This is a genomic window from Mesorhizobium norvegicum (assembly GCF_004919685.1).
Lineage (GTDB): Bacteria > Pseudomonadota > Alphaproteobacteria > Rhizobiales > Rhizobiaceae > Mesorhizobium > Mesorhizobium norvegicum.
Genome location: NZ_SMYZ01000054.1, coordinates 1 through 221,185, shown reverse-complemented (window position 1 = coordinate 221,185; position 221,185 = coordinate 1). Strand labels below are relative to the sequence as shown.

Genomic DNA, 221,185 nt, shown 5'->3' with positions numbered 1-221,185 from the left:
GGGCGGGGTGCGCAATGTGCTGGTCGGGGCAGCACTGATTGGCATCCTGCTCAACGCCATGACCATCATCGACATTCCGCTGCTCTACCAGAACCTGATCAAGGCGGCGATCCTGCTCGGCGCCATCATCGTCGACGGCATCATCAATCCACGCGACGAGCAGACCGCCCAGCAAGGCGACATTTAGGGGTACCCGGTCCGATCCATCCCGATCGGCCGGCAATGAAAATCGAAACGAGAGGATCTGACATGAAATTCATCAGGACATTGATGGCAGCCGCCACGGCGCTTGCCGTCACGGCCTTCGTGGCGCCCACCTTCGCCGCCGACGATCCGGGCCCGGCGGCTTACGCGCAGGCGCTCAAAGGCAAGCGCGTCATGCTGGTGCCGCTGGCGATGGGCTTCGACCTGGCGCAGGGCTGGGCGCACTATCTGAAGACCGAGGTCGAGGCCTGGGGCGGCGTGTTCGAAACGCGCGATCCGAACTGGGTCGTCGATGCAGGCGCGCAGGCGATCACCGACGCCATCTCGTCGGACTCCAGGCCGGACGTGCTGATCATCCATGCACCGGACCTCAACTCTTATTCCAAGCTGATGAAGAAGGCGCAGGCCGCCGGCACCTATGTCATCCTGGTCGACAATCCGGCGAACTTCCCGGCCGACGCCTTTATCGGCAGCGACTGGGATCGGCTTGGCCAGCTCGAGGCCGAAGCGGCGATCAAGGGCTGCGGCGAAAACTCGTCGAAGAAGATCGGCCTGGTGCAGGGCGACCAGGCGAATTCTTCCAGCCTTTACCAGTATGCCGGCATCATGAAGGTGCTGGACAAGCATCCCGACTTCAAGGTGGTGGCGAAGCCCGATTCCAACTGGGATGCGACGACCTCGCGCAACGTGACGACGACGATGCTGCAGCAGAACCCCGACATCTGCTCGATCATCGATTTCTGGGATGGTGACGCCACCGGCGCGTCCGCCGCGATCCGCGACGCCAAGCTCGACGGCAAGGTGTTCCTGGTCACCACCGGCGGCGGCGAGAAGGCGGCCGACTGCGACAAGCTGCAGGACGGCACCTATGGCGCCGTGGTGATGACCGATCTTGCCCGCCAGTCGGGCGACATGAACGCCATCATCAAGTTCCTGCTGCAGAGCGGCCAGCCGGCCGGCACCTCGCACACCTACATCTACACGCTGGAGAAGGCGACGACCAAGGCCGACCTCAAGCCCGACAGCTGCTGGGACCTGAAGGCGCTGCAGGCCGAAGCGGCGGCGAAGTAGGATCTGTGCGGTTGATATCAATGAGGTGGCCGGGTCATCTCTAATCGTCAAAGGTTTGCGCTGCCCCTCACCCTTACCCTCTCCCCGTGAAGAACGGGGAGAGGGGGACGCCGACGTTGGTGCGCTTCCCTTCTCCCCGTCACTATACGGGGAGAAGGTGCCGGCAGGCGGATGAGGGGCAGCGCCGAGATCGAAATACCCCCGAAGCGATTGCCTCGGGAACAACCCGGCCCTTTTTCTCATGGAATAGCAGCAGCCGATGTCCTTTCGCGAACGCCTCCAGTCCTGGCGCTACAATCTCGTGCCCGACCATGTCGTCGGCGAGATTCTAACCAAACGCTGGACCGACAACGCCATTCCGTTCCTGGCGCTGGTGGCGACGCTGGCAACTTTCGGCTCGATCATTCCCGGCTTCTTCAAGCTGACCGCGCTGCAGGAATCGACCCGCCAGCTCGGCGAGTTCTCCATGGTGGTCACCGGCATGACGGTGGTGATGCTGGGCGGCGGCATCGACCTGTCGGTCGGCTCGATCTTCGCGCTGTCCTGCTTTTCCGCCGTCTATGTCTTCTTCATCCTCGAACAGTCCATCTGGCTGGCGCTGGCCGCGTCGCTCGCCACCGGCCTCGTCTTCGGCGCCATCAACGGCTATCTCGTCGGCTACCTCAGACTGCGCGCCTTTCTCACCACGCTGGTCACCTTCATCTTCGGCCGGGCGCTGTTCGACATCCTGGTCACCACCTATGCCGCCGATGTGCAGCTCTCGACCGCCACATCGGATGTGCTCGACTTTATCGGCGACAGCACCTTGTGGGGGCTCTCCGTCTCGGTGTGGCTGGCGATCATCCTGGCCATCGTCACCCATATCGCGCTGACGCGTTCGCGGCCGGGCTGGCACGTGCTGGCGGTCGGCGGCTCCAGGCGCTCGGCGCACAATGCCGGCATCCGCGTGCGCCGCACCGTGTTCATGACCTATGTCTTTTCCGGCTTCTGCGCCTCGATCGGCGGCTTCCTCATCGCCTGCCGCTTGAGCGGGGCAGGGCCGGGCACAGGCCTCAACCTCGAGATCATGGCGCTGACGGCGGCGGTGGTCGGCGGCGTCAGCCTTGGCGGCGGCCGCGGCTCGGTGATCAAGGGGTTGATGGGCGCCATCATCGTCTTGACCATGACCAACGGGCTGATCCGGCTGGGCTACGGCACCGGCACCAACCAGATGGTGCTGGGTATCATGCTGGCGGTGGCGGTGACCATCGACATCCGCTGGCTGAAGAACCGCCACAAGGTGCTGAACGAGGTCTATGTCGCGCCGGTCTATCTCAAGATGGGCGAAACGCAGTCGGCTGCGCCCGGCTCGGGCACGCCCTACGAGCTCGACAACAGGCTGTCGGCCGCCGACCATATCGGGCTTGGCGAGCTGGAAGGGCCGGAAGACGTCATCCTCGACCGCGATGACAATCTCTATTGCGGCACCCGCCACGGAGAAATCGTCCGCTACTTCGCGCCGGACTATGTCAGGTCGGAAGTGTTTGCCCATATCGGTGGCTTCCCGCTGGGCTTGGCCTTCGACAAATCAGGCAACCTGATCAGCTGCGTCGGCGCCATGGGCCTCTACTCGGTCTCGCCGGATCGGGAGGTGAAACGCCTGTCGGCGGAGACCTCGCGCTCCTGGACCTCGATCGTCGACGATGCGCGGCTGCGCGACCCGAACGACTGCGACATCGCACCCGACGGCCGCATCTACTTCACCGACTCGACCAAGCGCTATGACGCGCATGACTGGGCGCTGGACTCGATCGAGAATCGCGCCACCGGCCGGCTGCTGGTCTACGATCCGAAGGACGGGTCGACCAGGACGCTGCTCGACGGCTACCGCTACACCAACGGCGTGTGCATGGCGCATGACGGCAAGTCGCTGTTCTTCGCCGAAAGCTGGGCCTGCCGCGTGCATCGCTACTGGCTGGAAGGGCCGAAGGCGGGCACCGCCGAATGCGTTATCCGCGACATGCCGGGCTACCCCGACAACATCAACCGCGCTTCCGACGGCAATTACTGGATGGCGTGGCTCGGCATGCGCACGCCGAGCTTTGACCTGTCGCTGCGCCATCCCGACATGCGCAAGCGCATGACGCGGCGGCTGCCGCAGGACGAATGGCTGTTCCCCAACATCAACACCGGCGGCGTGGTGAAATTCACAGAGAAGGGCGGCATCGTCGAAGCGATGGGCGACCTCACCGGCGGCGCGCACCCGATGGTCACCTCGATGCGCGAGCACAAGGGATATCTGTTCGTCGGCGGCATCCTCAACAACCGCATCGGCCGCTACAAGATTGCAGGCGCCGACCCGAACTGGACCAGCCCCGCGTCCTATTGGGGAGCAAAACCATGATCCTCGATCCTGTGCTGGACCTGTTTCGCGGCAAGGCCGTGACCATACCGCCGCTCGACGGCGCTTTTCGTCCCAACACGCGGCTGGACGATGCGCCTGCGTTTGCCGAGCTGACGGAACCGGACAATCTGCTGGTTACCGGTGACAGGCTGCTGGCCTCCAGCGGCAACGCCCTCTATTCGATCGCTGCCGGAAGCGAGCCAAAAATTGTCGAGACGTTTCCGTCTGCTGTCACCGCGCTGGCGCTGTCGCCATCGGGCGAACTGACGGTCGGGTTGGAGAGCGGCAAGCTGCTGATTGGCGGCAGGGAGGTTTCGCTGCCGGCCGAGATCCGCTGCATCACCGCACTTGCCTATGCAGACGATGGTGCGCTGTGGCTGGCCAATGGCTCGGCCGAGCACGCGCCCTCGCAATGGGCCGCCGATCTGATGACGAAGGGTGCCTCCGGTTCATTGTGGAAGCGGGATGCGGCGGGCGGTGATTTTCGCAAGGTCGCCGGCGACATTGCCTTTCCCTATGGACTGCATCCTGTCGGCCGGGATGTTCTGGTCAGCGAAAGCTGGCGTCACCAGCTCATCCGATTCGACGGTGCGACCGGCAGCCGTTCCACGGTGCTGGCGCATCTGCCAGGCTATCCCGCGCGGCTGTCACCGTCCGCCGATGGTGGGGCGTGGCTGACCTTGTTTGCGCCGCGCAACCGGCTGATCGAATTCGTGCTGCAGGAAACGCATTACCGGCAGGATATGCTCAGCCAAGTGCCGCCTGCCTACTGGATCGCGCCGGCGCTGGCTTCCAGCCGAAGCTTCCTCGAACCGCTGCAATGCGGCGGCATCCGCACCATGGGCATCCACAAGCCATGGTCGCCGAGCCGCTCCTACGGGCTTGTGGTCAGGCTCGACCAGAAGATGCTGCCGCAATTCAGTCTGCACAGCCGCGCCAACGGCACGCGCCACGGCATCTGCAGCGTGGCCGAGAAGGACAGCCATCTGTCCATCGCCTCCAGGGGCGGCGACTGCGTGCTGTCCATCGACCTCGCTTCGGGAGGTTTCTGATGGAACCGATCGTTCGGCTGGAAAACGTCACCAAGACCTATCGCGGCGTGCCCGCGGTGAAGAATGTCAGCTTCGACCTCAGGAAGGGCGAGATCCATGCACTGCTCGGCGAAAATGGCGCCGGCAAATCGACGCTGACCAAGATCATCGCCGGCGTGGTCGATGCGACCTCAGGCAAGATGTTCCACAACGGCCGGGAGATCGCCTACGCTTCGCCACACGCAGCCCTTGAAGCCGGTATAGCCATGGTGTTCCAGGAGACCAGCCTGGTGCCGTCAATGACGGTGGCGCAGAACCTCTATCTTGGCACCGAAAAGTTCCTCAACCGGCTGCGCGGCACCTACATCTCGGCCCAACAATTCCTGCAGTCGCTGAATTTTCCTGTCGATCCGAACGCCATGGTGGCGACACTGGGTGCGGCCAAGCGGCAGATGGTCGAGATTGCGCGCGCCGTCCACCACAATGCCGAGATCATCATCTTCGACGAGCCGACGGCGACGCTGACGCCGGAGGAGAAGCGCCATTTCTTCGCGCTGATCCGCCGGCTGAAGGCGAGCGGCGTTTCGATCGTCTTCATCAGCCATGCGCTGGAAGAAGCGCTTGATATTGCCGACCGCATCACCATCCTGCGCGACGGCGAACTGGTCATCACCGACGACACATCGGCTTTCGATCGCGACAGGATCGTCGCCGCCATGGTCGGGCGCACTTTGTCGGGGCAAATCTACCGGCAGCGTGACGAAGCAAAGCTGCGCAAGGCGGGCCGGAAGGTGCTGTCTGTTCAGGACATCTCGATGAGCAATGTCGTGCGCAACACGTCCTTCTCGATCTTCGAGGGCCAGATCACCGGCGTGTTCGGGCTGATCGGCTCCGGCCGCACCGAGACGTTCAAGATCATCTCCGGCATCTACAAGCGCGATTTCCTGCGCGGCGGCGCCATTGAGCTGGATGACAGACCGGTGCGCTATCTCGTGCCGAGCGAAGCGGTGGCCGACGGCATCGTCTATGTCACCGAGGACCGCAAGAGCGAAGGCATTTTCGAGACGATGGGCATTGCCGAGAACCTGTTCGGTGGGCTGCTGGCGGCGGGCCGCGAAAAGGCTTGGGTGATCAACCAGCAGGAGATGCGCGCGCTGTCGGCCGAATGGACGAAGACGCTGAACATCAAGGCGATCAACGACAATGCGCGCGTCGTCGAATTGTCGGGCGGCAACCAGCAAAAGGTGGTGATCGGCAAGGGACTGGTGCAGAGGCCGCGCATCGTCATCTTCGACGAACCGACACGCGGTGTCGATGTCGGCGCGATCGCCGAAATCCATCAGATCATCAACCGGCTGGCCGATGAGGGCCTGGCCGTCGTCGTCATCTCGTCCTACCTGCCGGAGATCATGAACCTGTCCGACCGCATCCTGGTCTGCCGCCAGGGCCGTATCGTCGAGGAGTTTTCGCCGGCGGAGGCGACGGAGGAGAAGATCATGTACGCGGCGGTGCATTAGGGTTCTGGGCGATGCTTACGTCGATAATTGGCCGGGACGTCCATCCCTTCGTCATCCACGGGCGAAGCAAGGAGCGTAGCGACGCGGCGCAGACCCGAGGATCCATGCCGCGACTTCCAGGCGTCGCTGCGGTGCAGAATTCTGCTCCGCTGCACTCTTCGGCTAAGGTCACGGAATGGATCCCAGGGTCTCCGCGACGGCGCTTCGCGCCTGCTTCGCCCTAGGATGACGAAGTTTAGGTGCCTCGGCTAATCTTCAACGCTATTGCGCGCCAAAAACTGAGTCAAAGAAGCTGGTTAGCCGCCTTTGCTCGAAACTTGATTCAACGAGCCAGTTCATCGATCCAAACGAAAGGAAACCCCATGGCCACCACAAGACTCCTCAGCGATGCCGAGGTGGAGAAAATCCCGGCCGTGAAAGCCGTCTTCGACGACATCCGTGCGACGCGCAAATCCGAATTCGTCAACAATTTCTGGCGCGGGCTGGCCAATGATCCCCCGGCGCTGAAGCGGATCTGGGAACAGCTGAAGGTGGTGATGGTCGCCGACAGCGCCATCGATCCGCTGACCAAGGAGATGATCTACATCGCGGTGTCGACCGCCAATGGCTGTTCCTACTGCGTCCACTCGCACACGGCGGCGGCCCGCGCCAAGGGCATGACCGACGCGCAGCATGGCGAACTGGTGTCGATCATCGGGCTCGCCGGCCAGACCAACCATCTGGTGACGGCGATGCAGATCCCGGTCGATCCGCAGTTCGAGGTGAAGTGAGGATGCTGCGCGGTCTTGCCTTCTCCCCTTGTGGGAGAAGGTGTCGCCGAAGGCGACGGATGAGGGGTGTTCCAGGGAGCGCCACGCTTCACTTCGCTGGAACACCCCTCATCCGTCTCGGCGCTGCGCGCCGATCCACCTTCTCCCACAAGGGGAGAAGGGAAGGGCGCGCTACACCGGCCGGTAAACCTTCTCTGTCGTGTTCCAGAAGATATCCGCCTCCGCCGCCGTGCCGTGCTTGGCCACCGCATCCCGGTGCGCCTTGATCAGCTCGGCGTGGCTGGTCCACAATTTCTCGATCGGGAAGTTCGAGCCGAACATCAGATGGTCGGCGCCCAGGATGTCGATTGCGTTGTCGACGATGTAGGCGATCAGCGCCGGGTCGTTGCGGTGGACGAAGGTGCCGAGGCCGGAGAGCTTGGCGTGGAAGTTTGGTGCGGCCGAGAGCGCGCGCAGGCCGGCTTTCCAGGCTTCGGTGGTCTCCGGTTCCATGCCGGTTAGCATGCCGGCATGGGTGAGGATGAAATTGGTTTCGGGATTTTCGCCGACCAGCGTCAGCCCGTCCTTCATCTGGGCGGGGAAGAGCTGCAGGTCGAAGGACAGGCCATAGTCCTTGAGCCTCGCCACATTGGCGCGCACCTTGGGATCGATCACCTGATCGGCCGAAGCGGCAAAGCGAAAGGCCGGCGTCTCGTGCCAGTGCAGCTGCATGCGCACGCCGCGCAGCAGCGGATATTTTTTCAAGCGATCGATCTGGGGCCTGATATCGTCGACGGTCATGTCGGTATAGCCGACGATGGCATGCGGCCAGCCGGTCTCGTCTGATGTCTTCTGCAGGAAGGCGACTTCCTTCTCGAAATCCTCCTTGGCCCAGTTGGTCTGGACATAGACGGCCTTCTCGACGCCGGCGCCCTGCTGGTCCTCGAGGAACTCCTCGATCGGATAGTCGCGCCGGATCGGCTCGTAGGGGCCGAAGATGCGCGGCACCATCGGTCCGACCAGCCAGGGCTGGTCCTTCTGGCGCCAGATGTGGAAATGCGCGTCGTTGGTTTTCTGCATCACGAAACCCTCTTCCAGATTGCCGCCGCCGCCGAGGCAGGCCGGGCGAGCGACAGGATGAAATCGGTGAGGCCGGCAAGCGACGAGCCGTCGACCAGATCGTCGAGGTCAGGCAGGATGGCGCGAAGCGCTGCCGTGGCTGGCCGGAAGCGCGGGTCACCGGCCAAGGGTGTGGCCAGCGACAGCCGGAAGGCGCGGGCGCTCAGCCGGCGCATCGCCGTCTCCAGCTCGCCATGATCGCCGCGCTCCAGCGCGTCGGACAGGATGACCACCGCTGCACCGCGCGCGAAGGCGGAAAAGCGGGGCACTGACAGGAAGGCGAGCAGCGTCGGGCCCATGCGGGTGCCGCCATCCCAGTCGTCGACCTGGGCAGCGGCGCGGGCCAATGCCTGGTCGCGGTCGCGGATGCGCAGCGCAGCGGTGATGCGGGTCAGCCGCGTGCCGAAGGTGAAGATTTCGGCGCGGTCGGCACCTTGCACGGCAGCATGCGCCAGCTTGAGATAGTCCGCTGTGTGCAGCTTCATCGAGCCGGAGACGTCGATCAGGATCAGCAGCTTGCGCGGCACGGTCTGGCGCCGGCGCAGCAGCGGCGAGGGGACGTCGCCATCGGCGCTGACGATTTCCCTGAGCGACCGGCGCAGATCGAGCTTGCCGCGCGAATGGGTGCGCACGGTGCGGAAGGAGCGGCGGGCGGGCAAGGCGGAAGCGAGCTTGCGGCGGAACGCGGCAAGGCCGTCATCGTCGCGCTGGAAGTCGCGGGTGCTTAATTGTTCGGCGCCGGAAGAGAGTTCGCCACCTTCTTGCTGGCTTATCACCTCGATCTCTTCCTGGCTCGCGCCGCCATCATCCTTGATGCGGGTTTCCTCGTCGGCATCGCCTTCGACCACAGCGGATGTATTGCCATAAAAATGGCTCTGGAAATGCGCTTCGAATTCGTCGCGGCGATCGGGCGGCGGCGCAAGGGTGGCAAGGGCGGCCTCGCGGATGTCCGCCATCGAGCGGGGGCCGAGCAGGGTCACCGCCTGCATGAAGCCGGAGACTTGCTCGGGGGCGATGGCGAAACCGTAGCGGCGCAGAAGGCGACCGAAACTTAGCAAGGGTGCGGCGGCGTGGGGTAGGCTCTCCTCGCCCCGTTCACGGGGAGAGGATGCCGGCAGGCAGGTGAGGGGCGACGCCACCTTCTGCCCACTATGGTGCTGCCCCTCATCCGCCCCTTCGGGGCACCTTCTCCCCGTGAACGGGGAGAAGGGATTGTTGACGTCGCGGCTCACGCCAGCGCCTCCTCGACGATCCGTCCAAGCTCCGGTGCGATGTAGGAGAGATCCTCCTCGTCCTTGATCAGCACGCCGATGGCGCGGCGGAAGGCTTCCGGCCACGGGCTGCCGCCCTTTTCCAGGATGGTGGCGGCGTTGGCCCATTCGACCGCCTCGGCAATACCCGGCGGCTTGGCGAGTGGCCGGGCGCGGATGGTCTGCACGGCTGCCGCCACCGCACGCGCCGTTGTCTCCGCCACATCGCCGGCGCGCAGCATGATGATGGCGGCTTCGCGCCCGGCGTCGGGATAGCCGATCCAGTGATAGACGCAGCGTCGGCGCAGCGCTTCGGCGAGTTCCCGGGTGCGGTTCGAGGTCAGGATGACGATCGGCTGTGCCGTGGCGCGGATGGTGCCGCGTTCGGGAATGCTGATCTGGAAATCGGAGAGGAATTCTAGAAGCAGCGCCTCGAATTCGTGGTCGGAACGGTCGATCTCGTCGACCAGCAGCACGCGCTGCTCTGGCGCTTTCAGCACCTGCAGCAGCGGCCGGGCGATCAGGAAACGGTCGTCATAGATGTCGATCTCATGCTCGCCGGCATGGCGGATGGCGAGCAGCTGCCGCTGGTAGTTCCACTCATAGAGCGCATGCGCGGCGTCGATGCCTTCGTAGCATTGCAGCCGCACCAGATCGCGGTCGAGCAGTTGCGCGATCGCCTTCGCCGCTTCGGTCTTGCCGACGCCTGGCGCGCCTTCGAGCAGCAGCGGCTTGCCCAGCCGGATCGCCAGGAAGATGGCGGTCGACAGGCTTTCATCGGCCAGATAGCGCGAGGCGGCCAGATGCTGCGCCACCGCCTCCGGCGAGGTCGCGACAGTCTCGGCGCTTGTCCCAGTCATTGCAGCCCTCAGTTCGCCGCTTGCGCCTTCAGCGCGCGCAAGATGCGCTCGGGCGTTATCGGCAGCGTGTCGATGCGCACGCCGACAGCGTCGAACACGGCATTGGCGACCGCGGGGATTTGCGGGTTGGCGCACATTTCGCCCGGTCCCTTGGCGCCGTACGGTCCATCGGCAGACGGACGCTCCAGGACGATGATCTCGGTCTCGGCGAGGTCGCCGGGGCCGGGCATCAGATACTGGTTGAAGTCGGTGCCGCCATGGTCGCGGTTGGGATAGTAAGGCTCGGTCGTCTCGTAGAGCGCGTGGCTGATGCCCATCCAAGAGCCGCCGACCAACTGCTGCTCGACCATTTTCGGGTTCAGCGCGCGGCCGATCTCGAAGACGTTCTTGACCGTCAGCACGGTCACTTCGCCGGTCTCGTCGTCGACCTCGACCTCGGCCACGGTGCAGGCATGCGCGTAGCAGGTCGATGGCTTCATCGCGCCGGTCTCTTTCTCCGGATAGGAGCGCGGGATGAGGAACATGCCGCGGCCGGAAATCGAGCGGCCGCGCTTGAAATGCGCCGACAGCGCGACATCGAAGATCGAGATCGACTTCTGCGGCGCGCCCTTGACCAGGATGTTGCCCTGGCCGTCGGTCTCGAGGTCGGAGGCATTCACTTCCAGCTCCTCGGCAGCCACCTCCAGCATCACCTGGCGGGCCTCCCTGGCCGCCTGGATGACGGCGTTGCCGGCGCGGTGCGTGCCGCGCGAGGCGAAGGTGCCCATGCAGTGCGGGCCGGTGTCGGTGTCGGCGGTGTCGACGACGACACGGTCGGTCGGCACGCCGATCGTCTCGGCGCAGATCTGCGCCATGATCTGCTTCATGCCCTGGCCGAGATCGACGGAGGACAGCGTCACCATGAAATTGCCGGTCGGTGTCGAGTGGACCAGCGCCTGCGTCGGGTCGCCGCCGAGGTTCATGCCTGTGGGATAGTTGATCGCGGCGACGCCGCGTCCACGCCTGATCGCCATCTCAAACTCCCTTCACATAGGAGGACATCGCCATGAATTTCTCCGCCACCGGCCAGTTGGCGGCGCGCGAGGCTTCCTGCATGCACTCGATCAGAGCCGCGCCCTCGGTCGGCTGGCGATGCGCCTTCATGTCGCCGTCGCGATAGGCGTTGATGAAGCGGAATTCGAGCGGATCCATGCCGATCAGCCGCGCCAGCTTGTCCATCTGCACCTCCAGCGCGAAGTCGCCGATGGTGACGCCGAAGCCGCGCATGGCGGAGGAGGGCGTGCGGTTGGTGTAGACGCAGTAAGTGTCGATCCAGACATTAGGGATCGTGTAGGGGCCGGGATAGTGCCCCGCACCCTTCTGTGCGCCATAGGGCGAGTGGCGCGAATAGGCGCCGGCATCGGTGTAGCCGGTGACCTTGCGCGCGACGATGCGGCCGTCCTTCATGACGCCGTCCTTGATGACGACCTTTTCGGCCGCGCGCGGTGACGATATCTGCATCTCCTCCTCGCGGCTGTAGATAAAACAGACCGGTCGCCCGGTTAATTTGGCGCCGAGGATGGCGATCGGCTCGACGATGACGTCGACCTTGCCGCCAAAGCCGCCGCCGACGGTGCCGCCGACGAAATGCAATTTGCTGCCGGGCATCTGCAGGATGATCGAGGTGTTGTCGAGCGTGAAGAACATCGCCTGCGTGTTGGTGTAGCAGGTGAAGCGGTCATTGCCCTCGGGCGTCACCACGCAGCCGGTGGTCTCGGTCGGCGCATGCTCGATCGGCGAGGACTGGTAGCTCTGCTCGAGGATATGATCGGCGCCGGCGAAGCCCGCTTCGACATCGCCGAAGCGCACCTTGCGGCACTCGCCGCTGTCATAGAGGTAGTAATTCTGGCCGTGATATTCGTTGACCAGCGGCGCGCCGGGCTTCAGCGCCTCTTCCATGTCGAAGACGGCCGGCAGCACCTCATAGTCGACCTTGACCTTGGCGGCCGCTTCTTGGGCCGCGCGCTCGGTCTCGGCCAGCACCGCCACCACGGCCTCGCCCTTCCAGCGCACCTTGCCGTCGGCCAGCACGGTTTCGTCCTCCGGCCCGATCTGGATCAGGATCAGGATGGTGTTGACATTGTGCGGCACGTCCTTGGCGGTCAGCACTCTGACGACGCCCGGATGCTTCTCGGCCTCCGAGGTGTCGATCGAGCGGATACGGGCATGGTGGTGCGGGCTGCGCACCATCTTCAGATGCAGCATGCCGGGAAAGTTGCGGTCAGCAAAAAAGGCGGTCTTGCCGGTGACATGGCCGGGCGAATCCGAGCGCGGCCTTGGCTGGCCGATCTCGTGCAGATCGTCCTTGCGGACATCGGCGAAGTAGCTCTTGCGCAGTTCCATTCGTTTTGTTCCCTCAAGCCGCGTTCTGCGAGTTGGACCGCGCGGCGGTCAGCACCGCCTGGATGATCGGCTCGTAGCCGGTGCAGCGGCAGATGTTGCCCGACAGCGCCTCGACCACCTCGTCGCGGCTGGGGTTGGGCGTGTGGTCGAGCAGCACCTTGGCCGCCATGATCATGCCCGGCGTGCAGAAGCCGCATTGCGTGGCGAAGGTGTCGAGGAAGGCGCGCTGCAAGGGATGCAAGACGCCAGAATCGGAAAGCCCTGACGTGGTGCTGATGACGGCGCCATCGCAGGTCTCGGCCAAGGTCAGGCAGGAGAGCCGGAGCTCGCCGTCGATGATGACCGAACAGGCACCGCAAGTGCCCTGATGGCAACCGCCTTTCGGCGAGGTGTCGCCGATCTTGTCGCGCAGCGCATGAAGCAGCGTCGTGCCGCTGTCGACGAATTCGGCCTTTTCCGAGCCGTTGAGCGTGAACTGAACCGGAACCTTTGCCATGTTTTCCTCCCAGCGCGCCTGCCCGAACCATCGGACAGACGCGCGCCCCCGAACGAAATATTATGCGAGCAGCAGCCGGCCGAGATGGACCGGCAGGACTTCGTTGCGATACCAGGCGCTGGCAATCGGATCGGTGATCGGCGAGGTGCCATCACTGGCTGCGGCCAGAGCCGGCGCGATGCCGTCAGCGGTCAGCGTCCGGCCGAGCAGAGCCCTTTCCGCCGCGCCGGCACGCACTGGCCGGTCGGCCATACAGCCGAGCGCGATCCGCGCCGAAGCGACGGTGCCGTCCGGCGACTGTTTCAGAACAGCGGCGATGCTGAGCACCGAGATCCCCTTCGGCTTCACCCGGGACACTTTCAGGAAGCGAAAGCCGCCTTGCGGGGGAAGCGTGAACCCGACCGAAGTGACGATGGCGCGGCTGCCGTCCCGACTGGCCAGGAAGGTCTCGATCGGCGTTTCGCCGTCATCGGTGCTGACCGTGGCGTCGAGCGCCAGCAGGGCAACAGCGAAATCACCATAGGGAGCCGGGGCAAACAGATTGCCGCCGACGGTCGCCATGTTGCGGATCGCCGGGCCTCCGACGGCGCGGGCGGCCTTGGCAAGTGCGCCGAGGTCCGGATGACGGGCGATCGCCGCCATGGTCACCGAAGCGCCGATGCGCACCTTGCCGCCGGCAACCGCGATGGTGGACAGAGACGGCTCGGTCGACCTGATAAGACCGGAGACCGAAACATCGCCTTCATTGGCCGCGCGGACCACGAGCGTACCGCCACCGAGATAGCGTGTGCCAGCGGCTTTCAGCGCCGCGTTGGCGTCGTTCACCGTTGCAAAAGTCTGCAGTGCTAGCGCCATGGCCTGGCTCCTGTCAGCTCTGACCGGCGAAATGGCTTTTCAGGGCGTTGAAACCGCCCTGAAAAACATTGGCGCCCATGCCCTCGGCAATCTTGTCGGCTTCCTCGGGCGCGGCGTCGAAGCTGGCGGTCCATTCGGCATAGGTGCGGTCGCCATCGGTCACGCGCCGCAACTGCAGCGTCGCCTTGTGGTTGGTGAGCGGCTGCGGCGTCTCCAGGATGGAGTAGCTGACGAGGAAATTCTGGTCTGAGAAGTCGAGCAGTTTTTCACGGATGCGGGCGCCGCTGGCGAGCTGGAAATTGCGCACGCTGCCGATCGTCGAGGCATCCTTGCCGCCCTCGATATGGCTCTCGACCATGCGCGGATGCCAGCTTGGCAGTCCGTTGAAGTCGCGTATGCGCGCCCAGACCTTTTCGACCGGCGCGTCGATGACGCTGGAGATGGTGACTTTGGCCATTCAAATGTTCCCTTGCAAAAACGATCCGGTGCAAGGGTAGGGCGGCCATTTCAGCGGCGCTTATCAATGCGTCTTGAGCGCGTATCAAGGAGTCTGAAAAACGGTGGGAGTCTGAAAAAGGGCGGCGGGCGGCTGGTTCAGGCGATCGCCCGCGCGGCCTCGCGGTAGAGCGTCGGCGGCACGCCGACATGGTCGCGGAAGAAGCGCGAGAAATTGCCCTGCGTGGTGAAGCCGAGATTGCAGGCGACCGAGATCAGCGGCTCCTGCGACCATTGCAGCTGCCGCACCGCTTCCTCCATGCGCAGCGTGTTCCAGTAGACGTTGGGCGTCAGATTGGTCTGTTCCTTGAACAGCGCGAAGAAATGCGGCCGCGACAGGCCGACGCTGCGCGCCACATCATCGAAACAGATGCGCTCGCAGACATTGGCCTTCATCAGCTGGATCGCCTTGCGGACACGGAAATCCTGCATGGTGTTGATGCGAACACGCGCCTCCTGCGGCGCCGAGGCATCGGCGGCATCGAGCACGCTATCGATGAAACGCTCGATCTCGTAATTGGCGATGTCGTCGATGCTCTCATTGTCGCTGAGATGGTCGAGCAGATTGGCGGCTGCCTGGTGCAGCCAGGGCTCCAGCGTGATCGCGGCTTGTGAGAACAGCGGCGCGGACGAAGGCAGGTCGCGGCGGCGCCGCGCCCAGTCGGGATCGATGTAGAAGGCGAGGAACAGGCCCGGTGTGCCGTCTCGCGACAGAACATGGCTGTGCGGCTGGAAGGAGTTGATGCCGGCGGCGGTGCGCGGTCCAAGCGGTACCGTTTCGCGGCCGATGGTCATCTCCCCGGCCGTGCCTTCCAGCCAGATGATCAGATGCGCCTCGACATGGGCATGGGTGACGAAGTCGCTTGCGACATTCAGGACAGAAACATGTCCGAACCGGCCCCAGTAGAGCCTGATCGCTTCCGTCATGGGTATTCCTCCCGCAGACGACTGGCCTCCCTTCGCCTGCAGCGGGGATTGTGCGGCTGAGTTGGGGGCCGCGTCAAGACTTGGGGCCGCGACGGGATCGGATGACGGCCGATGCCTGTGGATTTTCAGACTGAGCGATAGGCACAGGAACGAATAGCGCCAACGTTGGTTTCCCCTTCTCCCCTTGTGGGAGAAGGTGGCCGAGCGAAGCTCGGTCGGATGAGGGGTGTTCCAGGGAACACAACGCCTCACTCCGCTGGAACATCAGCGTCTCACTCCGCTGGAACACCCCTCATCCGTCTCGGCGCTACGCGCCGATCCACCACCCTGGGCGAGTCACGGGCCTCGCCCGCCCTTCGGGCCCCACAAGGGGAGAAGGGAAGAACACCCTATCAAACCGAAGCCGTCATGCCGCCATCGACATACAGCGTATGGCCGTTGACGAAGGACGATGCGTCGGAGGCGAGGAAGACGGCGGCGCCGATCAGCTCGTCGACATTGCCCCAGCGCCCGGCTGGAGTGCGCTTTTCCAGCCAGGCGGAAAATTCCGGATTGTCGACCAGCGCCTGGTTCATCTCGGTGCGGAAATAGCCGGGCGCGATCGCGTTGATCTGCAGGCCGTATCTCGCCCAGTCGGCGCACATGCCTCGGGTCAGGTTGCGGATCGCGCCCTTGGTTGCGGTGTAGGGCGCGATGTTCGGCCTTGCCAGTTCGCTCTGCACCGAGCCGATGTTGATGATCTTGCCCTTGCCGCGCGGGATCATGTTGCGGGCCACCGCCTTGCCGGCGTGGAAGGCGCCGGACACGTTGGTCTTGAACAGCCGATCCCATTGCTCCTCGGGAAAATCCTCGAGCGGCGCGCGGAATTGCACACCGGCATTGTTGACGAGGATGTCGATGGCGCCGATCTCGGCCTCGATGCGGGCGACGTCGGCGTTGACCGCTTGAAAATCGGCGACGTCGAAACCCGAGGCATGCGCCTTGAAGCCGGCATCGCGCAGCTTTTCGACGGCGCTGTCGATCCTGGCGGCATCGCGGCCATTGAGCACCACGCTGGCGCCGTGTTCAGCGAGACCGCGAGCCAGGGCGAAACCTATGCCTTGGCCAGAACCGGTGATCAGAGCAAGCCGCCCATCAAGGCTGAACAGGGAGTTTGTCATCACACCGTTTGTCGTTTGACCATGATCTTGTCCGAAAACCGGTTTCCACTTTTCGGGATCATGGTCCTACTCGCTGCGGCGGAAATTGCGGATGCGGTCGAACAGCACCGCCAGCAGGATGGCGCCGCCGATGAACACGCCTTGCCAGAAGGCATTGATGCCGAGCAGGCCGAGGCTGTTGCGGATCACCTCGATCAGGGCCGCGCCAACGATGGCGCCGAAGGCGGTGCCGACGCCGCCGGCCAGATTGGCACCGCCAATGACGGTGGCGGCGATCACCTGCAGCTCCATGCCGGTGCCGAGATTGGTGGTGACGGCGCCCAGCCACCCGGTCTGGACGATGCCGGCAATACCTGCCGACAACGCCGAGATCATGTAGACGGCAACCTTGATCTGACGCACCGGAACGCCGGTCAGCGTCGCCGCATGCTCATTGCCGCCGATGGCGAAGATGTGCCGGCCGAACTTGGTCCAGCGCAGGATGAAGCCGGTGATCAGCGCCAGAAGGATCATGTAAAGCACCGGATTGGCGATGCCGAACACCCAGGCGCCGCCGCCCAATGCCAGCAGCTTGGCGTGGTCCGGCCCGAACTGGAAGACGACGGTGTTGTTGGAGGCGACCATGGCCAGGCTGCGCGCGATCGACAGCATGCCGAGCGTCACCACGAAGGGTGGAAAGCCGAGATAGGCGATCAGGATGCCGTTGAACGCGCCGATGGCAAGCGCCGTGGCGATCGAAGCCAGGATGCCGACCTCGATCGAGTAGCCGGCATGCATGGTGACGGCCAGCACCATCGACGACAGGCACAGTACCGAGCCGACCGAAAGGTCGATGCCGCCGGTGATGATGACGAAGGTCATGCCGAGCGCGATGATGGCGACGAAAGTGATGTTGCGGGTGATGTTGTAGAGGTTCTTCGACGTGGCGAAGGCGTCGGTGGCAAACGACAGGAACAGACAGGCCAGGATGACGGCGATCACCACCCAGAAGGTCTGGCTGGCAAACAACCTTGCCGGCAGGGATTGCTGTTTTTGTTCGATCGGCTGGTCAATTGTCAGTGCCATCGTCGACCTTCATGTGCTGTGCGTGGTGGAATTCGCTGGAATCAAACCTGTTCGATGGCGCCGGTGATCAGCCCGGTGACTTCCTCGGGCGAACTCGACGCAATCGTCTTGTCGGCGACCTTGCGGCCGCGCCGCATGACGATGACGCGGTCGGCGACGGTGAAGACGTCAGGCATGCGGTGGCTGATCAGTACCACTGATATGCCCTGGTCGCGCAAATGGCGGATCAGGTTGAGCACTTCGGCGACCTGGCGCACCGAGATCGCCGCCGTCGGTTCGTCCATCAGCACGATCTTGGCCTGCGACAGCATGGTGCGGGCAATCGCCACCGCCTGGCGCTGGCCGCCCGACATCTGCTTGACGAGGTCGCGCGGGCGGGTCTCGGACTTCAATTCGGCGAAGAGCTGGCCGGCGCGCTTGTACATCGAGGCATAGTCGAGGATGCGGAACGGCCCCATGCCGCGCCGAAGTTCGCGGCCGAGAAAGACATTGGCGGCGGCGGTCAGATTGTTGCAGAGCGCAAGGTCCTGATGGACAATCTCGATGCCGTGCTGGCGGGCTTCCGCCGGCTTGTGCAGGATCAATTCCTTGCCGTCCATCTGCATGGCGCCATGGCTCGGGCGGAAATTGCCGGCAATCATCTTGACCAGCGTCGACTTGCCGGCGCCGTTGTCGCCCATCAGGCCGACCACCTGTCCGGGCTCGATCGACAGCGAAACATCGTTGACCGCCTGGATGGCGCCGAAATGCTTCGAAATGTTGGTGAGTTCGAGAACCGCCACCAGCCTTTGCCTCCCCGTGCCTTGCGGCCTGCTGCTGTTTCCGGCGTGAATGCCGGCGCTGCTTTGGCCCCGCTCTCCCCAGCTCCTCCCGGAAACAGCGTTAGCGTTGTTTTACGCAAAAGCCGGCGCGCGTCAATCAATTGTCGGACGAATTGAAGCCGAGGTTATTTTAAAAATCCGTTTTGTAGGACAAATAGCATTGACGTTGGCGACGAGCCGATATTAGCTAAGCGTCGGAGGAGATTATGCCGATCCCTGCTGGCGGTTCGCCTGACGGAATCGGCGGAGGTTTATCGGTCGAGGTTCCGGCGGCACGCGTGTTTTTGAGCCGGCCCAAAGCCGCATCTGGAAATGCTTATCGATCTGTCCTGGCGACACGAGCGCTCGCGAAACGAACGTCTGTCATCACGCATCCGGTCGATCTGTGTGGCGGGCACGCCGTGTCCGTCTGTTTCAAGGGAGGACTGACATGAGGAAAACACTTTTGCTCGCCGCCGTCGCCGCCATGGCGTTGGGTGCCGGGCCGGCTTTGGCCAAGAAACAGCTCGTCATCGTCGTGAAAGGTCTCGACAATCCGTTCTTCGAAGCCATCCACCAGGGCTGCGAGAAATGGAACAAGGAAAACGCCAGCTCGGAATATGAATGCTTCTACACCGGTCCGGCGTCGACCTCGGACGAGGCCGGCGAGGCGCAGATCGTCCAGGACATGCTGAGCAAGGCCGACACCGTGGCAATGGCGATTTCGCCATCCAACGCGCCGCTGATCGCGCAGACGATCAAGACCGCCAATCCGACGATCCCGATCATGACGCTCGATGCCGATCTCAGCAAGGAAGATGCTGCACTTCGCAAGACCTATCTCGGCACCGACAATTATCTGATGGGCAAGAAGATCGGCGAGTACATCAAGAAGGGCAAGCCGAATGGCGGCACGATCTGCACGATCGAGGGCAACCCGGCCGCCGACAACATCCTGCGCCGTGCCCAGGGCATGCGTGACGCATTGTCGGGCAAGGACGGCCTCGCCGCACTGGCCGGTGAAGGTGGCTGGACCGAAGTTGCCGGCTGCCCGGTGTTCACCAATGACGACGGCGCCAAGGGCGTGCAGGCGATGACCGACATCCTTGCCGCCAACCCCAAGCTCGACGCCTTCGGCATCATGGGCGGCTGGCCGCTGTTTGGCGCACCGCAGCCCTATCGCGATCTGTTCGGGCCGCTCAAGGACCGGATCGCCAGCAACGACTTCGTCATCGGCGCCGCCGACACGATCGGCGATGAGGTGGCGATTGCCCGTGACGGCCTTGTGACGGCTCTGGTCGGTCAGCGGCCGTTCGAAATGGGCTACAAGGCACCGTCGGTGATGATCGACCTGGTCGAGGGCAAGGCCGTCGCCGATCCGGTGTTCACGGGCCTCGACGAATGCACCAAGGACACGGTCGACACCTGCATCCAGAAGTAGGGTCTCGATTTCGGGGCGCCCGGTGACGGGCGCCCCGTCAATTCCTCAACGGACGCAATAGGTTGGGGCAACAGGCTCCGGCTTTGGTGCGCCCATAATCTGGATTTTCGGCAACGAGATCGGCGCGCCGCGCAGGTTCGGACCAATCCGGACGACAGACGGCCGACGCATTGGAACGTGGATGCCGGACGAGAAGTCAAAGAAGCGAGCCGCCCGGGCCAAGGCAGAAGCCAGCTCCCGTCCGGCCATCATGCGCAAGGCTGGTGCCGCGCACTTTGCGGGAGCCAGCGTCCATGTCTCGCTGGCCGGCGAGATTGGCCTGCGGATCGTGCGTGGCGACTATCCGCCCGGCACCATCCTGCCCAACGAGGCCAAATGGGCCGAGATCTTCAATGTCAGCCGTTCAGCCGTGCGTGAGGCCATCAAGATGCTGATGGCGAAGAGCCTGTTGGCATCGCGGCCCAAGATCGGCAGCTGGGTCGAGCCGAAGGAGCGCTGGAACCTGCTCGACCGTGACGTGCTGGCCTGGTATGCGACCGCGCCCGACCGCGAGGCTTTCCTGCGCACGGTGCAGGAGTTTCGCCACATCATCGAGCCGGAAGCGTCGGCCTTTGCCGCCACGCGGCGCAGTGACGAGCAGATGGCTGAGATCAGCCAGGCTTGCCGTGAAATGGGCGAGGCCTTGAGCCTGCAGGAGCGTATCCGCGCCGACACGCGTTTTCATCTGGCCATCCTGCGCGCCTCCGGTAACGACCTGCTGGTGCCGCTCGGCGTTCTGATCGAATCGGCGCTCGACCATCTCTTCGCCTTCACGACGCAGCAGGTTGGCGATCAGCGTCAGGCGCAGAAGCTGCATGAAGCGATCGAGAAGAACATCCGCCTGCAGCGGCCGGCAGCCGCGCGCAACGCCGTGCACAAGCTGCTTGAAAACACCGACGAGGGGATCGGGCGAGGGCGGCGGTGACTATATGCAAAGGTTGGTGCTGCGGGTGATTTGTCGGCAAAGGCTGGCGCTGCCCCTCATCCGGCTGCCGCCACCTTCTCCCCGTATAGTGACGGGGAGAAGGAGATAGCCGCAACGCAGCTGCCTTTCCTGTAGCGTTGACAATTGGCGAAATCATCAATGACGGCGTCCTTCTCCCCGTCACTATACGGGGAGAAGTGCCCGGCAGGGCGATGAGGGGCGGCGCCAGCCTCGAGACCAGCAACCAGTTCCTCAAATCGTCTGCTTCTTGCCATCCTTCATCGGCATCAGGTCGACGCCGTTCACCTTAGCGATATGGGTGGCCAGCATGGGCACGAACTGCTCGGCCGGGCCGGTGGCGTGGGCGCCGGCGAAGGAGTTCTTGGTGGCATTGCCGAGCGGGTTGGCGATGCCGGCGGCACCCGCCATCGATTCCAGATAGGTCAGGTCCTTGAAGGCGTTGGCAATGGTGAATTTGTGCGCGTCGCGGTCGCCTTCCAGCGTCCAGCGCATGAAGGTCTGGTAGAAGCCGCAATCCATGCGCCCATTGCGGATGACGCTGTCGAAGCGCGGTGGCGAGATGCCGACCTTCTCAGCCAGTGCCAGCGCCTCGGAATAGATCGCGGCGTAGCCGAGCGAGATGAAATTGTTGAGCAGCTTCATGCGATGGCCGTCGCCGGTGTCGCCGATATGGACGATGCGGCCGGCCCAGGTTTCGATCACCGGTTTCACCCTGGCAAAGAGGGCGTCCGGCGCGCCGACCATGGCGTCGAGCGTGCCTTCCCAAGCTTCCTTCGGCGTGCGGCTGAGGGGTGCGTCGACAAAATCGATGCCGAGCGCCTTGAGTTCCGCTGCCAGCGCCACCGTCGAGACCGGATCGGAGGTCGAGCAATCGACGACGACCGAGCCCTTTTTCAAACCCTCCTTGAGGCCGCCGGGGCCGCGAATGATGGCTTCGACCTCGCGTGAGCCGGTGACGCAGATGAAGACGATTGTCGATGCCGCCGCCACATCGCGCGAGGTCGATGCTTCCTTCGCACCTCGACCGAGCAGATCTTCCGCCGGCTTGCGGTTCTTGCGGCCGAGGAAGGTCAGGCTGTAGCCTTTGTCGACGATGTTCTTGGCGATCCCGTGCCCCATCAGACCAAGGCCGATGAAGCCGATCGTTTCGCTCGCGGCAGTCGTGTTCATGTCTTCAAGTCCTGTTGCAATGATTGATGTCAAGCGCTGCCGTTTTGCAGGCGAGGGTGGTTGCGGATGGCGATATTGTCTGACAATACACATAAATCCCAGAGGATGTGGAGAGCAAAATGACGAAGCGGATCATGTTCACCGGCGGCAGCGGCAAGGCCGGACGCCATGTCGTGCAGTATCTGGTGGAGCAAGGCTGCCAGGTGCTCAACATCGACACCAAGCCGCTCGACAATCCCAAGGTGCGCACGCTGATCACCGACATCACCGACAGCGGGCAGGTGTTCAACGCGCTGTCGAGCTATATGGGCCTGCATGAATTCGACCCGTCGCTGCGCCCGCAGCCGGTCGATGCCGTGGTGCATTTCGCCGCCATCCCGCGCATCATGATCACCACCGACAATGAGGTGTTCCGCATCAATGCGCTCGGCACCTACAATGTCATCGAGGCGGCGGTGAAGCTCGGCATCCGCAAGGTGGTGATCGCCTCCAGCGAGACGACCTATGGCCTGGTTTTCGCCAACGAGCCGCGTGATCCCCAGTATTTTCCGCTCGACGAGGAGTACGATGTCGATCCGATGGACAGCTATGCGCTGTCCAAGATCGTCAACGAGAAGACGTCTCGCGCCTTTGCGCAGCGCAACGGTACCGACATCTACGCCTTGCGCATCGGCAACGTCATCGAGCCGCATGAATATTCGCTGTTTCCGAAATGGTTCGCCGATCCGGGGTTCCGCAAGCGCATCGCCTGGAGCTATGTCGACGCGCGCGACCTCGGCCAGATCACATTGCGTGCCGTCGAGAAGGACGGCCTCGGCTACCAGGTGTTCAATGCCGCCAATGACGACACCTCGTCCGACCTGCCGACCGCCGAACTCTTGAAGCGGTTCTACCCCGGCGTGCCGGTCAAGGCCGAACTCGGCGAATACGAGACGCTGCTTTCCAACCGCAAGGCGCGCGACGTGCTGGGTTTCCGCCCGGAGCATAGCTGGCGCAAATACGTCAAGCAGGCCTAGGCATGTCGATATTCAGGTGATGCCGGCCTGCGAATGACGGCTTTCTGCGCTTCCGGTGCTCACGTACCCAAAAGTACGCTGCGCTCCGGTTCTCGAAATCCATCATTCTCGGCTCGGCCTGACCTGCATCTCGACATGCCAATCAAGCAGTGGATTGAGGCTGATCTGTGCACAGCGGCCGGCTTTGCGGCCCAAGCCGCTTGCCGCGCTTGACAGCTTGCTGAAACCAGACTTTCTGGAGCCTATGCGGGACGCGAAGCCGAACAAGGAAAAATCGCCAGCGAAATCGGCCTCCGCCGAGCGTCCGGCTGGCGTTCGCCGACCCGACGCGGCGCGCATTCCAGGCTCAAGCGTCCATGCCTCGCTGGCCAGCGAGATTGGTCTCAGGATCGTGCGCGGCGACTATCCGCCCGGCACCATTCTGCCCAATGAAGCGAAATGGTCGGAGACTTTCAGCGTCAGCCGCTCGGCGGTGCGCGAAGCGATCAAGATGCTGATGGCCAAGAGCCTTTTGGCCTCACGCCCCAAGATCGGCAGCTGGGTCGAGCCGAAGGAGCGCTGGAACCTGCTCGATCGCGATGTGCTGGCCTGGTACGCGACGTCGCCGGACCGCGAAGTGTTCCTGAAGACCGTGCAGGAGTTCCGCCACATCATCGAGCCGGAAGCGACCGCCTTTGCCGCCATGCGGCGCACCGACGAACAGATGGCCGAGATCAGCCAGGCCTGCCGGGAGATGGGCGCGGCCACCAGCCTGCAGGAGCGCACCCGCGCCGACACGCGCTTTCACCTCGCCATCCTGCGCGCTTCGGGCAACGATCTTTTGGTGCCGCTTGGCGTGCTGATCGAATCTGCCTTCGATCATCTCTTTGCCTATACGACGCGGGAAATCGACGATCTCAACCACGCTCAGAAGCTGCACGAGGCGATCGAGAAGAACATCCGTCTGCAGCGGCCGGACGCGGCGCGCAACGCCGTGCGCAAACTGCTCGCCAACACCGACGGCGTCATCCGCGCCCGATAGGGGGATCGCTTCTAATCGTCTTTCTCGCGCCCGAAGGCGGTGCGCAGTTCATCCTTGGCGTTCTCGAGCACTTGCCTGCGCGCGGCGGGCAGGTTCTTGCCGGCGCGGTTGATGTAGAAGTTCAGCATCGACATGGCAGACTGGAACGGCTCGGCCTTGCGCCGGTGGCTGTGTTCGGCGGATCGCATGAGCGAGGCGGCGATCTTCCTGGCGTCATCGGATTCGAAGACGTGATCCTCGAGATCCATCGCGTCGCTGTGCTCGGTCACCTCGGCCGACCATTTTTTCTTCGCGGTCATGGCAGGACTCCTTGTGCAGGGGTGCGTTGCCGGGAAACTCCGCACATTGGCATCGGTTCCCACTCCGCCCCTGGCTCTGGAGCCACGGATTTGCCCGTTGTGGCGCTGCTGCGGCCTGAGAATGCGCCGATAGTGGCGCAAACGGCAGCCGATTTTCGAGACAGCCGACAGGAAACGCCTTGACCCGAACCGACTTGAGCCGGCCGAACCCCGGCATCGACAGTTCCTATGCCTGGATGCGGCTTGCCATTTCGATGCTGCTGGCGACGATCGGCGCCGTTGGCATGTGGGCTGTTGTCGTCGTACTGCCCGCCGTGCAAGCCGAGTTCGGCGTCGACCGCGCCGCGGCGTCCATGCCCTACACCGCGACCATGGTCGGCTTTGCAGCCGGCAACGTGCTGGTCGGCCGCGCCATCGACCGGATGGGCTACTGGATCCCGGCGCTGCTCTCTACGATTGCGCTTTCCGCCGGCCTCCTGCTCGCGGCGCTGTCGACCTCAATCCTGCAATTCACCCTTGCTCAGGGGGTGCTGATCGGTGTCGGCACGTCGGTGATCTTCGGGCCGCTGATCGCCGATATCTCGCACTGGTTCAACCGGCGGCGCGGTGTGGCGGTGACCGCGGCGGCCGCCGGCAATTACCTCGCCGGAGCGTTCTGGCCGACCATCATGCCGACGCTGATGAAGGCGGAAGGCTGGCGCTTCACCTATGCGGCAATCGGCATCTTCTGCCTGGTCACCATGGTGCCGCTGGTGCTGATGCTGCGGCGCGGCGCTCCGGAGGCGGCCGCCGCCGGTTCGCCCGGAAGCCGGACGGTGCAGCCGATCTCGCTGTCGCCGGCGGCGTTGCAGGTGCTGCTGGTCGTCGCCGGGCTCGGCTGCTGCGTGGCGATGTCGATGCCGCAGGTGCATATCGTCGCCTATTGCATGGATCTCGGCTACGGCGTGGCGCATGGCGCCGATATGCTGTCGATCATGATGGCAGGCGGCGTCGTCAGCCGGCTGGCATCGGGCTTTCTCGCCGACCGTATCGGCGCTGTGTGGACACTGATGATCGGCTCGGTGCTGCAGTGCCTGTCGCTGCTGTTCTACATCCCGTTCGACGGGCTTGCCTCGCTCTATGTGGTGTCGCTGGTGTTCGGCCTGTCGCAGGGCGGCATCGTGCCTTGCTACGCGATCATCGTGCGCGACTACATGCCGGCCAAGGAGGCTGGCCAGCGTATCGGCATCGTCATGATGGCGACGATCTTCGGCATGGCGATCGGCGGCTGGATGTCGGGCTGGATCTATGACCTGACCGGCTCGTACGCGGCTGCGTTCCTCAACGGCATTGCCTGGAATCTGCTGAACATACTGGCAATCGGGCTGTTGTTCTGGAGAGCAAAGCGCAGTGCTGCCGTGATGGCCTGAACTATCCCGACCATTTAGTAGGGGAACTGCGTGGCTTGACAACCACCCAAGGCTGCGCGACGCCGAAAGGCGAGTGGGGTGCGGCAACAGGCCGGTTTGGCATGGCAACAGTGGCAAAGACGCTGACTATGGTTTTGCAAGCGCCTGGTTGCACCGGCCTGCCGCAAGGAGGGCGTCCGTGATCAAGCCGCGCTCACGCCGGGGCGGCGGCCGCCCGACCATATCAGATGTCGCGCGCAAGGCTGGCGTCGGCGCCATCACCGTGTCGCGCGCCTTGCGCGAGCCGGAGCGTGTCTCCGAAGAATTGCGCCGCCAGATCCAGGCCGCCGTCGACGAACTCGGTTACGTGCCGGACCCGAATGCGCGGGCGCTGGCCTCGGCGCGCGCCGAGGTGTTCGGCGTTCTGGTGCCGTCGCTCACCAACAACGTCTTTGCCGAGGTGGTGCGCGGCATCTATGACAGCCTGTCGGCCAGCCCGTTCCGCATCCAGCTTGGCAACACCCATTATTCCGGCCTCGAGGAAGAGCGGCTGCTGCAGCTGTTCGGCTCGCAGCGGCCGGCGGCACTCATCGTCGCCGGCATCGACCAGACGCCGACCTCGCGAAAACTGCTGGAAAGCGCCGGCTGCCCGGTGGTGCAGGTCATGGAAACCGGTCCCGATCCGGTCGACATGATGGTCGGCTTCTCGCATCTCGACGGCGGCAGGACGGCGACCGAACATCTGATCGAGGCGGGCTACCGCCGCATCGGCTTCATCGGCGCGCGCATGGATCCCCGTTCGCAGCGGCGTCTTGCCGGTTATCGAGCGGCGATGGAGGCTGCCGGCCTGTTCGACCCGCGCCTGGTCACCACCACGCCGGTGCTGTCCAGCGTATCGCTCGGCCGCGAAATGCTCCGCGACGCGCTGGCCAAGGTGCCGACGCTCGACGGTGTCTTCTGCAACAATGACGATATCGCACTCGGCGTGTTGTTCGAGTGTCATCGCGCCTCGATCGCGGTGCCGAAGACGATCGGCATCGTCGGCTTCAACGACCTCGACATGATGCAGGTGGCGTTTCCGTCGATCACCAGCATCCGCACCCACCGCTATGAGATCGGCCGGCGTGCGGTCGCCATGGCGCTGGCGGCGATCGCCGGCAACAGGCCGGAGCAACGGATCGTCGATCTCGGTTTCGAGCTCAAGCGCCGCGAGAGCACGGCGCGTTGAAACGCACAGAGGCGACTGTGCGAATGCCGGTTTACACACCAATTTGGTAGCGCTACCATCTTTATTGAGCAGGTGGGCGAGCAACAGGTCGCGCCTGTTTATTATACATAAGCGACAACTAAACCTTGTTTATTATGGATAATATGCTAATTTTCGCCGCGCTGGCGGCGACAAGGGAGGAACCGGGTCGGCCGCCACCGGCGGCCAAAAAACGCACATGGCGAGGCGAGAGGTGCCGGTCCATCGCGCGAAACTTCGCAGAGCGAAAACCACAATCAGAACTGCAATCGGGAGGATTATCGATGATCAAGTCACTTGTTGGTGGCATCGTTGCCGCCAGTGCATTCGTCATGCTCAATTCGGCCGCCATGGCCGCCGGACCCGAGGTCGTGTCGGGCCCCGCCGCTCAGGCGGACTGCTTCGCGCCGTGGAGCGCGGATACGAAATTCTTCAAATTCCCCAAGAAGGAAGGCCCGTTCCGCATCGCCTTCGCCAATGGCTATATCGCCAACACCTGGCGCATCCAGATGGTGCAGACGGCCAAGGCCTATGCGGCGCAGCCCGACGTCAAGGCCAAGCTCAAGGAATTCAAGGTCGTCTCGACCGGCGAGGATGTGCCGGCGCAGATTTCGGCGATCAACAATTTCATTGATTCCGGCTATGACGCCATCGTCACCGACGCGCAGAACCCGACCGCCTTCGGACCGGTGATCAAGCGCGCCAAGGAAGCCGGCATCGTGCTGGTCGCCTTCGACAACATCCTCGACACCAAGGACGCCATCAACGTCAATGTCGATCAGAAGGGCCTTGGCGAATTGTGGGCCAAGTGGCTGGTCGCCAAGATACCGAACGGCGGCAAGATCCTGGAAGTGCGCGGCGTGGCCGGCACCTCCGTCGACACCGACCGCCACAATGGCATCCACGAGGTCTTCGACGCTTCCGGCAAAAAGTGGGATGTCACCGAAGTCGCCGGCAAATGGGATGACGGCGTGGCGCAGAAGGTGACCGCCGACGCGATCGCCACCAACGGTCCGTTCGACGGCATCACCGGGCAGGGCGGCGACACCGGCATCGTGCAGGCGATGATCGATGCCAAGCATCCGTTTGTGCCGTTTGGCGGCGAGACCGAAAACGGCTTCCGCAAGTTCTGCGCCGCGCATTCGGCCGACGGGCTGAAGTGCTCGTCCGCCGGCTCGGGCCCGGCCCAGGTTGCCGTCGCCATCAAGACGGCGATCGCCGCGCTCGAAGGCGAAGTGGTGCCGCAAGAGGTGAAGCTGCCGCTGGCCATCGCCGAAGACCCGAACATGAAGGAAGGCACGGATTACTTCGCCAAGGAATCCGACAATTTCTTCGTCGGCAATTCCTTCCCGACCTGCGGCATCAATTTCAGCGCCCAGGAAATCATGGGTCAGACCAAGGAAAACCAGTAAATCATCGCTGGCTATCGCCTGGCGCCGCGGCTTAGGCTGCGGCGCCTGTTTCCAATCCCACAATCGCCCGGGGAGGGCCGATGGACGGTGTGGCTCCGCTCTTTCGTATGGAAGGCATATCCAAGCGCTATGGCGGCGTGCGGGCGCTGGAAAAGGCCGAGCTTGTCGTGGAGGCCGGCAGCATCCACGCCATTCTCGGTGAAAACGGCGCCGGCAAATCGACGCTGATCAAGGTCATGGCCGGTGTGGTGGCGCCCGACGAGGGCCGCATGACGCTGGACGGGCGCGAGGTGACCTTTGCCTCACCCGGGGCTGCCAACAAGGCCGGCATCGTCTGCATCTTCCAGGAACTGTCGCTGGTGCCCGAGCTCAGCGTTGCCGACAACATCGTCATTTCCGATCCTCCCAAACGCTTCGGCATGATCGACCGCAAGGCGCAGCGCCGCATCGCGGAAGAGGCGCTGGCACGCGCGGGTGCGGCCGACATCCACCCGCTGGCGCTGGTCAAGGACCTGCCATTGTCGCGGCGGCAGATGGTCGAGATCGCCAAGGCGCTCGCACGCAAGCCGCGCATCCTCATCCTCGACGAAGCGACCTCGGCGCTGACCGCCGCGGATGTCTCGAAGATCTTCGCGGTGCTGAAGCGGCTGCGCTCGGAAGGGCTGGCGCTGCTCTATATCTCGCACCGCATGAACGAGATCGCCGAACTGGCCGATCAGTGCACGGTGTTCCGCAATGGCCGCAACGTCGCCAGCTACAAGGCCGGCTCGAAGAGCGACAATGAGGTGGTCGAACTGATGATCGGCCGCGAATACAGCCATATCTTTCCGCCCAAGCGGGCGGCAGTGCCTGCCACCGCGGCCCCCAGGCTCGAGGCCCGCAAGCTCTCCTGGGCCGACCGGCTGCACGACATCTCGCTGACCGTCAGGGCAGGCGAAGTGGTCGGCCTCGGTGGTCTCGACGGCCAGGGCCAGCGCGAATTGCTGCTCGCCTTTTTCGGCGTGCTGCGCGGCCTCAGCGGCCAGATCCTGATCGACGGCAAGCCTGTGTCGATCACCAGTCCATCCGTTGCGCGCGACGACGGCATCGGCATGGCGCTCATTCCCGAGGACCGCAAGACCGAAGGCCTGATGCTGCCGATGACGGTGCGCGAGAACCTGTCCTTCGCAGCGCTCGACCGGCTGTCGAACGCCGGCATCATCGACCGCGCCGCCGAACAGCGGCTGATCGACGACATGGTCGGCCTTTTGGCAATCAAGACGGCGGGCCTCGACATCCCGGTCGGCGCACTGTCGGGCGGCAACCAGCAGAAGGTGGTCATCGCCAAATGGCTGATGCGCCAGCCGCGCATCATCCTGCTCAATGATCCGACGCGCGGCATCGATGTCGGCACCAAGCAGGAACTGTATCAGCTGATGCGCAAGCTTGCCGACGCGGGTGCTGCGATCCTGTTCTATTCGACCGACTATGATGAGCTGATCGGCTGCTGCGACCGTGTGCTGGTGCTCTATGACGGGGCGATCAAGCGCGAGCTGGTCGGCGCCGAGATCACCGAGCGAGCGCTGATATCAAGCGCGCTCAACATCCATGGCGAGGAGAGCCCGGTGGGCCTGGGAGCAAGTGTGTGAAAGATTGGCGCGTGAAAGATTGGCGCTACTGGCTGGCCGAGCAGCGCGGAACGCTGCTGGCGCTCGGCATCTTCATCGTCATGTTCGTCATCTACACCTCGAACCATCCGGCCGGCTTCACCGCCAATGTCGTGCAGACGGCGGCCAACAAGGGCGTGCTGCTGGCCTTCGTCGCCATGGCGCAGACGCTGGTGGTGATCACCGCCGGCATCGACCTCTCCGTCGGCATGATTTTTCTCCTCACCAACTGCCTGGCTTCGTGGCTGGTGGTCGGCACGCCGATGCAGACGGCGCTTGGCGTCATCGCGGTGCTGGCGGTGGGGCTGCTGTGCGGCGCGATCAATGGCGCCATCGTCATCTATGGCCGGCTGCAGCCGATCGTTGCTACGATTGCCACAGGGGCCGTCTATTACGGCATCGGCCTTTTGCTGCGGCCATTCCCGGGCGGCTCGGTCAACGAGGATCTGGCCGATGCGCTGACCGGCCGTGTGTTCGGCGTGGTGCCGGCGAGCATCGTCGTCCTGTTGGTAATCGTGCTGGTGATCTGGGTGCCGTTCAGCCGCTCGGTGCTCGGCCGCGCCGCCTACGCCGCCGGGTCGTCGGAGACAGCGGCCTACATGTCGGGCGTACCGATCCGGCGCGGCAAGTTCGCCGCCTACACGCTGGCCGGCCTGCTGGCGGCGATCGGCGGGCTGTTCCTGACCTTCTTCACCTATACGGGCGAGGCGGCCTATGCCAGCGGCAACTCCTACACGCTGTTTTCGATCGCCGCCGTGGTGCTCGGCGGCGTCTCGCTGTTCGGCGGCAAGGGCAGCGCCATCGGTGCGATCTTCGGCGCGCTGGCCTTCCGCACCATCGGCGACCTGTTGTTCGTCTTCGACTTCGATCCGCTCTGGCAGCCGCTGTTCCAGGGCGTTATCCTGCTGGTCGCCGTCAGCCTCGGCGCCTTCGCCCTGTTTCGGGTCCGCAACCGGCTGGAGTGGTTCCTGTGAGCGAAACGACGCTTGGCGGCATTGCCGGCCGCATGCCCAGATTCATCCGCCGCGCCGATCCGGCGGTGCTGACGGCCTTTGCCTGCATCGTGCTTTTGCTGTTCCTGGGCAGCCTCTATTCCAGAAGCTTCCTGTCGCCTGAATATCTGCTGCAGCAGCTCAAGGTGGCGTCGTTCCTCGGGGTCATCGCCACCGGCATGATGCTGGTCATCCTGCTTGGCCAGATCGACCTGTCGGTGCCGTGGGCGGTGGCGGCTGGCGCGATGATGGCCTGTGCGGCGGCAGCCTATGGCCCGGTCGGCGTGGCGCTGGCCATCCCGTTCGGTATTCTCTGCGGCATGCTGATCGGCGTCGTCAACGGCATCGGCGTCGCCTATCTGCGCATCCCCTCGATGATCATCACGCTGGCCACCAACGCCGTCGCGCAAGGGCTTATGGTCGTCTACACCGGCGGCTTCTCGCCACAGGATTCGGCGACGGGCGCGATGCGCTACCTGGCGACCGGCTTCACCATTCCGGGCGTGCCCAACGCGGTCATCATCTGGGCGCTGATCGGCGCTGCAATGGTGTTCGTGCTGACCCGCACCAGCTTCGGCCGCACCGTTTACGGCATCGGCAACCGCGAGCGCGCCGCCTATCTCTCCGGCATCGACACACGGCGCGTGGTGATGATCGCCTTCGCCGTCTCCGGAGGGCTCTCCGCTTTCGGCGGGGTGCTGCTTGCCGGCTATGCCTCCAAGGCGGCGCAGTCGATGGGTGATGCCTATCTGCTGCCATCGATCGCCGCGGTTGTGCTGGGCGGCACCTCGATCCTGGGCGGGCGCGGCTCCTATCTCGGCACCGTCGCCGGTGTCATCCTGATCACGCTGCTGCAATCCATCCTGTCGGTCATGCAGATGCCGGAAGCGGGGCGGCAGATCATCTACGGCGTCGTCATCGTCGCCATGCTGCTGCTCTACGGCCGCGCGCCGGCAAGCCGCTGACCGTGGACGAAAAGGCAGCACAGGCGCCAACCGGCGCTCGCGGCTCGGTGCCTCCGGCCATCGTGGTGATGGGCGTCGCCGGCTGCGGCAAGTCGGCTGTCGGCACGGCGCTGGCGGCAGCACTCGGCGCCGTCTTCATCGAAGGCGACAGGCTGCACCCGCCGGAAAATGTCGCGCGCATGGCAAGCGGCGAGCCGCTCACCGATCAACTGCGTGAAGGCTGGCTCGACGCGATCGGCGAGCGCATCGCGGCGTCGGTGGACAGCGGGCAGGGTGTGGTTGCCGCCTGCTCGGCACTGAAGCGCAGCTACCGCGACCGGCTGAGCGGCTTCTGCCCGCAGATCGTCTTCCTCTATCTGGAGATCGACCCGGCCACGGCCAGGCGACGCGTCGGCAACCGTAAGGGCCACTTCATGCCGGCGAGCCTTGTCGACAGCCAGTTCGCCATCCTGGAGCCGCCGGCAGCGGATGAGCGGGCATTGACGCTCGATGCGACACGCCCGGTCGGTGAGGTCGTCGCTGCCGCGGTCCACCAGATGCGCCGGTCATGAGCTTTCGCCAGTGCCGATGCCGGTGCTGTCCTGAGCCTTGGTCAGCCGCTGCCGACGGGACCACGTCATCATCTGCTCGGGGTAGAGTTTCAGCGCCTCCAGCAGGCGGTCGCGCTTGAGCAGGATGTAGTGCGCCTGCACGGCCATGTTCTTGGTTCCATCCCTGGCCATGTCCGTCGCCGGGGTGACAGACGCCTCCGGCGTCAGCGCGGGGCTGAGCACGGCACGGTATTCAATGAACGGAACCACTTCGAAGGTCGACATGGCAAACAGCGCCGTCCTGCCCCTGGCGGCGAAATTCGCCGGCGCCGAGGCGAGGTGGGTCCAGCCGTTTTCGCCCATGGCGGCTTCGGTGAAGGTCGTGCCGGCATGGATGGTGTTGGTCATCATCACCACGTCATTCTGCTTCAGGATTTTCTGGATGCGGATGGTGACCTGATAGGCGTCGTCGCGATCAAAGGCGACCCGACTTTTCAGGAACCGGTTCTCGACATTGATCAGCGGCGGGTTGAGGAAACGTAGGCCGAACGCCGTTTCGGAAATACCGTGGGTGTGGACGCTCACCTGATGCGCCTCGATACCGGCCTCGTACAAAGCGCGCTTGCCGATGATGGTCTGGGCGATGAACTGATCGCACCAGAGGATGGCGCCGTGGCCGCGCTGCAGGGCCGCCACCAGTCCCTCCAGCCCCTCCAGCCGGATCGTCGGCGACCAGCGGCCAGCCACCAGATGTGCGGCGAGCTGCAGGCGGCGGCGATGGCGCGCCGCCAGCAATCCCTCGAACAGCTTGCGCGCATCGATGTCGTCGCCAAGCACCGCGCGTGTGGCGGCAGCGTAAGCGGGAAACTCCTTGCGCATATGGCGCTTCAGGCGAAACCTGGACATGCGGCCGCAGATCAGCGCCCACCAGCGCACCGGCAGAGCCGCTGCCACCATGAGATAGAAGACGCACAGCAGGCTTTCGCGGAGGTCCTTGTTGGAAAAGCGGCGAAGCCGGCCGGGGCGATCCAGTTTGCGGCTGAAAAAGCGCACATCTTCCGCCCGGTCCGGGACAAAGACGTCGGCGATGATTTCAGTTCGGAAACTGGCTGCCGATGGCGGCTTGCGGGCGGCCTTGCGGGATTTTGCGAACCACGACAGCCTCATCGGTCCAGCCCGTTCTTCGAACCCCGCTTTACTGCGTCGGCATGGACCGCGCAACCTTGCGATGGCGAACGCGCGTCAGTGGTTCATATCTGCGAGGTCAGCTCGACCGGAAAATCATCATTGTCGGCATCGCGCATGGCGGCGAGGCTGCGGTTATCCAGCACTTCGGCGATTGCCTGCCGGACCTCCAGCATCATGTGCCGGACCTGGCAGGTCGCCTCGTCGCAGTCGTCGCAGCGCTGATACTGCGTGCGGCTGGCGCAGGGGATCGGCGCCAACGGCCCGTCAAGCACGCGCACGACATGGCCGATCTTGATTTCGGAGGCCGGCCGGGCGAGGCGATAGCCGCCTTCCTTGCCCTTGCGGCTCTGGACGAAGCCGGCATTACGCAACTCGCCCAGGATGGCATCGAGGAATTTCTTCGGAATGTTGTTGGCCACCGCGATATCGTTGACGAAGGCCAATTGGCCGACCGGCAGGCCGGACAGATGCACGAGGGCCTTGAGGCCGTATTTGCCTTTTTTTGTCAGCATGCCCAGATCAACCCATTGAAGCCCCAACCACTCGCATCTGGCGACTGTTTGTGTGCAAATAATGACGTTTTCGCCGCGCGATGATGTTTCGCGAAAACAAGCCGCCGGATTGCACGTTAGGCACAAACGCGTTGATTCTTTGTAACGTTTTGCACGGACGGTGCCGATATCCCGCTGAAAACCGGATCGCCGGCGCACAAAACGAAAAAAGCCGGCAAAAGCGCCGGCTTTCTCATCCACTGGGAAGCCGCAACTCTTAGCGGCTGCCGTAGGTCTGGTCGAGCAGGCCGCCGGCGGCGAAATGCTCCTTCTGCACCTTGTCCCAGCCGCCGAAGACGTCTTCCACCGTCAGCAAGCGGACATCGGGAAACTGGGCCTTGTATTTGGCGGCGACCGCCGCGTCGCGAACCCGGTTGCCGTTCTGGGCGAGGATGTCCTGGCCCTCGGGGGTGTAGAGGAAGTCGAGATAGGTCTTGGCCAGATCGCGCGTGCCGTGCTCGTCGGCGACCTTGTCGACGATCGCCACCGGGAATTCGGCCAGCAGGCTGACCGAGGGCGTGACCTGCTCGAACTTGTCGTCGCCATACTCCTTGCGGATTCCGCGCGTCTCCGACTCGAAGGTGATCAGCACGTCACCGATCTCGCGCTGCACGAAGGTGGTGGTCGCGGCGCGGCCGCCGGTGTCGAAGATCGGCACGTTGTTGAACAGCTTGGTGATGAACTCCTTCACCTTGGCGTCGTCGCCCTTGAAGGCCTCCTTGGCGTAGGCGGTTGCCGCCAGATAGGTGTAGCGCGCATTGCCGGAGGTTTTCGGGTTGGGGAAGATCACCTGCACGTCGTCGCGAACGAGATCGTTCCAGTCCTTGATGTGCTTGGGGTTGCCCGCGCGGACAAGGAAGGAAGGCAGCGAATAGAAGGGCGACGCGTCATTGGCGAAATCCTTCTGCCAGTCGGCCGAGACGAGCCCCTTCTTGACCAGGAAGTCGATGTCGGTGACCTGGTTGAAGGTAACGACATCGGCGCCAAGGCCCTCGGCGATGGCGCGCGCCTGCGCCGAGGTGCCGGCATGCGACTGATCGACGGTGACGCCCGGATGCTGCGCGACGAAGGCCTTGTTGACCTGCACGAACAGTTCGCGGCCGACATCATAGGATGCGTTGAGCAGTTTGTCGGCCGACCAGGCCTGGGAGGATGCGAGGAACAGGCCGGCGACGGTGGCAAGCCCGAGGAAAAATCGCTTCATGAAAACAGGCTCCGATGCAATGGGTTTATGGTCGAACCATAGCTGTGGCGCAGGGCGCGCGACGAGGCACGCACCGTAGCTTCATCGCCTCGGCACGAGAAGAAGTATCGCTGAAAGGGGCATTTGTTGGAATTCTGTTCCAGTCGATGGCTGCCTTCGTCGGAGCTTTTCTGTGCCTTGCATCGTGGCGTCATATGGCATATACAAATGGCATATACACAAGGAGCATCGCCATGCCCCGGAACCGTCATTCAACAACGCCGCCGAGGGAGGCGAAGCTGTTTCGCAACAACCGCAGCCAGGCGGTGCGCATTCCTGTCGAGTTCGAGCTTCCCGGCGAAAAGGTCTTGATCAGCCGTGAAGGCGACCGCCTGGTCATCGAGCCGGCTCGCAAACCTGGACTTACCGCGCTGCTCGCCCAATGGGCGAAAGATCAGCCGCTCGGTCCTGAAGACGACTTCCCCGAGATCGATGACACGCCGGTCAAATCCGAGGATATTTTCTAATGCGGTTCATGCTGGACACGAACATCATCAGCGACATGATCCGAAACCCTGCTGGCAAGGCCGCAAGTGCAATGGTGCGCGAGGGAGATGACGCCGTTTGCACCAGCATCGTGGTCGCCTCTGAATTGCGATATGGCTGCGCAAAGAAGGGATCGGCCAAGCTGCTCAAGAAGGTTGAAGACTTGTTGGCCGAGATACCTGTCTTGCCGCTCGATGTGCCGGTGGATGCCGAGTATGGCGGACTTCGCGCCGAGCTTGAAGCCGCGGGCCAGACCATTGGCCATAATGATCTTTTTATTGCCGCTCATGCCTATGCATTGGGCACCACGCTGGTGACCGCCAACACGGGAGAGTTCAACCGGATCAGGGGCTTGAAGATCGAGAACTGGCTGGAGTAGCGTCCCGATCGAGGATCAGCTGGCCGGAAACAACTTCCAGCGGCCGGGGCGGAACGCCACCCGGCTTTTGTGGGCCGCGGGGTGGTCGACCGGCAGTTCGATTTCGACCCGCTGGCGCTCGCCGCCGATCTCAAGCTCGACCCGGCGCGTGCCGGCGACGCGGCGGCTGGCAGCAACCGTACCGGCGATGCAGCCGCTGCAGCCGTCCAGCAATTCGACATCGTGCGGGCGGAAGTAGAGCGTCGCATCGCCCGAGGGCTCGTTGGGCGCGGCAAGCCCGATCGGACGGTCGGCGAGCCAGATCTCGCCATTCTCGACCTTGACGGGAAGCGAGCTCGATTCACCGATGAAGCCATAGACGAAGGGCGAGTTCGGCGTGTCGTAGATGTCGTCGGCGGTGCCGACCTGCTCGATGCGGCCCTGGCTCATCACCACGACGCGGTCGGCAAGCTCCAGCGCCTCTTCCTGGTCGTGGGTGACGAAGACGGTGGTGTGGCCGGTGGCGTCATGGATTTCGCGCAGCCAGCGGCGCAATTCCCGGCGCACCTGCGCGTCAAGCGCGCCGAACGGCTCGTCGAGCAACAGCACCTTGGGTTCGATCGCCATGGCGCGCGCCAGCGCCACGCGCTGCCGCTGGCCGCCGGAAAGCTGCGCCGGATAGCGCTTCTCCAGCCCCGACAGCTGAACGAGGTCGAGAAGCTCGGAGGCGCGGCGGCGGATTTCCTGCGCCGGCGGGCGCGACGGCCCGTGCCGGACCTTCAGGCCGAAGCCGATATTGTCGGCCACCGTCATGTGCCGGAACAGCGCATAGTGCTGGAAGACAAAGCCGACATTGCGATCCTGGATCGACTTGTGCGAGGCGTCCTCGTCGCCGAAGAAGATGTTTCCCCGCGTCGGCCGCTCCAGCCCGGCGATGAGCCTGAGCAGCGTCGTCTTGCCGGAGCCGGACGGCCCCAGCAACGCGATCAGCTCGCCCGACTTGATATCGAGCGACACGTCGTGGAGGGCCGGAAACCGGTCAAATTCCTTGCGCACGTTGGCAACGCGAACTTCCATCTACAGAACCTTCTAGTGCCCGCGTGTCGCGGCGATCTCGGCGCCGTAGCGCATCTCGAGAAGTGTTTTCAAGACCAGCGTGACGAGCGCCAGGCCCGCAAGCAATGAAGCGACGGCGAAGGCGCCGACGGCGTTGTACTCGTTATAGAGGATTTCGACATGCAGCGGCATGGTGTTGGTCAGGCCGCGTATGTGGCCCGACACCACCGAGACCGCGCCGAACTCGCCCATGGCACGCGCATTGCACAGGAGTACGCCGTAGAGCAGCCCCCATTTGACGTTGGGCAAGGTCACGTACCAGAAGGTCTGCCAGCCATTGGCGCCAAGCGAGAGTGCTGCCTCCTCGTCGCCATTGCCCTGCTCCTGCATCAGCGGGATCAACTCGCGGGCGACGAAGGGGAAGGTGACGAAGACGGTGGCCAGCACGATGCCCGGCACAGCAAACAGGATGACGATGCCATGCGCTTTCAGCCAGCCGCCGAGCAGCCCCTGGGCGCCGAACAAAAGCACATAGACGAGGCCCGATATGACCGGCGAGACCGAGAAGGGCAGGTCGATCAGCGTGGTCAGGAAGGCCTTGCCCTTGAACTCGAACTTGGCGATCGCCCAGGCGGCGGAGATGCCGAAGACAATGTTGAGCGGCACCGAGATCGCCGCCACCAGCAGCGTCAGCCGGATCGCCGAGCGCGTGTCGGCGTCACTCAACGACTGCGTATAGGCACTGACGCCTTTTGCCAGCGCCTCGTGGAAGACGATGATCAGCGGCAGGAGCAGGAAGATGCCAAGGAAAGCGAAGACGATGGCCATCAGGACGGCTTGCGCCGGCCGGCTCTCGGTCACCGCCGGCGAGCGGCTCTCGTGATGCTGTTCGTAGGATTTGATCTCGGGATCAGCCATAGCGCTTGCGGCTCCATGACTGTGCGAGATTGACGATCAAAAGCATCAGGAACGACAAAAACAGCATGATCGCCGCGATCGCGGTCGCTGCCGGATAATTGTACTCCTCCAGCCGGATGACGATCAGAAGCGGCGCGATCTCGGATTTGTAGGGCAAATTGCCGGCGATGAAGATGACCGAGCCGTATTCGCCGACGCCGCGCGCGAAGGCCAGCGAAAAGCCGGTGGTGATGGCCGGCGCCAGGCCCGGAAACAGGATGCGGGTGATGATCTGGAAGCGGCTGGCGCCAAGCGTGGCGGCGGCTTCCTCCACCTCCTTGTCGATTTCCTCCATGATCGGCTGCACGGTGCGCACGACGAAGGGCAGGCCGATGAAGATCAGCGCGATGACGATGCCGAGCGGCGTATAGGCGACCTTGATGCCAAGCGGCATCAGCAATTTGCCGATCCAGCCGTTCGGCGCGTAGAGCGTGGTCAGCGCGATGCCGGCCACCGCCGTCGGCAGCGCGAAGGGCAGGTCGACCATGGCATCGACGATGCGGCGGCCGGGAAAGCGGTAGCGCACCAGCACCCAGGCGACGAGGGTGCCGAAGACGACGTTGACGGCAGCCGCGATGAAGGCGGTGCCGAAGCTGATTTCAAGCGCGTTGATGGTGCGACGATCGGTTGCGATCGCCCAGAACTCAGGCCAGCCAAGGGCGGCCGAGCGCCAGATCAGCCCGGACAGCGGGATGAGGATGATGAGGGTGAGGTAGGCAAGCGAGAAGCCGAGCGTCAATCCGAAACCCGGAATGACACTCGGCTGTCTGAACCGCCACCCCGCCTGCGCGGGTGCTGTGGTCATATCGTCCTGATCTAGATTTAGCTCACTGGGCCGGCTTATAGATCTGGTCGAATATACCACCATCGCCGAAATGATAAGGCTGTGCCTTCTTCCAGCCGCCAAAAAGCGGATCGTCGATGGAGATCAGCTTGATTTCAGGTGTTTTGGGCAGGTCCGCCGGAGCCACAAGTTCGGGCTTGGCCGGACGATAGTGGTTCTTGGCGATGATCGTCTGCGCTTCCTTGGAATAGAGCCAACCCAGATAGGCTTCGGCGACCTTGCGCGTGCCCTTGGCGTCGACATTGGCATCGACAATCGCCACCGGCGGCTCGGCCAGGATCGATGTCGGCGGGTAGACGATTTCGAAATTGTCGGCGCCGAATTCGTCGAGTGCCAGATAGGCATCGTTTTCCCAGCCGATCAGTACATCGCCGATGCCCTTTTGCGCGAAGGTCACGGTCGAGCCGCGCGCGCCGGTGTCGAGCACCGGGGCATTGGCGTAGAGCTTGCCGACGAATTCCTTGTTTTTAGCCTCGTCGCCGCCGTCATTGGCGTTGGCGTAAGCCCATGCCGCGAGGTAGTTCCAGCGTGCACCGCCGGAGGTCTTGGGATTGGGCGTGATCACCTGGACGCCGTCCTTGACGAGGTCGCTCCAGTCGTGGATGCCCTTGGGATTGCCCTTGCGGACAAGGAAGATGATGGTCGATGTGTAAGGCGCTGAATTGTTTTCGAATTTCTTGCGCCAGTCGGGATTGATCTTCTTCGACTTCGAGACGATCGCATTGATATCGCCTTCGAGCGCCAGCGTCACCACATCGGCATCGAGGCCATCGATCACGGCGCGGGCCTGGGCGCCCGATCCGCCATGCGACTGCTGGACGGTGACCGTCTCGCCGGTCTCGGCCTTCCAATGGGCGACGAAAGCTTCGTCATAGGCCTTGTAGAACTCGCGTGTCGGATCGTAGGACACGTTGAGGATGGTGGTATCGGCAAACGCGAAACCGAGCGTGCCGAACTGGACAGATGTGGCGACCAGTGCGCCGAGCAGTTTCCTGAAATGAGGTTTGGTCATTTCTGCCTCCGTTGAACCCGCGCCAAATCTACCGAATTGATAGAAATTAGATGCATTCAATGTTGCAATTTTTGCCCTGCTTGAGAAAATGTTCGACGTTTTTTCCCATCATTGAGAAATATTTTCCCTTGCGCGCCTCCTGCCCGAATCCTTGCTCGTCACCTGACCTATCTAGAAATGTGAGCTGTCGAGGCAAGACCGTCTGAAATTTGGTTCGGCGTGTTAGTTGCCGGTAATGGGGAAGTCAAAACGCTCCTTGGCGAACGGTTCATTTGTCAGCGTGAAGTGCCACCATTCCCGTGCATAGTTCTTGAAGCCGGCTACACGCATGGCATCGACAAGCATCTTGCGGTTTGCCGCCGCTTCGCTGGCGAGGCCGCGGTGGGCGGTTTCGCTCATCGGGTCGAAGCAGTCGAAGCCGGTGCCGAAATCGAGCGTGTCGGCATCAACGGCGCCGCAGACCGGGTTCGGGCTGGACCTGCGGTCCGTTCGGGCGAGGGCGACGTCGACTGTCGAGCCACGTGAATGGGTCGATAGTTCTCCGACATAGCCCTTGGCGATCAGGTCGCTACGCCTGACCCTTGAATACCAATGCGGATCGGGCGGCCCGCCCTCACGCGTCCATTCGCCCATGTCGGCGACGGCGCGGACAGGGCGGTAGCAATCGAACACCACCAGGGTCAGGCTTTTGGCGGCGACCGCCTTCTGGACAGCGGAGAGTGCCTTTGCCGCCTGCTCGGTGAGGATGCAGGCCGGCGCGTCATAGCCGTTCACCTTGCGATGCAGGAAATTGTCCGATCCGGCGTAGCGGATGTCCTGGCGGATCGAGGGGTCGACATCGGCGAGCCGGACAAAGCCGGCGGGCAAGGCGTCAGCGAAAGCGGGGAGGGTGACTGCCAAAACGAGCGCTACCGCAGCCAGCGCCGAGGCTGCCGACAATCGAGGATTGCGCGAGGCACCCCCCTCTNNGCCAGAGGGGGGTGCCTCGGAACAGGCATAGGTGAGTATCCTGCTATCTGCCGAGCGCCCGGAAAGCCAATTCCATGAATCTAATTTCCATGAATCTCTTGGCGCGATCTATTCGACGAACACCTTGACGCTGGCCGCGCGCCCCGCGGCGTCGATCACCGTCAGCGTCGAATAGCCAGCGCCATCCGGTTGCCAGGTCGCGGTGCGGCGACGGTCGATGCCGGTGAGCGGCTTGCCGTTGGCCAGCCAGCGGAACGGCGCGCGGCCGCCTTGCAGTTTCAGCACCAGCGGCGAGGCGTCGGCTGAATTGGTGCCGAGATCGACGCGGGCGCCGTCGGGCGGGAAGATGATGGTCGGAGCGGGTTCGGTCACTGTCGCCTGCACCAGGCCGTCGGACCCGGCGCCGAAGCGGGCGAGCGTCACCGGCAGGTCCTCGCGCCTGGGGCTGAACACGCCGGGCAGCTTGCCCGGCAATGGGACGGTGGCCAGGCCCGAACGGACAAAACCCTCGAACAGGATGGGAGCGGCCGAGACATAGCCGGACAGGCCGGGCACCGCGCCGGCGTCGGGGCGGCCGACCCAGACACCCAGCACATAGCGGCCGTCGAAGCCGACCGACCAGGCGTCGCGGTAGCCGTAGGAGGTGCCGGTCTTGTAGGCGATGCCGCGCTGCAAGGCACCCTCGGGCGGCTTGACGCCCGACAGTATGTCGATGATCTGCCAGTTGGCCTGACCGTCGAGGATGGTGGCGGTGGTGCGCTCGGCATTGGCCGGCTCGGTGCCGTCATGCAGCGTGTGCGTCTTGCCGCCATTGGCGAGCCCCGTGTAGAGCTGGACGAGGTCGCGCAGTGTCACCCCAACGCCGCCAAGGCCGATGGCCAGGCCCGGTGCCTCGTTGACCGGGAGCACGGGGCTGACGCCGGCCTGGCGAAAGCGCGCCATCAGCCGCGTTGGCCCGACCGCGTCGAGCACGCGGATTGCCGGCACGTTGAGCGACAGTTGCAGCGCTTGCCGGATGCTGACATCGCCCTGATAGCCCATGTCGAAATTCTTCGGCCGATAGCCTGAGAAATCGACGGGGCTGTCGTCGATCAGCGTCTCCTGCGCCACCAGTCCCTGTTCGAAGGCAAGACCGTAGATGAACGGCTTCAGCGTCGAGCCGGGCGAGCGGACGATCTTTGTCATGTCGATCCAGCCGGAGCGGCTGGCGTCGAAGAAATTGGCCGAGCCGACTTCACCAAGGATGTCGCCGGTGCGGGAGTCGGCCAGCACCATGGCGACTGACAGGCGAGGCCCAAGCTTGGCGGCCGCGTCCCTCGCCACCTGTTCCAGCCCTTCCTGGACGCTCTTGCGGATCGTCAGCTGCAAGGGCTGGCCGGGTACAGCCTTGGGCAGCATCGCATAGGCGGCGTGCGCGGCGAGCGTCGGTAGCGTGCGGCGCAGGCCCGCCACATCGTCGAGGGCGGCACGTGCGGCCTCGCGCTCGCCGAGCAGGCCGGAGGACACCATGCGGGTCAGCACCCGGTCGCGGGCGGCGTGGGCGATCTTCAGGTTGCGGTCGGGCCGGCGCCTTTCCGGCAGCTGCGGCAGAGCGACGAGAAGGGCGGATTCGGAAACGGTGAGCCGCTTCGGCTCCTTGCCGAAATAGGCGAGCGAGGCGGCGCGCACGCCTTCCAGATTGCCGCCATAAGGCGCCAGCGTCAGGTAGCGTTCGAGGATCTCGCGCTTGGACAGCCGGCGCTCGATCTGGATGGCGCGCAGCATCTGCTTGATCTTGGAGCCGAGGCTGCGGCCTTCGCGCGGCTCGATCAGCCGGGCAAGCTGCATCGACAGGGTCGAGCCGCCGGAGACGATGTGGCCGCTGGTGGCGAACTGACCGGCGGCACGCGCCAGCGCCAGCACGTCGACACCCTCATGGTCCCAGAAACGCTTGTCCTCATAGGTGACCAGCATGTCGACAAACTGCTTGTCGACCTGGTCGAGCCGGGTCTCTAACCGCCAGTAGCCGTCCGGCGTGGCGAAGGCGCGCAACAATTGGCCATCGCGGTCCTGGACTTCTGTGGAGACCGTGAGTTCGGCAGGCAGCGGTGGCGGGAAGGCACGGTCGAGTTCCCAGAGGCTGGCTGCGATGATCACCGCAACGCCGGCGAGGGAGATGCCCGTGATGGCTGCCCGGCGCAGGAATTTTTTGGAGAGCATGGCGCTGCCCCTCATCCGCCTGCCGGCACCTTCTCCCCGTATAGTGACGGGGAGAAGGGAGCTGTCGCTAGCGCAATCGCCATTTTCATCATCGTCACCATCAGCGCCTTACGGCGCCTTGATCTCCATCATGCCGGTGGCGGTGCGGGCCGAATATTGCGGCCGGTACATGTCTTCCACCGTTGCCGCCGGATGGGCGTAGGTGCCAGGCGTCACCGCGCGCACGACATAGGCGAGGGTCAGATTGTGGTCGTGGTCGCCGTCGGCCGGGTTGAACGCCGCGACGAAACGGTCGTCGCGGAATTCGAGATGGGCCGCATCGGTCTGCGCCAGCCACGAGAAGTTCGTCAACTGGGCGCTGGAGACCAGGCCCGGATTGTCGATCTCGAAGCCGGCTGGCAACAGGTCGGTGACCAGCAGGCGCGACGGCCATTTGTTCTGCTCGTTGACCTTGAGCACGACGACATAGCGTTCGTTCTGCGTCGCCTCGGTGACATTGGCTTCGGTGCCATCGAGCTTGTAGTAGGTGCGGCTGATGGTGAAGCCGTCGCCGCCGGCCGGCAGGGGCTGGATCGGCGACGCAACCGTGGTGACGACGGCCTGCAGCGGGGTCTTGCCGGTGTTGGCGATGGTCAGCGGGCTGTCAACCAGGTCGCTGCCTTCGACCTGGTTGGAATAGCCGCCGGAATGCGCCGCGCCATTGACGGTCAGCGTAATCGTATCATTGCCTTCCTTCAGCGCGCGGGCCGCCAGCAGCATCCAGGATTCGTCCTGGGTGGTGGTCCAGCGGGCTTCGGCGCGTTCCCTGGTCACCAGCTTGACCAGCTCCGGCACGATCGTCGGCACCGGCTTGGATTCCGCCGCCAGCGCCAGCATCGCCGCGCCGTCACGCAGCCGCGAGCCGTAGTCGGAGCGGTAGTAGTCATAGTCGGTGGTCGATTTGGCGAGCTGCAGGGCAGTCTTGAACGTCGATTCCGCACGCGGCGTATCGCCGTAGAGCGCCAGGCTCGCCGCCAGCTGGGCAACGGCCATCGGGCTCGAGAAGGCTTCGAGCTGGGTATCCGCGTAGTAGCGCAGATCGCCGATCGAGGCCTTCTTGTTGCGGGCCAGAACGTAGAGGGCGTAGGCGATCTCGCCGCCACGGTCCTGTACGCTCTGGTCGTAGCCGAGCGAGTTCTGCAGATTGCTCAGCGCCTGGTTCATGGCCAGGCTCGGCACGTCGTATTTCTGCTCGCGCGCCCTGGTCAGGAAGTCGGTGACATAGGCGTCGAGCCACAGATCGCCGGAGCCCGGACCCCACAGGCCGAAGCTGCCGGCCGAGGCCTGGTAGCTCAGAACCTTGTAGATGGCGTCCTGGATGCGGCCATGGATGTCGGGATCGCTTGCCATGCCGATGCCGGATGCCAGCTCGTTGACGTAGAGAAGCGGCATGGCGCGGCTGGTGGTCTGCTCGGCGCAACCATAGGGGTAGCGGTCGAGCGTCATCAGCAGCGACTGCACGTCGAAGGCGGCGGCCTGCGAAACGCCGACGCTGACGGAGGCGCCGTCGAGCAGGCTTGCCGCGAGCAGTTCCTTGTCGACGCGCAGCGCACCGCCATTGCCCTTGAGGTCGACCACCAGGCGGGTGGTGACCGGCAATTGCGCCGGACGCACCGGCACATAGAGCGTCTGCTCGACCTTGGTGCCGTCGGCATGGGCGAGCTTGATGGTAAGCGAGGCATTGCCGGCTGTCTGTGCGATCAGCGGCACGGTCAGTGTTTGCCGCTTGCCCTGGGCGAGCGTCAGCTTCTGGGGCAGGGGCTTGTCGCCCGTCGACAGGTCGCCCGTCGTTTCGATCGACAGCGCATAGTCGCCGGCAGGGCCGTCGGTGTCGGCGACATCGAGGCGCATGACGGCGGCGTCACCAGGCGCCAGGAAGCGCGGCAGGCCGGCGGTGATGACGACGGGATCGCGCACGATCACGTCGGACTGGGCGTGGCCGACCGCTTCCTTGGTCCAGGCGACGGCCATGACGCGCACGGTGCCGTTGAACTGCGGGATGTCGAAGTCGATCCGCGCCTTGCCGTCGGCATCGAGCTCGACGGGGCCGGAGAAGAAGGCGACCAGCTTTTCGGTGGGCGGGCTGCCTTGCGCCTGCATGTTGGCGCCGTCGCCGCCGGTCCTGAGCTTGCCGGTGTTGCCAAGCGAGCCGTCGATCAGGCGACCGTAGATGTCGCGGATTTCCATGCCCAGCATACGCTGACCGAAGAACCACTCCTCCGGATCCGGTGCCTTGTAGTTGGTCAGGTTGAGGATGCCGACATCGACGGCGGCAACCATGACATAGGCATTGCTGCCCGGCTGCACGCCGGCGACCGAAACCGGGATCGACAGCTGCTGGCGCGGCATGGTCTTGTCGGGCGGCGTCAAGGTGATGGCGAGCTTCTTCGAGCCCGGATCGACCTTCAGCCATTTCACGCCGATGGCGCGCGCCGGCATACGCGTTTCCTGGGCCTCGCCCGGTCGGAACAGGGTTGCGGTGACATAGGCGCCGGCGCCCCAGTCGTCGCCGACCGGAATGTCGACGGTGCTGCCACCGGCCGGCACTGATACCGTGACGGTCTTCAACAGCTTGTCGGAACCGATGTTGATAAGAAGTTCGCCGGCAAAGTGCGGCGAGACTTTCAGCTTGGCCACTTCGCCGGCGGCATAGGTGTCCTTGTCGAGGGCGATCTCAAGGCCGTCAGGCGTTTCGGTGGTGGTCGAGGAGACATACCAGCCGGCATCAAACTCGTAGCTGGTCGCCGGTCCCTCGGGATCCGATGTCTCGACCTCGAGGCGGTATTGACCCCAATCGACCGGCACGGAGACGGTTGCGTCGCCGTCGGCGTTGAGGTCGACCTGGCCGTTGGCTATCGACTTGGTGAAGGTGACCGGCTCGTAGTTCCAGGAATTGTTCGAGCGGTACCACTGGTAATTGCGTTCGACCTTGACCAGCGTCCACTGCGCGCCTTTCAGCGCCTCGCGCTTGCCGTCGGGATCGACGGCGATCAGGCTGAACTTGGCCGTGCCGCCCTGCGGCACTTCATTGTCGGCGAAATCCGGGCGGATGCCGATCATATGGCCTTGCGGGCGGATGCCGATGTTGAGCGAACGCTCGATGGCGCGGCCACCGGTTTCGCGCATCCTGACCGTCACCTTGGCGTCGACCAGCTTGGTGGTCGACGGCAGTTGCTCGACGGAGACCGGGAAGGTCACCTTGCCGTCATCGCCAACCACCGGCAGATCGGCGAGGGGGGTGACAGTGGGTTCGGCCGACTGCTCGTCGGCGAGGCCAAAGGAAAAGCCCTGGAAACGGTCCCAATCGCGCGACGTCGACAGCGTCAACTCGCCTTCCAGCGCCAGGCCTGCTGCCGGTGCGCCATAGAGGAAGCGGCCATCAATGTTGATGTTGGCGGTTTCGCCCTGGGCGATCTCCTGCTTGTCGGACTTCATGTCGAATTCGATGCGATCCGGCACGAAATCCTCGACCAGGAACATCTGGCTGGCCACCGCCGCCTGCTTGGGATCGGTGTAGATCGACACCGACCAGGTACCACGCATGGCGTTGGGTGCGAGCGGCAGGTCGACGGCATGGCCGCCGGCCGATGCGCCGTCACTGACGATGCGGCGGTCCTCGACGCCGTCGGGGCGGGAGAAGATGAAGGTCAGCGGCAGGTTCTCGACCGCTTTGGCGGCGCCGTCGCGGGCAAGCGCCGCGACATGAACATCCTCGCCGGCGCGATAGATACCGCGTTCGGTCCAGGCATAGACGTCAAGCGCACCGGGCGCCGCGCGGCCGGTGACGCCGCGGTCGGACAGGTCGAAGCCGGCCCGGCCCATGTCGAGGAAGACGAAGTCATTGTCGCCCTGCTTGGCCATCAGCACAGCCGGCACCATGCCGCCGTCGCCGCGCGTCAGGCCGGGGTTGAAGACGGCATGGCCGTCGGCATCCGATGTCGCTGTGCCGAGAACCTCATTGTTCCTGGCAACCAGGGTCAGTTCGGCGCCTGCTATCGGCTTGGCGCTGCCCAGCGAACGGGCAAAGACATTCAACCCGTCTTGGCCGGTATAGGTCGACAGGCCGATGTCGGAGACGACGAACCATTGCGTGGCCATCGAATTGTAGTCGTCGCTCTTGTCGTTGACGGCCTGGGCGGTCAGCACATAGACGCCGGGCTTGCGCTGCGGCAGCGCCTCGTCGACCGGGAAGGAGGTGGTGACCTCCTTGTTGAGATCATTGGCGATGTCGAGCTGGCCTTGCCAGACCGGCGCGCCCATCTGCTCGGAAATGTTGGAGATGTCATAGCTGTCGAGCTGGTGCAGGAACTGGTAGCCCGACAGAAGCTGTGCCAGCGAGCGGTCGCCGATGCGATAGAGCTTCATCTCGGCGGCGTTCATGTTGACGGTGACGACCGGGATGCCGCGGCGCGCGCCGGCCGGCAGCACGAAGCTGTCGCCGGTGAAGCGGGCGGATGGTGCGCGGTCCTGGACATAGATCGACAGCACCACGGGAGCCGCGGTCACCTCGCCGATGGCCGCCGGCAAGCCGGCGCGGAAGGTGACATCATAATGCTGGCCGTGCTCCAGACCTTCGACACAGATCTGCTTGTCCTTGGCCTCGACGCCCTTGGGCGGCGCGTTGTCGACGGTGACGAACTGCGCGTAGTCGACGCCGGTCTTGACCAGATCCTCGGAGAATTGCGCGCAGATGCGCGGCGCGCTGGTGTCGGCATCGACGGTGTGGTCGATGACGCGGAAACCCTTGCGCGCCTTGAGATCGGCATAGTCGGCCTGGACCGCCGGCGAAGGGTTCAGGGCAAGGCTGGCTTCATAGGCCTGCAGCGCCGGCCGGTAGAGATCGCGCTTGTCGAGGCCGTTGCCGAGCAGCGCCAGCACGTCGGCGCGCGTCTTGGTGGTGCGCAGCAATTTGTAGGCGTTGAAAGCGGCGGATGTGCCGTTTGCCGGCAAAGTGGAGGCTTCGGAGGTGCTGGCGGCGGGCTGCACGGCCAGCGTTTCACGCGCCAGGTTGAGCCAGAGCTGACCATCGTCGGGCAGCACCGAGACCGCGGATTCGTATTTCAGCATGGCGGAGCGGTGGTCGCCGGTCAGCACAGCCTGCTCGGCGGCGTTCATCAAGGCTGCCATGCCCTCGGTCGGCTTGTCATAGGCCGGACCGAGCAGCCTGTTGCGGTATTGCTGAGCCTGATCGGCCATCCAGTTGGGGAAGAAAGAGAGTTCCGGCGGCGCGCCGATGTCGGGATCGCCATCGAGGTTGACGACCTTGCCGGCAACCGCGCCGTTGAAGGATTTCAGCTGGTTGTAGTCGGATTTGAGGAAACACCATTTGGCTTTGTTGTTGTAGGTGAAGGCGCGGCAGGCCGGGTCGCCCAGGCATGTCGTCTTGCACTGGTCGAGCGTGACATTCTGGTCGGACCTGAGGTCGAAGCCGAAATAATCGGAATTGTCTGTTGTGGCGATTCGCCGGGCCTCAGCCGCTTGCGCGACACCACTCCAGGCAAAAAACAGAAGAATCAGGATCGACAGACCACGAGCCGCGCGCATTGCCATAACACCCTCCAGACAGTGCTAACGTCCAGGCATGATCAAGCTTCAGTCAGGCTTGTCAACACAAGGACGCGGCAGGGTTCCGCCTGCCAACGGTTTCCTTTCCGGCCAATGGCCGGTAGTACCTCCATAGGACAGGGGATCACGCTTTCTTGCGGCGACGCAAAAGGTGTGAATTCCAAGCCCGTCCTATTTCAGACAATTGGATTGTGGCCCCTTTACGAGCGCTTCAGAACTTCATTCCAATTTTAGTTTTATAACCTAGGTTGTCTTAATGCCGGCGCATGAAGAGCAGATGTCAGGAGGTCGCGCGCCAGGGCGTGCGCTTCCGCGCGCCCTGCTTTTGGCCATGATGTGCTCGACCGCGCTGCTCGCCGAATCGCGGCCGGCGGCGGCTTTCGAGCTTTTCGGCATCAAGCTGTGGGGGTCGTCCAGCGACGAGGATGCCGACATTGTCGATCCTATGCGCTATGCCGTCACCATCAATGCCCCCGACGCCGACAAGGATCTGGTCAAGAAGCTGGAAAACGCCTCGACGCTGAAAAGTGACGAGGAGCGTCCGGTTTCCGGCTCGCTCGGGCTGATGGCCAAGGCACGCAGCGATCGCGAGCAGCTGGTCGCCGCGCTTTATGCCGATGCCCGCTACGAAGGCGTCGTCACCATCACCATAGACGGCAAGCCGCTCGACGATTTGCCGCCCGACACCGAATTCAAGGGCCCGCAGCCGGTTCCCGTGGTCATCGACATTGCCAGCGGGCCGAAATTCACTTTGGGCAATATCCACCTTGAGGGCGACGCGGCGGGGCTGATGAGCGCCGATTACGGCCTGATATCGGGCGGCGACGCCGGGTCGGGCGCCGTGCTCAAGGCCGAGGCGCTGATCGTGCGGGCGCTGAAGGAGGAGGGCAGGCCGCTGGCCAAGGTGACGGACAGGCAGATCGTCGCCGACCACGCCACTTCGACGCTCGACGTGACGCTGACGGTCGCCGCCGGGCCGGTCGCCGGCTATGGCGACACCACTGTGGAAGGCACCGAGAAGGTCGATCGCGACTTCACCGAATACATGACCGGCCTCAAGCGCGGCCGGCAATACTCGCCGCAAGAGATCAGCGACGCGCGCGACCGGTTGCTGGCGCTCGAGGTGTTCAACAGCGTGACGTTCAAGGAAGCCGACACGCTCGATGCCGAGGGCAACATTCCGATCGGCGTCCAGGTCAGCGAGCGCAAGCCGCGCTATTTCGGCGTCGGCGGCACCTTCTCCAACACCGAGGGCCTCGGGCTCGAAGGCTATTGGGGCCATCGCAATTTGTTCGGGCGGGCCGAGAAGCTGCGCATCGACGGCGCCATCAGCGGCATCGGCAGCAACGATCTCGGCGAGCTCAACTACAATGCCGGCATCATGTTCGAAAAGCCCGGTGTGATCGGGCCGGCATCGAAGTTCTTCGCCAGCGTCAAGACCGTGCTCGAACATCCGGACGCCTATGACCATTTCTCGATCAAGGGCAGCACCGGCCTGTCCTACGAACTGACCAAGAAGCAGACGGTTTCGGCGGAAGTCGCGCTCGACTATTCCCGCATCCACGACGCTTTCGGCAAGCACAAATATCTGATCGCCAGCATTCCGCTGCAATATGTCTACGACAACAGGGACAACCGGCTGAACCCGACCAGCGGCTTCCGCGTGCTGGCCTATGCCGAGCCGAGCTACGACATTTTGAGCGGTGCGGCCTTCCTCAAGCTGAAGGGCGAGGGATCGGCCTATCAGTCGCTGGATTCGGCTTCGAAGTTCGTGCTGGCCGAACGTGTCGCCATCGGTTCGATCGTCGGCACCAGCCTCGAACACGTGCCGGCCGACCGACGCTTCTATTCCGGCGGCGGCGGTTCGGTGCGCGGCTATGCCTATCAGGGCATCGGCCCCAAGGACTTCACCGGCCAGCCGATCGGCGGTCTGTCCTTCTTCGAAACCTCGGTCGAAATGCGCATCGCCATCACCGACACGATCGGCATCGTGCCGTTCGTCGATGCCGGCACCGTGTCGACCAAATCGATCCCCGATTTCTCCGACGTCAAGGTCGGCGCCGGTGTCGGCCTGCGCTATGTCACGCCGTTCGGGCCGCTGCGCATCGACGCCGCCGTGCCGCTCAACCGCGATCCGGGCGACCCTCATTTCGGCATCTATGCCGGCATCGGGCAGGCGTTCTGAGCGATGAAGACGGTCTGGCGCATCCTTCGTATTGTCCTCTACACGCTGCTCATCGTGGTCGCGGGAGCGATCGGCGCACTGGTCGTGTTGACCAAGACCGAGCGCGGTCGCGACAATCTCGCCGGCATCATCTCGCGCATGGCTTCGAGCGACGACCGCAAGGTCACGGTCAGCGGCATCGACGGCATCTGGTCCGGGGCCCTCAGTGTCGACCATGTCGTGCTGGAGGACCGCGAGGGCGCCTGGCTGGTGGCGCGCAAGGTGGCCGTCGACTGGTCGCCGCTGGCGCTGCTGTCGAAGAACTTCAGCGCCGACCGCATCGCGGCCGAGCGCATCGAACTCGCCCGGTTGCCGGTGGCCAGCACGCAGCCAGCGCAGAGCGGCGGCACGACGACGCTGCCAGTTTCGCTCGATATCAAGCAGATCGACCTGCCCGAGATCGCACTGGGGCAAGACCTTGCCGGCAGCGGCATCGCCGAACTCGCCGCCAAGGGGATGCTGAAGGCCGACGCCGCGCCGCTGGCGGTCGAGACGACGCTCAACGTCACCCGCCATGACGGCAAGCAAGGCAATGTAGATGCCAAAATCCACTTTGCGCCGGCAGACAACAGGCTCGATCTCGACCTCAAGGCCTCGGAGCCGGCAGGCGGCATCATCGCCAATCTGCTCAAGCTGCCCGATACGCCGCCGGTCGACATAATCGTCTCGGGCACGGGACCGCTCGCCAACTGGAACGGCATCGGCACGTTCACAGTGGACGGCAAGATCGTCACCCAGCTGACGGGCCGCCATCAGCTGACCTATAAGGGAAATCACATCGAGGCCAAGGGCGACGGCGATTTCGCCCGCTTCCTGCCGGAGAATTTGAAGCCGCTGTTTGCCGGCAAGACCAGCTTCGATGTCGCGGGCACCGCAACCACCGCCGGCGGCGTCAGTGTCGACCGCGCCAATATCGACAGCGATGCGGTGCACGGCACCGCCACCGGCATCGTCGATCCTGCCGGCGCCAGCGATTTCTCGGTCGAACTCGCCGCCAAGGGCCCGCCCGTGGTGATCAGCGTCGGCAGCAAGGCGCAGCCGATCACGCTGGCGATCAATAACGCCACCGCGCGCGCGTTCGGCGACGGCAAGGCGCCGATCATCGATATCGGCGCGTCCTTCGTTTCGATCGTCGCCGGCGGCACGCGGCTGGACGATCTGGCGGCGCAGATCCATTCCGACGGCTTCGACATCCAGAACCGCGCCGGGCCGGTCACCGTCAAGCTGGAGGCGGGTGGTCTCAAGACCGACGTGGCGACGCTGGCGCCGCTGATCACCGGCAAGGTCGATGTCGATCTGGCCGGATCGGTCAGCAAGGATGCCATTGCTATCGACCAGGGCACATTGCGCTCCGATGCGCTTAACGCTTCGCTGACAGCCACTGTGGCGCTTGCCGACCTGTCGATGCAGCTCAAGATGAACGCGGATGCCGTGGCGACGGCCTTTCCGCCGCAGATCGCCTCGGTGCTCGGCGCCCGGGTGAAATTCTCGGCCAGCGCGGCCCGCGATCCGCAGGGATCCTTCGCCGCCAACTCGATCGAATTCACGTCCGGCACGCTCAGCGCCGCCGGCACGGCCAGCATGCAAGGCACCGACATCCAGGCCGACATCAAGGGCAAACTGGCCGACGTTTCGGTGCTGTCGCCGATGGTCGGCGTGCCGGTTGCCGGCGGTATCGATTTCGCGCTGTCGGCCAGCGGCGCGATGACGGCGCCGGACTTCACCGTCTCCGCCGACAGCGACAGCCTGACGGCCTCTGGCCGCACGGTGAAGACCATCAAGCTGACGGCAAGCGGCAAGGCCGACATCGCCAACCCCGCTGCCAACGTTTCGCTGACCGGTTCCGTCGACGACCAGCCGCTCGACATCAAGGCGGCGCTGGTGACCAGCGAAGGCAAGCGTTCGATCAACGGATTCCTGGTCTCGCTGGGGGACAACAAGGTCTCGGGCGATCTAGCGCTGGACGACAAGTACATGCCGCTCGGCACGCTGACGCTCGACGCGCCCGCTATCGACCAGTTGGCCGCACTTGCCGGCCAGGCGGTGACGGGCGACATCGACGGCACCATCCGCTTTGCCAAGGAGGGCGACGCGCCCTCCGTCGCGATCGACGCGAAAAGCACTTCGATCGCGCGCGGCGAGGTGACGGCCAAGGCCATCACCGTCAATGCGCTGGTCGCCAATTATCTCAAGGCGCCGGCGATCGCGGGTTCGATCAAAGCCGACAGCGTCACCTCGGGGACCACCGAAATCGGCGGCATCGCCGTCGACCTGAAGCGCGACGGCGACTGGACCAATTTCACCGGCGGCGCCACCATAGCTGGCATTCCGGCGACCGCTGCCGGTCGGGTGAAGATCGCCAACGGCACGACCAGCGTCGAGATCTCCTCGGGCGAAGCGACTGTTCGCGGCATCAAGGCGGCAGTCGCTCAAGCCTCGACGCTGAGCATCGCCAACGGCACGGCCAGCATCGAAAGACTGGCGCTCGATATCGGTGGCGGTTCGGTGACCTTGTCCGGTACTGCTGGCCAGACGCTCGACCTCGCGGCGCAATTTTCGGCACTGCCGGCAGCGCTCGCCAATGATTTTTCGCCCGGTCTCGATGCCGTGGGCACGCTTGGCGGCACGGCTGATGTGACCGGATCGCCGGCCGCTCCCGACGTCCGTTTCAACGCGCAGCTGGCTGGCGTCGAAACCAGCCAGACCCGCCATGCGGGGCTCGGGGTTCTCGCTGTCGATGCGGCCGGCAGTTACACCATGGCCGGCGGTGTTGTGCTCGATCATGCAACGCTGACCGGTGACAAGATTTCCGGCAAGGCGACCGGCACCCTCAACCGGAACGGCGCCAGCGATTTTGCGCTCGATCTCATCTCGTCCGGCCCCAGCCTGCCCCTGACTGTCGGCAGCGCCGAGAGCCCGGTCAAGATCGAGATCCAGTCCTTGTCGGCAAAGGTGGCGGGCGAGAGCACACGGGCCCGCCTGGATGTGTCTGCGATCCTACCCTCGATCACCACCAGCCCGGCGAAGGTGGACGGGCTTGCCTTGGCATTGCATTCGGATGCGTTCGATCTCAAGAACCGCGCAGGACCGGTTTCCGGCACGGTGTCGGTGGACAAGGTCGGTCTCGACAATCCCGTGATCGCGCCGCTGATCGCCGGCAAGGTCACGGCAGCGCTCAGCGGCCGCCTGACAGCCGATGCGGTCGCCATCGATAGCGGCTCGCTCAAGAGCGATGCGCTGAACAGCCAGGTCGTGGGCCAAGTGTCGCTGCGTGACGGCGCTATAGACCTCAACTTGATGGCGGATGCCCCATCATCGGCCTTGCCGGCGGCGGCGCGCGGCATGCTTGGCGAACGCGCGCAGATCAGCGCCACGCTGAAGCGCGACCCCAACGGCAGTATCGACATAGGCGGATTGAAGCTGACCTCGGGCGCGCTGACCGCCGAAGGGCAGGCGAGCCTTGCCGACAACAAGGTCGCCGCCGAGATCAAGGGCGCGCTGAGCGACATCTCGCTGCTGTCGAAAGATGCCAAGGGCGCCATCGCCTTTGCGGTGAACGCACAGGGGCCGGCTACCGCGCCGGATCTGTCACTGACGGTCGACAGCGACAGGCTGCTGGTGGCATCGCGCGAGATCACCGGGCTGAAGCTGACCGCCACCGGCAAGGCCGATGCCGCCAACCCGGCGGCGAATGTGCAACTGACCGGCAATGTCGCCGGCCAGGCGCTGCAGGGCAGTGCGGTGCTGACGACGGCGGACGGCAAGAGCGCCATCAACGGCCTGCTGCTGTCGCTGGGCAAGAACAGGATTTCCGGCGATCTGGCGCTGGATGAGAAGTTCGTGCCGGTCGGCACCATCGCGCTCGACCTGCCCGATATCGGCCCGCTGGCGGCACTGGCGCTGGAAAAGGCCGAAGGCGACGTGCGCGGCACGATTGCTTTCTCGAAGAACGGCACCGCACCGCAGGTCGCGATCAAGGCGGCGACGGCATCGATTACGCGCGGCGACCTGCAGGCGAAAGCCGTTTCTATCGATGCGCTTGTCGCCAACTATCTCGCCGCACCCGTGATCTCCGGAAAGATCCGCGCCAACACCGTCACGTCGGGCGGCACCGTGATCAGCGGCATCGATGTCGATTTGAAGCGTGACGGTGGCTGGACCGGCTTCTCCGGCGGCGCAACCGTCAAGGGCATTCCGGCACAGGCCGCCGGCCGCGTCAAAATGGCCAACGGCACGACGACCATCGAGCTGGCGTCCGGCCAGGCGACCGTCCAGGGCATCAAGGCGGCCATCGCCCAGGCCTCGACCGTCAGCATCGCCAATGGCACGACGACGCTGGACCGGCTGGTGCTCAACCTTGGCGGCGGCACGGCGACGGTGACCGGCAAGGTCGGCACGGCGCTCGACATCAACGCGACGCTGGCGCGGGTGCCGATGTCGCTCGCCAACAGTTTCTCGCCGGGCCTCGACGCCGCCGGCTCGATTTCGGGCACGGTCAAGGTGACGGGTGCACCGGCGAACCCTGCCGTCGCCTTCAACATCGATGCGGCCGGCGTGCAGACATCGCAGACCCGAGGTGCTGGTGTCGGTGCGGTAAGTATCTCCTCGTCAGGCACTTTTGCCGCCAACAAGCTGGCCTTCAATGCCAATGTCAGCGATGGAGCCGGCCTTGGCCTCAAGGGCGGCGGCACCGTGACGACGGCAGGTACGCCGGCGTTGGTGCTCGACTTCAATGGCGCCGTGCCCTTCGGCCTGCTCAGCCAGAAGCTCGCCGCGCAAGGCCTGTCGCTGTCTGGAACCGCCAATGTCAACGTGCAAGTGCGCGGCCCTGCTTCATCGCCTGTCATCGGCGGCAGCGTCAGCACCTCCGGTGCGCGCCTGGTCGATGCGCGCTCGGGCCTCGCCGTCAACGATCTCGCCGCCGATGTCTCGATCGCCGGCGGTGTCGCCCGGATCAACCGGCTGACCGGAACGCTGTCGACACGCGGCAGCCTGTCGGCCAGCGGCACCGTCGGCATCAACCCGGCGCAGGGTTTCCCGGCCGACCTGTCGATCAAACTGGTCGACGGCCGCTATACGGACGGCCGTGTGGTGACCGCCAATCTCGGCGGCGACCTGACGATCAAGGGACCGCTGACGTCAGCTCCGGTGATTGCCGGCACCGTCAACCTCGCCAAGACGGTGATCACGGTTCCGGATAAATTGCCTGGCTCGCTGGCGGCGCTCGACGTCAAGCACAAGAACGCGCCGGGTGCGGTCAAGGCGCAGGACAAGGCGTTGCGGCCGCCGACGACCAGCGGCAAGGGCGGCGGCACGGGCCTCGCGCTTGATGTCACGGTCAACGCGCCGAACCAGATCTTCATCCAGGGCAGGGGTGTCGATGCCGAACTCGGCGGCTCGCTCAAGCTGACCGGCCCGGCCTCGTCGCCGCAAGCGGTCGGCACCTTCACCCTGCAGCGCGGACGGCTGTCGATCCTCGGCAAGCGGCTGACCTTCACCGAAGGCACGGTCGGCTTCTCCGGCTCGCTGGTGCCCTACCTCAATCTGACGGCGACCACGACGACGACCAGCACCACCGTCACCATCCTGGTGTCGGGCGAGGCGACCAATCCGAAATTCACCTTCTCCTCGGTGCCTGCGCTGCCCGAGGATGAGGTGCTGGCGCAACTGATCTTCGGCCGCTCGATGTCGAACCTGTCGCCGCTGCAGATCGCCCAGCTCGCCGAAGCCGCCGGGCAACTGGCTGGGGTCGGCGGATCGACGTCGCTGCTGGAAAACCTGCGCAGCGCCATCGGCGTCGACGATCTCGACGTCACCACGGACGACCAGGGCGGCACGGCGGTTTCGGCCGGCAAGTACCTCAACGACCGCACCTATGTGACGATCCAGAAAGGCGACAAGCCGGGCTCGGGCAAGGCGACGATCGACCTCAATGTAGGGCGCGGCGTCAAGTTGCGTGGCGAGGCCAACGATGCCGGCGAAGCCAAGGGCGGCATCTTTTACGAGAAGGAATACTGATACTTCGGCGGGATTTTTGGCCTCATGGTGGCTCGATGTTGGCGCTGTCCGGGCCCCAGTAAATGTCTCAGTTTAATCGACTATCGAGATTCCAGAGGAATCCGGCGGGCAGTAGCAATTTTGCGCCAAGACTGTCGTTATCACGCGAACCGCTCCCTTTCCAAAGTTGCACATTCCTGGACATGTTCCCAATCGGGGCCGTCTTTGACATCATGGCCCGGATGCGGAATGTTAAAAGGCGGAAAGCCAACAATGGGAGTTAAGTCATGACAATTTACAAGAGTAATGGTGATCGCGTTCCGGATCACATCCTGGCCATGGCCGAAGATGCCAAGGCAGGCAAGGTCGATCGCCGCGAATTCCTGGCCATGGCCAGCGTCTTCGGTGCGTCGACGGCAATGGCTTACGGCTTGCTCGGCCTCGCCGACCCGACGCCGGCGAAGGCTGAAGAGGTAAAAGGCAAGAAGGGCGGCACGTTGAAGATCGCCCAGTGGATCAAGGATCCCAAGGATCCGCGCAAGGCCGACTGGTCGGAAATCGCCAATGCCGAGCGCCAGGCGCTTGAGCCGCTGGTCAAGTACACACCCGAATACACATTCCGCCCCTATCTGCTGGAAAGCTGGGACGTCAACGACGACGCCACGCAGTACACGCTGCATGTGCGCAAGGGCGTCACCTGGTCGAATGGCGATGCCTTCACCGCCGCCGACGTCGTCTTCAACCTAAAGCGTTGGGCCGACAAGAAAGCCGAAGGCAATTCGATGCCCGGCCGTCTCGGCTCGCTGGTCAAGGACGACAAGCTCGACGAAAGCGCCGTGACCATGCCTGACGACCACACGGTCGTGCTCAAGCTCGGCAAGCCTGACATCGCGCTCATTCCCAACATGTGCGACTATCCCGGCCTGATCGTCCACAAGAGCTTCGATGAGAAGGGCGGCGACTTCAAGGCCTGCCCGATCGGCACCGGCCCGTTCGAGCTCGTCTCCTACGATGTCGGCCAGAAAGTGGTTTACAAGCGCCGCACCGACGACAAGTGGTGGGACGGCGAAGTGTTCCTCGACGGCCTGGAATTCATTGACTACGGCACCGATCCGGCGGCCATGGTCAGCGCTTTCGAAGCCGGTGAAGTGCACACCAATTTCGAGACTTCGGCCGACTACGTGTCGATCCTCGACGGCATGGACCTGGTGAAGTCGGAAATCGTCACGGCGTCGACCATCGTCTGCCGCACCAACATCAACAACAAGCCTTATGGCGACCAGAAGGTGCGCAACGCGCTGCAGCTCGCGGTCGACAACAATGTCGTTCTTCAGCTTGGCTATGGCAATGCCGGCACCGTTGCCGAAAACCACCATGTCTGCCAGATTCATCCGGAATATTATGAGCTTGCGAAGGTCGCCCGCGATCCGGCCAAGGCAAAGGCGCTGATGGCGGAAGCCGGCCAGGCCGACTTCGAACACGAGCTGATCACCGTCGACGAGGACTGGCACAAGAACACCGGCGATGCGATCGCTGCCCAGATGCGCGACGCCGGCCTCAAGGTGAAGCGCACCGTGCTGCCGGGCTCGACGTTCTGGAACGATTGGACCAAGTATCCGCTGTCCATGACCAACTGGAACATGCGGCCGCTTGGCGTCCAGGTGCTTGCGATCGGCTATCGCACAGGCGAAGCCTGGAACGAGACAGGCTATTCGAATCCCGAGTGGGATGCCAAGCTCAATGCGGCGCTCGCCGTTGCCGACGCCGCCAAGCGCAAGGAAATGATGAAGGACATCGAGCAGATCCTGCAGGATTCCGGCATCATGATCCAGCCGTACTGGCGCAAGCTCTACAGCCACTCGGTCAAGGCGGTGCAGAACTACAAGATGCATCCGACTTTCGAGCGCGACTACGGCAAGGTCTGGCTCGACCAGGCTTGATCGTACTGACAAGGGGAAGGGGCGTCGCCCCTTTCCCTCGCTCTTTGCGTCGTCCGTCCCTGTTGGTCCGCGCTTTCTCAAAAAAGTTGCGGACTCGCGGGCAAGGTCATGCAACAAAAACAGGGTTGATCGCATCCGAAGGCCTGTTTGACAGCCAGCCCCGCCTGTCACGGCAGGGTTGGCTTTCATAGCCGGCTCAAACCCCAACCCACCGGCAGGGGGCCGCCATGCTTTCCTTCGTTATCAGGCGTCTTGGCACCATGGCATTGACGATGCTGTGCCTGACCATGGTCGTCTTCTTCCTGATCAACCTTGAGCCCAATCTGAAGAAGCTGGCGATCAGCCAGACCGAAATGCATACGTCGGCCGAGCAGCTGGAGAGCTGGCTGGTCAACCATGGCTACCGGCAGAACTTCTTCGTGCGCTATGGCCAATGGCTGGGCGTCGTGCCCAAGCAGCCGGTGACCGACCCGGCGACCGGCAAGCCGGCGCAGCGTTTCTCCTTCTGCAACGATCCGCTCGTGCCGACCTTCGCCGGCGTTTTCGAAGGCGATTTCGGCTGCTCGACCAAGTTCAAGGCAACCGTCGCCTCAAAACTGTTTCCCGCGCTCGGTGCCACCGGCATCCTGATGTTCTGGGTACTGGCGGTGATGGTGCCGATCTCGCTGCTGATCGGGATTCTCGCCGGCATGCGAGAGGGCTCGCGAACCGACCGTGTGCTGTCAGTGGCCTCAATCGCGTCGACGGCGACGCCTGAATATGTGTCGGGCGTCATCTTCACTGTCATCTTCGCCTCATGGCTTGGCTGGCTGAACGGCTCGGCGGCTTCGGCCAGCCAGGGCATCACCTTCTACAATTTCACGCTGCCGGTGATGACGTTGGCGATCTACGGCATCGGCTATATCGCCCGCATGACGCGTGCTTCGATGGTTGAGGTGATGACGCAGCAATATATCCGCACCGCTCGATTGAAGGGTCTCTCCTTTGGCAGCGTGGTGGTCAAACATGCGTTGCGCAACGCGCTGATCGCGCCCTTCACCGTCATCATGCTGCAGTTTCCCTGGCTGCTCACCGGCGTCGTCATCGTCGAGGTGATGTTCCGCTACCAGGGCTTCGGCTACACGCTGGTCGAGGCGGCCGGCAACAACGACATCGACCTTCTGCTCGGCTGCTCGCTGGTCTCGGTGTTCATCGTCTTGATCACGCAGCTCATTTCCGATGTCGGCTACGCGTTTCTCAATCCGCGTATCAGAGTTCAGTAGGGGGCGAAGCGGATGCCGGTTCAATATATCAGTGGCTTCACCGTCGTTCTCGAAGTGCTGTCGCGCTTCTGGCCGGTCTGGATCGCGCTCCTCATCGTCATGGGTACGAGCTTCGCCTACAAGAAGAAGCTGGCGCTCTACGGCCAGCTCTTCGACAGCGGCGTCGGCATCGTCGGCGTCGGCATCTGCCTGTTCTGGTTGTTCACGGCAATCTTCGCCGCGACCATCTCGCCCTTCGATCCGCTGGCCCAGGTCCCCATCATGAAGGACGTGCTGCCGGGCGCCATCGAACCGCAATCGGGGCTGACCTATCTGTTCGGCGGCGACAAGCTGGCGCGCGACGTGTTTTCGCGCATGGTCTATGGCAGCCAGATCGTGCTGATCATCGCGCCTGCGGCAACCGGCTTCGCGCTGATGGTGGGCATCACGCTCGGCCTGCCAGCCGGCTATTACGGCGGCAAGATCGACACCGTGCTGTCGTTCCTCGCAAACCTCGTGCTCGCCTTCCCGGTGATCCTGCTGTTCTACCTGCTGGTGACGCCTGGCATCATGGACACGCCGATCCCCTATGGCATGGCCGGCGTGTTCTTCCTGTTTCCGATCATCTTCTTCAGCGTGCTGTTCTGGACGCGCTACAAGAACCGGCCTGACCGGCTTTATATCCTGCTTGGCATCACCCTGATCCTCGGCGGCTGGATCTATGCCGGCCTGGTCTTCGACGCCGATCCGCTGAAGATCGTGCACATCGATCCCAACCAGCTCAACATCTTCGTGGCGGTGGTGTTCGCGTCCAGCCCCGGCGTGTTCCGCATCGTGCGCGGCCTGGTGATGGACATCAAGACACGCGACTATGTGGCGGCGGCGCAGACGCGCGGTGAATCGCCCTGGTACATCATGCTGTGGGAAATCCTGCCCAATGCGCGCGGGCCGCTGATCGTCGATGCCTGCCTGCGTATCGGCTACACCACGATCCTGCTCGGCACGCTCGGCTATTTCGGCCTTGGCCTGGCGCCGGAAAGCCCGGACTGGGGCACCGCGATCAAGGACGCCAGCCGCCTGCTGCGTTCCTTCATCCATCCGGCGCTGCCGCCGACGATTGCGCTGATGTCGTTCGTGCTGGGCTTGAACCTACTCGCCGACTCGCTGCGCGAACAATCGATGAAAGATTGATTGACGGGCTTCGGCCCGCATCTGGTAAAATTGGATTGGAGCGACCCATGAACGAGGCAGTTCGAAATCCCGCCAAGCCGACCAACGGGCCGATCATCGAGATCGAGAACCTGTCGATCTCCTTCTTCACCCGCAAGGGCGAGATACCGGCCGTCATGGACTTTTCCTGCACCGTCATGCCGGGCGAGGCGATGGGCATCGTCGGCGAATCCGGCTGCGGCAAGTCGACCGTGTCGCTCGGCATCATGCGCGACCTCTCCAACATCGGGAAGATCGTCGGCGGCAAGATCAAGTTCCAGGGTAAGGACATGGGCGAGCTCTCCGACGAGGAGCTGCGCGCCATCCGCGGCAACAAGATCGCGATGATCTACCAGGAGCCGATGGCGAGCCTCAATCCGGCGATGAAGGTCGGTCAGCAGCTGATGGAAGTGCCGCTGATCCACGACAAGGTGTCGAAGGAAGAGGCCTATAAGCGCGCGCTCGACATGGTGCGCTCGGTCAAGCTGCCCGATCCCGAGCGCATGATGCGCTCCTATCCGCACCAACTCTCCGGTGGCCAGCAGCAGCGCATCGTCATTGCCATGGCGCTGCTGTCGAAGCCGGCGCTGCTTTTGCTCGACGAGCCGACGACTGCGCTCGACGTGACGGTGGAAGCGGGCATCGTCGACCTGGTCAAGGGGCTCGGCGAGAAGTTCGGCACATCGATGATCTTCGTGTCGCACAATCTCGGCCTGATCCTGGAAACCTGCGACCGCATCACGGTGATGTATTCGGGCGAAGCGGTCGAGACCGGCAAGATCAAGGACGTGTTCGACCGGATGCGCCATCCCTATACGCAAGGGCTGTTCCGCTCGATCCCGCTGCCTGGCGCCGACAAGAATTCAAGGCCGCTGATCTCCATCCCCGGACAATTGCCGCTGCCGCATGAGCGGCCCAAGGGCTGCAATTTCGGCCCGCGCTGCCACCATTTCGTCGAGGGCGTCTGCAACGCCGCCGAAATCCCGATGATCGAGGTCGCGGGGCACGAAGGCCATTTCTCGCGCTGCGTGCGTTTCAACGAGATCGACTGGGAAGCGCTGCCGCCCGGCGCCAAGAAGGTCAATGAGCGCGTCGTGCCCGGTGCGCCGGTGCTCAAGATCGAGGATCTGAGAAAATACTACAAGGTCGGCGGCAGCGAAGTCTTCGGCTCGAGCGAAGGCCGCGTCGTCAAGGCCAACGAGACGATATCGTTCATGGCGCGCGAATCCGAGACCGTTGCCATCGTCGGCGAATCCGGCTGCGGAAAGTCGACGCTGGCCAAGGTGCTGCTCGGACTGGAGACGGCAAGTGCCGGCACGGTGACGCTGGGCAACAAGGAAATCCAGTCGACCGGCATCGAGAAGCGCAGCGTCGAGACCGTATCGTCGATCCAGATGGTGTTCCAGAATCCGTTCGACACGCTCAATCCCAGCCATTCGGTCGGTTCGCAGATCATCCGCACGCTGGAGAAGTTCAATGTCGGCAAGACGGTTGCCGATCGCCGCAAGCGCATGCTGGAACTGCTCGACCTGGTGAAGCTGCCCAGGGCATTCGAGACCCGCAAGCCGCGCCAGCTTTCGGGTGGCCAGAAGCAGCGCATCGGCGTGGCGCGCGCCTTTGCCGGCGATGCCAAGGTGGTGGTGGCCGACGAGCCGGTGTCGGCACTCGACGTGTCGGTGCAGGCGGCGGTGACCGAGCTGCTGATGGACATCCAGCGCAAGAACAAGACGACGATGCTGTTCATCAGCCACGATCTGTCCGTCGTACGCTACATCGCCGACCGCGTCGTCGTCATGTATCTCGGCTACATCGTCGAGCAAGGCACGACCGACCAGATCTTCGCGCCGCCCTATCACCCCTATACCGAGGCGCTGCTGTCGGCGATCCCGATCGCCGACACCAGCGTGGTCAAGCGGCACATCGTGCTGGAAGGCGACATCCCGTCGGCGATGAACCCGCCTTCGGGCTGTCCGTTCCAGACCCGCTGCGGCTACAAGAAGCTGGTGCCGGACAATCTGTGCGAGACCAAGGTGCCGCCGGTCAAGCATCTCGGCGACGGCCATATGAGCCTGTGCTGGCTCGCCGACGACGTGCTGGCCAAGATGGAGCCGGTGATCAAGTTCGACAAGGAACACGCGGCGCATGAGGGCGTACCGGAAGACGCGTCGCATGTGACGGATACAGGCCCAACTGCCACCCCGCCCAAGCGCCCGCGCGGCAAAAAGCCGAGCTGACGGACGGAAGGTCGAGATCAGTGATGCGGAGCGTTCAGTTGCCGCACTCGCTCAGTTGCTGCGCATAGTCCCGCGCCATCTTGTCGGTGGCCCGGGCATAGCCCTGGACGCCGGCATCGCCGCGGTTGCCGCGGCCATAGGCGGTCCAGCCGAGATAGTAGGCGAGGTAGAGATTGTAGGTGTCGTTGCGGGCGACGCCGTACGTGTCTGATGTCTTGGAATGATACCAGCCGACGAAATCGACCGCGTCGGCGAATTTCGTCCGCCGCGCCGCCCAGTTGCCGGTCTCGCGCTGATATTGCGACCAGGTGCCGTCCAGCGCCTGCGAGAAGCCGGTGGCCGACGAGACGTGCTTCCACGGGATGAAGCCGAGCAGCTTGGTGCGCGGCGGCCGGGCATTGCTCTTGAAGCCGGATTCCTTGCGCACCGTCGCCATCAGCACGGGAACGGGGATGCCGTATTTCTGCTGGGTGCGCTCGGCCGCCGACTGCCAGTTGTCGAACCAGCCGTCATTCTGGTCGAAGACGGCGCAGACATTGTTGATGTGATTGGGCGGCGTGGCGCAGGCCGAAAGCGCCAGCAGCACGCAAACCGCACCAATTTTACTAAAACTCGAACTACGCATTGGCAGAGCAATAGGCCGAAATCATAAAGGGAATCTTGCAGCGTCCGTTAACGCTTCGCCGGAGCGGTCGCTTGAGGAAATTCCGTATCAGCAATGCGACATATCTCGTCGCTTTTTCTAAATGGATATTGCGGAAATGCCGCCGTGGCTAAAATCACGCCCGCAAACGGCGTATTTCTGACAGCTTGCCCGGTTTGCCGGGGCTTTGATGCCAGGCATGAACGAACCAAGACGCAAACGCGGCGCCGAGCGCACCAGCAACAGGGGGCCGTCGGCCATCCCGCAATTGCCGCTCAGGCGGGTGACAAATCCCTATCCGCCGATGGCCATGCTGTCGCCCGACCAGATCGAGCAGATCCACCAGGCGTCGATGCACATATTGGAGAATTTCGGCATCGAGGTGATGAGCCCGCGCGCGCTGTCGCTGTTCGAGAAAGCCGGCGCCAGGGTCGATCATGCCTCGGCGAATGTCCGCATCGATCGCGGCTTGGTCACTGACGCGCTGAAGACCACGCAGTCCAGCTATGTGTTGACGCCGCGCAATCCGGCTAACGCCGTTCATCTCGGCGGCAACACCATCAATTTCACGCTCGTTGCCGGGCCGCCCAATGTGCACGACATGGAGCGCGGCCGCCGTGCCGGCAATCTGCGCGATTACTCTGATCTGACCCGGCTGGCGCAGCATTTCAACTGCATCCACATGCTCGGCAACCAGGTCTGCGCGCCGGTGGAGCTGCCGGCAAACTCCCGCCATCTCGACACCTACTTCACCAATCTGACGCTGACCGACAAGAGTTTCCATGTCTCGGCGATCGGCCGGGGCAGGGCGCTGGACGGCATCGAGATGATGGCGATTGCGCGAGGCTTGAGCCTAGACCAGATGCGCGACGACCCCGGCATCACCACCATCATCTCGGTCAACTCGCCGCGCCGCTTCGACGAGATGATGGCCGAGGGGCTGATGACCATGGCCGAATTCGGCCAGTCGGTGGCAGTGACGCCGTTCACGCTGATGGGGGCGATGAGCCCGGTGACGCTGGCCGGGGCGCTGGCGCAGCAGAATGCCGAGGCGCTGTTCGGCGTCGTGCTGACGCAGCTTGTCCGTCCGGGCGCGCCGGTCATGTATGGCGCCTTCACCTCCAATGTCGACATGAAGTCTGGCGCGCCGGCCTTCGGCACACCTGAGAATACCAAGGCCAATATTGCGTCGGGGCAACTGGCGCGGCGCTACAGGCTTCCGTACCGCACGACGCCGGGCTCGGCTTCCAACGCCGCCGATGCGCAAGGCGCCTATGAGACGCTGATGGCGCTGTGGGGCGCGGTGCTCGGCCACGGCAATCTCGTCTACCACGCCGCCGGCTGGCAGGAGGGCGGGCTGACGGCGTCGTTCGAAAAACTCATCATCGACGTCGAGATGATCCAGCACATGATGGAGTTCTTGCGCCCGATCGAGGTCAACGAGGCCGAGCTTGCCGTCGAGGCGCTGGGCGCGGTGCCGACCGGCGGCCATTTCTTCGGCGAACCGCACACGCTGGAGCGCTACGCCACCGCCTTCTACCAGCCGATGCTGTCCAACTGGCAGAATTACGAGGCCTGGCAGGAGGCCGGCGGGCTCGACGCTACGGCGCGGGCGACGCGGCTGTGGAAGAAGGCGCTGGAAGACTATGTCGAGCCGGTGATGGATATCGCCGTGCGCGAGGCGCTGGAGGCTTACATGGCCAGGCGCAAGGAAGCGATCGGGCAGGGCGAGCCGTGATGGTTTTGGAAGGTCGGCGCTGCCCCTCACCCATACCCTCTCCCCGTGAAGAACGGGGAGAGGGGGACGCCAGCGTCGGAGCTTCTCCCTTCTCCCCGTCACTATACGGGGAGAAGGTGCCGGCAGGCGGATGAGGGGCAGCGCCGATCTTCGACCTTAAGACTGTGAATCAAAATCCTCCGGCACCGATTCATATCACCCATCCAACTCACTGATATCAGAGAAAAATCCATGAAATCGCATGCAAAGGTCGTGGTCATTGGCGGCGGTGTCGTCGGGTGCTCCGTGCTGTTCCATCTTGCCCGCCATGGTTGGACCGATGTTGTCCTGCTGGAGCGCGACGAACTGACATCCGGCTCGACCTGGCACGCGGCCGGCGGCATGCACACGATCAACGGTGACCCCAACGTCGCCAAGCTGCAGAAATACACGATCAACCTCTATAAGGAGATCGAGGAGCTTTCCGGCCAGGCGACCGGCGTGCATCTGACCGGCGGTGTGCTGCTGGCGGCGACCGAGGCACGGCTGGACTGGCTGCGCGGCGTCGTTGCCAAGGGCCGCTATCTCGGCATCGAGCTCGAGGAGATCTCGCCCAACGAAGCGGCCGAACTGATGCCGCTGCTCGATCCCAAGCAGTTCGTCGGCGCTGTCAGGAACAAGGAGGACGGCCATCTCGATCCGTCCGGCGTCACCCACGCCTATGCGAAGGCGGCGCGCAAACTTGGCGCCGAGGTCGAACGCTTCACCAAGGTCGAGGACATCGTGCGGCGACCCGACGGGCTGTGGCGGGTCATCACCAACAAGGGCGAGGTGGTGGCCGAGCATGTCGTCAATGCCGGCGGCCTGTGGGCGCGCGAAGTCGGCCGCATGGTCGGCCTCGAACTGCCGGTGCTGGCGATGGAGCACATGTACCTGATCACCGAGGATATGCCGGAGGTCGCGGCCTGGAACGCCAAGACCGGCACCGAGATCATCCACGCGGTCGATTTCGACGGCGAGCTCTATCTGCGCCAGGAGCGCGGCGGCATGCTGATGGGCACCTATGAGAAGGCCAACAAGCCGTGGTCCGAATTCTCCACGCCATGGAATTTCGGCCACGAATTGCTGGCGCCCGACATCGACCGCATCGCGCCGTCGCTGGAGGTCGGCTTCCGGCATTTCCCAGCCTTCCAGAACACCGGCATCAAGCAGATCATCAACGGACCCTTCACCTTCGCGCCGGACGGCAACCCGCTGGTCGGGCCGGTGCGCGGGCTGCCGGGCTTCTGGGTCGCCTGCGGTGTCATGGCTGGTTTTTCGCAAGGCGGCGGTGTCGGCCTGGCTTTGTCGAACTGGATGATCGAGGGCGATCCGGGCGCCGACATCTGGGCGATGGATGTGGCGCGCTATGGCGACTGGGCGACGATGGCCTACACCAACGCCAAGGTGCGAGAGAACTATTCCAGGCGGTTCTCGATCCGCTTCCCCAATGAGGAGCTGCCGGTCGGGCGGCCGCTGAAGACGACGCCGGTCTATGACTTGCTGTCGGCCAAGGGCGCGCAATGGGGCGTCGCCTATGGGCTGGAGGTGCCGCTCTGGTATGCGCCGGAGGGCGTCAAGGACGAGTTCTCGTGGCGCCGCTCGAGCGACTTCACCCAGGTTGCCAAGGAGGTCGCGACCGTTCGCGACGGTGTCGGCCTGTCCGAGATTTCGAGCTTCGCCAAATACAAGGTGACTGGTGAGGGGGCGGCCGCCTGGCTCGACCGAATGCTTGCCTGCAAGCTGCCGAAGCCCGGCCGCATGACGCTGGCGCCAATGCTGAAGGAAGACGGCAGACTGATCGGTGACTTCACGCTGGCCAATCTGGGGAAAGATGGCTGGTTCCTCGCCGGCTCCGGCGTTGCCGAGCAATACCACATGCGCTGGTTCGAGAAGCACCTGCCTGACGACGGCTCGGTGCGCATCGAGGCGCTGGGCGCGAAGCTCACCGGCCTGTCGATCGCCGGGCCGAAGGCGCGCGATGTGCTGGCAAAGGCCACACGCTCGGATGTCTCCAATACGGCATTTCCATTCATGGCCATTGGCAAGATGGATATCGGCATGGCGCCGTGCCTGGTCGGCCGTGTCAGCTACACCGGCGATCTCGGCTATGAGATGTGGGTAGCGCCGGAGTATCAGCGCGCCGCCTTCCAGGCCCTGATGGCCGCGGGCGAAGAATTCGGCATCGGCCTGTTCGGCTCGCGCGCGCTCAACGCGCTGCGGCTGGAGAAGAACTACGGTTCATGGGCGCGCGAATACCGGCCGATCTACGGGCCTCTGGAAGCCGGGCTCGACCGCTTCGTCGCCTATGGCAAGGACGCCGATTTCATCGGCAAGGCCGCGGCGCTCGCCGAGCGCAAGCAGGGCGGCAAGTTGCGCCTGCGTGCCTTCATCGTCGAGGCCGACGATGCCGATGTCATCGGCGACGAGCCGATCTGGTTCGACGGCGCGGTGCGCGGCTGGGTCACTTCGGGCGGCTATGCGCATCATTCGAAGAAATCCGTCGCCGTCGGCTATGTGCCGAAGGAGATCGCCGATGAGAGCGATGGCTTCGAGATCGAGCTGCTGGGCAAACGCCATGCGGCGCGCATGCAGGCGGCGCCGCTGTTCGATGCCAATTTCGAAAGGATGCGCGCCTGAAGCGCTTCGGCTTCGCCGATGCGCTTCAGATTCCTGTTTTGTGCATGTCGTTGTCCCAAAACCGCTGGACACTTTTGGGCGACATGCATTAGGCACGCATCCTCTTTCTGGAGTCAGGCGCTGCGGCGGTTGTCCAGCGCGAAGGCGCCGGCGCCGGCAAACACCAGATAAAGGAAGATGAAGCAAAACGAGATTGCCGAATCGCCGCCGTTGTTGACCGGGAAGAAGTCGCGCGGCATATGCGCCATGAAATAGGCGATCGCCATTTCGCCGGCCAGAAGGAACGCGACCGGCCGGGTGAACAGGCCCAGAGCCAGCAGGATGCCGCCGGCGAATTCGAGGATGCCGGAGGTGAGTGACAGCCCGCTCAAGGCACCGGCATGGTCGCTGACCGGGAAATTGAACAGTTTCTGGCTGCCATGCTCGATAAACTGCAGCGCCGTCATGATGCGCAACACGCCCAGAGCCTGCGGCTGATACTTGGCGAGGCTTTCGAAAAGCTTCATCTAAAACTCCATTTTGGCGTCCCGGACCGGCCATAGATTATCGCCCGGAAATGGACCATTCACTTCCCATGGCCTGCCATCAACAATCGGTGATTGGAAATGTTCCCCAGCCTGGTCTTTCATATTATTCTCGTTAGGGTTGCATTATTAATGCTAAGGTTGTATTGATGTGCAGATATTTCAAACCAGGTGGGTTCCCTGTGCCATGAAGAAAGTCGTCATCACCCTATTCGCAATCCTTGCAGCCACCAGCTTCGCCATGGCCGAGGAGGCAGGCTGCGAGGCCTTCAAGTGGCCGGTGACGCGGGAGCAGGCCCTGTTTGCCGCAGCGCCCGCAACACCGTCCGGAACGACGCTGGCAGTGGGCGCTGCCGCGGATCTGGCACTGGTGCCGGTCGAGAAAGCCGGCTTCACCGTACAGCCCGAACGTGCCCCAGCCTCGGACACGTTTGGCGCCGTCGCCAGCGTGGAGGTACCGGCCGAGGGGGCCATTCAGATAAGCCTCTCGGGGGAGGCCTGGATCGATGTCATCCAGGATGGCCACGCCGTGAAATCGGCGGGCTATAGCGGCGTGAAAACCTGCCCCGGCATCCGCAAGAGCGTGCGCTTCAAACTCGCGGCCGGCCCGGCTACCGTCCAGTTCAGCGGTGCGAAAAAGGCGGATCTGAAGGTCGCAGTGCTGGCGCCGGAATAGGTCGGCGCCAAGCAGAGGAATACGGCCCTTCATCGGTGGTACGATGAAAGGCCGGCGCTTTGTACCAGCCGTGTCTATCGCCGTCAGCGGACCGGCGCCATCAAGGCGAAGTGTGCGCCTTGCGGGTCCTGGCACTGCACGATCCAGCTGCCGCCGGGGACCTCCATCGGCCCCATCAGGATCTTGCCGCCATTGTCGGTCACCCGTTTGGCCGCCGCGTCGATGGTCGGAACGTTGAAATAGAATTGCCACACCGGGACCGGAATCTGCTGTGGCTTGTTCATGATGCCGCCGCCGGATTCGGGGCCGGCCGTGAAGGTCTGGTAGGTGCCCATCGGGCCCATGTCGAAATCGCCGGCATCGACCCAACCGAATTGGTTGGAATAGAAATCGAACGCGGCCTTCCAGTCACTCGTGTAAAGCTCGTGCCAGCCGATATGGCCTGGCGTGCTGGCCGGCACGACAGGCTGGTCGGGGCCGTTCGGCTGCAGGAACATGAAGGTCGCGCCCTGCGGATCGGCAACGACGGCAAAGCGGCCGACGCCTGGAATGTCGTCGGGCTGGCGGTGAACGGCGCCGCCCGCTTTCTCCAGCGATGCGGTCGAGGCATCGACTTCACTTGTCTTGATGTAGCCGAGCCAGGCGGGCGGCATGCGCATCTTGGCGGCATCCTCCGGTATCGTCATCAGGCCGCCGACGCCACGCTCGCCGACATTCATTACGACATAGCGTGGCATGCCGGGCGCCACGTCGAAAGGCTGCGCCGTCCAGCCGACCACCTTGGGGTAGAACGCCTCGGCGGCGTCGAGATCTGATGTCATCAATTCGTACCAGAAGAAGGGCATCGGGGATTTTGGCATTTTCGGTCTCCTCACCTTTCATGCATCGATCGTCGTGCGATCCATCCTAGGACGATCTTCACGACGGAAATCCGACACCGCCCGGACGATAATGGTCGAACCGCGGTAAGCGTTCCCGGTTGCGCGCCCGGCGGTTTTCGATTTCTCTGCGGTCATGAGGGGTTGTCGTTCATGCGCTTGATGTCGCTCACGCCCGAGCTTGTCGCACTGTGCCATCGGGAGGAGGCCGATCCCGGTCCGGATCCGAGCTGGACCGAGTTGAACGACGCGGATTTCCGGCCCCTTGCCTTGCGGCTGTCTGAGGAAGCCGACGAGGGGCCGCTATGGGTGTTCGCCTACGGATCGCTGATCTGGAAGCCGGAATTCGAGTCGGTCGAGCAACAGCTCGCCACTGCCTTTGGCTGGCACCGCTCCTTCTGCCTCGACATGGTGCGTTGGCGCGGCAGCGCCGCGCAGCCGGGGTTGATGATGGCGCTCGAACGGGGCGGACGCTGCAACGGGGTGATCTATCGCTTGCCGGACGGCGAAAAACCGGCGCAGATCGAAAGGCTGCTGCGGCGCGAGATCAGCGACCACGAAAGCATCGACACGGTCAGGTGGCTGCCGGTGCATACGGCGCAAGGCGCACTGCGGGCGCTTGGCTTCTGGGTCGGCGTGAAGGGCAGGGGAACGTCGCTGAATCAGCCGCTGGACAAGGTGGCGAACGTGCTGGCCAGAGCCTGCGGGCATATCGGATCCGGCGCCGAATATCTCTACAACACGGTCAGCCACCTCGAAGCGTTCGGCATCCACGACCGCAACCTGTGGCGGTTGCAGCAACTGGTCGCGGATGAGGTCAGGGCTATCCATGGCCACGGACTTGAGCCCGGCCATACGCTCCCGCTGCAAACGCAACCGCAGTCGCCATAACATGAGTAAAAAAATCATGTTATTGTCGAGCCTTTTCAGGAGCTTGCGCCGAAAATTGACCAATTGATAAAAAAATAAAACGTGCTAGCCTTCCCCTAAACAAAACATGGGGAACTGACGATGCCAGAAGGCCAATTCAGGGAAGGCATTGCAGGCGGCAGGCTCTCGGCCGACCAGTATGCGGACAATTTTTCCGACCTGCACCCGCCGCTCGATCACCACGAGGCGCTGGTCGAATCCGACCGCTGCTATTTCTGCTATGATGCGCCGTGCATGAATGCATGCCCGACCTCGATCGACATTCCACTGTTCATCCGCCAGATCTCGACCGGCAATCCGATCGGTTCGGCCAAGACCATCTTCGATCAGAACATCCTGGGCGGCATGTGCGCTCGCGTCTGCCCGACCGAGACGCTGTGCGAGGAGGTTTGCGTGCGTGAGGTGGCGGAAGGCAAGCCGGTGCAGATCGGCCGCCTGCAGCGCTTCGCCACCGATGTCGCGATGGGCGAGAACAAGCAATTTTATCCGCGCGCCGAGCCGACCGGGAAGACGGTCGCCGTGGTCGGCGCCGGTCCGGCCGGCCTTGCCGCCGCGCACCGGCTCGCCCGCCATGGCCATGACGTGACCATCCTGGAAGCGCGCCCGAAGGCCGGCGGCCTCAACGAATACGGCATTGCCGCCTACAAGAGCGTCGACAATTTCGCTCAGGCCGAAGTCGATTACGTGACCGCGATCGGCGGCATCGACATCCAGAACGGCAAGGCGCTTGGCCGCGACTATCAGCTGTCCGACCTGATCCGCAACTACGATGCGGTATTTCTCGGCATGGGGCTCGGCGGCGTCAATGCGTTGCGCGCCGATGGCGAGGACGCCGACGGCGTCATCAATGCGGTCGAGTTCATTGCCGAGCTGCGCCAGGCCAGTGACCTTTCCGGCCTGCCGGTGGGCCGCCGCGTCGTCGTCATCGGCGGCGGCATGACCGCGATCGATGCCGCCGTGCAGTCGAAACTGCTTGGCGCCGAGGAGGTGACGATCTGCTACCGGCGCGGCCAGGAGCACATGAACGCTTCCGGGTTCGAACAGGATTTGGCGGCCGCCAACGGCGTCACCATCCGCCACTGGCTGCAGCCGAAGCGGGTGATCGCCGACGGCGGCAAAGTCAGCGCCATCGAGCTCGAATACACCGCCATGAACGGCGACAAGCTTGCCGGCACCGGCGAGACGCTGACGCTCACCGCCGACCAGGTGTTCAAGGCCATCGGCCAGAGCTTTGTGCCGGCCGCACTCAACGGCAGCGGCGCCTCCATCGACCTCGAAGCCGGCCGCATCAAGGTCGACGCCGAAGGACGCACCTCGCTGGCGAAAGTCTGGGCCGGCGGCGACTGCATCTTCGGCGGCGACGACCTGACCGTCTCTGCTGTGGCGCAAGGCCGCGACGCGGCGGAGAGCATCAACAGGAGTCTGACGCAGGGATAGGGATCATGGCCACGGTGGAACCGGGCATCGCCCGTCACTACGACATATCGGGTCTTGAGCAGCGGATCCTTGCCGCGCTCGCCGATACGGGCGTGGAAATTGCCCATCTGCGCGCCGGCGATCTCGAAGCGGTCGATGAATTCCATATTGGCGGTGTCGCCGCCACCAAGGCACTCATCGATCAGATGAGGTTGAAGCCAGGGGCCGAGCTTCTCGATATCGGATCCGGTGTCGGTGGTCCGGCCCGCTTTGTCGCCAACAGCGCCGGAGCAGACGTTACCGGCATCGACCTGACGCAGAGCTATGTCGATATCGCGACCAGCCTGTCGAAGCGAACTGGATTGGCCGGCAAGACGCGCTTCGTGCAAGGCAGCGCGCTGGACATGCCATTCAAGGATGCCAGCTTCGATGCGGCTGTCATCCTGCATGTCGGCATGAACCTTCCCGACAAGGCGAAGCTGATGAGCGAGACCGCTCGTGTGCTCAAGCCTGGCGGCGTTTTTGCCGTCTATGATGTGATGAGGCTGAAGGCCGGCGCGCTGACCTATCCGCTGCCATGGGCAACTGATGAAACCATGTCCTTCGTCGCCACGCCGGACGACTATCGCTCGGCGGCAACCAATGCGGGGTTCTCGGTGACCGCTGAGCGGCCACGCGGCGCCTTTGCCATCGAGTTCTTCGCGACAATACGTGCTCGAATGGCCGCCGCGCAGGCGGAAGGCAGGAAGCCGCCGCCCGGCGTCGGCCTCGTCATGGGCGAGAACGCCCGCACCAAGATCGCCAACCTCACCGCCGCGCTTGAAGGCGGCATTCTCGCACCCGTCGAATTGATCCTTCGTCTCGGCTGAAAGGGACCTGTCATGGCAGACATCCGCAACAATTTCGTCGGCATCAAATCGCCCAATCCGTTCTGGCTGGCCTCGGCGCCGCCGACCGACAAGGCCTATAACGTCATCCGCGCCTTCAAGGCCGGCTGGGGCGGCGTTGTGTGGAAGACGCTGGGCGAGGAAGGCCCGCCGGTCGTCAACGTCAACGGCCCGCGCTACGGCGCGATCTGGGGCGCCGACCGCCGCCTGCTCGGCCTCAACAACATCGAGCTGATCACCGACCGCGACCTGCAGGTCAATCTGCGCGAGATCAAGCAGGTCAAGAAGGACTGGCCCGACCGCGCCATCGTCGTCTCGCTGATGGTGCCTTGCGTCGAGGAAGCCTGGAAGGCGATCCTGCCGGTGGTCGAGGAGACGGAGGCCGACGGCATCGAGCTCAATTTCGGCTGCCCGCACGGCATGTCGGAACGCGGCATGGGTGCCGCCGTCGGCCAGGTGCCGGAATACATCGAAATGGTGGTGCGCTGGTGCAAGCAGAACACCCGCATGCCTGTCATCACCAAACTGACGCCCAACATCACCGATGTGCGCAAGCCCGCGCGCGCAGCGCACGCCGGCGGCACCGACGCGGTGTCGCTGATCAACACCATCAATTCGATCACCGGCGTCGATCTCGACAGCTTCGCGCCGCAGCCGACCATCGACGGCAAGGGCTCGCATGGCGGCTATTGCGGCCCGGCGGTGAAGCCGATCGCCATGAACATGGTGGCCGAGATCGCGCGCGATCCCGAAACCCACGGCCTGCCGATCTCCGGCATCGGCGGCATCACCACCTGGCGGGACGCTGCCGAATTCATGGCGCTCGGCGCCGGCAATGTGCAGGTGTGCACGGCGGCAATGACCTACGGCTTCAAGATCGTGCAGGAGATGATCGCGGGTCTCGAAAACTGGATGGACGAAAAGGGCCATGCCTCGCTGGACGACATTGTCGGCCGCGCGACGCCCAATGTCACCGACTGGCAATATCTCAACCTCAACTACGTCGCCAAGGCGCGTATCGACCAGGACGCCTGCATCAAATGCGGCCGCTGCCACATCGCCTGCGAGGACACTTCGCACCAGGCGATCACCGCAATGGTCGACGGCGTCAGGCACTTCGAAGTGATCGAAGCCGAATGCGTCGGCTGCAATCTGTGCGTCAATGTCTGCCCGGTCGAGAACTGCATCACCATGGAACCGCTGGCCGTCGGCGTGATGGACCAGCGCACCGGCAAGCCGGTGTCGCCGATCTACGCCAACTGGACGACGCACCCGAACAATCCAATGGCCAAGGTGGCTGCGGAGTAGGGGAATCTCGACGAAAAAAGCGGCGCCTTCGGGCGCCGTTTTTCATTTTCCTATTGCAGATAAAAATTATCCACGATAAAAGATATCCATGAATTGGAGATCAACACGATGAAGCTGGGCGAGGGCGTTGAGGCAGCCATCCACTGCGCCGCCATGCTGGCCGGCGTCGAGGGCAACAGCACCCTGGCGGGCGCTGCCATGGCGGAGGCCTTCGGCCTGTCACCGAGCTATCTGCTCAAGCATCTCAACATGCTGAGCGCGGCGCACATTCTGGAATCGGTCTCGGGACCGGCCGGCGGCTACCGGTTGGCGCGACCGGCCGAGCGGATTTCGCTGCTCGATATCGTGCTGGCGGTCGACGGGCGCGAGCCGGCTTTCCGCTGTGGCGAAATCCGCCGCAACGGTCCGGTCAAGCTCGACGCCTCTGCCTATGTCAAACCCTGCGGCATCAACGCCGCGATGCTGAAGGCCGAGCGGGCCTACCGCGCCGCACTCGCCGAGGCAAAGCTGTCGGACATCGTGGCCACCTACGCGGCAGAAGGCGACCCCAGATCGCTTGCCGCGAGCTGTGCCTTTGTCGAGCGCCATCAGCGGCCGCAGAAATCCAGTTCAACCAAGCAAGCGTAGAGGACATCAAAGATGAAACAGAGGTTGCAGTTTTTCGCCAAGGCGCCGGAGATCATGAAGGCGGTGTCGGCACTCAACAAGGCGGTGGACGAATGCGGGCTCGAGGAAAGCCTGCTGCACCTGATCAAATTGCGGGCGTCGCAGATCAACGGCTGCTCGTTCTGCGTCGAGATGCACAGCCGCGAGGCGAGGCGCGACGGCGAGACTGAGCAGCGGCTCTATCTGGTTTCGGCCTGGAAGGAATCGCCGCTGTTTTCCGAGCGCGAACGCGCCGCCCTTGCCTGGACAGAGGCCGTCACCCTGATCGCCAACAACGGCGTATCGGACGAACTCTATGCAAGGACGCTCGAGCATTTCTCGGAAGAGGAGTTGGTCAAGCTGTCCGTTGCGCTTGGCATGATCAACACCTGGAACCGGCTGTGCATCCCGTTCCAGGCCATTCATCCGATGCCGGCAGCCAAGGCTGCCTGATGCTGACGCTCACCGCGCAGTCTGTTTGACGCGTGGCTCCATGTCGACTGCGGCTGTGTGGCGCCGCCAGCATCCATCATTAAATCGGAACCAATCGAGCCTTTGACGCATTTCGCACCTGTATGCCGAGCATCCAGGATGAAATATGAAAATCGCCCATGTCGCGCCGCTTTATGAATCGGTGCCGCCCAGACTCTATGGCGGCACCGAGCGTATCGTCTCGTATCTAACCGAAGCGCTGGTCGATCTGGGCCATGAGGTGACGCTGTTTGCCAGTGGCGACAGCCAGACCTCCGCAAAGCTGGTGGCCGGCCGGGAATGCGCCCTTCGCCTCGATCCGCGTCCGCTCAAATCCGAGATCGCGGCGCATCTTTCGATGCTTGCGCAGGTGCGGGAACAGGCGTCGGAGTTTGACGTCATCCACTTCCACCTCAGCCACTTCCTGCACTTTTCCTTCTTCGAGGACATAGCGGAGCGGACGGTGACGACGCCGCATGGCCGGTTGGACTATGTCGACCTGGCGCCCGCCTATGAGCGTTTCCCGCGTTTTCCCCTGATTTCCATTTCGCGCAGCCAGAAGGCAGGCCTCGCCAAGGCCAACTGGTTGGCGACGATCCACCACGGATTGCCGACCGACATCTACGAGCCGAGTTTCGAGACGTCGTTGGAAGAACCGTATCTTGCCTTCCTCGGCCGATTTTCACGCGACAAGCGCCCCGACCGTGCCATCGAGATCGCGATGCGTTCAGGACTCAAGCTGAAGCTTGCGGCAAAGATCGGCGACGACGATCGCGCCTATTTCCATGAGCTGGTCGAGCCGTTGATCGACGGCGATCGCATCGTCTATGTCGGCGAGATCGAGGAGGACCAGAAGGCGGAATTTCTCGGCAAGGCGGCCGGCCTGCTGTTCCCGATCGACTGGCCGGAGCCGTTCGGCCTTGTCGCCATCGAGGCAATGGCCTGCGGCACGCCGGTCATCGCCTGGAATCGCGGCGCGCTGCCCGAGATCATCGATCAGGGTGTGACCGGCTTTGTCGCGGATTCGGTGGATGGCGCGGTTGCCGCGGTGCCTGATTTGCTGAAGCTCGACAGGCGAAAGGTGAGGGCCGTTTTTGAAAAGCGGTTTTCCGCCAGAAGAATGGCCGGCGACTATTTGGCCGCCTATGCGCGCCTTATCGGTGTCCCAAGCGAGGCGAAGGCGTCGTGAGCGGCGACGTGCCCCAGCGACAGGACCGCAACAACAGGGGGTTGTGACGAATGGCTCAACTCGACGAGCGCCAGCTCGATCCCGCCGTAGCGCTTGCATCGCTCGACGCAACCGCGCCTCGCGAGCCCCACCGTCTGTTTGCACTGAAGCAGGGCGACTGTTTTGTGGTTGCCGATGCCTATGGCGACATCCGCGGCGCCGGCGACGGTTTCTTCCGCGACGACACACGCGTGCTCTCCGAATTCCGGCTGACCGTCGGCGGCCGGCAGACATCGTTGCTTGGCGCCTCGCTCAGCCAGGACAATGTGCTGTTCACCACCAACCTGACCAATCTGCCGATGCAAAGTGCCGCCGGTCGCGACATTCCGCAGGGTGCGATTCATGTCGAACGCGTCAGGCTGCTGTGGCAGGACAGGCTGTTCGAACGCATCACCCTGTCCAACTACAGCCGGGAAACCTCGACAATCGGCGTTTCCCTGCACTTTGCCGCCGATTTCCGCGATATGTTTGAAGTGCGTGGCTCGACACGGCCGCGGCGCGGCATGGCGCATGTGGCCGAGATGGATGCGACATCCGTGCTGCTGCGCTACGACGGCTTGGACGGGCTGGCGCGCGCATCGGCGATATCGTTCTCGCAGGCACCCGACCAACTGACGGCCGACCGTGCCGATTTCCTGCTCGCCGTGACCAAGCGCAGCAGCATGGTGCTCTATGTCGAGGTCGGTCCCGAGTTGACGGATGCGCCCGATCGCGATCGTTTCCGCGCCGCTGCCGCCCGGGCACGCTTCGGCATGCGGGCCAAGCGCCGCCATGGCGCGACGGTGCACAGTTCCGGTCGCGTCTTCAACGACTGGGTCGAGCGCGCCCGCGCCGATGTCGCGCTGCTGACCACCGAGCTTGCGACCGGACCCTATCCCTATGCAGGTATCCCCTGGTTCTCGACGGCGTTCGGCCGTGACGGCGTCATCTCGGCGCTGCAGATGCTGTGGCTCAATCCAGGCCTGGCGCGGGGCGTGCTAGCCTTCCTGGCCCAGCATCAGGCGACGGAGACGTCGCCGTTTAGCGATTCGCAGCCGGGCAAGATCATGCACGAGACGCGCAAGGGCGAGATGGCGGCGCTGCGGGAGCTTCCTTTCGGCCGCTACTATGGCGGCGTCGACACGACGCCGCTCTACATTCATCTCGCCTGTGCCTATGCCGATCGTACCGGCGACATGGCGTTCATCGACAGCCTGTGGCCGTCGCTGTGCGCCGCGGCCGAATGGACGGAGGAGGCGGGCCGCGAGACCGGCTTCGTGACCTATCAGCGGGCCGCCGAGTCCGGCCTCGCCAACCAGGGATGGAAGGACAGTTTCGATTCCGTCTTTCATGCCGACGGCCGCATCCCCAAGGGCCCGATCGCGCTGGTCGAAGTGCAAGGTTATGTCTTTGCCGCCTTCCGGGGGCTGGCTAAGCTTGCCCGCCGCCGTGGCGAGGACGAGAAAGCCGATCACTGGGAGGACCGCGCCGAGGCTATGCGGGTCGCGGTGGAACGCGATTTCTGGCTCGACGATCTCGGCTTCTACGCCCTGGCGATCGACGGTGAAGGCGAACCTTGCAAGGTGCGGACCTCGAATGCGGGCCATCTCCTCCTTGTCGGATTGCCTGAGCCGGGGCGGGCGCAGATGGTCGCCGACCAGCTTCTTTCCGCCTCCTTCCACTCCGGCTGGGGGTTGAGGACGCTTGCCGACGATGCCGTGTTCTTCAACCCGATGTCGTACCACAATGGCTCGATCTGGCCGCATGACACCGCCATGTGCGGTGCCGGCCTGGCGCGCTATGGCGAGCGTGACAGCGTGGTCCGCCTGATGAGCGGCACGTTCGAATCCGCGGTCCATTTCAACATGCGGTTGCCCGAACTGTTCTGCGGTTTTACCCGCGCGCCTGGCGAAGCACCGATCGCCTATCCCGTCGCCTGCCTGCCGCAAGCGTGGTCGGCGGGCTCCGCCTTCATGCTGATGCAGGCCTGCCTTGGCCTGGAGATCGACGGCTGGGATGGCGAAATCCGCGTCACCCGCCCCAGGCTGCCGATCGGCATCGACACGCTCACGCTTCGCCACCTGGGCGTCGGCGACCGAGTGGTCGATCTCACCTTCCAGCGCGTCGGCGACCGGGTCGTCGCTTTCCTCGCCGATCGCCATGAAGGGCTGGTGCCGCTCATCGTCAGAACATGATCCGAACAAAATTGGGCGGAACCGATCCCGGCTTTGTGCGTTGCAAAAATACAGGGCCGGACGGCGACCATTTCGCCGCGGACAGTTTCAAATCGGAAACACGAACAAAACGGCCGCCGAACGGCCGGAGGTGAGTTGGCATTCCCATGACAAATTACGGTGCGGACCTGCTCTGGGTTCTGATCCTCGCGAGCCTCGGTTTTTCCGCTTTTGCCGTTTTCTTCTCCCTATCGCGGCAGCGCCGCAGTCACCCTCCTGCGGTCGCGCACACAGCGGGCGAAGACGTGGCCGCGGAAGCGGCGCGCAAGGTGATACGGGAGTTCGAGAAGAACGGCCAATCGGCCGATGCGGCGCTGGTGACGTGGTCGCCGGAGACATTGCGCAAGATCCTCGCCGACGATCTGCCCGATGCCCAGGTCATCGTGGTGTCCAACCGCGAACCCTATATCCACAACATCAGGGATGATGGCGTCGAATTGCTGGTGCCGGCCAGCGGACTGGTGTCGGCGCTCGAGCCGATCACCCGCGCCTGTGGCGGCACCTGGATCGCTTATGGCGGCGGAACGGCCGACCGTCTCATGGTCGACGACAACGACCGGGTACAGGTTCCGCCCGGCAATCCGTCCTACACGCTGCGCCGGGTCTGGCTGACGGAGGAAGAGCATCAGGGCTACTATCTCGGCTTCGCCAATGAGGGCCTGTGGCCGCTTTGCCACATAGCCTTCACCCGGCCGATTTTTCGCGCCTCGGACTGGGAGGCCTATGAAGCCGTCAACCGGAAGTTCGCCGACACGGTGGTTGCCGAAGCGCACAACGAGCGGCCGATCGTGCTGGTCCAGGACTACCACTTCGCGCTGCTGCCGCGCATGATCCGCGAGCGCCTGCCGGAGGCGATCGTCATCACCTTCTGGCACATCCCATGGCCGAACTCGGAGGTGTACAGCATCTGCCCGTGGCGTGAGCGCATCCTGGAGGGGCTGCTCGGCAGCTCGATCATCGGCTTCCACACCCAGTTCCACGCCAACAATTTCACCGAAAGCGTCGATCGCTTCCTGGAAAGCCGCATCGAGCGGGCCGATGCGGCCATCTCCTATGGCGGGCAGACGACGCTGGTGCACGCCTATCCCATCTCGATCGAATGGCCGGCGGACTTGCTGGCAAAATTGCCTGATGTCGATGACTGCCGGACCAGCCTGCGCGACCGGTTTGGACTGAAAGCGGATGTGAAGCTGGCCGTGGGCGTCGAGCGTCTCGATTACACCAAGGGCATTCTGGATCGGTTTCTGGCGCTGGACGAATTGTTCAAGCGATACCCCGAATGGATCGGAAAACTGGTTTTCCTGCAGATCGCGGCCCCAAGCCGCGGCACGCTCCCGGCCTACAAGCTGCTCCACGACGAATGCCACCGCTATGCCGAGGAGCTCAACCAACGCTATGGCAGCGAGGGCTACAGACCGGTGATCATGGTGGCCGAACATCACACGCAGGAACAGGTCTATGAGATCTATCGCGCCGCCGACATATGCATGGTCACCAGCCTGCATGACGGCATGAACCTGGTCGCAAAGGAATTCGTCGCGGCGCGCGACGATGAACAGGGCGTCTTGATGCTCAGCACGTTCGCCGGTGCCTCGCGCGAATTGCTGGAGGCGCTGATCGTCAACCCCTACGACGCCGCCATGATGAGCGAAGCGCTGCTGCAGGCGCTGACCATGACGCCCGACGAACAGCGCGAGCGCATGCGGCCGATGCGGCAGATGGTCCGCGACAACAATGTCTATCGTTGGGCCGGCAGCATGCTTCTGGACGCGGCGCGCCTGCGCAAGCGCGGTGACCTCGATCGGGTAACCGGTGCTGGCGACCGGCCGCCCGGCATCGACAATGTCGTGTCTATGTTCGAACGCAAACGGGTGGCAATGCTATGAGCGAGACCCTGCAAAAGATGATCAGCGAGAGCCTGCAAAAGCCGCCGGCCTTGCTGACCGGCGAATGGGCGTTGTTCCTCGACATTGACGGCACCCTGCTGGAACATGCGGAACACCCGGACGCCGTCTCGGTCAGCGACGAGCTTCGCTCCTTGCTGCAAGGGCTGGATCGCAAGTTGAACGGGGCATTGGCCTTCATCACAGGCCGCTCCGTTGCCGCAGCGGACCAGCTGTTTCAGCCTTTGAAGCTGCGCGCAGCCGGGCTCTATGGTCTGGAACACAGGCTGTTGCCGGGCGACGACGTCCAGATCGCGGGAGAGCCGGCGGATATTGCGGCGCTTGCCGACGAGATCCAGGCCGAGCTCGGTCGCGGGGCCTATATCGAGCGCAAAGGACGGGTGCTGGCCATCCACACGCGCGCTGCCCCACATCTGCTTCCCCGCGCGACGCAGCTCGTCGAGCAAGCCCTGGCCAGCCTGCCAAAGGGCTACCGGGTGGTTCCCGGCAATGCCGGTGTGGAACTGCTGCCGCTCGAGGCTGCCAAGGGCGCCGCGATCCGGCGTTTCATGGACATTGCGCCGTTCACAGGTCGCCGCCCGGTCTTCCTGGGCGACGACACGTCGGACGAAAATGGCTTCGAAGCCGTCAATGATGCCGGCGGCCTATCGATACGGGTCAAACCACCGGCACATACCACCGCGCAATACGGGCTTGCCGGCGTTGCCGAAACGCTCGCCTGGTTGAGAGGTCAACTTTAGGTCCGGCCGAGGCGCGCACCGCGATCGCGTATCTTGGAGAAGGGTTTCGGCAAAGGAAAGGAACTTTCGATGGGACGCTTTGCACAATTGGTTCGAGAGATCACGCCGGGTTGGCTTCACGCTCGCTTCTCCCGCCATGGGACCACCGACACATCACCATCCGACGCTGACTCCAGTTGGCAGGAAGCGATCGACAACAAGATGTATGGGGCTGATACGCCTGATTATTCCCATGTTCCGGAAAAGCCTGATTCAGATGCGGCAAGACCGGTTGGCGACAGACCTACAAACGTGAGGGACAGCCGTGCGTTCCAAAGAGGCCGGATAAGTACCAAGTCTTGACGGCGCCCGATCAAGATCCTTGGCTATGCGCCTGCTGCTGCCGCTTCGACAGGTCTGGCGGCGGCCTTGGACCGCCGCCGCTTTTCCTTGTCTCTACGCCGCAAACCGCAGGCCGCCGTCGCAGGTCAGGACCTGACCGGTCATGAAGCCGTTGGAGACGAGAAAGGCGATTGCTGAGGCGACGTCTTCGGCACGACCGATGCGGCCAACCGGGGTCTTGCCGGCGTAATCGGCAAAGATAGCCTGCCTCTGCTCCTCGGCCAGAAAATCCCACCAGGGCGTATCGATGACGCCGGGCGCCACGACATTGACGCGCAGCGGCTTCAGCTCCACGGCCAGGATCGGCACCACGGTCAAAAGCATGCCGTTGACGGCGGCGATGCCGGCGACGCCGGGCGTTGCGAGCTGCGCCGAGACCGCCGAGATGAAGGTGACCGATCCGGCCTTGTTCAGCGTCGGCAAGGCCGCCTGCAGGCAGGACAGCTGCGGGCGGACTTTCTCGTCGACGCCGCTGCCGATGTCGCTCAGGTCAAGCGTCGGGAAGGGGCCAAGGCCCTTGCCGCCGCTGGCCGCCAGCACCAGATGGTCGAAAGGACCGAGGCGCTCGAAGAACTGGCGGACCTCATCCGGCTTGCCGGCATCGAAAGCCGCCTTGTCGGCAGCGCCGCCAAGGCTTTTCCACGCGCTCTTCAGCTTCTCCTCGTTGCGCCCGGTGATGGTCACCCTCATGCCGGGGCCAAGCAGCTTGCGCGCCGTCGCCAGGCCGATGCCGGACGAGCCGCCGATGATGACGGCATGTTGGATTGTCTTGGTCATGAATGCTGTTCCTTCGATGTGGGGGAGGCCGGGCCGATGAGGTCGAGACTCAAGGCTCGCAACTGTTGCCTTGCCCTGGCGTCATAGGCCTGGGCGTCGGCACGGGATTCCCGCAGGCCGTCGAAATACAGGCCGTTTTTCCCATCGAGCGCGGGTGAGATGGCGAGGTTGAGGATGGCGTTGGCGCCGGTTTCGACCGAGCTCCATGGCGTCACACCGGCTTGCCGGACCATGGTGGTGTTCATGTAACTCGCCGGATGCAGCGCATTGGCGGTGACGCCGGTGCCTTTCAGCTGCTCCGCCAAATCGACGGTGAACAGGATCTGCGCCAGCTTGCTCTGGCAGTAGGCACGCACGCCGTCATAGGAGCGGGTCAACATGACATCGCCGAAATCGATCGCCTGCTGCCCCGCCGAGGCGACATTGACGATGCGCGCCGGCGTGCTCTCCTTCAGCAATGGCAGAAGCTCCGATGTCAGCAGGAAACCGGCGAGATAATTGACCGCGAAGCGCAACTCGTAGCCGTCGGCGCTGATTTGCCTTTTGGCGCCCTGGCCAGCGGTGCCGATGCCGGCATTGTTGATGAGGATGTCGAGCCGGTTCGTCCGCGCGCGCACCGCCTCGGCAAGCCGGCGCACTTCGGCCAGCGAAGAGAGGTCGGCGACCAGAAGCTCGGCCGTGCCGCCGGCGGCTTCGATTTCGGCTATAGTCGCCTTGCCGCGCGTCGCATCGCGGCCGTGCACCAGCACACGAGCGCCCGCGGCGCCGAGCCGTTGCGCGACGACGCGGCCAACGCCATCGGTTGAGCCGGTGATGAGGACCGTCTTGTCTTTGAGTTCCATGTTCAGAGCCTCCATTCTGTTGCTCTGAACGGAAGATGGGACAGATGGCGCGAGCCAAACAGTTCAAACTTTATCCTGGTATCAATACTGCTATAATAAGCGCATGGAGCCCCAACCCCACTCGGCCCCCACACACTCCGCTGAGGACAGCCGCCGGCGCGAACTCGGCGCCTTCCTGCGCTCGCGCCGCGAAAGGCTGACGCCATCGGCCACAGGCATCGCCACCGGTCTCAGGCGGCGCACGCCGGGCTTGCGCCGCGAGGAGGTGGCGATGATCGCCGGTGTGGGCACCACCTGGTACACATGGCTGGAGCAGGGACGGGAGGTCAGGCCCTCGGTCGAGGTGCTGACGGCGCTCGCCGAAGCGCTGCGCCTCGACGCGGCCGAAAAACAGCATCTGTTCATCCTCGCCGACCGCCAGCAGCCGGAGCGCCGCGCCGTGGCGCCGGAAAAGGTCGATGGCCCGTTGCTGCATATGCTGCAGAGCCTGGTGCTGCAGCCGGCCTATGTCGTCGGGCGGCGCTGGGACGTGCTGGCCTGGAACCCGGCGGCGGTCGCGGTGTTCGGCGATTATGGCCTGCTGGAGGGTGACGCCCGCAACATCGTCCACATGGTGTTCACCAACCCGCACCACCGGCGCCTGCTGGTCGACTGGGAGGAATTGGCGCGCACCGTGCTGGCTTCGTTCCGGGCCGCGAGCGCCCGCTATGTCGGCGATCCGGATTTCGAGCGGCTGATCGAGTTGATGACGCGCTCGAGCCCAGAGTTTCGCAACTGGTGGCCGCAGCGCGACGTCGCGCACCGATTGTCGGGGGTGAAGCATGTCCGGCACCCGAGCGCGGGCGCCATGACCTTCGAGCATATGAGCCTGTCGATCGGCGACGGCTCCGACATGAAGCTGATCGTCTACACGCCGCTCGCCGAGCAGAACTCGGTCGCCAAGCTGCAGACGTTGCTGGACGCGCTGCCGGCCGAGCGGCGCAGCGCTTGAGATTGGCCGGCGGCCCCCCAGCTTCGTCATCCTCCGGTCTGCGCGGCGTCGCTACGCTCCTTGCTCCGCCCGTGGATGACGAAGTGATGGGCGCCTCGGCCAATCTCCACGGTCAGCAATTTTAGCCTATTTTGACGAGGCGCTAACCTTTCGGCTTCAGCCCCTCGAGGAACAACTGCTCGAGAAATCTTGCCGCATCCTCGAAGCGGCCGTCGCCGCCGCGGTTCGGGCCGAGCACGGCGCGGACCTGGACATCGAAATCGGCATAATGCTGCGTCGTCGCCCAGATCGAGAAGATCAGGTGCCAGGGGTCGGTGCGGGCGATCTTGCCGGCGCGCATCCAGCCCTTGATGACGGCGGCCTTCTCGTCGACCAGCGTCTTCAGCTCGCCGGCCAGCAGCGGCATGATGCGGGGTGCGCCTTGCAGGATCTCGTTGGCGAACAGCCGGCTCTCGCGCGGGAAATCGCGCGCCATCTCCAGCTTGCGCCTGATGTAGCTGCGCAGTTCGGTCAGCGGATCGCCGATGTCGTCGAGTTCACGCAGCGGCGCCAGCCAGGTGTCGAGCAGGCGCTGCATCAGCGTCTCGTGGATGTCTTCCTTGCGGCGGAAATAATAGAGCAGGTTCGGCTTCGACATGCCGGCGGCTTCGGCGATCTGGTCGATGGTCGAGCCGCGAAAGCCGTTGGTGGAGAAGACCTCGAGCGCCGCCTCCAGGATGAGTTCGCGCTTTTCCTGCTGGATGCGGGTGCGACGAGGGGCGTCCGTGCCGGTGGTCACCGTTGCAAGCCCTCGCGTTGAGGGTCATCTGGACCAATTCTCTGGACCAGTTTTTCCCTAGCCTGTGGAACGCACTTCAGGTGCCGCATTTCCGCTAGTAATCCCTTGACCGCCGACAGGGCGGTGCTAACGTTTGTCCAATCGGTCAAAAATTTGCGTAGCATGAAAACGCAGCAAAGACCAAGCGTTGGGCGCACCGAAACAGGTTACAAGGGGAAGTCTTGGTCATGTCCAACCGGCTGAAAGTCACGCCGAACGATCTCAGCGCATTCTGGATGCCGTTCACGGCAAACCGGCAGTTCAAGCAGGCGCCGCGCATGATGGTGTCCGCCAAGGACATGCATTACACGACCAGCGACGGCCGCAAGGTTCTCGATGGCACCGCCGGACTCTGGTGCGTCAATGCCGGCCACTGCCGTCCGAAGATCACCGAGGCGATCCAGCACCAGGCCGCCGAACTCGATTATGCGCCGGCCTTCCAGATGGGCCATCCGATCGTGTTCGAACTGGCCAACCGCCTGGTCGACATCGCGCCGAAGGGCATGGACCATGTGTTCTTCACCAATTCCGGTTCGGAATCGGTCGAGACCGCGCTCAAGATGGCCATCGCCTATCACCGCGTGAAGGGTGAGGGCTCCCGCACCCGGCTGATCGGCCGCGAACGCGGCTATCATGGCGTCAATTTCGGCGGCATCTCGGTCGGCGGCATCGTCACCAACCGCAAGATGTTCGGCACGCTGCTCGGCGGCGTCGACCATATGCCGCACACGCATCTGCCGGAAAAGAACGCTTTCACCAAGGGCGTGCCGGAGCATGGCGCGGAACTCGCCAACGAACTGGAGCGCATCGTCGCCCTGCATGACGCCTCGACCATCGCCGCCGTCATCGTCGAGCCGGTCGCCGGCTCCACCGGCGTCATCCTGCCGCCGAAGGGCTATCTGCAGAAGCTGCGCGAAATCTGCACCAAGCACGGCATCCTGTTGATCTTCGATGAGGTCATCACCGGTTTCGGCCGTCTCGGCACGCCGTTCGCCGCCGACTATTTCGGCGTCACGCCCGACATCATGACCACCGCCAAGGGCGTCTCCAACGGCGTCATCCCGATGGGCGCGGTGTTCGTGAAGAAGGAAATCCACGACGCCTTCATGACCGGCCCCGAGCACATGATCGAGTTCTTCCACGGCTACACCTATTCGGGCAATCCGATCGCCTGCGCAGCCGCACTCGGAACGCTCGACACCTACAAGGAAGAGGGCTTGCTGACCCGTGGCGAGGAGCTCGCGCCGTACTGGGAAGACGCATTGCATTCGCTGAAGGGCGAGCCGAACGTCATCGATATCAGGAACATCGGCCTGATCGGTGCGATCGAGCTGGCGCCGATCGCCGGTCAGCCGACCAAGCGTGCCTTCTCGGCCTTCGTCAAGGCGTTCGAGCGCGGCGCGCTCATCCGCACCACCGGCGACATCATCGCGCTGTCGCCGCCGCTGATCATCACCAAGGGCCAGATCAACGAATTGATCGACCATGTGCGCGATGTGCTGAGGTCGATAGATTGAAGAACTGGGCGCGGATATCCCTCCCCCTTGAGGGGAGGGTGGCCGCGAAGCGGTCGGGTGGGGTCGGTGGCGACGCGCGCCGACCTGATCTTTTGCCGCGAGGTTTCCGCTGATGCCCCGTACCCGCGTGAGCTTCGAAATGCGCCACAAGGCGCGCGCGCTTCGAGTTCACGCGACCAAGGGCGAATCTCTGCTGTGGTATGAACTGCGGGAGCTGAAATCGGGCGGCATCAAGTTTCGCCGTCAGTGCCCGATTGGGCCTTACATCGTCGACTTCGCTTGCCTCGCAGTGAAGCTAATCGTTGAGGTCGACGGTGATCTGCACGAACACGAGAAGGGCAAACGGCACGATGCTGTTCGTGATGCCTATCTGCGCTCACTCGGGTTTGATGTCTTCCGTGTTGACGAGCCCGATGTCATAAATAGCGCATGGCATGTCGCGCAGGTGGTCAAGGGGAAGGTTGAGCACATGTCAGCCGACCCCACCCGACCGCTTCGCGGCCACCCTCCCCTCGAGGGGGAGGGGGACGCCGGCGACCCGCAATCGATGAGGTTTTAGAGCATGGCCGCACCCGGCGAGAATCTGCGAATCAATTCAGACCGTTTGTGGGATTCCATCATGGAGATGGCGAAGATCGGCCCCGGCATTGCCGGCGGCAACAATCGCCAGACCGTGACCGACGAGGACGGCGAGGGCCGGCATCTGTTCAAGCGCTGGTGCGATGCGGCCGGGCTCGAAATGGGCGTCGACGAAATGGGTACGATGTTTGCCCGCCGCGAAGGCACCGACCCCAGCCTGCCGCCGGTCTATGTCGGCAGCCATCTCGATACGCAGCCGACCGGCGGCAAGTATGACGGCGTGCTTGGCGTGCTGGGCGGGCTTGAAGTGGTGCGTTCGCTCAATGATCTCGGCATCAAGACCAAACATCCGATCGTCGTCACCAACTGGACGAACGAGGAGGGCGCGCGCTTCGCGCCGGCGATGATGGCGTCCGGCGTGTTCGCCGGCGTGCTCGAGCAGGCCGATGTCTACGGGCATGTCGACAAGCAAGGCAAGAAATTCGGCGAAGAGCTCGAGCGCATCGGCTGGAAAGGCAGCGAGAAGGTCGGCGATCGCAAGATCCACGCCTTCTTCGAACTGCATATCGAACAGGGTCCGATCCTCGAGGACGAGGGCATCGACATCGGTGTCGTCACCCATGGCCAGGGTTTGAAGTGGCTGCAGGTGACGCTGACCGGCAAGGAAGCGCATACCGGCTCGACGCCGATGCCAAAGCGCCGCAATGCCGGGCTCGGCATGGCGCGGGTGATCGAACTGGTGCATGAGATCGCCATGGACTACCAGCCCGACGCCGTCGGCGCGGTCGGCCACATGGAGGTGTTTCCCAACTCGCGCAACATCATCGCCGGCCGCACCGTCTTCACCATCGACATCCGCTCGCCGGAAAAGGAAGTGCTGGATGCCATGGACGGCCGCATCCGCGAAGGCATCGACACGATCTGCGATGCGCTCGACATCCAGTACAAGATCGAGCAGGTCGGCGCTTTCGATCCGGTGACCTTCGACGCGGGTTGCGTCAAGGCGATCCGCGATGCCGCCGAACGCCTCGGCTATTCCCATCGCAACATCGTCTCCGGCGCCGGCCACGACGCCTGCTGGATCAATCGCGTCGCGCCCACCGCCATGGTGATGTGCCCCTGCGTCGATGGCCTCAGCCACAACGAGGCCGAGGACATCACCAAGGAATGGGCCTCGGCTGGCGCCGACGTGCTGTTCCACGCTGTTGTGGAGACGGCTGTCATCGTGGAGTGAACCTAGAAATCTACCTTCCAAACGCCGCTCACAAGAAGCGCGAAGAGAACAAGGGAACAAGAAAAATGACCAAAGTCATCAAGAACGGCACCATCGTCACCGCCGATCGCACCTGGAAGGCCGATGTGCTGTTCAGCCACGGCCAGATCGTCGCCATCGGTTCGGACCTGCATGGCGACCACGAGTTCGATGCCACCGGCTGCTACATCATGCCGGGCGGCATCGACCCGCACACGCATCTCGAAATGCCATTCATGGGCACCTATTCGGCCGATGATTTCGAATCCGGCACGCGTGCAGCGCTTGCCGGCGGCACCACGATGGTGGTCGATTTCTGCCTGCCGGCGCCGCAGCAGTCGCTGCTCGAAGCCTTGCAGATGTGGGACAACAAGACCTCGAAGGCGTCCTGCGACTATTCCTTCCACATGGCGATCACCTGGTGGGGCAAGCAGGTGTTCGACGAGATGGCCACGGTCGTCGACAAGGGCATCACCTCGTTCAAGCATTTCATGGCCTACAAGGGCGCGCTGATGGTCGACGACGACGAGATGTATGCGTCTTTCCAGCGCTGCGCCGACCTTGGCGCGCTGCCGCTGGTGCATGCCGAAAATGGCGATGTCGTTGCCGCCCTGTCGCAGAAGCTGCTTGCCGCCGGCAACAACGGCCCCGAGGGTCACGCCTATTCGCGTCCGCCGGAAGTGGAGGGCGAGGCGACCAACCGCGCCATCATGATCGCCGACATGGCCGGCGTGCCGCTCTATGTCGTGCATGTCTCCTGCGAGCAGAGCCACGAAGCGATCCGCCGGGCGCGCCAGAAGGGCATGAGGGTGTTCGGCGAGCCGCTGATCCAGCATTTGACGCTGGACGAGAGCGAGTATTTCGACAAGGACTGGGATCATGCGGCGCGCCGCGTGATGAGCCCGCCCTTCCGCAACAAATTGCACCAGGATTCGCTGTGGGCCGGCCTGCAGGCGGGATCGCTGCAGGTGGTGGCGACCGACCATTGCGCCTTCACCACCAAGCAGAAGCGCAACGGCGTCGGCGATTTCACCAAGATTCCGAACGGTACCGGCGGTCTGGAAGACCGCATGCCGGTGCTGTGGACGACGGGCGTCAACACTGGCCGGCTGACCATGAACGAGTTCGTCGCGGTGACCTCGACCAACATCGCCAAGATCCTCAACATGTATCCGAAAAAGGGCGCTATCGTCGAAGGCGCCGACGCCGACCTCGTCGTCTGGGATCCTAAGCGCAAGAAGAAGATTTCTTCGAAGAAACAGCAATCCGTCATCGACTATAACGTCTTCGAAGGGTTCGAGGTGACCGGCCTGCCGCGCTTCGTGTTTTCGCGCGGCGAATTGTCGATCCAGGAGGCCGAGGTCAAGGCCAAGCCCGGCCATGGGGAGTTCGTCGCCCGCGAGCCGAATGCGGCGGTCAACCGGGCGCTGTCGACGTGGAAAGAGATTTCCGCGCCGCGCAAGGTGGAACGCACCGGTATCCCGGCGACCGGGGTTTGAGCTTGGCGCGTTCGGCCGCGCTTATTTCGTTGGTCTTGGCGACAATTGTCGCCGGCCCGGCAGCAGCAGGCGGCGTGCTGGCCGGCTCCTGGGGCAATGATGTCGGCTGTGCCGGCGTCAAGGCCGGTTATCAGGACAGCGATGCCTATATCGTGCTGACCGCCGAAGGCATCGAGACCTATGGCAGCGGCTGCCGGTTTGCGCAGCAATTGACGCCGGTGCTGGGTGCACAATCGCTGATTTCGACCTGTTCCGCCGAGGGCGAGGCGGGAACGACAATCGAAACCGTCGTGGTCACCAACAGGGGAGAGGACGGTTTCTTCGTCACCATTCCCGGCCTTGAGGAAATGGGGCCGCTGCAATCATGTTCGTAACGTTGGGCATTGGGGGGTGAGCATGCGTGGTTTTGGTTTGTCTGTTGCGATGGTTCTTGTGCTGGCGGCCGGTCAGGCTTCGGCGGCAGGTATCGATCTGTCCAAGCCCTACGGCAACAAATCCGGCTGCATCAACAAGAATGGTCAGAAAGTCTATGCCGAGGACATGCTGCTGCTGAACGATACGGAATTCATCACCGCGACCAGCGCCTGCACCTTTACCGAGAAGAAGACGCAGGCTGACGGTTCGCTGGTGGTGAAGTCAATGTGCGAGGCAGAAGGCGAGGATGGTCAGTCGCCGATCCAGTTCACCGTTAAGCGCAGCCCCAAGAACGCCAAGAAGCTGGTGATCGCGGATGAGGATGGCACCGCCTATGGGGAAGTGTCCCGGTGCCGATGACGCTCAAGTCTCCACCGGCGCTACCGGCTTCAGGCGACCAGCGCATCCAGTTCCGGCAGCAGGACGACGCTTTCCTGTTCGTTGGGATCGGTGCGGGCAATGACGGCCGAGGACGGGGCGCCGCTCAGGTTGGCCGGCAGATGCGGGACGCCGGCCGGAATGTAGAAGAGGTCGCCGGCCTTGACGACGATATGATGCTCGAGCCGGTCGCCATACCAGGTGTGGACCTCGCCGGAGAGGACGTAGATCGCCGTCTCATGGCTCTCGTGCATATGCGCCTTGGCGCGGGCGCCGGGCGGCAAGGTGAGCAAGTGCATGCAGATGCCGGAGGAGCCGACGGTCTCCGTGGCAATGCCGGCGAAATAGGTCAGCCCTTGCTTGCCTTCATAAGTGCTTTCAGGGCGGATAAGATGACACGTCGGTTTGGGCGACATCGGGGAAACTCCGGGCGTCGATTGAGTGGGACAAGACCAATGGGACAGGGCGAGTGGAAAACAACATCGCGATAAAAGCAATCGGATTCCAGCCGGCGCCGCAGGGGCGGGAACAGGCAGGCGGCAGCCGATGACAGGGACTTCGCCAGCCGTCGTTGCGGCAAGCAAACTCGGACTGACCTTCCAGACCAATGACGGGCCGGTGCAGGCGCTGTCCAATGTCGATCTCACCATCGGCAAGGGTGAGTTCGTCTCCTTCATCGGGCCTTCGGGCTGCGGCAAGACCACCCTGCTGCGCGTCATCGCTGATCTGGAGAAGCCGACCTCGGGGACGATTTCCGTCAACGGCATGACAGCAGAACAGGCGCGCGAGAAACGCGCCTACGGCTATGTCTTCCAAGCGGCGGCGCTGTTTCCGTGGCGGACCATCGAGCGCAATGTCGGGCTGCCGTTGGAGATCATGGGCCTGTCCAAGGCGGAACAGGCGCAGCGCATCAAGCGCACGCTCGACCTCGTCAACCTTAGGGGATTCGAGAAGAAATATCCCTGGCAGCTCTCGGGCGGCATGCAGCAGCGCGCCTCGATCGCCCGCGCGCTGGCCTTCGACGCCGACCTCCTGCTGATGGACGAGCCGTTCGGCGCGCTGGACGAGATCGTGCGCGACCATCTCAACGAGCAATTGCTGGAACTGTGGGGACGCACCAACAAGACGATCTGCTTCGTCACCCACTCCATTCCCGAAGCGGTGTATCTGTCGACGCGCATCGTCGTCATGTCGCCGCGCCCGGGCCGCGTCAGCGACATCATCGAATCGACGCTACCGAAGCAGCGGCCGCTCGACATCCGCGAGACGCCGGAGTTTTTGGCGATCGCGGCGCGCGTGCGCGACGGCTTGAGGGCAGGGCACAGCTATGATGATTGAGGCGACGGGAGATGAGCTCCCTCCTCTCCCCACTGGGGAGAGGGTGGCCGGAGCGAAGCGGAGGTCGGGTGAGGGGGCGGCCAACCACGCCTTCGTCATCCTAGGGCGGAGCCGACGCGAAGCGGCGAGCGCAGACCCTAGGATCCATGCCGTGACGCCTACCGAAGGGTGCAAGCGGCTGAGAATACCCGCCAAGCTGAGCGATGCGCAGGGAGCTATGCTCCGCACCGTTGCGGAGCGGGAATGTAACGGCATGGATCCTAGGGTCTACGCCGCGTCGCTTCGCTCCTTGCTTCGCCCTAGGATGACGAAGGCGTGGTGGGTCGCTCGCGTTGCGCAGAACGCACGCCTGTCCGGCGAGGCCCGCTGATGGACACCTTCCGCGACAAACTCATCCCGGTGACCTCGATCCTCGCCGGCGTGGTCGTCCTCTGGTATGTCATGGCCGTCATCCTCAACACGCCGTTCCAGCGCGATCTCGACCGCCGCGCCGGCGAAACACATACTTTGAGCGAATTCATCGGCAAGACGCTGGCGCAGCCGAAGCCGACGCTGCCGGCGCCGCATCAGGTGGCGGTGAATTTTTTTGAAAACACCTTCCTTCGGCCCGTCACCTCGAACCGCAGCCTCGTCTACAATGCCTGGGTGACGCTGTCGTCGACGCTGCTCGGCTTTGCTTTCGGCACGGCGCTCGGCATCATCATTGCTGTCGGCATCGTGCATGTGGCGACGCTCGACCGCAGCCTGATGCCGTGGATCATCGCCTCGCAGACCATCCCCATCCTGGCGGTAGCGCCGATGATCATCGTCGTGCTGGCGGCGGTCGGCATCACCGGCCTGGTCCCGAAGGCGATGATCTCGACCTATCTGTCGTTCTTCCCAGTGACGGTGGGCATGGTGAAGGGGCTGCGCTCGCCCGAGATCATGCATCTCGACCTGATGCACACCTACAATGCCAGTCGTGCGCAGACCTTCTGGAAATTGCGCGTGCCTGCCTCGGTGCCATTCCTGTTCACGTCGATGAAAGTAGCGGTGGCGGCGAGCCTGGTCGGCGCCATCGTCGGCGAACTGCCGACCGGCGCTGTCGCCGGCATCGGCGCGAAGCTCTTGGCTGGTGCCTATTACAGCCAGTCCATCGACATCTGGTCGGCGCTGGTCGCCGGTTCGGTGGTGGCGGCGCTGCTGGTGATGGTGGTCGGCATTGCCGGGCGCATCGTCGACCGCGCCATGGGCGGGAGGCCGGCATGAAGGCTCCCATGTACAGTTGGCAGGCAAGCCTGGCCTTTTTGTTGGTGATTTTCCCGATAGTCGTTTTTGTTACTAATGTCGGCGTACCAGGCTTGGCTTGGCCCTACAGCGGCTTTTCCGGCGGGCTTGCGATCGCGCTTGTTACTCTTCCCGCATGGTTTTCAGGTCGTCTTCTTAAGTTGTGGGAGGCGGCTCTGTGCTTTGTCTGCGCCCACGGCGCGGCGGTCCTCCTGCTTGGCGGTATTCGGGGTCATGAGGGCACAGCGGGACCTGGCTATTACTTGGTGCTCGCTTCAGCCTGGCTGCTTGCTTGGCGCTGTGTGGCGATCTTGTCGGAACAGCGCCCACTTTCGCGTTTGGCATCTACTGCGCTGCGCCTGATCATCCCGGCCATCTTCGGCGCCTGGATCTTGATCATCTGGGAGGCGGTGACGCGTGGCGCCGGCATCCCCTTCATCCTGTTGCCGCCGCCAAGTGCCATCGGCGCGCGCATCGCCAGTTCGCTGCCGGTGCTGGGCGCCGATGTCCGCCAGACCATCTTCAAGGCGGTGATCTTCGGCTATGTCGTCGGCAGTGGCACAGGCTTCCTCGTGGCAATCGCGGCCGACCGCGTGCCGTTCCTGCGCCGCGGCCTGCTGCCGATCGGCAACATGGTCTCGGCGTTGCCGATCATCGGCGTGGCGCCGATCATGGTCATGTGGTTCGGCTTCGACTGGCAGTCCAAGGCGGCGGTGGTCATCATCATGACCTTCTTCCCGATGCTGGTGAACACGGTTGCCGGCCTTGCCGCCTCCGGCCATATGGAGCGCGATCTGATGCGCACCTACGCGTCGGGCTATTGGCAGACGCTGCTGAAGCTCAGGCTGCCGGCCGCCGCCCCCTTCATCTTCAACGCGCTGAAGATCAACTCGACGCTGGCGCTGATCGGCGCCATCGTTGCCGAGTTCTTCGGCACGCCTGTCGTCGGCATGGGCTTCCGCATCTCGACCGAGGTCGGGCGGATGAACATCGACATGGTCTGGGCCGAAATCGCAGTTGCAGCACTTGCGGGTTCGGTCTTTTATGGCGTGGTCGCTCTTGTCGAAAGAGCCGTCACGTTTTGGCATCCCTCTGTCCGTGGTGGATAGGGGCGGTGGGTTTAAGGGCACTAACTTCAGAGGGTAAAAACATGAAAAGACTTGTTATTCCTGTTCTGGCCGGCGCGATGTCGCTGGCCGCGTTCCAGGCAATGGCCGCCGACAAGGTGACGTTGCAGCTGAAATGGGTCACGCAGGCCCAGTTTGCCGGCTACTATGTCGCCAAGGCCAAGGGTTTCTATGAGGCCGAGGGTCTCGACGTCGACATCAAGCCGGGCGGTCCCGACATCGCGCCCGAGCAGGTGATCGCCGGCGGCGGCGCCGATGTCATCGTCGACTGGATGGGCGGTGCGCTGGCCGCCCGCGAAAAGGGCGTGCCGCTGGTCAACATCGCTCAGCCGTTCAAGAAGGCCGGCATGGAGCTGGTCTGTCCGAAGGACGGCCCGATCAAGACCGAAGCCGACTTCAAGGGCCACACGCTCGGCGTCTGGTTCTTCGGCAACGAATATCCGTTCTACGCCTGGATGAACAAGCTCGGCCTGAAGACCGAAGGCGGCGCCGATGGCGTCACCGTCTTGAAGCAGAGCTTCGACGTGCAGCCGCTGATCCAGAAGCAGGCGGACTGCATCTCGGTGATGACCTACAACGAGTACTGGCAGCTGATCGACGCCGGCTACAAGCCGGAACAGCTGACCGTGTTCAACTACTCGGCGATGGGCAACGACCTGCTCGAGGACGGGCTCTATGCGTCCGAAGACAAGCTCAAGGATCCGGCCTTCGAAGACAAGATGGTGCGTTTCGTGCGCGCCTCGATGAAGGGCTGGAAATACGCCATCGACAACAATGACGAAGCCGCAGGCATCGTCATGGACGGCGGCGGCCAGGACGAGAACCACCAGAAGCGCATGATGAGCGAAGTGGCCAAGCTGATCGACAATGCCGACGGCAAGCTCGACCCGGCCACCTACGAGCGCACCGCCAAGGCGCTGCTCGACCAGAAGATCATCACCAAGGAGCCGACCGGCGCCTACACCACCGCCATCACCGACAAGGCGGTCAAGTAAGCCTAGAGCAGTTCACCGTTTCACGGAAACGGTGAACCGCTCTAACTCCTTGTTTTGACGCAATTCCGGACGGAAAACCGTTTCATACTTTTCCTGGAATTGCTCTAGTCGGCAACATCTCGATCTCGAAACGGCGCCTCTGGCAAAAATGCTAGAGGCGCCGTTCCTTTATGGTGTTCATGACGAAGCTGGTCTCGATCGAGGCGACGCATTTCAGCCGCGCGATCTTTTCCTTGATGAAGCGCTCGTATTGCTCGAGGTTTCCCGTCACCACCTTCAGCACATAGTCGCGCGAACCGGTGACGAGGTGGCATTCCAGCACCTCTTCCCAGCCGCGGATCGCGTCCTCGAACATCACGATCTCGTCTTCGTTCTGGCGGCTGAGCCGGATGGTGGCGATGGCGACCATGCTCCAGCCGAAGGCGGCCGGGTCGACCAGCGTGGTGTAGCCTCTGATAACGCCGGTCTCCTCCAGCCGCCGCACCCGCCTCAGGCAGGGCGACGGCGAAAGGCCGATCCGCTCGGCAAGCTCGTTGTTGGTGATGCGGGCGTCGGCCTGCAGCTCACGCAGGATCTTGCGGTCGAAATCGTCGGCTATCTTCTGCTGCATTTTTGGCCGCCCCAGGCAATTCATTGCGAGGATGCAGCCATGCGAGCCTGAAAATAGCAAGGACTGCGCGCTGAGGATCGCATAAATTGCCGTGCGACACTCTTTCAAAAGCAGGAAAAGCCATGACCGCGCCACGCCCGTCGAAAACCCATATCGGCAACCATAAGCTCCACCCCGAGACGCTGATGCTGAGCTATGGCTTCGATCCGCAGCTTTCGGAGGGCGCGGTCAAGCCACCGGTGTTCCTGACCTCGACCTTCGTGTTCAAGTCGGCGGAAGAGGGACGCGACTTCTTCGATTACACGTCCGGCCGCAAGGAGCCGCCGAGCGGCACGGCGTCCGGCCTGGTCTACTCGCGCTTCAACCATCCCAACAGCGAGATCGTCGAGGACCGGCTGGCGATCTATGAGGGGACGGATGCCTGCATCCTGTTTTCATCAGGCATGTCGGCGATCGCCACGACACTGCTCGCCTACGCCCGCCCGGGCGACGTCATCCTGCATTCGCAGCCGCTGTACGGCGGCACGGAGACGCTTTTGACGCGCACGCTTTCCGGTTTCGGCATCGGCGCCGTCGGTTTCGCGGACGGCGTCGACGAGACGGCGGTGCGCACGGCCGCCGACGCGGCCGTCGCGAAGGGCCGCGTCTCGGTCATCCTGATCGAGACGCCGTCAAATCCGACCAACAGCCTAGTCGACATCGCGCTGATGCGGAAGATCGCCGACGAGATCGGTGCGGCCCAAGGGTCGACGCCGATCGTCGTCTGCGACAACACATTGCTCGGCCCGGTGTTCCAGCGGCCGATCGAACACGGCGCCGATGTGTCCGTCTATTCGCTGACCAAATATGTCGGCGGCCACTCCGACCTGATCGCGGGCGCCGCCATGGGCAGCAAGGCGGTCACCAAGCCGATCAAGGCGTTGCGCGGCGCGATCGGCACGCAACTCGACCCGCATTCCTGCTGGATGCTCGGCCGCTCGCTGGAGACGCTGTCGATCCGCATGGAGCGGGCCAACGACAATGCGCGCCTGGTCGCCGAATTCCTGCGCGATCATGCCAAGGTCGAGAAAGTGCATTACCTGCCGTTCCTGGGCGAGGATACGCCGGCGGGCCGCGCCTACAGGGCGCAATGCAGTGGCGCCGGCTCGACCTTCTCCTTCGATATCAGGGGCGGGGAGAAGGCGGCTTTCGCCTTCCTCAACAACCTGCAGATCTTCAAGCTGGCGGTAAGCCTCGGCGGAACGGAATCGCTGGCCAGTCACCCGGCAGCCATGACGCATTCGGGCATTCCCTTCGAGGTTCGCCAACGCATCGGCGTGCTGGAGACCACGGTCAGGCTGTCGATCGGCGTCGAGCACCCGGACGATCTGATCGCCGACCTGACGCAGGCGCTGGCGGCGGTCTGAACCGTAACCGGGTCGTCTGCGGCTCCGTTTGCACATAAGCGTTACCGGGCGGAGCCTTCTGCTCTCACAACCGTTGTGTCGGTGCATCCGTGCGCCGGGGAGCCGCGGAGGATGTTGCTCGTCAAACGGAGATTCTCATGCGTATCCAATCCTTGGCACCAATGCTTTCGGCACTGGCCATCTCGGCGTCCTTCCTCATGGCTTCACCGGCCCTGGCCGAGACGGTGAAGCTGACGGCAACGCTCGACGGCGGCCAGCAGAACCCGCCGGTGACCACGAAAGGCAAGGGAACGGCCGCTCTCACCTTCGACACGGTCAAGAAGAAGCTCAGCTGGAACGTCAAATATTCCGGCCTGAGCGGGCCGGCCACGGGAGGACACATTCACGGCCCAGCCGCGATTGGCGAGAACGCCGGAGTGGCGATCCCGTTCAAGGGCAAGCTCAAGAGCCCGATCAAGGGTTCGGCTGTGCTGACCGATGCGCAGGCCGCCGACCTGATGGCCGGCAAGGACTATGTCAACGTGCACACGGCGGCCAACAAGGACGGCGAGATTCGCGGCCAGATCGAGGCGGCGAAATAGCGCAAGCCGCGTTGACAGAAAGGGGCGGGCGACCGCCCTTTTTTGGAGCTACGCCTTGTCGCGTATCTGGGTCATCGTCTTGGTCGGCGTGATCGCTTCGGGGTCGAGCCGGATCTCGACGATCGCCGGCTTGCCGCTGGCGCGGGCACGTTCGAAGGCGGCAGCGAAATCCGCCGTCTTCTCGACCGTTTCGCCATGGCCGCCATAGGCGCGGGCGAGGGCCGCAAAATCGGGGTTCTTGAGATCCGTAGCCACAACACGGCCGGGATATTCGCGCTCCTGATGCATGCGAATGGTGCCGTAGATGCCGTTGTTGACGACGACGACGACGATCGGCAGGTCATATTGCACGGCGGTGGCAAACTCCTGCCCGTTCATTAGGAAGCAGCCGTCGCCGGCGAAAGCGACCACGGTGCGGTCCGGAAACAGTTCTTTGGCGGCGACTGCCGCCGGCGTGCCATAGCCCATCGAGCCTGAGGTCGGCGCGGCCTGCGTGGCAAAGCGGCGGAAGCGGTGGAAACGATGCACCCAGGTGGCGTAGTTGCCGGCACCGTTGGTGAGGATGGCGTCGTCGGGCAGCATCTTTTCCAGGTAGTTCATGATCGGCCCCATCTGGACCGAGCCGGGGCCGCTTTCCGGCGGTGTCGACCAGTCGAGATAGGCGGCATGCAGCTTTGGCGTCTCGGCTGCCCAGACGGGTGCGGCGGCCGGCTTGCGCTTGGCGAAAGCTTCGATGAAGGCGGAAGGCGAGGCGTTGATCGCCAGTGTCGGCCGGTAGACGCGGCCGAGTTCCCCGGCGTCGGCATGGATATGGACCAGCGTCTGGTCGGGGTAGGGGCTTTTCAGCAGCGTGTAGTCGGAAGACGGCATTTCGCCCATGCGGCCACCGATCAGCAGCACCAGATCGGCCTGCTTGATCGCTGTCGCCAGCTTCGGGTTGATGCCGATGCCGACATCGCCGGCATAGTTCGGATGCAGATGATCGAACAGCATCTGGCGGCGGAAGGAACAGCCGACCGGCAGCGACCACGCCTCGGCGATCGTGCGCATCCGCGCCACCGCCTCGGCATCCCAACGCGTGCCGCCGAGGATGACGAAAGGCCGCTTGGCCTTGCCGAGCAGTTTCTCCAGCGTGTCGAGCTCGGCTTCGCCCGGCCGGGTTTCGACCGGCGTGTGCGGCAAGGCGATGGGCGCTTCGACGATGCTTGTCAGCATGTCTTCCGGCAGCGAGATGACAACCGGGCCGGGGCGGCCCGATGTCGCCACCGCGAAGGCGCGGGTGACGAATTCCGGGATGCGCGAGGCGTCGTCGATTTCGACCACCCATTTGGCGATATCGCCAAAGAACCTCTTGTAATCCACCTCCTGAAAAGCCTCGCGCTCCTTGGCGTGGCTGGCGACCTGGCCGATGAACAGGATGACGGGTATCGAATCCTGCATGGCGATGTGGATGCCGGCAGAGGCGTTGGTGGCGCCGGGGCCGCGGGTGACGAAGCAGATGCCGGGCTTGCCGGTCAGGCGGCCGTGGCAATCGGCCATCATGGCGGCACCACCTTCCTGGCGGCAGACGATGGTGCGGATCGCTGAATCGTGCAGCGCGTCGAGCACCGCCAGATAGGATTCACCGGGCACGCAATAGATGCGGTCGGTGCCGTTGGCTTCGAGCGCGTCGACGATCAGTTGTCCGCCGGTCTTCATTGTCCAGACTTCTCCAGTTCGGCAAGGATTTCTTGCGTGTGCTCGCCCAGGCGTGGCGAGGGGCGCTCATAGACCAGCGGTGTGCCAGACATCACCATCGGCGCACGCACCGAAGGCAGAAGATTGCCATGGCCGTCGTCGAGATCGAGCCGCATGCCGCGCGCGATGGTCTGCGGATCGGCGAACATCTGGCCGATCGTGTTGATCGGGCTCGCCGGCACGCCGGCCGCTTCCAGCTTTGCCAGCAACGGATCGCGGTCGAAAACCTTCAGCGCCTCGATCATGTGCTCGCGCAGCTTGACCCGATTGGCGACCCGGGCAGGGTTGGTGGCGAAGTCGGGATTTGCAGGCAAATCGTCCAGCCCAACGGCAGCGCAGAATTTGGTGAACTGGCCGTCATTGCCGACCGCCAGGATGATGTGCCCATCCCTGACCGGCACCACCTCGTACGGGGCGATGTTCATATGCGCATTGCCCATCTGCACGGGCGACTTGCCAGAGACGAGGTAGTTGAGGTTCTGGTTGCCGAGGGCCGAGATCTGGGTGTCGAAGAGCGCCATGTCGATGTGCTGGCCGTCGCCGGTCTGCTCGGCATGACGCAGTGCTGCCTGGATGGCGATGACCGAATAGAGGCCGGTGAAGATGTCCGAGATGGCGACGCCGGCCTTTTGCGGCTCGCGGCCAACCTCGCCGGTGATCGACATCATGCCGGCCATGGCCTGGATGATGAAGTCGTAGCCGGCGCGTGGCGCATACGGACCATCCTGGCCGAAGCCGGTGATCGAGCAGTAGACGAGGCGGGGGTTGGTCTTGCGCAGGCTGTCATAGTCGAGGCCGTATTTCTTCAGGCCGCCGAGCTTGAAGTTCTCGATCAGCACGTCCGAAGTCGCGACCAGCCGGCGCACGGTCTCAGCGCCTTCCGGCGTCGAGAAATCGATGGCGATGGAGCGCTTGCCGCGGTTGCAGGAGTGGTAATAGGCGGCCGACAGGTTCTCGCCGTCCTTGCCCATGACGAAGGGCGGGCCCCATTTGCGGGTGTCGTCGCCGCCATCGGGGCTCTCGACCTTGATGACATCGGCGCCGAGATCGGCAAGCAACTGCCCGGCCCATGGCCCGGCAAGGATGCGGGCGAGTTCGACGACGCGGACGCCTTTCAGCGGGGGCTCAGCCATAGATCACCGTGGTTGCTGCAATCACCTCGATTGCAGCGAAAGCAGAGCCTCTATCAAGCCCTGCAACGGCTGTCACGGCTCTTGCGATAGGCCAATCCGTCACGCTTTCAGGATATCGTCGGCCCAAGCCGCGAAATCACCCATGATGATGTCGCGATTCACCTCGTTCAGGCTTTCGTGGCGGGTGTCGGCGTAAACCTTTGAAACGAGATTCGAAAAGCCCATCTTGCGCATGCGATTGGCGAGATGGGTGATACCCTTGCCGTAATCCGAGGCCGGATCCTTTTCGCCGCCAACGATGCTGACGGGGAGGTCGCGCCGGATGCCGGCAAAGCCGGCATCCTTGCCACCATTCAGCGCCATGCCGACGACGTCGCGCCACATCGACACCGAAGCGTCCCAGCCGCAGAGCGGATCGGCGATGTATTTCGCCACTTCGGCCTCGTCGCGCGACAGCCAGTCGAACAATGTGCGGTGGTTGGGCACCGCCTTGCCCCAGGCCTGGAAGGTGAGTTTCGGCAACAGGAGCGATGGTACGTCGGAGCCGAGCCGCATCCGTTCCCAGGCAAGGATGCCGAGCGCCACCTGTCCGAGCAGGCCTTGCGAAAAATTGCAGTTCCAGATCGCGGCGGCATGGACGCGCGGCGAGTGGCGCAACAGGTAGTTCAGCGCCACCGAGGCACCCATCGAATGGCCAAACAGGATGACCGGCCGGTTCGGCTGCTCCGCGGCGATGAGATCATGGATGGCGTCGACGTCGGCGATCACCTTGGCGTGGCCATCCCTGTCGGCGAACCTGCCGAGCGGCGCGTCGGGGGCCTTGGTCGCGCCATGGCCGCGATGATCGTGGACATAGACGTGGAAGCCGCGGGAGCCAAGAAAATCGGCGAAACGGGCATAGCGCGCGGCGTGCTCGGCCAGGCCGTGATTGATCTGGACGACGGCACGTGCCCGGCCATCGGCTTGCCTGACGAAAAGATTGAGATCGGCACCGGTCGGCGAGGCAACCACGCGCTGCTGGCTGAATGACATGCCGCTCGGTCTCCAGGCTCTGGCCATCGTGGCGCCGGCTTTGTTTGCGCCGACGCCGGTTGTGCGTCAATTGGCAAAGCCGGCTTTTCCGCGACGATGTTTCTTGCGCTTGGCCAGCAAAATATCGCAATTCTGACATGGAGACAGCTTCAGTCTGTCGCCCACTTCTTTCAGCCGGGGATTCCCTATGCGCATTGCTGTTGTTTTCGGATTGGCCATGTTGGCGGCGTCGCTGGCCGGGGCGGCGCGTGCCGACGTCAAGATGAGCGGCACTTTCGTTGCCGACGCTGCCTGTCCGGCGACGCAAGCCATCAAGAACGGCAAGAATCCCGGCAATGTCTCGACCGATGCCGGGCAGAGCTACCAACTGCTTGCCGGCAACAAGGATGCGCCGACGCATTACCTCATCCTGGTGCCGGGCGCCGATCCGGAGCGCCGCTGGGTGAAGGTCACCTGCGGCCATGTTTCGGGTAGCAGCGCCGCGACCGTGCCGGCCGCACCGGGCGGGCAGGGCAAGCCGGCGGCATCGGGAAAACCCGAATACGTCTTCGCGCTGAGCTGGCAGCCGGCCTTCTGCGAGACCAAGTCGAGCAAGACGGAATGCAAGGCGCAGAGTGCTGGTGATTTCGATGCCACGCATTTCACCTTGCACGGCCTGTGGCCGCAGCCGAACGGCAATTTCTATTGCCAGGCGACGGCAGGCGACAAGGCCAATGACAATCCGGCCCACTGGAAAGACCTGCCGCCCGTCAACCTGGACGCCAACACCCGCACGGAACTCGATCAGGTGATGCCGGGGACAGCTTCCAAGCTCGAACGGCATGAATGGATCAAGCACGGCACTTGCTACGGCAAGAGCCAGCAGGACTATTTCTCCGATGCGCTCAACCTGATGCGCGCGGTGAACAGCTCGCCGGTGCGTGATCTCTTTGCCAAGAACATCGGTGGCAAGCTGACGGCGGACCAGATCCGCGGCGCCTTCGACACTGCCTTCGGGGCGGGAGCAGGGGACCGCGTGCGCGTTTCCTGCGTCATCGATCCGTCGAGCGGCAGGCGGCTGATCGGCGAACTGACGCTCGGCCTCGCCGGTCCGATCGGCCCCAACAGCTCGCTCAAGGATCTGCTGCTGGCTTCGGTGCCGACCAACAAGGCCGGTTGCCCGACAGGCACCGTCGACGCGATCGGGTTCCAGTAAGTACGGGCGGGTTCCAGCAGGCGCTGGCAGGACGCAGACACCGGACTGTCGCGTTGCCGCGTCCTGATGCTATGCTGCCCGCGCATCATTTCGGCGGGGGCGGCAATGGATGGCATGACGGGCAGCGCGCTGGCGCGGCTGGCTTTCTGGGCCAAGGGCATGGTCTCGATAAACGATGCCCGCATGGAATGGCCGGGCTTTTCCTATACCGACGCCGAGTGGGCACGCATGCGAACGCTCTCCGAACCGATCGGTGTCGGCACCTACCAGCTGTTCACCATCGTCAATGCGGTGATTTTCATCATTATTGCGGCGATCGGCATTTTCGGTGTCTTCCTGCCGCTGGCGACGCTGCTGTTTCCCATACCGGCGGAAACCAGCGCGCTGAAGTTTTCGCTGCTGCTGGCGGCCTGTGCTTTCCTGATCATCGGGCTCGGCCTGCCGATCTCGATGCGTCTCTCGGCCACGCTGGTGGCCAGCAAGGCGGTGCGGGCAGCACTTGTTCCCGCGCCCGGCGACGAGGCGTTGGCGTCAAAAGTGTCCTGGCAGATCAATCGCATCATGCTGATCCTATGCGGCCTGCTGGTGCCGGGTATCCTGCTGTTCATTGCCTACGATATCCAGGCCGGGCCGATCATCACGGCGCTGAAATGGCTGGCGATCGCGCTGATGGCGGTTTCCACCGTGACGGGCCTTCGACGGCAGAAGAAGTCGTAACGACAGACCTAGATCTGTGCGGACTTTGTCCAGGCAACCGCTGCGTCGGCTTCGTGGCCGCCCGGCTCGCCGACGACGCGATCGCGCCCGGTCGATTTCGCTTTGTAGAGGCGCTGGTCGGCAAGCGCGAACAGGTCGGCAAGGCAGCGCGTCGTTTCGCTGACGCTGGAAACGCCGGCACTGACGGTGAGCTCGAAGCGGCTGGTGGCGGCCGAGCCCTTGACCGCGTGGCGGATGCTTTCGCCAAACAGCCTGGCGACCGGGTGCGGACGCGAACTGAGGATGGCGAATTCCTCGCCGCCGATGCGGAACACCTGGTCTTCGGCGCTTGCCGATTCGCCAAGCAGGGCCGCAATCGCTTTCAGCACCTTGTCGCCTTCGGCATGGCCGAAACGGTCGTTGATCGACTTGAAATGGTCGACATCGATGATCAGCAGGCTGAGCGGCCTGGCAGTGCGCAGGCTGGTCTGGACGGCGGCTTCACCGTCGGCGTCGAAGCGCCCGCGATGCAGCAGGCCGGTCAAGCCGTCGCGGCCGACATGTTCGACCAGCGCTTCGTAGCGTTCGCGATAGGTCAGCGTATCGAAGATATCGGTCAGCCCGCGCGGCGCCGCGATCTGGCGCTCCTCGAACCATTTGAGATAGGCGACAAGCATGGTGCTGAAGATCAGCGCGGCGGCCATCTTGGCAAACCAGCCGCCGAAAAAGACCGCGATCGGCGCGCCGGCGACGAAATGCAGCGCGGTGAAGAATCCCGCCTGGTCGAAGGTCAGCACGCAAGCGACCGAAATCAGGATGCGCGCGAACGGCGCCTTGCGCAGGGTGCGCCCGAGCTTTTCATAGAGCAGGATGATCAGGATGGCGTCGACGAACAGCAGCGTCGTACCCCACACCATCAGCCAGCCCATCTGGTCGATGAAGCCGATGTCTGGGAGCCTGCCGTCGGGAAGTGCCGCGATGGTGTGCAGACGCAGCAGCAGCACCAGCCCAATCATCAGCGCATTGCCGAGCAGCAGGCCGTAGATCGGCTGACGCACTGTGGCAGCATCCTCCTTCATATAGAGCAGCAAAAGCATGACCAGCTTGCCGGAAAACAGCACCGCCGAGCCCGGCGAGACCATGCCGAACGGCAAGGCGACGTAAAAAACGCTGGCGAGATAGGTCTCCAGGAAGTGCATCACGCCGAGCGCGCAGACGAAGACGCCGAGGCCGATACGCTGCCTGAAGCGGAAAAGCGTCACCATGACGCTGAAGTAGACGACCGCTTCGGCAAGGAGCAGGAAACTGTTCAGCAATGCCGTCGATCCGATCTTTCTCCTGAAATCGCAGCAAATCAGCGATTCCACCGATCTTGTTTTGACGCGGAAGGGTTAACCGGTGCTTTCAACGCGGCGGGACCGATGGAAAACGTTCCGGTTCGGCGGACACTTCCGCGTGTGACCGACCAGATACGGCAAAAGCGATTGCCGTTCGCCGCCGCATCGCCTACATAGCGGCCAACCTCCATTCAATTCGACAAATCCAGTCAGTTTTTCTGGGCCAGTCAGTTTTTTCAGGGAAAGCGCGCGTGGCACGCCAGTTCATCTATCACATGGCCGGCCTCAACAAGGCCTATGGCACCAAGAAGGTGCTCGAGAATGTCCATCTCTCCTTCTATCCCGACGCCAAGATCGGCATCCTCGGCCCCAACGGTTCGGGCAAGTCGACGATCCTCAAGATCATGGCCGGGCTCGACAAGGAGTGGAACGGGGAAGCGTGGCTGGCCGAAGGCGCCACCGTCGGCTACCTGGCGCAGGAGCCGACGCTCGATCCGGACAAGACCGTGTTCGAAAACATCATGGAAGGCGTCGCCGCCAAGACTGCCATCATCGAGCGCTACAACGAATTGATGATGAACTATTCCGACGAGACGGCCGACGAGTCGGCCAAGCTCCAGGACGAGATGGACCGGCTCAACCTCTGGGATCTCGAACAGCAGGTCGAGATGGCGATGGAAGCGCTGGGCTGCCCGCCCAAGGATTCGGAAGTCACCAAGCTTTCGGGCGGCGAGCGCCGCCGCGTCGCGCTCTGCCAGCTCTTGCTGCGCCAGCCCGACCTTTTGCTGCTCGACGAACCGACCAACCATCTCGACGCCGAAACCACGGCGTGGCTGGAAAAGCATCTGCGTGCCTATCCGGGCGCCGTGATGATCATCACCCACGATCGCTACTTCCTCGACAATGTCACCGGCTGGATCCTCGAACTCGATCGCGGCCGCGGCATTCCCTATGAGGGCAACTACACCAAGTACCTCGAAGCCAAGGCCAAGCGCCTCAAGCAGGAAGGCCGCGAGGACGACGCCCGCCAGCGCGCCATCGGCCGCGAGCGCGAATGGATCCAGTCGAGCCCGAAGGCCCGCCAGACCAAGTCCAAGGCGCGTATCCAGGCGTTCCAGGACCTTTTGGATGCAGCCGACAAGCGGCGTCCGAGCGACACGCAGATCGTCATCCCCCATGGCGAGAGGCTCGGCAATGTGGTGATCGAGGCGGAAGGCCTGTCGAAGGGCTTTGGCGACACGCTTTTGATCGACGGGCTGGAATTCAAGCTGCCGCCCGGTGGCATCGTCGGCGTCATCGGCCCGAACGGCGCCGGCAAGACGACGCTGTTCCGCATGATCACCGGCCAGGAAAAGCCGGATGCGGGCTCGGTCCGCGTCGGCGAAACCGTGAAACTCGGCTATGTAGACCAGAGCCGCGATGCGCTCGATCCGTCAAAGACGGTGTGGGAAGAGATTTCCGGCGGCGCCGAAGTGGTCAAACTCGGCAAGTTCGAGGCCAACACGCGCGCCTATTGCGCGTCGTTCAATTTCCGTGGCGGCGACCAGCAGCAGAAGGTCGGCAACCTCTCCGGCGGCCAGCGCAACCGCGTCCATCTGGCCAAGATGCTGAAGACCGGCGGCAATGTGCTGCTGCTCGACGAACCGACCAACGATCTCGATACGGAAACGCTGGCCGCACTCGAAGACGCGCTGGAAAACTTCGGCGGTTGCGCCGTCATCATCTCGCACGATCGCATGTTCCTCGATCGCCTGGCGACGCACATCCTCGCCTTCGAGGGCGACAGCCATGTCGAATGGTTCGAGGGCAATTTCGAGGATTACGAACAGGACAAGATCCGCCGCCTCGGGCCGGATGCCGTCAACCCGCACCGCATGACCTACAAGAGGCTGACGCGGTAAGGGGTTTTCCGGGCGGCGAATTCTCAAGAAGACATGAGGAGCTCACATGGCTGATTGGTCCGCCGCCCAGTACCTGAAATTCGAAGACGAGCGCACGCGACCCGCGCGGGATCTGGTGGCGCAGGTGCCGGTCGACTTTCCGCGCCGAGTCGTCGACATCGGCTGCGGGCCTGGCAACTCGACCGAGTTGCTTGTCGGCCGCTGGCCGGATGCGCAGGTGAGCGGCTTCGACACCTCACCCGATATGATCGAGAAGGCGAGGGCACGCCTGCCCGAGGTCACCTTTGATCTCGCCGATGCCTCCAAATGGCAGCCGGCGGAGCCGGTCGACGTGATCTTCGCCAATGCGGTGTTCCAGTGGCTGCCCGAGCATCCCGCGGTTTTCCAGCGGCTGATGGGCTTCCTCGCCCCAGGTGGCGCGCTGGCCATCCAGATGCCCGACAATATGGGCGAGGACTCCCACCGCCTGATGCGGGAGACCGCCGCCGAAATGCCGTTTGCCGAAAAGCTCAAGGACGCGGCACGCGGGCCGTTGCCGCCGGTTTCCTTCTACTATGACCTCCTGTCGCCACTCAGTGATCGGCTGGATATCTGGCACACCATCTACAACCATCCGCTTGCCGACGCGGAGGCGATTGTTGAATGGGTGAAATCGACGGGCCTGAAGCCTTTTGTCGACCCGCTCGATGCGAACGAGAAGACACTGTTCCTCGACAGTTACACGGCCAAGATCGCCAAGGCCTATCCGAAGACGGCGAGCGGCAAGGTGCTTTTGCGCTTTCCACGCATCTTCATCGTCGCCAAACGGGCCTGATTATCCACGTTGCACGACGCTCGCTGCAGCCGCTTGACCCGGTTTTGCCGCCATGCGCATTTCATCGCGTTGGGGTCACGATGGCCCAGGGGGTGGATGATGACATTGAAAAATATGCTTTTCGGCGGCAGCGTGTGCGCGGCGGCCCTTCTGGCGTTCTCGATCTCGGCGGAAGCCAAGCGAGCGCGCTGCTTCACCAGCGATGACGGTTATTTCGCATGCAGCTACAGGGCGATCGATGATGCGGGTAGCTTCCGCATCTCGGCGCCGGGCTATCCGACCTATGTCCTGGAGATCGACGGGCCGGGTTTTGCCTATGGTTATGTCAATCTAGGCCGCCGCAACGTGCCGTTGCCGGGGCAGTTTGTGCGCAGCCGCGACGACGGCGCCTGCTGGAACAACCCGCAGACCAACACCAAGCTCTGCGCCTGGTGAAATCAGGCTTAAGTCGGCCCAAACCTTTGGTTTAAGCCGGCGTAAACCGCCGCGGTGAGAAAAGTGTTGCGCCGGAGCGTTCCGGCGCCCACATGAAGCCCGCAACGCCTGCGGATGGGACGGACTGGATATATGCATCGCGTCATCATCAGCGGCATCGGCGTTGAAATCCCTGAAGCCAAGATCACCAATGAAGAGCTGGTCGCCAGCTTCAATACCTGGGTCGACACGGAGAATGCGCGCCGCCTGGGCACCGACGAGCCGCCGCTGTCGAAATCGGATAGCGACTTCATCGTCCACGCCTCGGGCGTGCGCACCCGTCATGTGATCGAGCGCGAAGGCATTCTCGATCCGACCCGGATGGCGCCGCGCATTCCGGCACGGCCCGACGATGCGCTGTCGCTCGAAGCCGAGTTCGGCATCGCCTCGGCCAAAAAGGCCCTCGACCATGCCGGGCTGAAGCCGTCCGATATCGACCTGGTGATCTGTTCGGCCTCGCATCATCAGCGGCCCTATCCGGCGATCGCCATCGAAATGCAGGAGGCTTTGGGCACCAAGGGCGCCGGCTTCGACATGGGGCTTGGCTGCTCTTCCGCGGCGGCGGCCCTGCACATTGCCGTCAACCTGGTGCGGTCGGGCGCGCACAAGCGCATTCTGGTCACGACGCCGGAAATCATCACCGGCCACCTCAATTTCCGCGACCGGCAGACGCATTTCATTTTCGGCGACGCTTCGGTGTCGATGGTGGTGGAAGGGCTGGCCAAGGGCGACAAGCGGCCGGGGCGCTTCGAGGTGCTCGATACGCGCGTCTGGACGCAGATGTCGAACAACATCCGCACCAATCTGGGCTACCACACCCGCACCGCCCAGGATGATCCCTACATGATCAATCTGGAAGGCAACCTGATCAAGCAGGTCGGCAACAAGGTGTTCAAGGAAGTCACCGTCGCCGGGCAAAAATTCATCGTCGAATTCCTCGCCGAGCACGGGCTGACGCCGCAGGCGATCAGGCGCTTCTGGCTGCATCAGGCCAATGCGCGCATGAATGCGATGATCCTGAAACTGTCGTTCGGCCACGAGGTCGACCACGATCGCGCGCCGATGGTGCTGGAGCGACTGGGCAACACGGCGGGCGCCGGCGCCATCGTTGCGCTGTCGGAAAACCATGCCGACATGAAGCCCGGCGATTTCGGCCTGATCTGCGCCTTTGGCGCGGGGTATTCGATAGGCGGCGCGCTATTGCGGATGCTCTAGGTGTGTCGATATTCAGGTGATGCCGGCCTGACCTGAGTCTCAACACACCTTGGCGCTCAACACATCTTGTCGCGTCAGGCTGGCGCGAACGGCACCAGCATCGGAACGCGCCTGGCATAGTCGTCATAGGCGCTGCCCAGCTCGCCGCGCAGGAAGCGTTCCTCGAGCTTTGCCTTGATGACGGTGCCGATGATCACCAGCGCGGCGCCGGCGATGCCCCAGACGGTGCCTTTGGCCGCCATGGTGGCCAGGATTGCCAAAAGCAATCCGGTGTAGATCGGGTGGCGGACCAGCCTGTAGGGGCCGGTGTCGACGACATGGTGCTCGGCCTTGGCTGTGACCGTGCCCGACCAGAGGCGGCCGAGATGCAGGCGGGCCCACCAGGCGAATGCCAGGCCGACCGCGATCAGCGCGACGCAGGTCCACGCCTCAAGGAGGTTCGGAATCCAAAGCCGAAGCCTGCCGGCATAGCCGTGTGCAGGGATGAACAACAGCATCGCCCCGAGCACTGTCACGACACGGTAGCGTAACTCGGCCTGCAAGCCGGCGCGCTTTTGTGCCGGATCGGCCCAGAAGGCAGCCGCGAGCCAGGACACCAGCCAGATCAGCCAAAGCGCCGCGATTGCAGGAGCGGGATGCATGATGAATCCTCCGCAGACTTTTCCGCGTCACCATGTAGCGGGTACAGCGCGGCGGCAATGCGGCCCCAATACGGGACTGGTTCCCATTTCAGGTAAGAAGATCGTGATCCGCGCCGCAATCTCATTTGCTGGCGAATATCCATTGCACGCCGAAGGCGTCGACCAGCATGCCGAAACTGGCTCCCCAAACTTGCCGCGCCAGGGGCACGGTGATCCGGCCGCCTGCGCTCATGCGGCCGAAAAGCTCCTGCATGGCGGCCAGGTCGTCGAACTCCAGGCAAAGGGCGGAGCCCTTCATCGGCTCGGCGTCGTCATTGTCTGAGGCATGAAACAGCACACCCGGACCTTCGAACCGGGCATGCAACACCTTTCCGCGCATGGCTTCGGTTCGCACCGGCATGTCGTTGTCTCCCCAGCGCAGCAGGATCGTTCCCCGGCCGAGGCCGCACTGCTCGTAGAAGGCCAGTGCCGGCTCGCAATTGGTGGTGAAGAACAGCGAAGGGGAGAGCCGCATCGGTCTTTTCCGGTTCATTGCCAGATCAGTGCGCGGCTGCGGTGGCGGCGGCGATAAGCGCGTCGCCCGTATATTGTCTGTCACCGATGCCCCAACCGCCGTCGGGCGCATTGACGATGTTGATCCAGGTGTTCTCAGGCCGGTGCCCCGGCACGCAGAGTTCGGCGACAATCCCGGCGGCTGCGGTGATGAAGGTCTTGCGGGCTTCGACCGAGCCGAGTCCGATGTTGGGCAACTTCAATTCCACCATGACGACAGGCCGATTGGCGCCGCCTGCATAGACGTGGTGAGGCGGCAAGATGTGGACCGTGCCGCCGACGATTGCGGTGAAGAACGAATTGCCGGTGGCGCCGGAGGCCTCGATGAGGGCGGCACTGAGACGCGGCAGGATCTCGCGCTCTCCTGCCGGGGTCAGTATACCTTCCGGCGCGGTCACGGTTATTGGCATTTGGCTCTCCATTTTGCTGGTTCTCCATGGGACCTCCGACTGACATGTCTTCCGGCTTGCCATGTTTCGTATCGATTGGTACGTTATATGGAGAAGACGAGTCAATAGGTTTCGTATCGATCGCTATGGATAATTCGGAAAAGCCTCGCGGCGGCCGACCGCGCGCCTTCGACCCCGACCGGGCGCTGAATGCGGCCATGCATCTGTTCTGGGAGCATGGCTATGAGGCGACGTCGCTGGCCATGCTGCGCGAGGCGATGGGGCTGACGCCGCCGCAGATCTACAACGCCTTCACCGACAAGGAGACTTTGTTCCGCAAGGCGCTGACGCGCTACCACGAAACCGAGATTGGGTTTGCGCTGGAGGCGCTGAGCGCGCCGGTATCGACGCGGGAGGCGATCCGGCGGTTGCTGCTCGGTGCGGCGGAAGCATATTCCAGGCCCGGCAAGCCCGGTGGCTGTCTGTTCGTCAGCGGCGCGCTGGCAGCCTCGCCACAGGCGCAAGCCATTGCCGATGAACTCAGAACCTATCGCAAGGCGAGTGAAGCGGCGATCGCAGATCGGCTGGCCAGGGGCAGGGTGGTGGGCGACCTGCCGGCGGACCTCCCGGTCGACGGCTTCGCCAAATACCTCGCTGGCGTCATGAACGGCATGTCGATCCAGGCGCGGGACGGTGCTTCGGTCGAAGAGTTGCGCGTTTTGGCCCAAACCGCTCTTGCGGCCTTGCCGGCCGAAGGGCAAAACCAAGCGGCATCATCCAAGGAATAAAGCCATGCTGGATCTCTTCCCCGAGGCTGAAAAGCCTGTTGAAATCATCCCCGCGCGAAAGCTTGCCGCCAAGGCGGCAGCGCTTTACATGGCGCCAGCGGATCATTTTCAGACGCGCCCGGTGGACGAATTGCGGCTGGGTTTCGACGGCATATCAGGCGATTTCCATGCAGGATCGACACGGCGCTCCGGCGGGCGCGAGCCCTGGTATCCGCGCGGCACCGAAATGCGCAACGAGCGGCAATTGTCTGTTGTGGCAGCAGACGAACTGGCCATCGTTGCGGAAAGAATGGGCCTGGACGAGATCAGGCCGGAGTGGATCGGCGCCAATCTGGTGATCGAAGGGGTGCCGAACCTCTCCATGCTGCCGTCCGGCACGCTGCTGTTCTTCAAGGGTGGCGTGACCATCAAGGTCGACGCGCAGAACGGACCTTGCCGCATCGCCGGCCGGTCGATCGCCGAACATGCCGGGATGGCCGACGTCGAAGCCGGCGCGCTGCTGTTCCCGAAAGCGGCGAAGCGGCTGCGTGGCGTCGTCGCCTGGGTCGAAAAACCGGGAACGATCAGCGTCGGCGAAGAGATTTCGGTGCGGGTGCCGGAGCAGTGGATCTACACGGCATAGCTGCGGGTTCTCATACAGCCAAGGGTAGGGAGAGCTACGCCGCCTCATGAGGCGGCGTAGCAAAGCTGCCAAGCGTTAGCCCTTGCGGTTTTTCTTCGCGCCTTGCGCCATGATGGACACGTGGTCCCACTTGTCCCAGGTGGCGAGACGGTTGGCATATTCCTGGCGTATCATCGGCAGGCCGCCGTCACCGAAGAACACCCGGAGCGGTGGCTTGGCCGCATCGACAATGGCCAGCATGGCCGGCCCGGTGGCCTCGGGATCGCCGGCGACCGAATTGGCACGGCGCTCGGCCATCTTGGCGCGGGCTGGCGCGTAGGCCTCGATCGGTTGGGAGATTTTGGCCGACGGACCGGCCCAGTCCGTGGAGAAGCCACCCGGCTCGACCAGCGTCACATGGATGCCGAATTCCGCGACCTCGATGCTCAGCGACTGGCTGAAAGCCTCCAGCGCCCATTTCGAAGCGTGGTAGAGGCCGAGCGAGGCAAAGGCATTGACGCCGCCGATCGACGAGATCTGGATGATGTGGCCGGACCGCTGCGCCCGCATGATCGGCAGCGCGGCCTGCGTGACCCAGAGCGCGCCGAAGACATTGGTTTCGATCTGGTCGCGGGCTTCCTGTTCGCTGACCTCCTCGATGGCGCCGAAATGGCCATAGCCGGCATTGTTGATGACGACGTCGATCCGGCCAAAGCGCTTGTGCGCCTCGGCGACAGCGGCATCGACGGCTTTCTTGTCGGTGACGTCGAGCTTTATCGCGGCGACGTTGTCGCCATATTTCTCGACGATATCGGCGAGCGTGCCGGCGTCGCGGGCGGTCGCGGCAACGCGGTCGCCACGCGCGAGTGCTGCCTCGGCCCAGACGCGGCCAAAGCCCTTCGACGATCCGGTGATGAACCAAACCTTGTTTGTCATGATGTGGAGTCCTTGCCCCTGCGGGCGTGATTTCGGGTGAAAGCGGAGGCTTCTCCGCTTTCAGGCATATACGGCCTAACCCGTGATTTTCCAGAGGCGAGGGGGAATCTTTTTGAACACGGCGCCTGATTGATCAGGGATAACTCACCGAACTCGACCAGACCGGGTCGTCGTGCTTTTGCCAATAGAGCGCCATCAGGCGGCTGGTGACCGGACCGACATTCCCATCGGCGATCCGGGCGCTGTCGATCTCCGTCACCGGCATGATGCCGCCGGCGGTCGAGGTGATGAAAACCTCGTCTGCCTCGCGCAATGCAGCGACACTGACATCGGTGGCGGTTGCCGCAAGACCTTCTTCGGCGCACAGGTCAAAGACAGTGCGGCGGGTGATGCCGGGCAGCACGCCAATAGCCGGCGTCGACAGTTTGCCATCCTTGACGCAGAAGACGTTGAAGCCCGGACCTTCGGCGACATTGCCGTTGAAGTCGAGAATCAACGCGGTCTCGGCGCCGCGGTCATAGGCGTCGTAGAGACCGCGCACCAGGTCGAGCCAGTGGTAGTTCTTGATCGCCGGATCGATCGAGGCCGGCGGAATGCGCACCTTGTCGCTGATGGCGACACGCAGGCCGCGCTGCAATTGTTCGGCATTGGCGACCGAGCCGAACGGCACGGCGAACGCCATGAAGCGGTTGACCGCCTGGCGCGGGTCGCGGCTGAAGGTCGGCGAGGCGCCGCGCGTGCACAGCATTTCGACATAGGCGGCGCGATGGCCGGATAGAGCCACGCAATTGTGCAGGATTTCGGTCACGCCGTCGCGGTCGAAGGGAATGGTCATGCGCAGCTTTTCCAGCCCGCCGAAGAAACGGTCGAGATGCAGGTCGAGGCGGAAGAAGCGGCCGTTCCAGACATGCACGGTGTCGTAGGTGGCGTCGGAATGCAGAAAACCCCAATCCAGCACCGAGATCTTGGCTTGCGACATCGGCAGGTACTGGCCGTCGAGGAAAGCGACGCCCTCGGGGTAGGAATGCGGGTCGATGTGGAGGGCGCCAAGTGCAGGCAGTGGCTTCGCATCGGGCGTTGCTATCGTCTGGCTCATCGGTGCCTTCTCCAACCAGGGCGGATCAGCAGGCTATCGGCGCCGGGCAGAAGGCATAGAGCCACCCGCCCGGCGCTGTTCGTCCTCGATGATGATCTGGCCGATACATTGGATTGGAATTGCCTTATCATTCCAGGTCTGAACGGGAGGGGAAGATGGGCAGGTTTGGGGCCGTCGTAGCAGCCATGATGATGTTTGCCGCCGCGGGCGAAGCCAGCGCCCAGTGCGCGCGCGAAGGCGAGGAATTGTGCCAGAGCGGCCAGACCTATCGCTGCGAGAAAACCGGCAGCGAATTGACGCCGATCTTCCAGAACCTGCCTTGCGTGGTGAATGTGCCGTCGCTGAGCGGCACTTGGGTCGGCAGCGGCCACCAGAGCCCGGCCGGCGATGCCGGGGCCGACTGGCCGATAGCCATGACGATCAACGATGGCGGCGCGTCGATCGACTATCCGTCGCTCGGCTGCGGCGGCTCCCTGTCGCAGACGTCCAGGGACGATATTTCGGCGGAATACCACGAGAGCATCACTTACGGTCAGGACAAGTGCATCGACGGCGGCAACATCACCGTCAGGTTTTTCAAGGGAAATCTGTCGTGGATCTGGGTCGGCCAGGCCGACGGCCAGCCCTACAATGCGGTCGCCGTGCTCACACGGAAGTAGCGGCGTTCATTCCTCATCGTCGTCGGCGTCGAGCAGGCGTGTCGCGCGCCAGCGGGTGAGCACGATGTTGGTCTGCTCGATGACGAAGAAACGCGCCGAGTCGCGGTCGTAGCCTTCGGCCAGAAGTTTTTCGTAGTCGGTGTGCATGTGGCGGATATGGGCAATGGCCGCCAGCCACACGGCGATGCCCGGCGGCAGGGTCTTCATGTGAACCGCGCCGGCGTCGGTGCGGATCTTCTCCATGTCGGCATAGGGCGCCAGCGGTAGAAGTGCGGTCAGCGCCTTGGCGATGGCGCGGCGGCGGCCGGTCGGCGCTGTCATCGCCGGATCCGATCGGGCTCGTCGCGCCCTTCGATGGTCGCCTCGGCAATGGCGTCGGTCGAGGCGAAATAGGGTTTTAGGTCGATGACCGGCGTGCCGTCGAGCACGTCGATGGCGTCGAGATCGATGCGGCCGGTGCCGATGTCGACGGCAATCAGCCTGGCGATGTGCAGCCCGATGGGGTTGGGGCGGGCAGGGGAGCGCAGCGAGAATACACCTTTTGCTTCAGCCGCATGGCGGGGTTTCTGCACAATCAGAGTCCGCGGCGCGTGATGCAGCCAGGACAGGATGATGACGTGGCTGGCGCGCTCCAGCCCCTGCAGGCCACGGCGATAGGGCGCGTCTATTGTCAGCACTGCCGGTTGTCCGGTCTCGCGCGCGGTGCGCATGTTCTTCGGGCATGTTTCGCGCGTCGTCCATGGCGAGGCGATGCGGCCGATGAAGACGATGCCGCCATCAGGCGGCATCAGTGCCGGATCCTTCTCCAGCCTCTGCTCGCCTTCGCGCTCCTCGAACATCTCACGCGTTTCGGTCATCCTGCTCTCATCTCGCATCTTTTTGTTCGTGCATGTCGTTGTCCCAAAACCTGGGCCCACTTTTGGGCCGGATGCACCGAGAGATCACGCATGCGCCATTTTCTTGTCCGGAAGCGACATAGCGCTTGCAAGGTTTTGAAAATCGACATAAACATATGTTTATATCTTTTCAAAGAGAATACGCTGATGCATGTCTCGCTCGACACCATGGTGGATACATTGAAGGCGGCGGCCGAATCCAGCCGGCTGCGCATACTGGCACTGTTGTCGCGCGGCGACCTCACCGTTTCCGATCTTACCGAAATTCTCGGCCAGTCGCAGCCGCGCGTTTCGCGACACCTGAAGCTCTTGCTGGAGGCCGGTTTGATCGGCCGCTACCAGGAAGGGTCGTGGGCCTTCTTCCGCCTGTCGGACGCGGATTCCGCGCGGGACTTCGTCATGGGGCTGGTTTCCGGCATTCGCGGTGCCGATCCGCAGGTCGAGCGCGATCTCGAGCGCCTGGCCTCGGTCAAGCGCAAGCGGCAGGACCGGGCGGTCGAGTATTTTTCCGTCAATGCGGCAAGCTGGGACCATATCCGCTCGCTGCATGTGCCGGACCGCGCCGTCGAGGCCGCGATGTTGAAGCTGGTCGGCAAGCGGCCGTTTCAGTCGATGCTCGATCTCGGCACCGGCACCGGGCGGCTGCTCGAAATCTTCTCGCCGCTCTATCGGCGCGGCGTCGGCATCGACATGTCGCGCGAGATGCTGACCGTGGCGCGCGCCAATCTCGACAAGGCCGGCGTTTCGAACGCGCAGGTGCGGCAGGGCGACATCTTCGCGCCGCCGGTCGAGCGCGATGCCTTCGATCTCGTCACCATCCATCAGGTGCTGCACTATCTCGACGATCCCGCCCGCGCCATCCGCGAGGCGGCGCGGCTTTTGCGTCCGGCGGGGCGGCTGGTCATCGTCGACTTCGCGCCGCATGCGCTGGAATTCCTGCGCGACGAGCACGCGCATATGCGGCTCGGCTTTTCCGACCGGCAGATCGCCGACTGGCTTTCGGAAGCCGGCCTCGATCTCGAAGACAGCCAGGAATTCGAACCACGCGGCGGCAACGAGGCCAGGCTCACAGTGAAACTCTGGCTTGGCCGCGATCGGCGCCTGCTGATCGCCGATCCTTCCAACGACACAAGGCAGATAAGGGAAATCGCCTGATGAACCAGTTCCGCTTTTCCCGCCGCCCAGACATCGGTGACAAGGTCCGGGTTTCCTTTGAATTCTTCCCGCCGAAGACGGACGAGATGGAAGCAAGGCTGTGGGAGACGGTCACAAGGCTGGAGCCGCTGAAGCCGAAATTCGTCTCGGTGACCTACGGCGCCGGCGGCTCGACGCGGGAGCGCACCGCGCGCACTGTAAAGCGCATCCTGACGGAAACCGCTATTCCCGCCGCGGCGCATCTGACCTGCGTCGGTGCAACGCGCGACGAGGTCAACGCGGTCATCCAGGATTACAAGTCGATCGGCATCAACCGGTTCGTGGCGCTGCGCGGCGACCCGGCTTCCGGCGTCGGCGAACCCTATCGGCCGCATCCCGGCGGCTACGAGAATGGCGCGGAGCTGGTCGCCGGGCTTAAGGCAATCGCGGATTTCGACATCTCCGTCGCGGCTTATCCGGAAAAGCATCCGCAAAGCCCCGATTTTGCCACCGACATCGAGATGCTGAAACGCAAGGTCGACAATGGCGCGACGCGCGCCATCACCCAGTTCTTCTTCGACAACGATCTCTACGAGCGCTATGTCGAGCGCGTCCGCCGCGCCGGCATCTACATCCCCATCGTGCCGGGTATCCAGCCGGTTCACAGTTTCAAGCAGGTCGCGAATTTTTCCGCGAGGGCGGGCGCGCATGTGCCGGGCTGGCTGGCGGAACGGTTCGAGGGCCTTGACCGGGACCCGCAGACGCATGCGCTGGTGGCGTCGGCGGTGGCCGCCGAACAGGTCATGGACCTGGTCGAGCGCGGTGTCGGCGATTTCCACTTCTACACGATGAACCGGGCCGACCTTGTCTTCGCCGTTTGCCACATGATCGGCATCCGTTCGCACGAAGCGGAGGCGGCGGGTTCGGCCGCGGCTTAGTGCATGATCCCGAAAAGTGGAATCCGGTTTTCGGAAAAGATCATGCTCAAATCATGAGAGCCTCGACGAAGCGCTCGAAATGCAAAAAGGCCGGGTAAAAACCCGGCCTTTTCAATGGTATGGACTATGTTGTGCTGGTTCTTCCCCGTCTTGGCGGGTCAGGGAAGAAAGCCCATAATAAGGGCCCCGATGAAGGCGAACGCAGCACAGATCATCAATGCGTTGATAGGCCTCGTAAGTCCCATGACATAGCCTCCTCTTAAAGAGCTATGCCTAGGAGTCTAGGTTCATTTGTGCCACAGGCAAGCGGAAAATGTGCTGCATTGCGACGTAATTACCAGATTTGCGACCCCGCTTTTGCCGTTAGGCTTTGAAACTCCTAGGCAAAATCCGGCTTCAGACCTGTGAATAAAATATGGCGGTGGTGTGTCGCTGACGTGTCATAGCAGCGCTAACGTCGACCAAGCAGCCGTCCGTCGATCGTGATGAGACCGAGTCCGATCAGCAACACGCCGCCAATCTCGAACAGCTCTAGACGTTCGCCGAGGAAGAGAAAACCGAGCAGCATGGCGCTGGCCGGCACGACAAGCGTGACCAGCGAGGCGTTGGTGGCGCCGGCCGAGGCGACGAGGTTGAAATAGAGGATGTAGGCAAAGGCGGTGGACAGCAGCGCCAGCGCCAGCACGGCCGTCCAGACCGGCGGCGAGGCCGAGAACAGGCTTGATGGACCGTAGGTGAAGAGCACGATCGGGATCATGATGATAGTCGATGCCGTCAACTGTCCGGTGGCGATGACCGGTGAGGGCACGCCCTTGAAGCGGCGGGCGACCATCAGCGCAATGCCATAGGACAGCGAAGCGCCGATCAGCGCGAATTTGGCCCAGACCGGGCCGCCGAGTCCGGCAAGCAGGCCGGGGCCGATCATCACCGCCGTGCCGGCGATGCCGAGCGCAATGCCGGCCAGCTTGTTCCAGGAGAGCTTTTCGTCTGATGTCAGCGCGTTGGCGAGGATCAATGTCCAGAACGGCGTCGTCGCGTTGAGCACCGAGGCGACGCCGGCGCCAAGCTCTGTCTGGCCGGCGAAGATCAGCGAGAAGGGGACGACGTTGTTGGTGAGCGCCAGCAGGAAGAACAGGCCGGCATGGGGAAGGGCGAGGCGGAAGGACGGGCCACGCAGGCCGAGATAGATCTGCAGCGCGATCGCCGCGATGGCGACGCGAAACAGCACCAGCACCAGCGGATGAAGTTCCGCCACCGCGATGCGCGCAAAGAAGAACGAGCCGCCCCAGATCGCACCGAGCAGCAGGAGCTGGGCCCAGTCCTTGAGCACCATCGGCCCGCGTGGTGCTGATGTCGCGGCTATTGCCATGTGAGTTGCCCTCCCAGACGGCCTGAATGCCAGTCAGTCAGGCAGAAGCCATATCGGGTCCACAGACAAGGGCCACCCGAAACCTGATTGCTGGCATGGGCCCGTCAAAGACCTAGCGCCGCTGCGTCAGCGCCGCGAGACACAGAATTGTTTTCATTAGCCGCTAGCTTGGATTAATTGTGCGCAGCTCAGGTCAAGGATTCGTCCATGCAGCGATTCGAGAATGCCCGCGAGGCGGCACTGGCGCTTCGTCCGGACGATCCGGTCTATTGCTTCCGCCCGCAGGTGCTGATGGCCGATGCCAGACAGTTCATGGGCATGTTCCCCGGCAAGACCGCCTATGCGGTCAAGACCAATGGCGAGCAGATCGTGCTGAAGACCCTGGTCGAGGCCGGCGTCACCGCTTTCGACGTCGCTTCGCCGGGCGAGTTTGCCGCTGTACGCGCGGTCTCTGCCGATGCCGAGATGCTCTACATGCACCCGGTCAAGGCGCAGTCGGACATCAAGCTGGCGCTGGAGAAATATGCCATCCGGGTCATTTCACTCGACCATGAGGACGAGATCACCAAGCTGACACGGGTGGTGCGGGCGCTGGACATCGACCCGGGATCGATCAGCGTGTTCGTGCGGGTGCAGACCAAGGGGCTTGCCGCCTACGAGCTGTCGAAGAAGTTCGGTGCAGGTCCGGCCTATGCGGTGGAACTGGCCGAGCGGCTGAACCGTACCGGCTACAAGGTTGGCCTGTGTTTCCATGTCGGCAGCCAGATCGAGGATCCCGATACCTATGAACGGGCGCTGGCCTCCGCCGACTGGGTGCGCAACCGGCTGACCTTCGATATTGCCGGGCTCGACGTCGGCGGTGGTTTTCCGGCCGAATACGGCCACGACCCCAATCGCAAGCAGATCGAGATGCCGTCACTCGGCCAGATCATGTCGCGGCTGTCGGGCGATCTGAAGGAGTATCAGTTCGACCAGATACCGCTGGTGGCCGAGCCGGGCAGGGTGATCGTGGCGCGCTGCCTGTCGCTGATCGTGCGGGTGCTGCTGCGCAAGGGCAAGCGGCTCTACATCAATGACGGCATCTGGGCGTCGCTGTCGGATTCATGGACGGGCAAGATCACGCTGCCGGCGCGTTTCATTCCGGATCCTGCGATCAGGACCCGCAATGGCGATGAGAACAAGATCGTGCCGTTCAAGGTCTGCGGCGCGACCTGCGATTCCGTCGACATCCTGTCCAGGCCGTTCTGGCTGCCGGAAACCGTCGACACCGGCGACTGGATCGAGATCGGCCATATCGGCGCCTATTCGCTGTCGCTGAGGACCCGCTTCAACGGCTTCTATCCCGACACGTTCGTCGAGGTGACGACACCGTTTGACGAAGGCGATGCGCCTCAGGGGTTTGCGAGTCTGGAGACGATGGCGGATTAGCGAATAGGGAATAGCCAGTAGCGAATAGGGAAGATTTGCTGAGACCGCAGCAAGGAAGCGCTATTTTCTACTCGCTACTCGCTACTCGCTACTCGCTAAAGCCTCGACAGCAATTCCGGCGTCGGCCAGCCATCCACCGGCAAACCAAGACGCATCTGCTCCTTGCGGATGGCTTCGCGGGTGTTGGTGCCGAGGATGCCGTCGACGGTGCCGACATCGTAGCCCCTGGCTTCCAGCTTGGTCTGCAGCGCCTTCATCTGTTCGTTGTTGAGACCGGTCTCGGGAGTGCGCGGGTCGAACTGTTTTGCGCCCGCCAACCGGGCGGCGAGGTTGGCCGCGGTCAGCGCATAGGTGAAGGACTGGTTCCACTCGAGATAGACGTCGAAATTGTCATAGGCGAGGAAGGCGGGCCCCTTGCGGCCCATGGGCAGCGCCAGGCCGGCCTTGAGACCGTTGTCGATCAGCGGCGTGCCGTCGGGGTTGGTGACGCCCCATTGCGCCCATTGCGACAGCGGCAGCTTGTTGGTGCGGCCGGTCTGGTCCCACGGCATGTCTTCGGGCACGCGGACTTCCTGGATCCAGGGTTCGTCGCGTTTCCAGCCGCGCGACAGCACCTTGTTGGCGGTGGTCATGATCACATCCGGCACGCTGCCGCGCAGATCGACCTTGCCGTCGCCGTCACCGTCGACACCGCGCGCCACATAGTCGGAAGGCAGGATCTGTGTCTGGCCGATCTCGCCGGCCCAGGCACCCGTGACGGCGGCCGGCACCACGCCGCGATCGATCAATTCCAGAAGCGGTATCAGCTGAGGCCGGAACAGCTGCGGGCGGCGGCAATCATGCGACAGCGTCACCAGGGCGCTCAGCGTGTGGAAATCGCCCTGCACGGCGCCGAAATCGGTCTCAAGCGCCCAGAAGGCGGCGATTATCGGTGCCTGGACGCCGAACTGCTGGTCGGCGCGGGCGAAGACGTCGGCGTATTTCTTCAGGTTTGCCGCACCTTGCTTCAGCCGGTAGGCCGAGATCATGCGGCTGGAGAATTCGATGAAGGTCTGGGTAAAGACGCCCTGGGCGCGGTCACGTGCCAGAACCTTGTCGTCTATGGTGGCATCCTCCAGCGCGTCGAGACCGACGGGGCCGACACCAGCGGCCTTGGCTTCCACTGCCACGCTTTGCTTCCAGGCTTCGAAGTCGCCGCCGCATTCCTGCGCCATCGCCGGCAAGGCCGTGGCGCATAGGAACAGCGCCGCGAGGGCTTGAGAACGCAGTCGCATCAGCTTCCTTTCGATATTCAGAGTTCCAGGGCGTCCTTGCGCGTCCATCGGAGCGCGGAGCTCTGGAGTACCGGCGGTTGCAGACTTACCGCTGGCTGTGTCGAAAAGCAGGCGGCAAGCCCGGTGTCAACGGGTGTTCTGCCGCAGCCACTTATTCCCTGCGGCTTCACTGCCGTTGACCCGGTATCAATGGTTCTTCTGTCCTAGCCTCTTGTTGCAGCCGACTTCGGTGCCGTTGAACCCGGTGTCAACGGGTGTTCTGCCGCAGCCATTTGTTCCAGGCGGCTTCACTGCCGTTGAAGACGTTGATGTCGGACTTGCCGGTCATGCCGGGAACGATGCCGGTTCCGGTGTATTGCCAGAAGGTGAAGGGGTGGCTGCCGTATTTCTCGCGCGGGTGGCCGGCGACGGAGCGCAGCCAGTAGGGGTAGCCGCGGAAGCCCGACAGTTCGTTGTCGTCGAAGAAGTCGACCGAGGTGTAGATGATCGGCTTTTTGCCGTAGTGCCGTTCGACGATTTCAAGGAAGGTGGTCATCTCCGCGCGCACCGTGGCGGCATCGGGACGCAGCCTGCAGGTCGGCGATTGCGGGTTCCATTCCATGTCGAGAACCGGTGGCATCGCCGAGCGATCGACAGGGACGTTGCGGATGAACCAGCGCGCCTGCACGGCAGCCGGGGTGCAGAAATAGTAGAAATGATAGGCGGCTCGCGGAATGCCGTTCGCCTTCGTGCGGGCCCAATGCTCGTTGAAATACTCGTCGAAACGGTCGCCGCCCTCGGTCGCCTTGATGAAGGCGAAGGAGATGCCGCTGGCCCTGGCTGCCGGCCAGTCGACCGAGGTCTGGTATTTGGAGACGTCGGTACCGTGGACGGCATAGTTCCAGGGCGCGCCGCTTTCCCACTCATGCGGCTTGGAATCGGCAAAGCGCGGCGCGCGCACGGCAACCGTCGGGCTGCTCGAGGCGGAAGGCGACAGCGGCGAGAGATCGTCCACGGTCGAGCAGGCGCCAAGCAGCGTCAGCATGATGAGGCCCGCAAGACGGCGCATCGCAACTCCCGAGCCGGATTCAGCCGGTCGCTGATGGGTTCTGTGCACTGATGGCCGCCGCCTGGTCGAGCCCCCTCCAAGCGATCGCCCCACAGCATCGCCCGATTCTCCTGTGATCGCCGATCATGGTTGATAATCGGTTGATGGCGCTCGACAAGTACAGCGATTTGCTGAAGCAATGGCGGCAAATCGATGTCATCGGGCGGAACTCCGCTCGAACGAGGGTGGAAAATGCGGATCATCGTCAAGATCGTCAAATGGCTGCTTGGCCTGATCGTCCTGGCGATCACCGCGCTTTTTGCCTGGCTTTATGTCGCGCCGCCGGAATTGATCCGTGTCGGCTCCGGCTATTCGGCCAAGATCGTCTGTTCGAACGTCTTCATCGCCGGGCGCGACGCCAATGAGGTGCTCGCCGTCGACGTGCAGGCGCCGGGGCATCCGCTGCTGCGGCTGATGCGGATCTCGGTCGACAAGAACAGGGGAACGGTCTCGGCGGGCCTGCTTGGTTTCTTCGGCAAGAATGTCGCCGTTGCCCGTGACGGGCTGGGCTGCGCGTCGGTTCCGGACGGCGATGTCGGCAAGGCGCGGCGCACGGCAATCCATGCCGAGCCGTCGGCGGTCAGCCCGGACGCGCTGTGGCCGGAAGGCGAGCGGGTCGAGGCATCACAGGATCCGGTGATTGCCAAGCTGCTGGACGATGCGGCGCTGAACGGCACCGGCATGCGCGCGGTGGTGGTGGTCAAGAACGGCCGCGTCGTCGCCGAGCGCTATGGCGACGGCTTTTCCGCCAAGACGCCGCTGCTCGGCTGGTCGATGACCAAGACGGTGAACGCCGCCATCCTCGGCACACTGGTCAAAGACGGCAAGATGGCCATCACCGACAAGGGGCTGTTTGCTCCGTGGAAGGCGGATGGCCGCGCCGCGATCAGCCTTGCCGACATGATGGCGATGTCGAGCGGGCTGGAGTTCAATGAGGATTATGGCGACGTCGCCGACGTCACGCGCATGCTCTATCTCGAGCCCGACATGGCGGGCTTTGCCGAAGCCAAGCCGCTGGCAGCCGAGGTGGGCAAGGTGTTTTCCTATTCGAGCGGCACGGCGGTGATGCTGTCGCGCCTCTGGCAGGACGCGATCGGCGACAAGGCCAAGGCGCTGACGTGGCCGCGTACCGCCCTGTTCGAGCCGCTCGGCATGCACAGCGCGGTGCTCGAGACCGACGAGCAGGGCACTTTTGTCGGCTCGTCCTACCTCTACGCAACCGCGCATGACTGGGCGCGCTTCGGCCAGTTCCTGCTGCAAGGTGGGGTGTGGAACGGCAACCAGATCCTGCCGGCAGGCTTTGTCGACTGGATGCGGGAGCCGGCGCTGGCCTCAAAGGTCTACGGCAAGGGCCAGTTGTGGATCGAGGCCCCGGGTGATGAGGAAAACCCCGGCGCCGGCGTCGCCGCGGGCCTGCCCAAGGATACCTACTGGATGGAAGGTCATGACGGCCAGACGGTCGCCATCATTCCCTCGGAGCAACTGGTGGTGGTGCGCCTCGGGCTAACGCCGGCCAAGCTCGGCTATCGGCCGCAAACGATGGTGACGACGCTGGTCAAGGCGCTACACTAAAGCGGTTCACCGTTTCACGGAAACGGCGAACCGCTCTAACTCATTGTCTTGACGCAATTCCCAAGGGAAAGCGCTATGCGCTTTTCCCGGGAAAATCGTTTCACGCTTTTCCTAGAATTGCTTTGGTGCAAGCAATTGAATGGTCATGATCCTAGCAGGCGTTGACCTGTCTGCAGGACCAACCTCCACCATCGGTATCGTGGCAATCTTCATAGCTCCCGTAGCACATATTTGTTGAATTACGATACCAGGGATAACCGCCAGGGCAGCAGACATCCTGCTGCGCAGTCTGAAGAAGTTGTTTTGTCGGCCGGCTTTGTTTTTCGGTATTGCCAGAGTATGAAATATTCCACTTGATGGGCATATTCAGGCTCGAGTTGCTCATTGCAGACGAACTCAAAAAAATCATGCAAGCAGCCAATGAAAAGAGTCCCCGCGCACTCATCTTCTCCTCCTTGAGGGAAATAGAGACGGGCTAATATACCATTTGTCATGCGTTGCGTCGATCGTCCCGGGCAGCCGCCAAGGCATCCGCACGACGATGCGGCGCGGATTAACCGATATACGCGGTGGTGCGGCTGGGGCTGACTCCGGCCAAGCTCGGCTATTGGCCGCGGACGATGGTTGACGCGCTGGTCAAGGCGCTACGCTAGCCGTTATTTTTCGACCCAATCACCGCCAGCCAGGCATAACCGCGATAAAGTGTGCGGAAACGGAAGCTTGCGCCGGTTCGCCGAGATTCCGATTCCAGGACCTCGCGCAGTGATTCACGCGGCGCGACGTGGAATTTTCTCAGCCAGCCGCGCAGCAACGCGCGGAACCAGCGCGGCAGGCCTTCCTGCTGGCCGAAATCGACGATGTGCAGCGAACCGTTCGGTGACAGCGCGGCAAGCGCTGCCGGCACCGTTTTTTCCCAACCGGGGATCATCGACAGAGAGTAGGACACGAAAATGCGATCGAAGCGTTCGACACCGAAGAGTGCCTTCGCATCGAAATCCGTGGCATCGCCCCTTGCCAGCATGACACGGCCCGACAGGTTTTCGCGGGCAATCGCAGCGCCGGCCGTTTCCAGCATTTCGGCTGAGATATCGAGGCCGAAGAAGCAGGCATCGGGATAGCGGCGGGCGGCCAGGATGATGTTGCGGCCGGTGCCGCAGCCGAGTTCCAGCACGGTGCCGCCGGTCGGGACGTCGAGCCCGTCGATCAGCCGGTCGCGGCCAAGCAGGTAATATTTGCGGGTCAGGTCATAGATGTGGCGCTGCCAGCGGTAGACGCCGTCCATCAGTTCGGCATGATTGGCCTTGAATTCGGGGCTGGCCGGCAGCTCGGTGGTGCTCATGCGGCGCGCTTCACATAGAGGTGGAAGCCGCCATAGATGGCCGAGCGGTCGCGGGCCGAAAATTCCCGCGAAGCCTCGTCCTGATAGTTCCACTGGTCAAGCAGCGAGCTGGAGACGCGGCCCGGCAACAGGCTGGGCTCGGCGGCGGTGCGGAAGATGACGCGGGCGCCGGCTGAAGCGGTGCGGGTGATTTCCGCCCACAAAGCGTTGAGCTGGTCATCGGTCATCCAGTCCTGCGCATCGAGCAGGACGAAACGGTCGACCGCGCCGGCGTCCTTGCCGGCGAGGAATTCAATCAGATTGGCGTGGTGGATGGCGACGCGGTCGACATTGCCGCGGATGGTCTCGTAATTTTGCTTTTCCAGATAGGCGGGCAGGGCAGCCTCGCCGGGGTTCGGATAGCGCCGGGCGAAGGCCTGCCAGGCGAAGTAGTTGTTCTCCAGCGGAAAATCGCAAGCGAGCTTTTCCAGCCGGGCTTTCAGCACACTGGCCATGGTGCCGTCGCCGGAGGTGATCAGCGAATCGTACTGCGCTGGTGGAATGCCGAGGCCGAACAGCGAAGCCTTGCGCGACGTCGCCCATTTCAAAAGCTTCCTGTCGAAGACCGGCGCCAGTTCCTCATAGAAGAAGCGACGCTGCTCGCCGATGTTGCGGGCCTGCATGATGCCGGCAGGGTCGACGCCGAAGAACTTTGCCGTGCGATGGCCCATGGCGATGAACAGGCCAAGCAGGCCGGTCTGGTAGAAATTGCGGTCGAAAACGGCGATGCGCCTGATACCGCGCCAGTTGCGGCGCTCCCAGTAGTGGCGGCTGACCGGATCGAGATGCGGCGCGATGAAACGGTCGTAGGCTGCCGAATTGTGGCTGGTGTCGGCAGCGCCGAAGAAGCGGAACAGGTCGCCCTGCGAAGGCAAATGGCGCACCGCTTCCAGCTTCATGCGGTTCAGCGCGATGTGCGCGGCGTTGAGATCGACGGCGTCGATCCGTGCCGGCGAACGGGTGAGATAGGCCAGGATGTTGCAGCCGCCCGAGGCGATGGTGACGACGCGGTGACCCCGGCCAAGCTGCATCGCCTCCATGTCGACGTCGGGGTCTTCCCAGATCTGCGGATAGACGAGGCCGGAAAACAGGAAGGCAAACAGCCGCTCGGAGATGCCAGCTTTCGACAGCGGGCGGTTCTGGTAGACGGCCTTTCCAACTTCCTTGCCGCGGCGAAAAACCAGATCTGCGGAAACGTCCGTCATGGCAAAGTGATTCCCCATTTGCTTTGCCGCAAGCGGGTAGCGCTCGGCGATGACAGATGGATGACAGCAGCCGGCTTACCCTGTAGCGCGCAAGATCACTTGGCATCTCCGCGCAACTTCATTTGGCACCAACTTTCGGCTTAAAACATTCCTAAAACGGAGCATTTTAGGTAAGCTTTTTGAACTCAATTTCCCGGAGCTAAGGCGTTCTGCTCGTGGCTCTTGATGTCTGCCGGAGCTTGTTTTCAATGGATGACGTTCATGGTTTCCGCTCCTGCCGGTGCGTCTTCCGTTGCCCCTTTTTGGGTGCCTATTGCGCGTCAGAGTTCGCAAAAGTTTGGTTCGGAGTTTGGTCACATCATATCGCGAAGGTGATGAGTGAAATTATATAATAATATCAATTATTTATATGTTCTTTGACTGTGATTTTCTGAACTCCGAATGGCTTTCGGTTAACTTTTGCGCATGGTCAGAGTTCCGAGAGGCGTTTTGGCGCCTTCAAACATGATTTGACGGCGGTTTTCCCTTTTTTCAACAGGACTTAGCGCATTTAGGCGGCGCCGTAGCTGGTAGGCCGTTTTGTCACAGTTTCGCCGCAATCTGTCCAGTTTGGTGCCAAATGAAGTTGCGCGACGGTATCCCTTGGTGACTGGGCTTTCCGCCAGCGCCGCTTACCGGAAAGCTCTGTCTTTTCAAGGCCTTTTCCTAGCGCTTATTGGCTTTTATCACCTTTCCCGGCTTTGGCCGGCAATGCCATCCGTTCTTGCGCGCTACAACAGCTGTCCAAACCCGCCCGGCGTTGGCGTCGTCAGGATGACGGCGTCGCCGGCCTGCAGCACGGTCTGATCACAGGCTTTCAGCATGTCGATCGTGCCGTCCTTGCGGCGAACCTTGGTCGAGCCGACCTCGCCATCGCCACCACCGTCCAGCCCTTGCGGCGGCCGGTTGCGGTGCGAGGACAGGATCGCGCATTCCATCTTTTCGAGGAAGCGGATGGTGCGCCTGGTGCCGTCGCCGGCGCTCCATCTGCCCTTGCCGCCTGAGCCTTCGCGGATGTGGAAATCCTCGAGCATTACGGGAAAGCGCAGCTCCAGCACTTCGGGATCGGTGAGGCGCGAATTGGTCATGTGGGTGTGGACGCCGGAGGTGCCGGCAAAGCCGCGGCCGGAGTTCATGCGGCCGGCCGGCGAGCCGGAGCAGATCGTCTCGTAATATTGGTACGTCTTGTTGCCGAAGGTCAGGTTGTTCATCGTGCCTTGCGCGTTGGCCATGGCGCCCATGGCGCCGAACAGCGCGTTGGTGACATGCTGCGAGGTCTCGACATTGCCGGCGACGACGGCGGCGGGGTAGGCGGGTTTCAGCATCGAGCCGTCGGGAATGATGATGTTGATGGGCCTGAGGCACCCGGCATTCATCGGGATCATGTCCTCGACCATGACGCGGAAGACATAGAGCACGGCGGCGCGGGCGACGGGTTCCGGCGCGTTGAAATTGTTCTTCATCACCGGCGAGGTGCCGGTGAAGTCGACGGTCGCCTCGCGCTTATTTCGATCGACCGTGATCTTCACCTTGATGACCTGGCCGGTGTCGGTCGGGTATTCGTACTCAGAACTATCCGGCAGCCGCTCCAGCACGCGGCGCACGCTTTCGGCGGCATTGTCCTGGACATGGCCCATATAGGCCTCGACGACATCGAGGCCGAAATGCGTGACCATTTTGCGCAGTTCCGCGACGCCCTTCTCGTTGGCGGCGATCTGCGCCTTGAGGTCGGCGATGTTCTGGTGCGGATTGCGGGCCGGATAGCGGTGATCGGTGAGCAGCCTTTCCAGTTCCTTCTCGCGGAAGCGGCCACGATCGACGATGCGGAAATTGTCGAACAGCACACCTTCCTCGTCGACCGTGGTGGCGAGCGGCGTCATCGAGCCGGGTGCCGTGCCGCCGATATCCGCATGATGGCCGCGTGACGCGGCCCAGAAGAGGATTTCGTGTTGAGCGTCGTCGAACACCGGCGTCACGACAGTGATGTCGGGCAGATGCGTGCCGCCATTGTAGGGTGCGTTGAGGGCAAAGACGTCGCCGGGGTGGATGTCACCGGAATTCAGCCGGATGATGGTTTCGACCGAACGGTCCATCGAGCCCAGATGCACCGGCATATGCGGCGCATTGGCGACCAGCGCGCCGGTGCGGTCGAAGACGGCACAGGAGAAATCCAGTCTTTCCTTGATGTTGACGGAATAGGCGGTGTTCTGCAGCGTCACGCCCATCTGTTCGGCGATCGACATGAACAAATTGTTGAAGACCTCCAGCATGACCGGGTCGGCCTCGGTGCCGAGCGCTGCCTGCCGGCGCTTTTTCTCGACGCGGCGCAGGAGCACATGGTTCCTGGCAGTGATTTCAGCCTGCCAGCCCGGCTCGATGGCAATTGTCTGGTTCGGCTCGATAATCAAGGCAGGACCCGCAACCCTGTTTCCCGGCTTCAACGCCTCGCGGCGGAAGATGCCTGAAGCGCGCCACTCTCCCTCAGTGAAGATTTCGCGGGTCTGCGAAGGGCTTACGGCAAGGTCTTCGGTTTGCGATTCAGTTTCGTCGCGGCCGCTGCCGCCGGTGTCGGTGCCTTCGACGCCGACGGTCTCGACGATCATCGGCTTGTCGTCATAGACGAAACCGAACTGCGCCTTGTGGGCGATTTCGAAATCGCGCTTGGCCTGGAAAATCGAGTCTGCCTCGAAATTCACCGGCAGTGTCGTGTCGGTGCCGTCATAGCGAATGTGCAGCACCGGCTTTGCCGCGACCGTATCCTCCATGATGCCTTGCGCCGCGAGTTCTGCGACAACGGCCTTTCTCAAGATGGCGATGAGGTCGCCGATCTCCGTTCTGGACTCTTCGGCAAGCGGCTTGAGCAGCGCCTGCTGGCGCGAGGCAAAGACCGAGGACAGGCCGATGCCATAGGCCGACAGCAGACCGGAGAAGGGATGGATCAGCACCGCCTCCATGCCGAGCGCGTCGGCGACCAGGCAAGCGTGCTGGCCGCCGGCGCCACCGAAGCAGTTCAAGAGATATTCGGTGACGTCATAGCCGCGCTGGACGGAGATTTTCTTGATGGCGTTGGCCATGTTCTCAACGGCAATGGTGACGAACCCTTCGGCGACAGCCTCGGGCGTACGGCCATCGCCGATTTCGGCGGCGAGTGCGGCGAATTTTGCCCGCACCGTCTCGACATCGAGCGGCTGGTCCTGGCCGGGTCCGAAAATGGCCGGGAAGAAATCGGGTTGCAGCTTGCCCAGCATGACATTGGCGTCGGTGACGGCGAGCGGGCCGCCGCGCCGGTAGGCGGCAGGGCCGGGATTGGCGCCTGCGGAATCCGGCCCGGCCCGGAAGCGGCCGGCCTCGTAATGCAGGATCGAGCCGCCGCCGGCTGCGACGGTGTGGATGCGCATCATCGGCGCGCGGATGCGCACGCCGGCGACTTCGGTGTCGAAGGCACGCTCATACTCGCCGTCATAATGGGCGACGTCGGTGGAGGTGCCGCCCATGTCGAAGCCGATGACCTTGCCGAAGCCGGCGAGCCTGGCCGTTTCGACCATGCCGACAACGCCGCCGGCCGGCCCTGACAGCAGCGCGTCCTTGCCCTGGAACATGTCGGCGGCGGTGAGGCCGCCCGACGACATCATGAACATGAGATGAGGGGATTGGCCAATCACCCCCCTTGTGGGGGAGATGCCCGGCAGGGCAGAGGGGGGCGTGACAGAATGAGGCGTAGGCGGGACAGCGCCCCCCTCTGTCGGCTTCGCCGACATCTCCCCCACAAGGGGGGAGATTGGCGCCGCGCCCAACTCTCCCGCCACCCTCTGCACATATCTCGACAGGATCGGCGACAGATAGGCGTCGACCACCGTCGTGTCGCCGCGGCCGACCAGCTTGATCAGTGGCGAGACCTCATGGCTGACCGAGACCTGGCTGAAACCAAGTTTGCGGCACATTTTTGCCACCGCTTTCTCGTGGTCGGGATATTTCCAGGCGTGCATGAAAACGATGGCGACCGCATCGATGCCATCGGCCCTGGCCTGTTCGATCGCCGGCCGGCAGGCGGCGATGTCGAGCAATTGTTCGACACAGCCGTCGGCGCGCACGCGCTCGTTGATTTCGATGACGCGCTCGTAGAGCTGCTCGGGAAGGATAATCTCCTTGGCGAAGATGTCCGGACGCGCCTGGTAGGCGATCTTGAGCGCATCGCGAAAGCCCTTGGTGATGAGCAAAAGCACGCGGTCGCCCTTGCGCTCCAGCAGCGCATTGGTAGCGACCGTGGTGCCCATCTTGATGTCGCCGATCAGGCCGGGCGGGATCGCGTCGCCGGAGGACAGACCGAGAAGGTCGCGAATGCCCTGGATAGCGGCATCGGTATAGGCCTCTGGATTTTCGGAGAGAAGCTTGCGGGGATGCAGCCCACCTTGTGGGTCGCGGCCGATGACATCGGTGAACGTGCCGCCGCGGTCGATCCAGAAATCCCACTTTGTGGTCATGCGGCATGCTCCCGGTATTTTGTCGATGCAATCTGTTAGTTCGCAATGGCCTGGCCGGCAACGGCCATGCGCATGATGTTACATGCGGACACGCAACGTTACGAAACTCACGGCCATCTGATGCATTTCCTCTTCGAGCGTTCACTGTAACGTGAGCGTCTGTTGAAGGAGAGATGTTATGAAAAACCTCATTCTCGCGTCAGTTTCCGCCTTGGCCTTGTTTGGCGTTGCCGCGTGCAGCGACAGCGGCAAGGATAACACCACCACCCAGAGCACCAACCCGCCGGCCGCCGAACAGCCGATGAAGCCGGCAACACCTGATGCACCGAAGCCTGCCGAACCGGCTCCGGCAACACCGGCTCCTGCGCCCGCGCAGTAGTTGAGCAGCAGTACTTCGTGTGATGAATGAGAAAGGCCGGCTCACGTCGGCCTTTTTCATGTTGTCCGCTGAGGCTGCATCATCGTCAGCATCAAGCTGGTCGGACGTGTCGGGCCTGCGGCACTGTCCCGGCTTGATAGCGGGGGGCGGTGGCACTAAGAAGCAGGCCATGTCGATCTGGGATCGCCTCGGCGAATTCATCACCCGCGTTTCATCTTCAGCCTCGTCGGGTGTCGCCGATGTCGTCGAGGCCGTGCGCACGGTTTTCTCCGGCGATGCGGATCTGCGCCGGCGTGTCGCCTTCTCGGTGGCGATGATCGCGCTGTCGGCCAAGATGGCCAAGGCCGATGGCATCGTCACCCAGGACGAGGTGCGCGCATTCCAGGAAATCTTCGAGGTGCCGCCGAAGGAGACGCGCAATGTGGCGCGGCTGTTCGATCTCGCCCAGCGCGACGTGGCCGGTTTCGAGACCTATGCCGAGCGGATGGCGCAGATGTGCGGTTCCGGGCATTCCAACTGCGTGATGCTGGAAGACATACTCGACGGCCTGTTCCACATCGCCAAGGCTGACGGCCTGGTGCATGAGCACGAAGGGCTCTTCCTGCACCGCATCGCCGAGATTTTCCGCATCGACGAGGCCCATTACGAGAGCATCATGGCGCGGCACGTCAATCTGGGCGCCGGGGATCCCTATGTCGTGCTTGGCATCGAGCGCGGCAAGCCGTTCGAAGAGGTCAGGAAGCGCTATCGCAAGCTGGTTTCCGACAATCATCCGGACCGATTGATCGCGCGCGGCCTGCCGCAGGAATTCATCAAGATCGCGACGACCAGGGTGGCGGCGATCAATGCCGCCTATGAGATGATCGAGCGGGGCCTGCGCCACGCATGAGCGGCTTCCTGCCCGACGAGCCACGTGCCGAGGTCAGAGTATCGCCGAATTTCGGTCCGCGGCGCGACACACTCAAGCCTGATATGATCGTGCTGCACTACACCGGCATGGCGACCGGCGCCGGAGCCGAAGCGTGGCTGTGCGATCCGGCGAGCGAGGTCTCGTCGCATTATCTCGTCCATGAGAACGGCCACATCGTGCAGATGGTCAGGGAAAGCGACCGCGCCTGGCACGCCGGCAAGAGTTCGTGGTTCGGACGCGCCGACATCAATTCCTGTTCGGTCGGCATCGAGATCGTCAATCCGGGACATTCGCTGGGCTATCCCGGTTTCCCCAGGCGGCAGATCGATGCGGTGATCGAGCTGTGCAGAGGGATCGGCGAGCGGCATTCGATAGAAGCCGAGCGGGTGCTGGCGCATTCCGACGTGGCGCCGGGGCGCAAGATCGATCCGGGCGAGAAGTTTCCGTGGCGGACGCTGTTCGATGCCGGTGTCGGCCATCTCGTGGCGGCCGCACCCGTCCGGCGAGGAGCCACGCTGACAGCTGGCGACGCCGGCGGCGATGTCGAGGCGTTGCAGTCGATGCTGGCGCTCTACGGCTATGGCGTCGAGATATCGGGCATTTTCGACCGGCAGACAGAGATCGTCGTCGGGGCCTTCCAGCGGCATTTCCGGCCGCGCAAGGTGGATGGCGTTGCCGACGGCTCGACGCTGCGGACGCTACAAAGGCTGCTTGCTTCCATAAGGTCCTGACCTCCGGGAGGCCTCTCCCAAGCAATCCTTCCAATCCTTAAATTACAAGCTGTCACTCAAAGTGACTTGCCTGGCCTTGTTTGGCACCAATTCGAACGTCAAACGGCTGACGTGCAAGTTGTCGGACCCAATGCCCCCCGGATGTTCCGATATTGATTAAGCGTTGCTGCGTGAACATCTTCACGCGGCCCAGACAGAACAGGATCACATGCAGAAATTGACCGTTTTGACGGCAGCTCTTGCTGCCGGCGTAATGACTTTTGCCTTCAGTGCCGCAGATGCCGCGCCACTCAGCCCGCGGGCCGATCAAGGGCTTGTCTTGGCATCCGCAAAAAGCGGCAAGGCAGGCCACGATGCCAAGGCGACGAAGCGGGCTTCCGCCAAAGCGGAAAAGGCAAGTTGGTCCAAGCCGAAGAAGTCCACCGCCAAGAGGCAAACGAAGCGTGGCCGCAAGACCGTCGACATGACGAGAACGGCATCGATTGGCCTCAGGAACGCTGCGGCATCGACGGCCGCGGTGGCCAGCAGCGGCCAATATTCCGCAATCGTTGCCCGCTACGCGGCGATCGAAGGTGTGCCGGTGTCGCTCGCCACGGCGGTCATCAAGATCGAGAGCAACTACCGGTCCAACATCGTCGGCAGCGCCGGGGAGATCGGCCTGATGCAGATCAAGCCTGCAACGGCGCGGATGATGGGTTATAACGGTTCCGCCAAGGGCCTGTTCGATCCCGACACCAACATCAAATACGGTATGAAATACCTTGCCATGGCGCGGAATCTCGGCGGCGGTACGACCTGCGGCACGATTCTGAAATACAATGCCGGACACGCCGCAACGCGGATGAACCCGGTGTCAGCCGCCTATTGCGGCAAGGTCAAGGTGCAGATGGCTGCGCTTGGATCGCCCGCATAAGTCTGCTTTTTCGTTTGCGTTTTCGGGCGTGAACCCCTTTATACGCCTTGCCAGCTGGCTGGGCGGCCGCACCCGCAAACGCCGAAAGGCCGCGGGTGAGGAAAGTCCGGGCTCCATGGAAACACGGTGCCGGTTAATGGCCGGCGGGGGCGACCCCAGGGAAAGTGCCACAGAAAGCAAACCGCCACGATCCGGCTTGCCGGATTCGGGGCAAGGGTGAAAGGGTGGGGTAAGAGCCCACCGCGCGACTGGCAACAGGAGCGGCACGGTAAACCCCACCGGGAGCAAGACCGAATAGGGGCGGTGCGAGGGGAAATCCTCGAGGGCTGTTTCCGGCTCACCGTCCGGGTAGGTTGCGTGAGGCGCATGGCAACATGCGCCCAAGATGAATGGCCGCCACGTTCTCGCGCCGCAAGGGGCGAGGGCCATACAGAACCCGGCTTACAGGCCAGCTGGCAATTCTCTCCATGATCGAAGAGAAGTCTTTGAGATCAGCAGGTTGCGCCCTCGGGCGCGCCTGTTGATTCAAGCTTGTTCAGCGATCCATCCATGCGAGCCGGGACCGGCGATTGCTTGAAACTGGTGCGATTAAATCGTACCATGGGTTGGCAAATGGTATCGGGAGCGCATCATGGGACAGGTCGACAAACGTAGCATCACACTGTCGCCGGAACTGGCACAGGCGGTGGACGATGTGGTCGCTGCCGGCGAATATGCGTCGGCCAGCGAAGTGATCCGCGATGCGCTACGGCAATGGAAGGATCGGCGCGACCTGCACGGCTATACGGTCGAGGAATTGCGCAAGCTGGTGCAGGAGGGCATCGACAGCGGGCCCGGACGATTTGCGTCGATGGATGAAATCAAGGCCGAGGCGCGGAGACGCTTGCGATCTGACGATGCAGCATGAATTCGCTGCCCATTGTCGGGAACGCGCGCGCAGAAGACGATTTGATCGCGATCTGGCTTCATGTTGCCCGCGACAGAAGCTGCCGCCGATAGATTGCTCGATCGCATTGAGGCACGGTGGCAGCAACTGGCCACCTATCCCTTCTCAGGTGCGCCGCGCGATAACATCGCGCCCGATATCCGTCATCTGGTCGTTGGCGACTATCTCACCTTGTATCGTGTCGGTGACGACGCGATCGAAGTTATCCGCGTGCTGCATGGCAAGCGCAACATCGAGGCCGATGACTTGGCTCTTTAGCCGATTTGTCAGCCGCTGATCTTCTCCAGCGATGCCTCGATCGCCTTCCAAAGCTCTTCCACCGGCTCACAGCCGACCGAGAGGCGGACAAAGCCTGCGGGCACGGCATCGCCTCGCTTCAAGCGCCGCTCGGCCGAGGTGTGGACGCCGCCGAACGACGTCGCGGCCTGCATCAGGTCGCAATTGTTGATGAAATCCTCGGCCTTGTCCTCCGAGGCGAGCTCGAAAGAGATCAGAAAGCCGAAGCGCTCCATCTGGGCGCGGGCAAGGTTGTGCGATGGATCGCTCTCCAGTCCGGGAAAACGCAGGCCGCTGATTGCCCGGTGGCCTTTCAGTCGCCGCGCGATCACTTCCGCCGAGGAGCACATGCGATCGAAGCGCACATCCAGCGTTTCGAGGCCGCGATGCACCAGCCAGGCTTCGAACGGCCCGGGAATGCTGCCGGAAACCTCGCGCCAGCCGGTCACGGCGGCGATGATATCGGCATTGCGGCTGGCGACATGGCCGAACAGCACATCGGAATGGCCATTGGGCGCCTTGGTGTCGGCGGCAACGACGATATCGGCGCCATGGTCGAGCGGCCGCTGGCCGAAGGGCGTCATGGTCGTGTTGTCGACGATAAGGATCGCACCGGCTTTGTGAACAGCGTCGGCGACGGCCGCGATGTCGCAGATATCCAGCCCCGGATTGGCAGGGGTTTCGACAAAGGCCAGGCGATAGCCATCGAAGCCGCCATCGAGGAAGGTCGAGGTCGGCCTGACATCGTAGGTGATGCCGAGCGGCTTGAGGAAGCGATCGGCCAAAGCCCGTGTCGTGTGATAGCCGTCGGAAGGCAGCAGGATACGGTCGCCAGCTTTGAGCACGGCAAAAAACACCGCCGAGATTGCCGCCATTCCGGAAGGGAAGGCGACGCAGGGCGCGTCCTCCAGATGGGCCAGCATATGCTCGACCGCATCCCAGGTCGGGTTGCTGAAGCGGCCGTACTGGTTGAAGCCGGTGGCATCACCAGGCGCGTGAAAAATGGCGGCCATGGTCAGGGGCAGCGGAATGGAATCGCCCATGGCAAGCCCGCTGCGACGCAAATGAGGAAGTGCTGCAGCGCGTGACTTTGCTGTTTCAGACATCGAATTTCAAACCCTGTTGGTGACCGACCGGATGCGGCGAGACGCTATGCTGGGCAGCGGCTCGCGGCAAGGCGCGTCCGGTTGGGCCAGGCGGCGTCTAAACGCTTCGTTAGGCTTAATGATCCATAAAGACGAGACGTGCCGTCACGGCCGCTCTCATTGGTCGTGATGCGCGTGTTTGTGAAGCCTATTCCCGTTGACGCCCATAGTGTCCCATGATACCCCATTTCGATATCAAAGCCTTCGTTCCGCGTCAGGGTAAAGCGTACGCCAATCGGGCAGCCGCGGCGGCTGCGCGTTTGCCTGTTTTTGCCCATGCGGACGCGGCTGATACGGGGCAGGGAACGCGCCGCGGCGGCGCGTGCGACAAGATGGAGAGGGGTGCGGCGGCGCAAGCGGCTGTAGCATTTAATGGACCGGTTTCTGTCAAACACGGTAAGCAGGATAGATGCAAAGGGACGGGTGTCCGTTCCGGCGCATTTCCGTGCCGTCGTGCAGAAGCGCGGCTATTCGGAACTCTATGCGCTGCGCTGCCTGGACCTGCCGGCGATGGATGTCGGCGGGCTCGACCTGCTCGATCGCTACGAGCAGCGCATCGCGCTCGAAGATCCCTTCCTGCAGACGGCGGACGATATGTCGTTCTTCTGCCATGGCGATGGCACCTTCTTGAAACTCGACCAGGACGGCCGCATCACGATGAGCGATTTCATTCGCGAACACACCGGCATTTCGGCGGAAGTGGCCTTTGTCGGACGCGGCAATTTCTTTCAAATCTGGGAGCCGGGACGGCTTGCCGCCTATGGGGCGCAGGCGCGGGCCCGGCTTTTGCAGCTTCGGCAGGGGACGAAGCCTGGGGAGCGACCGGAATGACGGCGAGCCACGGCGATGACCTTCACGCCGTTGGCGGATCGGCCCGCCACATTCCGGTCCTCCTTGGCGAAGTGCTCGAAGCGCTGACGCCGGCGGAGGGCGACATCATCATCGACGGCACGTTCGGCGCCGGCGGCTACACCAGGGCTATTCTGGCGACGGGCGCTTCCGTGGTGGCGATCGACCGCGATCCGGATGCGATCGCGGCCGGGCGCGATCTGGAAGTGCGGTCGGGCGGCCGGCTGCGGCTGGTGCAGGCGCCGTTCTCGACGCTGGACGAACATGTCGAAAGCGCCGATGGCGTCGTGCTCGACATCGGTGTGTCTTCGATGCAGCTCGACCAGGCCGAGCGCGGGTTTTCGTTCCGTGCCGACGGGCCGCTCGACATGCGCATGGCGCAGGCTGGTTTGAGCGCCGCCGACGTCGTCAACAGCTTCAAACCGGGCGACCTTGCCCGCATCTTTGGCTTCCTCGGCGAGGAGCGCCATGCCGGGCGCATCGCCCGCATGATCGAGGCTCGCCGAGAAAAGCGTCCGTTCGAGCGCACGCTGGAACTCGCCGACGCCATCGAAACGCATGTCGGCCGCGCGCCGAAGGACAAGATCCATCCGGCGACGCGCGTCTTCCAGGCGCTGCGCATCTTCGTCAATGACGAGCTTGGCGAACTGGCCAAGGCCTTGTTTGCCGCCGAACGCGCGCTGAAGCCGGGCGGACGGCTTGCCGTGGTGACGTTCCATTCGCTGGAAGACCGCATTGTCAAGCGTTTCATCGCCGACCGGGCCGACGTCGCGACCGGCTCGCGTCACCTGCCCGAGGCTCATGCGCGCACCGCGACCTTCCGCAAGGCGGGTGGCGGCGTGACTGCCGGCGACGCCGAGGTGGCGGCCAATCCGCGCGCCCGTTCGGCCAGGCTGCGTGCGGCGATCCGCACCGAGGCGCCGGCACGCAGCGGCGACTTTTCGATTTTCGGCCTTCCAAAGCTTCCCGGTATCGACCGGCCGGGGGAGAGGTAAGCACGTGTTTCGTACCAGCGACATCGTCCTGATCGCCGTCATGGTTGCGGCGGCGGCCCTTACCTACAAAGCCAAGCGCGAGGCCGAGGAACAATTGGCGTCGGTGCAGAAGATCCATGCGCAGATCCGCTATGAGGAGGACACGATCGACCTGCTCAAGGCCGACTGGAGCCTGCTCACCCAGCCGTCTCGGCTGCAGAAACTGACCGAACTCTACAAGTCGCAGCTCGAACTCGAGCCGGTCAGCGCTCGTCAGATCGTCGGCATCGGCGACCTGCCGGCCAAAGCCCTGGACATCCAGGACATCCTGAACGGACGCCAGGGCGGTATGGCCGACAATTCCGACCAAGCGCCTCCGGGCAGCAGGGATCCCGTGGTGACCGGAGGCATCGCCCAATGATCGGCAAACTGCTGAAGCGTCGCGCCAGGACGAGTGAAGACGGATCGATCGTGGTCGAGGGCGCCCGCAAGGCGACCGGCGGCAAGGGCAGGACGCGCATCGTGATGACGATGGCGGTGTTCTTCGGCATCTTCTCGACCATTTCCGGGCGGCTGGTCTATCTTGGCTTCCAGACCCCCGACATGTCGGGCGGTCCGCAGAGCCGGGTGACGGCATCGCGGCCCGACATTGTCGACCGCAATGGCGAAGTGCTGGCGACGGACATCAAGACGGCGTCGCTGTTTGCAGAACCGCGCCGGATTGTCGACGCCGACGAGGCGATCGAGAAGCTGTCGACGGTGCTTCCGGACATCGACTATGAGCAGACCTACCACAAGCTGAAGAGCGGCGCAGGTTTCGTCTGGCTGCAGCGGCAGCTGACGCCCAAGCAACAGTCCGACATCATGCAACTCGGCATTCCCGGCTTCGGCTTCCGCACCGAGAAGCGCCGCTTTTATCCGAGCGGCGAGACCTCGTCCTACATTGTCGGCCTCACCAACATCGACAACCAGGGCATCTCCGGGATGGAGAAGTATGTCGACGAGCAGGGCCTGAGCGACCTGCAGGCATCGGGCCTCGCGGTGGCCAAGGATCTCAAGCCGGTGAAGCTTTCGATCGATCTGCGCGTCCAGCATGTGGTGCGCGACGAGATCGCCGCCGGCCTGGAGCGCTATCGCGCCATGGGCGCCGGCGCTGTTGTGCTCAACGTCAAGACCGGCGAAGTGGTGGCGATGGCCTCGGTGCCGGATTTTGATCCGAACAATCCTTACAATGCACAGGACAAGGACCGGCTGAACCGGATGTCGGCGGGTCTCTATGAGATGGGCTCGACCTTCAAGAGCTTCACCTCGGCCATGGCGCTCGATTCGGGCAAGGCGACGATGGCGAGCCGCTTCGATGCTTCGCATCCGATCCGGGTCGGCCATCAGGCCATTCACGATTTCCACGGCAAGAACCGTGTGCTGTCGTTGCCGGAGGTGTTCCTCTATTCGTCCAACATCGGGTCGGCCAGGGAGGCCGAGATGGTCGGTATCGAGGGGCACCGCGAATTCCTGCATCGCCTTGGCATTCTGGACAAGATGCAGACTGAACTGCCGGAAGTCGCCCGCCCGACTGAACCGAAGGTCTGGAAACAGGTCAATTCGTTCACCATCGCCTTCGGTCATGGCGTGTCGACGACACCGCTGCAAGCGGCTGTAGGCTGCGCGGCGTTGATGAATGGCGGCTTCCTGATGAACCCTACCTTCCTGATGCGTACGCAGGCGGAAGCGATGGCCACCGCCAAGAAAGTGGTCAGCGAAAAGACCGTCGAAGGCATGCGCTACCTCTATACGCTCAACGCCGAGAAGGGCTCGGCCAGAAACGCCAGAGTCCCCGGCTATCGCGTTGGCGGCAAGACCGGAACAGCCGAGAAGGTTATCAACGGCCGCTACTCGAAGGAGTTGAATTTCAATACCTTCGTCGCCGCCTTCCCGATGGACGATCCGCAATACCTCGTGTTTACGATTGCCGATGCCCCGCACCCGGAAAAGCCTGGCATGACAGACGTCGCGGCCTCGAATGCGGGGGTTATGGCGGGAAACATCATCAGACGTGCGGCTGCCATGCTTGGCGTGAAGCCAGATTTCAGCCATGAAAATGGTGCAACGCTGGTTTCCTATCAGTGATTCTTAGGGCGCGCCGGTAACTGCGCGCTATTTTGTTGCGGTGAACGGGACTCGATGAAGCTCAGAGATCTAGCCGGTATCCTGCCCGTCGAGGGAATAGCTTCCGTCGATCTGGAGGTTACAGGGATTTCTTCGGATTCCCGCCAGGTAAAACCGGGCGTTGTCTTTTTTGCGCTCGCCGGAACCAAGGCCGATGGTGCCGTTTATGCCGCCGACGCCGCCGCGCGCGGTGCGGCCGCCATCGTGGCGGGCAAGGGCAGCACCATAGCCGGGCTGTCGGTTCCGGTGCTGGCGGTCGACGATCCGCGCCTGGTGCTGGCGCTGAGTGCGGCCCGCTATTTCGGCAAGCAGCCGCAGACCATGGTCGCGGTGACCGGCACCAGCGGCAAGACATCGGTTGCTGCTTTCACCAGGCAGATCTGGGAGCAGGCCGGCTATGCCGCCGCTTCGATCGGCACCACCGGCGTGGTGGCGCCGGGCCGCAACGATTATGGCTCGCTGACGACGCCCGATCCGGTCGCTCTGCATCAATTGCTGCGGGAATTGGCCGATGCCGGCGTCACCCACGCCTCGATGGAAGCCTCCAGTCATGGGCTCGACCAGCGCCGCCTCGACGGCGTGAAGCTGGCGGCCGGCGGCTTCACCAATCTCGGCCGCGACCACATGGACTATCATCCGACCATCGAGGATTACCATCGCGCCAAATTGCGCCTGTTCGACGCACTGCTGCCGAAGGGCGCGCCGGCTGTGATCTTCGCCGACGATCCGTGGTCGGCGCCGACGATCAAGGCCGCACAGGCTGCCGGGCTCGAGGTGCTGACGGTCGGCCGCCATGGCGATTTCCTCAGGCTGAAGCGGGTCGAGCACGAGCGCCACCGCCAGCGCGCCGAGGTCGAGGCCGACGGCGTGCTCTACGAGATCGACCTGCCGCTGGCCGGTGATTTCCAGATTTCGAACGCGCTGGTTTCGGCGGGTCTTGCCATTTCCACGGGAACACCTGTCGCCAAGGCCTTGATGGCGTTGGAGAAACTGAAGGGCGCGCCGGGCCGGCTCGACCTCGTCGGCACCACCGCCAATGGCGCGCCGGTCTATGTCGATTATGCCCACAAGCCCGACGCGCTGGAAAACGTGCTGGCTTCGGTGCGGCCGTTCACCACCGGCCGCGTCATCGTCGTCTTCGGCTGCGGCGGCGACCGCGACCGGGGAAAAAGGCCGATCATGGGCGAAATCGCGACGCGGCTTGCCGATGTCGTCATCGTCACCGACGACAATCCGCGCTCGGAAGTGCCGGAAACGATCCGTGCCGCCATCCTCGCCGCTGCTCCCGGCGCCATCGAGATCGGCGACCGGCGCCAGGCGATTCACGAGGCGGTCGCCATGCTGCATGCCGGCGACACGCTGATCGTGGCCGGCAAAGGCCATGAGGAGGGCCAGACGATCGGCTCCGAGACCTTGCATTTCTCCGATCATGAGGAAGTCCGCGCAGCACTCGTGGAGCGTGCCGCATGAGCTTGCTGTGGACCTCCGAGGCGCTGGTTGCCGCCATGGATGGGCGGCCGCTCGGGCCGATGCCGGAAGGCATTTCAGGCATTTCGATCGACAGCCGCAGCCTGCAGCCGGGTGACGCCTTCTTCGCCATCAAGGGCGAGGCGATGGACGGCCATGACTTCGCAACCGCCGCCATCAAAGCCGGCGCCGGCGTGCTGGTGGTGGCCGAAGGCAAGCTGCCGTCGCTCGGCCGGCTGACGGCGCCGATCATCGTCGTCGAGGATGTGCTGGTCGCGCTGGAAAAGCTTGGGGTTGCGTCGCGCGCCCGCTCGAGCGCGAAAATCATCGCTGTGACCGGTTCGGCCGGCAAGACCACCACCAAGGAAGCGCTGCGCCACGTGCTGTCCGCCGTCGGCAAGGTGCATGCCTCGGCGCAGTCGTTCAACAACCATTGGGGCGTGCCGCTGACTTTGGCGCGGATGCCCGATGATTGCGACTATGCCGTGTTCGAGATCGGCATGAACCATCCCGACGAGATCCGGCCGCTGGTCAAGATGGTGAGGCCGCATGTCGCCATCGTCACCATGATCGCGGCCGCCCACCTTGGCTTCTTCCGCAATCTGGACGAGATCGCCAAGGCCAAGGCCGAGATTTTCGAAGGGCTGGAGCCAGAGGGTGCCGCCGTCCTCAACCGCGACGACGCGCGCTTCAAGATTCTCGACAAGATGGCGCAGGCCGCCGGTGTCGAGCACGTCTACGGCTTCGGCGAAAATGCGCGCTCGACTTTCAAGCTGGTCAAATGCGAACTGCATGCGGATCATTCCGACATCACCGCCAGGATCAGCGGCCACGAGGTGGCGGCGCGGATCGGCGCGCCCGGCCGTCATATGGTGCAGAACGTGCTGGCGGTGCTGGGTGCGGCGCATCTGGTCGGGGCCGATCTCGACAAGGTGGCTCTCGCACTGGCCGATCTTTCGGCAGAACGCGGGCGCGGCAAGCGCCATGTGCTGCGCCATTCCGGCGGACTGATCACCCTAATCGACGAGAGCTACAACGCCAATCCGGCATCGATGGCTGCTGCCATGGCATTGCTCAACGCGACGCCGGTGACGGGCGAGGGCCGTCGCATCGCCGTGCTCGGCGACATGCTCGAACTCGGCGACCACTCGGCCAAGCTGCATGCAGCCCTTGCCGAGCTCATCGTCGGCACCGGGACGCAGACCGTCTTTCTCGGCGGCCCGGAAATGCGGGCGCTGGCCGAGATACTGCCGGCTGAAATCAAAACGGAATATCGCGCCGGTGTCGAGGAGCTGAAGCCGGTGCTGCTTGCCGCGCTGAAGCCGGGCGATGTGGTGATGATCAAATCGTCGAAGGGCATCGGTTTTGCAAAGTTGGTCGATGCGCTGCTGGGCAAATACCCGGCTGAATCGACAGCCAGAAAACAGACCTAGGTCGGGGGACGAAAAGCGCATGTTTACACTGCTCGTCGATTTTGCGGACAAGGTCTCGGTCTTCAATGTCTTCCGCTACATCACCTTCCGCACCGGCGGGGCGCTGATCACGTCGGCGCTGATCGTCTTCATCTTCGGGCCGACCATCATCAATTCGCTGCGGCTGCGGCAAGGCAAGGGCCAGCCGATCCGCGCCGACGGGCCGCAGACGCATTTCAAGAAGGCCGGCACGCCGACCATGGGCGGACTGATGATCCTGTCGGGCATTATCGGCTCGTCGCTTTTATGGGCGAACCTGTCGAGCATCTATGTCTGGGTGGTGCTGCTGGTGACGCTCGGCTTCGGCTCGATCGGCTTCTACGACGACTATCTCAAAGTGACCAAGCAGTCGCATCTCGGCTTTTCCGGCAAGGCGCGGCTGGCGCTTGAATTCGTCATCGCCGGCATCGCCGCCTGGGCGATCATGCACAATGGTCAGGCGCCGTTCTCGTCGTCGCTGACATTCCCCTTCGCCAAGGAATTCATCATCAATCTCGGCTGGTTCTTCATTCCGTTTTCCTGCTTCGTCATCGTCGGCGCCGGCAATGCGGTGAACCTGACCGACGGCCTGGACGGGCTGGCGATCGTGCCGATCATGATCGCGGCGGCCTCCTTCGGCGTCATCGCCTATCTCTCCGGCAACGCCGTGTTCGCCGAGTATCTGCAGATCCATTTCGTGCCCGGCACCGGCGAACTGGCGGTCGTGCTTGGCTCCGTCATCGGCGCCGGCCTCGGCTTCCTCTGGTTCAACGCGCCACCGGCGGCGATCTTCATGGGCGACACCGGATCGCTGGCCATGGGCGGCCTGATCGGCACCGTCGCCGTCGCCACCAAGCACGAGATCGTGCTGGTCATCGTCGGCGGATTGTTTGTCGTGGAAATCCTGTCGGTCATCATCCAGGTCGGCTATTTCAAGATGACCGGCAAGCGGGTGTTCCTGATGGCGCCGATCCACCATCATTTCGAAAAGCTCGGCTGGACCGAAAGCCAGGTGGTGATCCGCTTCTGGATCATCGCCGTCATCCTGGCGCTGGTCGGCCTGTCGACCCTCAAGCTGAGATAGGAGGCCGCTTGATCCCCGCCGCATCCTTTGCAGGCAAGCGCGTTTCGCTCTTCGGGCTCGGTGGCTCGGGGATCGCGACGGCGCGCGCGCTGATCGCCGGCGGGGCGGACGTGCTGGCCTGGGACGACAATCCCGACAGCGTCGCCAAGGCGGCGGCTACCGGAATCGCAACCGCCGATTTGCGCGGCGCCGACTGGGCGAAATTCTCGGCCTTCGTGCTGTCGCCGGGCGTGCCGCTGACGCATCCCAAGCCGCATTGGACGGTGGAGCTGGCGCGCGGTTCAGGCGTCGAGATCATCGGCGACATCGAGCTTTTCTGCCGCGAGCGCATGCTGAGCGCGCCGACGTCGCCCTTCATCGCCATCACCGGCACCAACGGCAAGTCGACGACGACGGCGCTGACCGCGCATATCCTGAAAGCAGCCGGACGCGACACCCAGATGGGCGGCAATATCGGCCGCGCGGTGATGACGCTCGATCAGCCCGAGCCCGACCGGCACTATGTCGTCGAATGCTCGTCCTACCAGATCGACCTCGCGCCCTCGATCAACCCGACGGCCGGCATCCTGCTCAACCTGACGCCCGACCATCTCGACCGTCACGGCACCATGCAGCACTACGCCGCGATCAAGGAACGGCTGGTGGCCGGCAGCGAGACGGCGATCGTCGGCATCGACGATTCCTGGTGCGCGCAGATCGCCGAGCGGCTGGAGCGGGCGGGGCGGCATGTCATCCGCATTTCCAAGCGGCTGCCGCTGACCGACGGCTATTTCGCCGACGGCAGCGATCTGATGGAGGCGGTGCACGGCCGCTACAGCCGTGTCGCCTTCCTCGAGGGCATCGGCTCGCTGCGCGGCCAGCACAATGCGCAGAACGCGCTGGCAGCGGTCGCCGCGTGCCTCAAGGTCGGGTTGGAGCTTGGCGAAATCCAGTCCGGGCTGGAAAGCTTCCCCGGCCTCGCGCACCGCATGGAGCAGGTCGGCCGCAAGGACCATGTGCTGTTCATCAACGATTCCAAGGCGACCAACGCCGATGCGGCGGCGCCGGCGCTGTCGAGCTTTGCGCGCATCTACTGGATCGCCGGCGGCCTGCCCAAGGAAGGCGGCATCGAGCCATTGCGCGGTTTCTTCCCGCGTATTGCCAAGGCCTATCTGATCGGCGAGGCCGCACCCGCCTTTTCGGCGACGCTGGGCGAGGCCGTGCCCTACGAGATTTCAGGCACGCTGGCCGCGGCGGTCGAGCACGCCGCGCTTGATGCGGCTAAGGACGACAGCGGCGAAGCGGTGGTGCTGTTGTCGCCGGCCTGCGCCAGTTTCGACCAGTTCAAGAATTTCGAAGTCCGCGGCGAAGCCTTCAGGCAAGCTGCGAATGCTATCGAGGGTGTGAAACTCATCGGAGGGGCACGATAATGCAGAGCCGTCTCGACAAAAGCCCGGTTGCGACCTGGTGGTGGACGATCGATCGCTGGTTCCTGGCGGCGTTCCTGTCGCTGATGGGGCTTGGCATCGTGCTGTCCTTCGCGGCCAGCCCGGCGGTGGCCGAACGCATCGGTCTCGACAGTTTCCACTTCGCCACAAGGCAGATCATCTTCACCGTGCCGGCGCTTGGCGTGATGCTGGCCGTGTCGTTCCTCGATTCCAGGCAGATCCGGCGCATGGCGCTGATCATGCTGTGCCTGATGCTGGTGCTGATGGTGGCCGTGCTCTACATCGGCGTCGAGGTGAAGGGCGCGCGCCGCTGGGTGTCGCTTGCCGGCCTGTCCATCCAGCCCTCTGAATTTCTGAAACCCGCCTTCGTCATCATGTGCGCCTGGCTGTTCGCCGAGCACAAGCGCCAGCCCGACATTCCGGGCAATCTGTTCGCCATGCTGCTGCTGGTGCTGGTCGTGTCGCTGCTGGTGGCGCAACCGGACCTCGGCCAGACCATGCTGACGACCGGCACCTGGGGCATCATGTTCTTCATGGCGGGGCTGCCTTGGCTATGGATCGTCGCACTGGGTGCCGCTGGCGTTGGGGGCGTCTTTGCCGCCTATACTGTGTTTCCGCACGTTGCCTTGCGCATCGACAAGTTCCTCACGGGCGAAGGCGACACGTTCCAGGTCGACATGGGACGCGAGGCGCTGATCAATGGCGGCTGGTTCGGCGTCGGGCCGGGCGAGGGCACGGTCAAACGGGTCATCCCCGACAGCCATGCCGACTTCGTCTTCTCGGTCGCCGGCGAAGAGTTCGGGCTGATCATGTGCTTCTTCATCATGTCGATCTTCGCCTTCATCGTGCTGCGCGGTCTCAATACGGCGCTGAAGGAGCATGACGATTTCACCCGCTATGCGGTCGGCGGCCTCGTCACCGTCTTCGGCCTGCAGGCTGTCATCAACATGTGCGTCAACCTGCAGCTTGTGCCGGCCAAGGGCATGACGCTGCCGTTCATCTCCTATGGCGGCTCCTCGCAGATCGCCATCGCGATTTCGATGGGCATGGTGCTGGCGCTGACACGCAAGCGGCCGGAAAAGCGCAAGCAGATGGGCTTTGGCCTGTCGCAACGCGCCGTCCCGGCGGAGTGATATGGCCAGAGGCGTCATCCTTCTCGCGGCGGGCGGAACCGGTGGGCATCTTTTTCCCGCCGAGGCGCTGGCGCATGAGCTGAACGAGCGCGGCTGGTCGGTGCATCTGGCGACCGACGATCGTGCCGAGCGTTTCGCCGGCCATTTCCCGGCCGCCGCCATCCATCCGATCCAGTCGGCGACGATGGGCTCGAAGAATCCCTTCGTCCTGCTTGGTGCGTTCTGGAAAATCTGGCGCGGCGTGCGCCAGGCGTCCGCCATCATTGGCAGGATCAAGCCGGATGCCGTCGTCGGCTTCGGCGGCTATCCGACCTTGCCGCCGCTCTACGCGGCGACGCGGCGCAAGGTGCCGACGCTGATCCATGAGCAGAACGCGGTGATGGGCCGCGCCAACCGGGCGCTGGCCGGCCGTGTCGACGCGATCGCCGGCGGCTTCCTGCCGCAGGACACCAGTGCTGCCGGCGTCAAGACGGTGACGACGGGCAATCCGGTCAGGCCTGCCGTGCTGGAAGCGGCCATGACGGCCTATGCGGCGTCGACCGGGGAACAGCCGTTCCGCCTGCTGGTGTTCGGCGGCAGCCAGGGCGCTCAGTTCTTTTCCGATGCCGTGCCGGGGGCTATCGCGCTGCTTTCCGACGCCCGGCGCAAGCGGCTGGTGATTACCCAACAAGCTCGCGCGGATGACGTGGCGCGGGTCAAGGCGGCCTATGCCACCCTTGGCGTCGCCGCCGAGGTCTCGCCCTTCTTCACCGACATGGCGCAGCGCATGGCGACCGCTCATCTGTTGATCTCGCGCTCCGGTGCCTCGACCGTTTCGGAGATCGCAGTCATCGGCCGGCCGGCACTGCTGGTGCCTTATCCCTATGCGCTCGATCACGACCAGGCGGCGAACGCGGCGGCCCTTGCCGCTGCCGGCGGCGGCGAAGTGCACCCGCAATCCTCGCTTTCGCCCGAACGCATCGCAGCGCTCGTCGGCGGGCTGATGGACACGCCTGAGCGGCTGGCGGCGATGGCGGCGGGCGCGAAATCGGCCGGCAGGCCGGACGCGGCACGGTTGCTCGCTGATCTCACAGAGGCTATTGCGTCGAAAAAAACCGTTTCGGATTTCAGGAAGGGGACGCACGCATGAAGATGCCGCAGACCATCGGCCTTGTGCATTTCATCGGCATTGGCGGCATCGGCATGAGCGGCATTGCCGAAGTGCTGCACAATCTCGGCTACAAGGTGCAAGGGTCCGACCAGGCCGAAAGCGCCAATGTGCAGCGGCTGCGCGACAAGGGCATCGAATGCTTCGTCGGCCACAAGGCCGAAAATCTCGGCGATGCCGAGGTTGTCGTCGTCTCGACGGCGATCAAGAAATCCAACCCGGAGCTCAAGGCGGCGCGCGAAAAGCTGCTGCCGATCGTGCGTCGTGCCGAAATGCTGGCCGAGCTGATGCGCTTTCGCCAGGCAGTGGCGATCGGCGGCACGCATGGCAAGACGACCACGACCTCGATGGTGGCGACCTTGCTCGATGCCGGCGGGCTCGATCCGACTGTCATCAATGGCGGCATCATCAATGCCTATGGCACCAATGCGCGCATGGGCGACGGCGAATGGATGGTGGTCGAGGCCGACGAGAGCGACGGCACGTTCCTGAAGCTGCCGGCCGAGATCGCCGTCGTCACCAACATCGATCCCGAGCATCTCGATCACTATGGCAGTTTCGACAAGGTGCGCGAGGCGTTTCGCCAGTTCGTCGAGAACGTGCCGTTCTATGGTTTCGGGGTGATGTGCACCGATCATCCCGAGGTGCAGGCGCTTGTCAGCCGCATCGAGGATCGCCGCGTCGTCACCTATGGCGAGAACGCGCAGGCCGATGTGCGCTTCACCAACCATCGCATGGTGGGCGCGACTTCTGAATTCGACGTGGTGATCCGTGACCGCAAGACCGGCGGCCAGACGACGATATCAGGCCTGCGCCTGCCGATGCCCGGCCGTCACAACGTCTCCAACGCGACCGCCGCGATCGCGGTCGCGCATGAGCTCGGCCTGTCGGCCGAGGCGATCAAGAAGGGCCTGTCGTCCTTCGCCGGCGTCAAGCGCCGCTTCACCCACACCGGTTCGTGGAACGGCGTCGAAATATTCGACGATTACGGCCACCATCCGGTTGAGATCTCGGCGGTGCTGAAGGCGGCGCGCAGCGCCACCAAGGGCCGCGTCATCGCCATTGCCCAGCCGCATCGCTTCACCCGTCTGCATGATCTGTTCAACGAGTTTTCCGCCTGCTTCAACGACGCCGACACGGTGATGGTGGCGCCGGTCTACGCGGCCGGCGAGGAGCCGATCGACGGCGTCAGCTCGGACGCGCTGGTGTCGCGCATCCGCGCCGGCGGCCATCGCGACGCGCGCTACATCGAGGGTCCGGCGGCGATTGCGCCCATCATCCGCGATCTGGCCAAGCCCGGCGACTTCGTCGTCTTCCTCGGCGCCGGCAACATCACCCAATGGGCCTATGCGTTGCCCAAGGAGCTTGGCGGGACCGTCTCATGATGCACGGCCAGGCCCTGATCGACAGACTTGGCGACCGGCTTGCCGGCCTGCGCGGCCGCCTGACGCCGAATGCCGAGATGGACAAGATCACCTGGTTCCGCGCCGGTGGCCTGGCTGAAGCGCTGTTCCAGCCGGCCGACGAGGAGGATCTTGCGGCGTTCCTCAAAGCCGTTCCGGAGGACATACCGCTGACCATCGTCGGCGTCGGCTCCAACCTTCTGGTCCGTGACGGCGGCATTCCGGGCTTTGTCATCCGGCTTTCGGCCAAAGGCTTTGGCGAGGCCGAGGTGATTGGCCCGACAACGATCAAAGCGGGGGCTGCGACACCCGACAAGCGCGTTGCCGCGGTGGCGCTCGAGGCCGGCATTGGCGGTTTCCATTTCTACCACGGCATTCCGGGCGCCGTCGGCGGTGCACTGAGGATGAATGCAGGTGCCAATGGCGTCGAGACGCGCGAGCGCGTCGTCGAAGTGCGCGCGCTCGACCGCAAGGGCAATGTGCAAACGCTGAGCAATGCCGATATGGGCTACGCCTATCGCCATTCGACGGCACCTGCCGGGCTGATCTTCACCTCGGCCGTGTTCGAAGGCTTTGCCGAGGACAGGGTGGCGATCAAGGCGGCGATGGAGGCCGTGCAGAACCACCGTGAGACCGTGCAGCCGATCCGCGAGAAGACCGGCGGCTCGACCTTCAAGAATCCTGAAGGCACATCGGCCTGGAAGGAGATCGACAAGGCGGGTTGCCGCGGCCTGATGATCGGCGGCGCGCAGATGTCGCCGATGCATTGCAATTTCATGATCAACACGGGAACCGCGACCGGCTACGACCTTGAATATCTCGGCGAGACGGTGCGCACGCGGGTGCTGGAGAATTCGGGCATCCGGCTGCAATGGGAAATCAAGCGCATCGGCAATTTCCGGCCGGGGCATGCCGTTCAGGAGTTTCTCGGACAGCTTCTTTAGCCCGCTAGCGAAGTTCATGTGATGCATGAACTTCAACGAGGCCGAAACGGTCCCCAACCGTTGCTCCGAAGACTCAACGACACGCTTTTCGCATCCATTTTCTCAGAAAGTGAATCTCTCGGAATCGTAAGCACTTGCCAGTGAATCAACTCTCTGATTCTCTGCTCAAAAGCGTTTCCTGATTTGAGTCGTTCGACGCGTTTTCAGCGTTTTCCGTCTGGGGGGGGCAACCTGCCGGGAGACTCGGACTCAATGTTGCGGAAAATCTTGGTTTTTGGTCCGCTGCGAGAGGGGATGCCGGGGAATGAAAAACAAGCATGTGGCCGTCCTGCTGGGTGGGTTTTCGTCCGAGCGGCCCGTGTCTCTGTCCTCGGGAAAGGCTTGTGCCGATGAGCTCGAGAAGGAAGGCTACCAGGTTACGCGCGTCGATGTCGGGCGCGATGTGGGCTCCGTGCTTGCCGAACTCAAGCCCGATGCCGCCTTCAACGCGCTGCACGGCCCGTTTGGCGAGGATGGCACCATCCAGGGCATCCTCGAATATCTCGGCATTCCCTACACCCATTCCGGCGTGCTCGCCTCGGCTTTGGCCATGAACAAGGAGCAGGCCAAGCGGGTTGCCAAATCGGTCGGCGTCCCGGTTGCCGAATCGAAGGTCGCCAGCCGCTTCGCCATCCAGAACAAACATCCGATGAAGCCGCCCTATGTGGTCAAGCCGGTCAATGAGGGCTCGAGCTTCGGCGTCGTCATCGTGCATGAAGGCCAGTCGCATCCGCCGCAGGTCCTTGGCTCGTCCGAATGGAAATATGGCGATACCGTCATGGTCGAGCGCTACATCCACGGCCGCGAGCTGACCTGCGCGGTGATGGGCGATGTGGCGCTGGGGGTCTGCGAGATCATCCCGACGGGTCATTCCTTCTACGACTATGATTCAAAATATGTCGCCGGGGGATCAAAGCACGAATGCCCCGCAAAAGTTTCACCGAATATTTACCAAAAAATACAAACACTGGCGCTCAAGGCTCACCAAGCGATCGGCTGTCGGGGCGTTTCCCGGTCGGACTTCCGTTATGACGATCGGCATTCCGAAAACGGCGAGATTGTGTGGCTCGAGGTCAACACCCAGCCGGGTATGACGCCGACGTCCTTGGTGCCTGAAATCGCCGCCCAGGCCGGGCACTCGTTTGGCGATTTGTTGAGTTGGATGGTGGAGGACGCTTCGTGTCTGCGTTGAAATGGGGACAAGGTAAGGAGAGGGGCGCGGCCGGGCCGGCGCCGTTCGGCCTGCCGTTGTCATCAGGCCATTTCGTGCTGCCGCGCATGCTGCGTCGCCCTGTGCGCATTCTGGCGCGCCTCGGCGTCGGGGAATTCCAGGCGCCGCGCTTTTCCGCGGCCATGATGTCGGCCGTGCTGATTGCCTCGAGCAGCGCCTATGGCGCCTATCTCGGCGGTCATGTCGACGGCATCGTGCAGAGCATCACCGCCCGCACCGGCTTTGCCGTCGATCAGGTCAAGGTGGTCGGCAATCGCCAGACCTCGGAGATCGATATTCTCGACAGGCTCGAACTCGACGGCTGGACGTCGCTGATCGGCTTTGACGCCGAGGCGGCGCGCGAGCGCATCTCCGGCCTGCCGTGGATCGAGGTTGCCGCGGTGCGCAAGGTCTATCCGCACACGCTGGAAGTGCACGTCGAAGAGCGCGAGGCCTTCGCGCTCTGGCAGCAGGGCGACGAGCTGTCCGTCATCGAGAAGGATGGCGCCGTGATCGCGCCGTTCTCGGGCGGCAAGCAGGTGCTGCTGCCGCTGCTGATCGGCACCGGCGCGCCGGCGAGCGCGCCCGACTTCATTGCCAAGATCGAAAAGTATCCTGAGCTCGCGACCCGGATCAAAGGCTATATCCGCGTCGGCGAACGGCGCTGGGACCTGAAGCTGGACAATGGCATCACCGTCAAGCTTCCCGAGGATGGCGAGGATCAGGCGCTCGCCGAACTCGTCAAGATGGACCAGGACAAGGGGCTGTTGTCGCGCGACATCGCCGCCGTCGACATGCGCCTGACCGACCGGCTGGTCGTGCAGTTGACGCCCGAGGCGGCAACGCAGCGCGAAGCCGCGCTCAACGAAAAACCCAAGAGCCTGAAGCGCAAGCCGGAGACGAAGATATGAGCTGGCTTGGCGGTCAAGGCGATGCCTCGTCGCGCCGGTCCGGCACCCTGACGGTGCTGGATGTCGGTTCGAGCAAGGTCTGCTGCATGGTGGCCAAGCTGAAGCCGAACGATGACGGCAAGCTGCTGCGCGGCCGCTCGCACCGGATCCAGGTGATCGGCATCGGCCATCAGAAATCGCAAGGCGTGAAGTCGGGTGTCATTGTCGATCTCGACCGCGCCGAGCATGCCATCCGTCTCGCCGTCGACGCGGCCGAGCGCATGGCCGGGCTGACGGTCGATTCGCTGATCGTCAACATGACCGCCGGCCGGCTGAAGAGCGAAGCCTTCTCCGCCACCATCAACCTTGGCGGCCATGAGGCCGACGAGGCCGACATCAAGCGCGTTCTCGGCGCCGGCGCCAAGCAGGCGCTGAAGGCCGAGCGCGAGGTGATCCATTCGCTTCCCGTCGGCTTCTCGCTGGATGCGGAACGCGGCGTGCGTGATCCGCGCGGCATGGTCGGCGACGCACTCGGCGTCGACATGCATGTGCTGACCGGCGACGCCGCTCCGATGCGCAATCTGGAGCTTTCCATCAATCGTTCGCATCTGTCGGTCGAGCGCATGGTGGCGACGCCCTATGCCAGCGGGTTGGCGGCCCTGGTCGACGACGAACTGGAAATGGGCGCGGCCTGCATCGACATGGGCGGCGGCACGACGACGATCTCGGTGTTTTCGGAAGGCAAGTTCGTCCATGGCGACGCCATCGCCATCGGCGGCAATCATGTCACGCTGGACATGGCCAAGGGGCTGTCGACCTCGCTCGATGCTGCCGAACGGCTGAAGGTGATGCATGGCTCGGCGCTGCCGGGCAGCGCCGACGACCGCGACCTGGTTTCGATCCAGCCGATCGGCGACGATGGCGATGTGCCTTTACAGATCCCGCGCTCGGTGATGACGCGCATCGTGCGCGCTCGCATCGACGAGACGCTCGAACTGCTGCGCGACCGGCTCAACAAGTCCGGCTACGGCAATGCGGTGGGCAAGCGTGTCGTGCTTACCGGCGGCGCCAGCCAGCTTGCCGGCCTGCCGGAAGCGGCGCGCCGTATCCTGGGACGCAACGTGCGCATCGGCCGACCGCTCGGCGTGGCCGGCCTGCCGGAAGCGGCGAAGGGGCCGGCCTTCTCGGCCGCGGTGGGGCTTCTGATCTATCCGCAGATGGCGAGTTTCGAAAGCCATCCGGCGAAAGGAATTTCCGGTCTCAGAATGACCGGGACGGGCGGAAAACTGCATCGCATGAGTCAGTGGTTGAGAGACAGTTTCTAAATTGACGGGGACAGCCCCATAGGCGGCCGCGGCGGCGAAGCGGCGTGAAAGGCAAAGGACGGAGACAATGACCATCAATCTGCAAAAGCCGGACATCACCGAGCTTAAGCCGCGCATCACCGTGTTCGGTGTCGGCGGCGGCGGCGGCAATGCCGTCAACAACATGATCACCGCCGGTTTGCGCGGCGTCGAGTTCGTGGTGGCCAACACCGACGCGCAGGCGCTGACCATGTCGAAGGCCTCACGGCTGATCCAGCTTGGCGCGCATGTCACCGAGGGTCTGGGCGCCGGATCGCAGCCGGAGGTCGGCCGCGCGGCCGCCGAAGAATGCATCGACGAAATCCTCGATCACCTGACCAACACCCATATGTGCTTCGTCACCGCCGGTATGGGCGGCGGCACCGGCACTGGGGCGGCTCCCGTCGTTGCTCGCGCTGCCCGTGAAAAGGGCATCCTCACCGTCGGCGTCGTCACCAAGCCGTTCCACTTCGAAGGCCAGCGCCGCATGAAGACGGCGGACTTCGGCATCGAGGAACTGCAGAAATGCGTCGATACGCTGATCGTCATCCCCAACCAGAACCTGTTCCGGCTGGCCAATGACAAGACCACCTTCGCCGACGCCTTCGCCATGGCCGACCAGGTGCTCTATTCCGGTGTTGCCTGCATCACCGACCTGATGGTCAAGGAAGGCCTGATCAACCTCGACTTCGCCGACGTCCGTTCCGTCATGCGCGAGATGGGCAAGGCGATGATGGGCACCGGCGAGGCTTCCGGCGAGGGCCGTGCGATGGCCGCCGCTGAGGCTGCGATCGCCAACCCGCTGCTCGACGAGACCTCGATGAAGGGCGCCAAGGGCCTGCTGATCTCGATCACCGGCGGCCGCGACCTGACGCTGTTCGAAGTCGACGAAGCGGCGACCCGTATCCGCGAGGAAGTCGACCAGGACGCCAACATCATCCTGGGCGCCACCTTCGACGAGGAACTCGAAGGTGTCATCCGCGTCTCGGTGGTTGCCACCGGCATCGACAAGTCGGCGGCTGAAATCGCTGCTGCGCCGATCTCGATCCGCACGGCGCCGCCGAAGCCGGTCAGCCGCCCGGCTGTTGCCACGGTGGAAAGCCGCCCGGCGCCGGTCCAGCAGACCACGTATGAACCGCGCGCGGTCGACCCCGTCGCCGAAGCCATCCAACTGGCCGAAGCAAATGCCGCGGCCATGGCTCAGGCGCGCCCGGCTCCAGTCGCTCACGCTGAAGATTTCCGCCCGCAGAGCAAGATCTTCCAGGCGCCGCCAGCACAGCCGATGCCGCAGCCCGTGGTCCAGCAGATGATGCAGCCGGCTCCGCAGCCGCGCGAGATGCTGCGCGAAGCCCCGCAGCCGGTTGCCATGGCGCCGCAGCGTATGCCGCGCGTCGAGGACTTTCCGCCCGTCGTCAAGGCCGAGGTGGATGCCAAGAGCCGCCCGGTCGACCACGAGAACAACAGCGGACCGATGGGTCTGCTGAAGCGCCTGACCAACGGCCTGACCCGCCGCGAAGAAGAGCCTGCACGGCTGCAGCCGGCGCAGCCGCGCGAGCCCAAGCTGCGCCAGGCAGCGCCCGAAGTGCGCCGTCTCGCCAGCCAGGACGCGCAGCTCTACGCGCCGCGCCGTGGTCAGCTCGACGACCAGGGCCGCCTGACACCGCAGGTGAGGTCGACTCAGGAAGACGATCAGCTGGAGATTCCGGCGTTCCTGCGCCGCCAGGCCAACTGATTGGTAAACGGACTGTAACATTTGTTAACAGGCAAGCGAGGAATCGCTTGCCTGTTAACGTTTTAAATGATGTGATTTCAATCACTTACCAAGTCGTGCCCATTCCAGTTCGCGGTTACACAGAGTAAGAAACCGTGATTTGGAGTCTCCCTGACGGGACATTATCTTCGCTGCCTACCATCGTCGGTTTGCCGGGATTTCGGGGGAAGTCGCCCTGCCTGCCGATTCACACAAGAGCCGCGCCCTCGGGCTGGAGAAGCGGACCTAGGCATTACGGGCTTATGGGGATTGTCTTGCACGACTATCAGACGACATTGAAGACGCGCGCGTCGCTTACCGGCACCGGCGTCCACAGCGGCAAGGAAGTTTCCATCAGCTTTTTGCCGGCGGATGCCGACACCGGCATCGTTTTCCAGCTTTTCAACGGTGCGGAGCAGGGCCGCGAGTTTCGTGCCCTGGTCTCGGAAGTCGGCGCTACCGACCTGTGCACCATGCTTGGTGATCCCGCCGGCGAGCACATCGCCACGGTCGAGCACATCATGGCGGCGCTGTTCGGGCTCGGCATCGACAATGTTGCCATCGAGATCGACGGTTCCGAAGTTCCGATCTTCGATGGCAGCGCCACGGCGTTCGTGGAAGCCATCGATCAGGCGGGCATCGAGACGCTCTCGGTCAAGCGTCGCTATATCAGGGTCATCAAGCCGGTCCGCATCGAGAATGGCGCCTCCTGGGCGGAGTTCAGGCCCTATGACGGCACCCGTTTCGAGATCGAGATCGATTTCGAAAGCCCGGCAATCGGCCGTCAGTTGTTCGCCTCTGACCTCAATGCCGATATCTTCCGCCGCGACATCGCCCGCGCCCGCACCTTCGGCTTCATGAAGGATGTCGAGCGGCTGTGGGCTGCGGGCTACGCGCTTGGCTCCTCGCTGGAGAATTCGCTGGTGATCGGTGACGACAACCGCGTCATCAACATGGGCGGCCTGCGCTATCCCAACGAATTCGTGCGCCACAAGACGCTGGACGCCATGGGCGACCTGGCGCTGGCCGGCGCCCGCTTCATCGGCTGCTTCCGTTCCTATCGCGGCGGCCACAGGATGAATGCCGCGGCTCTGCGCCGCCTGCTGTCGGATCGCACCGCGTTCGAAATCGTCGAGACGACGCGCCGCGAGCGTGGCCGCAGCGCCGAGATGAACGCTGTCAACGCGCCGCTCTACGCACCCTGGATGATCTGATTTCCTTCATTTTTTCGGATTCCAAGGCGGACGGCCGGTGTTGCATGAATGCACCACCTGCCGGTGAAATTGCACGTATGTTCAACCTGTGTCCGGCCGCCATAAAAATGCGCGATTGGCCGGAGATAGCGTTGCCGGGCAAGGCGGTAATGGTTTATGGCTGCTGCCGTCGATTAGTGCATGGCGCTCAAAAGTGGGGACCAGTTTTGAGACAACGGCGTGCAGCGGACATTAAAATAACGCCGAAAGGGCGGAATCCAATCATGTTCTTCAAGCGAGTTGGTCAATTGAAAGCGCCGCAGAGGGCTGTTTTCCTGGCGCTTTCGGTGGTTGTTCCATCGCTCTTTCTATCGGCATGCATGTCGTCGGAGAAAGATATCGACCTGTCGACCTATGTCGACCAGACCGAACCGGCCGATGTTCTCTACAATCAGGGCTTGGCCAATCTGAACGCTGGGCGCCTGGAAGAGGCGAGCAAGAAGTTCGACGCCGTCGACCGCCAGCATCCCTATTCGGAGTGGGCCCGCAAATCGATGGTGATGGGCGCTTTCGCCGATTATCGCCAGGGCCACTACGACGAGGCGATCGGCTCGGCCAAGCGCTACCTCACGCTCTATCCGTCGACCGATGACGCCGCCTACGCGCAGTACATCATCGGCTTGAGCTACTACCGCCAGATCAAGGACGTGACGCAGGACCAGAAGGAAGCGCGCCAAACCGTTCAGACGATGCAGGACCTGGTGACGCGCTGGCCGACATCGGAATATGTCGACGACGCCAAGGAAAAGATCCGCTTCGCCAACGATCAGCTGGCCGGCAAGGAAATGCAGATCGGCCGCTACTATCTCGAGCGCCGTGAATACATCGCCGCCGTCAAGCGCTTCCGGACCGTGGTCGAGAACTATTCCAACACGCGCCATGTCGAGGAGGCGCTCGCCCGCCTGACCGAAAGCTATTACGCGATGGGTCTGACCTCTGAGGCGCAGACCGCCGCCGCGGTGCTCGGTACCAACTACCCCGACAGCTCGTGGTACAAGGATTCCTACAAGCTGTTGCAGAGCAATGGGCTTGCACCGCGCGAAAATGCAGGGTCGTGGATATCCAAGGCCGGGAAGATGATCACCGGCGCCTGACCCCAAGCAGGCTTCGCGGGCTTCGCCAACGCGCCGTCTGCTTGGTTTTCCTTGCTTGTCGCAGAACCGTACGACACTTTTGCGCAACCTGCCTGGATCAGTTCACCGTTTCATGGAAGCGGCGAACCACTCCAACTCTTTGTTTCGGAGCAATTCCGGACGGAAAACCGTTTCACACTTTCCTGGAATTGCTCTGGAGCATTCGGACCGAAGCGTGCGCAGCGCTTTTTCGGATTGATCCGACGCTGAAACAAAAAGATAGTGCGGCGCTGCGACTGCAAATGGTCGCGTGCCGTTCTAGATTCGGGTTCTGATGCTTTCCAGACTGTCGATCCGCGATATCGTCCTGATCGAGAAGCTGGATATCGACTTCCAGCCGGGTCTTTCCGTGCTGACCGGCGAAACCGGAGCCGGCAAATCCATCCTGCTCGATGCCTTGTCGCTGGCGCTCGGTGCGCGCGGCGACGCGTCGCTGGTGCGCCATGGCGCGGCGCAGGGTCAGGTCATCGCCGTCTTCGACGTGCCGCGCAACCATCCGGTGCGCGCGCTGCTTGCCGAAAACGCCATCGAGGATGACGGTGACATCATCCTGCGCCGCCTGCAGACGGCGGATGGCCGCACCCGCGTCTTCGTCAACGATCAGCCTTCGAGCGTCACCCTGATGCGCGATGTCGGCCGCGCGCTGGTCGAAATCCACGGCCAGCATGACGAACGCGCTCTGGTCGATCCCGGCGCACACCGCGAGGTGCTCGACGCTTTCGGCGGCCATCTCGGCGCCGTCCGCTCGACGGGCGAGGCATGGCGGCATTGGCGCGCCTGCGAGCAGGAGCTGTCGCGTCATCGCGCCAAGGTGGCGGCGGCCGCGCGCGAGGCCGACTATCTGCGTGCGGCGGTGGCGGAGTTGACGAAGCTCGATCCGCAGCCGGGCGAGGAGACCGATCTCGCCGAACTGCGCACATCGATGATGCGGGCCGAGAAGATCGCTTCGGAAATCCATGATGCGCAGGATGTGCTGTCTGGCCCGTCCTCGCCCTTGCCGCAACTGGCCAGCCTGCTGAGACGGCTGCAGCGCAAGGTGACGGAGGCGCCGGGCCTGCTCGACGACGTGGTCAAGTCGCTGGATGAGGCGATGCTGTCGCTCGACGCGGCGCAATCGGGCGTCGAGGCAGCACTGCGCGCCACGGAATATGATCCGCAGCGGCTGGAGAAGGCCGAGGAGCGGCTGTTTTCGCTGCGCGCGGCCTCGCGCAAGCACAGCGTCCCGGTCGACGACCTGGCGCAGCTGCGCGACACGATGTCGGCCGATCTCGCCGATCTCGATGCCGGCGAGGAACGCCTGCACGGGCTGGAGAAACAGGCCACCGCCGCGCGCGAGACCTATGACATTGCCGCCGCGCAGTTGTCCTCGCTTCGTCATGCGGCGGCCGTCGGCCTGACCAAGGCGGTCATGGCGGAATTGCCGGCGCTGAAGCTCGAACGCGCTGCCTTCATTGTGGAAATGAAGAGCGAGGCCGAGAGCCGCATGGAAGAGGGCATCGACCAGATCGAATTCTGGGTGCGCACCAATCCCGGTACGCGGCCCGGGCCGATGATGAAGGTCGCTTCCGGCGGCGAGCTTTCGCGCTTCCTTCTGGCGCTGAAAGTGGCGTTGGCCGACCGTGGCTCGGCGCCGACGCTGGTGTTCGATGAAATCGACACCGGCGTGGGCGGCGCTGTCGCAGACGCCATCGGCCAGCGGCTGGCGCGGCTGTCCAAGCGCGTGCAGGTGCTCTCGGTCACGCACGCGCCACAGGTCGCGGCGCGCGCGGCGACGCATTTCCTGATCTCCAAATCCGGCACCACCGACCGTGTCGCCACCGGCATTGCCGAGATGGACCGGCCGGCGCGGCAAGAAGAGATCGCGCGCATGCTGGCCGGCGCCACCATCACCGACGAAGCGCGTGCCGCCGCCGAGCGGCTGCTGCGTGAAAATACCACGGCGGCATAAGAACGACGGGTGTCAGGGATCGAGTCAGGATATGGCTCCATCCCGCTGTTCAGGAATGCTTTTCCCAAAATCCTGATCTATTGTGGCTGGCCAAAGTTCGGGGAAGGAAAGCATGGCTGAAAAACCTGTCGATTCGCTCAGTGAGAGCGAGGCCGAAGCCGAGCTGAAGCGCCTTGCGGAAGAGATCGCCGAGCACGACCGGCGCTACCATACCGAAGATGCGCCTGTTATCACCGATGCTGAGTACGATGCGCTGGCTCGGCGTAACCTCGCCATCGAGGAGCGCTTTCCGGCGTTGGTGCGCGAGGTTTCGCCGTCGCGCAGGGTTGGCTCGGCGCCGGCTGAAGGCTTTGCCAAGGTGCGCCATGCGGTGCCGATGCTCAGCCTCGCCAAGGCCTATACCGACGAGGACGTCACCGATTTCCTCGAACGCGGCCGGCGCTTCTTCGATCGCGACAAGGATCTCGACATTGCCTTCACGGCCGAACCGAAGATCGACGGGCTGTCGGCTTCGCTGCGCTACGAGAACGGCGTGTTCGTACAGGGCGCAACGCGCGGCGACGGCACTGTCGGCGAGGACATCACCGCCAATCTGCGGACAATCGCCGACATTCCCGCGAAACTGAAGGGATCGGGCTGGCCCGAAATCATCGAGGTACGCGGCGAGGTCTACATGACCTATGCGGAATTCGAGGCGCTGAAGCAGCGGTCGGCCGCGGTCGGCGGCCAGGACTATGTCAATCCGCGCAACACGGCGGCCGGGTCGCTGCGCCAGAAAGATCCATCCGTCACCGCCAGCCGCAACCTCAAATTCTTCGCCTATGCCTGGGGCTACACGACAGCGGATCCGGCTCCGACCCAATATGATTCGGTGCAGAAATTCGCCGACTGGGGATTCAAGATCAGTCCGCTGATGGTCAGGGCCAAATCGGTCGATGATCTGGTCGCCCAGTATCGCCTCATCGAGGAGCAGCGCTCGTCGCTGGGCTACGATATCGACGGCGTCGTCTACAAGGTAGACCAGCTGGAGCTGCAGCGCCGATGGGGGTTCGTCACCGGCGAACCGCGCTGGGCGGTTGCACACAAATTTCCAGCCGAACAGGCGATGACGACCGTGCAGAAGATCGACATCCAGGTCGGCCGCACCGGCACGCTGGCGCCGGTGGCACGGCTGGCGCCGGTCACTGTTGGCGGTGTCGTGGTCGAGAATGTCACGCTGCACAATGAGGACTACATCAAGGGCCTGGACAGCACCGGCCAGCCGATCCGCGACGGCATCGACGTGCGCATCGGCGATACGGTGGTGATCCAGCGGGCAGGCGATGTCATTCCCCAGATCGTCAGTGTCGTCATAGACAAGCGGCCGCCTGATGCCGTGCCATACGAGTTCCCGCACACCTGTCCGATCTGCGGCTCGCCGGCGACGCGCGAGATCAATGAGAAGACCGGCAAGGAGGATTCGCGCCGCCGCTGCACCGGCGAACTGATCTGTCCGGCGCAAGCGGTGGAAGGATTGCGCCACTTCGTGTCACGCGGTGCCCTGGACATCGAAGGCCTCGGCGCCGAAAACATAGACACCTTCTTCAATGCGGGATTGATCAAGACAGCCGCCGATATCTTCACGCTCAAGGATCGCCGCCCGGCCGTCACCAGGGCGCTGGCCGAGCGCCGTGAGGAGCAGGCCAGGCAGCGCGAGGCCGCATCGGGCAAGACGCGCAAGAATGTGCGCAGCGTCGAGGACCGCAACTATGAGGGCCTCGACAAGCTGTTCGCCGCCATCGATTCGCGCCGCGAGCCGGAGCTGGACCGCTTCATCTTCGCGCTCGGCATCCGCCATATCGGCGAAACGACGGCCGCCGTGCTTGCCCGGACCTTCTCGACCATCGAGGAGTTGATCCGCGTCGGCAAGGAAACAGCGGCCGCAGCCGATCCGCACAGTGTTTTCCCGTCGGTCAACGGCATAGGCGACACGGTGATAGATGCGCTGCGCGATTTCTTCGGCAATGAGCGCAATGACGACGTGCTTGATGCGCTGCTCACGCAGGTCAAGCCGAAGCCGTATATCGTCAACGTCTCGGCCGACAACGAGGTCGCCGGCAAGACGGTCGTGTTCACGGGCTCGCTGGAAAAGATGACACGCTCCGAAGCCAAGGCGATGGCGGAGCGCCTCGGTGCCAAGGTCGCGGGCTCGGTTTCGGCGAAGACGGATCTGGTGGTCGCTGGGCCGGGTGCCGGCTCCAAGCTGAAGCTTGCCAGCGAACTCGGCATCGAGGTGATCGACGAGGATGCCTGGCTGGTGCGGATCGGCAAGGCGTGATGGAAGGTGCATTCAAGGGTTTCGGCCCAAAGGCTATTCCGTTCCTGAAGGCGCTGGATTTCCACCAGAGCCGCGAGTGGTTCCTGGAAAACCGTGACCTGTTCGAACAGGAATTGCGCGATCCCCTCAGTGATCTGGTCGACACGCTGACCGAGCGCTTTGCAAAGGCGGGCCTTGGCCTGCGCGGCGACCGCAAGAAGTCGCTGTTCCGGATCAATCGCGACGTGCGCTTCGCCAAGGACAAGCGGCCTTACAACAGGCATTTGTCGGCCATCCTGTCGCCCGACGGCACCAAGATGGAGCAGGGCGTGTTCTACGTGCATATCGGGCTTGAACGCTGCTTTGCTGACATTGCCTGGTGGCAGCCGGAGCCGGCGCTGCTGCTGGCGATGCGCAAAGCCATCACGACGAAGCCGGACAGGTTTCGCGCCCTGGTGGCGGCGTTGAAGAAGAACCGTCTTGAACTCGAGACGGAAGGCCGCATGAAGCGCACGCCACGCGGCTTCGAGCATGTCAGCGATGCTGACCTGGTCGCCGCCATCCGCCAACGGCATTTTGTCGTCCAGCATGTTATCGATCCGGCGGGAATCCATACGGCTGATCTGGTCGACGAACTCGTCGATTTCACCTTGCGCGCCAAGCCACTGCTCGACTGGGGCAGGGCGATCGAGGGCAAGATTCCCGCCTTCTAGCCCTTCGGCAAGGCGCCACCACGATCATTTCCGCTGATCATTTGGCTCAAGCGAATTCGTGTGACAGCGCAGGCTGCGCCACCTACATACCGCCATTCCCTTGTTGTTGTGCATGTCGTTGTCCCAAACCGCTACGCACTTTTGGGCGACATGCATCAGGAGTGGTTGATGGCGACGGACGTAATTTCCGAGAGCGGCACGAAAAGCGATTTCTGGCAAGGCGTGCGGCTCTCGATGCCTGTCGTGGTCGCGTCGGCGCCGTTTGCGGTGCTGTTCGGCGCGCTCGCCGTCGACAACGGCTTCTCGGTCCTGGAAGCGTTCCTGATGAGCGCGCTGGTCTATGGCGGCGCCAGCCAGATGGTCGGCATCCAGTTGTTCGGCCAGCATGTGGCGCCGTGGCTGATCGTGCTGTCGATCTTTGCCGTCAACTTCCGCCATGTGCTCTATTCCGCCGGCATCGGCCGGCGCATCGCGCACTGGCCCGTCATCAGCCAAGCGCTCGGTTATTTCATCCTCACCGATCCGCAATTCGCGGTGGCCGAGGCGCGGGCGCAATCCGGCCAGACGGTCGGCTTCGCCTGGTATCTCGGGCTCGGCCTGCCGGTCTATGTGTTCTGGATCGTCGAAAGCGCGCTTGGCGCGGTGTTCGGCAAGCTGATCCCCGACACGCACGCACTGGGCATCGATTTCCTGCTGCCGATCTATTTCCTCGGCCTTGTCCTGGGTTTCCGCAAGCGGCCGCTGTGGCTCCCGGTGGTCATCGCCAGTGCCGCCGCCTCGATCATCGCCTACAAGACGGTGGGCTCGCCCTGGCATGTCTCGATCGGCGCGATTGCCGGCGTCCTGCTGGCGGTCATCCTGCCTCCCCACCACAGCGGCGTGAAGGCACGGCCATGAGCACGACATTCTGGATCATCATCGCCGGCGCGGTCGCGACCTATCTGACGCGCATCGGCGGGCATCTGGTCATCTCCCGCTTCGACACCATCCATCCGCGCGTCGAGGCCGGCCTCAATGCTGTGCCGGCGGCGGTGCTGACGACGCTGGTGGCGCCCGAACTGTTGAATGCCGGGCCGGTGGAATGGGCAGCTCTGGTGGTCACCGCTGTCGTGTCACTGCGCGGTGGGCTGATGGCGATGTTTCTGGCGGGCGCGGCGGTGTTGATCGTCGCTCGGCAGTTCGTGGGGTAAAATTCCAAGCACAATCGGACGTTTGGCGCTGCCCCTCATCGCCCTGCCGGGCACTTCTCCCCGTATAGTGACGCCTTCATCCCGGATTTCGCGAACCGTCAACGTTGTAGAAAAAGCGCCGAGGTTGCGACCGCGCTCTTCTCCCCGTCACTATACGGGGAGAAGATGCCGGCAGGCAGATGAGGGGCAGCTTTCCAAGACCAGCCCTAAATCTTCGCATCATGCGGCAATGGTGCCGTGGCCTTTTCCAGCCAGGCCAGCGTCTCGCCGTCGAGCATCGGCCCGATCTCGGCCAGCACGCGCGCGTGGTATGTGTCGAACCAATGCAGCTCCTCGCGCGTCAGCAGGTCTGACCGCACCAGCCGCTTGTCGATCGGCGCCAGCGTCAGCGTCTCGAAGCCGTGCATGGCGATGTCGCCGCCCTCGATCTCTTCCGCCGGCGTCACCAGAATGAGGTTCTCGATGCGGATGCCGTAGGCGCCTTCCTTGTAGTAGCCGGGCTCGTTGGACAGCATCATGCCTTCGAGCAGCTTTTCGGTGCCGGTGCGGGCAATGCGCTGCGGCCCTTCATGCACGGCCAGATACGAGCCGACGCCATGGCCGGTGCCGTGGGCGAAGTCGCAGCCGTGCTTCCACAGTGCCATGCGGGCGACGGCATCGATTTCCGAGCCGCGCGTGCCGGCGGGAAAGCGCAAGGTAGAGATGCCGATCATGCCTTTCAGCACCAGCGTGAAGCGTTCGCGCATCTCCTGCGTCGGCTGGCCGATCGGCACGGTGCGGGTGATGTCGGTGGTGCCGTCCTGATACTGCGCGCCGGAATCGAGCAGGAACAGTTCGCCGGCCTGCAGCTTGCGGCTGGTGGCGCGCGACACGCGGTAATGCATGATGGCGCCGTTCGGGCCGGCGCCGGAAATGGTGTCGAAGGAGACGTCGCGCAGCGGCATCTGGGTTTCCTCGCCGGTCTGCCGGCGCGACTCCTCCAGCCTGGTGACGACTGATATCTCGTCGAGCGAGCCGGGTTTTTGCCGCTCCAGCCAGCACAGCAATTTCGCAACGGCCGCGCCATCACGGCGATGCGCGGCACGCGAGCCATTGATCTCGGCCTGGTTCTTGGTGGCACGCGGGATGCGGGCAGGGTCGACTGCTGCAATCACGGTGCCGCCATTGGCTTCGACCAGCATGCGCAGCCTGTCGGCCGCCAGCACCGGGTCGAGCGCGATTTTCGCGCCACTCTTGGCAAGCGCCACGATTGCCGCTTCGAATTCGCCGGGCTCATGCGGCTCGGCGAGCTGGGTGAGGTAGGCCGCGACCTGGCGCGAGAATTTGCGCTTATCCATGAAAAGCTGGTGCGATCCGTCGGCGGCGAGGATGGCGAAGCCGAGCGCCAGCGGCGTGTGCGGCACGTCACCGCCACGGATGTTGAAGGCCCAGGCAATGGAGGAGGGGTCGGTCAGCACGGCATGGGTGGCGCCGTCCTTGCCGATCGCCGTCGCCAGCCGTGCCAGCTTGTCCTTGGCGAGCTCGCCGGCAAAGCCGATCGGGTGAAGTTCGACTGATGCCACCGGCGCCTCGGGCTGATCCTTCCAGATGATGTCGATCGGGTTCTTGTCCAGCGGCACCAGCACGGCGCCTGACTTGTCGGCCGAGGCCTGCAACGCCTTGACCTCGCTGATCGTGTGCAGCCATGGATCAAAGCCGAGCCGTGCGCCCTTGCCAAGATTGTCTTTGAGCCAGACGGCCGGCGGATTGTCGACCAGGCTTTCGATCGAAAAGACGTCGAGATCGACCTCGCTGCGCACCTGCAGCGTGTAGCGCCCGTCGACAAAGACGAAGGCGCGGTCGCGCAGGACGATGGCGACACCGGCCGAGCCGCTGAAGCCGGTCAGCCATTTCAGCCGCGCCGAACGGTCGGCGACATATTCCCCCTGGTGCTCGTCGGCGCGCGGCACGATGAAACCATCCAGCCCGTTGGCTTCAAGCCATTGGCGCAGCAGCGCCACGCGTGGCTTGCCGACGGTCGGGTCGCCCGCGGAATCGAAGGTCTGGAACATGGTGGGCCTCCTGCAGTCAGCGCAACCGTAGCGTACGGCCGCGGAAATCGGAATCGATTTCCGGCTGGGCGCAACCTGCTACAGCATCGCTTGACTGACAACCGGCGGAACTTGGTCCAAGCGATCGTGGGCCGCCCGCCTGTTTCAATGCTTCAGGTGGATCGTCACCCAGCCCTCGCGGTGCAAGGTTCTGATATGGCGGAAGTTCTGGCCGACATAGGCCGAGACGACGGCGTCGCGCTGGCGCTCGAGGATGCCCGACAGCACGATCGAGCCGCCAAGCGCGATGTGATCGGCCATTTGCGGCGCCAGCCGCATCAACGGCCGTGCCAATATGTTGGCGACGATCAGATCGAAAGGCGCACGCTTGCCGAAGATCGGGTGGTGGAAGCCAGGCGCGGTCACCGTCTCCACCAGCGCCTTGACGTGGTTGAGCCGTGCGTTGGCGGCAGCCACTCTCACCGCCACCGGGTCGATGTCGGTGGCCAGCACCGGAATGTGCGCCAGCTTGGCGACGGCAATCGCCAGCACAGCGCTGCCGGTGCCGAGGTCGAGCGCATTGCGCGGACGCTCGCGCCGCATCACCTTTTCCAGCATTTCCAGGCAGCCGGCGGTGGTGCCGTGGTGACCGGTGCCGAAGGCGAGGCCGGCCTCGATTTCGATGGCGAGTTCGCCGCTGTGGCGCTTGCGGCGGTCATGCGCGCCGTGGACGAAGAAACGGCCGGCGCGCACCGGCTTCAGCCCCTCCAGCGAGCGTGCCACCCAGTCGATGTCGGGCAGGGCCTCGCGCTCGATCGGCTTCGACAGGGAAAGCCCGGCAAGGATGTCCTTGACCTGCGCCTCCACCGCATCGACATCGCCATCGGCATAGAGCGACACTTCATAGAGGTCGCGATCCTCATCGACCTCCAGCACGGCGATCGGCAGGCCTTCATCCTCGAAGGCCGCCTCGAACGCCGCAAAAATGCTGATGGACTCGATCTTTCCGGTGGTGAAGTAGAGGCGCGTCTGGGTCATGAAATGGTGATCAGCCTTTCGCCGCCAGCCGCTTCAGTTTGGCGACTGCCGTATCCGAACTTTCGCCATACGCGATGGTACCGGCAAAGTCGCCCTTGGCGTTGAGCAGCAGCACCGAGGCGGTATGGTCCATCGTGTAGTCGCCGTCGCCGGTGTCGACCTTCTTCCAGTAGATGCCGAACGACTTGGCCATGGCATGAACCTTGTCCGGATGGCCTGTGATGCCGGTGATGCGGTCGGAGAAATTGCTGACATAGGCGTTCATGACATCGGGCGTGTCGCGCTCCGGATCAACCGAGACGAAATAGGCGTGCAAGTTCTTGCCGTCGTCGCCGAGTGTCTTCAGCCAGCCGGCCAGTTCGAACAGCGTGGTCGGGCAGACCTCGGGACAATGGGTGAAGCCGAAGAAGACGACGCTGGGCTGGCCCCTGAAGGCGGCCTCGGTGATCGGCGCGCCTTTCTGGTCGACCAGGGTAAAGGCAGCGCCAAAGGGCTCGCCGCCATAGTGGCCGCGGTACCAGTCGAAGGTCAGCCAGCCGATGCCGGCCGCCATCAGGACGAGAATGCCGACCAGAATAGAACGCATCATCAGAAAAGTCCGTCTGCAGAAATCGTCGCGCCGGCTCAATGCCGCGCCTGTGCGACAGTCTTAGCGGTTCGGCCCCGCGCAGGCAAAGTGCCGCGTTGCCGCAACCGCAATGGTGTTGACATATCTGCTTGCAAAGCCGGGCTGCTCGCCCCACCTGTGACCGGCAACTCGAACCGCAGGAGGCTCCCTTGCACAGACTGATTGGGCACGGACTGATTGGGCGAAAACTGATCGGCGGCGCGCTGGCCGCGTGCGTTGTCCTTGGTGCTGGCGCTGCCGTCGCCGAGGAAGTCGGCAAGGTCGGCGTCGACTGGCTCGGCAATGACATCATTGTCGAGGCGATCAAGGATCCGAAGGTGGAGGGCGTGACCTGCCATGTCTCCTATTTCGATCGCGGCATCATCGATCGCCTGCACAAGGGAAACTGGTTCGAGGATCCGTCCGATTCCTCGATCTCCTGCCGCCAGACTGGCCCGATCACCATCGGCGATATCGACATGAGCGAGGGCGGCGAGGAAGTGTTCAAGCAAGGCATCAGCCTGATCTGGAAGAAGCAGGTGGTGAACCGCATCTACGACAACGCCAACGAGACGCTGATTTATCTCTCGCATTCGCGCCAGGTGCAGAACGGCTCGGCCAAAATGTCGGTTACCACCGTGCCGCTCTACGGCCAGAACGTCGCGTGGAGCAAAGGCAAGCCTCAATAGGCGAACTCCTTGGCGCAATTGGTGTGACGGGCAATTGCGCCCGGCTTGCGGGACCAATCGTCCTGACGTAAAGCCGCCGGCATGGACCGTTCCGAAAATCTCGTCCCGAAAGATCCCGAGCCGCGCATCCATCCGACCGCGGAACTGAAGGCGTGCAAGCTCGGCCGCTATGCCTCGATCGGCGAGCGGGTGGTGCTGCGCGAGGTCACGGTCGGCGACTTCTCCTATTTCGAGCGCCACTCGGAAGCGATCTACACGACGATCGGCAAATTCTGCTCGATCGCCGCCAACAGCCGCATCAACGCGCTGGAACATCCCATCGAGCGGCTGACCCAGCACAAGCTCAGCTACCGGCCGAACGAGTATTTTCGCTGGCTGGGTGTCGACGCCGCCTTTCGCGAGCGGCGGCAGGCGAAAGCCGTGACCATCGGCCATGATGTCTGGATCGGCCACGGCGCGGTGATCATGCCCGGGGTCGCCATCGGCAACGGCGCCGTCATCGGCGCCAACGCCGTGGTGACGCAGGATGTGCCGCCCTACGCAATCGTCGCTGGTGTGCCGGCGAAGGCGCTGCGGCCACGCTTCGCTCCGGATATTGCGGCGCGGATCGAAGCTCTCGCCTGGTGGGACTGGCCGGTCGAAAAGCTCGCCAGGGCGGTTCCCGACATGCAGGTAATGCCGATCGAAGCCTTCCTTGACCGCTGGGAAAACGACGTCGCCTGAGCTCCGACAAACAGGTTGACGCTAACCGGGCGGCGCTTTCGGAAAGCCATGCTCCGGACTGAAACCCCTTCCGCCATGCGGGGGTGGCGCAGCGGAAGGGGCTGGAGGTAAACCGCTGTGAAGCGGAAGGAACAGGCACTCTTGCCTGCAGGGTTACTGTGACATTCAACCCATAAAGTGTGTTTTCCGCCTTATTCTCTTTATGCGTGTATTCAATTGTGCCTGACGTATTTGTCTGCGTCGGGAACCTGAAACGGTCGCCGGTTGTTTCTTATCGCGCCGCAGCGTTGAGGGATTTCGACAGATGGAAAAACTTTTCACCAAGATAGCCAACTGGGTCGCCCATATAACCGGCCTGCCGCTGACATTTGCCGTCTGCTGCCTGATCGTCGTCGTCTGGGCGGCGAGCGGTCCGTTCTTCGGCTTTTCGGACACCTGGCAGCTCGTCATCAACACGGGCACGACCGTCATCACCTTCCTGATGGTGTTCCTGATCCAGAACACCCAGAATCGCGACGGCGCGGCGATCCAGACCAAGCTCGACGAGCTGATCCGGGTCAGCGCCGGCCACAACCGCTTCATCGGCATCGAGCACTTGACCGAATCAGAAGTCGAGGAGATCCGCGACAAATGCGAGCGTGCGGCCAAGCGGCACGACGAGCATATCGCCGCGATGGCGGCGAAGAAGGCCGTGGCGCAGAAGCGCGGGCCGAAAAAGCACGCGGCCTGAAGGTCAGCCTTTCATGAACGCGGCGAAGGCATCCTTGTGGTCCGGATGCCAGCGCGACAAAGCAGGGCGGTTCTCGATGATGTCGCCGATTGCCCAGGCCATGCGCTTTTCATCCAGCGGCCGCGCCGCCTCATTGTCCGGGCACAGGATGTAGAAATCGCCCCTGGTCAGGGCTTCCAGCATGAAATCAACGACCTGTTCGCCGGTCCAGGCGCCGGCCGGCTTTTCCGTCGCGCCTTCGGTCAGGCCGGTAAAGGTGAAGCCGGGGATCAGCAGATGCGCGGCGACATGGGCGCCGGGTTCGTTGCGCAGCGCATGCGCCAGGCCTTCGGTGAAGGTCTTCACCCCGGCCTTGGAGACATTGTAGGCGAGGTTGCCTGGCGGCGTGGTGATGCCTTGCTTGGAGCCGGTGTTGACGATCAGGCCCGGCCTGGCCGATGCCAGCATGCGCGGCGCAAAGGCCTCGACGCCATGCACGACGCCCCAGAAATTGATGTCCAGCAGCCGTTTCCAGGCATCGCGGTTTTCCCAGGGCTTTCCGGGATTGTCGCCGACGCCGGCATTGTTCATCAGCAGCGACACGTCGCCGAAGGCGCCGAACGCCCTTTCGGCGAGACGGTCCACCTCATCCGCCTTCGAAACATCGGCGGCGACAGCGAGCACGGCATCGTCGCCGGCAATCGCAGAGACGGCGCGCGCGGCGTCGTCAAGGCGCGCGCCGCCGATGTCGGCCAGCACGATCTTCATGCCCATCATCGCAAACCGCTTGGCGGCCGCAAGACCGATGCCGCTGGCGGCGCCGGTGATTGCAGCGGTGTTGCCGCGGCCAAGGGCGGGCAGGGCGGTCTGGATCTCGGCGTCGGTGATCATGGGCATGGGTCCTTCTTTCGATGGCGCCGAACTTAGCGCCGGAAAGGGCTTGCGCAAGCCTCTGCTCGCCTTGTCGGGTTGACCAGTACGGTCGAGGCTGCGCATGTTGCCCCGGCAAAAGAAAGACTTTTGCCGGGACAAATGGAGATTTCCTGATTGACGGACTGGGTCGCAATTCTGAAGGAGCAAACCGCCACCGGCGACCAGATGGGCCGTGAGGTGCCGCAGATGCTGGCCAATCCCGACATCAGCGAAGCGCAGGTGAAGACGCTCTTTTCCGCCCTGGAGAAACAAGCCGAGTTCGTCGAGAAACTGCGCATGGCGCTGGAAAAGTTCGGCCATGATTTCTCGATCATCAAGGCCGCGGAACGGCTGGAGGAACGCTATGCCGACCTTGCCGCATCGGTGGCGGAAAAACTGAAAGCGATGCGCAAATAGGGTAGTGTCTCAGGCTCGGCGCGCCGCTCTGGCGTCATGTTGGCGGCGCGCTTTTTGCCTTACGGCATGAGTTAGCTTTTCGAGCCGGCTGGGGCGATTGTGCCAGGAACAATATCAGTGTTCTGAGCCACCTTGATACGCCATCCCGACGGCCCTTCTTGGGCAACCAGAAGCAATATGCCTTTCCTAAGCCCTGCCGGGGACCCGTCCGGGGCAGATGCTCCCGTTAGGGTCCAAGTGTAATGAACGGAAGCAAGCCCCGGAGCCAACTCTACAACCGACGAGACATCGCCTTCTAATCGGCTATCCCGAAACATGGTGTCATGAGTAGCTCGGTGCGCCGCTTCGATTTCGGATCGGTTCTTCCACCAAACGCCTACGACGTTGACGAAATTAGCATCAGAAGCGAACAGAGATGCAAACTCATCCATATCATGCCGGTTCCAAGCGTTCGCAAAAGCGGTAGCGACATGCTCAGGCTTGCTAGTCGTCACGCCCATGACCCTACGTCTCCTACATACTTTCTGCCAAGCGTATAGGAGTCGGGGGCCGGATGCGACAACGGTAAGGTCAAATTTCAAACTGAGACGCTACCGCAAATAGCGGCTACTTTTCGATCACCCGCGCAAAACGCGTATCCGGCACGAGCCATACGGTTGCGACCAGCACATAGATCGCGACGCCAATCCATTGGCTGACGAAGGTGAGCGGTATGGCTGCGAGGTAGAAGGTGAGCGAGATCTTACCTTTGCGGTCGCTGCCCAGGGCCCTGGCAAAGGCGCTCTCGCTGCCGTGAAGCCGGTGCAGAGTAATGGTCAGGATGTTGAACGCAATGGCGCATAGCGCGAGGTCGGCGCCATAGACGGCGACCGGCACCGGCGCAAAATGGTTCTCGCCCATGAAGGCCGTCGTCACCGGCATCAGCGACAGCCAGAACAGCAGATTGAGGTTCGCCCACAGCACGCGGCCATCGACCCGCTGCACGGCGTGGAACATGTTGTGCAGGTTGTTCCAGTAGATGCCGACATTGATGAAGGACAGCACGTAACAGAAGAAGACCGGCCACAACGGCACCAAGGCGGAGAAATCCTCGCCATGCGGCACTTTCAGCTCAAGCACCATGATGGTGATGATGATGGCCACGACACCGTCGGTGAACGCCTCGACCCTGCCTTTGCCCATGGATCCCACCTTTGCCCGCAACGGATTGTCGAAAGACAGTAAACTGTTAGCGGATGTTGAAGGGCCGATAAACGGTGCACGAGAAATTCCTCAACCATATCCAAGGAAACTCCGGCATCAGCCCGCTGGGCAGGATGGTTGTGGGGGCCTCCGTGTTGACTTTCTTTGCCACCGCTTCTCCCCTTGCAGGGCAGCCTCGGCCGAGCAGACGATGGCCGAGGTTCGAATGGAGGAACTGATGAGATTTCGATTTCTGCTTGTGATCGCGACCATGCTGGCCGCGGTCTTCGGGACGTCCACCGCGGCCTTCGCCTACAGCGCCCACACCACGACCAACCTCAATGTTCGTAGCGGGCCGGGAGCGGGATACGCCAAGGTCGGAACGCTGCCCGCCGGCTTCCGGGTGAATGTCACCGGCTGCGAACCGGGCTGGTGCAGAATCCATGGCGGCGGCGTGAGCGGCTGGGCCAGTGCCGGCTATCTCGAGCGCGCCCACGTCGTTCATCCGCCGATCATCATTGTGCGCCCGCCGTATCGGCCGCCGCACTGGCACCACAGGCCGCATCACCGTCCTCCGCACCATCGCCCGCCGCACAAGCCGCGTCCCGGCAAGTGCAAGATCGCGCCCGGCTTCTCCTGCAAATAGGGTTCATTGCGCCGTTCAAGGCGTTCCGGATCGCATGACGGACAGGGCCGCAATCAGCTTGTGGCCCTGTTGCCATATCTTTGGCCAGAAGGATCCGGATCTTCAGCCGTTCGGCGTTTCGGGCGAAAGATGCGCGCGTCCGCGGGGCACGCCAAGCCCGGTGTCCGGCGGCTCGCCGGCGGCCGGCCTGTCCTCGATCATATGCATGGTGCGCCAGCGGCCGAAGCGGTAGTAGGCCGCGGCCAGCACGAGTGAGGTGATCGAGCCGGCCGGAAAACTCCACCACAGCGCCTCCTCGCCGATCACGCCGCGCATGAAATAGGCAAAGCCGGTGCGCACAACCAGCACCGAGATCACCAGGATGATCAGCGGCGGCATCACGGCACCCGTGGCGCGCACCGTGGCAAACAGCACGATGGTGATGCCGAACAGGATGAACGACCACGACGCGACATTGTTGATATGGACGGCGATGTCGATCGCAGCACTGTCGCTGCTCAGGAACAGGCTCAGCACCGAACGGTCGAAAACCGAAAGCACGGCAACCAGTGCGCCGGTCAGGACCAGGTTGAAGCCGACGCCTGAGGCGGCGATGCGGCCGATCCGGTCCCAGCGCCCGGCGCCGACATTCTGCGCCGCCATCGAGGAGACCGCCGCACCGATAGCGAGCGCCGGCATCTGGATGTAGGTCCACAGCTGGGCAGCGATGCCGTAGGCGGCGGCGACCTGCGAGCCGTAGGAATTGACCATGCCCATCACTGTCAATGCAGCCGCGGAGACGACGATCATCTGCAGGCCCATCGGCACGCCCTTGAAGACGACGATGCGCAGTAAGGTGGGGTCGGGCCGCAGCAGGGCGAGATTGGCGCCGGCCAGGCGCAGCGGATGCTTGCGCACATAGAGCACGATGAGGATGGCGATCACGCTCACCGTCTGGCCGATCAGCGTGGACGTGGCGGAGCCCGCGATACCGAGCTCGGGAAACGGCCCGATGCCACGGATGAGCAGCGGGTTCAGCACGATGTCGAGGACGACGGCCAGCGCCATGAAGAAGAAGGGCGTGCGCGAATCGCCGGCACCGCGCAGCACGGTCATGACGAAGGAGAGAAGGTTCATCATCGGCACGGCGACGAAGATGATGCGCAGATAGGAGCGCGCCAGCGGCAAGGCGTCGGCCGGTGTGCCGAGCGCCCCCAGGATGGCGTCGACCCAGATCCAGCCGCAGACCGCGAACACCACCGAGACGAGGAAGAAGAAGGTGGCGCTGGTGCCGACGATGCGGCGCGCCTCCGGCAGGTCGCGGGCGCCGACCGACTGGGCCACCAGGATGGTGGCCGCCATGCCGATGCCGAACACCGTGCCGAGGATCAGGAACAGGACGAGGTTGGCGTTGGAGGTGGCGGTCAGCGCCGATTCGCCGAGGAAGCGGCCGACCCAGACGGCGTTGATCGACCCGTTGAGCGACTGCAGCACGTTCGAGCCGAGCACCGGCAGGGCGAACAGCAAAAGCGTGCGCGGGATCGGACCGCTGGTCAGGTCGCCGGTGCGCCGACGCGTGGGCATTTTTTCATCCATGGCGGGCAACTCGGCGAAGGTTTATCTCAAGTCCGGTCCGCGATGATTGCCGATTCAACGAGACAGGTCATGCCTTGATCTAATCATGTTCTCAAAGCTTCCGGAATGGGATATTGATCGTGGATGCGTGGGGCCGCATTCCTACCAGATCTGGATAGACCGGGGGGTTCATGTCCGATATTCCGCTGTTTTCTGAGCGCCTGAGCCGGCGCGCGTTCCTCGGTGCATCCGCCTTGGGCGCGGCCTCTATGGCTCTTTCGGCGTGCACCACGACGGACGTGGTGCCGCCGCCGGTGGCGGCACCGCCAAGCGATCCGGCTTTCGGCGATACCGCAAGCATGTATGCGGCGCGCACCGACGAGGGCTATCAGCTGCCGGCAATCCCGGTCGCCAAGCTCGATCCGAAGTTCGTGCGCCAGATCGTGTCCGACCCGACCGGAGAAAAACCCGGCACGATCGTCGTCGATGTCTCCGAGCACTTCCTCTATCTGGTGCGCGACGGCGGCAAGGCTATCCGTTATGGCGTCAGCCTGGGCAAGGCCGGTTTCGGATGGACCGGCAGCGCCGTGGTTCAGGCGAGGAAGAAGTGGCCGGTCTGGACGCCGCCGCCGGAAATGATCCAGCGCCGGCCGGAACTGGCGAAATACAAGGACGGCATGCCGCCCGGCCCGCAGAGCCCGCTCGGCGCCCGTGCGCTGTATCTGTTCCGCGACGGCAAGGACACGATGTACCGGCTGCACGGCACGCCGGAGTGGGATTCCATTGGCAAGAACGCGTCGTCGGGCTGTGTGCGCTTCATGAACCAGGACATCATCGACCTCTACAGCCGGGTCAACGGCGTCGCGCCGGTCTTCGTGCGCCCCAATTTGTCGGCTGCCGGCAAGATCATGGCCGTGTCGAACAGGACGGCCGAGCCGATCGATGCGGGCGTGCCAAGGGACGCGGAGATGTTGAAGTAGGAGCCTTCACGATCTGCTCAGGCGGACGCGCTCGGCGCGTCCGCCTGCATACCTGCATTGGTTCGTTACTTCTTGGCCAGACCCGGCAGCGTGACCTGATAGACCAGGAACATGGTGTCGACATCGGCGCCGTCTTCCGCCTTGTAAGGCGCTCCGACCTGGAAGCCGTCCTGGGCAAGGAAGTCGTTGTCGTTGGCGACGAACAGGAAATAGTCGTCGGGCAGCTTCGGATCGAGAACGCTGACCACCGACATCGCCTCCCACTTCTCCGACAGGTTGTTCTTGTCGTTCGGCGCGCCATTGTGCAGGCCGAAGCGGCCGAGCTCGCCCTTGTCGTTGATGTCGATGAACGGCGTCAGCTTAGCCGGCGTCACCGACGGGTCGAGCACGCCCTTGGGCGCCAGCGGCTTGTCGGCGGCATCGAAGGCGCCGCCGGCGATGTCGGTCGCGGCAGAGACGTCGACGACGAAGATCTGGCGCACCAGCGAGGTGTCGCCCTTCAGCCCCTGGCCGTTGCCGCTGTCGCGCGCCAGCATCAGGAAGGTCTTGTCGGAGAGCGCTACGATCTCGCTTTGCGCGGCGATCTTGGTCTTGCCCTTGGCATCCTTGAACACCGGCAGCGGCACGACATACTCATGTGTCAGCTTGAGATGGCCGAGGTCGGATGCGTCGTAGACCAGCGCCCTGGTGTTCTGGCGGGTCGAGCCGGAATCGCCGCCATCTTGCCTGGTCGCCGACTGCAGCACGGCGATCAGGAACTTGCCGTCGGGCGTCATCGCCATGCCTTCGAGGCCCTGGTTGTTCTGGCGGCCGGTATCGGGATCCTTCGGATCGGGTTCTGCAGCACCCGGACCTGGATTGTCCGAGGCGAAGTTCGGCGCGCCGTGGCGCATCGGCACCAGCGCCGCCGGTGGCTGGGTCGCCGACAACAGATGTCCGTCGGCGGAGAAGCGGTAGATGTTGGGGCCGTATTCGTCGGAGATGAACATCGAGCTGTCGGGCAGGCGCACGATGGCTTCGTTGTCGAGCGCCAGCTTGCCGTTGGCTTCGGGCAGGATCGGCATGTCGCCGCTTGCCGCGCGCACGCCGTTGAGCGGATCAAGGCCGGTGGCATCAGCGCCCTTGTCGTCAGTGAGAAGCATGGTGTCGGCGAGCGTCGCCTTGACGCCGGTCTGCTCCTGGCCGGCAGCGGGTGCCGCGCCCGGTGCGACCGGAGCAAATTCGATGCCGATCGTGTTGAGGCGCGGCCGGTAGTCGGTGGTGCCGACGACATTGTAGCCGCGGTCCGGCAGCAGCCAGAGCGAACCCTTGTAACCATCGGCGCCATGCGTCCAGCCTGATGTGTCGATCGCCATGCCGGAGCCCGAGCCGAACGTCTCGCCGAACTTGTCGCGCTGAGCGGCCGGGATGCGGCCGACGCCGACCAGGCCCTTGTTGACGAGGCCGCCGACGGTCGCGGTGCTGTCGGCGAGCGCCGGCGTCAGGGCGGTGAACAAGGCCAGCGCGACGCCGAGCGACGCGGTTCGGTGCAGGTGTTTCATGGACAATCCTCTTTGTGACAGATGTGCCGGAGCGGCCGCAGGACGAAAAGCTGAAAGAGGTGCGACATCGATGATGCCGCGTGCGCCTCCCCGAAACGCGGTCTACGGCGCGAACATGATGCTTGCGTGACAGCGCGCGGTGCACGCCCGCCGTCTTCTTCACGCGCCGATAAAAACGTGCGCCTGGCGGAGAGAATTGATCACACCGTCAGTCTCAGGTCGACGAAAAGGCGCGCGCGTCCCGGCACTAGACACTTATGTCCAGTGCGTATATGGTCCAGCCTTCGGACTAACCGTGGAGGGGAAGCCTTGAAGTCGCACTACCGCGCAGTCGTCATCGGGGGTGGCGTGGTTGGGGCCTCGGTCCTCTACCATCTGATGCGGTTTGGCTGGACCGATGTGGCGCTGATCGAGCGTGCCGAACTGACGGCCGGTTCGACCTGGCACGCGGCGGCAGGCTTCCATGCGCTCAACGCCGACCCCAACGTGGCGGCGCTGCAGGACTACACCATCAATCTCTACCGGGAGATCGAGGCCGAATCCGGCCAGGATATCGGCCTGCACATGACCGGCGGCGTCAACATCGCCAGCGATCCCGCGCGCTGGGAGTGGCTGAAATCGGCCTGGGCGGTGTTTCAGTCGGTCGGCATCGAGACCGCCAGGTTGGTTACGCCCGATGAGATCAAGGCGATCTGCCCGATCGTCGACGTCACCGGCGTGCTCGGCGGCCTGCATGATTCCAACGAAGGCCATCTCGACCCGTACGGCACGACGCACGCCTATGCCGGTGCTGCAAAAAAGCGCGGCGCCGACATCATCCTGCGCAACCGGGTCGTCGAGCTGAAGGCGCGCGCCGACGGGCGCTGGGACGTCGTTACGGAGCAGGGCACCATCATCGCCGAGCATGTCGTCAATGCCGGCGGACTGTGGGCGAAGCAGCTCGGCCGCATGGCCGGCATCGACCTGCCGGTGACGCCGATGGAGCACCACTATTTCATCACCGAGGACATTCCGGAGATCGTGGCGCTGGACCGGGAAATCGGTATCGCTGTCGATCTCGACGGCTTCTCGTATCTGCGGCAAGAGCGCAAGGGCGTGCTGCTTGGCGTCTATGAGCAGAACCCCAAGCACTGGAACATGGATGGTGCGCCGTGGGACTACGGCATAGAGCTGATCCCGGAAGACATCGACCGCATCAGCCCGGAACTCGCCAAGGCGCATGAGCGCTTCCCTTGCCTGGCGACGGCCGGCATCCGTAAATGGGTCAACGGCGCCTTCACCTTCACGCCGGACGGCAATCCGATCGTCGGACCGGTGCGCGGGTTGAAGAACTACTGGGTCGCCTGCGGCGTCATGGCCGGTTTCAGCCAGGGCGGCGGCGTCGGCAAGTCGCTGGCCGAGTGGATGATTTATGGTGAGCCGCAGGCCGACATCTTCGGTATGGATATTGCCCGCTATGGCGCCTTCGCCGCCAACCGGGAATATCTCAGGCAGACCACGCGCCAGTTCTATTCGCGCCGCTTCGTCATGACCTTTCCCAATGAGCGGCTGCCGGCCGGGCGGCCGCTGAAACGCGCCGGCGCCTATGACGGCATGAGCGCGGCGGGATGCGAATGGATGGCGTCATGGGGGCTGGAAATCCCGGCCTATTTCGCGCCGATGGGGTTTGCCGAGAACACGACGCTGCGGCGCTCCAACGCCTTCGACATCGTCGGCGACGAGGCGCTGCAGGTGCGGCGCGCCGCCGGTCTCGTCGATATCTCGGCCTATGCACGCTATGCGGTGTCCGGCGCGAGCGCCGAGGCGTGGCTCGACCGGCTGCTCGCTTGCAGATTGCCGAAAGCGGGGCAGGCGAGGTTGGCGCCGATGCTCGGCCATGACGGACGGCTGAAGGGCGACCTGACCGTCTTCAACTGGGGTGGCGGCACCTATTGGCTGATGGGCTCCTATTATCTCCGGGAATTCCACATGCGCTGGTTCGAGAGCCATGCGGCGCAGGGCGTCACCGTCGCCGATTTGTCCGACACGATGGGCGGTTTCCTGCTGACCGGGCCAAATGCACGCAAGATCCTGGAGCGCACGACGCATCAGGACGTGTCCGGCGCAGCACTGCCCTTCATGGCCTGCGGTGCATTCGACATCGGCATGGTGCAGGCACGGGTGGCGCGGCTGTCGATATCAGGCGAACTCGGCTTCGAAATCAGTTGCCCCGCCACCATGCATGCCACTCTGCGCGAAACGCTGCTGGCCGCCGGCGAGGATCTCGGCTTGGCCGAAATCGGCTACTATGCGCTCAACGCATTGCGGCTGGAAAAGAGCTTCGGCATCTGGTCGCGCGAATTCACTCAAGGGTATACGCCCGTTCAGACCGGCCTCGACCGTTTCATCGCTTTCGGCAAGGGTGATTTCATCGGCCGCGAAGCGGCGCTGAAGGAGCGGGAGGCCGGCGGCGGCCAATGCCTGGTGACCTTGGAAATCGATGCGCTCGACGCCGACGCCAGCGGTTTCGAGCCGGTCTGGCACCAGGGCCGGCGCGTCGGCTTCGTCACGTCGGGCGGCTATGGTTATACGGTCGGCAAGAGCCTGGCGCTGGCGCTCGTCGACCGCGATTTCGCGGGCGAGGGCACAGCGCTCTCGGTGCATGTCGTGGGTGAGGAGCGGCCGGCTTGTGTCGTCGCGGCCTCGCCCTACGATCCCCTGGGCAAGGCGATGCGGCAATGAGGAGGATTTCTGATGGTCGATGACGCGGCACGGGACAGCAGGCGCGAACGCCGGCGTGGACGCACGGGCGAGGCCGGCAGCGAAAGCAGCCGCCGGCCCAATTATCATTCGCTGAAGAACCCGTTCCTGCCGCAGCCGATCTTTTCGGATGATCAGGTGGCATCGATCCACGACACGGCGCTGCGCGTGCTGGAAGAGCTCGGCATCAAGGTGCTGCTGCCGCAGGCGCGTGAGCATTTCGCCCGCGCCGGCGCCCTGGTCGATCCGGACACCGACATGGTGCGCATCGGCCGCGACATGGTGACGGCGGCACTCGCCTCGGCGCCGAAGTCGATCCGCGCCCATGCCGGTTCCCGCGCCCGCGATCTGACGCTCGAACTCGGCTCGATGACCTTCCTGGCTGGGTGCGGGGCGCCGAACGTCACCGACCTCGAGCGCGGCCGGCGGCCGGGAACGCTGGCCGATTTCGAGGATCTGATGCGGCTGGTGCAGCATTTCGACGTGCTGCATATGCTGGGACCGTGCATCGAGCCGCAGGATGTCGACAACCGCTTTCGCCACTATGCCGTCAACCGCGCGCAGCTGACGCTGTCGGACAAGTTTCCCTTCGTCTTCGCCCGCGGCACGCCGCAGGTCGAAGACGGTTTTGCGATGCTGCGGCTGGCGCGCGGCTTGTCGGACGACGAGTTTCTGGCGGGCGCGCATTGCTACACCGTCATCAACACCAACTCGCCACGCCAGCTCGATATTCCGATGGCGCAAGGCATCATCGATTTCGCCCGCGCCGGCCAGGTCTCCGTCATCACGCCGTTCTGCCTGGCAGGCGCGATGGCGCCAATCACGGTCGCCGGCGCGCTGACTCTGCAGCATGCCGAGGCGCTGGCCGGGCTGACGCTGGCGCAGATCGTGCGGCCGGGTGCGCCGGTCGTCTACGGCTCGTTCTCCTCCAATGTCGACATGAAATCCGGGGCGCCGGCCTTCGGCACGCCGGAGCACGTCAAGGCGACGCTGGGCGCTGGCCAGCTGGCGCGCTTCACCGGGCTGCCGTGGCGGTCCGGCGGCGGCAGTGCGGCCAACATCTCCGATGCGCAGGCCGCGCACGAAACCCAGTTCGCACTGTGGGGCTCGGTGCTGGCCGGGGCGACGATGTGCATCCATGCCGCCGGCTGGCTGGAGGGCGGCCTCAGTGTCTCCTTCGAGAAACTGATCACCGATATCGAGGCGCTGCAGACGGTGGCTGAACTCTGCGCCGCGACGCCCGGCGACACCGATACGATCGGTTTCGAGGCGATCGCCGAAGTGCAGCCGGGCGGCCATTTCTTCTCGGCCGGCCACACCATGGCGCGCTATCGCACCGCTTTCTACGAGCCGCTGGTGGCCGATTGGTCGAATTTCGGCAACTGGACGCAAAGTGGCTCGAAGACGGCGAGCGAACGCGCCACCGGCGTCTGGAGACGGGCGCTGGCCGATTTCGTTCCGCCGGCTTCGGCCGTCGCCACCGCGGGCGTTCTCGACGAATTCATCGCGCGGCGCACCGCAGAGGGCGGAGCGGCGCCGGTGTCGTGAAATACGGCAGTCGCGTAAGCGCCTGACGCTCGCCGCAATTTTCGCAGTGTGATCGGTGCCGGGGTCATTGGCAATCGGCGCATGCCGTGCAGAAATGTGCGGCATGCGCGAAGCCTTGTTTGCAGCAGTGATCTTCCTGTGCCTGGCGGCCGCGCCGATGGTCAGCATGGCGATCTGGCCCAGGCTGCCAGCCAGGCATCGCGACGACGATACCAACGCCGTGGTGCGGCTGGCTGCCAATCTGTTCGGGGTCATGACCTCGCTGGTGCTCGGCCTGATGATCAACTCGGCCAAGAACACCTTCGAATCGATCGACCACAATGTGCACGCCTATGCGACGGAGATGATCCTGCTCGACAGGATCTTGCGCCAGTATGGCCCTGAAACCGATGCGGTGCGCGAACCGCTCACCGCCTATGTGCAGAGGGTGGCGGTCGGCTCGTCGCGCACCAACGAAACCCCTGTAGTCGCCAACCAGCTGTCCGAACGCTTGCTGACGGAGATCGGCACCCGGCTGAACGCGCTGGCGCCGGCCGACGCGGCGCGCGGCTCCATCCTGCAGGACGCGCGCCAGCGCCTGCAGAAGGTGCTGGAACTGCGCTGGGTGCTGATCGAGCAGTCGGAGGGCGCGATCCCCTGGCCGCTGATCGCCATGCTGGTTGCGTGGCTGGCGCTGATCTTCGCCAGTTTCGGGTTCAGGGCGCCCCGCAACGCGATAACGGTTTCGACCTTCGTGGTTTCGGCCGTGCTGATCGCCGGGGCGCTCTACCTGATCCTCGACATGGACGTGCCGTTCTCCGGCCCGATCCAGATTTCGCCGGCGCCGCTGGAGAGGGCGCTGGCGGAATTGCAGCAATGACGCGGAACCGGCGTCGGTCCCGTTCATTCATGGGAATGGCCAACGGAGTCGGAAACACCATTTTCGACTCGGCCTGACCTGAATCTCAATACGCCGCGTGGCCCTGCTGCTTCGATCAATCGCTGTCGCGTGCGACCAGTTCCAGCGGCCAGACTTCGCGCAGGATCCGTGGACCCTCCGGGCCGGCGAAGGCCGGGATCGAGGCCAGCAGCATTTCAGCAAGCCGCTGTCCCATCGGCTCAAGCGCCGGGCGGAAGGCTGTCAGCGCCGGCGAAAAGTAGCGGCAAAGCGGCGTGTCGACGATGACGGTCACCGCCATGTCGTGACCCGGCCTGATGCCCATCTCGGCCAGCGCCTTGCAGCCGCCAAGCGCCATCGCATCATTGTTGAAGATGATGGCGGTCGGCGGGGCCTTGGATCGCATGACCTGCGGCGTCACTTCGTAGCCGCCGGCCTCGTTGATGAAGCCTGACGCGATCAGTTCGGGGTCGATCTCGATGCCGTGCCGCCGCAAGGCCTTGCGGTAGCCGGCCAGGAATAGATAACCGAAGTTGAGGTCGAGCGACGGGCGGACGGCGGCGATGCGGCGGTGGCCGCGCGCCACAAGGCGGTCGACCGCGTCGGCCCCGGCCTTCTCGAAATCAAGGTCGAGGGAAGGGTAGGACTTGGCCCCGGAGCGGCTGCGCCCAAGCGTGGCGAACGGAAAGCCGGTCTGGGTGAGATAGTCGATGCGCTCGTCCTCGCGCCGTGTCCAGGCCAGCAGCACCGCATCGGCGCGGCGTGTCTCGACGACACGGCGCAGGCGCTCCTGCTGGTAGTCGCCCGGCGCGCCCATCACCACGATCAGGTCGAGCCCGCTTTCGGCGAGCCTGGCCTGCAGCCCGATCAGGAACGGAATGAAGAACGGTTCGCCATATTGCTGGTCGCCCGGATGCGGCTGCAGCATAAAGGCGATCGAATGGGTGGCGCCCTGCCGCAGACTGCGGCCGGACTGGTTCGGTGAATAGTTGAGCGTCCTGGCCGCCTCGAGCACGCGCTGGCGCGTGTCGGCATTGACGTCGGCGCGGCCGTTCAGCGCCCGCGACACGGTGCCGATCGAAATGTTCAGGTGACGGGCAAGGTCGTGAATGCTGGACGCCAAGTGACTGTTCTCCCCCTTGCTTGGCTAGCACCGGTAGCCGCTCAGGCCAAGGCGAGAAGACGATTTTTGCGAGCGGCCAATTGACATTCTACGCCTTCGGGTGTGTTCTCGTAAACGTTTACGGAAAAACGTTTACGGTCTTGCCGTGGACGCCGTGACGATCGGTCTGGAGGGACCGAGCGGAGGAGGAGCGCCGGATGATCAATGCCGTCCTGGTCGGCTGCGGAGCGATGAGCAAGGCCTGGCTCGATGCCATCAGGCAAATCGACGGGCTCGCCATTGTCGGCCTTGTCGACCTCGATGCCGACAGGGCGCGGGCGAGGGCGCAAGAATACGACCTCACCAATGCCGTCATCGGAACCAGCCTCGACGCAGTACTCGACCGCACCCGACCTGACGCAGTGTTCGACGTCGTGGTTCCGGCGGCGCGGCGCGAGGTCGCGCTTTCCGCCTTTGCCCATCATTGCCACCTCTTGACGGAAAAGCCGCTCGCCGACAGCCCGGAGAATGCGCGCGCCATCGTCGAGGCTGCTCGCCAGGCCGGGCGCATTCATGCCGTCGTCCAGAACCGTCGCTATGTCGCCAATGTCAGGCGCATCAGGCGCTTTCTCTCTTCCGGCGCCATTGGTGCGCCGACCAGCATCCATGCCGACTTCTTCGTCGCGCCGCATTTCGGCGGCTTTCGCGAGGAGATGGCGCATGTCCTGCTGCTCGACATGGCGATCCACACATTCGACGCCGCCCGCTATATGGTCGCCGGCGAGCCGGCCAATGTCTATTGCCAGGAATGGGAGCCGGCCAATTCCTGGTACCGGCAGGGATCGTCGGCCAGTGCCGTCTTCGACCTCGGTGGCGGCAAGCAGTTCACCTATGCCGGCAGCTGGTGCGCCGCCGGCTTCCGCACCAGCTGGGAGGGCGACTGGCGCATCGTCGCCGAGCGCGGCAGCCTCATTTGGGATGGCCACGACGCGCTGAAGGCAGAAGTGGTGGTGCCGGGCCGAGACGGCTTGCTCGACAAAACCCAGCCGATCGATGTGCCGCCGCTCGACGCGTCCGACCGCATCGGCGGTCATCTCGGCATCATCCAGGATTTCATCCGAGCCATCGAGACCGGCACCGAGCCGGAAACGCGTGGCGCCGACAACATCAAGAGCCTGGCCATGGTTTTCGGCGCCATCGAGAGCGCCGAAACCGGACGCCGCGTTGCAATCGCAGAGGAAGCACAATGACGCCAAACCCGCTTCTCGACATCCGGATCGGCACCATGGTGCGGGCCAATCTCGATGATCCGGCGGCCTACATCAAACAGATCCTGCCGCTCGGCTTCGAGAGCATCCAGCCCTTCTTCTGGCAAACACTGGGCGGCAAGGACTTGCCACGGCTGGCCGGTGATATCCGCGAGGCGATCGGCGATGCGGATGTCAGCGTTTCGTCGATCGGCGTGTTCGGCAATCCGCTGGAAGACGGCGAGGTCGATCGCGGCGTGCTCGCAGCCTGGGAAACGGTCATCGACAATGCGCATCTGTTCGGCACCTCGATGGTCAGTGGCTTCACCGGCCGCCTGCGCGGCAAGAAGCTGACCGACAGCCTGCCGCGCTTCAAGGAAGTCTGGGGGCCACTGGCAAAGCGTGCCGCCGACAAGGGCGTGCGCATCGCCTTCGAGAACTGCGCGATGGACGGCAACTGGGCTGCAGGCGACTGGAACATCGCCCACAATCCGGACGCCTGGGAGCTGATGTTCAACGAATTGCCTGACGACAATCTCGGGCTGGAATGGGAACCCTGCCATCAGTTGGTCTATCTCATCGATCCGATGCCGCAGATCCGCAAATGGGCGCCCCGCATCTTCCACGTCCACGGCAAGGACGCGACGGTGCGCTGGGATGTCATCCGCGAGCATGGCGTGTTCGGCCGGCTGCCCTTCGTGCAGATGCGCACGCCGGGTTTTGGCGACAGCGACTGGACGCGGGTGATCAGCGAATTGCGGCTGGCCGGGTACAAGGGCGCCATCGACATCGAGGGCTGGCACGACCCGGTCTATCGCGGCGACCTGGAGATCACCGGCCAGGCACGCGCCCTGGAATATCTGAAGCAATGCCGGGGAGGCGCCAGCTACCTGCTTAACCCGGTGTGAGGATCGGCCGGCGGGAGGAGCCGGCCGTCAAGTGGTACTGCCGAAGCAATCGTCAGAAAGCCCCTCGGCTGACGAGGGAAACAATGGGAGGAACGTGCATGAGCATCGCGATCAGAACGACACTTCTGCGCTCGACCGTCGTGGCCGGCGCCACGGCGCTTGCCGCTGCAATCTCCACCTTGCCCGCGCAGGCGCTCGACGCCCAATGGTGCAAGGACGTCCACATCCGCTTCTTCGTCGGCGGCGCCGAGGGCGACGCGTTCGGCACCATCGTCTACAATGGCGCCAAGCAGGCGGCGGCCGATCTCGGGCCGAAAGTCGACTACATCTTCTCGGGCTGGGACATCGAAAAGATGGTGCAGCAATTGCGCGAGGCGGTCGCCGTGAAGCCCAACGGCATCGCCATGATGGGCCACCCCGGCGACGCGTCGATCATGCCGCTCGCCGAACAGGCGCACAAGGACGGCATCAAGATGATGTACCAGAACGTGCCGGTGCCGAAGGTGACGGCGGCGTTCGGCGGCGGCTATGTCGGCGCCCAGCAGGAGCAGCAGGGCCGCGCGCTCGGCGCCGAGGCGTTCAAGCTGGCCAAGCTGAAAGCCGGCGACAAGGCGATCATGATCGGCCCGTTCGACAATGAGAGCCGCGGCGCACGCGAGCGCGGTACGGTGGCAGCGCTCAAGGAGGCCGGCGTCGAGGTCATCCAGCTCTCCTCGCCACCCGAATGGGCCGCCGATCCCAATCAGGCCATTCCGGTGATCACCGCGGCCCTGCTCAACAATCCCGACGTCAAGGCGGTCGGTTATCCCGGCGGACAGATGCTCGGCAACGTCCCGACCTACATGCAGGCGGCCGGACGCAAGGCAGGCGAGATCTTCAACTTCGGCTTCGACACCAGCCCGCAGATCGTCGAGGGTTTCAAGGGCGGCTGGGTGCAGCTGACGGCCGACCAGCAGCCGTTCCTGCAGGGCTATCTGCCGATCCTCAGCCTGTGCCAGCAGGTGGTGCTGGGCCTGGCGCCGATGAATGTCGACACCGGCGCCGGTTTCGTCACGCCGCAGAATTACGAGATCGTCGCAGAACTCGCCAAGCAGGCGCTGCGCTGACCTCCCAAGCCGTCGGCCGGGTTCAAACCCGGCCGACGGGACCGCCGGCACCCGGAAACAAAGCGAGGACCGCCATGGCCGAACGTCTCATCGAACTGCGCGATATCAGCAAATCCTATGGCCACGTCTATGCACTGGGCGGGGTCAATCTTAGCGTCGACCGCGGCGAGGTGGTCGGCCTGATCGGTGACAATGGCGCCGGCAAGTCGACGCTGATCAAGATCCTGTCGGGCGTGGTCAAGCCGACCAGCGGCGAGATCCTCATCCGCGGCAAGCCGGTCACCGGATGGAATGCGGCGCGCTCGCGCGAGGCCGGCATCGAGACGGTGTTCCAGGACCGGGCGTTGGCCGTGCAGCAGACCATCGTGCGCAACATCTTCATGGGCCGCGAGCTCACCGGCTTTCTCGGCTGGCTGAAGGTCAACAAGGAGATCGAGGAGGCGAGCCGGCTGATGCGCGAGATCGGCTTCACCTCAAAGGTGTTCACGCCGCAGTCGATCGTCGGCCAGTTGTCGGGCGGTGAGCGCCAGGGCGTGGCGATCGCGCGCGCCATCTACAAGCAGGCCGAGCTGATCGTCCTCGACGAGCCGACGACGGCGTTGTCGCTGACCGAAACCGCCAAGGTCTTCCATTTCGTGCGCCAGGTGCGGGCGAGCGGCCGCTCGATCCTGTTCATCGGCCACAACATCCATCATGTCTTCGACATCGCCGATCGCTTCGTCGTGCTGGATCGCGGCAAAGTGGCACTGTCCGCCGACCGGAGCGAGGTCAAGTCGGCCGAACACCTCATCAACTTCATGGAAGACGTCGCACACCCGGGCGGATTGGCCGGACTGCACGACGCCGGCGACGCGGAGCAGAGAGAACGATGAGCAAGACCATGGAGCCCGATCTGCACGAGCCGTCCGCCGGTATTCCTCGCCCCAGCCCCCAGAAGGCGTGGAAGCACCCATCCGATCACTGGGTGCGCGGCTTCATCCTCGACAACCGCGCTTCGCTCGGCACGCTCGGCGTGTTTATCGTCATGATGGCGGCGTTCATGATCGCCAACCCGACCGTCTTCACCACCTGGTATCTCTACCGCTCGGTGCTGACGACGCTGCCGGTGGCGCTGTTCGTGGTGGTGCCGCTTGTCTTTGTCGTCACCTGTGGCGAGATCGACCTGTCGTTTCCGGCAACGATGGGTTTTGCCTCATGGGTCTTCTCGCTGGTCGTGCAGGCCGGCTACGATCCGTTCCTCGGCATCGTCGCGGCGCTGATCACCGGCATGCTGCTCGGCTTCCTCGTCGGGTCGCTGGTGGTCTATGGCGGGCTGTCGTCGCTGATCGCCACGCTCGGCATGAATTTCCTGTTGCGCGGCCTGATCCAGATCATCAACGAAGGCAAGTCGATGGCGCTGACCAGCCTTGCCGACAGCTGGGCCTACACGATCTTTTCCAGCCAACTCCTGGGCATTCCGGTGCAGATCTTCTGGGCCATCGCCTTCGTCGTGCTGTCGGCGATGCTCTACAACCGCCACCGCTTCGGCGCGCAGGTGAAGGTGGTCGGCGACAATCCCGACAGCGCCCAGCAGATGGGCATCGACGTCAAGCGCGTGCGGGTGAAAGTGTTCGTCTTCGTCGGCATTGGTGCGGCAATCGCCGGCACCTTCTCGGTGATGATCAACTTCACCTGGTGGCCGACGGCCGGTGACGGCTATCTCCTGCCGGTGCTGGCATCGGTGTTCGTCGGCGGCACGCCGACCTGGGGCGGTATCGGCACGGTGGTCGGCGGCGCCATCGGCGCGGTCACAGTGTCCTTCATCCAGACCGGCGTCGTCGCGGCCGGCCTGAGCGGCTTCTACGTCCAGTTCTTCAACGGGCTGATCATCATCCTGTCGCTGCTCGGCCACAAGTGGAACCAGGCGCGCTATCGGTGAGGGGGCTGTTTCGTTGGACGATTGGCGCAGACGCCCATCGTTTCGTCATCCACGGGCGAAGCAAGGAGCGTAGCGACGCAGCGCAGACCCGAGGAGCTGCTCCGCAGCCCAAGGGGATCCATGCCGCGACTTAAAAGTACCGCTCCGGTGCAGAATTCTGCTCCGCTGCATTCCTGGGCGAAGGTCGCGGCATGGATCCTCGGGTCTCCGCGACGTCGCTTCGCTCCTGCTCCGCCCGTGGATGACGAAGGTGGGGGCTTCCGCCAGAGAAATGATCCCACTACTGGATATGTTGGATGTTGAAGTGATGATCGTATCGTCAAAGTAGACGCATACACAAGGCGGTCACTTGTAGGACAACGGGGCAAGCGGACGCTCACACCGCCGCGACAAACCCGTCCAGCACGCGTTTCTGGCCGGCCTTGTCGAAGTCGATGGTCAGCTTGTTGCCTTCGATGGCCGAGATGTTGCCGTTGCCGAATTTCTGATGGAAGACGCGGTCGCCGACGTTGAAGGGGGACGGCTTGTCGGCGACGGATTTGGCAACCAGTTCGCCGTCGATGGTGCGGCCCTTGACCGAGGTGCGGCCGGCGCCGTAGCCGGAATCGGTCTCGCCATAGCCGATGCGCTCGACCTGATGGCCGGAGCGCGAGCCCCAGTTGCGGTCGGTGGCTTCGGTGCGATTGGCCTGCGCGCGCTGCCAGCCCGGCGTCGCATAGGTGTTGGAGAAGGCGCCGGATTTTTCGGTGTCGGCGCCAACATTGTCGAAGCGCGAGGCGCCATACGGGTTCTGTCTTCCGCCCCCTTGGCCGCCGCGGCCGGAGGCAAAAGAACCGCCGCCATAGGAATTGCCGTAGCCGCCATAGGAGTTGCCGCTTTCGGCGACCTCGACATGGGCTTCCGGCAGTTCGTCGAGAAAGCGCGACGGGATGGTCGATTGCCACAGACCATGGATGCGGCGGTTGGAGACGAACCACAGATGCAGGTTCTTCTTGGCGCGGGTCAGGCCGACATAGGCAAGCCGGCGCTCTTCCTCCAGCCCGGAGCGGCCGCCCTCATCGAGCGCGCGCTGATGCGGGAACAGGCCTTCCTCCCAGCCGGGCAGGAAGACGGTCTCGAATTCGAGGCCCTTGGCCGAATGCAGCGTCATGATGCTGACGGCGTCGAGCCCGGCATTCTGCTCGGCGTCCATGACGAGTGCTACATGCTCGAGGAAGGAGCGCAGCGATTCATACTCCTCCATGGAGCGGATCAGCTCTTTCAGGTTCTCCAGCCGGCCGGGGGCTTCGACCGAGCGGTCGTTCTTCCACATATCGGTGTAGCCGCTCTCTTCGAGAATGGTCTCGGCGAGTTCGGTGTGCGGCGTGGTTTCCAGCGCCTTCTGCCAGCGCTCGAAATTGGCCGCGACCTCGCGCAATGCCGCGCGCGGCTTCGGCTTCAACTCGTCGCTTTCGGCCAGTTTGGCGGCGGCTTCCAGCATCGGGATGCGCAGCGCACGCGCCGTGTCGTGGATCTGGCGGATGGTGGCTTCACCCAGGCCGCGCTTGGGCACATTGACGATGCGCTCGAAGGCGAGGTCGTCGGCGCCTTGCGCGACGACGCGGAAAAAGGCCAGCGCATCGCGGATCTCCATGCGCTCGTAGAAGCGCGGGCCGCCGATGACGCGGTAATTGAGGCCGAGCGTGACGAAGCGGTCTTCAAACTCGCGCATCTGGAAGGAGGCGCGGACCAGGATCGCCATGTCGTTGAGATTGTGCTTTTGCCGCTGGTAGGTCTCGATGGTCTCGCCGACGGCGCGGGCTTCCTCCTCGGAATCCCAGGCGGCGTGGACATGCACCTTGCCGTCCTCCGGCTCGTCGCGGTCGGTGAACAGCGTCTTGCCGAAGCGGCCCTCATTGTGGGCGATGAGATGGGAGGCGGCGCCAAGGATATGCGCGGTGGAGCGGTAGTTGCGCTCCAGCCTTATGATGGTGGCGCCGGGAAAATCCTTGTCGAAGCGCAGGATGTTGTCGATCTCGGCGCCGCGCCAGCCATAGATGGATTGATCGTCGTCGCCGACGCAGCAGATGTTGACGGTGGCGGTGCGCTGATATCCCTCCCCCTTGAGGGGAGGGTGGCCGGGCGAAGCCCGGTCGGGTGGGGTCCTTGCGGCAGTGCTCGACGTTCTGGAGGTGCCTTCTGCGGCGACCCCCTCCGCCCGCTTCGCGGGCACCTCCACCTCAAGGGGGGAGGATTGCGGCCTTTGCGCCAGGAGCCGCAGCCACATGTACTGCGCGGTGTTGGTGTCCTGATACTCGTCGACGAGGATGTATTTGAAGCGCTTGTGGTATTCCTTCAGCACGTCCGGATTGGCGCGGAAGATGCGGATCGGGTGGCACAGGAGGTCGCCGAAGTCGCAGGCGTTCAGCGTCTTCAGCCGCTCCTGATAGGCCTTGTAGAGTTCGCGGCCCTTGCCATTGGCGAAGGCGCGCGCGTCGCCCTCGGCGATGTCGGCCGGGCCTTGCCCCTTGTTCTTCCAGCCGTCGATCATCTGGGCGAACTGCTTGGCCGGCCAGCGCTTGTCGTCGAGACCCTCGGCCTGGATCAGCTGCTTGATCAGCCGCACCACATCGTCGGTGTCGAGGATGGTGAAGTCGGAGCGCAAGCCGGCAAGCTCGGCATGGCGGCGCAGCAGCTTGACGCCGATCGAGTGGAAGGTGCCGAGCCAAGGCATGCCCTCGACATTGCCTTCGCCGATCAGGACGCCGATGCGGATCTTCATCTCGCGCGCGGCCTTGTTGGTGAAGGTCACCGCAAGGATCTGCGACGGGAACGCCTTGCCGGTGGCGAGGATGTGGGCGATGCGGGTGGTGAGCACGCGGGTCTTGCCGGTGCCGGCGCCGGCCAGCACCAGAACCGGACCTTCGGTGGTTTCCACCGCCAGCCGCTGCTCCGGGTTCAACCCCTTCAGATAGTCGGGCGCATTGTTGTGGCCGCTGCGGGCAGCCATGGCGCGCGCGGCAATGCCCGACGGGGCCGTGGGCCGCGCATTGGGTTCGTCGAAAAAGGGCATGTCTTCGGAAAAGCCGGACATTGCCCCGAATGTAGTGATTCGGGAGCGAAAGACCAGAAGTGTCTACGTTTTGTTCCGGTAAAGTGCCTGATATCGCCGTTCAGGCCTTGCGGTAACCGAGGGCGACGAAAAATCGATGTCCAAACGAGCGCGCCTCGTCGGTCATCACCGCACCGAGGGCGACCTGCATCTGGTCGTAATAGTGGCTGCCGGCGGGTGACGCCAGGAAAGCCTCGTAACGTCTGAGATCCTCAAGCGGCAGATCCCGGTAAATGTAGGCTACGGAGTCCATGACATCCTTTTCGATGTCTCGGCGAAGCCCTTCGGACCGCTGACGCAGCAAGGCCATGATCTGGTCGTCGGGCAGGGCCTTTCCGGCCGCCCCCAGCATTTCGGAAAGCATCGCATAGCCCATGTTCAAGGCGACGGCTTCTCCGGTGTCGACAGCGCTGAGATCATCCGCGATCTTCTTGTACAGCTCGAGCCGGGCCGGATCCCTGGACGGAAGCTCGCCGAGGATTTTTGGGCCTTCGATCTTCTTGCGTTCCCTCTCTTCCTGGGTGGAAGCCTGGATTTCCAGCGTCGTGACCTGTTTGCCCAGCGGCGAAGCGTAGAAAGAGCTCAGGTCGGACAGATCCTTGGCGGTCAGCTTGTCCGCCATTCGCGATTCGATGGCTGCCTCCATCTTGTTTGCGTCAAACGCACCTTCCATGGCCACTGCCAGCGCGTCCTGGACTTTTTGCGGCGGCGTTTCCGGCGCCGATTTCACGGCTGCGCTGAAACCCGGACCGATACCCGTCAGCATCTCGTGAAAGCCGTTCGCCTTGTTGATCTCATGAAGCGTCTGCGCCGGCGCGGCCACGGAGAGAGAGACAAGGCAGCAGAGCGCAAGCACCAATCGCGTCAGCGGCGGAACGAATGACGTCATTTTGCTTGCTCCAGAGGAGAGATGATCCAACGCAGACTGCTGGAAAACCCTGATACAGGCAAGATGATTGCCACCTTGGCGTGTGGCCAACTTGACAGGCGCGGCGGTCAGGAGAAAGTTGTGTCCAGGGCAGGAAGGTTACGCCGGGTTGCCCGTGGCTGCGCATGCGAGCGCGCAACAGTCGAAGGAGTATCATCTTGGCTGTCACCATCACCTCCCTCATTCTCTTGCTCATCGGTCTGGCGCTCGGCGGCGGCGGTATCCGTCTCGCGATGCTGGGCGGCAGCTGGTACTACATCATTGTCGGTCTCGCCTTCCTGATCGCCGCCTGGCTGCTCTACCGACGCCGATCCACCGCGCTGTGGCTCTACGCGGCGATCGTGCTCGGCACGCTAGCCTGGGCGGTCTGGGAAACCGGCTTCGACTGGTGGGAACTTGGGCCCCGCGGCGGCATCATCGTGCTGGTGGCGCTGTGGCTGCTGACTCCATGGGCGAGGCGGGGTCTTGCCGGCCCTGATGCGCGCGCGCCGCTCATCCTTGCCGTGCTGGCATCGCTTGCCGTCGCCGGTTATTCGATGACAGCCGATCCGAAGGACATCGCTGGAGAACTCGACACCGACAAGGTGATCCCCAACGCCAATCTCGGCAACGATGTGCCGGCCGGCGAGTGGCACTATTACGGGCGCACGCAGTTCGGCCAGCGCTACTCGCCGCTCGACCAGATCACGCCGGACAATGTCGCCAAGCTGCAGCCGGCCTGGACCTACCGCACCGGCGACGTGAAGGGTCCGGACGACATCGGCGAGACCACCTATCAGGTGACGCCGCTGAAGATCGGCGACACGCTCTACATCTGCACGCCGCACAATTTCGCCATCGCCATCGACGCCGCGAGCGGCAAGGAGAAATGGCGCTACGATCCCAAGATCAAGCTCGACAAGGACCGCCAGCACCAGACCTGCCGCGGCGTGTCCTACTATGCCGATGCGGCGATCGCCGCCGGCCAGCCGTGCGCGACCCGCGTCTACCTGCCGACCTCGGATGCGCGGCTGATCGCACTCGATGCCGCCAACGGCCAGGTCTGCCCCAGCTTCGCCGAGGGCGGCACGCTGAACCTTCTGACCAACATGCCCTATCCGAAGTCGGGCTATTATTACTCGACCTCGGCGCCGCTGATATCAGGCGGCAAGATCATCGTCGGCGGCGCGGTCAACGACAATTATTCGACGCAGGAGCCGTCCGGCGTCATCCGCGCCTACGATGTCGGCACCGGCGCGCTGGTGTGGAACTGGGATTCCGGCAATCCGGACCAGACGACGCCGCTGCCTGCCGGCCAGACCTATACCGCCAACTCGCCCAACATGTGGTCGACGCCGAGCGCCGACGAGAAGCTCGGCCTGCTCTACGTGCCGCTCGGCAACCAGACGCCGGATCAGCTCGGCGCCGGGCGCAGCGCCAATGTCGAGAAATTCTCGTCCTCGATCACCGCGCTCGACCTCAACACCGGGCAATTGCGCTGGGTGCGGCAGACCGTGCACCACGACCTCTGGGACATGGACGTGCCGGCGCAGCCGAGCCTGATCGACATCACCAAGGCCGACGGCACGGTGGTGCCGGCGCTGGTCGGGCCGACCAAACAGGGCGACCTCTATGTGCTCGACCGGCGCACCGGCGAGCCGGTCATTGCGGTCAAGGAAGTGCCGGCGCCCGGCGGCGCCATCGAAGGCGATCATACATCGCCGACGCAGCCGGCGTCGGACCTCTCCTTCAACCCGAAGCCGCTGACCGATGCCGATATGTGGGGCATCACGATGTTCGACCAGCTGGCGTGCCGGATCGCTTTCCACAAATTGCGCTATGAAGGCCGCTATACGCCGCCCTCGGTGCAGGGGTCGCTGATCTATCCCGGCAATTTCGGTGTCTTCAACTGGGGTGGCGTGGCGGTCGATCCGGTGCGGCAGGTGCTGTTCGGCATGCCGACCTATCTGGCCTTCACGTCGAGACTTGTGCCGCGCGCGGACGTGCCGCCGCCCGGCGACACCAAGGGCAGCGAGCAAGGGCTGAACCGCAACGAGGGCGCTCCCTATGCCGTGGTGATGGGGCCGTTCCTGTCGCCGCTCGGCATTCCCTGCCAGGCGCCGCCCTGGGGCTATGTCGCCGGTGCTGATCTCAGAACCGGCAAGATCGCCTACAAGCACCGCAACGGCACCGTCTACGACATGACGCCGCTGCCGTTGCCGCTGAAGGTCGGCGTGCCCGGCATTGGCGGGCCGATGATCACCGCCGGCGGCGTCGCCTTCCTGGGTGCGGCGGTCGACGACTATCTGCGCGCCTATGAGCTGACATCAGGCAAGCAACTGTGGCAGGCGCGGCTGCCGGCCGGCGGGCAATCAACGCCGATGACCTATACGGTCGCCGACGGCCGCCAGTTCGTGGTCATCGTCGCCGGCGGCCACGGTTCGGTCGGCACCAAGCCGGGGGATTATGTGATGGCCTATGCGCTGCCGAAGTAAGTGGGGGCAGGCAAAGGCTATCAGAAGGTCGCGCCGCCCCTCATCTGCCTGCCGGCATCTCCCCGTATAGTGACGGGGAGAAGGGGCAGTTTCAGCCTTCGCGTCACTCTCGCAACGCTGGTGATTGGCGAAACCGTTGATGACAGCGTCCTTCTCCCCGTCGCTATACGGGGAGAAGTGCCCGGCAGGGCGATGAGGGGCAGCGCTAACTTTCGTCAGTGAAGCGTTGCAAGGCGGGACGTGCCCTTATCAGCCGAGCCCCAGATGGCTCTTCAGGCTGGGCACCGAGCCGAGCACCTGGTTGGTCAGGTCCGGGCCGGCGGCGGCTTCGGCCTGCTGGATCAGCGTTTCGCCGGCCTTCTGGATCTGCGCCATGTCGAGACCGGATGCCTTGAGCGCGGCGACGCCGTTGATCAGCGCGCCGGCCTTCTCCCCAAGCACGCCGCCAAGCGCGCCCTGCAGCGATGACAGGAAGCCGCCACCGCCGCCGGCCGGAGCAGCGGCCATGACGTCATATTGGTGGGCGAGATCGTCGGCGCCGGGGATCTTGGCGAAGAAAGCCGAGGCGCTGGTGCCTTCCGCCTCGTGTTCGAGCACCGAGAAAATGGTGCCGACGACTTTTTCCGTCGTCGCCTGGTCGAGGCCGGCTTTCTGGGAGACGGTGTTGACGATGTCCTGGACGTTCATGGTCTCACCTCAACCCTGGGTTTTCGTGTTTGCAGGCCGGCGCTGGTTGCTGCGCACCTTGACCATCGATTGCCTGGCGGAAGCGGCCGAGCGCAGCGCCAGCAGGGCTGCAGCGGCGAGCACGAAAGCCGTTGCGAGGATCGGGGTGGAGAAGGTCATGGGTGTCGTTCCTTCTTGGTCAGAATGAGCGCAACTGCGAGGAGGCAGGGGCGGGACCGCCACCGGCAGCTTCCCCTTATATTGTGGCAGCAGCATCAAGATTGTCGAAAATGACCAAAATGTGATTGAGGCGGGTTCTTCCGCGTCACGGCTTTCGTGCCGAAACCAGGAGGTAGGCCTTGGTGATCGCGCCGAAATAGCCCGCAATCAGCCGGCAGACCGCCGCGCTGCTGAGGCTCATGGTCAGGCTCATGGCGCCTTTGCGATGTTCGGAAGCCGGCCAGGCGACGAGGCTGCGGCGGAAGCCGCCCGTTGCGGCTTGCCTGGCGAGCACCGTCACCCAACCGTGACTGGACCATGCAAGCCTCGACCCTATCTTGCGCCGCAACGAGACTTTCCGAAGCCGAGGAGCACATCCATGACGAAACCGGACGCCAACACCAAGCCTGCCATTACCCAGGCGATGATCGATGCCTATGACGAATATACGCATCTGACGCTCGATCGCCGCCGGTTCATGGAGCAACTGACCCGGCTTGCCGGATCAGGTGCGGCGGCGGCGGCGATCGCGCCGCTTTTGGCGGCGAATTCCGCGCAAGCGGCAATCGTCGCCGACAACGATCCGCGGGTGAAGGGCGAGGACATCAGCTATCCCGGCAGCGGTGGCGAGATGAAGGGCTATCTGGTCAAGCCGGCAGACCAGGCGGGCAAGCTCGGCACGGTCATCGTCGTGCATGAGAACAGAGGCCTCAACCCGCATATCCGCGATGTGGCGCGACGCGTGGCGCTGGAAGGGTTCGTGGCACTGGCGCCGGATTTCCTGTCGCCGCTCGGCGGCACGCCAGCCGATGAAGACAAGGCGCGCGACATGTTCGCCAAGCTCGATCCGGCGCAGACCATCGCCGACGGTGTTGCGACCGTCGCTTTCCTCAAGGCTGACAAGGACGGCAACGGCAAGGTCGGCGCCATCGGCTTCTGCTGGGGTGGCGGCACGGTCAACATGCTGGCCGTCAACGCGCCCGATCTCAGTGCCGGCGTTGCCTATTACGGCATGCAGCCGAAGGCCGCCGATGTGCCTGACATCAAGGCGGCCTTGCTGCTGCACTATGCCGGGCTGGACGAGCGCACCAATGCCGGCATCGACGCCTTCAAGAAAGAGCTCGACGCGGCGCATGTCGAATACACGGTCTATGTCTATGAAGGCGCCAACCACGCCTTCAACAACGATACGTCCGCAGCGCGCTACGACAAGAAGGCGGCGGACCTCGCCTGGGGCAGAACGATCGCTTTCCTCAAGCAGAAATTGGCATAGGGCGTTCGTCTAGTCCGTGTTCGCCGGCTTGTGGAAGGCGACGCCGGCGACCACCAGCGCAATGCCGAGGCAATCGGTAAAACTCGGAATCTGATGCAGCACGATGACGCCGATCAGCGTTGCGGTGACCGGCAGCAGCGACAGCATCAGCGCAAAGCTCGCACGCGGCAGCCGCGACATGGCGAGCTGGTCGCAGATGTAGGGAATGACCGAAGAGCAGATGCCGACGCCGATGGCGGCGAGCAACAGCGGCGGTGAGAAAAAGGCGGGTAGCGCATCGGTGAGGCCGATCGGCAGCACGACGATGAAAGCGATCGCCATGGCGGCACCAAGGCTTGCGATGCCGCCGCCGGCGCCTGAAGCGGCGATGCGGTGGCCGAGCACGATGTAGCCGACGAACAGCGCACCGTTGAGGAAGGCCCAGAACAGCCCGACGGGATCATCAGACCATTTGACGTCGATGAGCAGCAAGGTGCCGGTGACGGCCACGGCAAGGGCGGCGAGATTGCGCGGGCTCCTGAGGCCGATCACCGCGACGCCGATGGTGCCGACGAATTCGATCGCCGCCACCAGCGAGATCGGCAGGCGGTCGAGCGCCAGGTAGAACGAACAGTTCATCACCGCCAGGCAGGCACCGAAGGCCAGCAACAGCAGCCGCGTCGAGCGATCGGCGCGGGCGAAGGTTCGCCATGGACGGGTCAGCAGCGCGAAGATCAGTGCTGCGGTGGCGATGCGCAGCCATGCCATGCCGAGCACGCCGACATGCGGGAAAAGCAGCACGGCGAATGCCGGGCCGAGATAATGGAAGACGGCGCTGACGCCGAACCAGACATGCGGCGGCAGTTTTTCCGTCAGCCTGCCGAGGGTGGAGTTGCCGAGGGCAGGGGTCGCCGCGAGAGCTTGCGTTTGATCATCCATCGGATCAGTATCGCAGGCAGATCTGCCTGTTTATATGGGTGATGATTGGCTCTTCCAGCTATCTTTCTCCCGGAAGCAAGGAATTCTCCATGAAACGCCTTCGAACTGAAAGCGCCGACCTCGATGCCGCGGACATGAAGATCCTGCGCCTGCTGGAAAAGGATGCGCGCATCAGCACGGCGGAGCTTGCGCGCTCGGTCGGCCTGTCGGCGCCGAGCGTGGCCGAGCGCATCAAGCGGCTGCAGGAAAGCGGCGTCATCGAGGCCTATTCGGTCAGGATCAACCCCGCGGCACTTGGCCTGCCGCTGTCGGCATGGCTGCGCATCCGCCCGGTGCCGGGGCAACTGGCCGTCGTGGCCGAAATCATCCGCGAGCTGCCGGAGATCGCGCAATGCGACCGGGTGACCGGCGAGGACTGTTTCATTGCGCTGGCGCATGTCGGCTCGGTGGCTGAACTCGAGCGAGTGATCGACCGGATCATTCCCTACGCAATGACCAACACGGCCATTATCCAGTCGTCGCCGGTGGTAGCGCGCTCGGCCTTGGGGGCCATCAAGCGCCAAGCTTGATGGAAGGGGTCAGGCTTGGTGTAGGAGATTGTCGGTTCGGGGTTTTAAGCGTGGCCGCGCTTCATGCGCGCCTGCTTCAGGATGGCGCGCCAGCGGATCATGTCGAACGGGATCGGCTCGTTGCTGTTGGCGATGTGGAATATCTCGTTGTTGACGTTCTTGAGCGAACGCCAGAAATCATAGTCGGTTATGCGCGGATCGGCGGCCAGCCTGTCCACCTCGACCTTGATGTCGGTTTTCATGCACGTTCCTCGAACCGGCTTCGCCCCGCCGCCCGTGTCGCTACCTCGATGCGGATCGTTTTCGACCGACCCGCTGAGTCGCGCAACGGCTCGATTGGCTTGTTCCCGTTAAAACCTCGGTAAGGTTAACGCGGGCGCCGAGTCGCTTCAAGCACTGCTGCCAGCCGATTCCAGGGTTTTGAGATTTTAGATTGCCTGTGTGGCTTTGAAGCCGGGAACGGGAGGTGTCGGCTTTGCCTTATTTGCGCTTGATCCCGATCGAGCGGCCGGCACGCTCCGGCATCGGCAGTGCGGAATGGGCGGCGCGCATGGCTTCGACCTTGGCAAGCACATCGGCGGGGAAGGGCGCGACCTTCGGCCCGGACATGTCGACATGCAGGGACAGGGTTTCGGAGGTGGCGGCGAGCCAGCCGTCGACATGGCGGATTTCCTGGTAGGCCCGCAGCCGCTTGTCATCATGGTCGATGAGCTGGAAGGAGACGCGAACCTTATGATCCAGATGCAGTTCCTGGACGTAGCAGACATGGACTTCGGCGGTGTAAATCGTGAGCCGCCGCTCCTTCACGTAATCCAGCCCCATGCCCATAGCCTCGAAGGCTTCGTCCGAGCAGCGGTCGAACAGCACATTGTAGTAGGCCATGTTGAGATGGCCGTTGTAGTCGATCCAGTCCTTCTCGATGTCCATGGGTTGGGAGACGAAGGGGGCGGGGATGGGCATCGAAACTTCCTTGTTCTGGCGCTGGACAGAGCGTGGCCGGTGAGACTACGCATCCATAATCGCATAACAAGCGTGGACGCTGGTCCATTCGCGGAGGAATTCATGGCTCTGAGCGACCTCAACCCGGTCGAACGCAACGAAGAAGGCATCGCTGCTGTGCTCGGCATCCTCAAGCAGCGGCTCGGCGAGCGCTTCCAGACCGGCCAGGCGATCCGTTCGCAGCATGCGCATACCACCACCTATATTCCGACGCAGGCGCCTGACGGCGTCGCCTTTCCCGAGACGACGGCCGAGGTGCAGGAGATCGTGCGTGCCTGTGCCGCGCACCGCGTGCCGGTGATCGCCTTTGGCGTTGGTTCCTCGCTGGAAGGCCACACCAACGCACCGGGTGGCGGCATATCGGTCGACACCTCGCGCATGAACCGCATCCTTGCGGTCAATCCGCAGGATCTCGACTGCACGGTGGAACCCGGCGTCACCCGCGAGGATTTGAACCGGCATCTGCGCGACACAGGCCTGTTCTTTCCGATCGATCCCGGCGCCAATGCCTCGCTTGGCGGCATGGCGGCGACGCGGGCGTCCGGCACCAACGCGGTGCGCTACGGCACGATGCGCGAGAACGTGCTGTCGCTGACCGCCGTGATGGCCGACGGCGAGACGGTGACGACCGGCAAGCGCGCGAAAAAGAGCTCAGCCGGTTATGATCTGACGCGGCTGCTGGTCGGCTCGGAAGGCACGCTCGGCATCATCACCTCGCTGACCTTGAAGCTGCAAGGCATCCCGCAAGCGATCTCCGGCGGCGTCTGTCCGTTTCCGAGCGTCGAGGCGGCCTGCAACGCGGTCATCGCGACGATCCAGATGGGCATTCCGGTGGCGCGCATCGAACTGGTCAACGCACTGCAGATGCGGGCGATGAAGAATTATTCGAAGCTCGACTATCCCGAGAGCCCGTGCCTGTTCGTCGAATTCCACGGCAGCGATGCCGGCGTTGCCGAGCAGGCCGAGACCTTCGGCATGATCGCGGAAGAAAATGGCGGCGGACCGTTCCTGTGGACCAGCGTTGCCGAGGAGCGGACGAAACTGTGGAAGGCCAGGCACGACGCCTATTGGTCGTCGCTGACGCTGCGGCCGGGCGCCAAGGGGCTGTCGACCGATGTCTGCGTGCCGATCTCGCGCTTTGCCGAGTGCGTCCTGGAAACCGAAGCCGATATCGCCGAGATGGGCCTGATCGCGCCGATCGTCGGCCACGCCGGCGACGGCAATTTTCATGTGCTGGTGCTGATGGATGTGAACGATCCCAAGGAGATCGCGCTGTCGGAAAAATTCGTCGCGCGTCTCAACATGCGGGCGATCGCCATGGATGGCACCTGCACCGGCGAGCACGGCATCGGCCAGGGCAAGATCGGCTTCCTGCGCCATGAGCTCGGCCATGGCGTCGACATCATGCGCACGATCAAGCAGGCGCTGGATCCGCAAAACATCATGAACCCGGGCAAGATTTTGCCGGGCGAAAGCTAGGGAGTCGTAAAAGAAGCTCGTCTTGACCATGCCACCATTCGGGCCGAGACTCCGCCGAGCAGCGAGGCCTGAACAGACAGGCGTGCCAGCGGAGGAAAAGTGTCATGGCGATTTCACGCAAGGAAGAGGCGCGTGCGCTGAGCGCGGACGAACAGGAACTGGTGGAGAAATCGCACCATCCGGCGGTACAGGAGCTTTCCGACGCCGATCTTGCCGGTCTGGTCAAGCTGTTGCGGGAGCGGCGCGACAAGGCACAGACCGAAGCGCATCGCCGCCGCCGTGAAATACGCGGCAAGGGCGCGCCGAAAGGGGCTGCCGCCTCAAAGACCGATGGCGGCACGCAGTTGAAGCTTGCGGTGCTGGCCATGGCCATGCGGCGGCTGAATGGCGAGGCCGAGCGGCGCCGGCAGCTGGCGGCCAGCGTTTCGCTGGTTGGGAATGCGCGTAAGGCGATGGCCATGAAGCAAAATGCGCCGGCGGACGGTCCCGCGCTCAATTCGCGGACGGCTCACAAGGGCATGCGCGCCGTGGCCAACAAGCGGGCGCCGAAGCTGGTCCGGCCGGCTGAACTCGGCCGGCAGCGCAAGGCGGGCAAGGTGGCACAAGCGAAGCGCGACGCACGCTGATCCTCGCGGCACGCGATCCCAGTTCTTCCCTGACATCCGAATTCTCCGCTTTGCGAGGATTTGTTTCAGATCATCCGGGATCGCGCAACACTGGATGAATTGCCTCTTTATCGACACGCGGATGCGGGTAGAGTGCGGCAGAATTTCAATCAACCCGTTCGGAGCTGATGCTCGCACGCCTGTTCGTGATCTTTGGTGGCCTTTTTGTGCTGGTGCTGTGTGCGGCGCTGGTGGTGCCGTATTTTGTCGACTGGACCGGCTACCGCGCCGATTTCGAACGCGAGGCGAGCGCCATTCTCGGCCGCAAGGTGACCGTGCAGGGCGACGCCACGGCAAGGCTGTTGCCGTTCCCGTCGGTGACCTTCGCGAATGTCGCGGTTGCCGGTGGCCCCAATGGCCAGCCGGCCATGACCGTCGAGACGTTTTCGATGGATGCGGAGCTGGCGCCCTTCCTGCGTGGCGAAGTGCTGATCTTCGACATGCGGCTGGTGCGGCCGAAAGCGACCATCGATATTGCCAATGACGGCACGGTCGACTGGGCGATGCGGCCGTCCTCGCCCTTCGACCTCAACCAGATCTCGATCGAGAAGCTGACGGTGACGGAAGGGCAGATCGAACTGCGCCATGCCGCAGGCGGCCGCAGCCACCTGTTTTCCGAAATCAATTCAACCATCTCGGCCAAGTCGCTGGCCGGCCCGTGGCGGATGGACGGCACGCTGCGGCTGGACGGGTTGCGCACCACGGTCGCGGCGTCCACCGGCAAGGCCGAAGGCACTGGGCAGATGCGGCTGCGGCTGAAAGCCGATCCGGACGCCTATCCGCTGGTCATCGAGACCGACGGCAATGCCGGCATCGTCAATGGCGCTGCCGTCTACTCCGGCCAGTTCAAGATCTCCGGTGCCGACAAGAACAGCGCCGAGCTGCGCGGCACCGATGGCGAGACGGTGAAGGTCAGCGCCGGCAAGCCCGATCCGGGCTTTCGCCTGAACGGCAAGTTTTCCCTCGACCACCAGAAGTTGGGCGTCGACGAATTCCGCTTCGAGACCGGGCCGCTCGACAACCCCTACACCGCCGACGGCAAGGCCTCGGTCGATCTCGGGCTGAAGCCGAACTTCGCCATCGAGGCCAACGGCGCGCAGGTGCAGCTCGACGAGGCGGTGGGTGCTCAGGCTGGCGTCGGCCTGACACTGGATCAGCGCATTGCGGGGTTGGAGCAGGCGTTGCTCGATCTGCCGAAGCCGACCATCCCCGGCACCGTCGAGGTCAAGCTGCCGGCGGTGGTGGCCGGCGACACCACGGTGCGCGACGTGCATCTTTCCGCCGAGCCGGTCGATGGCGGCTGGTCGGTGAAATCATTTGCCGCGACCTTGCCCGGCCGCACCACGCTGGAAGCCGATGGCATGCTCTTGCTCAACGTGGAGGGCCATTTCGGCTTCAACGGCTCGTTGCTGCTGGCCGTGGCGCAACCCTCCGGCTTTGCCGCCTGGCTGTCGAAGGATGTCGACGAGGCGATACGCCGTCTGCCCGCCGCCGGCTTCAAGGCCAAGGTCGAGCTCTCGGAGAAGCGTCAGGCCTTCAGCGACCTTGAGCTGATCCTGGGCAAGGCGAAATTTTCCGGCCGCATCGATTCCAGCCAGCCCGATGATGCCAAGCCGTCGGTGCTGATGCGGCTCGAAGGCGGCGATCTCGATGTCGACGGGCTGGCGGCCTTTGCCTCGATCTTCGTCAGCGACAAGGGCGCCAACCGCTTTGCCGACCGCGACCTCGATTTCCAGATCAAGGCCGGGCCAGTCAACGCCGGCGGGCTGACCGCCGACACGGTCGACACCGCACTCAGGCTGCGCGACGGGCTGCTCGAAATCGACCGGCTGTCGGTGGGCGGGCTGGCCGGCGCCTCGATCAGTGCCACCGGCAGGGTCAAGGATTTCCCGGCGAGCCCGACCGGCAAGCTCGATGCGTCGGTGGTTGCCGTCGACCTGAAGCCGCTGATCGACGTCGCAGCCCAACATTATCCCGACAGTGCCGTGCTCAAGGGACTGGCGAGCCGTGCCGCGGCCTATCCTGAGCTGTTCCAGGATGCGCGCGTCGACCTGGTGGCGAGTGCGGCCGACAATGGCGACGGCACCACGGGCCTGGCGGTGAGCGGGCAAGGCAAGGCCGGCGGCTCGGCCTTTTCCGCGTCGCTGTCGGGGAAGGGGGCGATGGACAAGCTTCTCGAAGCGCCGGTGGCGCTGACCTTCAACGCCAAAAACCCTGACGCCACCGCGCTGCTGGCGCTCTACGGCCTGCCGGCGCTGCCGCTCGGCATGCTGGGCGAGGCAAGCACGGACATTCAGGCCAAGGGCACGCTTGGCGGCGGCCTGGCCACGAGTTTCAGCCTTGCCGCCGACGACTTCAAGGCCGGTTTCGAGGGGACGATCGCCGACACGCCGCAAGGCCTCGCTGCCAAGGGCAAGCTCAGCCTCGATGCCGCCGACATCGAGCCATGGCTGATGACATCAGGCATCGGCCTGCCGGGCATGGGGGCGGGCATGTCGACGTCGCTCTCGGCGCAGGGCGACTATGGCAACGGTCTGCTGGTGCTGGACGAACTCAGCGGCGCCATCAACGAAGCGGCGGTGTCCGGCGACGTCAATGTCGACGTCAAGGACGGCGTGCCGCATCTGGCCGGCGCGCTGGCGCTCGACGAACTCGACCTCGACCCGATGGCGGTGGCGCTGTTCGGCGATTCCGCCTTTCTTGCCGACAAGGAAGGGGCTGATAAGAATGGGGCGTGGCCGGCCACACCGTTCAGCCAGAAATCCAACCTGCCGTTTACCGCCGACCTTGACCTGACGACGGCAGCGCTCGCCGCCGGTCGGTTCGCCACCGCCTATGATGCCGCCTTTTCGCTCAAGCTCGACCAGGAAGGCATCCGCGTTTCGGATCTGAAGGCGAAATTGCTGGGCGGGGCGATGACCGGCCTGTTCGAGCTGAAGAACAATGACGGCACCGGACTTTTCACCGGCCAGATGAAACTGGCCGGCGCCGATCTTGCGAACGTGCTGCCGGATGCCGGCATCAGCGGCATCAGCGATTTCTCGACGGCGCTGTCAAGCAGCGGCAAATCGGTCGAAGGGATGGTGGCCGCCTTGTCCGGTTCCGGTACGGCGACGCTGAAGAGCTTGCAGGTCGCCGGCGTCAATCCCGATGCGTTCAGTGCGTTCCTCGCCAAGGCGGATGCGATCGGGCGAGACATCAATGCGGCCAAGACCGCTGGCTTCGCACCGCAGATCGCCGCCAATGGCAGTCTTGCCGCCAAGGACACCGATATCGCCTTCACGGTTGCCGGCGGTATGCTCAGGGCACCGCCGATCAACCTGGACAATCCGGCGGCGACCTTGTCCGCCGACATCACAGCGGACCTCAACGCAGCCATGGTTTCCGCCAAGGGGGCGATCACCTACCGGCCGGGCGACGAGGCCTTGGTCGGCTCCGAGCCGATCGTGAATTTCATCGCCGAGGGGCCGTTCGGCGCCGTGAAGCGGCAGTTCGACAGCGAGCCGCTGGCACAGTTCCTGACCCAGCGCGCGCTGGAGAAGGAGCAGCAGCGCGTCGAGGCGATGCAGGCCGCTCTGCTCGAGAAGCAGCGGCTGCGGCGCGAGGTGCGCTATTACGCGGCGCTGCAGACTGAACGGGACAACGCCGCCGAGGAATTGCGCAAGCAGGAGGAAGCAGCACGGCTGAAAGCCGAGGCTGACGCCAAGGCCAAGGCCGAAGCGGACGCCCAGGCGAAAGCCGAAGCCGACGCCAAAGCTCAGGCCGAAGCGGAGGCGAAAGCCAAGGCTGACGCGGATGCCAAAGCCAAGGCGGATGCGGACGCCAAGGCCGCTGCCGAACAGCAGGCCGCCGACGAAGCGGCCAAGGCGCAGGCCGACGAGCAGGAGCGGCAGAAGGCGGAAGAGGCGATGCGCATCGCTTCGCAGGAAAAGGCAAAGCTCGAGGCTGAACGCAAGGCCGTGCAGCAGGCACCGAAGGTGGAGCGTGCGCCGCTGCCGGAAGCCAACGACAATCCGCCGCCGGCCAAGCCGAAGTCCAATCCGTTCACGCTCGACAATTTGTTGAAATCGCTGCAGTAGGCAGTAGGCAGTAGGCGGTAGGCGGTAGGCGGTAGGCGGTAGGCGGTAGGAGAGGCCTTTCCTCCCCGAAATCGTTTCAAAGCACGAACAGTTCGGCACCGTCGGCGGCGTAGCGGGCGTGGCGAAAATCGCGGATGGCGGCAAGCCTGCCGTCCTGCCAGGCCAGCAGGATGAAATAGGCGGGGCGCGCCACCGGATCATCGCTATCGCGGACGAGAACTGCCGGCCTGTCTTCGATGAAGCCCGGCACGAAACGCCAATTCCGCACCTGGGAATAGTTGTGGAAGTAGGTGCCGACCTCCTCGCGACCATTCAGCCGCGTCCTGGCCACCAGCTCCAGCCGCACCTCATCGGCCAGCATGTCGCGCACCGCGTCGAAGTCGCGGGCGTTGAAGCGATCGATATAGGCCTCGAGCAACAGGCGTTCAGGCGCGTTGAGCCTGGGAGCCGGGCGGTCGTCGGGCTCATCGGCGAGCTGGCGCAACTGGCCGCGGCCGCGATGCAGCGCCGCCTTGATGGCGGGAATGCTGGTGTCGAGCACGGCGCTGATTTCTTGCAGTGAATAGCCCAGAACGTCCATCATGATGACACTGCTTCGCTGCGCGACGGGAAGGCGCATGAAGGTATGCAGGCCGGCCGCCGCGGTCTGACGGTCGACGGTGGGATTTACCGGGTCGACGATCATGTCCGGGTCCTCATCGGAAAAGGCCCTTTCACGGGCGCGCCGGCGCAGGAAATCGAGCGCAGCATTATGGGCAATGCGAAACAGCCAGCCTTCCGGGTTGGCGATCGGGCCGGCGTTGGGCAGTGCTTCGAACGCCTTGGTCAGCGCTTCCTGCAGCACGTCCTCGCCGTCGATCACCGAGCCGGTCATGCGGGCGCAATAGCGGTGCAACTTGGGGCGCATTTCGCCGAACAGGCGAGCAAAAGGCTCGCGGATCTCGCCGGGGATATTCATGCGCCTCTGTTCGCCGCTATTGGTCCAGCATCCGGTAGTGGCCCACCACGGTCATTTCCTCGCGCTGCGGACGCTCGATCAAGCGATCCCTGATGCCATTCTGAAAGGCCTCGAATGCCGCCAGCCCGGTGATGATGTCGGCATGGGCTTCGGTTTCCGTCTCGACCAAATGTACAAAGGTCCCGTCGGCTGACCGCCACGTCATGTAGCGAACGCCTTCCGGCGATTTTTCCCGCAGCTCCTGGAACACGGCCTTGACCAGCCGTTCATTCTCGTCGGTCCGTTCCGGTTTCGTCTTGTAGCGTATCAGGTGGCGTTTCATCGCAGTTGTTCCTCTTGGTTGCCCTGCGCCTTTGAGGTTGCTCACCTTCGAGACGTTATCGTGAGGCGAAAGGATTCGGGCAGGGGAATAATTCGTGTCGCTCGCAAAAACGCCGGAGTGTTCACTTGCGATCGAGCAGCCGCCGCAGCATCGCCGCCCGTCCGTAAATTGGGCGTGTCCGTAAACGATCCTTGGCGATGTTCTGCGGCCCGTGACAAAACCGCAAGATCGGTCGAGCAATTTATGGCCATGAGCGACTAGTTGGAGCTGCCACCGAGGAGGGACGATGAAGGCGGCGCTTCAAAACGACCATGCTCGGATGCATCGTATGCTCGACCACATCGACCGGCATCTTGACAGTGATCTGGACCTGGAAACGGTGACCGATGTTGCGGCCTTTTCGAAGGTTCATTTCCATGGGCCTGTAGGTTGCTGTTCACCTTATCGCGTATTTAAGAGACACCCATGACAACGACGTACGCTCCCAAGCAGACAACCACTCGCGGGTATACCGTTCAAATCAACGACATTGAGATGTACTACGAGGAGTACGGAGTCGGAAAACCTCTGGTGCTCTTGCATGGGTTCGGCGGTTGTGGACAGAACTGGCTTCCCTTTACCGCCAAGCTTTCTGAGCGCCATCGACTGATCGTCGTGGATCTGCGTGGCCATGGTCACTCCACCAATCCCGAGAACAAGTTCACACATCGGGAAGCGGCCAGTGACGTGTTCCTCTTGCTTGAAAAGCTGGGGGTTGGTCACTTCTCAGCTATGGGCATCAGTTCTGGCGCAATGACGCTGCTGCACATGGCAACGCGCCAACCCAAGCGCATCGACTCAATGGTATTGATTAGTGCAACGACCCATTTCCCAGATCAGGCAAGGGTTATCATGCGCAGAGCTTCGTTCGGCGTCATGCCCCAACAAGTTCAGGAAATGTATCGGGAGTGCGCAAAACGCGGTGACGAACAGATCAGTCAACTCATCGCACAGTTCAACGCGCTGGGCGAAAACCATGATGATATGAATTTCACCGAGCGAGATCTATCAACCATTGCAGCCCGTACGCTTGTTGTGCACGGTGATCGCGACCGCTTTTTTCCCGTTGAAATTCCTGTGAGCCTCTATCGTTCTATTCCGGATGCCGCGTTATGGATTATTCCTGGCGGCGAGCACGCTCCTATTTGTGATCCCATCGTTCCATTCACCTCAACAGCCCTGCGATTCCTTGATGGGCCAGACAGCAAGTTGCAATCAGCGGCCGAACAACCAGCTGGAGCCGCCACAGAGGCGGGACGATGAAGGCGGCGCTTCAAAACCACCATGTGCGGATGCAGCGAGTGCTGGACTACATCGACCGGCATCTTGGCAGTGATCTGGACCTGGAAACGCTGAGCGGTGTTGCGGCCTTCTCGAAGTTTCATTTCCACCGGCAGTTCAAGGCGACCTTCGGGTTGTCCGTGCATCGCTATGTCCAGCTTGCCCGTATGAAGCGCGCTTCGTACCGGCTGGCCTACAGAGACGCCCAAAGCGTCACGGACATAGCGATGGATGCCGGTTACGATGCACCGGATGCCTTCGCCCGCGCCTTTCGGCAACGGCTCGGGCAATCGCCTTCGTCGTTCAGGGAATCTCCCGACTGGGAGCCGTGGCTTGCGGCCTTCGGGCCTCTCGACAATGCGAGGTGCAAGCTCATGCAGAAGACTTTTACCGCTGACGACGTGACAATTCGCGATGTGCCCCCCACGCCAGTGGCGATCATGGAGCATCGGGGCGACCCGGCGACGCTCGGCGCCACCATCCAGCGGTTCATCGCGTGGCGCAAGGCCGCTGGCCTGTCGCCCAAGACAAGTCCGACCTTCAATGTCTGGCGTTCCGAGCGGCGTCCTGCGTCGCCGGCCGATTATAGCGTGGACCTTTGTGTCGGGACCGGCCAACCGATCGAGGCGAACGGCGAGCAGATCAAAGCCGGCGAGATCCCTGGCGGACGCTGCGCGGTGCTGCGCGTCGTCGGCAACACCGACAATCTGGAGCCCGCCGCGCTCTACCTTTATCGCGACTGGCTTCCGGCCAGCGGTGAGGAAGCACGCGACTTCCCGATCTATTGCCAGCGGCTGGGCTTCTTCGCGGAAGTGCCGGAGCATAAGGCCGTCGCGGAACTGTTTTTGCCGCTGAAATAGCGCCTTTCGACGGCGGCCTGTCCCATCCGATCGCAACAAACGGGCAGGCCGCTATCTAGAGATGCGTTCCGCGCTTCGCCCACTCGAGGACATGGAGCCTCAGCGCCGAGGACAGGTTGGTGTCGCGCGGCCGCGTCTCGTCGACTTCGGCGACAAGAGCGGCGAGCGTCAATTGCCGGGCGGCCGCGATCGCGACGAGGTCGTCATAGAACGGCTTTTCGAGCGAGTAGCTGGTGCGGTGACCGCGAATAGTCACCGAGCGCTTTTCTACGGCGCTCACTGGTCGTCTTCGGCGCCGGATGGCTCCCGGCGGTGCCCAGCGACGAAGTTCTCGGCCTTGTCGGCGACTAGACGGTCGCGTTGCTTCTCTGCCTTGGAGCGGCCGTGCAGTGCCCGGTTCTGTTCGGCGACGCGCACTTTCTCGTCCCGCGCCTTCTGCTTGCGGGCTTGGCGAAGGTTGACGATGTCGGCCATGGCGTGAACCGCAGGCCTATTTCTTGCGAAATGCGTCGAGCGAGACCACTTCGGCGCCCTTGGTGGCGGCGTCCGCCACTGCGGGTTTCTTCTCCGCCTCGGCGGCGGCCTTCTTCTCGGCCTTCGGCTTTTTCTCGGAGACGATGGTCAACGCCTCAGGCGAGGCCTGAGCGGCTGGTTCCTCGGCTGCACCGTCCGTCTTGACGTCGAATTCGAGTTCGAAATTGACCGACGGATCATAGAAGCCGCGCACGGCCGAGAACGGGATTTCGAGCTTTTCCGGCACGTCGGAGAAGGACAGGCCGACCTCGAAGCCGGTGTCGGTCACCTTCAGGTCCCAATACTGGAACTGGATGACGATGGTCATCTGCTCGGGATAGCGCTCGCGCAGCCGCGATGACACGCGCACGCCCGGCGCGCCGGTCAGGAAGGTGATGAAGAAGTGATGGTTGCCGGGGAGGCCGGTGCGCGCGACCTCGGCCAGGACCTTGCGCATGACGCCGCGCAACGCCTCCTGGGCCAGAATGTCGTAGCGGATGTGGTCGTCGGCCATGTGGCGGTCGGGTTCCGTTGAATCGTCCGCATAGCTGTAATCAAGCTTGAGGGCGGCGTAAACCTGATATAGACCGCCGCCGCACTGAGATGAGGACTATTGCCGACGATTTGATCGCTCAGGCGCTGGCGAGCGCGCCTTGCTTTTCAACCGATGTCGCCGAGCGGCGCTTGCCGAAGGCACGCAGGAAGGTGCGCACGCCATTGGTCGCGGATTGCAGCACCTCGTCCTCGCGCGGCGAACCGCCAAGCATGAAGGTCGTCTGCAGTTCGGCATTGACGAGGCCAAGGAACTGGCGTGCCGCCACGTCGGGGTCCTCGATCGCGAGGTAGCCGCCATAGGCGAGGCGGGCAAAGCGGGCGGCGATTGCCGGCCATGTCCTGCCCGGTCCCTGTTCGCGCCACTCGGCAAACAGCTCGGGATAGCGCTCGCCTTCGGTCTGGATCAGCTTGCGCAGGAATTTTCCGTCGCGGTTGCAGATGCAGTTCTGGTTCAAGCGCACGGCAAAGCCGATCAGGTCCGCTTCAAGATCCTTGGGCTGATCTGGGAAGGTGGCAATGGTGGCGAAGATGCCGGCATTGCAGCGTTCGGTCAGATCACGAACCACCGCGACGAACAATTTCTCCTTGTCGCCATGATGGTTGTAGATGGTCTGGCGCGAGACGCCGGCTTCGGCGGCGATCAGATCGATGTTGGCGCCGGCGAAACCTTCGCGGCAAAACACGGCAGCTGCGGAATCGACGATCGACAGGCGCTTGGCCTCATGGCCGCGTGGCGGGAAAGTGTCAGGAGAAACGTGCAGCTTCATGAAAATCTATATAGAGGTGATTGACGAATTAGACAAGAGTGTCTAAATTTGTGGACAGAACACGAAGAGATTTCACTCGAGAGAGGCGAATAGAATTCGCTCTTGAGGTGTCGGAATCTCATGGGATGGAACGTCCTAGGTTAGACGTCGCCTGGCGGCGGCAACCAGATTGAAAGAAGCCTTTATCATGAGTCCCAAATTCCTCCGCATTGCGGTCGTGCTCGGCCTGTTGTCCGCCATCGGCCCGTTTGCCATCGACATGTATCTGCCCGCACTGCCTTCGATCGGCGCGGATCTGCATGCCGGCACCGCTGCCGTGCAGATGAGCCTGTTGATCTTCTTCCTGTCGATGGGTTTTGGCCAGATCGTCGTCGGGCCGATCTCCGATATGGTCGGCCGCAAGCTGCCGCTCTATGGCGGCCTTGCGCTGTTCATGGTCGGCGGCATCGGCTCGGCAATGGCGCCGACCATCGAATGGCTGATCGCTTTCCGCTTCCTGCAAGGGCTTGGTGCCAGCGCCGGCATGGCCGTTCCGCGCGCCATCGTACGTGACCTGCACACCGGCAACGAGGCCGCCAAGCTGATGTCCTTGCTGATGCTGGTGTTCTCGGTGTCGCCGATCCTGGCGCCGCTGACGGGTAGTGTGATCATCGAGAATTTCGGCTGGCGCGCCGTGTTCTGGACGGTGACGGGCGCTGCTCTGCTGGCCACCGTCCTTTTGGCGACCTCGCTCAAGGAGACGCGGCCGGTTGAAGACCGTGCCGGGTCGTCCTTCGGCACCGCGCTGTCGGCCTACCGCTTCCTGATGGGCGACCGCAATTTCCTCGGCCTGACGGCGATCGCCGGCTTCGGCATTGCGAGCTTCTTCGTCTATCTGTCGAGCTCGTCGTTCATCCTGATCGACCACTACGGCCTGTCGCCTTCGGTCTACAGCGTGTTCTTCTCGATCAATGCGGTCGCCTTCATCGGCATGTCGCAGATGACGGGACTGTTGGCCGAGCGGTTCGGGCTGCGGCGCGTGGTGCGCGTCGCGGTGACCGGCTATGCCACGACGATGGTGGTGCTGTTCGCGGTGATGGCGAGCGGCATCGACCGGCTCGACGTGATGGCGGCACTGCTGTTCGTCGGCTACGGCTTCCTCGGTCTGGTCATTCCGACCACCTCGGTGCTGGCCATGGAAGAGCATGGCGAGATCGCCGGCACGGCTTCGGCGCTGATGGGCACGCTGCATTTCGCCATCGGTGCACTCGCCATGGGTGTTGCCGGCGTGTTCTTCGACGGTACGCCGCTGCCGATGGTGGCCGGCATCACGCTGTGCGCGGTGATCTCGTTCACGCTGGCCAAAGTCACGCTCGGCCGCTCGCGCGAAGCCGTCGAGGCGCCGGCGGAATAGGCAACCACAAACACATGAAAAAGGCCGGGTTCACCCGGCCTTTTTCATGCCAATCCTGCCTCGGTCAGGATGAACCGCAGCCGCTCCTCGACCGGAACCAGAGGCAGCGGGACCAGTTCATAGCCCAGCTCCGTGTAGACGCCGACCAGCGCATGATAGGTGCGCTCGGCCTCATCGAGCGTCTGCCTGCGCTCTTCATCCTGCGCAAAAATCTCCGGCCAGGGCGGGGCGACGAAGACGCGCGGGTTGTAGCGAAAGCGCTCGGCGGCGGAGCTGACATGCCGGGGCACCGGCAGGCCGCTCAGCCTGAGATAGCCAAGCGTGTCCGGCACGCCGCGGTCAAAAAAGACAGGGCGCCCGGTCTGTTCGTGCGCAACCTGATACGATCGCATCTCCCACGACAGCATCAACTCCGCGAACAGCACCTGATCGTGCCATGGCAAAGCGGGTCCGCCTATGTCGGACTGGTCGCGGATGATGCCGCGGCCGGCTTCGAGCGAGGTAGCAAAGCCTGCCCGGCGCAGGGCTTCGATCAAGGTGGTCTTGCCGGAAGCCTGGACCGCCGGTCAGCACGAAGAATCGGTCGGAATCGTTTTGCATGTTTCGTCCATGGAGAAGGGCACGCGGCGGGGCGCCTTCGCGGCCATAGGCCGTATGAAGGTCCGGCCAGCGGGAACTGCCGTTGTGCGTAACGTATGTTGAGGAGGGAGAAGTGGAGGTTTCTGTTGCCAGGTACCTCCGAACCCCGCCTAGAAGTGCGAACCTCTAGGGCTTGATTTGAAGCTATCGCACCGCTTACGCGGCGAGACGTGCTTCCGCATAGTTGTCATTTGCAACTACAGGTTTAGCCCGATGACGGTGGTACCATGCCGGGCAAAAGTACGATCTTTACACCTTCGTCGATCCTATTTCGCCCCCAGCAAAAACCGCTCTGTCATCAACAGCGGCTTTTGGTGGAGGCGCCGGGTACCGCCCCCGGGTCCGAACGGCTTATTTCATCGCCCATTTATCGCCATAGTCGGTCAAGCCGACAAACCGAATATAGGGGGCGATCGCAGGAAATGAAAGGCCGCAATGGCACTTTGTCCCCGTGTCAAAACCGCATCTCCATAGGGTTGACTTGGGCGCGGTCTCAACCGAAGCTTTGCCACGGTGAGGAGTTATCGACCTAGCGCACAAGTTGCAGCAGCGCGCCACAGCCCTCATCGATCGGATCCGTGGCGCCGACGAGGGGAATTTTGATGGCCGACTATCTTGCAGACGTGAAGAAATACGACGCTGGCGCCAGTGCGGATGTGGTCGAAAAGATCGTAAAGCACCTGGGCATCGCGCTCAGGAACCGTGATTCCTCACTGGTATCCTGCACCGACCCAAAGGAACTCGGTCGTGTCAGGGACAACTGGGTCGCCAAGAAACTCGGCATCAGCGACGCAGCGAAAGCCGATGCGGTGATCGAAAAGACCTGCAAGGCGATGGCGGCCGATAACACCAAGAGCCGGGTTACCTTCTACTATCTGGTTGCGAAGGACCTGGGCAAGCTCGGCTCCCTCTAACGATCGCGCGCTGACGATCGCGCGTCAATTTGCGGAGGCTGGCACAGCCAATGCGCCAGCCGGTGACGTTATTGGGGGACTGGCTGCCTTCGGGCAGGGCTTACCGCTGCTTTGTGGTGTTCGATTGCCTGTCCGTCAGTTATGATGGCTGGACAACCGAATCGAGCCGGAACCGATGCGCCAGTATCTCGACCTCCTGCAGCACGTGCTGGACAACGGCGCCGATCGCGGCGACCGCACCGGCACCGGAACGCGCTCCGTCTTCGGCTACCAGATGCGTTTCGACCTGGCGCGCGGCTTTCCGGTCACCACGACCAAGAAGCTGCATCTCAAGTCGATCATCCATGAGCTTTTGTGGTTCCTGGCCGGCGACACCAACATCAAGTACCTCACCGACCATGGCGTTTCGATCTGGGACGAATGGGCCGACGAGAATGGCGATCTCGGCCCGGTCTACGGCAAGCAGTGGCGCTCCTGGCCGGACGGCCATGGCGGCTCGATCGACCAGATCGCGAATCTTCTCAAGGAGATACGCAAAAATCCTCAATCGCGGCGGTTGATCGTTTCGGCATGGAATCCGGCCGAAGTGGAAGCGATGGCGCTGCCGCCCTGCCACTGCCTGTTCCAATTCTACGTTTCGGAAGGGCGGCTTTCCTGCCAGCTCTACCAGCGTTCGGCCGATATCTTCCTTGGCGTCCCGTTCAACATCGCTTCCTACGCGCTGCTGACGCTGATGGTGGCGCAGGTGACTGGACTGAAGCCCGGCGATTTCGTCCACACGCTTGGTGACGCGCATCTCTACTCGAACCATTTCGAGCAGGCGCGCGAGCAGTTGCGGCGCACGCCGAGGGCGCTGCCGACGATGTGGATCAACCCGGAGGTGAAGGACCTCTTCGCTTTCCGATTCGAGGATTTCCGGCTGGAAAACTACGTCGCCGATGCGTCGATCAAAGCGCCGATCGCCGTCTAAGGTATGTTGATATTCAGGTGATGCCGGCCTGCAAACGGCAGCTTCCTGCGCTTCCCCGTTCTACTGCGTCGCAGTAGAACTGAGCTCACGTACGAAAAGTACGCTCCGCTCCGGTTCTCGGAACCCACCTTGTTTGGTCGCTTCGCGCCCGTCTTCGACTCCGACTCGGCCTGACCTGAATCTCAACACACCTTAGGCCCCAATAGCGGGTTTGCACGGCGCCCCTGAGCGCGATCAATTCAGTCGATGCCGACCATCACGTCCGAGGCCTTGACCACGGCATAGGCCTGCTTGCCTTTTTCGAGCTTGAGATCGGCGACGGCCTCGTTGGTGATCGAGGCGGTGACGACGGTGCCGCCGCCAATGTCGATCCTGACATGCGAAGTGGTGGCTCCCTTGACGATCTCGGTGATCGTTCCCTTGAGGATGTTGCGGGCGCTGATCTTCATCGGAGTTTCCTTTCCAGGGTTTCTTTGCCGGTCTTACCAGAACAATCGGCGTCGTACAGACGCTTTCACGGCGCGCCGGGTCTTCCCTTGTTATATTCATGCGGATATATCGGTCGGCAGGCTTCGAGCCGATCGGATTTCAAACCAGGGAGAGTTTTCCATGACGCGCAAAGGTTTCGGGTTGAGGGCGATCGCCATTGGCGGTTTTGCGGCGACGTTGATGGCGGCAGTGCCGGCAGCGCATGCGGAAGACAAGGTGGTGGTGTTTGCCGCGGCCAGCCTCAAGGACGCGCTCGACGCGGTGAACAAGGCCTGCGAGGCCGATGTCGGCGAAGCCGCGACCGTTTCCTATGCCGCAAGCTCGGCACTGGCCAAGCAGATCGAGGGCGGGGCACCGGCCGACGTCTTCATCTCGGCCGACCTCGACTGGATGAAATATCTCTCCGACAAGAAGCTGACCAAGCCCGACACCGAAGTGAAGCTGCTCGGGAACGAGATCGTGCTGGTGGCGCCGAAGGACTCGGCGGTTGAGACCAAGATCGAGAAGGGCTTCGACCTCGCCAAGCTGATCGGCGACGGCAAACTCGCCATGGGCGATTTCAAGGCGGTGCCGGCCGGCAAATACGGCAAGGCCGCACTCGAATCGCTTGGCGTCTGGTCCTCGGTCGAGGGCAAGGTGGCGCAGGCCGAGAATGTGCGCGCGGCGCTGAAGCTGGTTTCGACGGGCGAAGCAGCCCTTGGCATCGTCTATGCCACCGACGCGCATGCCGAAAAGGGCGTCAAGGTGGTCGGCACCTTCCCGGAGGATTCGCATCCGCCGATCATCTATCCGGTTGCCCAGACCGCCGATTCGAAGGACAAGGATACGCCGGCTTTCCTGAAGTGCCTGCAGTCGGCCAAGGCCGGTGCGCTGTTCAAGGATCAGGGCTTTACCGTGCTCGCGCCGAGCAACTGAGTTCCAAGGGGCTTCATCTCACACTATGAACTGGCTGCTGGACCTCACTCCCGACGAATGGAATGCGGTCCGGCTGTCCATCAAGGTGGCGACGGTGGCGATGCTTTTCAGCCTCCCACCGGGCATCTTGATCGCACTGCTGCTTGCCCGGGGACAATTCTGGGGCAAGACGCTGCTCAACGGGCTGGTGCATCTGCCGCTGATCCTGCCGCCCGTGGTGACCGGCTATCTGCTGCTGCTGACCTTCGGCCGGCGTGGCCCGGCCGGCGCCTTCCTGGCCGAGCATTTCGGCATTGTCTTCTCGTTTCGCTGGACGGGCGCGGCACTGGCCTGCGGCGTCATGGGCTTTCCCCTGATGGTGCGGGCGATCCGGCTGTCGATCGAGGCGGTGGACCGCAGGATGGAAGCGGCGGCGGGAACGCTCGGCGCCAATCCGTTGTGGGTGTTCGCCACCATCACGCTGCCGCTGATCCTGCCTGGGCTGATCGCCGGCGCCATCCTGGCCTTTGCCAAGGCGATGGGCGAGTTCGGCGCGACCATCACCTTCGTCTCCAACATTCCCAATGAGACGCAGACATTGCCGTCGGCGATCTACACCTTCACGCAGGTACCGGGTGGCGATGAAGGCGCGCTCCGTCTGACGTTGATTTCCATCGTCATTTCCATGGCCGCACTAGTGGCTTCGGAAGTGTTGGCGCGGCGTGTTGGCCGGCGGATGGACATCGAATGAGTGTTCTCGTCGACATCAGCCATCGGCTGAGCGGTTTCGCCATCGACGCCCGTTTCGAAAGCGCCGGGCGGCTGACGGCGCTGTTCGGAGCGTCGGGATCGGGCAAGACGACGCTGATCAACATGATCGCCGGGCTGATCCGGCCCGACAAGGGACGCATTGAAGTCGACGGCCGCGTGCTGGTCGACACCAGCGCGGGCATTTTCGTGCCGAAGCACAAGCGCCGCATCGGCATGGTGTTCCAGGATGCGCGTCTGTTCCCGCATATGAGCGTGGCCAGCAATCTACGCTATGGCCGCTGGTTCACGCCGCCGGCGGAGCGCTATGCCGGCATGGATGCCGTTGTCGATCTGCTGGGTATCGGCCCGCTCATGAACAGGCGACCGGCAAAGCTCTCGGGCGGCGAGAAGCAGCGCGTGGCGATCGGCCGGGCGCTGCTGGCCAGCCCCAGACTGCTGCTCATGGACGAACCGCTGGCCTCGCTAGATGAGGCGCGCAAGGCCGAAATCCTGCCCTATATCGAACGGCTTCGCGACGAGACGAAAATCCCGATCGTCTATGTCAGCCATTCCGTCGCCGAGGTGGCGCGGCTGGCCAGCGATGTGGTGATGCTGGCGCAAGGCCATGTCATCGCCAGTGGGCCGACCGAGGCGGTGATGCAAAGGCTCGACCTGTTGCCGGTGGAAGAGCGCGGCGAGGGCGGCGCCGTACTGGACACCAGGGTGCTGCGTCATGACGAGACTTTCGGCATGACCGTGCTTGGCTCGGCTGCCGGCGAGATTCGGGTGCCGCGGCTGGCGATGACGACAGGCGCGAGGGTGCGCGTTCGCATCCGTGCCCGCGATGTGATGATCGCCACCGAGAAACCGACGGGCCTCAGCGCGCTCAACATCCTGCCGGGAACCATTACCGCGATAAGCCCTGGTGAGGGTCCGGCGGTCGAGGTCGGCATCGACTGCAACGGCGCAACGGTGCTTGCCCGCATCACCGAACAGTCTCGGCATACGCTGAAGCTTCATCTCGGCGGCAAGGTTTTCGCGGTGGTCAAGACGGTGAGCTTCGACCGGGCCAACACCGGCGCCGGGCTGCCCGCCGAGATGGATGGATAATCATCGCTATGTCTTTTTGGAATAGCGGTTTGGCCAGGGAGCTTCTAGTATGGGATCGGGCCTGACCGCGGAGGAGCAAAAATGCCGTCGCTGAGCTTGCGGATAAATCTCGATCCCGACGGGCGCATCGGACCGGGCAAGATCGAGCTCCTGGAACAGATCGCCGCCTTCGGCTCGATCTCGGCCGCCGCGCGCGGCATGGAGATGTCCTACAAGCATGCCTGGGATCTGGTCGAGGACATGAACCGGGTGTTCGGCAAGCCGCTGGTGGCGGCGCAGACCGGCGGCCGCAAGGGCGGCGGCGCACAACTGACGGCCGTGGGGCTGGCAGTGGTAAGCCGCTTCCGCGCCATTGAGCGTGCGGCGGCCGCCGCA

The 221,185-nt window shown here is 63.6% G+C and carries 197 protein-coding genes, 2 other RNA genes and 4 pseudogenes; 124 read left to right on the top strand and 79 right to left on the bottom strand.

Annotated elements, in window-relative coordinates:
* Positions 1-187, top strand: a pseudogene (locus tag FCU66_RS23080) (ABC transporter permease); the annotation flags it as partial.
* A gap of 62 nt (positions 188-249) precedes the next feature.
* Positions 250-1,275, top strand: a complete 1,026-nt coding sequence (locus FCU66_RS23075; RefSeq protein WP_136621403.1) for a sugar ABC transporter substrate-binding protein — start codon at positions 250-252, stop codon at positions 1,273-1,275.
* Positions 1,276-1,335: 60 nt separating this feature from the next.
* Here the strand turns inward: FCU66_RS23075 and FCU66_RS42995 are convergent.
* Positions 1,336-1,455, bottom strand: a pseudogene (locus FCU66_RS42995) (cytochrome c-type biogenesis protein); the annotation flags it as partial.
* A gap of 79 nt (positions 1,456-1,534) precedes the next feature.
* On the opposite strand from FCU66_RS42995, the gene FCU66_RS23070 reads away from it, so the two are divergent.
* The 4 genes from FCU66_RS23070 (at position 1,535) to FCU66_RS23055 (ending at position 6,976) form a co-directional block, all read left to right on the top strand.
* Complete coding sequence (locus FCU66_RS23070) at positions 1,535-3,658, top strand: ABC transporter permease (RefSeq protein WP_136621402.1); 2,124 nt, start codon at positions 1,535-1,537, stop codon at positions 3,656-3,658.
* Positions 3,655-4,710, top strand: coding sequence for an SMP-30/gluconolactonase/LRE family protein (locus tag FCU66_RS23065; RefSeq protein WP_136621401.1), 1,056 nt, complete (start codon positions 3,655-3,657; stop codon positions 4,708-4,710). Before FCU66_RS23070 ends, FCU66_RS23065 begins: the two co-directional genes overlap by 4 nt.
* Positions 4,710-6,206 (top strand): sugar ABC transporter ATP-binding protein, encoded by a 1,497-nt coding sequence (locus tag FCU66_RS23060; RefSeq protein WP_136621400.1) that lies wholly within the window; start codon positions 4,710-4,712, stop codon positions 6,204-6,206. Before FCU66_RS23065 ends, FCU66_RS23060 begins: the two co-directional genes overlap by 1 nt.
* A 362-nt stretch (positions 6,207-6,568) precedes the next feature.
* On the top strand, positions 6,569-6,976 hold the full coding sequence (locus tag FCU66_RS23055; RefSeq protein WP_136621399.1) for a carboxymuconolactone decarboxylase family protein: 408 nt from the start codon (positions 6,569-6,571) through the stop codon (positions 6,974-6,976).
* 171 nt (positions 6,977-7,147) lie between these two features.
* On the opposite strand, the gene FCU66_RS23050 is transcribed toward FCU66_RS23055, so the two are convergent.
* The 12 genes from FCU66_RS23050 to FCU66_RS22995 all read right to left on the bottom strand — a co-directional run bounded on the left by FCU66_RS23050 (position 7,148) and on the right by FCU66_RS22995 (position 18,346).
* Positions 7,148-8,035 carry an amidohydrolase family protein gene (locus tag FCU66_RS23050; RefSeq protein WP_168992123.1) on the bottom strand — a complete coding sequence of 296 codons (888 nt, stop codon included), beginning with the start codon at positions 8,033-8,035 and terminating at the stop codon, positions 7,148-7,150.
* Positions 8,035-9,306, bottom strand: a complete 1,272-nt coding sequence (locus tag FCU66_RS23045) for a vWA domain-containing protein (protein ID WP_246093990.1) — start codon at positions 9,304-9,306, stop codon at positions 8,035-8,037. The genes FCU66_RS23050 and FCU66_RS23045 overlap by 1 nt, the downstream gene beginning before the upstream one ends.
* Positions 9,303-10,184: an AAA family ATPase gene (locus FCU66_RS23040; RefSeq protein WP_136621397.1), complete on the bottom strand. Its 882-nt coding sequence runs from the start codon at positions 10,182-10,184 to the stop codon at positions 9,303-9,305. Before FCU66_RS23040 ends, FCU66_RS23045 begins: the two co-directional genes overlap by 4 nt.
* A gap of 8 nt (positions 10,185-10,192) precedes the next feature.
* A complete protein-coding gene (locus FCU66_RS42560; RefSeq protein WP_023756899.1) occupies positions 10,193-11,197 on the bottom strand; it encodes a xanthine dehydrogenase family protein molybdopterin-binding subunit in 1,005 nt (334 codons plus the stop codon).
* Between the two features lies 1 nt (position 11,198).
* On the bottom strand, positions 11,199-12,566 hold the full coding sequence (locus FCU66_RS42555) for a xanthine dehydrogenase family protein molybdopterin-binding subunit (protein WP_136621396.1): 1,368 nt from the start codon (positions 12,564-12,566) through the stop codon (positions 11,199-11,201).
* Between the two features lie 13 nt (positions 12,567-12,579).
* Positions 12,580-13,062, bottom strand: a complete 483-nt coding sequence (locus tag FCU66_RS23025; RefSeq protein ID WP_057144300.1) for a (2Fe-2S)-binding protein — start codon at positions 13,060-13,062, stop codon at positions 12,580-12,582.
* A 60-nt stretch (positions 13,063-13,122) separates the two neighbouring features.
* Entirely contained in the window at positions 13,123-13,917 is a 795-nt protein-coding gene (locus tag FCU66_RS23020; protein WP_136621395.1) for an FAD binding domain-containing protein, read from the bottom strand.
* A gap of 13 nt (positions 13,918-13,930) precedes the next feature.
* Positions 13,931-14,374, bottom strand: a complete 444-nt coding sequence (locus FCU66_RS23015) for an SRPBCC family protein (RefSeq protein ID WP_136621394.1) — start codon at positions 14,372-14,374, stop codon at positions 13,931-13,933.
* 137 nt (positions 14,375-14,511) lie between these two features.
* Positions 14,512-15,339, bottom strand: coding sequence for an AraC family transcriptional regulator (locus FCU66_RS23010; RefSeq protein ID WP_136621393.1), 828 nt, complete (start codon positions 15,337-15,339; stop codon positions 14,512-14,514).
* A gap of 392 nt (positions 15,340-15,731) precedes the next feature.
* Positions 15,732-16,499 carry an SDR family oxidoreductase gene (locus FCU66_RS23005; protein WP_136621392.1) on the bottom strand — a complete coding sequence of 256 codons (768 nt, stop codon included), beginning with the start codon at positions 16,497-16,499 and terminating at the stop codon, positions 15,732-15,734.
* Positions 16,500-16,565: 66 nt separating this feature from the next.
* Positions 16,566-17,564 (bottom strand): ABC transporter permease, encoded by a 999-nt coding sequence (locus FCU66_RS23000; RefSeq protein ID WP_136621391.1) that lies wholly within the window; start codon positions 17,562-17,564, stop codon positions 16,566-16,568.
* A gap of 41 nt (positions 17,565-17,605) precedes the next feature.
* On the bottom strand, positions 17,606-18,346 hold the full coding sequence (locus FCU66_RS22995) for an ATP-binding cassette domain-containing protein (RefSeq protein ID WP_136621390.1): 741 nt from the start codon (positions 18,344-18,346) through the stop codon (positions 17,606-17,608).
* 469 nt (positions 18,347-18,815) lie between these two features.
* Here FCU66_RS22995 and FCU66_RS22990 point away from each other — a divergent pair, with 469 nt between their 5' ends.
* Both FCU66_RS22990 and FCU66_RS22985 read left to right on the top strand, forming a co-directional pair.
* Complete coding sequence (locus tag FCU66_RS22990) at positions 18,816-19,805, top strand: sugar-binding protein (protein ID WP_136621389.1); 990 nt, start codon at positions 18,816-18,818, stop codon at positions 19,803-19,805.
* A 181-nt stretch (positions 19,806-19,986) separates the two neighbouring features.
* Positions 19,987-20,769, top strand: coding sequence for a FadR/GntR family transcriptional regulator (locus tag FCU66_RS22985; protein WP_136621388.1), 783 nt, complete (start codon positions 19,987-19,989; stop codon positions 20,767-20,769).
* 252 nt (positions 20,770-21,021) lie between these two features.
* On the opposite strand, the gene FCU66_RS22975 is transcribed toward FCU66_RS22985, so the two are convergent.
* Positions 21,022-21,960 (bottom strand): NAD(P)-dependent oxidoreductase, encoded by a 939-nt coding sequence (locus FCU66_RS22975; RefSeq protein ID WP_136622567.1) that lies wholly within the window; start codon positions 21,958-21,960, stop codon positions 21,022-21,024.
* A 119-nt stretch (positions 21,961-22,079) separates the two neighbouring features.
* Here FCU66_RS22975 and FCU66_RS22970 point away from each other — a divergent pair, with 119 nt between their 5' ends.
* Both FCU66_RS22970 and FCU66_RS22965 read left to right on the top strand, forming a co-directional pair.
* The gene (locus FCU66_RS22970; RefSeq protein WP_136622566.1) at positions 22,080-22,976 is read left to right on the top strand and encodes an NAD-dependent epimerase/dehydratase family protein; all 897 of its coding nucleotides are present in this window, start codon (positions 22,080-22,082) and stop codon (positions 22,974-22,976) included.
* Positions 22,977-23,220: 244 nt separating this feature from the next.
* Positions 23,221-23,997: a FadR/GntR family transcriptional regulator gene (locus FCU66_RS22965; RefSeq protein ID WP_136622565.1), complete on the top strand. Its 777-nt coding sequence runs from the start codon at positions 23,221-23,223 to the stop codon at positions 23,995-23,997.
* A gap of 11 nt (positions 23,998-24,008) precedes the next feature.
* Here the strand turns inward: FCU66_RS22965 and FCU66_RS22960 are convergent, their stop codons facing one another.
* On the bottom strand, positions 24,009-24,296 hold the full coding sequence (locus tag FCU66_RS22960) for a DUF3175 domain-containing protein (RefSeq protein WP_136622564.1): 288 nt from the start codon (positions 24,294-24,296) through the stop codon (positions 24,009-24,011).
* A gap of 179 nt (positions 24,297-24,475) precedes the next feature.
* Between FCU66_RS22960 and FCU66_RS22955 the strand changes: the two genes are divergently transcribed.
* The 7 genes from FCU66_RS22955 to FCU66_RS22925 all read left to right on the top strand — a co-directional run bounded on the left by FCU66_RS22955 (position 24,476) and on the right by FCU66_RS22925 (position 32,496).
* The gene (locus FCU66_RS22955; RefSeq protein ID WP_136622563.1) at positions 24,476-25,705 is read left to right on the top strand and encodes an MFS transporter; all 1,230 of its coding nucleotides are present in this window, start codon (positions 24,476-24,478) and stop codon (positions 25,703-25,705) included.
* A 178-nt stretch (positions 25,706-25,883) separates the two neighbouring features.
* Positions 25,884-26,912, top strand: coding sequence for an HTH-type transcriptional regulator GntR (gene gntR / locus FCU66_RS22950; RefSeq protein WP_136622562.1), 1,029 nt, complete (start codon positions 25,884-25,886; stop codon positions 26,910-26,912).
* A 302-nt stretch (positions 26,913-27,214) separates the two neighbouring features.
* Positions 27,215-28,342, top strand: coding sequence for a sugar ABC transporter substrate-binding protein (locus FCU66_RS22945; protein ID WP_136622561.1), 1,128 nt, complete (start codon positions 27,215-27,217; stop codon positions 28,340-28,342).
* A gap of 80 nt (positions 28,343-28,422) precedes the next feature.
* Positions 28,423-29,970, top strand: coding sequence for a sugar ABC transporter ATP-binding protein (locus FCU66_RS22940; RefSeq protein WP_136622560.1), 1,548 nt, complete (start codon positions 28,423-28,425; stop codon positions 29,968-29,970).
* 11 nt (positions 29,971-29,981) lie between these two features.
* Positions 29,982-30,962, top strand: coding sequence for an ABC transporter permease (locus FCU66_RS22935; RefSeq protein WP_136622570.1), 981 nt, complete (start codon positions 29,982-29,984; stop codon positions 30,960-30,962).
* Complete coding sequence (locus FCU66_RS22930) at positions 30,959-31,945, top strand: ABC transporter permease (RefSeq protein WP_136622559.1); 987 nt, start codon at positions 30,959-30,961, stop codon at positions 31,943-31,945. The genes FCU66_RS22935 and FCU66_RS22930 overlap by 4 nt, the downstream gene beginning before the upstream one ends.
* Before the next feature lie 2 nt (positions 31,946-31,947).
* A complete protein-coding gene (locus tag FCU66_RS22925) occupies positions 31,948-32,496 on the top strand; it encodes a gluconokinase (RefSeq protein ID WP_136622558.1) in 549 nt (182 codons plus the stop codon).
* On the opposite strand, the gene FCU66_RS22920 is transcribed toward FCU66_RS22925, so the two are convergent.
* The 3 genes from FCU66_RS22920 to FCU66_RS22910 all read right to left on the bottom strand — a co-directional run bounded on the left by FCU66_RS22920 (position 32,491) and on the right by FCU66_RS22910 (position 35,418).
* Positions 32,491-33,642: a hypothetical protein gene (locus FCU66_RS22920; RefSeq protein ID WP_136622557.1), complete on the bottom strand. Its 1,152-nt coding sequence runs from the start codon at positions 33,640-33,642 to the stop codon at positions 32,491-32,493. The two genes, FCU66_RS22925 and FCU66_RS22920, sit on opposite strands and share 6 nt — an antisense overlap.
* Before the next feature lie 83 nt (positions 33,643-33,725).
* A complete protein-coding gene (locus tag FCU66_RS22915) occupies positions 33,726-34,175 on the bottom strand; it encodes an RrF2 family transcriptional regulator (RefSeq protein ID WP_136622569.1) in 450 nt (149 codons plus the stop codon).
* Between the two features lie 256 nt (positions 34,176-34,431).
* On the bottom strand, positions 34,432-35,418 hold the full coding sequence (locus FCU66_RS22910; protein ID WP_136622556.1) for a sulfate ABC transporter substrate-binding protein: 987 nt from the start codon (positions 35,416-35,418) through the stop codon (positions 34,432-34,434).
* Positions 35,419-35,651: 233 nt separating this feature from the next.
* Here FCU66_RS22910 and FCU66_RS22905 point away from each other — a divergent pair, with 233 nt between their 5' ends.
* Complete coding sequence (locus FCU66_RS22905; RefSeq protein WP_136622568.1) at positions 35,652-35,924, top strand: antitoxin; 273 nt, start codon at positions 35,652-35,654, stop codon at positions 35,922-35,924.
* Positions 35,924-36,322: a type II toxin-antitoxin system VapC family toxin gene (locus tag FCU66_RS22900; protein ID WP_136622555.1), complete on the top strand. Its 399-nt coding sequence runs from the start codon at positions 35,924-35,926 to the stop codon at positions 36,320-36,322. The genes FCU66_RS22905 and FCU66_RS22900 overlap by 1 nt, the downstream gene beginning before the upstream one ends.
* 15 nt (positions 36,323-36,337) lie before the next feature.
* Here the strand turns inward: FCU66_RS22900 and FCU66_RS22895 are convergent, their stop codons facing one another.
* The 7 genes from FCU66_RS22895 to FCU66_RS22865 form a co-directional block, all read right to left on the bottom strand.
* A complete protein-coding gene (locus tag FCU66_RS22895) occupies positions 36,338-37,378 on the bottom strand; it encodes a sulfate/molybdate ABC transporter ATP-binding protein (protein ID WP_136622554.1) in 1,041 nt (346 codons plus the stop codon).
* A gap of 12 nt (positions 37,379-37,390) precedes the next feature.
* Positions 37,391-38,275 carry a sulfate ABC transporter permease subunit CysW gene (gene cysW / locus FCU66_RS22890; RefSeq protein ID WP_136622553.1) on the bottom strand — a complete coding sequence of 295 codons (885 nt, stop codon included), beginning with the start codon at positions 38,273-38,275 and terminating at the stop codon, positions 37,391-37,393.
* The gene (cysT, locus tag FCU66_RS22885) at positions 38,268-39,119 is read right to left on the bottom strand and encodes a sulfate ABC transporter permease subunit CysT (RefSeq protein WP_136622552.1); all 852 of its coding nucleotides are present in this window, start codon (positions 39,117-39,119) and stop codon (positions 38,268-38,270) included. The genes cysW and cysT overlap by 8 nt, the downstream gene beginning before the upstream one ends.
* A 22-nt stretch (positions 39,120-39,141) precedes the next feature.
* Complete coding sequence (locus FCU66_RS22880; protein WP_136622551.1) at positions 39,142-40,170, bottom strand: sulfate ABC transporter substrate-binding protein; 1,029 nt, start codon at positions 40,168-40,170, stop codon at positions 39,142-39,144.
* A 222-nt stretch (positions 40,171-40,392) separates the two neighbouring features.
* A complete protein-coding gene (locus FCU66_RS22875; RefSeq protein WP_246093989.1) occupies positions 40,393-41,070 on the bottom strand; it encodes a M15 family metallopeptidase in 678 nt (225 codons plus the stop codon).
* A gap of 177 nt (positions 41,071-41,247) precedes the next feature.
* A complete protein-coding gene (pbpC, locus tag FCU66_RS22870; protein WP_246093988.1) occupies positions 41,248-43,338 on the bottom strand; it encodes a penicillin-binding protein 1C in 2,091 nt (696 codons plus the stop codon).
* Between the two features lie 108 nt (positions 43,339-43,446).
* Positions 43,447-48,927, bottom strand: a complete 5,481-nt coding sequence (locus FCU66_RS22865) for an alpha-2-macroglobulin family protein (protein WP_136618132.1) — start codon at positions 48,925-48,927, stop codon at positions 43,447-43,449.
* Between the two features lie 271 nt (positions 48,928-49,198).
* Between FCU66_RS22865 and FCU66_RS22860 the strand changes: the two genes are divergently transcribed.
* From FCU66_RS22860 to FCU66_RS22835, 6 genes are all read left to right on the top strand, one after another.
* A complete protein-coding gene (locus FCU66_RS22860) occupies positions 49,199-51,127 on the top strand; it encodes an autotransporter assembly complex protein TamA (RefSeq protein WP_136618133.1) in 1,929 nt (642 codons plus the stop codon).
* A gap of 3 nt (positions 51,128-51,130) precedes the next feature.
* Positions 51,131-57,184, top strand: a complete 6,054-nt coding sequence (locus FCU66_RS22855; protein WP_136618134.1) for a translocation/assembly module TamB domain-containing protein — start codon at positions 51,131-51,133, stop codon at positions 57,182-57,184.
* 266 nt (positions 57,185-57,450) lie between these two features.
* Positions 57,451-59,103 carry an ABC transporter substrate-binding protein gene (locus tag FCU66_RS22850; RefSeq protein ID WP_136618135.1) on the top strand — a complete coding sequence of 551 codons (1,653 nt, stop codon included), beginning with the start codon at positions 57,451-57,453 and terminating at the stop codon, positions 59,101-59,103.
* 227 nt (positions 59,104-59,330) lie between these two features.
* The gene (locus FCU66_RS22845) at positions 59,331-60,365 is read left to right on the top strand and encodes an ABC transporter permease (RefSeq protein WP_136618136.1); all 1,035 of its coding nucleotides are present in this window, start codon (positions 59,331-59,333) and stop codon (positions 60,363-60,365) included.
* 12 nt (positions 60,366-60,377) lie between these two features.
* Entirely contained in the window at positions 60,378-61,535 is a 1,158-nt protein-coding gene (locus FCU66_RS22840) for an ABC transporter permease (RefSeq protein ID WP_136618137.1), read from the top strand.
* Between the two features lie 47 nt (positions 61,536-61,582).
* On the top strand, positions 61,583-63,787 hold the full coding sequence (locus FCU66_RS22835; RefSeq protein WP_136618138.1) for a dipeptide ABC transporter ATP-binding protein: 2,205 nt from the start codon (positions 61,583-61,585) through the stop codon (positions 63,785-63,787).
* A gap of 34 nt (positions 63,788-63,821) precedes the next feature.
* Here FCU66_RS22835 and FCU66_RS22830 read toward each other — a convergent pair whose 3' ends face one another.
* Complete coding sequence (locus FCU66_RS22830) at positions 63,822-64,412, bottom strand: transglycosylase SLT domain-containing protein (protein WP_136618139.1); 591 nt, start codon at positions 64,410-64,412, stop codon at positions 63,822-63,824.
* 217 nt (positions 64,413-64,629) lie between these two features.
* On the opposite strand from FCU66_RS22830, the gene FCU66_RS22825 reads away from it, so the two are divergent.
* Positions 64,630-66,168, top strand: a complete 1,539-nt coding sequence (locus tag FCU66_RS22825) for a trimethylamine methyltransferase family protein (protein ID WP_168991886.1) — start codon at positions 64,630-64,632, stop codon at positions 66,166-66,168.
* Positions 66,169-66,399: 231 nt separating this feature from the next.
* Positions 66,400-68,826 carry a GcvT family protein gene (locus tag FCU66_RS22820; protein ID WP_136618141.1) on the top strand — a complete coding sequence of 809 codons (2,427 nt, stop codon included), beginning with the start codon at positions 66,400-66,402 and terminating at the stop codon, positions 68,824-68,826.
* A 113-nt stretch (positions 68,827-68,939) separates the two neighbouring features.
* Here the strand turns inward: FCU66_RS22820 and FCU66_RS22815 are convergent, their stop codons facing one another.
* Entirely contained in the window at positions 68,940-69,332 is a 393-nt protein-coding gene (locus FCU66_RS22815; protein WP_136618142.1) for a DoxX family protein, read from the bottom strand.
* Positions 69,333-69,537: 205 nt separating this feature from the next.
* Between FCU66_RS22815 and FCU66_RS22810 the strand changes: the two genes are divergently transcribed.
* Positions 69,538-70,026: a hypothetical protein gene (locus FCU66_RS22810; protein ID WP_136618143.1), complete on the top strand. Its 489-nt coding sequence runs from the start codon at positions 69,538-69,540 to the stop codon at positions 70,024-70,026.
* Positions 70,027-70,109: 83 nt separating this feature from the next.
* Here the strand turns inward: FCU66_RS22810 and FCU66_RS22805 are convergent, their stop codons facing one another.
* Positions 70,110-70,886, bottom strand: a complete 777-nt coding sequence (locus FCU66_RS22805; RefSeq protein WP_136618144.1) for a VOC family protein — start codon at positions 70,884-70,886, stop codon at positions 70,110-70,112.
* 171 nt (positions 70,887-71,057) lie between these two features.
* On the opposite strand from FCU66_RS22805, the gene FCU66_RS22800 reads away from it, so the two are divergent.
* The 10 genes from FCU66_RS22800 (at position 71,058) to otsB (ending at position 82,646) form a co-directional block, all read left to right on the top strand.
* Positions 71,058-71,795: a gamma-glutamylcyclotransferase gene (locus tag FCU66_RS22800; protein ID WP_136618145.1), complete on the top strand. Its 738-nt coding sequence runs from the start codon at positions 71,058-71,060 to the stop codon at positions 71,793-71,795.
* A gap of 120 nt (positions 71,796-71,915) precedes the next feature.
* Positions 71,916-73,271, top strand: coding sequence for an NAD(P)-dependent oxidoreductase (locus tag FCU66_RS22795; RefSeq protein WP_136618146.1), 1,356 nt, complete (start codon positions 71,916-71,918; stop codon positions 73,269-73,271).
* A gap of 5 nt (positions 73,272-73,276) precedes the next feature.
* Positions 73,277-74,119, top strand: a complete 843-nt coding sequence (locus FCU66_RS22790; RefSeq protein ID WP_136618147.1) for a class I SAM-dependent methyltransferase — start codon at positions 73,277-73,279, stop codon at positions 74,117-74,119.
* Between the two features lie 12 nt (positions 74,120-74,131).
* The gene (preA, locus tag FCU66_RS22785) at positions 74,132-75,445 is read left to right on the top strand and encodes an NAD-dependent dihydropyrimidine dehydrogenase subunit PreA (RefSeq protein WP_136618148.1); all 1,314 of its coding nucleotides are present in this window, start codon (positions 74,132-74,134) and stop codon (positions 75,443-75,445) included.
* A gap of 108 nt (positions 75,446-75,553) precedes the next feature.
* Positions 75,554-76,072, top strand: coding sequence for an RrF2 family transcriptional regulator (locus FCU66_RS22780; RefSeq protein ID WP_136618149.1), 519 nt, complete (start codon positions 75,554-75,556; stop codon positions 76,070-76,072).
* A 12-nt stretch (positions 76,073-76,084) separates the two neighbouring features.
* Positions 76,085-76,543: a carboxymuconolactone decarboxylase family protein gene (locus FCU66_RS22775; RefSeq protein WP_136618150.1), complete on the top strand. Its 459-nt coding sequence runs from the start codon at positions 76,085-76,087 to the stop codon at positions 76,541-76,543.
* Positions 76,544-76,688: 145 nt separating this feature from the next.
* Positions 76,689-77,750: a glycosyltransferase family 4 protein gene (locus tag FCU66_RS22770; RefSeq protein WP_136618151.1), complete on the top strand. Its 1,062-nt coding sequence runs from the start codon at positions 76,689-76,691 to the stop codon at positions 77,748-77,750.
* Positions 77,751-77,800: 50 nt separating this feature from the next.
* The gene (locus tag FCU66_RS22765) at positions 77,801-79,963 is read left to right on the top strand and encodes an amylo-alpha-1,6-glucosidase (RefSeq protein WP_136618152.1); all 2,163 of its coding nucleotides are present in this window, start codon (positions 77,801-77,803) and stop codon (positions 79,961-79,963) included.
* A 146-nt stretch (positions 79,964-80,109) separates the two neighbouring features.
* Positions 80,110-81,888, top strand: coding sequence for an alpha,alpha-trehalose-phosphate synthase (UDP-forming) (locus FCU66_RS22760; protein ID WP_136618153.1), 1,779 nt, complete (start codon positions 80,110-80,112; stop codon positions 81,886-81,888).
* Positions 81,885-82,646 carry a trehalose-phosphatase gene (otsB, locus tag FCU66_RS22755; protein ID WP_136618154.1) on the top strand — a complete coding sequence of 254 codons (762 nt, stop codon included), beginning with the start codon at positions 81,885-81,887 and terminating at the stop codon, positions 82,644-82,646. Before FCU66_RS22760 ends, otsB begins: the two co-directional genes overlap by 4 nt.
* 435 nt (positions 82,647-83,081) lie before the next feature.
* On the opposite strand, the gene FCU66_RS22745 is transcribed toward otsB, so the two are convergent.
* On the bottom strand, positions 83,082-83,804 hold the full coding sequence (locus FCU66_RS22745; protein WP_136618156.1) for an SDR family oxidoreductase: 723 nt from the start codon (positions 83,802-83,804) through the stop codon (positions 83,082-83,084).
* A complete protein-coding gene (locus tag FCU66_RS22740) occupies positions 83,801-84,646 on the bottom strand; it encodes an SDR family NAD(P)-dependent oxidoreductase (RefSeq protein WP_136618157.1) in 846 nt (281 codons plus the stop codon). Before FCU66_RS22740 ends, FCU66_RS22745 begins: the two co-directional genes overlap by 4 nt.
* A 103-nt stretch (positions 84,647-84,749) precedes the next feature.
* Between FCU66_RS22740 and FCU66_RS22735 the strand changes: the two genes are divergently transcribed.
* Positions 84,750-85,637 carry a helix-turn-helix transcriptional regulator gene (locus tag FCU66_RS22735; protein ID WP_136618158.1) on the top strand — a complete coding sequence of 296 codons (888 nt, stop codon included), beginning with the start codon at positions 84,750-84,752 and terminating at the stop codon, positions 85,635-85,637.
* Between the two features lie 142 nt (positions 85,638-85,779).
* Here FCU66_RS22735 and FCU66_RS22730 read toward each other — a convergent pair whose 3' ends face one another.
* The gene (locus tag FCU66_RS22730) at positions 85,780-86,415 is read right to left on the bottom strand and encodes a TetR family transcriptional regulator C-terminal domain-containing protein (protein WP_136618159.1); all 636 of its coding nucleotides are present in this window, start codon (positions 86,413-86,415) and stop codon (positions 85,780-85,782) included.
* Between the two features lie 227 nt (positions 86,416-86,642).
* On the opposite strand from FCU66_RS22730, the gene aptA reads away from it, so the two are divergent.
* From aptA to FCU66_RS22700, 6 genes are all read left to right on the top strand, one after another.
* Positions 86,643-87,971 (top strand): omega-aminotransferase AptA, encoded by a 1,329-nt coding sequence (aptA, locus tag FCU66_RS22725; RefSeq protein WP_136618160.1) that lies wholly within the window; start codon positions 86,643-86,645, stop codon positions 87,969-87,971.
* Between the two features lie 112 nt (positions 87,972-88,083).
* Positions 88,084-88,530, top strand: coding sequence for an endonuclease domain-containing protein (locus FCU66_RS22720; RefSeq protein WP_136618161.1), 447 nt, complete (start codon positions 88,084-88,086; stop codon positions 88,528-88,530).
* A gap of 3 nt (positions 88,531-88,533) precedes the next feature.
* On the top strand, positions 88,534-89,784 hold the full coding sequence (locus FCU66_RS22715; RefSeq protein WP_136618162.1) for a Zn-dependent hydrolase: 1,251 nt from the start codon (positions 88,534-88,536) through the stop codon (positions 89,782-89,784).
* Between the two features lie 65 nt (positions 89,785-89,849).
* Positions 89,850-91,301: a dihydropyrimidinase gene (hydA, locus tag FCU66_RS22710; RefSeq protein WP_136618163.1), complete on the top strand. Its 1,452-nt coding sequence runs from the start codon at positions 89,850-89,852 to the stop codon at positions 91,299-91,301.
* A gap of 2 nt (positions 91,302-91,303) precedes the next feature.
* The gene (locus tag FCU66_RS22705) at positions 91,304-91,675 is read left to right on the top strand and encodes a hypothetical protein (RefSeq protein WP_136618164.1); all 372 of its coding nucleotides are present in this window, start codon (positions 91,304-91,306) and stop codon (positions 91,673-91,675) included.
* Between the two features lie 22 nt (positions 91,676-91,697).
* On the top strand, positions 91,698-92,075 hold the full coding sequence (locus FCU66_RS22700) for a hypothetical protein (protein ID WP_168991889.1): 378 nt from the start codon (positions 91,698-91,700) through the stop codon (positions 92,073-92,075).
* A gap of 29 nt (positions 92,076-92,104) precedes the next feature.
* Here the strand turns inward: FCU66_RS22700 and FCU66_RS22695 are convergent, their stop codons facing one another.
* Positions 92,105-92,509 carry a cupin domain-containing protein gene (locus FCU66_RS22695; RefSeq protein ID WP_109668350.1) on the bottom strand — a complete coding sequence of 135 codons (405 nt, stop codon included), beginning with the start codon at positions 92,507-92,509 and terminating at the stop codon, positions 92,105-92,107.
* Between the two features lie 130 nt (positions 92,510-92,639).
* On the opposite strand from FCU66_RS22695, the gene FCU66_RS22690 reads away from it, so the two are divergent.
* From FCU66_RS22690 to FCU66_RS22670, 4 genes are all read left to right on the top strand, one after another.
* Positions 92,640-93,431 (top strand): ABC transporter ATP-binding protein, encoded by a 792-nt coding sequence (locus tag FCU66_RS22690; protein ID WP_136618165.1) that lies wholly within the window; start codon positions 92,640-92,642, stop codon positions 93,429-93,431.
* A gap of 369 nt (positions 93,432-93,800) precedes the next feature.
* Entirely contained in the window at positions 93,801-94,679 is an 879-nt protein-coding gene (locus FCU66_RS22680; protein WP_136618166.1) for an ABC transporter permease, read from the top strand.
* On the top strand, positions 94,676-95,806 hold the full coding sequence (locus tag FCU66_RS22675; RefSeq protein ID WP_136618167.1) for an ABC transporter permease: 1,131 nt from the start codon (positions 94,676-94,678) through the stop codon (positions 95,804-95,806). The genes FCU66_RS22680 and FCU66_RS22675 overlap by 4 nt, the downstream gene beginning before the upstream one ends.
* Before the next feature lie 41 nt (positions 95,807-95,847).
* The gene (locus FCU66_RS22670) at positions 95,848-96,819 is read left to right on the top strand and encodes an ABC transporter substrate-binding protein (protein WP_136618168.1); all 972 of its coding nucleotides are present in this window, start codon (positions 95,848-95,850) and stop codon (positions 96,817-96,819) included.
* Positions 96,820-96,970: 151 nt separating this feature from the next.
* Here the strand turns inward: FCU66_RS22670 and FCU66_RS22665 are convergent, their stop codons facing one another.
* Complete coding sequence (locus FCU66_RS22665) at positions 96,971-97,429, bottom strand: Lrp/AsnC family transcriptional regulator (RefSeq protein WP_126069589.1); 459 nt, start codon at positions 97,427-97,429, stop codon at positions 96,971-96,973.
* Between the two features lie 122 nt (positions 97,430-97,551).
* Between FCU66_RS22665 and FCU66_RS22660 the strand changes: the two genes are divergently transcribed.
* Both FCU66_RS22660 and FCU66_RS22655 read left to right on the top strand, forming a co-directional pair.
* On the top strand, positions 97,552-98,835 hold the full coding sequence (locus tag FCU66_RS22660) for a cystathionine gamma-synthase family protein (RefSeq protein ID WP_136618169.1): 1,284 nt from the start codon (positions 97,552-97,554) through the stop codon (positions 98,833-98,835).
* A 137-nt stretch (positions 98,836-98,972) separates the two neighbouring features.
* Positions 98,973-99,416: a CHRD domain-containing protein gene (locus FCU66_RS22655; protein ID WP_136618170.1), complete on the top strand. Its 444-nt coding sequence runs from the start codon at positions 98,973-98,975 to the stop codon at positions 99,414-99,416.
* Between the two features lie 48 nt (positions 99,417-99,464).
* Here FCU66_RS22655 and FCU66_RS22650 read toward each other — a convergent pair whose 3' ends face one another.
* The 4 genes from FCU66_RS22650 to FCU66_RS41240 form a co-directional block, all read right to left on the bottom strand.
* Positions 99,465-101,114: a thiamine pyrophosphate-binding protein gene (locus FCU66_RS22650; protein WP_136618171.1), complete on the bottom strand. Its 1,650-nt coding sequence runs from the start codon at positions 101,112-101,114 to the stop codon at positions 99,465-99,467.
* Complete coding sequence (locus FCU66_RS22645; protein ID WP_136618172.1) at positions 101,111-102,286, bottom strand: CaiB/BaiF CoA transferase family protein; 1,176 nt, start codon at positions 102,284-102,286, stop codon at positions 101,111-101,113. Before FCU66_RS22645 ends, FCU66_RS22650 begins: the two co-directional genes overlap by 4 nt.
* Before the next feature lie 99 nt (positions 102,287-102,385).
* Positions 102,386-103,318: an alpha/beta fold hydrolase gene (locus FCU66_RS22640; protein WP_136618173.1), complete on the bottom strand. Its 933-nt coding sequence runs from the start codon at positions 103,316-103,318 to the stop codon at positions 102,386-102,388.
* A 66-nt stretch (positions 103,319-103,384) separates the two neighbouring features.
* Positions 103,385-103,537, bottom strand: coding sequence for a hypothetical protein (locus FCU66_RS41240; RefSeq protein WP_168991884.1), 153 nt, complete (start codon positions 103,535-103,537; stop codon positions 103,385-103,387).
* Between FCU66_RS41240 and FCU66_RS22635 the strand changes: the two genes are divergently transcribed.
* On the top strand, positions 103,506-104,513 hold the full coding sequence (locus tag FCU66_RS22635) for a ribonuclease T2 family protein (protein WP_136618174.1): 1,008 nt from the start codon (positions 103,506-103,508) through the stop codon (positions 104,511-104,513). The genes FCU66_RS41240 and FCU66_RS22635 overlap by 32 nt on opposite strands.
* Positions 104,514-104,618: 105 nt before the next feature.
* Positions 104,619-105,230: a hypothetical protein gene (locus tag FCU66_RS22630; RefSeq protein WP_136618175.1), complete on the top strand. Its 612-nt coding sequence runs from the start codon at positions 104,619-104,621 to the stop codon at positions 105,228-105,230.
* Positions 105,231-105,238: 8 nt separating this feature from the next.
* On the opposite strand, the gene FCU66_RS22625 is transcribed toward FCU66_RS22630, so the two are convergent.
* Positions 105,239-106,525 carry a GGDEF domain-containing protein gene (locus FCU66_RS22625; protein ID WP_136618176.1) on the bottom strand — a complete coding sequence of 429 codons (1,287 nt, stop codon included), beginning with the start codon at positions 106,523-106,525 and terminating at the stop codon, positions 105,239-105,241.
* A 272-nt stretch (positions 106,526-106,797) separates the two neighbouring features.
* Between FCU66_RS22625 and ettA the strand changes: the two genes are divergently transcribed.
* The 4 genes from ettA (at position 106,798) to FCU66_RS22605 (ending at position 110,950) form a co-directional block, all read left to right on the top strand.
* Complete coding sequence (gene ettA, locus FCU66_RS22620) at positions 106,798-108,447, top strand: energy-dependent translational throttle protein EttA (protein WP_136618177.1); 1,650 nt, start codon at positions 106,798-106,800, stop codon at positions 108,445-108,447.
* A gap of 46 nt (positions 108,448-108,493) precedes the next feature.
* Complete coding sequence (gene tam / locus FCU66_RS22615; protein WP_136618178.1) at positions 108,494-109,261, top strand: trans-aconitate 2-methyltransferase; 768 nt, start codon at positions 108,494-108,496, stop codon at positions 109,259-109,261.
* 99 nt (positions 109,262-109,360) lie between these two features.
* Positions 109,361-109,696 carry a hypothetical protein gene (locus FCU66_RS22610; RefSeq protein WP_136618179.1) on the top strand — a complete coding sequence of 112 codons (336 nt, stop codon included), beginning with the start codon at positions 109,361-109,363 and terminating at the stop codon, positions 109,694-109,696.
* Between the two features lie 132 nt (positions 109,697-109,828).
* Positions 109,829-110,950, top strand: a complete 1,122-nt coding sequence (locus FCU66_RS22605) for a beta-ketoacyl-ACP synthase III (RefSeq protein ID WP_136618180.1) — start codon at positions 109,829-109,831, stop codon at positions 110,948-110,950.
* A 74-nt stretch (positions 110,951-111,024) separates the two neighbouring features.
* Here FCU66_RS22605 and FCU66_RS22600 read toward each other — a convergent pair whose 3' ends face one another.
* The 3 genes from FCU66_RS22600 to FCU66_RS22590 all read right to left on the bottom strand — a co-directional run bounded on the left by FCU66_RS22600 (position 111,025) and on the right by FCU66_RS22590 (position 112,553).
* A complete protein-coding gene (locus tag FCU66_RS22600; protein WP_136618181.1) occupies positions 111,025-111,591 on the bottom strand; it encodes a methyltransferase family protein in 567 nt (188 codons plus the stop codon).
* A 121-nt stretch (positions 111,592-111,712) separates the two neighbouring features.
* Positions 111,713-112,105 (bottom strand): VOC family protein, encoded by a 393-nt coding sequence (locus FCU66_RS22595; protein WP_136618182.1) that lies wholly within the window; start codon positions 112,103-112,105, stop codon positions 111,713-111,715.
* Positions 112,106-112,130: 25 nt separating this feature from the next.
* The gene (locus tag FCU66_RS22590) at positions 112,131-112,553 is read right to left on the bottom strand and encodes a tautomerase family protein (protein WP_136618183.1); all 423 of its coding nucleotides are present in this window, start codon (positions 112,551-112,553) and stop codon (positions 112,131-112,133) included.
* Between the two features lie 125 nt (positions 112,554-112,678).
* On the opposite strand from FCU66_RS22590, the gene FCU66_RS22585 reads away from it, so the two are divergent.
* Both FCU66_RS22585 and FCU66_RS22580 read left to right on the top strand, forming a co-directional pair.
* The gene (locus tag FCU66_RS22585; RefSeq protein WP_136618184.1) at positions 112,679-113,320 is read left to right on the top strand and encodes a TetR/AcrR family transcriptional regulator; all 642 of its coding nucleotides are present in this window, start codon (positions 112,679-112,681) and stop codon (positions 113,318-113,320) included.
* Positions 113,321-113,324: 4 nt separating this feature from the next.
* Entirely contained in the window at positions 113,325-113,942 is a 618-nt protein-coding gene (locus FCU66_RS22580; protein WP_136618185.1) for an MOSC domain-containing protein, read from the top strand.
* Positions 113,943-114,017: 75 nt separating this feature from the next.
* On the opposite strand, the gene FCU66_RS22575 is transcribed toward FCU66_RS22580, so the two are convergent.
* Together FCU66_RS22575 and FCU66_RS22570 are read right to left on the bottom strand one after the other, a co-directional pair.
* Complete coding sequence (locus tag FCU66_RS22575; protein ID WP_136618186.1) at positions 114,018-114,857, bottom strand: SDR family oxidoreductase; 840 nt, start codon at positions 114,855-114,857, stop codon at positions 114,018-114,020.
* Positions 114,858-114,990: 133 nt separating this feature from the next.
* On the bottom strand, positions 114,991-115,953 hold the full coding sequence (locus tag FCU66_RS22570) for a D-amino acid aminotransferase (RefSeq protein ID WP_136618187.1): 963 nt from the start codon (positions 115,951-115,953) through the stop codon (positions 114,991-114,993).
* A 155-nt stretch (positions 115,954-116,108) separates the two neighbouring features.
* Here FCU66_RS22570 and FCU66_RS22565 point away from each other — a divergent pair, with 155 nt between their 5' ends.
* On the top strand, positions 116,109-116,612 hold the full coding sequence (locus tag FCU66_RS22565) for a hypothetical protein (protein ID WP_136618188.1): 504 nt from the start codon (positions 116,109-116,111) through the stop codon (positions 116,610-116,612).
* 6 nt (positions 116,613-116,618) lie between these two features.
* Here FCU66_RS22565 and FCU66_RS22560 read toward each other — a convergent pair whose 3' ends face one another.
* Positions 116,619-116,933 (bottom strand): DUF2293 domain-containing protein, encoded by a 315-nt coding sequence (locus FCU66_RS22560; RefSeq protein ID WP_136618189.1) that lies wholly within the window; start codon positions 116,931-116,933, stop codon positions 116,619-116,621.
* Positions 116,930-117,469: a tRNA (N6-threonylcarbamoyladenosine(37)-N6)-methyltransferase TrmO gene (tsaA, locus tag FCU66_RS22555; RefSeq protein WP_136618190.1), complete on the bottom strand. Its 540-nt coding sequence runs from the start codon at positions 117,467-117,469 to the stop codon at positions 116,930-116,932. The genes FCU66_RS22560 and tsaA overlap by 4 nt, the downstream gene beginning before the upstream one ends.
* Positions 117,470-117,655: 186 nt before the next feature.
* Between tsaA and FCU66_RS22550 the strand changes: the two genes are divergently transcribed.
* Together FCU66_RS22550 and metF are read left to right on the top strand one after the other, a co-directional pair.
* The gene (locus FCU66_RS22550) at positions 117,656-118,663 is read left to right on the top strand and encodes an ArsR/SmtB family transcription factor (protein WP_136618191.1); all 1,008 of its coding nucleotides are present in this window, start codon (positions 117,656-117,658) and stop codon (positions 118,661-118,663) included.
* Positions 118,663-119,580 carry a methylenetetrahydrofolate reductase [NAD(P)H] gene (gene metF / locus FCU66_RS22545; protein WP_136618192.1) on the top strand — a complete coding sequence of 306 codons (918 nt, stop codon included), beginning with the start codon at positions 118,663-118,665 and terminating at the stop codon, positions 119,578-119,580. Before FCU66_RS22550 ends, metF begins: the two co-directional genes overlap by 1 nt.
* Before the next feature lie 451 nt (positions 119,581-120,031).
* On the opposite strand, the gene FCU66_RS22540 is transcribed toward metF, so the two are convergent.
* A complete protein-coding gene (locus FCU66_RS22540; protein WP_136618193.1) occupies positions 120,032-120,949 on the bottom strand; it encodes a DMT family transporter in 918 nt (305 codons plus the stop codon).
* Positions 120,950-121,156: 207 nt separating this feature from the next.
* Between FCU66_RS22540 and FCU66_RS22535 the strand changes: the two genes are divergently transcribed.
* A complete protein-coding gene (locus FCU66_RS22535) occupies positions 121,157-122,377 on the top strand; it encodes an alanine racemase (protein ID WP_136618194.1) in 1,221 nt (406 codons plus the stop codon).
* Between the two features lie 95 nt (positions 122,378-122,472).
* Here the strand turns inward: FCU66_RS22535 and FCU66_RS22530 are convergent, their stop codons facing one another.
* Together FCU66_RS22530 and FCU66_RS22525 are read right to left on the bottom strand one after the other, a co-directional pair.
* Positions 122,473-123,651, bottom strand: a complete 1,179-nt coding sequence (locus tag FCU66_RS22530) for a lytic murein transglycosylase (RefSeq protein WP_136618195.1) — start codon at positions 123,649-123,651, stop codon at positions 122,473-122,475.
* Positions 123,652-123,898: 247 nt separating this feature from the next.
* Positions 123,899-124,699: a glycoside hydrolase family 25 protein gene (locus tag FCU66_RS22525; protein ID WP_136618196.1), complete on the bottom strand. Its 801-nt coding sequence runs from the start codon at positions 124,697-124,699 to the stop codon at positions 123,899-123,901.
* 231 nt (positions 124,700-124,930) lie between these two features.
* On the opposite strand from FCU66_RS22525, the gene FCU66_RS22520 reads away from it, so the two are divergent.
* Positions 124,931-126,310, top strand: a complete 1,380-nt coding sequence (locus tag FCU66_RS22520) for a serine hydrolase domain-containing protein (RefSeq protein ID WP_136618197.1) — start codon at positions 124,931-124,933, stop codon at positions 126,308-126,310.
* Between the two features lie 649 nt (positions 126,311-126,959).
* Here the strand turns inward: FCU66_RS22520 and FCU66_RS22515 are convergent.
* The 3 genes from FCU66_RS22515 to FCU66_RS22505 all read right to left on the bottom strand — a co-directional run bounded on the left by FCU66_RS22515 (position 126,960) and on the right by FCU66_RS22505 (position 133,413).
* Positions 126,960-127,649 (bottom strand): class I SAM-dependent methyltransferase, encoded by a 690-nt coding sequence (locus FCU66_RS22515; RefSeq protein ID WP_136618198.1) that lies wholly within the window; start codon positions 127,647-127,649, stop codon positions 126,960-126,962.
* Positions 127,646-128,893, bottom strand: a complete 1,248-nt coding sequence (locus FCU66_RS22510; protein WP_246093987.1) for a BtaA family protein — start codon at positions 128,891-128,893, stop codon at positions 127,646-127,648. Before FCU66_RS22510 ends, FCU66_RS22515 begins: the two co-directional genes overlap by 4 nt.
* A 770-nt stretch (positions 128,894-129,663) precedes the next feature.
* Positions 129,664-133,413, bottom strand: coding sequence for a hydantoinase B/oxoprolinase family protein (locus FCU66_RS22505; RefSeq protein WP_136618200.1), 3,750 nt, complete (start codon positions 133,411-133,413; stop codon positions 129,664-129,666).
* A gap of 178 nt (positions 133,414-133,591) precedes the next feature.
* Between FCU66_RS22505 and FCU66_RS22500 the strand changes: the two genes are divergently transcribed.
* The 3 genes from FCU66_RS22500 to FCU66_RS22490 all read left to right on the top strand — a co-directional run bounded on the left by FCU66_RS22500 (position 133,592) and on the right by FCU66_RS22490 (position 135,433).
* Complete coding sequence (locus tag FCU66_RS22500) at positions 133,592-133,792, top strand: hypothetical protein (RefSeq protein ID WP_136618201.1); 201 nt, start codon at positions 133,592-133,594, stop codon at positions 133,790-133,792.
* A 169-nt stretch (positions 133,793-133,961) separates the two neighbouring features.
* The gene (locus FCU66_RS22495) at positions 133,962-134,681 is read left to right on the top strand and encodes a J domain-containing protein (RefSeq protein ID WP_136618202.1); all 720 of its coding nucleotides are present in this window, start codon (positions 133,962-133,964) and stop codon (positions 134,679-134,681) included.
* Positions 134,678-135,433, top strand: coding sequence for an N-acetylmuramoyl-L-alanine amidase (locus FCU66_RS22490; protein ID WP_136618203.1), 756 nt, complete (start codon positions 134,678-134,680; stop codon positions 135,431-135,433). The genes FCU66_RS22495 and FCU66_RS22490 overlap by 4 nt, the downstream gene beginning before the upstream one ends.
* Positions 135,434-135,485: 52 nt before the next feature.
* Here the strand turns inward: FCU66_RS22490 and FCU66_RS41235 are convergent, their stop codons facing one another.
* The gene (locus FCU66_RS41235; RefSeq protein WP_168991885.1) at positions 135,486-135,743 is read right to left on the bottom strand and encodes a hypothetical protein; all 258 of its coding nucleotides are present in this window, start codon (positions 135,741-135,743) and stop codon (positions 135,486-135,488) included.
* On the opposite strand from FCU66_RS41235, the gene FCU66_RS22485 reads away from it, so the two are divergent.
* From FCU66_RS22485 to FCU66_RS22470, 4 genes are all read left to right on the top strand, one after another.
* On the top strand, positions 135,642-136,346 hold the full coding sequence (locus FCU66_RS22485; RefSeq protein ID WP_136618204.1) for a lytic transglycosylase domain-containing protein: 705 nt from the start codon (positions 135,642-135,644) through the stop codon (positions 136,344-136,346). The two genes, FCU66_RS41235 and FCU66_RS22485, sit on opposite strands and share 102 nt — an antisense overlap.
* A 50-nt stretch (positions 136,347-136,396) precedes the next feature.
* An RNA gene (gene rnpB, locus FCU66_RS22480) (RNase P RNA component class A) lies at positions 136,397-136,806 on the top strand.
* Positions 136,807-136,977: 171 nt separating this feature from the next.
* Entirely contained in the window at positions 136,978-137,253 is a 276-nt protein-coding gene (locus tag FCU66_RS22475) for a type II toxin-antitoxin system ParD family antitoxin (protein WP_136618205.1), read from the top strand.
* A 60-nt stretch (positions 137,254-137,313) separates the two neighbouring features.
* Positions 137,314-137,550: a type II toxin-antitoxin system RelE/ParE family toxin gene (locus tag FCU66_RS22470; protein WP_246093986.1), complete on the top strand. Its 237-nt coding sequence runs from the start codon at positions 137,314-137,316 to the stop codon at positions 137,548-137,550.
* Between the two features lie 8 nt (positions 137,551-137,558).
* On the opposite strand, the gene FCU66_RS22465 is transcribed toward FCU66_RS22470, so the two are convergent.
* On the bottom strand, positions 137,559-138,674 hold the full coding sequence (locus FCU66_RS22465; RefSeq protein WP_136618206.1) for a cystathionine gamma-lyase: 1,116 nt from the start codon (positions 138,672-138,674) through the stop codon (positions 137,559-137,561).
* Between the two features lie 411 nt (positions 138,675-139,085).
* Between FCU66_RS22465 and mraZ the strand changes: the two genes are divergently transcribed.
* From mraZ to FCU66_RS22350, 23 genes are all read left to right on the top strand, one after another.
* On the top strand, positions 139,086-139,544 hold the full coding sequence (gene mraZ, locus FCU66_RS22460) for a division/cell wall cluster transcriptional repressor MraZ (protein ID WP_056582893.1): 459 nt from the start codon (positions 139,086-139,088) through the stop codon (positions 139,542-139,544).
* A complete protein-coding gene (gene rsmH / locus FCU66_RS22455) occupies positions 139,541-140,557 on the top strand; it encodes a 16S rRNA (cytosine(1402)-N(4))-methyltransferase RsmH (protein ID WP_136618207.1) in 1,017 nt (338 codons plus the stop codon). Before mraZ ends, rsmH begins: the two co-directional genes overlap by 4 nt.
* A 4-nt stretch (positions 140,558-140,561) precedes the next feature.
* Complete coding sequence (gene ftsL, locus FCU66_RS22450; protein WP_136618208.1) at positions 140,562-140,957, top strand: cell division protein FtsL; 396 nt, start codon at positions 140,562-140,564, stop codon at positions 140,955-140,957.
* Entirely contained in the window at positions 140,954-142,663 is a 1,710-nt protein-coding gene (locus FCU66_RS22445; protein ID WP_136618209.1) for a peptidoglycan D,D-transpeptidase FtsI family protein, read from the top strand. Before ftsL ends, FCU66_RS22445 begins: the two co-directional genes overlap by 4 nt.
* A 54-nt stretch (positions 142,664-142,717) precedes the next feature.
* Entirely contained in the window at positions 142,718-144,172 is a 1,455-nt protein-coding gene (locus FCU66_RS22440; protein WP_136618210.1) for a UDP-N-acetylmuramoyl-L-alanyl-D-glutamate--2,6-diaminopimelate ligase, read from the top strand.
* Positions 144,169-145,602, top strand: a complete 1,434-nt coding sequence (locus FCU66_RS22435; RefSeq protein WP_136618211.1) for a UDP-N-acetylmuramoylalanyl-D-glutamyl-2,6-diaminopimelate--D-alanyl-D-alanine ligase — start codon at positions 144,169-144,171, stop codon at positions 145,600-145,602. The genes FCU66_RS22440 and FCU66_RS22435 overlap by 4 nt, the downstream gene beginning before the upstream one ends.
* A 19-nt stretch (positions 145,603-145,621) precedes the next feature.
* Positions 145,622-146,704 (top strand): phospho-N-acetylmuramoyl-pentapeptide-transferase, encoded by a 1,083-nt coding sequence (gene mraY, locus FCU66_RS22430; protein WP_126069560.1) that lies wholly within the window; start codon positions 145,622-145,624, stop codon positions 146,702-146,704.
* 8 nt (positions 146,705-146,712) lie between these two features.
* The gene (murD, locus tag FCU66_RS22425) at positions 146,713-148,113 is read left to right on the top strand and encodes a UDP-N-acetylmuramoyl-L-alanine--D-glutamate ligase (protein ID WP_136618212.1); all 1,401 of its coding nucleotides are present in this window, start codon (positions 146,713-146,715) and stop codon (positions 148,111-148,113) included.
* Positions 148,113-149,264 (top strand): putative lipid II flippase FtsW, encoded by a 1,152-nt coding sequence (gene ftsW / locus FCU66_RS22420; protein ID WP_027034940.1) that lies wholly within the window; start codon positions 148,113-148,115, stop codon positions 149,262-149,264. The genes murD and ftsW overlap by 1 nt, the downstream gene beginning before the upstream one ends.
* Position 149,265: 1 nt before the next feature.
* Positions 149,266-150,393 carry an undecaprenyldiphospho-muramoylpentapeptide beta-N-acetylglucosaminyltransferase gene (gene murG, locus FCU66_RS22415; RefSeq protein WP_136618213.1) on the top strand — a complete coding sequence of 376 codons (1,128 nt, stop codon included), beginning with the start codon at positions 149,266-149,268 and terminating at the stop codon, positions 150,391-150,393.
* Entirely contained in the window at positions 150,390-151,796 is a 1,407-nt protein-coding gene (gene murC, locus FCU66_RS22410; RefSeq protein ID WP_136618214.1) for a UDP-N-acetylmuramate--L-alanine ligase, read from the top strand. Before murG ends, murC begins: the two co-directional genes overlap by 4 nt.
* Entirely contained in the window at positions 151,793-152,758 is a 966-nt protein-coding gene (gene murB, locus FCU66_RS22405) for a UDP-N-acetylmuramate dehydrogenase (RefSeq protein ID WP_136618215.1), read from the top strand. Before murC ends, murB begins: the two co-directional genes overlap by 4 nt.
* A gap of 304 nt (positions 152,759-153,062) precedes the next feature.
* Positions 153,063-153,989 (top strand): D-alanine--D-alanine ligase, encoded by a 927-nt coding sequence (locus FCU66_RS22400; protein ID WP_136618216.1) that lies wholly within the window; start codon positions 153,063-153,065, stop codon positions 153,987-153,989.
* Positions 153,977-154,918, top strand: a complete 942-nt coding sequence (locus tag FCU66_RS22395; protein WP_136618217.1) for a cell division protein FtsQ/DivIB — start codon at positions 153,977-153,979, stop codon at positions 154,916-154,918. Before FCU66_RS22400 ends, FCU66_RS22395 begins: the two co-directional genes overlap by 13 nt.
* Entirely contained in the window at positions 154,915-156,222 is a 1,308-nt protein-coding gene (ftsA, locus tag FCU66_RS22390) for a cell division protein FtsA (protein ID WP_136618218.1), read from the top strand. The genes FCU66_RS22395 and ftsA overlap by 4 nt, the downstream gene beginning before the upstream one ends.
* A gap of 67 nt (positions 156,223-156,289) precedes the next feature.
* Positions 156,290-157,972 carry a cell division protein FtsZ gene (gene ftsZ / locus FCU66_RS22385; RefSeq protein ID WP_136618219.1) on the top strand — a complete coding sequence of 561 codons (1,683 nt, stop codon included), beginning with the start codon at positions 156,290-156,292 and terminating at the stop codon, positions 157,970-157,972.
* Between the two features lie 281 nt (positions 157,973-158,253).
* On the top strand, positions 158,254-159,204 hold the full coding sequence (gene lpxC / locus FCU66_RS22380) for a UDP-3-O-acyl-N-acetylglucosamine deacetylase (protein WP_136618220.1): 951 nt from the start codon (positions 158,254-158,256) through the stop codon (positions 159,202-159,204).
* A 263-nt stretch (positions 159,205-159,467) separates the two neighbouring features.
* Entirely contained in the window at positions 159,468-160,337 is an 870-nt protein-coding gene (locus tag FCU66_RS22375) for an outer membrane protein assembly factor BamD (RefSeq protein WP_136618221.1), read from the top strand.
* 313 nt (positions 160,338-160,650) lie between these two features.
* Entirely contained in the window at positions 160,651-162,324 is a 1,674-nt protein-coding gene (gene recN, locus FCU66_RS22370) for a DNA repair protein RecN (RefSeq protein ID WP_136618222.1), read from the top strand.
* 112 nt (positions 162,325-162,436) lie between these two features.
* Positions 162,437-164,641, top strand: coding sequence for an NAD-dependent DNA ligase LigA (ligA, locus tag FCU66_RS22365; RefSeq protein WP_136618223.1), 2,205 nt, complete (start codon positions 162,437-162,439; stop codon positions 164,639-164,641).
* Positions 164,641-165,333 carry a DUF2461 domain-containing protein gene (locus tag FCU66_RS22360; RefSeq protein ID WP_136618224.1) on the top strand — a complete coding sequence of 231 codons (693 nt, stop codon included), beginning with the start codon at positions 164,641-164,643 and terminating at the stop codon, positions 165,331-165,333. The genes ligA and FCU66_RS22360 overlap by 1 nt, the downstream gene beginning before the upstream one ends.
* Positions 165,334-165,501: 168 nt before the next feature.
* A complete protein-coding gene (locus FCU66_RS22355) occupies positions 165,502-166,230 on the top strand; it encodes an AzlC family ABC transporter permease (protein WP_136618225.1) in 729 nt (242 codons plus the stop codon).
* Positions 166,227-166,523 (top strand): AzlD family protein, encoded by a 297-nt coding sequence (locus FCU66_RS22350; RefSeq protein WP_136618226.1) that lies wholly within the window; start codon positions 166,227-166,229, stop codon positions 166,521-166,523. The genes FCU66_RS22355 and FCU66_RS22350 overlap by 4 nt, the downstream gene beginning before the upstream one ends.
* A gap of 206 nt (positions 166,524-166,729) precedes the next feature.
* Here the strand turns inward: FCU66_RS22350 and FCU66_RS22345 are convergent, their stop codons facing one another.
* The 3 genes from FCU66_RS22345 to FCU66_RS22335 all read right to left on the bottom strand — a co-directional run bounded on the left by FCU66_RS22345 (position 166,730) and on the right by FCU66_RS22335 (position 170,180).
* Complete coding sequence (locus FCU66_RS22345) at positions 166,730-168,574, bottom strand: aminopeptidase P family protein (protein ID WP_136618227.1); 1,845 nt, start codon at positions 168,572-168,574, stop codon at positions 166,730-166,732.
* Positions 168,575-168,718: 144 nt separating this feature from the next.
* Positions 168,719-169,591 carry a 50S ribosomal protein L11 methyltransferase gene (locus FCU66_RS22340; RefSeq protein WP_136618228.1) on the bottom strand — a complete coding sequence of 291 codons (873 nt, stop codon included), beginning with the start codon at positions 169,589-169,591 and terminating at the stop codon, positions 168,719-168,721.
* A gap of 10 nt (positions 169,592-169,601) precedes the next feature.
* Positions 169,602-170,180 (bottom strand): SCO family protein, encoded by a 579-nt coding sequence (locus tag FCU66_RS22335; protein ID WP_136618229.1) that lies wholly within the window; start codon positions 170,178-170,180, stop codon positions 169,602-169,604.
* Between the two features lie 188 nt (positions 170,181-170,368).
* Between FCU66_RS22335 and FCU66_RS22330 the strand changes: the two genes are divergently transcribed.
* From FCU66_RS22330 to FCU66_RS22320, 3 genes are all read left to right on the top strand, one after another.
* A complete protein-coding gene (locus FCU66_RS22330; protein WP_136618230.1) occupies positions 170,369-170,887 on the top strand; it encodes a CreA family protein in 519 nt (172 codons plus the stop codon).
* An 81-nt stretch (positions 170,888-170,968) separates the two neighbouring features.
* Positions 170,969-171,610 (top strand): transferase hexapeptide repeat family protein, encoded by a 642-nt coding sequence (locus tag FCU66_RS22325; protein WP_136618231.1) that lies wholly within the window; start codon positions 170,969-170,971, stop codon positions 171,608-171,610.
* A 304-nt stretch (positions 171,611-171,914) separates the two neighbouring features.
* Positions 171,915-172,340: a low affinity iron permease family protein gene (locus tag FCU66_RS22320; RefSeq protein WP_136618232.1), complete on the top strand. Its 426-nt coding sequence runs from the start codon at positions 171,915-171,917 to the stop codon at positions 172,338-172,340.
* A 3-nt stretch (positions 172,341-172,343) separates the two neighbouring features.
* Here the strand turns inward: FCU66_RS22320 and FCU66_RS22315 are convergent, their stop codons facing one another.
* The gene (locus FCU66_RS22315; protein ID WP_136618272.1) at positions 172,344-173,210 is read right to left on the bottom strand and encodes an SDR family NAD(P)-dependent oxidoreductase; all 867 of its coding nucleotides are present in this window, start codon (positions 173,208-173,210) and stop codon (positions 172,344-172,346) included.
* Positions 173,211-173,366: 156 nt separating this feature from the next.
* On the opposite strand from FCU66_RS22315, the gene FCU66_RS22310 reads away from it, so the two are divergent.
* Positions 173,367-173,648 carry a hypothetical protein gene (locus FCU66_RS22310; protein WP_023668298.1) on the top strand — a complete coding sequence of 94 codons (282 nt, stop codon included), beginning with the start codon at positions 173,367-173,369 and terminating at the stop codon, positions 173,646-173,648.
* A 71-nt stretch (positions 173,649-173,719) separates the two neighbouring features.
* On the opposite strand, the gene FCU66_RS22305 is transcribed toward FCU66_RS22310, so the two are convergent.
* Positions 173,720-174,148 (bottom strand): SgcJ/EcaC family oxidoreductase, encoded by a 429-nt coding sequence (locus FCU66_RS22305; RefSeq protein ID WP_136618233.1) that lies wholly within the window; start codon positions 174,146-174,148, stop codon positions 173,720-173,722.
* 106 nt (positions 174,149-174,254) lie between these two features.
* On the bottom strand, positions 174,255-174,830 hold the full coding sequence (locus tag FCU66_RS22300; protein ID WP_136618234.1) for a TMEM175 family protein: 576 nt from the start codon (positions 174,828-174,830) through the stop codon (positions 174,255-174,257).
* 238 nt (positions 174,831-175,068) lie between these two features.
* On the opposite strand from FCU66_RS22300, the gene FCU66_RS22295 reads away from it, so the two are divergent.
* Positions 175,069-175,476 (top strand): SH3 domain-containing protein, encoded by a 408-nt coding sequence (locus FCU66_RS22295; protein WP_136618235.1) that lies wholly within the window; start codon positions 175,069-175,071, stop codon positions 175,474-175,476.
* A 102-nt stretch (positions 175,477-175,578) separates the two neighbouring features.
* On the opposite strand, the gene FCU66_RS22290 is transcribed toward FCU66_RS22295, so the two are convergent.
* Positions 175,579-177,051, bottom strand: a complete 1,473-nt coding sequence (locus FCU66_RS22290; protein ID WP_136618236.1) for an MATE family efflux transporter — start codon at positions 177,049-177,051, stop codon at positions 175,579-175,581.
* A gap of 170 nt (positions 177,052-177,221) precedes the next feature.
* Between FCU66_RS22290 and FCU66_RS22285 the strand changes: the two genes are divergently transcribed.
* Positions 177,222-178,010: a L,D-transpeptidase gene (locus FCU66_RS22285; protein ID WP_136618237.1), complete on the top strand. Its 789-nt coding sequence runs from the start codon at positions 177,222-177,224 to the stop codon at positions 178,008-178,010.
* 65 nt (positions 178,011-178,075) lie between these two features.
* On the opposite strand, the gene FCU66_RS22280 is transcribed toward FCU66_RS22285, so the two are convergent.
* Positions 178,076-179,551 carry an esterase-like activity of phytase family protein gene (locus tag FCU66_RS22280; protein WP_136618238.1) on the bottom strand — a complete coding sequence of 492 codons (1,476 nt, stop codon included), beginning with the start codon at positions 179,549-179,551 and terminating at the stop codon, positions 178,076-178,078.
* Positions 179,552-179,860: 309 nt separating this feature from the next.
* Here FCU66_RS22280 and FCU66_RS22275 point away from each other — a divergent pair, with 309 nt between their 5' ends.
* The 3 genes from FCU66_RS22275 (at position 179,861) to FCU66_RS22265 (ending at position 184,697) form a co-directional block, all read left to right on the top strand.
* The gene (locus FCU66_RS22275; RefSeq protein ID WP_136618239.1) at positions 179,861-182,272 is read left to right on the top strand and encodes a GcvT family protein; all 2,412 of its coding nucleotides are present in this window, start codon (positions 179,861-179,863) and stop codon (positions 182,270-182,272) included.
* A 12-nt stretch (positions 182,273-182,284) separates the two neighbouring features.
* Entirely contained in the window at positions 182,285-183,838 is a 1,554-nt protein-coding gene (locus FCU66_RS22270; protein ID WP_136618240.1) for a trimethylamine methyltransferase family protein, read from the top strand.
* 103 nt (positions 183,839-183,941) lie between these two features.
* Positions 183,942-184,697 carry a bestrophin-like domain gene (locus FCU66_RS22265; protein ID WP_181956568.1) on the top strand — a complete coding sequence of 252 codons (756 nt, stop codon included), beginning with the start codon at positions 183,942-183,944 and terminating at the stop codon, positions 184,695-184,697.
* Positions 184,698-184,812: 115 nt separating this feature from the next.
* Here FCU66_RS22265 and FCU66_RS22260 read toward each other — a convergent pair whose 3' ends face one another.
* Positions 184,813-185,838: a LacI family DNA-binding transcriptional regulator gene (locus FCU66_RS22260; RefSeq protein ID WP_136618242.1), complete on the bottom strand. Its 1,026-nt coding sequence runs from the start codon at positions 185,836-185,838 to the stop codon at positions 184,813-184,815.
* A 197-nt stretch (positions 185,839-186,035) separates the two neighbouring features.
* On the opposite strand from FCU66_RS22260, the gene FCU66_RS22255 reads away from it, so the two are divergent.
* The 5 genes from FCU66_RS22255 to FCU66_RS22235 all read left to right on the top strand — a co-directional run bounded on the left by FCU66_RS22255 (position 186,036) and on the right by FCU66_RS22235 (position 190,996).
* Positions 186,036-187,067 (top strand): Gfo/Idh/MocA family protein, encoded by a 1,032-nt coding sequence (locus FCU66_RS22255; protein WP_136618243.1) that lies wholly within the window; start codon positions 186,036-186,038, stop codon positions 187,065-187,067.
* Complete coding sequence (locus FCU66_RS22250; protein WP_136618244.1) at positions 187,064-187,972, top strand: sugar phosphate isomerase/epimerase family protein; 909 nt, start codon at positions 187,064-187,066, stop codon at positions 187,970-187,972. Before FCU66_RS22255 ends, FCU66_RS22250 begins: the two co-directional genes overlap by 4 nt.
* 98 nt (positions 187,973-188,070) lie before the next feature.
* Positions 188,071-189,078 carry a substrate-binding domain-containing protein gene (locus tag FCU66_RS22245; protein ID WP_136618245.1) on the top strand — a complete coding sequence of 336 codons (1,008 nt, stop codon included), beginning with the start codon at positions 188,071-188,073 and terminating at the stop codon, positions 189,076-189,078.
* A gap of 74 nt (positions 189,079-189,152) precedes the next feature.
* Positions 189,153-189,950, top strand: coding sequence for an ATP-binding cassette domain-containing protein (locus FCU66_RS22240; protein WP_136618246.1), 798 nt, complete (start codon positions 189,153-189,155; stop codon positions 189,948-189,950).
* Positions 189,947-190,996, top strand: coding sequence for an ABC transporter permease (locus tag FCU66_RS22235; RefSeq protein ID WP_136618247.1), 1,050 nt, complete (start codon positions 189,947-189,949; stop codon positions 190,994-190,996). Before FCU66_RS22240 ends, FCU66_RS22235 begins: the two co-directional genes overlap by 4 nt.
* 376 nt (positions 190,997-191,372) lie before the next feature.
* On the opposite strand, the gene FCU66_RS22230 is transcribed toward FCU66_RS22235, so the two are convergent.
* Positions 191,373-194,069: an ATP-dependent helicase gene (locus FCU66_RS22230; protein WP_136618248.1), complete on the bottom strand. Its 2,697-nt coding sequence runs from the start codon at positions 194,067-194,069 to the stop codon at positions 191,373-191,375.
* A gap of 79 nt (positions 194,070-194,148) precedes the next feature.
* On the bottom strand, positions 194,149-194,976 hold the full coding sequence (locus FCU66_RS22225) for a DUF2059 domain-containing protein (RefSeq protein ID WP_136618249.1): 828 nt from the start codon (positions 194,974-194,976) through the stop codon (positions 194,149-194,151).
* A gap of 197 nt (positions 194,977-195,173) precedes the next feature.
* On the opposite strand from FCU66_RS22225, the gene FCU66_RS22220 reads away from it, so the two are divergent.
* Entirely contained in the window at positions 195,174-197,489 is a 2,316-nt protein-coding gene (locus tag FCU66_RS22220; protein WP_136618250.1) for a glucose/quinate/shikimate family membrane-bound PQQ-dependent dehydrogenase, read from the top strand.
* Between the two features lie 249 nt (positions 197,490-197,738).
* Here the strand turns inward: FCU66_RS22220 and FCU66_RS22215 are convergent, their stop codons facing one another.
* The 3 genes from FCU66_RS22215 to FCU66_RS22210 all read right to left on the bottom strand — a co-directional run bounded on the left by FCU66_RS22215 (position 197,739) and on the right by FCU66_RS22210 (position 198,723).
* Positions 197,739-198,176 carry a hypothetical protein gene (locus FCU66_RS22215; RefSeq protein ID WP_136618251.1) on the bottom strand — a complete coding sequence of 146 codons (438 nt, stop codon included), beginning with the start codon at positions 198,174-198,176 and terminating at the stop codon, positions 197,739-197,741.
* Positions 198,177-198,185: 9 nt separating this feature from the next.
* Positions 198,186-198,335: a hypothetical protein gene (locus tag FCU66_RS41230; RefSeq protein WP_168991887.1), complete on the bottom strand. Its 150-nt coding sequence runs from the start codon at positions 198,333-198,335 to the stop codon at positions 198,186-198,188.
* 145 nt (positions 198,336-198,480) lie between these two features.
* Positions 198,481-198,723, bottom strand: a complete 243-nt coding sequence (locus FCU66_RS22210; RefSeq protein ID WP_181956566.1) for a hypothetical protein — start codon at positions 198,721-198,723, stop codon at positions 198,481-198,483.
* A 30-nt stretch (positions 198,724-198,753) separates the two neighbouring features.
* On the opposite strand from FCU66_RS22210, the gene FCU66_RS22205 reads away from it, so the two are divergent.
* Entirely contained in the window at positions 198,754-199,647 is an 894-nt protein-coding gene (locus FCU66_RS22205; protein ID WP_136618252.1) for a dienelactone hydrolase family protein, read from the top strand.
* Between the two features lie 9 nt (positions 199,648-199,656).
* Here the strand turns inward: FCU66_RS22205 and FCU66_RS22200 are convergent, their stop codons facing one another.
* Positions 199,657-200,565, bottom strand: coding sequence for an EamA family transporter (locus tag FCU66_RS22200; RefSeq protein ID WP_136618253.1), 909 nt, complete (start codon positions 200,563-200,565; stop codon positions 199,657-199,659).
* 89 nt (positions 200,566-200,654) lie between these two features.
* On the opposite strand from FCU66_RS22200, the gene FCU66_RS22195 reads away from it, so the two are divergent.
* The gene (locus tag FCU66_RS22195; protein WP_136618254.1) at positions 200,655-201,134 is read left to right on the top strand and encodes an Lrp/AsnC family transcriptional regulator; all 480 of its coding nucleotides are present in this window, start codon (positions 200,655-200,657) and stop codon (positions 201,132-201,134) included.
* A gap of 44 nt (positions 201,135-201,178) precedes the next feature.
* On the opposite strand, the gene FCU66_RS22190 is transcribed toward FCU66_RS22195, so the two are convergent.
* Positions 201,179-201,376, bottom strand: a complete 198-nt coding sequence (locus FCU66_RS22190) for a hypothetical protein (protein WP_056582983.1) — start codon at positions 201,374-201,376, stop codon at positions 201,179-201,181.
* 238 nt (positions 201,377-201,614) lie between these two features.
* Positions 201,615-202,094, bottom strand: a complete 480-nt coding sequence (locus tag FCU66_RS22185; RefSeq protein WP_136618255.1) for a thioesterase family protein — start codon at positions 202,092-202,094, stop codon at positions 201,615-201,617.
* A gap of 102 nt (positions 202,095-202,196) precedes the next feature.
* Between FCU66_RS22185 and FCU66_RS22180 the strand changes: the two genes are divergently transcribed.
* The 3 genes from FCU66_RS22180 to FCU66_RS22170 all read left to right on the top strand — a co-directional run bounded on the left by FCU66_RS22180 (position 202,197) and on the right by FCU66_RS22170 (position 208,356).
* Positions 202,197-203,612: an FAD-binding oxidoreductase gene (locus tag FCU66_RS22180; RefSeq protein WP_136618256.1), complete on the top strand. Its 1,416-nt coding sequence runs from the start codon at positions 202,197-202,199 to the stop codon at positions 203,610-203,612.
* A 104-nt stretch (positions 203,613-203,716) separates the two neighbouring features.
* Positions 203,717-204,238 carry a hypothetical protein gene (locus FCU66_RS22175; protein WP_136618257.1) on the top strand — a complete coding sequence of 174 codons (522 nt, stop codon included), beginning with the start codon at positions 203,717-203,719 and terminating at the stop codon, positions 204,236-204,238.
* A 167-nt stretch (positions 204,239-204,405) separates the two neighbouring features.
* Positions 204,406-208,356: an AsmA family protein gene (locus tag FCU66_RS22170; RefSeq protein WP_136618258.1), complete on the top strand. Its 3,951-nt coding sequence runs from the start codon at positions 204,406-204,408 to the stop codon at positions 208,354-208,356.
* A gap of 76 nt (positions 208,357-208,432) precedes the next feature.
* Here the strand turns inward: FCU66_RS22170 and FCU66_RS22165 are convergent, their stop codons facing one another.
* Positions 208,433-209,314: a sigma-70 family RNA polymerase sigma factor gene (locus FCU66_RS22165; protein ID WP_136618259.1), complete on the bottom strand. Its 882-nt coding sequence runs from the start codon at positions 209,312-209,314 to the stop codon at positions 208,433-208,435.
* A 16-nt stretch (positions 209,315-209,330) separates the two neighbouring features.
* A complete protein-coding gene (locus FCU66_RS22160; RefSeq protein ID WP_136618260.1) occupies positions 209,331-209,636 on the bottom strand; it encodes a hypothetical protein in 306 nt (101 codons plus the stop codon).
* Positions 209,637-209,922: 286 nt separating this feature from the next.
* On the opposite strand from FCU66_RS22160, the pseudogene FCU66_RS42015 reads away from it, so the two are divergent.
* The 3 genes and pseudogenes from FCU66_RS42015 to FCU66_RS22145 all read left to right on the top strand — a co-directional run.
* Positions 209,923-210,054, top strand: a pseudogene (locus FCU66_RS42015) (AraC family transcriptional regulator); the annotation flags it as partial.
* A gap of 47 nt (positions 210,055-210,101) precedes the next feature.
* Positions 210,102-210,938, top strand: a complete 837-nt coding sequence (locus FCU66_RS22150) for an alpha/beta fold hydrolase (RefSeq protein ID WP_136618261.1) — start codon at positions 210,102-210,104, stop codon at positions 210,936-210,938.
* Positions 210,935-211,816, top strand: a complete 882-nt coding sequence (locus tag FCU66_RS22145) for an AraC family transcriptional regulator (protein WP_136618262.1) — start codon at positions 210,935-210,937, stop codon at positions 211,814-211,816. The genes FCU66_RS22150 and FCU66_RS22145 overlap by 4 nt, the downstream gene beginning before the upstream one ends.
* A 55-nt stretch (positions 211,817-211,871) precedes the next feature.
* Here the strand turns inward: FCU66_RS22145 and FCU66_RS22140 are convergent, their stop codons facing one another.
* The 4 genes from FCU66_RS22140 to FCU66_RS22125 form a co-directional block, all read right to left on the bottom strand.
* Positions 211,872-212,096, bottom strand: coding sequence for a ribbon-helix-helix domain-containing protein (locus FCU66_RS22140; protein WP_136618263.1), 225 nt, complete (start codon positions 212,094-212,096; stop codon positions 211,872-211,874).
* Positions 212,093-212,290, bottom strand: coding sequence for a DUF4169 family protein (locus FCU66_RS22135; protein ID WP_136618264.1), 198 nt, complete (start codon positions 212,288-212,290; stop codon positions 212,093-212,095). The genes FCU66_RS22140 and FCU66_RS22135 overlap by 4 nt, the downstream gene beginning before the upstream one ends.
* A gap of 16 nt (positions 212,291-212,306) precedes the next feature.
* Positions 212,307-212,843 (bottom strand): SspB family protein, encoded by a 537-nt coding sequence (locus FCU66_RS22130; RefSeq protein WP_136618265.1) that lies wholly within the window; start codon positions 212,841-212,843, stop codon positions 212,307-212,309.
* Positions 212,844-212,961: 118 nt separating this feature from the next.
* Entirely contained in the window at positions 212,962-213,651 is a 690-nt protein-coding gene (locus FCU66_RS22125) for a TetR/AcrR family transcriptional regulator (RefSeq protein ID WP_136618266.1), read from the bottom strand.
* A 187-nt stretch (positions 213,652-213,838) separates the two neighbouring features.
* On the opposite strand from FCU66_RS22125, the gene FCU66_RS22120 reads away from it, so the two are divergent.
* The gene (locus FCU66_RS22120; RefSeq protein ID WP_136618267.1) at positions 213,839-215,044 is read left to right on the top strand and encodes a multidrug effflux MFS transporter; all 1,206 of its coding nucleotides are present in this window, start codon (positions 213,839-213,841) and stop codon (positions 215,042-215,044) included.
* Between the two features lie 44 nt (positions 215,045-215,088).
* Here the strand turns inward: FCU66_RS22120 and FCU66_RS22115 are convergent.
* Both FCU66_RS22115 and ssrA read right to left on the bottom strand, forming a co-directional pair.
* Positions 215,089-215,644: pseudogene (locus FCU66_RS22115) on the bottom strand (AAA family ATPase).
* Between the two features lie 111 nt (positions 215,645-215,755).
* Positions 215,756-216,115, bottom strand: a transfer-messenger RNA (tmRNA) gene (gene ssrA, locus FCU66_RS22110).
* Positions 216,116-216,285: 170 nt separating this feature from the next.
* Between ssrA and FCU66_RS22105 the strand changes: the two genes are divergently transcribed.
* Positions 216,286-216,597 (top strand): DUF2853 family protein, encoded by a 312-nt coding sequence (locus tag FCU66_RS22105; RefSeq protein ID WP_136618268.1) that lies wholly within the window; start codon positions 216,286-216,288, stop codon positions 216,595-216,597.
* 175 nt (positions 216,598-216,772) lie between these two features.
* Positions 216,773-217,567: a thymidylate synthase gene (locus FCU66_RS22100; RefSeq protein ID WP_109668127.1), complete on the top strand. Its 795-nt coding sequence runs from the start codon at positions 216,773-216,775 to the stop codon at positions 217,565-217,567.
* 239 nt (positions 217,568-217,806) lie between these two features.
* Here FCU66_RS22100 and FCU66_RS22095 read toward each other — a convergent pair whose 3' ends face one another.
* A complete protein-coding gene (locus tag FCU66_RS22095; RefSeq protein ID WP_027029648.1) occupies positions 217,807-218,016 on the bottom strand; it encodes a TOBE domain-containing protein in 210 nt (69 codons plus the stop codon).
* Positions 218,017-218,176: 160 nt separating this feature from the next.
* On the opposite strand from FCU66_RS22095, the gene modA reads away from it, so the two are divergent.
* The 4 genes from modA to FCU66_RS22075 all read left to right on the top strand — a co-directional run.
* Entirely contained in the window at positions 218,177-218,971 is a 795-nt protein-coding gene (modA, locus tag FCU66_RS22090; protein ID WP_136618269.1) for a molybdate ABC transporter substrate-binding protein, read from the top strand.
* Positions 218,972-218,996: 25 nt separating this feature from the next.
* Positions 218,997-219,701: a molybdate ABC transporter permease subunit gene (gene modB / locus FCU66_RS22085; RefSeq protein WP_127265019.1), complete on the top strand. Its 705-nt coding sequence runs from the start codon at positions 218,997-218,999 to the stop codon at positions 219,699-219,701.
* Entirely contained in the window at positions 219,698-220,810 is a 1,113-nt protein-coding gene (gene modC / locus FCU66_RS22080; protein WP_136618270.1) for a molybdenum ABC transporter ATP-binding protein, read from the top strand. Before modB ends, modC begins: the two co-directional genes overlap by 4 nt.
* 81 nt (positions 220,811-220,891) lie before the next feature.
* Positions 220,892-221,185 (top strand): winged helix-turn-helix domain-containing protein (locus FCU66_RS22075; protein ID WP_136625445.1); only part of this gene is annotated, 294 nt, incomplete at its 3' end.

What these genes read in the sequence shown, in the direction of transcription:
- FCU66_RS23075 (WP_136621403.1), top strand. Translation starts at nt 250, where the DNA reads ATGAAATTCATCAGGACATTGATGGCAGCCGCCACGGCGCTTGCCGTC.
- FCU66_RS23070 (WP_136621402.1), top strand. Translation starts at nt 1,535, where the DNA reads ATGTCCTTTCGCGAACGCCTCCAGTCCTGGCGCTACAATCTCGTGCCC.
- FCU66_RS23065 (WP_136621401.1), top strand. Translation starts at nt 3,655, where the DNA reads ATGATCCTCGATCCTGTGCTGGACCTGTTTCGCGGCAAGGCCGTGACC.
- FCU66_RS23060 (WP_136621400.1), top strand. Translation starts at nt 4,710, where the DNA reads ATGGAACCGATCGTTCGGCTGGAAAACGTCACCAAGACCTATCGCGGC.
- FCU66_RS23055 (WP_136621399.1), top strand. Translation starts at nt 6,569, where the DNA reads ATGGCCACCACAAGACTCCTCAGCGATGCCGAGGTGGAGAAAATCCCG.
- FCU66_RS23050 (WP_168992123.1), bottom strand. Translation starts at nt 8,035, where the DNA reads ATGCAGAAAACCAACGACGCGCATTTCCACATCTGGCGCCAGAAGGAC.
- FCU66_RS23040 (WP_136621397.1), bottom strand. Translation starts at nt 10,184, where the DNA reads ATGACTGGGACAAGCGCCGAGACTGTCGCGACCTCGCCGGAGGCGGTG.
- FCU66_RS42560 (WP_023756899.1), bottom strand. Translation starts at nt 11,197, where the DNA reads ATGGCGATCAGGCGTGGACGCGGCGTCGCCGCGATCAACTATCCCACA.
- FCU66_RS42555 (WP_136621396.1), bottom strand. Translation starts at nt 12,566, where the DNA reads ATGGAACTGCGCAAGAGCTACTTCGCCGATGTCCGCAAGGACGATCTG.
- FCU66_RS23025 (WP_057144300.1), bottom strand. Translation starts at nt 13,062, where the DNA reads ATGGCAAAGGTTCCGGTTCAGTTCACGCTCAACGGCTCGGAAAAGGCC.
- FCU66_RS23020 (WP_136621395.1), bottom strand. Translation starts at nt 13,917, where the DNA reads ATGGCGCTAGCACTGCAGACTTTTGCAACGGTGAACGACGCCAACGCG.
- FCU66_RS23015 (WP_136621394.1), bottom strand. Translation starts at nt 14,374, where the DNA reads ATGGCCAAAGTCACCATCTCCAGCGTCATCGACGCGCCGGTCGAAAAG.
- FCU66_RS23010 (WP_136621393.1), bottom strand. Translation starts at nt 15,339, where the DNA reads ATGACGGAAGCGATCAGGCTCTACTGGGGCCGGTTCGGACATGTTTCT.
- FCU66_RS23005 (WP_136621392.1), bottom strand. Translation starts at nt 16,499, where the DNA reads ATGACAAACTCCCTGTTCAGCCTTGATGGGCGGCTTGCTCTGATCACC.
- FCU66_RS23000 (WP_136621391.1), bottom strand. Translation starts at nt 17,564, where the DNA reads ATGGCACTGACAATTGACCAGCCGATCGAACAAAAACAGCAATCCCTG.
- FCU66_RS22990 (WP_136621389.1), top strand. Translation starts at nt 18,816, where the DNA reads ATGAGGAAAACACTTTTGCTCGCCGCCGTCGCCGCCATGGCGTTGGGT.
- FCU66_RS22985 (WP_136621388.1), top strand. Translation starts at nt 19,987, where the DNA reads ATGCCGGACGAGAAGTCAAAGAAGCGAGCCGCCCGGGCCAAGGCAGAA.
- FCU66_RS22975 (WP_136622567.1), bottom strand. Translation starts at nt 21,960, where the DNA reads ATGAACACGACTGCCGCGAGCGAAACGATCGGCTTCATCGGCCTTGGT.
- FCU66_RS22970 (WP_136622566.1), top strand. Translation starts at nt 22,080, where the DNA reads ATGACGAAGCGGATCATGTTCACCGGCGGCAGCGGCAAGGCCGGACGC.
- FCU66_RS22965 (WP_136622565.1), top strand. Translation starts at nt 23,221, where the DNA reads ATGCGGGACGCGAAGCCGAACAAGGAAAAATCGCCAGCGAAATCGGCC.
- FCU66_RS22960 (WP_136622564.1), bottom strand. Translation starts at nt 24,296, where the DNA reads ATGACCGCGAAGAAAAAATGGTCGGCCGAGGTGACCGAGCACAGCGAC.
- FCU66_RS22945 (WP_136622561.1), top strand. Translation starts at nt 27,215, where the DNA reads ATGATCAAGTCACTTGTTGGTGGCATCGTTGCCGCCAGTGCATTCGTC.
- FCU66_RS22940 (WP_136622560.1), top strand. Translation starts at nt 28,423, where the DNA reads ATGGACGGTGTGGCTCCGCTCTTTCGTATGGAAGGCATATCCAAGCGC.
- FCU66_RS22920 (WP_136622557.1), bottom strand. Translation starts at nt 33,642, where the DNA reads ATGAGGCTGTCGTGGTTCGCAAAATCCCGCAAGGCCGCCCGCAAGCCG.
- FCU66_RS22915 (WP_136622569.1), bottom strand. Translation starts at nt 34,175, where the DNA reads ATGCTGACAAAAAAAGGCAAATACGGCCTCAAGGCCCTCGTGCATCTG.
- FCU66_RS22910 (WP_136622556.1), bottom strand. Translation starts at nt 35,418, where the DNA reads ATGAAGCGATTTTTCCTCGGGCTTGCCACCGTCGCCGGCCTGTTCCTC.
- FCU66_RS22905 (WP_136622568.1), top strand. Translation starts at nt 35,652, where the DNA reads ATGCCCCGGAACCGTCATTCAACAACGCCGCCGAGGGAGGCGAAGCTG.
- FCU66_RS22900 (WP_136622555.1), top strand. Translation starts at nt 35,924, where the DNA reads ATGCGGTTCATGCTGGACACGAACATCATCAGCGACATGATCCGAAAC.
- FCU66_RS22895 (WP_136622554.1), bottom strand. Translation starts at nt 37,378, where the DNA reads ATGGAAGTTCGCGTTGCCAACGTGCGCAAGGAATTTGACCGGTTTCCG.
- cysW (WP_136622553.1), bottom strand. Translation starts at nt 38,275, where the DNA reads ATGGCTGATCCCGAGATCAAATCCTACGAACAGCATCACGAGAGCCGC.
- cysT (WP_136622552.1), bottom strand. Translation starts at nt 39,119, where the DNA reads ATGACCACAGCACCCGCGCAGGCGGGGTGGCGGTTCAGACAGCCGAGT.
- FCU66_RS22880 (WP_136622551.1), bottom strand. Translation starts at nt 40,170, where the DNA reads ATGACCAAACCTCATTTCAGGAAACTGCTCGGCGCACTGGTCGCCACA.
- pbpC (WP_246093988.1), bottom strand. Translation starts at nt 43,338, where the DNA reads ATGCTCTCCAAAAAATTCCTGCGCCGGGCAGCCATCACGGGCATCTCC.
- FCU66_RS22865 (WP_136618132.1), bottom strand. Translation starts at nt 48,927, where the DNA reads ATGGCAATGCGCGCGGCTCGTGGTCTGTCGATCCTGATTCTTCTGTTT.
- FCU66_RS22860 (WP_136618133.1), top strand. Translation starts at nt 49,199, where the DNA reads ATGCCGGCGCATGAAGAGCAGATGTCAGGAGGTCGCGCGCCAGGGCGT.
- FCU66_RS22855 (WP_136618134.1), top strand. Translation starts at nt 51,131, where the DNA reads ATGAAGACGGTCTGGCGCATCCTTCGTATTGTCCTCTACACGCTGCTC.
- FCU66_RS22850 (WP_136618135.1), top strand. Translation starts at nt 57,451, where the DNA reads ATGACAATTTACAAGAGTAATGGTGATCGCGTTCCGGATCACATCCTG.
- FCU66_RS22845 (WP_136618136.1), top strand. Translation starts at nt 59,331, where the DNA reads ATGCTTTCCTTCGTTATCAGGCGTCTTGGCACCATGGCATTGACGATG.
- FCU66_RS22840 (WP_136618137.1), top strand. Translation starts at nt 60,378, where the DNA reads ATGCCGGTTCAATATATCAGTGGCTTCACCGTCGTTCTCGAAGTGCTG.
- FCU66_RS22835 (WP_136618138.1), top strand. Translation starts at nt 61,583, where the DNA reads ATGAACGAGGCAGTTCGAAATCCCGCCAAGCCGACCAACGGGCCGATC.
- FCU66_RS22830 (WP_136618139.1), bottom strand. Translation starts at nt 64,412, where the DNA reads ATGCGTAGTTCGAGTTTTAGTAAAATTGGTGCGGTTTGCGTGCTGCTG.
- FCU66_RS22825 (WP_168991886.1), top strand. Translation starts at nt 64,630, where the DNA reads ATGAACGAACCAAGACGCAAACGCGGCGCCGAGCGCACCAGCAACAGG.
- FCU66_RS22820 (WP_136618141.1), top strand. Translation starts at nt 66,400, where the DNA reads ATGAAATCGCATGCAAAGGTCGTGGTCATTGGCGGCGGTGTCGTCGGG.
- FCU66_RS22815 (WP_136618142.1), bottom strand. Translation starts at nt 69,332, where the DNA reads ATGAAGCTTTTCGAAAGCCTCGCCAAGTATCAGCCGCAGGCTCTGGGC.
- FCU66_RS22810 (WP_136618143.1), top strand. Translation starts at nt 69,538, where the DNA reads ATGAAGAAAGTCGTCATCACCCTATTCGCAATCCTTGCAGCCACCAGC.
- FCU66_RS22805 (WP_136618144.1), bottom strand. Translation starts at nt 70,886, where the DNA reads ATGCCAAAATCCCCGATGCCCTTCTTCTGGTACGAATTGATGACATCA.
- FCU66_RS22800 (WP_136618145.1), top strand. Translation starts at nt 71,058, where the DNA reads ATGCGCTTGATGTCGCTCACGCCCGAGCTTGTCGCACTGTGCCATCGG.
- FCU66_RS22795 (WP_136618146.1), top strand. Translation starts at nt 71,916, where the DNA reads ATGCCAGAAGGCCAATTCAGGGAAGGCATTGCAGGCGGCAGGCTCTCG.
- FCU66_RS22790 (WP_136618147.1), top strand. Translation starts at nt 73,277, where the DNA reads ATGGCCACGGTGGAACCGGGCATCGCCCGTCACTACGACATATCGGGT.
- preA (WP_136618148.1), top strand. Translation starts at nt 74,132, where the DNA reads ATGGCAGACATCCGCAACAATTTCGTCGGCATCAAATCGCCCAATCCG.
- FCU66_RS22780 (WP_136618149.1), top strand. Translation starts at nt 75,554, where the DNA reads ATGAAGCTGGGCGAGGGCGTTGAGGCAGCCATCCACTGCGCCGCCATG.
- FCU66_RS22775 (WP_136618150.1), top strand. Translation starts at nt 76,085, where the DNA reads ATGAAACAGAGGTTGCAGTTTTTCGCCAAGGCGCCGGAGATCATGAAG.
- FCU66_RS22770 (WP_136618151.1), top strand. Translation starts at nt 76,689, where the DNA reads ATGAAAATCGCCCATGTCGCGCCGCTTTATGAATCGGTGCCGCCCAGA.
- FCU66_RS22765 (WP_136618152.1), top strand. Translation starts at nt 77,801, where the DNA reads ATGGCTCAACTCGACGAGCGCCAGCTCGATCCCGCCGTAGCGCTTGCA.
- FCU66_RS22760 (WP_136618153.1), top strand. Translation starts at nt 80,110, where the DNA reads ATGACAAATTACGGTGCGGACCTGCTCTGGGTTCTGATCCTCGCGAGC.
- otsB (WP_136618154.1), top strand. Translation starts at nt 81,885, where the DNA reads ATGAGCGAGACCCTGCAAAAGATGATCAGCGAGAGCCTGCAAAAGCCG.
- FCU66_RS22745 (WP_136618156.1), bottom strand. Translation starts at nt 83,804, where the DNA reads ATGACCAAGACAATCCAACATGCCGTCATCATCGGCGGCTCGTCCGGC.
- FCU66_RS22740 (WP_136618157.1), bottom strand. Translation starts at nt 84,646, where the DNA reads ATGGAACTCAAAGACAAGACGGTCCTCATCACCGGCTCAACCGATGGC.
- FCU66_RS22735 (WP_136618158.1), top strand. Translation starts at nt 84,750, where the DNA reads ATGGAGCCCCAACCCCACTCGGCCCCCACACACTCCGCTGAGGACAGC.
- aptA (WP_136618160.1), top strand. Translation starts at nt 86,643, where the DNA reads ATGTCCAACCGGCTGAAAGTCACGCCGAACGATCTCAGCGCATTCTGG.
- FCU66_RS22720 (WP_136618161.1), top strand. Translation starts at nt 88,084, where the DNA reads ATGCCCCGTACCCGCGTGAGCTTCGAAATGCGCCACAAGGCGCGCGCG.
- FCU66_RS22715 (WP_136618162.1), top strand. Translation starts at nt 88,534, where the DNA reads ATGGCCGCACCCGGCGAGAATCTGCGAATCAATTCAGACCGTTTGTGG.
- hydA (WP_136618163.1), top strand. Translation starts at nt 89,850, where the DNA reads ATGACCAAAGTCATCAAGAACGGCACCATCGTCACCGCCGATCGCACC.
- FCU66_RS22700 (WP_168991889.1), top strand. Translation starts at nt 91,698, where the DNA reads ATGCGTGGTTTTGGTTTGTCTGTTGCGATGGTTCTTGTGCTGGCGGCC.
- FCU66_RS22695 (WP_109668350.1), bottom strand. Translation starts at nt 92,509, where the DNA reads ATGTCGCCCAAACCGACGTGTCATCTTATCCGCCCTGAAAGCACTTAT.
- FCU66_RS22690 (WP_136618165.1), top strand. Translation starts at nt 92,640, where the DNA reads ATGACAGGGACTTCGCCAGCCGTCGTTGCGGCAAGCAAACTCGGACTG.
- FCU66_RS22680 (WP_136618166.1), top strand. Translation starts at nt 93,801, where the DNA reads ATGGACACCTTCCGCGACAAACTCATCCCGGTGACCTCGATCCTCGCC.
- FCU66_RS22675 (WP_136618167.1), top strand. Translation starts at nt 94,676, where the DNA reads ATGAAGGCTCCCATGTACAGTTGGCAGGCAAGCCTGGCCTTTTTGTTG.
- FCU66_RS22670 (WP_136618168.1), top strand. Translation starts at nt 95,848, where the DNA reads ATGAAAAGACTTGTTATTCCTGTTCTGGCCGGCGCGATGTCGCTGGCC.
- FCU66_RS22665 (WP_126069589.1), bottom strand. Translation starts at nt 97,429, where the DNA reads ATGCAGCAGAAGATAGCCGACGATTTCGACCGCAAGATCCTGCGTGAG.
- FCU66_RS22660 (WP_136618169.1), top strand. Translation starts at nt 97,552, where the DNA reads ATGACCGCGCCACGCCCGTCGAAAACCCATATCGGCAACCATAAGCTC.
- FCU66_RS22655 (WP_136618170.1), top strand. Translation starts at nt 98,973, where the DNA reads ATGCGTATCCAATCCTTGGCACCAATGCTTTCGGCACTGGCCATCTCG.
- FCU66_RS22650 (WP_136618171.1), bottom strand. Translation starts at nt 101,114, where the DNA reads ATGAAGACCGGCGGACAACTGATCGTCGACGCGCTCGAAGCCAACGGC.
- FCU66_RS22645 (WP_136618172.1), bottom strand. Translation starts at nt 102,286, where the DNA reads ATGGCTGAGCCCCCGCTGAAAGGCGTCCGCGTCGTCGAACTCGCCCGC.
- FCU66_RS22640 (WP_136618173.1), bottom strand. Translation starts at nt 103,318, where the DNA reads ATGTCATTCAGCCAGCAGCGCGTGGTTGCCTCGCCGACCGGTGCCGAT.
- FCU66_RS22635 (WP_136618174.1), top strand. Translation starts at nt 103,506, where the DNA reads ATGCGCATTGCTGTTGTTTTCGGATTGGCCATGTTGGCGGCGTCGCTG.
- FCU66_RS41240 (WP_168991884.1), bottom strand. Translation starts at nt 103,537, where the DNA reads ATGGCCAATCCGAAAACAACAGCAATGCGCATAGGGAATCCCCGGCTG.
- FCU66_RS22630 (WP_136618175.1), top strand. Translation starts at nt 104,619, where the DNA reads ATGGATGGCATGACGGGCAGCGCGCTGGCGCGGCTGGCTTTCTGGGCC.
- tam (WP_136618178.1), top strand. Translation starts at nt 108,494, where the DNA reads ATGGCTGATTGGTCCGCCGCCCAGTACCTGAAATTCGAAGACGAGCGC.
- FCU66_RS22610 (WP_136618179.1), top strand. Translation starts at nt 109,361, where the DNA reads ATGACATTGAAAAATATGCTTTTCGGCGGCAGCGTGTGCGCGGCGGCC.
- FCU66_RS22605 (WP_136618180.1), top strand. Translation starts at nt 109,829, where the DNA reads ATGCATCGCGTCATCATCAGCGGCATCGGCGTTGAAATCCCTGAAGCC.
- FCU66_RS22600 (WP_136618181.1), bottom strand. Translation starts at nt 111,591, where the DNA reads ATGCATCCCGCTCCTGCAATCGCGGCGCTTTGGCTGATCTGGCTGGTG.
- FCU66_RS22595 (WP_136618182.1), bottom strand. Translation starts at nt 112,105, where the DNA reads ATGCGGCTCTCCCCTTCGCTGTTCTTCACCACCAATTGCGAGCCGGCA.
- FCU66_RS22590 (WP_136618183.1), bottom strand. Translation starts at nt 112,553, where the DNA reads ATGCCAATAACCGTGACCGCGCCGGAAGGTATACTGACCCCGGCAGGA.
- FCU66_RS22585 (WP_136618184.1), top strand. Translation starts at nt 112,679, where the DNA reads ATGGATAATTCGGAAAAGCCTCGCGGCGGCCGACCGCGCGCCTTCGAC.
- FCU66_RS22580 (WP_136618185.1), top strand. Translation starts at nt 113,325, where the DNA reads ATGCTGGATCTCTTCCCCGAGGCTGAAAAGCCTGTTGAAATCATCCCC.
- FCU66_RS22575 (WP_136618186.1), bottom strand. Translation starts at nt 114,857, where the DNA reads ATGACAAACAAGGTTTGGTTCATCACCGGATCGTCGAAGGGCTTTGGC.
- FCU66_RS22570 (WP_136618187.1), bottom strand. Translation starts at nt 115,953, where the DNA reads ATGAGCCAGACGATAGCAACGCCCGATGCGAAGCCACTGCCTGCACTT.
- FCU66_RS22565 (WP_136618188.1), top strand. Translation starts at nt 116,109, where the DNA reads ATGGGCAGGTTTGGGGCCGTCGTAGCAGCCATGATGATGTTTGCCGCC.
- FCU66_RS22560 (WP_136618189.1), bottom strand. Translation starts at nt 116,933, where the DNA reads ATGACAGCGCCGACCGGCCGCCGCCGCGCCATCGCCAAGGCGCTGACC.
- tsaA (WP_136618190.1), bottom strand. Translation starts at nt 117,469, where the DNA reads ATGACCGAAACGCGTGAGATGTTCGAGGAGCGCGAAGGCGAGCAGAGG.
- FCU66_RS22550 (WP_136618191.1), top strand. Translation starts at nt 117,656, where the DNA reads ATGCATGTCTCGCTCGACACCATGGTGGATACATTGAAGGCGGCGGCC.
- metF (WP_136618192.1), top strand. Translation starts at nt 118,663, where the DNA reads ATGAACCAGTTCCGCTTTTCCCGCCGCCCAGACATCGGTGACAAGGTC.
- FCU66_RS22540 (WP_136618193.1), bottom strand. Translation starts at nt 120,949, where the DNA reads ATGGCAATAGCCGCGACATCAGCACCACGCGGGCCGATGGTGCTCAAG.
- FCU66_RS22535 (WP_136618194.1), top strand. Translation starts at nt 121,157, where the DNA reads ATGCAGCGATTCGAGAATGCCCGCGAGGCGGCACTGGCGCTTCGTCCG.
- FCU66_RS22530 (WP_136618195.1), bottom strand. Translation starts at nt 123,651, where the DNA reads ATGCGACTGCGTTCTCAAGCCCTCGCGGCGCTGTTCCTATGCGCCACG.
- FCU66_RS22525 (WP_136618196.1), bottom strand. Translation starts at nt 124,699, where the DNA reads ATGCGCCGTCTTGCGGGCCTCATCATGCTGACGCTGCTTGGCGCCTGC.
- FCU66_RS22520 (WP_136618197.1), top strand. Translation starts at nt 124,931, where the DNA reads ATGCGGATCATCGTCAAGATCGTCAAATGGCTGCTTGGCCTGATCGTC.
- FCU66_RS22515 (WP_136618198.1), bottom strand. Translation starts at nt 127,649, where the DNA reads ATGAGCACCACCGAGCTGCCGGCCAGCCCCGAATTCAAGGCCAATCAT.
- FCU66_RS22510 (WP_246093987.1), bottom strand. Translation starts at nt 128,893, where the DNA reads ATGACGGACGTTTCCGCAGATCTGGTTTTTCGCCGCGGCAAGGAAGTT.
- FCU66_RS22505 (WP_136618200.1), bottom strand. Translation starts at nt 133,413, where the DNA reads ATGACCACAAAGTGGGATTTCTGGATCGACCGCGGCGGCACGTTCACC.
- FCU66_RS22500 (WP_136618201.1), top strand. Translation starts at nt 133,592, where the DNA reads ATGAAAAACCTCATTCTCGCGTCAGTTTCCGCCTTGGCCTTGTTTGGC.
- FCU66_RS22495 (WP_136618202.1), top strand. Translation starts at nt 133,962, where the DNA reads ATGTCGATCTGGGATCGCCTCGGCGAATTCATCACCCGCGTTTCATCT.
- FCU66_RS22490 (WP_136618203.1), top strand. Translation starts at nt 134,678, where the DNA reads ATGAGCGGCTTCCTGCCCGACGAGCCACGTGCCGAGGTCAGAGTATCG.
- FCU66_RS22485 (WP_136618204.1), top strand. Translation starts at nt 135,642, where the DNA reads ATGCAGAAATTGACCGTTTTGACGGCAGCTCTTGCTGCCGGCGTAATG.
- FCU66_RS22475 (WP_136618205.1), top strand. Translation starts at nt 136,978, where the DNA reads ATGGGACAGGTCGACAAACGTAGCATCACACTGTCGCCGGAACTGGCA.
- FCU66_RS22470 (WP_246093986.1), top strand. Translation starts at nt 137,314, where the DNA reads ATGTTGCCCGCGACAGAAGCTGCCGCCGATAGATTGCTCGATCGCATT.
- FCU66_RS22465 (WP_136618206.1), bottom strand. Translation starts at nt 138,674, where the DNA reads ATGTCTGAAACAGCAAAGTCACGCGCTGCAGCACTTCCTCATTTGCGT.
- mraZ (WP_056582893.1), top strand. Translation starts at nt 139,086, where the DNA reads ATGGACCGGTTTCTGTCAAACACGGTAAGCAGGATAGATGCAAAGGGA.
- rsmH (WP_136618207.1), top strand. Translation starts at nt 139,541, where the DNA reads ATGACGGCGAGCCACGGCGATGACCTTCACGCCGTTGGCGGATCGGCC.
- FCU66_RS22445 (WP_136618209.1), top strand. Translation starts at nt 140,954, where the DNA reads ATGATCGGCAAACTGCTGAAGCGTCGCGCCAGGACGAGTGAAGACGGA.
- FCU66_RS22440 (WP_136618210.1), top strand. Translation starts at nt 142,718, where the DNA reads ATGAAGCTCAGAGATCTAGCCGGTATCCTGCCCGTCGAGGGAATAGCT.
- FCU66_RS22435 (WP_136618211.1), top strand. Translation starts at nt 144,169, where the DNA reads ATGAGCTTGCTGTGGACCTCCGAGGCGCTGGTTGCCGCCATGGATGGG.
- mraY (WP_126069560.1), top strand. Translation starts at nt 145,622, where the DNA reads ATGTTTACACTGCTCGTCGATTTTGCGGACAAGGTCTCGGTCTTCAAT.
- ftsW (WP_027034940.1), top strand. Translation starts at nt 148,113, where the DNA reads ATGCAGAGCCGTCTCGACAAAAGCCCGGTTGCGACCTGGTGGTGGACG.
- murG (WP_136618213.1), top strand. Translation starts at nt 149,266, where the DNA reads ATGGCCAGAGGCGTCATCCTTCTCGCGGCGGGCGGAACCGGTGGGCAT.
- murC (WP_136618214.1), top strand. Translation starts at nt 150,390, where the DNA reads ATGAAGATGCCGCAGACCATCGGCCTTGTGCATTTCATCGGCATTGGC.
- murB (WP_136618215.1), top strand. Translation starts at nt 151,793, where the DNA reads ATGATGCACGGCCAGGCCCTGATCGACAGACTTGGCGACCGGCTTGCC.
- FCU66_RS22400 (WP_136618216.1), top strand. Translation starts at nt 153,063, where the DNA reads ATGAAAAACAAGCATGTGGCCGTCCTGCTGGGTGGGTTTTCGTCCGAG.
- ftsA (WP_136618218.1), top strand. Translation starts at nt 154,915, where the DNA reads ATGAGCTGGCTTGGCGGTCAAGGCGATGCCTCGTCGCGCCGGTCCGGC.
- ftsZ (WP_136618219.1), top strand. Translation starts at nt 156,290, where the DNA reads ATGACCATCAATCTGCAAAAGCCGGACATCACCGAGCTTAAGCCGCGC.
- lpxC (WP_136618220.1), top strand. Translation starts at nt 158,254, where the DNA reads ATGGGGATTGTCTTGCACGACTATCAGACGACATTGAAGACGCGCGCG.
- FCU66_RS22375 (WP_136618221.1), top strand. Translation starts at nt 159,468, where the DNA reads ATGTTCTTCAAGCGAGTTGGTCAATTGAAAGCGCCGCAGAGGGCTGTT.
- recN (WP_136618222.1), top strand. Translation starts at nt 160,651, where the DNA reads ATGCTTTCCAGACTGTCGATCCGCGATATCGTCCTGATCGAGAAGCTG.
- ligA (WP_136618223.1), top strand. Translation starts at nt 162,437, where the DNA reads ATGGCTGAAAAACCTGTCGATTCGCTCAGTGAGAGCGAGGCCGAAGCC.
- FCU66_RS22360 (WP_136618224.1), top strand. Translation starts at nt 164,641, where the DNA reads ATGGAAGGTGCATTCAAGGGTTTCGGCCCAAAGGCTATTCCGTTCCTG.
- FCU66_RS22355 (WP_136618225.1), top strand. Translation starts at nt 165,502, where the DNA reads ATGGCGACGGACGTAATTTCCGAGAGCGGCACGAAAAGCGATTTCTGG.
- FCU66_RS22350 (WP_136618226.1), top strand. Translation starts at nt 166,227, where the DNA reads ATGAGCACGACATTCTGGATCATCATCGCCGGCGCGGTCGCGACCTAT.
- FCU66_RS22345 (WP_136618227.1), bottom strand. Translation starts at nt 168,574, where the DNA reads ATGTTCCAGACCTTCGATTCCGCGGGCGACCCGACCGTCGGCAAGCCA.
- FCU66_RS22340 (WP_136618228.1), bottom strand. Translation starts at nt 169,591, where the DNA reads ATGACCCAGACGCGCCTCTACTTCACCACCGGAAAGATCGAGTCCATC.
- FCU66_RS22335 (WP_136618229.1), bottom strand. Translation starts at nt 170,180, where the DNA reads ATGATGCGTTCTATTCTGGTCGGCATTCTCGTCCTGATGGCGGCCGGC.
- FCU66_RS22325 (WP_136618231.1), top strand. Translation starts at nt 170,969, where the DNA reads ATGGACCGTTCCGAAAATCTCGTCCCGAAAGATCCCGAGCCGCGCATC.
- FCU66_RS22320 (WP_136618232.1), top strand. Translation starts at nt 171,915, where the DNA reads ATGGAAAAACTTTTCACCAAGATAGCCAACTGGGTCGCCCATATAACC.
- FCU66_RS22315 (WP_136618272.1), bottom strand. Translation starts at nt 173,210, where the DNA reads ATGATCACCGACGCCGAGATCCAGACCGCCCTGCCCGCCCTTGGCCGC.
- FCU66_RS22305 (WP_136618233.1), bottom strand. Translation starts at nt 174,148, where the DNA reads ATGGGCGTGACGACTAGCAAGCCTGAGCATGTCGCTACCGCTTTTGCG.
- FCU66_RS22300 (WP_136618234.1), bottom strand. Translation starts at nt 174,830, where the DNA reads ATGGGCAAAGGCAGGGTCGAGGCGTTCACCGACGGTGTCGTGGCCATC.
- FCU66_RS22295 (WP_136618235.1), top strand. Translation starts at nt 175,069, where the DNA reads ATGAGATTTCGATTTCTGCTTGTGATCGCGACCATGCTGGCCGCGGTC.
- FCU66_RS22290 (WP_136618236.1), bottom strand. Translation starts at nt 177,051, where the DNA reads ATGGATGAAAAAATGCCCACGCGTCGGCGCACCGGCGACCTGACCAGC.
- FCU66_RS22285 (WP_136618237.1), top strand. Translation starts at nt 177,222, where the DNA reads ATGTCCGATATTCCGCTGTTTTCTGAGCGCCTGAGCCGGCGCGCGTTC.
- FCU66_RS22280 (WP_136618238.1), bottom strand. Translation starts at nt 179,551, where the DNA reads ATGAAACACCTGCACCGAACCGCGTCGCTCGGCGTCGCGCTGGCCTTG.
- FCU66_RS22270 (WP_136618240.1), top strand. Translation starts at nt 182,285, where the DNA reads ATGGTCGATGACGCGGCACGGGACAGCAGGCGCGAACGCCGGCGTGGA.
- FCU66_RS22265 (WP_181956568.1), top strand. Translation starts at nt 183,942, where the DNA reads ATGCGCGAAGCCTTGTTTGCAGCAGTGATCTTCCTGTGCCTGGCGGCC.
- FCU66_RS22255 (WP_136618243.1), top strand. Translation starts at nt 186,036, where the DNA reads ATGATCAATGCCGTCCTGGTCGGCTGCGGAGCGATGAGCAAGGCCTGG.
- FCU66_RS22250 (WP_136618244.1), top strand. Translation starts at nt 187,064, where the DNA reads ATGACGCCAAACCCGCTTCTCGACATCCGGATCGGCACCATGGTGCGG.
- FCU66_RS22245 (WP_136618245.1), top strand. Translation starts at nt 188,071, where the DNA reads ATGAGCATCGCGATCAGAACGACACTTCTGCGCTCGACCGTCGTGGCC.
- FCU66_RS22240 (WP_136618246.1), top strand. Translation starts at nt 189,153, where the DNA reads ATGGCCGAACGTCTCATCGAACTGCGCGATATCAGCAAATCCTATGGC.
- FCU66_RS22235 (WP_136618247.1), top strand. Translation starts at nt 189,947, where the DNA reads ATGAGCAAGACCATGGAGCCCGATCTGCACGAGCCGTCCGCCGGTATT.
- FCU66_RS22230 (WP_136618248.1), bottom strand. Translation starts at nt 194,069, where the DNA reads ATGTCCGGCTTTTCCGAAGACATGCCCTTTTTCGACGAACCCAATGCG.
- FCU66_RS22225 (WP_136618249.1), bottom strand. Translation starts at nt 194,976, where the DNA reads ATGACGTCATTCGTTCCGCCGCTGACGCGATTGGTGCTTGCGCTCTGC.
- FCU66_RS22215 (WP_136618251.1), bottom strand. Translation starts at nt 198,176, where the DNA reads ATGAACGTCCAGGACATCGTCAACACCGTCTCCCAGAAAGCCGGCCTC.
- FCU66_RS41230 (WP_168991887.1), bottom strand. Translation starts at nt 198,335, where the DNA reads ATGACCTTCTCCACCCCGATCCTCGCAACGGCTTTCGTGCTCGCCGCT.
- FCU66_RS22205 (WP_136618252.1), top strand. Translation starts at nt 198,754, where the DNA reads ATGACGAAACCGGACGCCAACACCAAGCCTGCCATTACCCAGGCGATG.
- FCU66_RS22200 (WP_136618253.1), bottom strand. Translation starts at nt 200,565, where the DNA reads ATGGATGATCAAACGCAAGCTCTCGCGGCGACCCCTGCCCTCGGCAAC.
- FCU66_RS22195 (WP_136618254.1), top strand. Translation starts at nt 200,655, where the DNA reads ATGAAACGCCTTCGAACTGAAAGCGCCGACCTCGATGCCGCGGACATG.
- FCU66_RS22190 (WP_056582983.1), bottom strand. Translation starts at nt 201,376, where the DNA reads ATGAAAACCGACATCAAGGTCGAGGTGGACAGGCTGGCCGCCGATCCG.
- FCU66_RS22185 (WP_136618255.1), bottom strand. Translation starts at nt 202,094, where the DNA reads ATGCCCATCCCCGCCCCCTTCGTCTCCCAACCCATGGACATCGAGAAG.
- FCU66_RS22180 (WP_136618256.1), top strand. Translation starts at nt 202,197, where the DNA reads ATGGCTCTGAGCGACCTCAACCCGGTCGAACGCAACGAAGAAGGCATC.
- FCU66_RS22175 (WP_136618257.1), top strand. Translation starts at nt 203,717, where the DNA reads ATGGCGATTTCACGCAAGGAAGAGGCGCGTGCGCTGAGCGCGGACGAA.
- FCU66_RS22170 (WP_136618258.1), top strand. Translation starts at nt 204,406, where the DNA reads ATGCTCGCACGCCTGTTCGTGATCTTTGGTGGCCTTTTTGTGCTGGTG.
- FCU66_RS22165 (WP_136618259.1), bottom strand. Translation starts at nt 209,314, where the DNA reads ATGAATATCCCCGGCGAGATCCGCGAGCCTTTTGCTCGCCTGTTCGGC.
- FCU66_RS22160 (WP_136618260.1), bottom strand. Translation starts at nt 209,636, where the DNA reads ATGAAACGCCACCTGATACGCTACAAGACGAAACCGGAACGGACCGAC.
- FCU66_RS22150 (WP_136618261.1), top strand. Translation starts at nt 210,102, where the DNA reads ATGACAACGACGTACGCTCCCAAGCAGACAACCACTCGCGGGTATACC.
- FCU66_RS22145 (WP_136618262.1), top strand. Translation starts at nt 210,935, where the DNA reads ATGAAGGCGGCGCTTCAAAACCACCATGTGCGGATGCAGCGAGTGCTG.
- FCU66_RS22135 (WP_136618264.1), bottom strand. Translation starts at nt 212,290, where the DNA reads ATGGCCGACATCGTCAACCTTCGCCAAGCCCGCAAGCAGAAGGCGCGG.
- FCU66_RS22130 (WP_136618265.1), bottom strand. Translation starts at nt 212,843, where the DNA reads ATGGCCGACGACCACATCCGCTACGACATTCTGGCCCAGGAGGCGTTG.
- FCU66_RS22125 (WP_136618266.1), bottom strand. Translation starts at nt 213,651, where the DNA reads ATGAAGCTGCACGTTTCTCCTGACACTTTCCCGCCACGCGGCCATGAG.
- FCU66_RS22120 (WP_136618267.1), top strand. Translation starts at nt 213,839, where the DNA reads ATGAGTCCCAAATTCCTCCGCATTGCGGTCGTGCTCGGCCTGTTGTCC.
- FCU66_RS22105 (WP_136618268.1), top strand. Translation starts at nt 216,286, where the DNA reads ATGGCCGACTATCTTGCAGACGTGAAGAAATACGACGCTGGCGCCAGT.
- FCU66_RS22100 (WP_109668127.1), top strand. Translation starts at nt 216,773, where the DNA reads ATGCGCCAGTATCTCGACCTCCTGCAGCACGTGCTGGACAACGGCGCC.
- FCU66_RS22095 (WP_027029648.1), bottom strand. Translation starts at nt 218,016, where the DNA reads ATGAAGATCAGCGCCCGCAACATCCTCAAGGGAACGATCACCGAGATC.
- modA (WP_136618269.1), top strand. Translation starts at nt 218,177, where the DNA reads ATGACGCGCAAAGGTTTCGGGTTGAGGGCGATCGCCATTGGCGGTTTT.
- modB (WP_127265019.1), top strand. Translation starts at nt 218,997, where the DNA reads ATGAACTGGCTGCTGGACCTCACTCCCGACGAATGGAATGCGGTCCGG.
- modC (WP_136618270.1), top strand. Translation starts at nt 219,698, where the DNA reads ATGAGTGTTCTCGTCGACATCAGCCATCGGCTGAGCGGTTTCGCCATC.